At 72.3% G+C, this 222,210-nt stretch carries 223 protein-coding genes, 2 pseudogenes and 1 riboswitch (1 of these 226 running past the window's edge); of the genes and pseudogenes, 104 read left to right on the forward strand and 121 right to left on the reverse strand.

Annotated features, from left to right (window positions below; translation table 11 throughout):
• Positions 1-124 precede the first annotated feature (124 nt).
• Entirely contained in the window at positions 125-556 is a 432-nt protein-coding gene (locus ACIBK9_RS09140; protein ID WP_352350930.1) for an ATP-binding protein, read from the reverse strand.
• A gap of 92 nt (positions 557-648) precedes the next feature.
• On the reverse strand, positions 649-1,197 hold the full coding sequence (locus ACIBK9_RS09145; protein WP_397156527.1) for a TetR/AcrR family transcriptional regulator: 549 nt from the start codon (positions 1,195-1,197) through the stop codon (positions 649-651).
• Between the two features lie 100 nt (positions 1,198-1,297).
• Here ACIBK9_RS09145 and ACIBK9_RS09150 point away from each other — a divergent pair, with 100 nt between their 5' ends.
• Positions 1,298-2,872 (forward strand): MDR family MFS transporter, encoded by a 1,575-nt coding sequence (locus ACIBK9_RS09150; RefSeq protein WP_397156529.1) that lies wholly within the window; start codon positions 1,298-1,300, stop codon positions 2,870-2,872.
• On the opposite strand, the gene ACIBK9_RS09155 is transcribed toward ACIBK9_RS09150, so the two are convergent.
• Positions 2,853-3,173 carry an STAS domain-containing protein gene (locus ACIBK9_RS09155; protein WP_387675563.1) on the reverse strand — a complete coding sequence of 107 codons (321 nt, stop codon included), beginning with the start codon at positions 3,171-3,173 and terminating at the stop codon, positions 2,853-2,855. The genes ACIBK9_RS09150 and ACIBK9_RS09155 overlap by 20 nt on opposite strands.
• A 69-nt stretch (positions 3,174-3,242) precedes the next feature.
• On the opposite strand from ACIBK9_RS09155, the gene ACIBK9_RS09160 reads away from it, so the two are divergent.
• The gene (locus ACIBK9_RS09160; RefSeq protein ID WP_397156531.1) at positions 3,243-4,181 is read left to right on the forward strand and encodes a GNAT family N-acetyltransferase; all 939 of its coding nucleotides are present in this window, start codon (positions 3,243-3,245) and stop codon (positions 4,179-4,181) included.
• Between the two features lie 23 nt (positions 4,182-4,204).
• On the opposite strand, the gene ACIBK9_RS09165 is transcribed toward ACIBK9_RS09160, so the two are convergent.
• From ACIBK9_RS09165 to ACIBK9_RS09185, 5 genes are read right to left on the reverse strand one after another with little or no spacing between them, the layout of a single operon-like run.
• The gene (locus tag ACIBK9_RS09165; protein ID WP_397156533.1) at positions 4,205-5,488 is read right to left on the reverse strand and encodes an AAA family ATPase; all 1,284 of its coding nucleotides are present in this window, start codon (positions 5,486-5,488) and stop codon (positions 4,205-4,207) included.
• Positions 5,479-6,906 carry a hypothetical protein gene (locus ACIBK9_RS09170; RefSeq protein WP_397156534.1) on the reverse strand — a complete coding sequence of 476 codons (1,428 nt, stop codon included), beginning with the start codon at positions 6,904-6,906 and terminating at the stop codon, positions 5,479-5,481. The genes ACIBK9_RS09165 and ACIBK9_RS09170 overlap by 10 nt, the downstream gene beginning before the upstream one ends.
• Positions 6,903-8,033: a hypothetical protein gene (locus ACIBK9_RS09175; RefSeq protein WP_397156536.1), complete on the reverse strand. Its 1,131-nt coding sequence runs from the start codon at positions 8,031-8,033 to the stop codon at positions 6,903-6,905. The genes ACIBK9_RS09170 and ACIBK9_RS09175 overlap by 4 nt, the downstream gene beginning before the upstream one ends.
• A complete protein-coding gene (locus ACIBK9_RS09180) occupies positions 8,030-8,800 on the reverse strand; it encodes a hypothetical protein (RefSeq protein WP_358286459.1) in 771 nt (256 codons plus the stop codon). The genes ACIBK9_RS09175 and ACIBK9_RS09180 overlap by 4 nt, the downstream gene beginning before the upstream one ends.
• 50 nt (positions 8,801-8,850) lie before the next feature.
• The gene (locus tag ACIBK9_RS09185; RefSeq protein ID WP_358286461.1) at positions 8,851-9,531 is read right to left on the reverse strand and encodes a class I SAM-dependent methyltransferase; all 681 of its coding nucleotides are present in this window, start codon (positions 9,529-9,531) and stop codon (positions 8,851-8,853) included.
• 55 nt (positions 9,532-9,586) lie between these two features.
• On the opposite strand from ACIBK9_RS09185, the gene ACIBK9_RS09190 reads away from it, so the two are divergent.
• Both ACIBK9_RS09190 and ACIBK9_RS09195 read left to right on the forward strand, forming a co-directional pair.
• A complete protein-coding gene (locus tag ACIBK9_RS09190; protein ID WP_358286463.1) occupies positions 9,587-10,006 on the forward strand; it encodes a hypothetical protein in 420 nt (139 codons plus the stop codon).
• A complete protein-coding gene (locus tag ACIBK9_RS09195; protein WP_357975501.1) occupies positions 10,003-10,578 on the forward strand; it encodes a TetR/AcrR family transcriptional regulator in 576 nt (191 codons plus the stop codon). Before ACIBK9_RS09190 ends, ACIBK9_RS09195 begins: the two co-directional genes overlap by 4 nt.
• Positions 10,579-10,619: 41 nt before the next feature.
• On the opposite strand, the gene ACIBK9_RS09200 is transcribed toward ACIBK9_RS09195, so the two are convergent.
• The 5 genes from ACIBK9_RS09200 to ACIBK9_RS09220 all read right to left on the reverse strand — a co-directional run bounded on the left by ACIBK9_RS09200 (position 10,620) and on the right by ACIBK9_RS09220 (position 14,809).
• Entirely contained in the window at positions 10,620-11,627 is a 1,008-nt protein-coding gene (locus tag ACIBK9_RS09200; RefSeq protein ID WP_397156538.1) for a phosphotransferase family protein, read from the reverse strand.
• Positions 11,624-12,814 (reverse strand): acyl-CoA dehydrogenase family protein, encoded by a 1,191-nt coding sequence (locus tag ACIBK9_RS09205; protein WP_397156540.1) that lies wholly within the window; start codon positions 12,812-12,814, stop codon positions 11,624-11,626. Before ACIBK9_RS09205 ends, ACIBK9_RS09200 begins: the two co-directional genes overlap by 4 nt.
• A 9-nt stretch (positions 12,815-12,823) precedes the next feature.
• On the reverse strand, positions 12,824-13,615 hold the full coding sequence (locus ACIBK9_RS09210; protein ID WP_397156542.1) for a hypothetical protein: 792 nt from the start codon (positions 13,613-13,615) through the stop codon (positions 12,824-12,826).
• Between the two features lie 2 nt (positions 13,616-13,617).
• On the reverse strand, positions 13,618-14,457 hold the full coding sequence (locus ACIBK9_RS09215; protein WP_397156543.1) for a hypothetical protein: 840 nt from the start codon (positions 14,455-14,457) through the stop codon (positions 13,618-13,620).
• A gap of 166 nt (positions 14,458-14,623) precedes the next feature.
• Positions 14,624-14,809, reverse strand: coding sequence for a hypothetical protein (locus ACIBK9_RS09220; RefSeq protein ID WP_352350903.1), 186 nt, complete (start codon positions 14,807-14,809; stop codon positions 14,624-14,626).
• 342 nt (positions 14,810-15,151) lie between these two features.
• On the opposite strand from ACIBK9_RS09220, the gene ACIBK9_RS09225 reads away from it, so the two are divergent.
• On the forward strand, positions 15,152-15,496 hold the full coding sequence (locus tag ACIBK9_RS09225) for a DUF6285 domain-containing protein (protein ID WP_397156545.1): 345 nt from the start codon (positions 15,152-15,154) through the stop codon (positions 15,494-15,496).
• A 3-nt stretch (positions 15,497-15,499) separates the two neighbouring features.
• On the opposite strand, the gene mctP is transcribed toward ACIBK9_RS09225, so the two are convergent.
• The 4 genes from mctP to ACIBK9_RS09245 all read right to left on the reverse strand — a co-directional run bounded on the left by mctP (position 15,500) and on the right by ACIBK9_RS09245 (position 18,711).
• Positions 15,500-17,095 (reverse strand): monocarboxylate uptake permease MctP, encoded by a 1,596-nt coding sequence (gene mctP / locus ACIBK9_RS09230; RefSeq protein WP_387675528.1) that lies wholly within the window; start codon positions 17,093-17,095, stop codon positions 15,500-15,502.
• Positions 17,092-17,304 (reverse strand): DUF3311 domain-containing protein, encoded by a 213-nt coding sequence (locus ACIBK9_RS09235; RefSeq protein ID WP_352329975.1) that lies wholly within the window; start codon positions 17,302-17,304, stop codon positions 17,092-17,094. The genes mctP and ACIBK9_RS09235 overlap by 4 nt, the downstream gene beginning before the upstream one ends.
• Positions 17,305-17,533: 229 nt before the next feature.
• Entirely contained in the window at positions 17,534-18,163 is a 630-nt protein-coding gene (locus tag ACIBK9_RS09240) for a carboxymuconolactone decarboxylase family protein (RefSeq protein ID WP_387675525.1), read from the reverse strand.
• Entirely contained in the window at positions 18,163-18,711 is a 549-nt protein-coding gene (locus ACIBK9_RS09245; RefSeq protein ID WP_397156548.1) for a VOC family protein, read from the reverse strand. The genes ACIBK9_RS09240 and ACIBK9_RS09245 overlap by 1 nt, the downstream gene beginning before the upstream one ends.
• A 78-nt stretch (positions 18,712-18,789) precedes the next feature.
• Here ACIBK9_RS09245 and ACIBK9_RS09250 point away from each other — a divergent pair, with 78 nt between their 5' ends.
• On the forward strand, positions 18,790-19,680 hold the full coding sequence (locus ACIBK9_RS09250; protein WP_397156550.1) for an SDR family oxidoreductase: 891 nt from the start codon (positions 18,790-18,792) through the stop codon (positions 19,678-19,680).
• A 34-nt stretch (positions 19,681-19,714) separates the two neighbouring features.
• Here the strand turns inward: ACIBK9_RS09250 and ACIBK9_RS09255 are convergent, their stop codons facing one another.
• Positions 19,715-20,659 (reverse strand): helix-turn-helix transcriptional regulator, encoded by a 945-nt coding sequence (locus ACIBK9_RS09255; protein ID WP_397156552.1) that lies wholly within the window; start codon positions 20,657-20,659, stop codon positions 19,715-19,717.
• Positions 20,641-22,266, reverse strand: a complete 1,626-nt coding sequence (locus tag ACIBK9_RS09260; RefSeq protein WP_397156553.1) for a CocE/NonD family hydrolase — start codon at positions 22,264-22,266, stop codon at positions 20,641-20,643. The genes ACIBK9_RS09255 and ACIBK9_RS09260 overlap by 19 nt, the downstream gene beginning before the upstream one ends.
• An 89-nt stretch (positions 22,267-22,355) precedes the next feature.
• Between ACIBK9_RS09260 and ACIBK9_RS09265 the strand changes: the two genes are divergently transcribed.
• Positions 22,356-23,141 (forward strand): SGNH/GDSL hydrolase family protein, encoded by a 786-nt coding sequence (locus ACIBK9_RS09265; protein WP_397156555.1) that lies wholly within the window; start codon positions 22,356-22,358, stop codon positions 23,139-23,141.
• A gap of 89 nt (positions 23,142-23,230) precedes the next feature.
• Here the strand turns inward: ACIBK9_RS09265 and ACIBK9_RS09270 are convergent, their stop codons facing one another.
• A complete protein-coding gene (locus ACIBK9_RS09270; protein ID WP_397156557.1) occupies positions 23,231-26,737 on the reverse strand; it encodes a S8 family serine peptidase in 3,507 nt (1,168 codons plus the stop codon).
• 138 nt (positions 26,738-26,875) lie between these two features.
• Complete coding sequence (locus tag ACIBK9_RS09275) at positions 26,876-28,315, reverse strand: glycosyltransferase family 39 protein (protein ID WP_397156558.1); 1,440 nt, start codon at positions 28,313-28,315, stop codon at positions 26,876-26,878.
• Between the two features lie 239 nt (positions 28,316-28,554).
• On the opposite strand from ACIBK9_RS09275, the gene ACIBK9_RS09280 reads away from it, so the two are divergent.
• The 4 genes from ACIBK9_RS09280 (at position 28,555) to thyX (ending at position 35,662) form a co-directional block, all read left to right on the forward strand.
• Positions 28,555-30,681 carry an anthranilate synthase component I gene (locus ACIBK9_RS09280; protein ID WP_358286490.1) on the forward strand — a complete coding sequence of 709 codons (2,127 nt, stop codon included), beginning with the start codon at positions 28,555-28,557 and terminating at the stop codon, positions 30,679-30,681.
• Between the two features lie 92 nt (positions 30,682-30,773).
• Complete coding sequence (locus tag ACIBK9_RS09285; protein ID WP_397156560.1) at positions 30,774-31,919, forward strand: amidohydrolase family protein; 1,146 nt, start codon at positions 30,774-30,776, stop codon at positions 31,917-31,919.
• A 187-nt stretch (positions 31,920-32,106) separates the two neighbouring features.
• Entirely contained in the window at positions 32,107-34,746 is a 2,640-nt protein-coding gene (locus tag ACIBK9_RS09290) for a M4 family metallopeptidase (RefSeq protein ID WP_397156562.1), read from the forward strand.
• 133 nt (positions 34,747-34,879) lie between these two features.
• Positions 34,880-35,662: an FAD-dependent thymidylate synthase gene (gene thyX / locus ACIBK9_RS09295; protein WP_352350875.1), complete on the forward strand. Its 783-nt coding sequence runs from the start codon at positions 34,880-34,882 to the stop codon at positions 35,660-35,662.
• A gap of 4 nt (positions 35,663-35,666) precedes the next feature.
• Here the strand turns inward: thyX and ACIBK9_RS09300 are convergent, their stop codons facing one another.
• Positions 35,667-35,987 carry a hypothetical protein gene (locus ACIBK9_RS09300; RefSeq protein WP_352330107.1) on the reverse strand — a complete coding sequence of 107 codons (321 nt, stop codon included), beginning with the start codon at positions 35,985-35,987 and terminating at the stop codon, positions 35,667-35,669.
• A gap of 3 nt (positions 35,988-35,990) precedes the next feature.
• A complete protein-coding gene (locus tag ACIBK9_RS09305; protein WP_397156564.1) occupies positions 35,991-37,070 on the reverse strand; it encodes a WD40/YVTN/BNR-like repeat-containing protein in 1,080 nt (359 codons plus the stop codon).
• Between the two features lie 174 nt (positions 37,071-37,244).
• Here ACIBK9_RS09305 and ACIBK9_RS09310 point away from each other — a divergent pair, with 174 nt between their 5' ends.
• Positions 37,245-38,054, forward strand: a complete 810-nt coding sequence (locus ACIBK9_RS09310) for a helix-turn-helix transcriptional regulator (protein WP_358286498.1) — start codon at positions 37,245-37,247, stop codon at positions 38,052-38,054.
• A gap of 23 nt (positions 38,055-38,077) precedes the next feature.
• Here the strand turns inward: ACIBK9_RS09310 and ACIBK9_RS09315 are convergent, their stop codons facing one another.
• Positions 38,078-39,196: a globin domain-containing protein gene (locus ACIBK9_RS09315; RefSeq protein ID WP_397156566.1), complete on the reverse strand. Its 1,119-nt coding sequence runs from the start codon at positions 39,194-39,196 to the stop codon at positions 38,078-38,080.
• Between the two features lie 349 nt (positions 39,197-39,545).
• Between ACIBK9_RS09315 and ACIBK9_RS09320 the strand changes: the two genes are divergently transcribed.
• The 4 genes from ACIBK9_RS09320 to ACIBK9_RS09335 are packed head-to-tail and all read left to right on the forward strand — an operon-like array spanning position 39,546 to position 42,528.
• Complete coding sequence (locus ACIBK9_RS09320; RefSeq protein WP_397156567.1) at positions 39,546-40,232, forward strand: gamma-glutamyl-gamma-aminobutyrate hydrolase family protein; 687 nt, start codon at positions 39,546-39,548, stop codon at positions 40,230-40,232.
• 9 nt (positions 40,233-40,241) lie between these two features.
• Positions 40,242-41,156, forward strand: a complete 915-nt coding sequence (locus tag ACIBK9_RS09325) for an alpha/beta hydrolase (RefSeq protein WP_397156569.1) — start codon at positions 40,242-40,244, stop codon at positions 41,154-41,156.
• A complete protein-coding gene (locus ACIBK9_RS09330) occupies positions 41,153-41,932 on the forward strand; it encodes an enoyl-CoA hydratase/isomerase family protein (protein ID WP_397156571.1) in 780 nt (259 codons plus the stop codon). The genes ACIBK9_RS09325 and ACIBK9_RS09330 overlap by 4 nt, the downstream gene beginning before the upstream one ends.
• Positions 41,933-41,976: 44 nt before the next feature.
• Complete coding sequence (locus tag ACIBK9_RS09335; protein ID WP_397156572.1) at positions 41,977-42,528, forward strand: hemerythrin domain-containing protein; 552 nt, start codon at positions 41,977-41,979, stop codon at positions 42,526-42,528.
• A gap of 6 nt (positions 42,529-42,534) precedes the next feature.
• On the opposite strand, the gene ACIBK9_RS09340 is transcribed toward ACIBK9_RS09335, so the two are convergent.
• Together ACIBK9_RS09340 and ACIBK9_RS09345 are read right to left on the reverse strand one after the other, a co-directional pair.
• Positions 42,535-43,716, reverse strand: coding sequence for an acyl-CoA dehydrogenase family protein (locus tag ACIBK9_RS09340; protein WP_358286510.1), 1,182 nt, complete (start codon positions 43,714-43,716; stop codon positions 42,535-42,537).
• Between the two features lie 26 nt (positions 43,717-43,742).
• A complete protein-coding gene (locus tag ACIBK9_RS09345; protein WP_358286512.1) occupies positions 43,743-44,333 on the reverse strand; it encodes an SAM-dependent methyltransferase in 591 nt (196 codons plus the stop codon).
• Positions 44,334-44,461: 128 nt separating this feature from the next.
• On the opposite strand from ACIBK9_RS09345, the gene ACIBK9_RS09350 reads away from it, so the two are divergent.
• The 5 genes from ACIBK9_RS09350 (at position 44,462) to ACIBK9_RS09370 (ending at position 48,571) form a co-directional block, all read left to right on the forward strand.
• Positions 44,462-46,054 carry a sensor histidine kinase gene (locus ACIBK9_RS09350; protein WP_397156575.1) on the forward strand — a complete coding sequence of 531 codons (1,593 nt, stop codon included), beginning with the start codon at positions 44,462-44,464 and terminating at the stop codon, positions 46,052-46,054.
• Positions 46,051-46,749, forward strand: coding sequence for a response regulator transcription factor (locus tag ACIBK9_RS09355; RefSeq protein ID WP_358286516.1), 699 nt, complete (start codon positions 46,051-46,053; stop codon positions 46,747-46,749). Before ACIBK9_RS09350 ends, ACIBK9_RS09355 begins: the two co-directional genes overlap by 4 nt.
• A 62-nt stretch (positions 46,750-46,811) precedes the next feature.
• Positions 46,812-47,231 (forward strand): hypothetical protein, encoded by a 420-nt coding sequence (locus ACIBK9_RS09360; RefSeq protein WP_357975597.1) that lies wholly within the window; start codon positions 46,812-46,814, stop codon positions 47,229-47,231.
• Positions 47,232-47,241: 10 nt separating this feature from the next.
• The gene (locus tag ACIBK9_RS09365) at positions 47,242-47,832 is read left to right on the forward strand and encodes a phosphoribosylanthranilate isomerase (protein WP_397156577.1); all 591 of its coding nucleotides are present in this window, start codon (positions 47,242-47,244) and stop codon (positions 47,830-47,832) included.
• The gene (locus ACIBK9_RS09370; protein WP_397156579.1) at positions 47,825-48,571 is read left to right on the forward strand and encodes a GNAT family N-acetyltransferase; all 747 of its coding nucleotides are present in this window, start codon (positions 47,825-47,827) and stop codon (positions 48,569-48,571) included. The genes ACIBK9_RS09365 and ACIBK9_RS09370 overlap by 8 nt, the downstream gene beginning before the upstream one ends.
• 23 nt (positions 48,572-48,594) lie before the next feature.
• Here ACIBK9_RS09370 and ACIBK9_RS09375 read toward each other — a convergent pair whose 3' ends face one another.
• Positions 48,595-50,229 (reverse strand): hypothetical protein, encoded by a 1,635-nt coding sequence (locus ACIBK9_RS09375; RefSeq protein ID WP_397156581.1) that lies wholly within the window; start codon positions 50,227-50,229, stop codon positions 48,595-48,597.
• A gap of 180 nt (positions 50,230-50,409) precedes the next feature.
• Here ACIBK9_RS09375 and ACIBK9_RS09380 point away from each other — a divergent pair, with 180 nt between their 5' ends.
• From ACIBK9_RS09380 to ACIBK9_RS09415, 8 genes are all read left to right on the forward strand, one after another.
• Entirely contained in the window at positions 50,410-50,991 is a 582-nt protein-coding gene (locus ACIBK9_RS09380; protein ID WP_352350843.1) for a CDP-alcohol phosphatidyltransferase family protein, read from the forward strand.
• A gap of 4 nt (positions 50,992-50,995) precedes the next feature.
• Positions 50,996-53,500: a sugar phosphate nucleotidyltransferase gene (locus tag ACIBK9_RS09385; RefSeq protein WP_397156582.1), complete on the forward strand. Its 2,505-nt coding sequence runs from the start codon at positions 50,996-50,998 to the stop codon at positions 53,498-53,500.
• A 261-nt stretch (positions 53,501-53,761) separates the two neighbouring features.
• Positions 53,762-54,274, forward strand: a complete 513-nt coding sequence (locus ACIBK9_RS09390; RefSeq protein WP_352325615.1) for an FHA domain-containing protein — start codon at positions 53,762-53,764, stop codon at positions 54,272-54,274.
• Between the two features lie 23 nt (positions 54,275-54,297).
• Entirely contained in the window at positions 54,298-54,924 is a 627-nt protein-coding gene (locus tag ACIBK9_RS09395; RefSeq protein WP_397156583.1) for a MerR family transcriptional regulator, read from the forward strand.
• 132 nt (positions 54,925-55,056) lie between these two features.
• The gene (locus tag ACIBK9_RS09400; protein ID WP_090771501.1) at positions 55,057-55,527 is read left to right on the forward strand and encodes a bifunctional nuclease family protein; all 471 of its coding nucleotides are present in this window, start codon (positions 55,057-55,059) and stop codon (positions 55,525-55,527) included.
• 147 nt (positions 55,528-55,674) lie between these two features.
• The gene (locus ACIBK9_RS09405; RefSeq protein ID WP_352325612.1) at positions 55,675-56,295 is read left to right on the forward strand and encodes a MerR family transcriptional regulator; all 621 of its coding nucleotides are present in this window, start codon (positions 55,675-55,677) and stop codon (positions 56,293-56,295) included.
• Between the two features lie 48 nt (positions 56,296-56,343).
• Positions 56,344-56,440: riboswitch (glycine riboswitch) on the forward strand.
• Positions 56,441-56,606: 166 nt separating this feature from the next.
• Positions 56,607-59,432, forward strand: coding sequence for an aminomethyl-transferring glycine dehydrogenase (gene gcvP, locus ACIBK9_RS09410; RefSeq protein WP_397156585.1), 2,826 nt, complete (start codon positions 56,607-56,609; stop codon positions 59,430-59,432).
• A 127-nt stretch (positions 59,433-59,559) separates the two neighbouring features.
• Positions 59,560-60,360 (forward strand): hypothetical protein, encoded by an 801-nt coding sequence (locus tag ACIBK9_RS09415; protein ID WP_364337333.1) that lies wholly within the window; start codon positions 59,560-59,562, stop codon positions 60,358-60,360.
• A 15-nt stretch (positions 60,361-60,375) separates the two neighbouring features.
• Here ACIBK9_RS09415 and ACIBK9_RS09420 read toward each other — a convergent pair whose 3' ends face one another.
• Positions 60,376-60,732 carry a hypothetical protein gene (locus tag ACIBK9_RS09420; protein ID WP_358286534.1) on the reverse strand — a complete coding sequence of 119 codons (357 nt, stop codon included), beginning with the start codon at positions 60,730-60,732 and terminating at the stop codon, positions 60,376-60,378.
• Between the two features lie 82 nt (positions 60,733-60,814).
• Here ACIBK9_RS09420 and ACIBK9_RS09425 point away from each other — a divergent pair, with 82 nt between their 5' ends.
• Complete coding sequence (locus ACIBK9_RS09425; protein ID WP_397156588.1) at positions 60,815-61,450, forward strand: alpha/beta family hydrolase; 636 nt, start codon at positions 60,815-60,817, stop codon at positions 61,448-61,450.
• Here ACIBK9_RS09425 and ACIBK9_RS09430 read toward each other — a convergent pair.
• Complete coding sequence (locus ACIBK9_RS09430; RefSeq protein WP_125637444.1) at positions 61,407-61,604, reverse strand: DUF5999 family protein; 198 nt, start codon at positions 61,602-61,604, stop codon at positions 61,407-61,409. The genes ACIBK9_RS09425 and ACIBK9_RS09430 overlap by 44 nt on opposite strands.
• Before the next feature lie 198 nt (positions 61,605-61,802).
• A complete protein-coding gene (locus tag ACIBK9_RS09435) occupies positions 61,803-62,363 on the reverse strand; it encodes a TetR/AcrR family transcriptional regulator C-terminal domain-containing protein (protein ID WP_358286538.1) in 561 nt (186 codons plus the stop codon).
• A 109-nt stretch (positions 62,364-62,472) separates the two neighbouring features.
• Between ACIBK9_RS09435 and ACIBK9_RS09440 the strand changes: the two genes are divergently transcribed.
• On the forward strand, positions 62,473-62,871 hold the full coding sequence (locus ACIBK9_RS09440; protein ID WP_364337329.1) for a hypothetical protein: 399 nt from the start codon (positions 62,473-62,475) through the stop codon (positions 62,869-62,871).
• Positions 62,872-63,017: 146 nt separating this feature from the next.
• Here ACIBK9_RS09440 and ACIBK9_RS09445 read toward each other — a convergent pair whose 3' ends face one another.
• The 3 genes from ACIBK9_RS09445 to ACIBK9_RS09455 form a co-directional block, all read right to left on the reverse strand.
• On the reverse strand, positions 63,018-64,355 hold the full coding sequence (locus ACIBK9_RS09445; protein WP_397156591.1) for an RNA polymerase sigma factor: 1,338 nt from the start codon (positions 64,353-64,355) through the stop codon (positions 63,018-63,020).
• Positions 64,356-64,525: 170 nt separating this feature from the next.
• Positions 64,526-64,876 (reverse strand): hypothetical protein, encoded by a 351-nt coding sequence (locus ACIBK9_RS09450; protein ID WP_397156593.1) that lies wholly within the window; start codon positions 64,874-64,876, stop codon positions 64,526-64,528.
• 46 nt (positions 64,877-64,922) lie between these two features.
• The gene (locus ACIBK9_RS09455) at positions 64,923-66,068 is read right to left on the reverse strand and encodes an AMP-binding protein (protein ID WP_397156595.1); all 1,146 of its coding nucleotides are present in this window, start codon (positions 66,066-66,068) and stop codon (positions 64,923-64,925) included.
• 82 nt (positions 66,069-66,150) lie between these two features.
• Between ACIBK9_RS09455 and ACIBK9_RS09460 the strand changes: the two genes are divergently transcribed.
• Positions 66,151-67,044: an o-succinylbenzoate synthase gene (locus ACIBK9_RS09460; RefSeq protein ID WP_397157561.1), complete on the forward strand. Its 894-nt coding sequence runs from the start codon at positions 66,151-66,153 to the stop codon at positions 67,042-67,044.
• Positions 67,041-68,702 carry a 2-succinyl-5-enolpyruvyl-6-hydroxy-3-cyclohexene-1-carboxylic-acid synthase gene (gene menD / locus ACIBK9_RS09465; protein WP_352350819.1) on the forward strand — a complete coding sequence of 554 codons (1,662 nt, stop codon included), beginning with the start codon at positions 67,041-67,043 and terminating at the stop codon, positions 68,700-68,702. The genes ACIBK9_RS09460 and menD overlap by 4 nt, the downstream gene beginning before the upstream one ends.
• On the opposite strand, the gene ACIBK9_RS09470 is transcribed toward menD, so the two are convergent.
• Positions 68,692-69,585 carry a 5'-3' exonuclease H3TH domain-containing protein gene (locus ACIBK9_RS09470; RefSeq protein ID WP_397157562.1) on the reverse strand — a complete coding sequence of 298 codons (894 nt, stop codon included), beginning with the start codon at positions 69,583-69,585 and terminating at the stop codon, positions 68,692-68,694. The two genes, menD and ACIBK9_RS09470, sit on opposite strands and share 11 nt — an antisense overlap.
• A gap of 10 nt (positions 69,586-69,595) precedes the next feature.
• Positions 69,596-70,840: a PP2C family protein-serine/threonine phosphatase gene (locus tag ACIBK9_RS09475; protein ID WP_397156597.1), complete on the reverse strand. Its 1,245-nt coding sequence runs from the start codon at positions 70,838-70,840 to the stop codon at positions 69,596-69,598.
• A 176-nt stretch (positions 70,841-71,016) separates the two neighbouring features.
• Between ACIBK9_RS09475 and ACIBK9_RS09480 the strand changes: the two genes are divergently transcribed.
• From ACIBK9_RS09480 to ACIBK9_RS09500, 5 genes are all read left to right on the forward strand, one after another.
• Complete coding sequence (locus tag ACIBK9_RS09480) at positions 71,017-72,132, forward strand: M24 family metallopeptidase (protein WP_387675439.1); 1,116 nt, start codon at positions 71,017-71,019, stop codon at positions 72,130-72,132.
• Between the two features lie 4 nt (positions 72,133-72,136).
• Positions 72,137-72,901 carry a protein phosphatase 2C domain-containing protein gene (locus ACIBK9_RS09485; RefSeq protein WP_397156599.1) on the forward strand — a complete coding sequence of 255 codons (765 nt, stop codon included), beginning with the start codon at positions 72,137-72,139 and terminating at the stop codon, positions 72,899-72,901.
• Positions 72,902-73,125: 224 nt separating this feature from the next.
• Positions 73,126-73,992 carry a terpene synthase family protein gene (locus ACIBK9_RS09490; RefSeq protein ID WP_397156601.1) on the forward strand — a complete coding sequence of 289 codons (867 nt, stop codon included), beginning with the start codon at positions 73,126-73,128 and terminating at the stop codon, positions 73,990-73,992.
• Between the two features lie 248 nt (positions 73,993-74,240).
• A complete protein-coding gene (locus ACIBK9_RS09495; protein WP_352326803.1) occupies positions 74,241-74,834 on the forward strand; it encodes an ATP/GTP-binding protein in 594 nt (197 codons plus the stop codon).
• A 23-nt stretch (positions 74,835-74,857) separates the two neighbouring features.
• Positions 74,858-75,343 carry an Lrp/AsnC family transcriptional regulator gene (locus tag ACIBK9_RS09500; RefSeq protein ID WP_397156603.1) on the forward strand — a complete coding sequence of 162 codons (486 nt, stop codon included), beginning with the start codon at positions 74,858-74,860 and terminating at the stop codon, positions 75,341-75,343.
• 77 nt (positions 75,344-75,420) lie between these two features.
• Here the strand turns inward: ACIBK9_RS09500 and ACIBK9_RS09505 are convergent, their stop codons facing one another.
• The 6 genes from ACIBK9_RS09505 to ACIBK9_RS09530 all read right to left on the reverse strand — a co-directional run bounded on the left by ACIBK9_RS09505 (position 75,421) and on the right by ACIBK9_RS09530 (position 82,078).
• A complete protein-coding gene (locus tag ACIBK9_RS09505) occupies positions 75,421-76,395 on the reverse strand; it encodes an N-acetylglucosamine kinase (RefSeq protein ID WP_397156605.1) in 975 nt (324 codons plus the stop codon).
• Positions 76,395-77,654 carry a 6-phospho-beta-glucosidase gene (locus ACIBK9_RS09510; protein WP_397156607.1) on the reverse strand — a complete coding sequence of 420 codons (1,260 nt, stop codon included), beginning with the start codon at positions 77,652-77,654 and terminating at the stop codon, positions 76,395-76,397. Before ACIBK9_RS09510 ends, ACIBK9_RS09505 begins: the two co-directional genes overlap by 1 nt.
• Positions 77,651-78,541 carry a carbohydrate ABC transporter permease gene (locus ACIBK9_RS09515; RefSeq protein ID WP_352350803.1) on the reverse strand — a complete coding sequence of 297 codons (891 nt, stop codon included), beginning with the start codon at positions 78,539-78,541 and terminating at the stop codon, positions 77,651-77,653. Before ACIBK9_RS09515 ends, ACIBK9_RS09510 begins: the two co-directional genes overlap by 4 nt.
• A complete protein-coding gene (locus ACIBK9_RS09520) occupies positions 78,538-79,479 on the reverse strand; it encodes a sugar ABC transporter permease (protein ID WP_358286564.1) in 942 nt (313 codons plus the stop codon). The genes ACIBK9_RS09515 and ACIBK9_RS09520 overlap by 4 nt, the downstream gene beginning before the upstream one ends.
• A gap of 6 nt (positions 79,480-79,485) precedes the next feature.
• On the reverse strand, positions 79,486-80,817 hold the full coding sequence (locus ACIBK9_RS09525; RefSeq protein ID WP_397156608.1) for an ABC transporter substrate-binding protein: 1,332 nt from the start codon (positions 80,815-80,817) through the stop codon (positions 79,486-79,488).
• Between the two features lie 64 nt (positions 80,818-80,881).
• Positions 80,882-82,078 carry an ROK family protein gene (locus ACIBK9_RS09530; RefSeq protein ID WP_387675420.1) on the reverse strand — a complete coding sequence of 399 codons (1,197 nt, stop codon included), beginning with the start codon at positions 82,076-82,078 and terminating at the stop codon, positions 80,882-80,884.
• A gap of 314 nt (positions 82,079-82,392) precedes the next feature.
• On the opposite strand from ACIBK9_RS09530, the gene ACIBK9_RS09535 reads away from it, so the two are divergent.
• From ACIBK9_RS09535 to ACIBK9_RS09550, 4 genes are all read left to right on the forward strand, one after another.
• Positions 82,393-84,585: a HelD family protein gene (locus ACIBK9_RS09535; protein WP_397156609.1), complete on the forward strand. Its 2,193-nt coding sequence runs from the start codon at positions 82,393-82,395 to the stop codon at positions 84,583-84,585.
• 521 nt (positions 84,586-85,106) lie between these two features.
• Complete coding sequence (gene lnt, locus ACIBK9_RS09540) at positions 85,107-86,786, forward strand: apolipoprotein N-acyltransferase (RefSeq protein WP_397156610.1); 1,680 nt, start codon at positions 85,107-85,109, stop codon at positions 86,784-86,786.
• On the forward strand, positions 86,783-87,529 hold the full coding sequence (locus ACIBK9_RS09545; RefSeq protein ID WP_358286574.1) for a polyprenol monophosphomannose synthase: 747 nt from the start codon (positions 86,783-86,785) through the stop codon (positions 87,527-87,529). The genes lnt and ACIBK9_RS09545 overlap by 4 nt, the downstream gene beginning before the upstream one ends.
• A 97-nt stretch (positions 87,530-87,626) precedes the next feature.
• On the forward strand, positions 87,627-88,124 hold the full coding sequence (locus tag ACIBK9_RS09550; protein ID WP_358286576.1) for an FxsA family protein: 498 nt from the start codon (positions 87,627-87,629) through the stop codon (positions 88,122-88,124).
• Between the two features lie 5 nt (positions 88,125-88,129).
• On the opposite strand, the gene ACIBK9_RS09555 is transcribed toward ACIBK9_RS09550, so the two are convergent.
• From ACIBK9_RS09555 to ACIBK9_RS09595, 9 genes are all read right to left on the reverse strand, one after another.
• Positions 88,130-89,143 carry a DUF2804 domain-containing protein gene (locus ACIBK9_RS09555; RefSeq protein ID WP_397156613.1) on the reverse strand — a complete coding sequence of 338 codons (1,014 nt, stop codon included), beginning with the start codon at positions 89,141-89,143 and terminating at the stop codon, positions 88,130-88,132.
• Positions 89,144-89,154: 11 nt separating this feature from the next.
• On the reverse strand, positions 89,155-90,558 hold the full coding sequence (locus tag ACIBK9_RS09560) for an NAD-dependent succinate-semialdehyde dehydrogenase (protein ID WP_397156615.1): 1,404 nt from the start codon (positions 90,556-90,558) through the stop codon (positions 89,155-89,157).
• Positions 90,551-91,216 (reverse strand): GntR family transcriptional regulator, encoded by a 666-nt coding sequence (locus ACIBK9_RS09565; RefSeq protein ID WP_358286581.1) that lies wholly within the window; start codon positions 91,214-91,216, stop codon positions 90,551-90,553. Before ACIBK9_RS09565 ends, ACIBK9_RS09560 begins: the two co-directional genes overlap by 8 nt.
• Before the next feature lie 14 nt (positions 91,217-91,230).
• Complete coding sequence (locus tag ACIBK9_RS09570) at positions 91,231-92,391, reverse strand: mandelate racemase/muconate lactonizing enzyme family protein (RefSeq protein WP_387675406.1); 1,161 nt, start codon at positions 92,389-92,391, stop codon at positions 91,231-91,233.
• A gap of 7 nt (positions 92,392-92,398) precedes the next feature.
• A complete protein-coding gene (locus tag ACIBK9_RS09575; RefSeq protein WP_352324937.1) occupies positions 92,399-93,217 on the reverse strand; it encodes a carbohydrate ABC transporter permease in 819 nt (272 codons plus the stop codon).
• A complete protein-coding gene (locus tag ACIBK9_RS09580) occupies positions 93,211-94,095 on the reverse strand; it encodes a carbohydrate ABC transporter permease (RefSeq protein WP_397156618.1) in 885 nt (294 codons plus the stop codon). The genes ACIBK9_RS09575 and ACIBK9_RS09580 overlap by 7 nt, the downstream gene beginning before the upstream one ends.
• Positions 94,092-95,450: an ABC transporter substrate-binding protein gene (locus ACIBK9_RS09585; protein ID WP_397156620.1), complete on the reverse strand. Its 1,359-nt coding sequence runs from the start codon at positions 95,448-95,450 to the stop codon at positions 94,092-94,094. Before ACIBK9_RS09585 ends, ACIBK9_RS09580 begins: the two co-directional genes overlap by 4 nt.
• Before the next feature lie 30 nt (positions 95,451-95,480).
• On the reverse strand, positions 95,481-96,605 hold the full coding sequence (locus ACIBK9_RS09590; RefSeq protein WP_397156622.1) for a zinc-binding dehydrogenase: 1,125 nt from the start codon (positions 96,603-96,605) through the stop codon (positions 95,481-95,483).
• 76 nt (positions 96,606-96,681) lie between these two features.
• A complete protein-coding gene (locus ACIBK9_RS09595; RefSeq protein ID WP_387675587.1) occupies positions 96,682-97,317 on the reverse strand; it encodes a TetR/AcrR family transcriptional regulator in 636 nt (211 codons plus the stop codon).
• Positions 97,318-97,399: 82 nt separating this feature from the next.
• Here ACIBK9_RS09595 and ACIBK9_RS09600 point away from each other — a divergent pair, with 82 nt between their 5' ends.
• The 4 genes from ACIBK9_RS09600 to ACIBK9_RS09615 are packed head-to-tail and all read left to right on the forward strand — an operon-like array spanning position 97,400 to position 102,947.
• The gene (locus tag ACIBK9_RS09600; protein ID WP_397156624.1) at positions 97,400-98,650 is read left to right on the forward strand and encodes an MFS transporter; all 1,251 of its coding nucleotides are present in this window, start codon (positions 97,400-97,402) and stop codon (positions 98,648-98,650) included.
• 4 nt (positions 98,651-98,654) lie between these two features.
• Positions 98,655-100,274: an alpha-amylase family glycosyl hydrolase gene (locus ACIBK9_RS09605; protein WP_397156626.1), complete on the forward strand. Its 1,620-nt coding sequence runs from the start codon at positions 98,655-98,657 to the stop codon at positions 100,272-100,274.
• Positions 100,271-101,977 (forward strand): glycoside hydrolase family 2 protein, encoded by a 1,707-nt coding sequence (locus ACIBK9_RS09610; protein ID WP_397156628.1) that lies wholly within the window; start codon positions 100,271-100,273, stop codon positions 101,975-101,977. Before ACIBK9_RS09605 ends, ACIBK9_RS09610 begins: the two co-directional genes overlap by 4 nt.
• On the forward strand, positions 101,964-102,947 hold the full coding sequence (locus tag ACIBK9_RS09615; RefSeq protein WP_397156630.1) for a DUF2804 domain-containing protein: 984 nt from the start codon (positions 101,964-101,966) through the stop codon (positions 102,945-102,947). Before ACIBK9_RS09610 ends, ACIBK9_RS09615 begins: the two co-directional genes overlap by 14 nt.
• Positions 102,948-103,007: 60 nt before the next feature.
• Here the strand turns inward: ACIBK9_RS09615 and ACIBK9_RS09620 are convergent, their stop codons facing one another.
• From ACIBK9_RS09620 to ACIBK9_RS09630, 3 genes are all read right to left on the reverse strand, one after another.
• Positions 103,008-103,352 carry an RNA polymerase-binding protein RbpA gene (locus ACIBK9_RS09620; RefSeq protein WP_043625492.1) on the reverse strand — a complete coding sequence of 115 codons (345 nt, stop codon included), beginning with the start codon at positions 103,350-103,352 and terminating at the stop codon, positions 103,008-103,010.
• 153 nt (positions 103,353-103,505) lie between these two features.
• Entirely contained in the window at positions 103,506-104,120 is a 615-nt protein-coding gene (locus tag ACIBK9_RS09625; RefSeq protein ID WP_397156632.1) for a hypothetical protein, read from the reverse strand.
• Positions 104,121-104,233: 113 nt separating this feature from the next.
• Entirely contained in the window at positions 104,234-104,728 is a 495-nt protein-coding gene (locus ACIBK9_RS09630; protein WP_397156634.1) for a nuclear transport factor 2 family protein, read from the reverse strand.
• Positions 104,729-104,761: 33 nt separating this feature from the next.
• Here ACIBK9_RS09630 and ACIBK9_RS09635 point away from each other — a divergent pair, with 33 nt between their 5' ends.
• A complete protein-coding gene (locus ACIBK9_RS09635) occupies positions 104,762-105,241 on the forward strand; it encodes a helix-turn-helix domain-containing protein (RefSeq protein ID WP_352350760.1) in 480 nt (159 codons plus the stop codon).
• 113 nt (positions 105,242-105,354) lie between these two features.
• Positions 105,355-105,807 (forward strand): hypothetical protein, encoded by a 453-nt coding sequence (locus ACIBK9_RS09640; RefSeq protein ID WP_397156636.1) that lies wholly within the window; start codon positions 105,355-105,357, stop codon positions 105,805-105,807.
• 3 nt (positions 105,808-105,810) lie between these two features.
• Here ACIBK9_RS09640 and ACIBK9_RS09645 read toward each other — a convergent pair whose 3' ends face one another.
• From ACIBK9_RS09645 to ACIBK9_RS09675, 7 genes are all read right to left on the reverse strand, one after another.
• On the reverse strand, positions 105,811-107,244 hold the full coding sequence (locus ACIBK9_RS09645; protein ID WP_397156638.1) for an MFS transporter: 1,434 nt from the start codon (positions 107,242-107,244) through the stop codon (positions 105,811-105,813).
• A 144-nt stretch (positions 107,245-107,388) separates the two neighbouring features.
• Positions 107,389-108,189, reverse strand: a complete 801-nt coding sequence (locus tag ACIBK9_RS09650; protein WP_358286606.1) for a glycerophosphodiester phosphodiesterase — start codon at positions 108,187-108,189, stop codon at positions 107,389-107,391.
• A 34-nt stretch (positions 108,190-108,223) separates the two neighbouring features.
• Entirely contained in the window at positions 108,224-108,763 is a 540-nt protein-coding gene (locus ACIBK9_RS09655) for a TrmH family RNA methyltransferase (protein WP_352350753.1), read from the reverse strand.
• On the reverse strand, positions 108,760-109,350 hold the full coding sequence (locus ACIBK9_RS09660) for a methyltransferase (protein WP_352350751.1): 591 nt from the start codon (positions 109,348-109,350) through the stop codon (positions 108,760-108,762). Before ACIBK9_RS09660 ends, ACIBK9_RS09655 begins: the two co-directional genes overlap by 4 nt.
• 11 nt (positions 109,351-109,361) lie before the next feature.
• Positions 109,362-110,309: a VWA domain-containing protein gene (locus ACIBK9_RS09665; protein WP_387675369.1), complete on the reverse strand. Its 948-nt coding sequence runs from the start codon at positions 110,307-110,309 to the stop codon at positions 109,362-109,364.
• Positions 110,306-111,238, reverse strand: coding sequence for a DUF58 domain-containing protein (locus tag ACIBK9_RS09670; RefSeq protein WP_387675366.1), 933 nt, complete (start codon positions 111,236-111,238; stop codon positions 110,306-110,308). Before ACIBK9_RS09670 ends, ACIBK9_RS09665 begins: the two co-directional genes overlap by 4 nt.
• Positions 111,235-112,236: an AAA family ATPase gene (locus ACIBK9_RS09675; RefSeq protein ID WP_397156642.1), complete on the reverse strand. Its 1,002-nt coding sequence runs from the start codon at positions 112,234-112,236 to the stop codon at positions 111,235-111,237. The genes ACIBK9_RS09670 and ACIBK9_RS09675 overlap by 4 nt, the downstream gene beginning before the upstream one ends.
• A gap of 55 nt (positions 112,237-112,291) precedes the next feature.
• On the opposite strand from ACIBK9_RS09675, the gene ACIBK9_RS09680 reads away from it, so the two are divergent.
• Together ACIBK9_RS09680 and ACIBK9_RS09685 are read left to right on the forward strand one after the other, a co-directional pair.
• The gene (locus ACIBK9_RS09680; RefSeq protein WP_358286614.1) at positions 112,292-113,053 is read left to right on the forward strand and encodes a hypothetical protein; all 762 of its coding nucleotides are present in this window, start codon (positions 112,292-112,294) and stop codon (positions 113,051-113,053) included.
• Positions 113,054-113,096: 43 nt separating this feature from the next.
• Positions 113,097-113,969, forward strand: a complete 873-nt coding sequence (locus ACIBK9_RS09685) for a DUF2268 domain-containing protein (RefSeq protein WP_397156644.1) — start codon at positions 113,097-113,099, stop codon at positions 113,967-113,969.
• Here the strand turns inward: ACIBK9_RS09685 and ACIBK9_RS09690 are convergent.
• Both ACIBK9_RS09690 and ACIBK9_RS09695 read right to left on the reverse strand, forming a co-directional pair.
• Positions 113,939-114,577: a response regulator gene (locus ACIBK9_RS09690; RefSeq protein WP_397156646.1), complete on the reverse strand. Its 639-nt coding sequence runs from the start codon at positions 114,575-114,577 to the stop codon at positions 113,939-113,941. The two genes, ACIBK9_RS09685 and ACIBK9_RS09690, sit on opposite strands and share 31 nt — an antisense overlap.
• A 155-nt stretch (positions 114,578-114,732) precedes the next feature.
• On the reverse strand, positions 114,733-116,064 hold the full coding sequence (locus ACIBK9_RS09695) for a sensor histidine kinase (protein WP_397156648.1): 1,332 nt from the start codon (positions 116,062-116,064) through the stop codon (positions 114,733-114,735).
• A 144-nt stretch (positions 116,065-116,208) separates the two neighbouring features.
• On the opposite strand from ACIBK9_RS09695, the gene ACIBK9_RS09700 reads away from it, so the two are divergent.
• Both ACIBK9_RS09700 and ACIBK9_RS09705 read left to right on the forward strand, forming a co-directional pair.
• Complete coding sequence (locus ACIBK9_RS09700) at positions 116,209-116,772, forward strand: ClpP family protease (protein WP_397156650.1); 564 nt, start codon at positions 116,209-116,211, stop codon at positions 116,770-116,772.
• Between the two features lie 2 nt (positions 116,773-116,774).
• Complete coding sequence (locus tag ACIBK9_RS09705) at positions 116,775-117,392, forward strand: ATP-dependent Clp protease proteolytic subunit (RefSeq protein ID WP_364342966.1); 618 nt, start codon at positions 116,775-116,777, stop codon at positions 117,390-117,392.
• Between the two features lie 301 nt (positions 117,393-117,693).
• Here the strand turns inward: ACIBK9_RS09705 and ACIBK9_RS09710 are convergent, their stop codons facing one another.
• The 4 genes from ACIBK9_RS09710 to ACIBK9_RS09725 form a co-directional block, all read right to left on the reverse strand.
• Positions 117,694-117,960 carry a DUF3817 domain-containing protein gene (locus tag ACIBK9_RS09710; protein WP_397156652.1) on the reverse strand — a complete coding sequence of 89 codons (267 nt, stop codon included), beginning with the start codon at positions 117,958-117,960 and terminating at the stop codon, positions 117,694-117,696.
• Between the two features lie 2 nt (positions 117,961-117,962).
• Positions 117,963-118,460: a hypothetical protein gene (locus ACIBK9_RS09715; RefSeq protein WP_397156654.1), complete on the reverse strand. Its 498-nt coding sequence runs from the start codon at positions 118,458-118,460 to the stop codon at positions 117,963-117,965.
• A 711-nt stretch (positions 118,461-119,171) separates the two neighbouring features.
• A complete protein-coding gene (locus ACIBK9_RS09720; protein ID WP_397156656.1) occupies positions 119,172-120,461 on the reverse strand; it encodes a hypothetical protein in 1,290 nt (429 codons plus the stop codon).
• A gap of 280 nt (positions 120,462-120,741) precedes the next feature.
• Complete coding sequence (locus ACIBK9_RS09725) at positions 120,742-121,170, reverse strand: MarR family winged helix-turn-helix transcriptional regulator (protein WP_397156658.1); 429 nt, start codon at positions 121,168-121,170, stop codon at positions 120,742-120,744.
• Between the two features lie 612 nt (positions 121,171-121,782).
• Between ACIBK9_RS09725 and ACIBK9_RS09730 the strand changes: the two genes are divergently transcribed.
• Entirely contained in the window at positions 121,783-122,544 is a 762-nt protein-coding gene (locus ACIBK9_RS09730; RefSeq protein ID WP_397156660.1) for a sulfite exporter TauE/SafE family protein, read from the forward strand.
• Between the two features lie 32 nt (positions 122,545-122,576).
• Here the strand turns inward: ACIBK9_RS09730 and ACIBK9_RS09735 are convergent, their stop codons facing one another.
• The 3 genes and pseudogenes from ACIBK9_RS09735 to ACIBK9_RS09745 all read right to left on the reverse strand — a co-directional run bounded on the left by ACIBK9_RS09735 (position 122,577) and on the right by ACIBK9_RS09745 (position 124,448).
• Complete coding sequence (locus ACIBK9_RS09735; RefSeq protein WP_397156661.1) at positions 122,577-122,840, reverse strand: hypothetical protein; 264 nt, start codon at positions 122,838-122,840, stop codon at positions 122,577-122,579.
• 64 nt (positions 122,841-122,904) lie between these two features.
• A pseudogene (locus ACIBK9_RS09740) lies at positions 122,905-123,699 on the reverse strand (MFS transporter); the annotation flags it as partial.
• Positions 123,696-124,448: a DeoR/GlpR family DNA-binding transcription regulator gene (locus tag ACIBK9_RS09745; RefSeq protein ID WP_387675335.1), complete on the reverse strand. Its 753-nt coding sequence runs from the start codon at positions 124,446-124,448 to the stop codon at positions 123,696-123,698. The pseudogene ACIBK9_RS09740 and the gene ACIBK9_RS09745, both read right to left, overlap by 4 nt.
• A gap of 44 nt (positions 124,449-124,492) precedes the next feature.
• Here ACIBK9_RS09745 and ACIBK9_RS09750 point away from each other — a divergent pair, with 44 nt between their 5' ends.
• Genes ACIBK9_RS09750 through ACIBK9_RS09760 form a run of 3 tightly spaced genes read left to right on the forward strand, consistent with a single transcriptional unit; the run spans position 124,493 to position 126,373 of the window.
• Complete coding sequence (locus tag ACIBK9_RS09750; RefSeq protein ID WP_387675333.1) at positions 124,493-125,464, forward strand: helix-turn-helix transcriptional regulator; 972 nt, start codon at positions 124,493-124,495, stop codon at positions 125,462-125,464.
• A gap of 48 nt (positions 125,465-125,512) precedes the next feature.
• Positions 125,513-126,121, forward strand: coding sequence for a LysE family translocator (locus ACIBK9_RS09755; RefSeq protein ID WP_397156664.1), 609 nt, complete (start codon positions 125,513-125,515; stop codon positions 126,119-126,121).
• A 39-nt stretch (positions 126,122-126,160) separates the two neighbouring features.
• Positions 126,161-126,373: a hypothetical protein gene (locus ACIBK9_RS09760; protein WP_352328267.1), complete on the forward strand. Its 213-nt coding sequence runs from the start codon at positions 126,161-126,163 to the stop codon at positions 126,371-126,373.
• Positions 126,374-126,386: 13 nt separating this feature from the next.
• Here ACIBK9_RS09760 and ACIBK9_RS09765 read toward each other — a convergent pair whose 3' ends face one another.
• Together ACIBK9_RS09765 and ACIBK9_RS09770 are read right to left on the reverse strand one after the other, a co-directional pair.
• Positions 126,387-126,812 (reverse strand): SRPBCC domain-containing protein, encoded by a 426-nt coding sequence (locus ACIBK9_RS09765; protein ID WP_397156666.1) that lies wholly within the window; start codon positions 126,810-126,812, stop codon positions 126,387-126,389.
• Positions 126,809-127,156, reverse strand: a complete 348-nt coding sequence (locus ACIBK9_RS09770) for an ArsR/SmtB family transcription factor (protein WP_397157564.1) — start codon at positions 127,154-127,156, stop codon at positions 126,809-126,811. Before ACIBK9_RS09770 ends, ACIBK9_RS09765 begins: the two co-directional genes overlap by 4 nt.
• Before the next feature lie 65 nt (positions 127,157-127,221).
• Between ACIBK9_RS09770 and ACIBK9_RS09775 the strand changes: the two genes are divergently transcribed.
• Positions 127,222-127,563 (forward strand): VOC family protein, encoded by a 342-nt coding sequence (locus tag ACIBK9_RS09775; RefSeq protein WP_397156668.1) that lies wholly within the window; start codon positions 127,222-127,224, stop codon positions 127,561-127,563.
• Positions 127,564-127,599: 36 nt separating this feature from the next.
• On the forward strand, positions 127,600-128,178 hold the full coding sequence (locus ACIBK9_RS09780) for a CGNR zinc finger domain-containing protein (protein WP_397156670.1): 579 nt from the start codon (positions 127,600-127,602) through the stop codon (positions 128,176-128,178).
• A gap of 37 nt (positions 128,179-128,215) precedes the next feature.
• On the opposite strand, the gene ACIBK9_RS09785 is transcribed toward ACIBK9_RS09780, so the two are convergent.
• Complete coding sequence (locus ACIBK9_RS09785) at positions 128,216-128,977, reverse strand: SDR family NAD(P)-dependent oxidoreductase (RefSeq protein ID WP_397156672.1); 762 nt, start codon at positions 128,975-128,977, stop codon at positions 128,216-128,218.
• 139 nt (positions 128,978-129,116) lie between these two features.
• On the opposite strand from ACIBK9_RS09785, the gene ACIBK9_RS09790 reads away from it, so the two are divergent.
• A complete protein-coding gene (locus ACIBK9_RS09790) occupies positions 129,117-131,414 on the forward strand; it encodes a HelD family protein (protein WP_397156674.1) in 2,298 nt (765 codons plus the stop codon).
• A 72-nt stretch (positions 131,415-131,486) separates the two neighbouring features.
• On the opposite strand, the gene ACIBK9_RS09795 is transcribed toward ACIBK9_RS09790, so the two are convergent.
• Positions 131,487-131,933: a MarR family transcriptional regulator gene (locus ACIBK9_RS09795; protein ID WP_352350701.1), complete on the reverse strand. Its 447-nt coding sequence runs from the start codon at positions 131,931-131,933 to the stop codon at positions 131,487-131,489.
• 103 nt (positions 131,934-132,036) lie between these two features.
• Between ACIBK9_RS09795 and ACIBK9_RS09800 the strand changes: the two genes are divergently transcribed.
• Positions 132,037-135,270, forward strand: coding sequence for an efflux RND transporter permease subunit (locus ACIBK9_RS09800; protein ID WP_397156676.1), 3,234 nt, complete (start codon positions 132,037-132,039; stop codon positions 135,268-135,270).
• A 113-nt stretch (positions 135,271-135,383) separates the two neighbouring features.
• Here ACIBK9_RS09800 and ACIBK9_RS09805 read toward each other — a convergent pair whose 3' ends face one another.
• Complete coding sequence (locus ACIBK9_RS09805; protein WP_387675307.1) at positions 135,384-135,761, reverse strand: hypothetical protein; 378 nt, start codon at positions 135,759-135,761, stop codon at positions 135,384-135,386.
• Between the two features lie 450 nt (positions 135,762-136,211).
• Between ACIBK9_RS09805 and ACIBK9_RS09810 the strand changes: the two genes are divergently transcribed.
• Both ACIBK9_RS09810 and ACIBK9_RS09815 read left to right on the forward strand, forming a co-directional pair.
• Positions 136,212-141,983: a LamG-like jellyroll fold domain-containing protein gene (locus ACIBK9_RS09810; RefSeq protein ID WP_397156678.1), complete on the forward strand. Its 5,772-nt coding sequence runs from the start codon at positions 136,212-136,214 to the stop codon at positions 141,981-141,983.
• A gap of 371 nt (positions 141,984-142,354) precedes the next feature.
• Positions 142,355-142,729, forward strand: coding sequence for a hypothetical protein (locus ACIBK9_RS09815; RefSeq protein ID WP_397156680.1), 375 nt, complete (start codon positions 142,355-142,357; stop codon positions 142,727-142,729).
• A 132-nt stretch (positions 142,730-142,861) separates the two neighbouring features.
• Here the strand turns inward: ACIBK9_RS09815 and ACIBK9_RS09820 are convergent, their stop codons facing one another.
• Positions 142,862-143,056 carry a CsbD family protein gene (locus ACIBK9_RS09820; RefSeq protein WP_352350685.1) on the reverse strand — a complete coding sequence of 65 codons (195 nt, stop codon included), beginning with the start codon at positions 143,054-143,056 and terminating at the stop codon, positions 142,862-142,864.
• A gap of 194 nt (positions 143,057-143,250) precedes the next feature.
• On the opposite strand from ACIBK9_RS09820, the gene purB reads away from it, so the two are divergent.
• Positions 143,251-144,681 carry an adenylosuccinate lyase gene (gene purB, locus ACIBK9_RS09825; protein WP_397156682.1) on the forward strand — a complete coding sequence of 477 codons (1,431 nt, stop codon included), beginning with the start codon at positions 143,251-143,253 and terminating at the stop codon, positions 144,679-144,681.
• The gene (locus ACIBK9_RS09830; protein WP_397156684.1) at positions 144,678-145,463 is read left to right on the forward strand and encodes a GNAT family N-acetyltransferase; all 786 of its coding nucleotides are present in this window, start codon (positions 144,678-144,680) and stop codon (positions 145,461-145,463) included. The genes purB and ACIBK9_RS09830 overlap by 4 nt, the downstream gene beginning before the upstream one ends.
• Positions 145,464-145,486: 23 nt before the next feature.
• Here ACIBK9_RS09830 and ACIBK9_RS09835 read toward each other — a convergent pair whose 3' ends face one another.
• Positions 145,487-146,083, reverse strand: coding sequence for a dihydrofolate reductase family protein (locus ACIBK9_RS09835; RefSeq protein WP_397156686.1), 597 nt, complete (start codon positions 146,081-146,083; stop codon positions 145,487-145,489).
• A gap of 114 nt (positions 146,084-146,197) precedes the next feature.
• On the opposite strand from ACIBK9_RS09835, the gene ACIBK9_RS09840 reads away from it, so the two are divergent.
• Entirely contained in the window at positions 146,198-147,226 is a 1,029-nt protein-coding gene (locus ACIBK9_RS09840) for a DUF4037 domain-containing protein (protein WP_397156688.1), read from the forward strand.
• A gap of 72 nt (positions 147,227-147,298) precedes the next feature.
• Here the strand turns inward: ACIBK9_RS09840 and ACIBK9_RS09845 are convergent, their stop codons facing one another.
• Positions 147,299-148,054 (reverse strand): MerR family transcriptional regulator, encoded by a 756-nt coding sequence (locus tag ACIBK9_RS09845; protein WP_397156690.1) that lies wholly within the window; start codon positions 148,052-148,054, stop codon positions 147,299-147,301.
• A 29-nt stretch (positions 148,055-148,083) separates the two neighbouring features.
• Here ACIBK9_RS09845 and ACIBK9_RS09850 point away from each other — a divergent pair, with 29 nt between their 5' ends.
• The 8 genes from ACIBK9_RS09850 to ACIBK9_RS09885 all read left to right on the forward strand — a co-directional run bounded on the left by ACIBK9_RS09850 (position 148,084) and on the right by ACIBK9_RS09885 (position 157,854).
• Positions 148,084-148,887 carry a MerR family transcriptional regulator gene (locus ACIBK9_RS09850; RefSeq protein ID WP_397156692.1) on the forward strand — a complete coding sequence of 268 codons (804 nt, stop codon included), beginning with the start codon at positions 148,084-148,086 and terminating at the stop codon, positions 148,885-148,887.
• A gap of 94 nt (positions 148,888-148,981) precedes the next feature.
• The gene (locus tag ACIBK9_RS09855) at positions 148,982-150,436 is read left to right on the forward strand and encodes an alpha/beta hydrolase (RefSeq protein ID WP_397156694.1); all 1,455 of its coding nucleotides are present in this window, start codon (positions 148,982-148,984) and stop codon (positions 150,434-150,436) included.
• 83 nt (positions 150,437-150,519) lie between these two features.
• Positions 150,520-151,221, forward strand: a complete 702-nt coding sequence (locus ACIBK9_RS09860) for a response regulator transcription factor (RefSeq protein WP_397156696.1) — start codon at positions 150,520-150,522, stop codon at positions 151,219-151,221.
• Positions 151,218-152,681 (forward strand): sensor histidine kinase, encoded by a 1,464-nt coding sequence (locus tag ACIBK9_RS09865; protein WP_397156698.1) that lies wholly within the window; start codon positions 151,218-151,220, stop codon positions 152,679-152,681. Before ACIBK9_RS09860 ends, ACIBK9_RS09865 begins: the two co-directional genes overlap by 4 nt.
• A 90-nt stretch (positions 152,682-152,771) precedes the next feature.
• Positions 152,772-153,650 (forward strand): polyphosphate polymerase domain-containing protein, encoded by an 879-nt coding sequence (locus ACIBK9_RS09870; RefSeq protein ID WP_397156700.1) that lies wholly within the window; start codon positions 152,772-152,774, stop codon positions 153,648-153,650.
• A complete protein-coding gene (locus tag ACIBK9_RS09875; RefSeq protein WP_352350664.1) occupies positions 153,647-154,333 on the forward strand; it encodes a DUF4956 domain-containing protein in 687 nt (228 codons plus the stop codon). The genes ACIBK9_RS09870 and ACIBK9_RS09875 overlap by 4 nt, the downstream gene beginning before the upstream one ends.
• 9 nt (positions 154,334-154,342) lie before the next feature.
• Complete coding sequence (locus ACIBK9_RS09880; protein WP_397156702.1) at positions 154,343-155,983, forward strand: CotH kinase family protein; 1,641 nt, start codon at positions 154,343-154,345, stop codon at positions 155,981-155,983.
• A gap of 380 nt (positions 155,984-156,363) precedes the next feature.
• Complete coding sequence (locus tag ACIBK9_RS09885; protein ID WP_358286681.1) at positions 156,364-157,854, forward strand: alpha/beta fold hydrolase; 1,491 nt, start codon at positions 156,364-156,366, stop codon at positions 157,852-157,854.
• Between the two features lie 56 nt (positions 157,855-157,910).
• Here the strand turns inward: ACIBK9_RS09885 and ACIBK9_RS09890 are convergent, their stop codons facing one another.
• Complete coding sequence (locus ACIBK9_RS09890) at positions 157,911-160,157, reverse strand: ATP-binding cassette domain-containing protein (RefSeq protein WP_397156705.1); 2,247 nt, start codon at positions 160,155-160,157, stop codon at positions 157,911-157,913.
• Positions 160,158-160,214: 57 nt separating this feature from the next.
• Between ACIBK9_RS09890 and ACIBK9_RS09895 the strand changes: the two genes are divergently transcribed.
• Complete coding sequence (locus ACIBK9_RS09895; RefSeq protein WP_397156707.1) at positions 160,215-161,168, forward strand: alpha/beta fold hydrolase; 954 nt, start codon at positions 160,215-160,217, stop codon at positions 161,166-161,168.
• On the opposite strand, the gene ACIBK9_RS09900 is transcribed toward ACIBK9_RS09895, so the two are convergent.
• Together ACIBK9_RS09900 and ACIBK9_RS09905 are read right to left on the reverse strand one after the other, a co-directional pair.
• Positions 161,135-161,797 carry a response regulator gene (locus tag ACIBK9_RS09900; protein WP_397156709.1) on the reverse strand — a complete coding sequence of 221 codons (663 nt, stop codon included), beginning with the start codon at positions 161,795-161,797 and terminating at the stop codon, positions 161,135-161,137. The genes ACIBK9_RS09895 and ACIBK9_RS09900 overlap by 34 nt on opposite strands.
• A gap of 105 nt (positions 161,798-161,902) precedes the next feature.
• Complete coding sequence (locus ACIBK9_RS09905; protein WP_397156711.1) at positions 161,903-163,186, reverse strand: sensor histidine kinase; 1,284 nt, start codon at positions 163,184-163,186, stop codon at positions 161,903-161,905.
• A gap of 303 nt (positions 163,187-163,489) precedes the next feature.
• Here ACIBK9_RS09905 and ACIBK9_RS09910 point away from each other — a divergent pair, with 303 nt between their 5' ends.
• Together ACIBK9_RS09910 and ACIBK9_RS09915 are read left to right on the forward strand one after the other, a co-directional pair.
• Positions 163,490-164,734, forward strand: coding sequence for an alpha/beta hydrolase family protein (locus ACIBK9_RS09910; RefSeq protein ID WP_397156713.1), 1,245 nt, complete (start codon positions 163,490-163,492; stop codon positions 164,732-164,734).
• Positions 164,735-164,813: 79 nt separating this feature from the next.
• On the forward strand, positions 164,814-165,065 hold the full coding sequence (locus ACIBK9_RS09915) for a helix-turn-helix transcriptional regulator (RefSeq protein ID WP_358286695.1): 252 nt from the start codon (positions 164,814-164,816) through the stop codon (positions 165,063-165,065).
• Between the two features lie 16 nt (positions 165,066-165,081).
• Here the strand turns inward: ACIBK9_RS09915 and ACIBK9_RS09920 are convergent, their stop codons facing one another.
• From ACIBK9_RS09920 to ACIBK9_RS09935, 4 genes are all read right to left on the reverse strand, one after another.
• A complete protein-coding gene (locus ACIBK9_RS09920; protein WP_397156715.1) occupies positions 165,082-165,894 on the reverse strand; it encodes a dienelactone hydrolase family protein in 813 nt (270 codons plus the stop codon).
• 92 nt (positions 165,895-165,986) lie between these two features.
• The gene (locus ACIBK9_RS09925) at positions 165,987-167,015 is read right to left on the reverse strand and encodes a tyrosine-type recombinase/integrase (RefSeq protein WP_397156717.1); all 1,029 of its coding nucleotides are present in this window, start codon (positions 167,013-167,015) and stop codon (positions 165,987-165,989) included.
• A 112-nt stretch (positions 167,016-167,127) separates the two neighbouring features.
• On the reverse strand, positions 167,128-168,657 hold the full coding sequence (locus tag ACIBK9_RS09930; RefSeq protein ID WP_352326032.1) for a UDP-N-acetylglucosamine 1-carboxyvinyltransferase: 1,530 nt from the start codon (positions 168,655-168,657) through the stop codon (positions 167,128-167,130).
• Positions 168,658-168,673: 16 nt separating this feature from the next.
• Positions 168,674-170,398 (reverse strand): enoyl-CoA hydratase-related protein, encoded by a 1,725-nt coding sequence (locus ACIBK9_RS09935; RefSeq protein ID WP_397156719.1) that lies wholly within the window; start codon positions 170,396-170,398, stop codon positions 168,674-168,676.
• Positions 170,399-170,697: 299 nt separating this feature from the next.
• On the opposite strand from ACIBK9_RS09935, the gene ACIBK9_RS09940 reads away from it, so the two are divergent.
• The 3 genes from ACIBK9_RS09940 to ACIBK9_RS09950 all read left to right on the forward strand — a co-directional run bounded on the left by ACIBK9_RS09940 (position 170,698) and on the right by ACIBK9_RS09950 (position 172,442).
• Positions 170,698-171,072 carry a nuclear transport factor 2 family protein gene (locus ACIBK9_RS09940; protein ID WP_387675235.1) on the forward strand — a complete coding sequence of 125 codons (375 nt, stop codon included), beginning with the start codon at positions 170,698-170,700 and terminating at the stop codon, positions 171,070-171,072.
• Positions 171,073-171,558: 486 nt separating this feature from the next.
• Positions 171,559-172,095 carry an SET domain-containing protein gene (locus ACIBK9_RS09945; protein ID WP_397156722.1) on the forward strand — a complete coding sequence of 179 codons (537 nt, stop codon included), beginning with the start codon at positions 171,559-171,561 and terminating at the stop codon, positions 172,093-172,095.
• A 14-nt stretch (positions 172,096-172,109) separates the two neighbouring features.
• Positions 172,110-172,442, forward strand: a complete 333-nt coding sequence (locus tag ACIBK9_RS09950) for a hypothetical protein (RefSeq protein WP_397156724.1) — start codon at positions 172,110-172,112, stop codon at positions 172,440-172,442.
• Between the two features lie 30 nt (positions 172,443-172,472).
• On the opposite strand, the gene ACIBK9_RS09955 is transcribed toward ACIBK9_RS09950, so the two are convergent.
• Positions 172,473-173,045, reverse strand: a complete 573-nt coding sequence (locus tag ACIBK9_RS09955; RefSeq protein ID WP_397156726.1) for an SGNH/GDSL hydrolase family protein — start codon at positions 173,043-173,045, stop codon at positions 172,473-172,475.
• A gap of 456 nt (positions 173,046-173,501) precedes the next feature.
• Between ACIBK9_RS09955 and ACIBK9_RS09960 the strand changes: the two genes are divergently transcribed.
• Entirely contained in the window at positions 173,502-173,792 is a 291-nt protein-coding gene (locus ACIBK9_RS09960) for a hypothetical protein (RefSeq protein ID WP_352326027.1), read from the forward strand.
• Between the two features lie 305 nt (positions 173,793-174,097).
• Positions 174,098-174,442, forward strand: a complete 345-nt coding sequence (locus ACIBK9_RS09965) for an STAS domain-containing protein (protein WP_352350632.1) — start codon at positions 174,098-174,100, stop codon at positions 174,440-174,442.
• Here the strand turns inward: ACIBK9_RS09965 and ACIBK9_RS09970 are convergent.
• Genes ACIBK9_RS09970 through ACIBK9_RS09980 form a run of 3 tightly spaced genes read right to left on the reverse strand, consistent with a single transcriptional unit; the run spans position 174,430 to position 175,656 of the window.
• On the reverse strand, positions 174,430-174,729 hold the full coding sequence (locus ACIBK9_RS09970) for a DUF952 domain-containing protein (RefSeq protein WP_397156728.1): 300 nt from the start codon (positions 174,727-174,729) through the stop codon (positions 174,430-174,432). The two genes, ACIBK9_RS09965 and ACIBK9_RS09970, sit on opposite strands and share 13 nt — an antisense overlap.
• Positions 174,726-175,280: a GNAT family N-acetyltransferase gene (locus tag ACIBK9_RS09975; protein WP_397156730.1), complete on the reverse strand. Its 555-nt coding sequence runs from the start codon at positions 175,278-175,280 to the stop codon at positions 174,726-174,728. Before ACIBK9_RS09975 ends, ACIBK9_RS09970 begins: the two co-directional genes overlap by 4 nt.
• 52 nt (positions 175,281-175,332) lie before the next feature.
• Positions 175,333-175,656 (reverse strand): multidrug efflux SMR transporter, encoded by a 324-nt coding sequence (locus ACIBK9_RS09980; protein ID WP_358286711.1) that lies wholly within the window; start codon positions 175,654-175,656, stop codon positions 175,333-175,335.
• Between the two features lie 73 nt (positions 175,657-175,729).
• Between ACIBK9_RS09980 and ACIBK9_RS09985 the strand changes: the two genes are divergently transcribed.
• A complete protein-coding gene (locus tag ACIBK9_RS09985) occupies positions 175,730-176,683 on the forward strand; it encodes a radical SAM protein (protein ID WP_397156733.1) in 954 nt (317 codons plus the stop codon).
• A 9-nt stretch (positions 176,684-176,692) separates the two neighbouring features.
• Here ACIBK9_RS09985 and ACIBK9_RS09990 read toward each other — a convergent pair whose 3' ends face one another.
• The 3 genes from ACIBK9_RS09990 to ACIBK9_RS10000 all read right to left on the reverse strand — a co-directional run bounded on the left by ACIBK9_RS09990 (position 176,693) and on the right by ACIBK9_RS10000 (position 178,228).
• Positions 176,693-177,190 (reverse strand): GNAT family N-acetyltransferase, encoded by a 498-nt coding sequence (locus ACIBK9_RS09990; protein WP_397156735.1) that lies wholly within the window; start codon positions 177,188-177,190, stop codon positions 176,693-176,695.
• A gap of 91 nt (positions 177,191-177,281) precedes the next feature.
• A complete protein-coding gene (locus ACIBK9_RS09995) occupies positions 177,282-177,785 on the reverse strand; it encodes a hypothetical protein (RefSeq protein WP_397156737.1) in 504 nt (167 codons plus the stop codon).
• Positions 177,782-178,228: an MFS transporter gene (locus ACIBK9_RS10000; RefSeq protein ID WP_397156739.1), complete on the reverse strand. Its 447-nt coding sequence runs from the start codon at positions 178,226-178,228 to the stop codon at positions 177,782-177,784. Before ACIBK9_RS10000 ends, ACIBK9_RS09995 begins: the two co-directional genes overlap by 4 nt.
• Positions 178,229-178,377: 149 nt before the next feature.
• Between ACIBK9_RS10000 and ACIBK9_RS10005 the strand changes: the two genes are divergently transcribed.
• Positions 178,378-178,620, forward strand: a complete 243-nt coding sequence (locus ACIBK9_RS10005) for a hypothetical protein (protein WP_397156741.1) — start codon at positions 178,378-178,380, stop codon at positions 178,618-178,620.
• Between the two features lie 191 nt (positions 178,621-178,811).
• Here the strand turns inward: ACIBK9_RS10005 and ACIBK9_RS10010 are convergent, their stop codons facing one another.
• Positions 178,812-178,973, reverse strand: a complete 162-nt coding sequence (locus tag ACIBK9_RS10010) for a hypothetical protein (protein WP_397156743.1) — start codon at positions 178,971-178,973, stop codon at positions 178,812-178,814.
• Positions 178,974-179,483: 510 nt separating this feature from the next.
• On the opposite strand from ACIBK9_RS10010, the gene ACIBK9_RS10015 reads away from it, so the two are divergent.
• Positions 179,484-180,005 (forward strand): hypothetical protein, encoded by a 522-nt coding sequence (locus tag ACIBK9_RS10015; RefSeq protein ID WP_397156745.1) that lies wholly within the window; start codon positions 179,484-179,486, stop codon positions 180,003-180,005.
• A 475-nt stretch (positions 180,006-180,480) separates the two neighbouring features.
• On the opposite strand, the gene ACIBK9_RS10020 is transcribed toward ACIBK9_RS10015, so the two are convergent.
• A complete protein-coding gene (locus ACIBK9_RS10020; RefSeq protein ID WP_397156747.1) occupies positions 180,481-180,882 on the reverse strand; it encodes a hypothetical protein in 402 nt (133 codons plus the stop codon).
• A gap of 80 nt (positions 180,883-180,962) precedes the next feature.
• On the opposite strand from ACIBK9_RS10020, the gene ACIBK9_RS10025 reads away from it, so the two are divergent.
• The gene (locus tag ACIBK9_RS10025) at positions 180,963-181,487 is read left to right on the forward strand and encodes a hypothetical protein (RefSeq protein WP_397156749.1); all 525 of its coding nucleotides are present in this window, start codon (positions 180,963-180,965) and stop codon (positions 181,485-181,487) included.
• On the opposite strand, the gene ACIBK9_RS10030 is transcribed toward ACIBK9_RS10025, so the two are convergent.
• On the reverse strand, positions 181,380-181,883 hold the full coding sequence (locus ACIBK9_RS10030; RefSeq protein WP_397157566.1) for a tyrosine-type recombinase/integrase: 504 nt from the start codon (positions 181,881-181,883) through the stop codon (positions 181,380-181,382). The genes ACIBK9_RS10025 and ACIBK9_RS10030 overlap by 108 nt on opposite strands.
• Between ACIBK9_RS10030 and ACIBK9_RS10035 the strand changes: the two genes are divergently transcribed.
• The 4 genes from ACIBK9_RS10035 to ACIBK9_RS10050 all read left to right on the forward strand — a co-directional run bounded on the left by ACIBK9_RS10035 (position 181,842) and on the right by ACIBK9_RS10050 (position 187,308).
• Positions 181,842-184,055: an ATP-dependent RecD-like DNA helicase gene (locus ACIBK9_RS10035; protein ID WP_387675191.1), complete on the forward strand. Its 2,214-nt coding sequence runs from the start codon at positions 181,842-181,844 to the stop codon at positions 184,053-184,055. The genes ACIBK9_RS10030 and ACIBK9_RS10035 overlap by 42 nt on opposite strands.
• A gap of 169 nt (positions 184,056-184,224) precedes the next feature.
• Complete coding sequence (locus ACIBK9_RS10040; protein WP_364335663.1) at positions 184,225-185,418, forward strand: Ig-like domain-containing protein; 1,194 nt, start codon at positions 184,225-184,227, stop codon at positions 185,416-185,418.
• A gap of 225 nt (positions 185,419-185,643) precedes the next feature.
• Positions 185,644-185,952, forward strand: a complete 309-nt coding sequence (locus tag ACIBK9_RS10045) for a MiAMP1 family antimicrobial peptide (RefSeq protein WP_352329610.1) — start codon at positions 185,644-185,646, stop codon at positions 185,950-185,952.
• Positions 185,953-186,438: 486 nt separating this feature from the next.
• Entirely contained in the window at positions 186,439-187,308 is an 870-nt protein-coding gene (locus ACIBK9_RS10050) for an alpha/beta hydrolase family esterase (protein ID WP_397156752.1), read from the forward strand.
• Between the two features lie 69 nt (positions 187,309-187,377).
• Here the strand turns inward: ACIBK9_RS10050 and ACIBK9_RS10055 are convergent, their stop codons facing one another.
• The 3 genes from ACIBK9_RS10055 to ACIBK9_RS10065 are packed head-to-tail and all read right to left on the reverse strand — an operon-like array spanning position 187,378 to position 190,330.
• Entirely contained in the window at positions 187,378-188,568 is a 1,191-nt protein-coding gene (locus ACIBK9_RS10055) for an alpha/beta hydrolase family protein (RefSeq protein ID WP_397156754.1), read from the reverse strand.
• Positions 188,569-188,588: 20 nt separating this feature from the next.
• A complete protein-coding gene (locus tag ACIBK9_RS10060) occupies positions 188,589-189,386 on the reverse strand; it encodes a hypothetical protein (RefSeq protein WP_397156756.1) in 798 nt (265 codons plus the stop codon).
• Complete coding sequence (locus tag ACIBK9_RS10065; protein ID WP_397156758.1) at positions 189,383-190,330, reverse strand: ABC transporter ATP-binding protein; 948 nt, start codon at positions 190,328-190,330, stop codon at positions 189,383-189,385. Before ACIBK9_RS10065 ends, ACIBK9_RS10060 begins: the two co-directional genes overlap by 4 nt.
• Positions 190,331-190,464: 134 nt before the next feature.
• On the opposite strand from ACIBK9_RS10065, the gene ACIBK9_RS10070 reads away from it, so the two are divergent.
• The 3 genes from ACIBK9_RS10070 (at position 190,465) to ACIBK9_RS10080 (ending at position 193,861) form a co-directional block, all read left to right on the forward strand.
• Positions 190,465-191,790 carry a sensor histidine kinase gene (locus ACIBK9_RS10070; RefSeq protein WP_397156760.1) on the forward strand — a complete coding sequence of 442 codons (1,326 nt, stop codon included), beginning with the start codon at positions 190,465-190,467 and terminating at the stop codon, positions 191,788-191,790.
• Positions 191,787-192,449, forward strand: a complete 663-nt coding sequence (locus ACIBK9_RS10075) for a response regulator (protein WP_397156762.1) — start codon at positions 191,787-191,789, stop codon at positions 192,447-192,449. Before ACIBK9_RS10070 ends, ACIBK9_RS10075 begins: the two co-directional genes overlap by 4 nt.
• 80 nt (positions 192,450-192,529) lie before the next feature.
• Positions 192,530-193,861, forward strand: a complete 1,332-nt coding sequence (locus tag ACIBK9_RS10080; RefSeq protein WP_397156764.1) for a serine hydrolase domain-containing protein — start codon at positions 192,530-192,532, stop codon at positions 193,859-193,861.
• A 45-nt stretch (positions 193,862-193,906) separates the two neighbouring features.
• On the opposite strand, the gene ACIBK9_RS10085 is transcribed toward ACIBK9_RS10080, so the two are convergent.
• Complete coding sequence (locus ACIBK9_RS10085) at positions 193,907-194,812, reverse strand: LysR family transcriptional regulator (protein ID WP_397156766.1); 906 nt, start codon at positions 194,810-194,812, stop codon at positions 193,907-193,909.
• A 71-nt stretch (positions 194,813-194,883) separates the two neighbouring features.
• Here ACIBK9_RS10085 and ACIBK9_RS10090 point away from each other — a divergent pair, with 71 nt between their 5' ends.
• Positions 194,884-195,582 carry a gamma-glutamyl-gamma-aminobutyrate hydrolase family protein gene (locus ACIBK9_RS10090; RefSeq protein WP_397156768.1) on the forward strand — a complete coding sequence of 233 codons (699 nt, stop codon included), beginning with the start codon at positions 194,884-194,886 and terminating at the stop codon, positions 195,580-195,582.
• Between the two features lie 26 nt (positions 195,583-195,608).
• On the opposite strand, the gene ACIBK9_RS10095 is transcribed toward ACIBK9_RS10090, so the two are convergent.
• Positions 195,609-196,628: a hypothetical protein gene (locus ACIBK9_RS10095; protein ID WP_397156770.1), complete on the reverse strand. Its 1,020-nt coding sequence runs from the start codon at positions 196,626-196,628 to the stop codon at positions 195,609-195,611.
• Positions 196,629-196,730: 102 nt separating this feature from the next.
• On the opposite strand from ACIBK9_RS10095, the gene ACIBK9_RS10100 reads away from it, so the two are divergent.
• Together ACIBK9_RS10100 and ACIBK9_RS10105 are read left to right on the forward strand one after the other, a co-directional pair.
• Positions 196,731-197,996, forward strand: a complete 1,266-nt coding sequence (locus ACIBK9_RS10100; protein ID WP_397156772.1) for a sensor histidine kinase — start codon at positions 196,731-196,733, stop codon at positions 197,994-197,996.
• Positions 197,977-198,648, forward strand: a complete 672-nt coding sequence (locus ACIBK9_RS10105) for a response regulator (protein ID WP_397156774.1) — start codon at positions 197,977-197,979, stop codon at positions 198,646-198,648. The genes ACIBK9_RS10100 and ACIBK9_RS10105 overlap by 20 nt, the downstream gene beginning before the upstream one ends.
• Here ACIBK9_RS10105 and ACIBK9_RS10110 read toward each other — a convergent pair.
• Together ACIBK9_RS10110 and ACIBK9_RS10115 are read right to left on the reverse strand one after the other, a co-directional pair.
• A complete protein-coding gene (locus ACIBK9_RS10110) occupies positions 198,645-199,076 on the reverse strand; it encodes an SRPBCC family protein (RefSeq protein ID WP_397156776.1) in 432 nt (143 codons plus the stop codon). The genes ACIBK9_RS10105 and ACIBK9_RS10110 overlap by 4 nt on opposite strands.
• A 157-nt stretch (positions 199,077-199,233) precedes the next feature.
• Positions 199,234-199,518: a hypothetical protein gene (locus tag ACIBK9_RS10115; RefSeq protein ID WP_397156778.1), complete on the reverse strand. Its 285-nt coding sequence runs from the start codon at positions 199,516-199,518 to the stop codon at positions 199,234-199,236.
• Between the two features lie 197 nt (positions 199,519-199,715).
• On the opposite strand from ACIBK9_RS10115, the gene ACIBK9_RS10120 reads away from it, so the two are divergent.
• Positions 199,716-200,183 (forward strand): GNAT family N-acetyltransferase, encoded by a 468-nt coding sequence (locus ACIBK9_RS10120; protein WP_397156780.1) that lies wholly within the window; start codon positions 199,716-199,718, stop codon positions 200,181-200,183.
• Positions 200,184-200,208: 25 nt separating this feature from the next.
• Here the strand turns inward: ACIBK9_RS10120 and ACIBK9_RS10125 are convergent, their stop codons facing one another.
• The 3 genes from ACIBK9_RS10125 to ACIBK9_RS10135 form a co-directional block, all read right to left on the reverse strand.
• Complete coding sequence (locus tag ACIBK9_RS10125; protein WP_397156782.1) at positions 200,209-200,610, reverse strand: hypothetical protein; 402 nt, start codon at positions 200,608-200,610, stop codon at positions 200,209-200,211.
• 1 nt (position 200,611) lies between these two features.
• On the reverse strand, positions 200,612-201,148 hold the full coding sequence (locus ACIBK9_RS10130) for a dihydrofolate reductase family protein (protein WP_358286756.1): 537 nt from the start codon (positions 201,146-201,148) through the stop codon (positions 200,612-200,614).
• Positions 201,149-201,700: 552 nt separating this feature from the next.
• Positions 201,701-202,285, reverse strand: coding sequence for a TetR/AcrR family transcriptional regulator (locus ACIBK9_RS10135; protein ID WP_397156784.1), 585 nt, complete (start codon positions 202,283-202,285; stop codon positions 201,701-201,703).
• An 81-nt stretch (positions 202,286-202,366) separates the two neighbouring features.
• Between ACIBK9_RS10135 and ACIBK9_RS10140 the strand changes: the two genes are divergently transcribed.
• Positions 202,367-203,191 carry an alpha/beta hydrolase family protein gene (locus tag ACIBK9_RS10140; RefSeq protein ID WP_397156786.1) on the forward strand — a complete coding sequence of 275 codons (825 nt, stop codon included), beginning with the start codon at positions 202,367-202,369 and terminating at the stop codon, positions 203,189-203,191.
• Positions 203,192-203,221: 30 nt separating this feature from the next.
• Here ACIBK9_RS10140 and ACIBK9_RS10145 read toward each other — a convergent pair whose 3' ends face one another.
• The 6 genes and pseudogenes from ACIBK9_RS10145 to ACIBK9_RS10170 form a co-directional block, all read right to left on the reverse strand.
• Positions 203,222-203,659 (reverse strand): GNAT family N-acetyltransferase, encoded by a 438-nt coding sequence (locus ACIBK9_RS10145; protein WP_397156788.1) that lies wholly within the window; start codon positions 203,657-203,659, stop codon positions 203,222-203,224.
• 83 nt (positions 203,660-203,742) lie between these two features.
• A complete protein-coding gene (locus tag ACIBK9_RS10150; protein WP_397156790.1) occupies positions 203,743-203,961 on the reverse strand; it encodes an HIT family protein in 219 nt (72 codons plus the stop codon).
• A gap of 98 nt (positions 203,962-204,059) precedes the next feature.
• Positions 204,060-204,170: pseudogene (locus tag ACIBK9_RS10155) on the reverse strand (HIT family protein); the annotation flags it as partial.
• A gap of 48 nt (positions 204,171-204,218) precedes the next feature.
• On the reverse strand, positions 204,219-205,133 hold the full coding sequence (locus ACIBK9_RS10160; protein ID WP_397156792.1) for an RNA polymerase sigma-70 factor: 915 nt from the start codon (positions 205,131-205,133) through the stop codon (positions 204,219-204,221).
• 108 nt (positions 205,134-205,241) lie between these two features.
• A complete protein-coding gene (locus ACIBK9_RS10165; RefSeq protein WP_397156794.1) occupies positions 205,242-205,841 on the reverse strand; it encodes an SRPBCC family protein in 600 nt (199 codons plus the stop codon).
• 68 nt (positions 205,842-205,909) lie between these two features.
• Positions 205,910-206,254 (reverse strand): hypothetical protein, encoded by a 345-nt coding sequence (locus tag ACIBK9_RS10170; protein ID WP_397156796.1) that lies wholly within the window; start codon positions 206,252-206,254, stop codon positions 205,910-205,912.
• Between the two features lie 147 nt (positions 206,255-206,401).
• Between ACIBK9_RS10170 and ACIBK9_RS10175 the strand changes: the two genes are divergently transcribed.
• Entirely contained in the window at positions 206,402-207,085 is a 684-nt protein-coding gene (locus tag ACIBK9_RS10175) for a TetR/AcrR family transcriptional regulator (RefSeq protein ID WP_397156798.1), read from the forward strand.
• A gap of 92 nt (positions 207,086-207,177) precedes the next feature.
• Here ACIBK9_RS10175 and ACIBK9_RS10180 read toward each other — a convergent pair whose 3' ends face one another.
• From ACIBK9_RS10180 to ACIBK9_RS10190, 3 genes are all read right to left on the reverse strand, one after another.
• A complete protein-coding gene (locus ACIBK9_RS10180) occupies positions 207,178-207,546 on the reverse strand; it encodes a dihydrofolate reductase family protein (protein ID WP_397156800.1) in 369 nt (122 codons plus the stop codon).
• Between the two features lie 69 nt (positions 207,547-207,615).
• Positions 207,616-207,786, reverse strand: a complete 171-nt coding sequence (locus tag ACIBK9_RS10185) for a hypothetical protein (RefSeq protein ID WP_397156802.1) — start codon at positions 207,784-207,786, stop codon at positions 207,616-207,618.
• Between the two features lie 61 nt (positions 207,787-207,847).
• On the reverse strand, positions 207,848-208,501 hold the full coding sequence (locus tag ACIBK9_RS10190; RefSeq protein ID WP_397157568.1) for a TetR/AcrR family transcriptional regulator: 654 nt from the start codon (positions 208,499-208,501) through the stop codon (positions 207,848-207,850).
• Between the two features lie 81 nt (positions 208,502-208,582).
• Between ACIBK9_RS10190 and ACIBK9_RS10195 the strand changes: the two genes are divergently transcribed.
• A complete protein-coding gene (locus tag ACIBK9_RS10195) occupies positions 208,583-209,524 on the forward strand; it encodes an alpha/beta hydrolase family protein (RefSeq protein ID WP_397156804.1) in 942 nt (313 codons plus the stop codon).
• Here the strand turns inward: ACIBK9_RS10195 and ACIBK9_RS10200 are convergent.
• Genes ACIBK9_RS10200 through ACIBK9_RS10215 form a run of 4 tightly spaced genes read right to left on the reverse strand, consistent with a single transcriptional unit; the run spans position 209,503 to position 212,750 of the window.
• Complete coding sequence (locus tag ACIBK9_RS10200; RefSeq protein WP_397156806.1) at positions 209,503-210,402, reverse strand: GNAT family N-acetyltransferase; 900 nt, start codon at positions 210,400-210,402, stop codon at positions 209,503-209,505. The two genes, ACIBK9_RS10195 and ACIBK9_RS10200, sit on opposite strands and share 22 nt — an antisense overlap.
• An 11-nt stretch (positions 210,403-210,413) precedes the next feature.
• Positions 210,414-211,058 (reverse strand): response regulator transcription factor, encoded by a 645-nt coding sequence (locus ACIBK9_RS10205; RefSeq protein ID WP_358286771.1) that lies wholly within the window; start codon positions 211,056-211,058, stop codon positions 210,414-210,416.
• Complete coding sequence (locus ACIBK9_RS10210; protein WP_397156808.1) at positions 211,049-212,149, reverse strand: sensor histidine kinase; 1,101 nt, start codon at positions 212,147-212,149, stop codon at positions 211,049-211,051. Before ACIBK9_RS10210 ends, ACIBK9_RS10205 begins: the two co-directional genes overlap by 10 nt.
• Positions 212,133-212,750 (reverse strand): DedA family protein, encoded by a 618-nt coding sequence (locus tag ACIBK9_RS10215; RefSeq protein ID WP_397156810.1) that lies wholly within the window; start codon positions 212,748-212,750, stop codon positions 212,133-212,135. The genes ACIBK9_RS10210 and ACIBK9_RS10215 overlap by 17 nt, the downstream gene beginning before the upstream one ends.
• A 101-nt stretch (positions 212,751-212,851) precedes the next feature.
• Here ACIBK9_RS10215 and ACIBK9_RS10220 point away from each other — a divergent pair, with 101 nt between their 5' ends.
• Together ACIBK9_RS10220 and ACIBK9_RS10225 are read left to right on the forward strand one after the other, a co-directional pair.
• Positions 212,852-215,575 carry a DEAD/DEAH box helicase gene (locus tag ACIBK9_RS10220; RefSeq protein ID WP_397156812.1) on the forward strand — a complete coding sequence of 908 codons (2,724 nt, stop codon included), beginning with the start codon at positions 212,852-212,854 and terminating at the stop codon, positions 215,573-215,575.
• Positions 215,572-216,720: an SWIM zinc finger family protein gene (locus ACIBK9_RS10225; RefSeq protein WP_397156814.1), complete on the forward strand. Its 1,149-nt coding sequence runs from the start codon at positions 215,572-215,574 to the stop codon at positions 216,718-216,720. Before ACIBK9_RS10220 ends, ACIBK9_RS10225 begins: the two co-directional genes overlap by 4 nt.
• Positions 216,721-216,742: 22 nt before the next feature.
• Here ACIBK9_RS10225 and ACIBK9_RS10230 read toward each other — a convergent pair whose 3' ends face one another.
• Entirely contained in the window at positions 216,743-218,215 is a 1,473-nt protein-coding gene (locus ACIBK9_RS10230) for a pyridoxal phosphate-dependent decarboxylase family protein (RefSeq protein WP_397156816.1), read from the reverse strand.
• Between the two features lie 106 nt (positions 218,216-218,321).
• Here ACIBK9_RS10230 and ACIBK9_RS10235 point away from each other — a divergent pair, with 106 nt between their 5' ends.
• A complete protein-coding gene (locus tag ACIBK9_RS10235) occupies positions 218,322-218,828 on the forward strand; it encodes a ricin-type beta-trefoil lectin domain protein (protein ID WP_358286777.1) in 507 nt (168 codons plus the stop codon).
• 34 nt (positions 218,829-218,862) lie between these two features.
• On the opposite strand, the gene ACIBK9_RS10240 is transcribed toward ACIBK9_RS10235, so the two are convergent.
• Positions 218,863-219,432, reverse strand: a complete 570-nt coding sequence (locus ACIBK9_RS10240; RefSeq protein WP_397156819.1) for a TetR/AcrR family transcriptional regulator — start codon at positions 219,430-219,432, stop codon at positions 218,863-218,865.
• A 68-nt stretch (positions 219,433-219,500) separates the two neighbouring features.
• On the opposite strand from ACIBK9_RS10240, the gene ACIBK9_RS10245 reads away from it, so the two are divergent.
• Positions 219,501-219,998 (forward strand): FBP domain-containing protein, encoded by a 498-nt coding sequence (locus ACIBK9_RS10245; protein WP_397156821.1) that lies wholly within the window; start codon positions 219,501-219,503, stop codon positions 219,996-219,998.
• An 8-nt stretch (positions 219,999-220,006) separates the two neighbouring features.
• Here ACIBK9_RS10245 and ACIBK9_RS10250 read toward each other — a convergent pair whose 3' ends face one another.
• Positions 220,007-220,954 carry a GNAT family N-acetyltransferase gene (locus ACIBK9_RS10250; protein ID WP_397156822.1) on the reverse strand — a complete coding sequence of 316 codons (948 nt, stop codon included), beginning with the start codon at positions 220,952-220,954 and terminating at the stop codon, positions 220,007-220,009.
• A gap of 44 nt (positions 220,955-220,998) precedes the next feature.
• Here ACIBK9_RS10250 and ACIBK9_RS10255 point away from each other — a divergent pair, with 44 nt between their 5' ends.
• The gene (locus ACIBK9_RS10255; protein WP_397156823.1) at positions 220,999-221,595 is read left to right on the forward strand and encodes a TetR/AcrR family transcriptional regulator; all 597 of its coding nucleotides are present in this window, start codon (positions 220,999-221,001) and stop codon (positions 221,593-221,595) included.
• Between the two features lie 15 nt (positions 221,596-221,610).
• On the opposite strand, the gene ACIBK9_RS10260 is transcribed toward ACIBK9_RS10255, so the two are convergent.
• Positions 221,611-222,210, reverse strand: partial view of a hypothetical protein gene (locus ACIBK9_RS10260; protein ID WP_397156824.1) — the 3' portion only. Its footprint extends 114 nt past the window's final position; only the last 600 of its 714 coding nucleotides appear in the window; its start codon lies off the right edge, out of view; it ends in the stop codon at positions 221,611-221,613.

Consider the following 222,210-nt stretch of genomic DNA (forward strand, 5'->3'; position numbering starts at 1 on the left):
CCCCGCAGCCCGATGCATGCCCCCCACCCCCCCCCCCGCGCACCCCCCAACCAACCCGCCACCAACGAAAGGCTTCCCGGGGCGGGCCCCCCGCCCCCCCCCCCCCCCGGCCCCGGTGTGCGGGTCACCTGGCGATGAGATGCTGTCCCGCCGCCCCGGGGGTGAAGCGGAGCTTCTTCTCCAGGCAGACCATCGCCCCGTTCTCGCGCACGTTGGTGAACCGGATGTCGTCGGCGAGCGCGCGCATGATCTGCAGTCCGCGGCCGTGCTCGGCCCCCGGGCCGGGTTCGATCACCTTGTTCGGATCGAAACCGCCCCCCGTGTCGACGACCTTGATGACGCACAGGTCGTCGTGCACGCAGGCGCTGACGGTGTAGTCGTCGCTGGGCGTCGCGTGCTTGACCACGTTCGCGCACGCCTCGGTCAGCATCAACTCGATGTCGTCGCGAATCTGGGCCTCGACGCCGAGCGACCGCAGCGTGCCGTCCAGCATCTGCCTGATCAGCGGGACGCTCGCCGCATCCCTGGGCAGTCGGAGCGCTATCGTCGCCTCCACTGCGTCTCCTCCCGTCTGGATGCGTGCGAGCCTTCTGCCCCGGATCCCGCGCGCCAATCGTCCGTCGCGCCGCGGAAGCGCCACAGGGGTCGCTACTGCTCCACGAGCCGCAGCGCCACCTCCATGCACGCCTTGTCGATCTCCTCCTCGGTCAGCCCCTCGCCGGCCATCGACAGCCACTTGCCCGCGTGCAGCGCGAACAGCGCCAGCGAGCGGCTGATGCGCTCGGTGGGCGTGGCGCCGGGGTCGCTCATCTCGGCGGTGAGCTCCATCATCGTGTCGCGCATCTTGGCGAGCTGGGGGTGGTTGCGCATCGCCGTCTGGTTGCTCTCCAGGAAGCGGGCGACGGCCAGGTAGCGGGGCTGGCGCAGCCGTTCGGCGTAGCGTTCGAGCAGCTCGCGGCGGGTCTCGGGGGTCTTCGGCGCGTTCCTGGCCCACTCCAGCAGCTCCTGCAGCTCGGCGACCCGGAGGTCGACCAGGCTGCCGATGATGTCCTCCTTGGTCTTGAAGTGGTAGTACAGCGCGGCCTTGGTCACGCCCAGCTCTTCCGCGATCTCGCGCAGCGAGGTCGCCTCGTAACCCTGCTCCGTGAAGAGTTTCAGCGCGATCTCCTGGATCCGCGCCCGCGTGTCTTCCCGCACTTTGCACCTTGATTTCGACTTGACGGTCGGCAAGTAAGTATCTAGCTTATTCTAAGCTTGCCGGTCGGCAAGTAAGCAAGATCACAACTGGGGGTGTGCAGTGGCGGAGGCAGTCGGACGGCGCCGCGAGGTCATGGTCGTCCTGCCGGGCCTGATGCTGGCCATGGTGCTGGCCATGCTGGACAACATGATCGTGGGCACGGCCATGCCGCGCATCGTGGGCGAGTTAGGGGGCCTGACCCATCTGTCGTGGGTGGTGACCGCCTACGTCCTGGGCACGACGGTCTCGACGCCGATCTGGGGCAAGATCGGCGACCTGTACGGCCGCAAGACCATCTTCATCACCTCGGTCGTCATCTTCATGATCGGCTCCGCGCTGTGCGGCATGGCCGGCTCCTCCATGCTGGGCGGCCCGGCCGACGGCATGACCGAGCTGATCGCCTTCCGCGCCATCCAGGGCCTCGGCGCCGGCGGTCTCATGGTCAACGTCATGGCCATCATCGGCGACCTGGTGCCGCCCCGCGAGCGCGGCCAGTACCAGGGCATCATGGCCGGCGTCATGTCGCTGGCGATGATCGCCGGCCCGCTGGTCGGCGGCTTCATCACCGACCACCTCGACTGGCGCTGGGCCTTCTACGTGAACCTGCCGGTCGGCGCGGTCGCGCTGGTCCTGCTCGTGCTCAACCTCCACCTGCCGCGGACGCACAACAAGGTGCGCATCGACTGGGCGGGCGCGGTCCTGCTGTCGGTCAGCATCACCGCGATGGTGCTCATCACCACCTGGGGCGGCAACGAGTACACCTGGGGCTCCTGGCAGATCCTCACCCTGATCGCGGTCGCCGTGGTCTTCCTGGCCGGCTTCATCGTGGTCGAGCGCCGCGTGGCCGAGCCCATCATGCCGCTGCAGCTGTTCCGCAACCGCAACTTCACCCTGATCTCGGGCATCGGCTTCCTGCTCGGCTTCGCCATGTTCGGCGCGATCAACTTCCTGCCGCTGTTCCAGCAGACCGTCCAGGGCGCCACGGCCACGAACTCCGGCCTGCTCCTGCTGCCCATGATGGCCTCGGCCATGGTCGTGTCGCTGTTCGTCGGCAAGGCCATCACCAGCACCGGCAAGTACAAGATCTACCCGATCGTCGGCGGCGTCGGCATGGCCGCCGGCATGTGGCTGCTGTCCACGATGGGCGTCGACACGGCCTCCTGGCAGACCGGCCTCTACATCGCCGTGCTCGGCCTCGGCATGGGCTTCCTCATGCAGACCACCATGCTCATCGCGCAGAACAGCGTCGAGCAGAAGGACCTCGGCGTCTCCAGCAGCGCCACCACGTTCTTCCGGTCGATCGGCGGCTCGTTCGGCGTCTCGCTGTTCGGCGCGATCTTCAACAATCACTACCTGTCGGAGCTGACCGGCCGGTTCGGCGCCCAGGCGGCCGAGCGCATGACCTCGGGCGGCGGCGCCAGGATGGACCCCAAGCAGCTCGAACAGCTCCCCGTGCAGATGCGCACCGGGATCCTGGAGTCGCTGGCGACCTCGATCTCCGGCGTGTTCTGGTGGGCCATCGCCTTCGCCGTCGTGGTGCCGCTGCTGGCGGCCTTCATCAAGGAGATCCCGCTGCGCGGCGGCGCTCCCGCGGAGGCGGCCCCGCAGGAGGCGGTCAGCCCGGCGGCAGGCTGAACAGCCGGTCGATCGCCGTCAGCTGGAACAGGCTGCGCAGATAGGGCGTCAGCGCCACCACCCGCACCACGGCGCCGGCGTCCGCGGCCCGCAGCTGGAGGCGGACGAGCCCGGCCAGGCCGGAGGAGTCGACGAAGGTCAGCCGGGACAGGTCGACGTCGATCGCGGTGCAGCCCGCGGGGACGGGGAAGTCGCCCAGCCGGCTGACGGACTCGTAGTCGAGGTCGCCGGACAGGGCGAGCGCGACGGTCGTCGCGTCGGGGGTGGCGACCTCGATGTGCAGCGGCTTCCTGTCGACCACCCGGCCAGCCTAGCCACCCCGGGGAAAATGGGAGGCGCCGGGGTGGGCGAAGTGTGCACAATCCTCCCCATGCACATCTTGCGCCGCCCCCGGGTCGACGACGCCGCGGCCATCCACGAGCTGGTCGCGGCCTACGACACCGACGTCATCGGCTCGCCCGACATGACGCTCGACGACATCGCCGACGAGCTGGCCGAGCCGGGCTTCGACCTCGACAGGGACGGCTGGCTGGCCCACGACGAGACCGGCCGCCTGACCGGCTGGGCCTGGGCCTGCCGGGTGGGCGACAGCGACCTGGTCAACATCGAGGTCATCACCCGCCCCGGCCTGACCGGCCTGGACGACCTGCGGCGGGAGCTGTGGCGCACGGCCACCGCCCGCGCCCGCGAGCTCGGCGCCGAGCGCGGCCACGACGGCGTCACCCTCGACATCGGCATCTACCGCGCTGACCAGGACAAGCAGTCCTACGCCAAGGAGCAGGGCTTCGAGCCCGGCACCAGCTTCCACCGCATGCGCGCCGACCACACGGCCCCCGTCGAGGCGCCCGCCCCGCCGCCCGGCCTCACCCTGCACTCGGGCGAGGACGAGGAGACCCGCCGCGCCGCGCACGAGGTGCACCAGATCGGCTTCGCCGAGCACTTCGGCTTCATCTCGGTCGACTACGACCACTGGTACGAGCGCCGCCAGGCCATGAGCGTCACCGACTGGAGCCAGCTCACCCTGGCCAGGATCGACGGGGAGCCCGCCGGCGTGCTGATCGGCAACAACCAGTTCGTCCCCGACGAAGACTGCGGCTACGTCGCCACGCTCGCCGTGCACCCGCGCTTCCGCGGCCGGGGCCTGGGCCGCTTCCTGCTCCGGCACGCCTTCGCCGCCGACGCCGCCAGCGGCCGCAAGGGCACGATCCTGCACGTGGACAGCAACAACACCACCCCCGCGCTGGGCCTGTACGAGTCGGCGGGCATGCGCCGCGTGCTGGCCATCGACGTCTGGCGGCGCCGCCTCTGACGCCGTCCCGTCACCGGCTCCCGCTAGACCCGGTGGCGGGCCAGGTGCTCCAGCACCGACTGGTTGGCCTCCCAGCCGTCGGGGAACTTCACCGGCACCCCGAGCTGCACCGGCTCGGCCGACGGGTGGGCGTCCAGCAGCTCGGCGATGCCCGCCCGCGCCACCATCACGCAGGCGTGCCGGTGGCGTGAGGCCAGCACGCACAGCCGCCCCGACTCCAGGTGGAAGGCGGTGGCGTCGCGGCGGCCCGACAGCGGGTGCAGCACGATCGTCACGTCGTACTCGCGGCCCTGGAGGCGGTTGGCGGTGTCCACGGTGATCTCCGGCGGCAGCCCGGCGTTCCTGATCGCGGCCACCTGGTCGCGATGGGCCGCCCCGACCGCGATCCGGTCGGCGGTCACCGGCCGCTCGCCCTGCTCGGAGGTCGCCACGGCGCCGCGCTGCAGCAGCCGCGCCGCCAGCAGCGCCACGGCCTGCACGGCCTCGCCGTCGGTGCGCACGGTGTGCCGTTCGGGCAGCTCCAGCAGCGCCCACCCCGACCGGGCGGCCTCCTCCAGCGCGCGGTCGTGCACGGTGCCCATGCCGCCCGCGGTCAGTTCGAGCCGCCGGTCGCCCGCCGAGGTGCCCGACCGGAACCCGGTGAACGGGTAGAACGCCTTCGACACCACCGGCGCGGCCGAGGCGGGCAGCCGCCAGGACACCGGCAGCCGATGGACCGGCAGCTCCGGGTTGTGCCGCAGCAGCACCGCCACCGCGCTCTGCAACGGGTCCCACGACAACCCCGACCAGCGGTCGCCGTCGACGATCGAGAACGGGTCGAGCTGCCCGGGGTCGCCGACGAACAGCGCCCGCTCGAACAGCGCCGCGATGCGCAGCAGCTTGTCCGAGCGCATCTGGTACGCCTCGTCCACGATCGCCCACGGCCACACCCGGCCGGAGATCCACGCCCACTTGTCGGCCGTGGCGATGACGATGTCGGGGTCGCCGAGGTCCTGGATCCTGGTGCCGACGGTGACGCCGGCCAGCTCCAGCATGCGCGGGTGGGGCACGTACCCGCCGGCCGACAGCCGTCCGACCTTCAGGTGCGGGTGTTTGTCGGAGATGCGGGCCACGAGGTCGTCGACCTGCTCGTTCGTCTGGGCGACGATCATCAGTGGCTCGCCGGTGGCGGCGATGTGCGCGGCGGCCCGCACGACCAGCGTGGACTTGCCGGCGCCCGGCGGGGAGTCGACCACGACGCCGCGGTTCCTGGGCAGGTCGGCCAGGACGTTCGCGATCACCTGCTCCGGGCTCTCGCTCACGACCATTCCTCCTGGGCGTCCTCGTCGTCGGGGATGTACTCCTGCGGCGGCCCGCCGTGCGTCCACGGCGTGGCCTCGGCCTCGGGCAGCGCCGGCGAGCCCTGGAAGTCGTCGGTCAGCGAGGTGTAGCAGACCCGCTCGCCGATCTCCGGCACGGCGCCGGGGGCGGGCGTCCTCCCCCGGCCCATGCCCTTGGTGATCTTCAGGGTGATCAGCCCGCCGTGCGCCTCGACCAGCTCGGCGCCCTGGCCGCGGCGCTGCGGGGTGCCGAGCGAGGCCCCGGGCGGCAGGCGTACCGGGTCGTCGGTCTTCAGCACCACCAGCGGACGCAGCTTGCGCGAGCGGCCCTCGCCCTCGACGTTGTCGGGGACGGTCTCGACCACCTCGCCGGCGAACGCCTCGCCGGTCAGCCGGTACTCGGCCATCACCAGCGGGTCGTCGTAGGCGCGCTGCACGTCGTAGGCGGCCTGGGCACGTTCCATGCGGGCCAGCTTGGCCGCGGCCGCCACCGCGCCGTCGCGCCTGGCCTGCGGCGGCGCGCCCTCGGCGATGTGGGCGGCCATGGCGCTGAACGAGCCGCGGTCCTGCTCCCAGCGCTGGGCCACGCTCGCGCCCGGCTCCAGCCCGGCCAGCAGGTCGAGCGCCTGCCACATCAGCCGCCAGGTGGGTTCGAGCTGGGTGCGCAGCGCCTCGGCGACCCGCTCGGGCGACTCGCTGTCGATGGCCGGCGCGAGTACCTCGGCGTCGAAGCCCGGATCGGTCGCGGGCCCGGCGGGCGGCCAGATCAGCGGGTCCTCGGCGTCGTCGGAAGGGCCCTGGGTGATCCAGGACAGCAGCGCGGCCAGGTTGGCGTCCTCCAGCGCGCTCTGCCCGCTGGCCCAGTGGCGGCCCAGCTCCTCGGTGGCGGCCAGCGTCAGCGACGAGCCCGGGTAGGCCGCCCGCTCGGCGAAGTACGTCAGCCACCGCCCCAGCAGCGGCACCTCGGGCGGCACCGGGTAGGGCCCGTCGGGCCTGCGGAAGCGCGTGGAGCGGCCGAGCAGCCTGGTGAAGCCGACGCCCGCCTGGTTCGGCAGGACGAGCTGCGGCGCGTCGAGCGCCCGCTCGTAGGGGTCCGCGTTCTTGCGCTCCACCGTCTCGGTGTCGGCGGTGAATCCCTCGACGTACGGCAGCAGCACCCCGGCCAGCTCGGCGGCCCAGGCGAAGCGCAGCTCACGGTTGCGCGGCTGGGTGACGACGAGCAGGCGCGGCCGGTCGCGGTCGGTGCCGAGCATGGCGGCCAGCGGCGCGGCGGCCTCGCCCGACAGCTTGAGCGGGATGAACACCATCGGCCGCGCGCCCACGTGGCAGTGGCGGACCGTGGCGACGGGCTGGGCGATGCCCTCCCGCAGGGCGCGCAGCCGGGCGAGCGAGGTGAGCAGGCTCAACTGAGGCACTCCCTGCGCAGGCGTTCGGCGTTGCGGAGCAGGCCGGCGATCTCCTCCTGGCCGTCGGCCGGGTCACGCAGGCCGTCGGCCAGGCCGAGCGCCTCGGCGACCGAGGCGACCCCGCCCAGCTCGTCGCGCACCTGGCGGCCGAGCAGGTCGGAGGCGCCCTCCTGGCGGGCCTCGTCGCGGCAGAAGAAGCACAGGTCGCACGCGGACAGGCAGTCGGGCGCGTAGCGGGCGGTGGTCCTGCGCAGCGCGTCGGCCAGCTCGGCCGCCGGACGGGTGGGCCGGCCGTCCTCGCCCGGCCGCAGGTCGAAGCTGAGGTCCTCGGGCAGCGCGGCGAGCAGCCGGTCCAGGCCGGTCATCCGGGTGAGCTGACGGCGCAGCACGGCCAGCTGCCTGCGCACGTCGACCAGGGTCGCCACCGGCCGGTTGGCGAAGTTCTCGGGGCACACCAGCACCACGTCGTGGGAGACGGTGAGCGGGTCGTGCCCCAGCTCCGCCAGCATCGTGCGCAGCGCCAGCACGTAGACGGCGGCCTGGCGGGCGGCGGCGGCCACCGCGGCCGGCTCGGCCTGCCCGTCGACCACCGCGAACGACTTGATCTCCACCACGTGGAAGCGCCCGCCGAGCTGGAAGGCCACCACGTCGGGTTCGAGGAACGCGGTGTGGCCGGCGATCTCCAGGCTGAGCAGCGGGTGGTCGAACAGCGTGCCGGCGTCCTGGTCGCCGCGCGCCGCCCGGTCGAACAGGGTGCGGGTGTGGGTGTGGCGCAGGTGGGCACCGACGTTCTCCACGTCGTGGTAGGCCACCTCGGCGACCGGCAGGTCCAGCACCTCGCGCAGCATGCGCAGCAGCTCGGCGCAGCCGTCGGCCTTGACCAGCGCCTCGAACGCGTTCCCGCGGGTGATCGCGAACGGCGACTGGCCGAACGGCGCCGGGAAGCCCAGGTGGCGGGCGGCGGCGTCCTTGTCGACGCCGGCGCCGTCCATGAGGGCCCGGCGGGTGCAGCCGGGGTTGGCGGCCAGGGCCGCGATCGCTCTGGCGTCGTGCGGCTTGGGCGGGGTCGTGCCGCGCAGCGCGTCGAGCCGGTGGGCCGGGCCGTCCTCGCGTCTCAAGCCGCTCACGTCGCTGTCTCCTCCTTGATCGTGCCCAGCGTAGCGGCGCCGAAGAGCCTGGCCACGTCACCGAGCTGGGATGTGGCGCGTCGTGCCAGCTCGGCGCGGTCGCGCGTGTCGCGTTCTGCGTGCACCGCCAGCTCGGCCCTGGCCGCCTCGGCGATCCGCCGGCGGTCGGGCGGCCCGAGGTCGGTGGCCGTGGCGCCGGGCACGTTCCTGGCCATCCGCGCCAGTAAGCGCAGGGCCCGCTCGTCCTCGCCGTCGTGCGAGGCCACCGCGATGGCGCAGGTCAGGAAGTCGACGCGGGGGCTGAGCGGGCCGACCACCCGCCGCTCCAGCGGCCAGGTGCTGAGCGTCAGCAGGCCGCGGGCGGGGGAGAGGCGGTCGGTCAGCGCCGCGCACAGGTAGTACGGCCTGCCGTGCGGCGTGGACCGGAACGAGCGCTCCTCGTCGCGGCGCAGGCTGGTGAGCTGGGCGCTGCGGATGGTGCCGGCGAAGAACGCGCCGCTGACCGCCACCACCAGGCGCGGCTGCGCGGCGGCACCGAGCAGCGCGAGCGCCTGGTGGACCTGCTCGCGCACGGTGACCAGCCGGGGCCCCTCCGCCCTGGCGCGCGGCTGCTCGCCGCTCACCAGGGCGTCCCAGGCGCGCTCGGCGGCGCGCAGCTCGGCACGCAGGACGCGGGCCGTCGCGCCGTCCCTGACGCGCATGGCCTTGCGCACGCCGGCCCGGAGTCCGTCGATCCGCCGCTCCAGCTCGTCCAGCGGGTCACTCATGGCGCGAGGGTATCAACAGTTCCAGTATTTCCCAGTATTTACACCGAAATCTACGATGTAAAGGGGCGGGCCAGGAACCACATGCGGTCCTCGGTGACGAACCGCTCCAGCCGCAGCCCCTCGGCGGCCAGGGCGTCGGCCAGCTCGTCGTCGGTCATCCGGCGCGAGGTGAACGACTGGGTCCAGACCCGGTCGCCGTGCTCGTAGCGCATGGTCGCGGCGAACACGCCGGGGGAGATCTCCTCGACCTCCGCCAGGGTGATCGTGACGTCGCCGTCCTTCCTGCCCGAGCCGGCCCGCCAGCCGTCGTGCCGCTCGGCCGTCATCCACTGGACGAGCACCGCCCCGCCCGGCTTGACGTGCCGCGCGCACGCCGCCAGGAAGGACCGCCTGACCTCCACGTCGACGACGTTGACGAGCTGGGAGGCCAGCGTGACGGTGTCGAATCGCCGGTCGAGCCGCAGGTCCTGGAGCCGCGCGTGCACGGTCTCGGCCCCGCGCACGTGCGCCAGCATCTCGGTGGACTCGTCCACGGCCACGACCTGTAACCCGGCCTCGACGAGCGCGTGGGTGACTCTGCCGACGCCGGCGCCGAGCTCCAGGACGGACCCGCCCGGCGGGGTCTCCTGGATGACGACGTCGGCGTCGCGGCCGGGCTGGAGGAGGGTGTAGAACTCGACAGGGGATCCGTCGGGGGTGATGGCGCCTGGGCCTGTGCCGGTGTTCTTCATGCCCAAAAACCTAACCGCCGCGTGAGCCGTCCGTGAGCGGGGGACGATGGCCTCTGTGACCGGTGAGGTACGAGTTCTGATCGGCGTCGGCGTGGGCCTGGCCGCCGTTCCCCCCGTCTACTACCTGACCGAGGCGGGCGCCAGAGCGCTGCGGGCCGGGCAGGCGGCCTTCGCCCCGGCCCCGGCCGGGGTGGGCCTGCTGGCGGCGGCGGCCCTGATCGTCGCGGTGCTGGCCGCCTGGCCCGCCGCGGCGCTGGCCTGCGGGGTGCCGCTGGCGGTGGCGGGCGTGCTGTTCGCCCTCGACCTGCGGGCCGCGATCGGCCTGGCGGGCGCGCTGCCCGGCCTGTGGGAGCCGCCGTGGGCCGAGCCGCCCGGCACCCTCGCCGGGGCGACCGGCCTGTACGCCTACACCGGCGCGTTACTGGTCTTCTCGGCGCTGCTGCCGCGTCGTCTGCGATCTATCCTGAGCAGATGAGCAGACGGGACCCCGACCGGCGCAGGGCGCTGCTCGACGCCGCCGACCGGGCCATCCTGGCCGAGGGCCCCGAGGTGTCGATGGCGGCCATCGCCGCCGAGGCCGGCATCACCAAACCCGTCCTCTACCGCCACTTCGGCGACAAGAGCGGCCTGTACCAGGCGCTGGCCGACCGCCACGTGCGCACGGTCATCGCCCAGCTCCGCCCGCAGTTCGCCGGGCCCGGCACCGACCTGCGGGCCCGTGCCCGCGCCGCCATCGGCGTCTATCTCGACCTGATCTCGGCCAACCTCGACCTCTACCGCTTCCTGTTCCACCGGGCCAGCGCCGAGGACACCCGCATCCGCTCCCACATGACCTCGCTCGTGCGCGGCCTGGGCGAGGAGCTGGGCCGGGTGCTGGCCGACGAGCGGGTGGTGGCCGACCCGGTGCGGGCGCAGGTGCTCGGCCACGCGTTCGTCGGCATGGTGCAGACGACGGGCGACTGGTGGCTGGAGCATCCGGAGGTCGACCGATCGCAGGTGGTGGAGGGGCTGGTGGACGTGATCGCGGCCGCCGTCGCCGGGGGCTGAGGGCTCCGGCGGGCCGACCGGTCGGGGCAAATCAGGTCAGGTCAGGTCAGCAGGCCGAGCAGGTCCCACTCGTTCTGGCAGGCGCGGCGGCCGAGGGCGGCCAGCTCGACCGAGGAGGCGCCGCCGCGCAGGTGCCGCATGGTCTGCGTGACGCAGATGATCCCCCATTTCAGCACGCCGAACGTCTCCCACCAGCGCAGCGCGTCCAGGTCGACGGGCCGGCCGCCGGCCTCCTCGTAGGCGGCGGTCAGCTCGGCGTAGCCGCCGAACCCGCCCACGGGCAGCGGCGAGCCGAACCGCCACGCCTTGACGCACAGCCAGCCCAGGTCCTCCAGCGGGTCGCCGGCGTGGGCCAGCTCCCAGTCGAGCACGGCCCTGACGCCCTCCGGGCCGACGATCAGGTTGCCGTTGCGGAAGTCGCCGTGCACGACGCTCGCCGGGACGGCGGGCGGCCGATCGGCCTCCAGCCTGCGCAGGGCCAGCTCGAACACGGGATGCGGCTGGCCGGTCAGGTCGAGCACGTCACGCCAGAAGCGCAGCGGGTCGGCGGGCACGGCCTGCGGCGCGGTCGCGGGTGCGGTCGCGGGGCCGGTCTCGGGCAGGCAGGACAGCGGCATGCGGTGGATGGCCGCCAGCGCCCGCCCGCACTGGGCGGCCAGTTTCGGCCTGGCCTCCCGGTACGCCTCGTCCCGCAGGATCCGGCGCGGGATCGTCTCGCCGGAGATCCGGCTCATCAGGACGTACGGCCCGGCGGGTGGGCCGGTGGGCGGTCCGGCTGGTGGGCCGGCGGCGGCCACGACGTGCGGGACGGGGACCCCGGCGTCGGCCGCCGCCCGCATCAGCCGCGCCTCCTCGGCCAGCCCCGTCCCCGCCTCCAGGGCGGCCCCCGGCCCGTCGAGCCGGAGCACCAGCTCGTGCCGGTCGCCGCCGGGGACGACCACGTCCAGGGCCCAGGTCTCCCTGGAGGCCCCGCCGGGCAGCCTGACCGCGTACGGGACGGCCGCGTCCGGGCCGTACACCTCGCGGACGATCGTCTCGACCCGGTTCATCGGGGGCCGAACTCCCAGGCGCCGCCGGCCGCGTACGCGCCCAGCAGGCGGCGGCCGACCGCGTCGATGTGCACCTCGTCGGGGCCGTCGTAGACGCGCGCGGCGCGGGCGTGCCGGTACATGCGCTCCAGCGGCGTGTCGGGGGTCAGGCCGGCCGCGCCGTACACCTGGACGGCCCGGTCGATGACGTTGTGCAGCATGCGCGCCCCCACCACCTTGATCGCGCCGATCTCGACGCGGGCCTGCGAGCCGGCGTCCACGGCCTCGGCGGCCTGGAGCGTGAGCAGGCGGGCGGCCTGGATCTCGGTGTAGGAGTCGAACACGTGCTGCCGCATGAGCTGTTTGGCCGCCAGCGGCTCGCCGAAGGCGGTGCGCGCGTGCAGCCGCCGGCACATCAGGTCGAAGGCCCGCTGCGCCTGCCCGAGCCAGCGCATGCAGTGGAAGATCCGGCCGGGCCCGAGACGCCGCTGGGCGATGACGAAGCCGTGCCCGCGCTCGCCCAGCAGGTTCGCGGCCGGCACCCGCACGTCCTCGTAGCGCACCTCGCAGTGCGCGCCGCCGAGGCCGAGCACGGGGGTCTCGCGCACGATCGTGTAGCCGGGCGTGTCCGTCGGCACGAGGATCATGGAGAAGGCCCGGTGGGGCGGCGCCTCCGGCTCGGTCCGGCACATCACGGTCGTGTACGCCGCCACCGACGCGCCCGTCGTGAACCACTTGTGCCCGTTGATCACCCATTCGTCGCCGTCGAGCACGGCGGAGGTGGTGAGCTGGGTGGGGTCGCTGCTGGAGACCTCCGGCTCGGTCATCGCGAAGCTGGGCGAGATGTCGCCGCGCACCAGCGGCTCCAGGTAGCGCTCGCGCTGCTCGGGGGAGGCGTGCTCGTGCAGCATGAGCGAGTCCTGCAGGGTGAACGTGCCGAGGGCGAGCTGCCCGTACTCGCTGCGGCCCTGGACCTCGTTGACGTAGACGTAGTCGAGGAACGGCAGTCCGCCGCCGCCCAGCTCGCACGGGTGGCCGAGGGCCCACAGGCCCTCCTTCCTGGCCTCGTCCCGCAGCCCGGCCATGGTGGCGGCGGCCCGCGGCCCGCCCTCGTGCAGCACCTCCTCGGCCGGTTCGACGCGCTCGGTCATGAACGCGCGCACGGCGTCGCGGATCGGCCGGACGTGCTCGGGCACGGCGAAGCTCATGGGGTGATCTCAACCGAAATCCGTTGCGCGGTCAACGGTCGGCGCGCCCGCGCGGCAGCAGCGATCGAAGTCGAACCGCTCGGCGCAGGCCCGCTCCCACAGCCGGGCGGTGTCGCCGCCGGCGCGCGGGAAGACCAGCCGCGCGATCACCAGCGCGACCACCGCCCGCGCCCCGGCCAGGTAGAGCGCCGAGGCCGCGCTCTGGACGTGCGCGCCGGAGACGAACAGGTCGTCCACCAGCAACACCCGCGCGCCGTCGACGCGGCCCAGCACCTGGAAGGCCCGCTCGTCCGACCGCCGCCGCGCGAGGTTCTCGGCCGCCTGCGCCGACCCCGCCATCAGCACGGGACGGTGCAGCCCGCGCAGGTCGCCCACCATGTCCACGATCCGCGGCATCGGGCCGAAGACCTCGATGGGCCGGTCGAGCCGGGTGCCGGGCAGCGTGGTGACCATCGTGAAGGGGCCGCCGGCCAGCCGGGTCAGGCAGGCGGAGTGGGCCCGGTGGAAACGCGCCACGGTGGCGGCCAGGAAGGGCACCCGGCGCACGCTGCCCGGCGGGTCCCTGCGGCGGGTCACGATCGCGTGCAGCTGGGCGCCGTCGCCGTCGCGCACGCACAGCGAGACGGGCACGACGTGCTCGGTGTGGCGGTACAGGCCCTGGGTGGTGACGCCGCAGGTGACGCAGAGCCCGGACGGCCCGCCGGCGCCGGTGTGGCAGATCCGGCAGACGCCGGGACCGGCGGCCGGGACGTTGCGGAAGATCTGCAGGTACGCCTCGGTCACCGCGCGGGCGTCGCCCATGGTCAGAAGACGGTCGTCAGCCGGGTCACATCTACAAGATTGACCGCCTGGCGCGCCAGCTCGTCAATGCCCGCTACGACAGTGACTCCTCCCCGGTAGGCCAGCCGGGGCGTCCAGGGCAGGCCGGGCGCGGCGAAGACGTGCTTGCCCTGGGACAGCGCCATCGCCGCCCGCTCGCCGTCGCAGGCGCCGTCACCGGTTACGTAGAGCGCGGCGGCCAGCCCGCTGGTCACCAGCCCGGTCACCGCCCGCGTCCGGGCCGTCGCGGCCGTGCCCGGCCAGAACGGCGACACCGCCACGACGGCCCCCGGCCGCCCGCCGTCCGGACCGCCCACGAGGGCCCCCGGCCGACCGTCGTGCGGGCCGACCATGATCGCGCGGCCGCCGGCCGTCGCCGCGGCACCGGCGGTGCGCGGCGCGTCGCACACGACGGTCAGGCCGGCCGCGGCCAGCGCGCGGGCCGCGGCGCGGGCGCCCGGGGCGTCGCCGGTGACCGCCACCGACCGGTGGTCGCCGGTCCCCAGCCGGCCGCGCACCCACAGGAACGGCTGAAGGTTGTGGGCGCAGGCCAGGTTGCCCGGATAGCCGTCGTCGAGCACGGTCACCAGCGCGGCGGGGCAGGCGGCGATGAGCCCCTCGGCCCGGCCGAGGTCGCCCGGCCGCAGCCGCGCGACGACCCGCGCGGCGTGCGCCCTGTCGTGCTCGCCGAGCCCGCCGAGGTCGCCGCGGGCCAGCCGCAACGCGCTGCCCCGGGCCTCCACGACCCGCGCGGTGTGGTGCCACGGCCCGGCGGTGGCCCTGGTCAGGGCGAGCACCGCGGCCTGCTCCTCGGTCACCGACATATCACCCACCGTCCGGTTGGACCGACCGTACGCGTGCCCACCGACAGAACCGGCTCCCGTCGTGCCGCCCGCGGCCGCCCGGCCCGCGCGGACGCGCCGCGGCACGGGAAAGGGCCCGGCGGCCGCAGGACGTCCGCGGCCGCCGGGCCCTTCGGAGGGGACGGGGTCAGGCCGCGTTCTCCTCGGCCTTGCGGGGCAGGACCTCCAGCTCGAACGCGCCCGACCTGACCGCCTCCAGGAAGTGCTGCCAGTCGCGGCGCGGGATCTCCAGGACGACGTCCGGGGAGGAGTCGTGGATGAGCTCCACGTGGTCGTTGATGCGGCAGGCCTTGACGCGTACGTCGTCGTTCATGCTGCGCTCCCTCGGGTTGACTGCGGCTGAGCGGCCCGGGGAGCCGGGGGCCGGGAGCTGCGCCGGGCGACTTTCCCAGCCGTCCGGGCCGTCCGCGTGACCCCGGAGGGCCGGGCCGCTCGGGAAGCGTGCCATCGTCGCGCGGGGGCCCGCCACCGCCGGTACGGGCGGTTCGGTAGAGACACGCCGATCGTGGGCGGAGGTCTGTCGTCCCGGGGGTGGAGAAAGGTCATCCGTGGGCCGGGGGCCTTGACAGGCGGGGCGGTGATCCTTATGCCTGGGCTCACGACTGGCCGTGCGCGGGCGTACGGCTCCGGAGCCGAGGTGACGGGAGTGCCGCCGATGGCGCAGCCCCATGACGTGCCCACCGCCGCGCAACTCGTCGCGGCCGTCCGCGGGTTCCTGCGGGACGACGTGCTGCCCGCGGTCGAGGGGCGGGTGCGCTTCCACACGCGGGTGGCGATCAACGTGCTGGCCATGGTCGAGCGGGAGATGGAGCTGGGCCAGGTCCAGGCCGCCGAGCACGCCGCGCGGCTGGCGGCGCTGGGCGTGGCCGACGACGCCGAGCTGGCCGCCGCCGTCCGCGCGGGCCGCTTCGACGGCGACGACGCGCTCACCGCCGCCCTGGTCCAGGCCGTCCGGGCCAAGCTGGAGGTGGCCGATCCCGGCTACCTCCAGCGGCCGTGAGCGTCAGTGGGAGCCGGCCAGGTCCAGGTCCTTGACGTCCGGGTCGCCCTCGTCGGCGAAGTAGTCGCCGCGCCGGGTGGCGTCCGCGCCGTCGGCCACCTTGGCCGCCCGGAAGATCAGCGTGGCGACCGCGGCCACGACCAGGTTGACGATCAGCGCGAGGAAGCCCGCGTAGATGGTCATCTTGGTGTCCAGGCCCAGGTTCGACAGGCTGAAGGCCGAGCCGCCGAAGTGCTCCTTGCCCTTGGCCGGGTTGGGGATGAGGTAGAGCATCCACATGCCCGCCGCCAGGCCCGCGGCCCAGCCGGCCATCAGGCCGCCCTTGTGGAACCAGCGGGTGTACAGGCCGAGCGCGACGGACGGCAGCGTCTGCAGGATGATCACGCCGCCGATGAGCTGCAGGTCGATCGAGAACTGCGGGTCGAGCAGCAGGATGCACAGCACCGCGCCGACCTTGACCACCAGCGAGACGACCTTGGAGACGTTGGCCTCCTGGGCGTCGGTGGCCTGCTTGTTGATGTACTCGCGGTAGATGTTGCGGGTGAACAGGTTCGCCGCCGCGATCGACATGATCGCCGCCGGCACCAGCGCGCCGATGCCGATGGCCGCGAACGCCACGCCGGCGAACCAGTCGGGGAAGAGCTGGTCGAACAGGTTCGGCACGATCGTGTTCGGGTCGCCGCCGACCGGCTTGGTGCCGGCCGCGATGGCCATGAAGCCCAGCAGCGCGATCAGGCCGAGCACGAAGCTGTAGGCGGGCAGCGCCGACATGTTGCGCTTGATGACGTTGCGGTTCTTGGAGGCCAGCACGCCGGTGAGGCTGTGCGGGTAGAGGAACAGCGCCAGGGCCGAGCCGAAGGCCAGCGTGACGTACTGGAGCTGGTTGGCGCCGTTGAGCAGGATGCCGTCGCCCGGCGCGGGGGTCTTGTCGAACTTGGCCTGCGCCATGTCGAAGATGTTGCCCCAGCCGCCCAGCTTGGCCGGGATGTAGATGACCGCGGCCAGGATCACGATGTAGATCAGCGCGTCCTTGACGAAGGCGATCAGCGCGGGCGCGCGCAGGCCGGACTGGTAGGTGTAGGCCGCCAGGATCGCGAAGGCGATGATGATCGGCAGGTGCCCGGTGATGCCCATCGACTTCAGCACCGCCTCGATGCCGACGAGCTGCAGCGCGATGTACGGCATCGTGGCCACCAGCCCGGTGATGGCGATCAGCAGCGCCAGCGTCGGCGACCCGAACCGGGCCCGGACGAAGTCGGCGGGCGTGACGAACCCGTGCACGTGCGAGACCGACCACATCCGCGCCAGCACCAGGAACACCAGCGGGTAGACCACCACGGTGTAGGGCAGCGCGTAGAAGCCGAGCGCGCCGGAGCTGAACACCAGCGCGGGCACGGCCACGAACGTGTAGGCGGTGTAGAGGTCGCCGCCGACCAGGAACCAGGTGACCCAGGAGCCGAAGCTGCGGCCGCCGAGGCCCCACTCGTTGAGGCTGGCCAGGTCGGTGGGCCGCCGCCAGCGGGCCGCCACGAAGCCCATGCCGCTGACCAGGATGAACAGCAGCCCGAAGACGACCAGCTCGGTCACGTGCCCGCTCATTTGGTCATCCTGTAGACGATCGTGGTGCAGCCGACGCCGACCACGATGAAGGCGAGCTGCAGCCAGTAGAACAGCGGGAAGCCGAGCAGGCGCGGCTCGTCGGAGTTGAACAGGAACGTCAGCAGCGGCAGCACGATCGGCACGACCAGCAGCCAGTTCCACGGGCTGCGGTCGGTACGCGGCGGCTGCCCGGATTCCCCGGTAGTCATCGGCCCTCCGATTGGGGGATCAGGAGCGGCGTGTTGACCGGCTCCTGACAACGTCGTCAATGGAGGGAGATTAGCTTTCCGGTGGTATTAAACCCAATGTCCGGAACATTACGGTTTGGCCTAAATGTCGAGATGAAATCTCAATATGTGAGACCAAAGCCACCCCTCGCCAACGGCACGTTAAGTCGCTCGCGCGCCGCGCGGAACCGGGCGATCGGCGAATGGTCGGCTACTCGCGACGAACGGTCACTTCGTCGGCGATGTCGCGCGTCCCGTACCCCTCGGGGGCGGGCACCTCGGTGATCGGGTCGGGGCGGTCGTCGAACTCCAGCCGCAGCGCCCGCGCCATGGTGGCGTGCATCTCGTACAGGCAGACGATGTAGGTCAGCTCCAGGATCTGCTCGTCGGGCAGGTGGGCGCGCAGCACGGCGAACACCTCGTCGTGCACCCGGCCGCCGTCGAGCACCAGGCCGTCGGTGTAGGCCAGCACCGCCCGCTCCAGCTCGCCGAACCGGTCGCTGACCTGCCAGGAGGCCACCGCCCGCACCTTCTCCTCGGGCACGCCGAGCGCCCTGAGCTGCTTGCAGTGCTGGGAGTAGACGAACTGGCTCTGCCGCGCCCAGCCCGCCCTGGTCTGCCCCAGCTCGCGCAGCACCGGGTCCAGCCGTGACTCCCGGTAGATCTGGAAGCCCTTGACGCAGTGGCGGAAGATCTTGGGGTCGAGGGCGAAGACCGTCCACCAGTCGCCCGGCGAGCCGGTCGCGGTCCCCGTGCCGTCGGGGGACAGCAGCCGGTCGTGGAAGAACCGGACGACGGGGTCCGTCACCTCCTCCGGCGGCACCCGCCGCAGCCGCGGCATCAGACGGTCCGGTCGGCGGCCGTCTTGGGCTCGTGCCGGACGTCGCCCGGCTGCCCGACCGGCCGCGTCCAGGCGGCGAACTCCACCAGGATCCCGTCGGGGTCCTTGAAGTAGATGGACCGGACGAAGACGCCCTCGTGCATCGCGGGCGCCACGCCGAACTCGCTGTCGTCGTGGTTGAGCAGCACGCCCACGTCGATGCCCTTGGCCACCAGCCGGTCGCGGTACTCCTCGATGCGCTCGGGCGGCACGTCGAAGGCGATGTGGTTCATCGAGCCGACCGCCGACAGCAGCTCGCCCCGGTCCGGCAGGTTCTTCGGCGCCGAGACCCCCGGCACGCCCTCGGGCGCGTCGGGGAACCAGAAGAAGGCCAGCGCGTTGCCGCCGCCGCAGTCGAAGAAGAAGTGCTGGCCCCAGCCCAGGGGCAGCTCGATCGTCTTGATCAGCGGCATGCCCAGCACGCCGGAGTAGAAGTCGACGGTCTGCTTCATGTCCGAGCAGACCAGCGCGATGTGGTTGACCCCGCGGAGCTCGAATTCGCTGTTCATGGTAATCAACTACTTATCACAGCGTTCCTGCGGAAAACATGACAGGAGGTGGCGGCTATTCGGGCCACGATCGTGCCCGTGATTGTTGTGGTGGCGGGCGCGACCCGCGGAACGGGACGAGGAATGGCGGTCGCCCTGGGGGCGGCCGGAGCGACGGTCTACTGCACCGGACGGAGCACGCGCGAGCGCCGTTCGGAGATGAACCGTCCGGAGACGATCGAGGAGACCGCCGAACTGGTGAGCGCGGCGGGCGGGACGGGCATCGCGGTCCCCGTCGACTTCCTGGACCCGGCGGCGGTGGCCGGGCTGGCCGCCCGCGTCGAACGGGAACAGGGCCGCCTGGACGTGCTGGTCAACGACGTGTGGGGCGGCGACCACCTGTGGAAGTGGGAGACCCCCGTCTGGGAGCAGGACCTGGACGACGGGCTGCGCCTGCTCAGGCTGGCCGTCGACACCCACCTCATCAGCGCCCGCCACCTGCTGCCGCTGCTGATCCGGCACGAGGGCGGCCTGGTCGTGGAGGTCACCGACGGCACCTGGGAGTTCCACCGGACCCGCTACCGCGAGAACGTCTACTTCGACCTGGCCAAGCTGTCGGTCAACCGGCTGGCCTTCGCCTGGTCCCACGAGCTGCGCCCGTACGGCGGGACGGCGGTGGCCGTCACGCCCGGGTTCCTGCGCTCGGAGGCGATGCTGGACGGCTTCGGCGTCACCGAGGAGAACTGGCGCGAGGCGAAGGCGGACAGCGCGTGGATGGTCTCCGAGACCCCCGCCTACGCCGGTCGCGGCGTGGCCGCCCTCGCCCAGGACCCCGACCGGCGCCGGTGGTCGGGGTCCTCGGTGACCAGCGGCGAGCTGGCCGAGGCGTACGGCGTCACCGACGTGGACGGCAGCCGGCCGCAGGTGTGGCGCTACATCGCCGAGGTCATGGAGAAGGGCGGCGACGGCGGCTGGGAGGACTACCGCTGACCCCCGTGGTGGAGCCCGGCCAGGCGGGCGTCCTCTAGCGCCGGTAGAGCCCGGCCATGCGGGCGGCGGCGTCGGCGACCTGGGCGCGCAGCTCCTCCGGCGCCAGCACTTCGGCCTCCGGGCCGAACCGCAGCACCTGGGTGAAGGCCACCCGCGTCGACTCCACGGCCAGCCGCACGGTCCCGTCCGGCTGGAGCGAGGCCAGCGCGTCGTCCAGGGCGGCCGGGTCGGCGACGTACCGCAGCATGCGCCGGCCGGCCGGGGTCAGCCGCAACGTGATCACGTCCCTGAGCAGGGAGCGGCTGAACTCGGCGGCCTGCCCGGCCCAGAACGCGGCCAGGTCGAAGTCCGCGTCCCGCTCGAAACGCGGCTCGCGCGCGCGGACATCCCCCATGCGGTCCACCCGGAAGATCAGGAACCGTTCGCGCAGGCGGGCCACCAGGTACCAGGCGCCCGCCTTCAGCACCAGCCCGTACGGCTCCAGCTCCCGCGTGCGCTCCTTGTAGACCACCGTGACCGGCAGGTCGTTCCACACGGCCCTGGCCAGCGGGGCCAGCGCCGGGGGCGGCGGCGTGTCGGCGGCGTACCAGCCGGGCGCGTCCAGGTGGAAACGCTGCGCGGCCGTGGCGGGCGCGTCGCGCAGCGAGGGCGACAGCGCCGCGGCGGCCTTGAGCCGGGCCGTCGCGGCCACCTCCTGCAACCCCATCTCGCGCAGCGCCGCGGGCACCCCCGACAGGAACAGCGCCTCGGCCTCGGCCCGGTCCAGCCCGGTCAGCCGGGTGCGGTAGCCGTCCAGCAGCCGGTAGCCGCCGCCGCGCCCGCGGTCGGCGTAGACCGGCACGCCGGCCTCCGACAGCGCGAGCACGTCGCGGTGCACCGTGCGCTCGGAGACCTCCAGCTCCCTGGCCAGCTCGGCCGCCGTCATCCCGCCCCTGGCCTGCAACAGCAGGACCAGCGACATCAGCCGCGCGGCGCGCACAGCGGCAGCACCACGGCCGAGGGGCGGGCGGGGGAGTGGAACACCTCGACGTCGGCCGGCACCATCGGGCCGCCGGGCGCGCCCACCGGCTCGCCGGTGCCCGGGTTGCGGGCGATCGTCGGGTACGCGCCGGCCGCCACGTGCACCCGGATCCGGTGGTCGCGGCGGAACCGGTGGCCGATCGGCCACAACTCCACCCGTACCCGGCGCACACCGTCGCCGTTCCCTTCACCGTTCCCGTCATCGTTCCCGTCATCGGCGGTGTGCGGGCCCAGCCGGCGCACCCCCTCGCACAGGTTGAGCGAGCGCCCGTCGGGGTGCACGTCGCAGACCCGGACCACGACGTCCACGTACGGCGTGCTGGACCGGACGTAGACGTCGGCGTGCACCGGGCCGATCATCTCCACGTCGGCCTCCAACGCCGCGGAGCTGTAGACCAGCACGTCGCGCCGGGCCTCCAGGCGCCGCTGGTCACGCGGCCTGGAGTCGGCCAGCAGCACGGGGCCGCCGATCGCCGGCGTCGGATGGGCGGGGTGGTAGCGGAACCGGTCGGACCCGGCCTCCTCGGGCTCGCGCGGGTCCAGCCCGCCGCCCGGCCGCAGGTGCCAGCGCTGCTCCCGCACGCCCGGCACCGGCCAGTCGGGGTAGTCGCGCCACTCGCCGGCCCCGGTGACGTACAGCCGCACCGGGTCCGTCCGCAGGCCGGACGGGTCGTCCATGAGGTGGGCGCGGAACCAGGCCAGCGCCTCGGTCTTCGAGGGCCGCCCGTGCCGGGAGTCGACGTGGTACCAGGGCCCGATCGTCAGGTACGGCCGCCGCCCGGCCGCCCGCATCGCCGCGTAGTCCTTGAGCTGCCAGGGCAGGAAGACGTCGTACCAGCCGCCGAGCATGGTGACCGCCGCCTCCACCTCGCCGACCTTGAGCGAGAAGTCGCGCTTGTGCCAGTACGGCACGGCCGGGTCGGCGTGGTGGGCCAGCAGGTCGCGGAAGAACCGCAGCGGCCGGCCCGCCGAGGCCACGTCCAGCTCGGCCACCGGCCGCCCCGACAACACGGCCCGGCGGGTCACCCTGGGGGCGGTCAGCATCGCGGCCCCGCCGACGAAGCGGCGCGTCATGGTGTCGGTCAGCGTGGTCCAGCTCAGCGTCGACTCCAGCGCGAACGCGCCGCCCACGTAGGCGGCGTCCCTGAACTGGGAGGCGGTGATCTGCGTGGCCATGGCCTTGAGCTCGGGCCCGGCCTCGGCGGCGACGGCCCACTGGGCGTAGCCGAGGTAGGAGGGGCCGAACATGGCGAACGAGCCGCCGTACCAGGGCTGTTCGCGCAGCCAGGCGATGGTGGCCAGGCCGTCGTCGCGCTCGTCGCCGAGCGGGTCGAGGCTGCCGCCGGAGCCGAAGCCGCCCCGGCAGCTCTGGATCAGCACGTGGAAGCCGTTCCTGGCGAAGCCGCGGCCGTACATCCAGCCGAACAGGCCGCGCCGGCCGTACGGCGAACGGATCAGCACCGCCGGGCCCGGCCGCCCATGAGCCGGGGCGTAGTGGTCGGCCAGCAGCGTCACACCGTCGGGCATCGGGACGGGGATGTCCCGCCGCAGCCGCACGCGTCTCATGTCCTAACCAGTAACAGATCGGGCGGGACGGGTGGTAGCCGGGGGTTACGGTCGCGTAGGGACAAAGGTCCTTGGCAAACTATCCGGTCATGGGACGAATCACTTCGTATGTCGCCCTAGGGGACAGTTTCACCGAAGGACTTGAGGACCCGGCCGACCACGGGTTCCGCGGCTGGGCCGACCGGCTGGCCGAGCACATCGAGGCCGACCGCCGCCAGGCCGGGGAGCCCGCACTGCGGTACGCCAACCTCGCCGTCCGCGGCCGGCTGATCGACCGGATCGTGTCGGAGCAGGTGCCGAAGGCGGTCGAGCTCGGCGCCGACCTGGTCTCGCTGTGCGCCGGGGGCAACGACATCCTGCGGCCGGGCAGCGGACCGGCGTCCGTGGCCAGACGGCTGGAGGAGGGCGTCAGGACGCTCACCGAGGCGGGCAGCCGGGTGCTCATGTTCACCGGCTTCGACCTGCGGCACGTGCCGGTGATGCGGCTGGCCCACTCCAAGATCGAGGTCTACAACCTGCACATCCACGACATCGCCCGCCGCTACGACGCGCTGCTGGTGGACCTGTGGCCGATGCCGGTCCTGCGCGACCCGCGCGCCTGGAACGCCGACCGCCTGCACCTCAGCCCCGACGGTCACCGCCGGGTGGCGCTGCGGGCCGCAGAGGTGCTCGGCGTGCCGGTGGCGGAGGACTGGCGCGAGGCGTACCCGGCCAGGCGGCCGCCGGTCTGGACGGCCGCCCGCCGCGAGGACCTGCGCTGGGCCAGGACCTACCTCGGCCCGTGGATCGGCAGGCGCATCAACCGGCGCTCCTCGGGCGACGGCGTCGCGCCCAAGCGCCCCGACCTCGCCCCGCTGCCGACCGCCGGCCGCTGACCCCGGCCCCGATCCGGACCCCGGCCCGCCGCCGTTCCCGGCCCCGGCCCGGGGTCCCGCCGCACCGGGAACGGCGGGACCCCGGACGGTCAGGGCAGCGCCTTGTCCGGGCGCTCGGAGACGCGCACGCCGTTGACCAGCGTGGCCCCCTGCCGGGCGGCGAAGCGCACGTTGAGCTGACCGTCGGTCACCTTCACCGTGTACTGCCTGGCCACCGCCGTGTACGTGCCCGCCTCCAGCGCCAGGTCCAGCGCCGGGATCGCGAGCTGGCCCTCGACGAGCACGTCGAAGACCCGTTTGCCCATCTGCGTGCTCTTCACCTCGGCGAAGTCCAGCTCCACCGTGTACGTCCCGGCGGGCACGCCGTCGAACCGGTACTCCAGCATGCCCTCCCTGGCCGTCCGGAACAGCGCCTGGTCGGCGGTGCCCGCGATGGTCCTGGACGTGCTCGCCGTCTTGGTCGAGGTCGCCACGTAGCCGTACCCGCCCTGGGCCCAGCGGCGGTCGGGCGCCCAGGCGTCGCCGTCGGCGTCGGTCAGCGCCTTCGTCCCGCCGGCGTCGACGGCCACCTGGAACTTGGGCACCACCACGGTCACCTTGATCTCGATGGCCGGCTGCCGCCCGCTGGCCGACTTGACGACCAGCTTGCCGGTGCGCATCCCGCCGGGCGTCACCCCGGCGGCGGAGAGCGTCACCCGCAGCGTCGCCTTCTGGCCCTTGGCCAGCTCGCCCGCCTGCGGCGTGACCGACGCCCAGTCGGCGTCGCTCGTCACCGTGTAGGCGGTGGGGGAGCCCAGGTTCGTCAGCTCCAGCGTGCGCGTCCTGGTCGCCCCGGCGGGCATGACCGCGGTCAGCTCGGCGGCCGAGGCGCTCACCCGGCCGGTGACCAGGGCGGTGTCGATCCTGGTCAGCGTGCCGGGCGCGACCGTGACCGGCTTGGTGAAGGTGCCGTAGTTCTCCTTGGCCACCACCACGTCGTGGTCGCCCGCCGGGACCTGCCCGAAGAACGACCCGTCCGCGCCGGTCGTGAACGAGGCCACGTCGCCCAGCTTCACCGACGCCCCGGCCAGCGGCTGGCCGTCGTTGGCGTCGGTGACCACGCCTGTCACCAGGCCGTGCCGGCTTGCGGTGAACGTCACGCCCCGGCCGGTGGCCAGCGCGGCCTCCTCGTAGGAGTAGAGCAGCGCGTCCGTGCCGGCCGCGTTCTCGATGCCGACCGTGGCGCTGGCGCCCTGTTCGCGCTCGCTCTCGACGTCCTTGTACCGGAAGGAGACCGAGCCGTCCTCGCCCAGCAGCGCCGCGAACGACACCCGCTCGCCGGTCCCGCTGTAGAAGGTGACGTTGCGCCACTCCACGACGTACTGGCGGTGCGGGGCCGTGCCTGCCACGCCGGTGTAGACGCCCGCCTCGGCGTCCACCTTCAGGTCGTCCCAGTACGGGTAGACCGCGTTGTTCGGCGTGCCCGTGCCCGGCAGGCGGCTGTTGCTGCCCGTGGTGACCCGGTCGGCGGCGAAGGTGACAAGCCCGTTCGTGCTGATCCACGCCCTGGACTGCCCGGTTCCGTAGAACGGGACCGCGAACGGCAGCGTCACCTGCACGGCCTCGTCGTCGCCGGTCAGCGCCAGCTTCTCGGTCCCGGCGACGTACGGCTGCGCCGCCGCCCGGCAGGTGTAGCCGAAGCCGTCGCCGCGCAGCGGCAGCTCCACGTCCCTGACCGTGCTCCCGTCGTCCCCGTCTATGGAGACCTGCGCGCTCCCGGCGCTGGAGCAGCGCGAGACCGGGGTGACCGTCAGCGTGTACGTCCCGCGCGGCAGCGTCATCGTGTACCGGCCGGAGGCGTCGGTGACCGCGCTCACCGGCGTGCCGCCGGCGGCCACGGTCGCGCCGGGCTCGGGCACGCCGGCCGTGCTCACCGTGCCCGACAGCGTGCCGGACGGCTGCCGGACGAGCGTCACGTCGCCGGTCGTGACCTGCTCGGCGGTCACCGTGGCGGTGGCGCTGCCGCGGTCGTAGCCGAACTTCTCCGCCGTCAGCGCGTACTCGCCGGGCAGCAGACGCGGGATCGTGTACGTGCCGTCCTGCCCGGTGACGACCGCGCGCGCCAGCGGCCCGGTCACCTTGACCGTCACGCCCGGCACCGGCTCGCCGGCCGCCGTGACCGTGCCGCGCAGCTCGCCCAGCCCCTCGTCCGGCGCGGCCTGGACGGCGGCGTAGGCGTCCAGCCGGCCCTCGCCCCAGACGTTGTTGTCGGCCGCGGTGCCGCCGCAGCTCGTGTCGGCCACGTCGATCGCCGTGCGGTCCAGCAGCGGCCGGGTCGCGGCCACGTCGCCCTGCAGCCGGGGCGCGGCCGACCAGATCAGCGCCACCGTGGCGGCCACGTGCGGCGAGGCCATCGAGGTGCCGGTGTAGGAGTCGTAGTCGTCGTCCGGGACGGAGGAGCGCACGTTCACCGCGGGGGCCGCGATGTTCGGCTTGATCTCGCCGTCCTGGCCCTCGCCCTTGCTCGACCTGCTGTACAGCACGTTGTTGACGTCGAAGCCGCCCGCGCTGTAGCTGATCGCGTACTGGCCGGGCGAGCCGCTGGTGCGGCAGGCCGGTCCCTCGTTGCCGTTGGCGAAGGCGGGGAAGATGCCCGCGGCCACCCACGCCTGGACGGTCTCGACGTACCACGGGTCGAACCCGTTGCCGCCCCAGGAGTTGTTGACGATGTCCGGCGCGAGGTCGGGACGCGGGTTGGCGCCGTTCAGGTCGGTCGGGGCCAGCACCCATTGGCCGGCGGCCAGCAGCGAGGCGTCCGTGCAGGTGTTGACCTCGCAGCCCTTGGCGGCGATCCAGCGCACGCCGGGCGCCACGCCGATGCCGTTCGCGCCCGCCATCGTGCCCATGACGTGCGTGCCGTGGCCGTTGTTGTCGCACGGCGCCGCCGAGGGGCAGACGCGCGCCGGGTCGAACCAGTTGTAGTCGTGGGTGTAGGAGCCGTCGGGGTTCCTGCCCCGGTAGCTCGCGGCCAGGTCGGGGTGGTCGTACTGGACGCCGGAGTCGATCGAGGCGACCACGATGCCCTCGCCCCTGTCGCCCAGCTCGCTCCACACCCGCGGGGCGCCGATCCGGTCGACGTTCCACTCGACCGCGCCGGCCCTGGGCTCGGCCCGGCCGGTCACGGGCTCGGGCAGCGCCACGACGGTGACCGGGTCGATCCGGTCCACCTCGGGCAGCTCGCTGATCGCCGACGCCAGCTTGGCGTCCGCGGTCACCCGTACGGCGTCGACGATCCAGTACGAGGTGTAGTCGGCCTTCTGGGCGTCCAGCAGCTTGACCAGCCCGGCCTGCGAGGTCCTGGCCCGCTCGGTCTTGGCCTGGTAGACCAGCTGCGTCCTGGCCCGTTTGGTGGCGGCCCGGCGGGCGGCGCCGAGGTCGGCGGTGCCCTTCATCCGGACCCAGAAGGTGGCCTTGCCGTCCTTGTCCAGCTCGGCCTGGACGGTCTGGGAGATCTTGCCGGGATCGGGCGCCGCGTGCGCCGGGGCCTGGGGGACGGCCAGGGCGGCGGCGGTGACGATCCCGGTCAGGATCGCACGCCAGGTGAGGGTGTTGCGCACGTGCTCTCCTTCACGACGTTCACGACGGTGAGGAAGAGGTGATCTTTCCGCCTCTGTCGAGAAGGGTGAAGAGATCCTGTCGGGAAAGCAAGGGCGCTGATCCTAACAAGCTCGGATAAGTCCCGAAATGTAATGTGGTCAGCTGAAATGTCGCCACATCGGCCAGGTGGCGGACCACGGCCGGACGGGATCCCGGCAGAGCCACACCGGCATGCCCTGCTCCTCGTTGTCGACGTCCACGCCGTTGTCCACGCGGGCCTTCTGCTCGCAGGAGCCGAACAGCGCGCGGGCCCGGCCGCCCGCGTTCACCAGGATCGCCACGGTCGCGTCGTCCGGCGGCGGGCCGTACGCCCAGAGCTGGTTGTGGCCGGAGTACACGCGGGTCAGGCCCGCCCGGCCGAGGGCGCCGTACTCGCCGTAGTTGCCCGTCACGACCACCGCGCGGGCCCGCTCGTCCGGCGGCAGCGACCGCAGCACGCCGCCGACGGCGGCGGCGAAGCGGGGCCAGCCGACCGACTCGCGGGCCACCTCGTTGATCGCCGGCACCGGCGTGGCGGCCAGCGCGCCGACCGGCACGAGCGGCAGCGCGAGCACCGCGCAGGCCGCCGCGTTGACCGCGAGGAACGCCCACGCCGCGCGCACCCGCCCGGCCCGCGCCCGCGACACGCTCACGCACCCGGCCGCGAACAGCGCCACGATCAGTCCCGCGGTGTAGTCGAAACGCCCGCCGCTGACCAGCGTCAGCACCGCCGTCACCGGATAGGCCACCGCCACCGCCCGCACCCGCCGGTCGCGCCACAGCCGGACGAACCCCAGCGCCGCGACCACCGAGACCACCGGCCCGAACAGCGTGAGCTGCATCGGCACGAACATCACCCGCATCTCGGCGCCCTTGTCCGCGCTGAGCGCGGCGGCCATCGACAGCTGCGGCCAGCCGTGCGTGGCCTGGTAGACCAGGTTCGGCGCGGCCAGCACGGCGGCCACCAGCGCGCCGCCCCACAACCACGGGCTGCCCAGCGCCCGCCGCGGACCGGCGATCAGCAGGCCCGCCGCCAGGCCCAGCACCAGCAGCGCGATGAGGTGCTTGTTGTAGGTGGCCAGCCCGATCACCGCGCCCGCCGCGAGCCACCAGCGCGGCTGCTCGCGCAGCAGCGCCCGGAGCGCGAACAGGAGCGCCGCCGTCCACAGCGGCAGGTCGAAGCTGACCGTCAGCAGCGTGTGCGCCGCGATCAGCGTGTACGCCCCGGTCGCCGCGCCCACGGCGGCCATCGTCTGGGCGAGCCGGTCGCCGCCCAGCTCCCGCGCCACCAGCGCCACCAGCACGACCACGACCGCCGCGGCCAGCGCGGGGAACACCCGCAGCGCCGTCACCGTGTCGCCGAACAGCCCGAGCGCCGCCTTGCCCAGCATGGGCGTCAGCGGGGGCTGGTCGACGTACCCCCAGGCCGGGTGGCCGGCCAGGACCCGGAAGTACAGCTCGTCGCGGTGGTAGCCGTACCAGGGGCTCAGTGCGAGGGCCACGCCGGCGGTCAGGACCGCGGTCACCGTCACCGGACGCCACGCCCAGGGCCGTTCCATGGACGTCGAGGCTAGATCCATTGCCCGCCCTTTGTCACTGCCTGAGCGGGTGTCGCGTTGCGCGATCTTGGTCCGGCGGTTAACCTGGGGGGCATGCGAAATCGCCCTCAGATCCAGTGGTGGCGCCGCTCCTAGGCGGCGCGTTTTCGCATTCCTCTCAAAGGACGGCCGCCCCGGATGGCGGCCTTTCTCGTGTCCGCCCCCGGGGCCTCATGATGTGACGTGGTAAGGGGCAGCAAGTGGAGACCAGCGGATATACCACCGCCGGGGGCGTCGGCGTCGAGCGCGAGGCACGCGACGTGTCGGAAGAGGCGCTCGAAGAGATCGTGACCGCGCTCGGCGAGCGGCGCGGCGGCGCCTTCTCGTCGGGCATGGACTACCCGGGCCGCTACAGCCGATGGGCCTTCGGCTACGTCGACCCCTGCCTGGAGCTGGTCGCCAAGGGGCGGGTCATCTCGGCGACCGCGCTCAACGAGCGCGGCAGGGTCGTGCTGCCCGCCGTGGCCTCCTGCCTGCTCGCCGCCGGCAAGCCGGTCAGCGAGCCGACGCCCGACCGCGTCGAGGTGCACGTCCCGGAGTCCGAAGACCTGCTGCCGGAGGAGATGCGCAGCCGCCGGCCCACCGTGTTCACCGCGATCCGCGAGGTCATCGCCGCCTTCGCGGGCGACGACCCCCACCTCGGCCTCTACGGCTCCTTCGGCTACGACCTGGCCTTCCAGTTCGAGCCCATCCGGCAGGAGCTGGCCCGTCCCGACGACCAGCGTGACCTGGTGCTCCACCTGCCCGACCGGATCGTCGTCATCGACCGCCAGCGCGAGACCAGCGTCGAGTACCGCTACGAGTTCACCGTCGACGGCGCCACCACCCGCGGCCTGGAGCGCACCGGCAGCTCCGTCCCGCAGGTCGTCCCCGGCGAGCTGCCGAAGGACCCGGTGCGCGGCGAGTACGCCAAGGTCGTGGCCGCCGCCAAGGAGCGGTTCAAGCGCGGCGACCTGTTCGAGGTCGTGCCCGGCCAGGTCTTCCACGCCGTCTGCACCGACCCGTCGGCCTTCTACCGCGGCCTGCGCCACAGCAACCCGGCGCCGTACGAGTTCATCATCAGCCTCGGCGACGGCGAGCACCTCGTGGGCGCCTCGCCCGAGATGTACGTCCGGGTCAACGGCGACCGCGTCGAGACCTGCCCCATCTCCGGCACCATCGCCCGCGGCAGCAACCCGGTCGAGGACGCCGAGGCCATCCGCACCCTCCTGAGCAGCGTCAAGGAGGAGTCGGAGCTGACCATGTGCACCGACGTCGACCGCAACGACAAGTCGCGCATCTGCGTCCCCGGCACGGTCAAGGTCATCGGCCGCCGCCAGATCGAGCTCTACTCGCGCCTGATCCACACCGTCGACCACATCGAGGGCCGCCTGCGTCCCGAGTTCGACGCCCTCGACGCCTTCCTCACCCACATGTGGGCCGTCACCGTCACCGGCGCCCCCAAGACGTGGGCCATGCAGTTCATCGAGGACCACGAGGCCACCACCCGCCGCTGGTACGGCGGCGCCATCGGCTTCATCGGCTTCGACGGCTCCATGAACACCGGCCTGACCCTGCGCACCGCCCAGATCAAGAACGGCGTGGCCACCGTCCGGGCCGGGGCGACCCTGCTGTTCGACTCCGACCCCGAGGCCGAGGAGCGCGAGACCGAGCTCAAGGCCAGCGCCCTGCTCGGCGCCCTGGCCTCGGTCAACCAGCCCGACGCCGTCCCGCCCGCCGTGGTCAGGGAGCAGCCGGGGGCCGGCATGAAGGTGCTGCTCGTCGACCACGAGGACTCCTTCGTCAACACGCTGGCCGACTACTTCCGCCAGGAGGGGGCCGACGTGGTGACGCTGCGCCACGGCTTCCCGGCCCACACCATCGACGACGTCGCGCCCGACCTGGTCGTGCTCTCGCCCGGCCCCGGCTGGCCGTCCGACTTCGGCATGGCGGCGCTCATCGACGAGATCTACGCCCGCGACCTGCCCGTCTTCGGCGTGTGCCTGGGCCTGCAGGCCATGGTCGAGCACGCCGGCGGCTCGCTGGAGCTGCTCGACTACCCCGAGCACGGCAAGCGCGGCCAGGTCAGCCGCCTGGGCGACAGCGCGCTGCTGGAGGGGCTGCCCGAGGAGTTCACCGCGGCCCGCTACCACTCGCTGCACGCCAAGCGGCCCGGCGTGGTCGGCTTCACCCCGACCGCGCTCACGCCCGACGGCAACGTCATGGCCATCGAGGACGTCGAGCGGCGGCGCTTCGCCGTGCAGTTCCACCCCGAGTCGATCCTCACCCAGGAGGGTGGCGCGGGCGCGAAGATCATCGCGAACGTGCTGCGCCTCACCCGGCGCTGACCCGGGCCGGTTTCGTCTGGGAAGGGGCAGGGTGTTCCTGTCGTAGGGCAAAACGTCCGCGGGGGCGTGCGGGGCTCCCCTAGAGTCTCCGCATGCTCCCCGTAGCCCTGCCCGACACGGTGCGTGACGCGCTGCTCGCCCCGCTCGTCGACCACCACTGTCACGGGGTTCGCCGGGACGACCTGACCCGGGCCCAGTTCGAGCCGCTGATCAACGCCGGCGGCGCGCCGGCCCCGCCCGGCACCACGCATTTCGACTCGCCGGTCGGCATGAGCCTGCGCCGCTGGTGCGCCCCGCTGCTCGACCTGGAGCCGCACGCGCCCCCGGCCGTCTACCTCGCCCGGCGGGCCGAGCTGGGCGCCGGCGAGGTCAACCGGCGCCTGCTGGCCGGGGCGGGGGTGGTGGCGTTCCTGGTGGACACCGGGGACGAGGACATCGACCTGCTGTCGGCGGCCGAGATGGGCCGCCACGGCGGAGCCGCCGCCGACGAGATCGTCCGGATCGAGCAGATCGAGCAGGACGTCGCCGAGTCGGCGCAGCTCGCCGTCGACTACCTCGACGGCCTGGCCGACGAGCTGTCGGCCAGGGCCGCCAGGGCGGTCGGGCTCAAGACGGTCATCGCGGGCCGCTGCGGGCTCGACTTCGACCCGGCCAGGCCGAGCACCGGCTCGGTCATCGCCGGCGCCAACCGCCGGCTGGCCGACCCCAAACGGCCGCTGACCGACCCGGTGCTGCTGCGCCACCTGCTGTGGAGCGCGATCGACGTGGCCCGCGAGCGGGGGCTGCCGGTGCAGTTTCAGGCCGGGTTCGGCGGGCGCGGCCCCGACCTGCACCGTACGGACCCGGCCAGGCTCAGCGCCCTCATGGACGCGTTGCAGCCCCTCGGCGTGCCGGTCATCCTGCTCCACTGCTACCCCTACCACCGCACCGCCGCCTACCTGGCGGGCGTCTACCCGCACGTCTACGTCGACGTCGGCCCGGCCCTGCCGCACACCGCCGCCGCCTCGGCCCGCGTCATGGACGAGCTGCTGGAGCTGGCGCCGTTCCACAAGCAGCTGTTCAGCTCCGGCTGCCGCGGCGTGGCCGAGACCGGCTACCTCGGCGCCCTGTACCACCGGCAGGCGCTGGGCGCGGCCCTGCTGGCCAGGCTGGAGGCGGGGGAGTGGAGCCCGGCCGACGCGGCCAGGATCGCCCACATGATCGGCTCGGGCAACGCCCGCCGCGTGTACCGCCTCTGACGCCCGCTGGCAACGCCCGGTGGCGGCGGGGCGCGTTGTCGCCGTAACGGAATGCCACTAATTCACGACATTTCCCTCACTAATCGGAAATTTACATTTCCGGTAATCAAATTGTGATTTGTCTATTTGTCAATATTGCTGTGATGATCGTGGACGCCAGAACCCCTACGCCACACCTGGAGGTGTCGTGTCCTGGCGTCCCTTCGTCCTCACGGCCGCAGCCCTGTCACTCGCGCTGGCCGTCCCCGGTGTCGCGGCGGCCGACGACCCGCCGCAGCCGCAGGTGGAGTCCCGGCCCGGCACCCGGGCCCCCGCCGAGGTGAGCGGGCTGGCCGAGCCCGCCGCCGCAGCGGACCCCGTCGCCGCGGCCAGGGCCCACCTGGCCGACCCGCGCTACCACCTCGACCCCGCCGACCTGGTGCCGCTGCGCACGGTCGTGAACGGCCAGGACGAGACCGTCAGGTTCGCCCAGCGGTACCGGAACCTGCCCGTCTTCGGCGCCCAGTACCTGGTCCGCTTCCGCAAGGACGGCGCGAAGCGCGAGGTCACCGGCGCCGGCGGCCGCTTCCTCACCGACCTCGACGTGAACACCACGCCCACGGTCACCCCCGCGCTGGCGGCCCGGCTGGCCCGCGCCCGGCTCGTCCGGGACGACCAGGTCCGCGCCACGGTCAAGGCCACGCCCGGTGAGCTCGTCGTGCTGCCGCGCGGCAAGGGCGTGCTGGCCTGGCACGTCACCCTGACCGGCGCCGACGCGGCCAGGAAGCGGCCCGTCCTGCTGGACGCCTACGTGGACGCCCACTCCGGCCGGCCGCTGTTCGCGCTGGACCGGCTGCGCATGGAGGGCCCGGCGACCGGCAGCGGGCAGACCGCGCACGGCACGACCGTCCCGCTCAACGTCTACCAGCGGGCCGACGGCGCGTACGAGCTGCGCGACCGCGCCCGCCCGATGTGGAACGGCACCACCGGCGAGATCCTCACCTACGACGCCGCCGGCGCCGACGTGCAGCAGTTCCTCGAACCCGGCGTGCCGGCCGGCACCGAGCTCGCCAAGTCGCCCACGCCCGCCTTCGGCCCCGAGCACACCGAGAGCGGCGCCGTGGACGCCCAGTGGGGCGCGGGCAAGGTCTACGAGTACTACAAGGGGCTCGGCCGCGACGGGCTCGACGGCAAGGGCGGCACGATGTACTCGGTCGTCAACGTCACCTACTACGGCAGCCCGTTCGAGAACGCCTTCTGGGACGGCACCAAGATGGTCTACGGCGGCGGCGGCGCCGACCTGCACTCCTTCGCCGCCAGCCTCGACGTCGTCGGCCACGAGATGACCCACGGCGTCATCACCCACAGCGCCGACCTGGTCTACCAGGGCCAGTCGGGCGCGATGAACGAGGGCCTGGCCGACTACTTCGGCAACGCCATCCAGACCGGCGCGCTCGGCATCCCGATGAGCGACCCCGACGCCAGCCTGCTCGGCGAGGACCTGTGCAAGAGCCTGCCGCCCGCCCAGTGCGCCACCCGCGACCTCGACGACGACCGCAACGCCGCCAAGGACTACCTCGGCGTCACCACCGCGATCGACGCCGGCGGCGTGCACCTCAACTCCACGATCTTCTCCGGCGCCCTGTGGGACGTCAGGGAGCAGCTCGGCGCCGGCTTCGACAAGGTCGTCTACAAGGCGCTGACCGAGTACATGACCCCGCTCGACGACTTCGCCGACGGCCGCCGCGCCGTCGAGTCGGCCGCCCGCGCCGCCGGGCTGTCGGGGCGCGACCGGCTGGCGGTCGCGGCGGCGTTCGAGCGGCACGGCATCAGGCCCGGCTGGGAGCGGCTGATCCGCACCGACAGCCGCGTCGTCCTGGACGGCCTCACCGACTCCCTCGACCCGCCCGCCCTGGCCGGTGACCGGTACGCCGTCACCGACAGCACCCCCGACGCGAACGGCCCCACCGTCATCAGGACCGGACGCGTGAGCGGCGGCCCCGCGACCACCGTCTCCGACGACGGCCGCTGGGACTGGACACCGGCCACCGACGGCAGGCGCGCGGTGTGGGTCGCCCTCGACCCCGAGTCGGGCCGCTTCCAGGTCCGCTCCCGGCCGCTCGACGCCTCGGCGCCGTCCACCGTGCTGCACGAGACCACCGGCTACGTCTACGCCGCCGCGGTCTCGGGCGACGCCGTGGCCTGGTCCGGCGAGGACCCCGCGACCGGCGAGGTCGAGCTGTGGCTCAAGCGCGGGAACGCCGCCCCGGTCAACCTCACCGCCGACAAGGGTGTGGCCGGGTACATGCCCTCGGTCACCGGCGGCCGGCTGGTCTACGTGCGGGTGAGCTTCGTCTCCGGCGGCAGCCACAGCACGCCCGTCGTGCACGACCTGGCGACCGGCAAGGAGGTCGTGGTGCCCGAGGTGCCGCCGACCGGCGCGATCCCGTCGCTGTCGATCCGCCCGGTGCTGACCGCCGGGCACGTCGTCTGGCTCTACGACGCCGACCGCGACGGCCGGATGGGCGTCATGCGGGCCGCCCTGGACGGCACCGGCCAGACGCCGGTCGTGCCGGACGGGCCGCAGGCGCCGTACGCCACCTGGCTCGACGCGAGCGAGTCGCGGGTGACCGTCGGCGTGCAGCCGGACGGGACCACGCTGGAGAACGCGAACCTGACCAAGATCTACCAGGTTCCGGTCACCGGCGGGGCCCTTGAGCGCTACTCCTGCAACCGCGGGGAGCAGGCGCTGTTCGCCGCCGGCGCGGCGGGTCGCGTCCTGTGGCTGGACGGGACCGCCGGCGACACCGACCTGGTGACCCGCGACAGGCCCGCGCACCGCTGCTGACCTGGCAAGGGCGTCCGCCCGGCGCCCGCCGTGCCTCCGGAGGGGGACGGCGGGCGCCGAGTCGCGCGCAGCCCCGCGAGCTGGTTTGCTTGAGCCCGTCACAAACCACAGAACCCGAGCGGGGGGCTCCCTTATGCGCAGTGTCGAACCCGAGGTCTTCATCGTCGCCCGTCCTGAGCTTGACTACGACGAGCTCGCCCGATACCTGGGCGAGGTCGGCGGCGAGAGCTGGCTGGAGCGGCTCGACCGCGGCGACCTCGACGCCCAGAACCTCGCCGAGTTCGCCGGCCGCCTCTGCTACCGCTCCTTCGAGCCGGGCCTCAACCCCAACGTGGTGCGCATCAGGGAGAACCAGGACGACTACCTGCGCAACATCCTGGCCAGCGCGCACGGCTCGGTCCTCGAACACGTCAGCTTCAGCTTCGTGCTGCACAACGTCAGCCGCGTCCTGACGCACGAGCTGGTGCGCCACCGGCCCGGCGTGGCCATCTCCCAGGAGTCGCTGCGCTTCGTCCGGCTCGACGAGCTGCCGTTCTGGTTCCCCGAGTGGGCCCAGCAGGACCCCGAGCTGATGAAGCGGGCCACGGCCGTGCTGGAGCAGCTGGAGCAGTTCCAGCTCTGGATGGCCGGGCACTTCGGGCTCGACGAGGAGGGCGTGCCGTTCTCGGAGAAGAAGCACCGCACGTCGTTCATGCGCCGCTTCGCCCCCGAGGGCCTGGCCACCGGCCTGGTCTGGACGGCCAACGTGCGCACGCTGCGGCACACGATCGAGGCCCGCACCGCCGTCGGCGCGGAGGAGGAGATCCGCCTGCTCTTCCAGCGCATCGGCGAGCTCATGCGCAAGGAGGCGCCCGCCCTGTTCGGCGACTACGTCGTCGAGGACGGGGCCTGGGTGCCGGGCTGGCGCAAGGTCTGAGGCGTCAGGCGAGCGCGGGCAGCACGTAGACCTCGGCGCCCGGCGGCAGGGCGCAGTCCAGGCCGCCGAGCCCGCGGGCGTTCTCCCCGCACACGATCATGCTGATGTGCCGGCGGATGCGGCCGTAGTCGTCGCGCAGCCGCTCCTCCAGCAGCGGATGGGTGCGCCGCAGCATGTCGAGCGCCGAGCCGAGCGTGGGCGGGGAGTCGCGGTCGGCGCCGACCGCGAACACCTTCACCTCGGTGCGCCCGCTCACCCACCGCCGCAGCGAGCTGGGCAGCACGAACACGACCATCGTCACGGGCTTGGTGAATGACCTGGCCATCGGTCAGAGCACCGCCGCGCGCACGCTCAGCACGTCGGGCAGGTGGCGGGCGACCTGCGACCAGCTCTCGCCGTCGTCGCGCGAGCAGTAGACCTCGCCGTCGCGGGTGCCGAAGAACAGCCCGGCGGGGGAGGCGGTCATCGCGTCGCGCAGCACGGTGGCGTGCACGGGCCCCTCGGGCAGGCCCTCGCCCAGCTCCTGCCAGGTGGCGCCGGCGTCCTGGCTGCGGCAGACCCGGTAGCGGTGGCCGACCGGGGTGCGGTCGACGTCGGCCGTCAGCGGCAGCACGAAGATCGTGTCGGGGCGGGTGGGGTGGACCACGATGGGGAAGCCGAAGTCGGAGGGCAGCGCGGAGCCGATGTCGTGCCAGCTGCCGCCGAAGTCGTCGCTGCGGTAGACGCCGAAGTGGTGCTGGAGATAGAGCCGGTCGGGCCGGGCGGGGTCGAGGCAGACCTTGTGCACGCACTGCCCGAACTCGGGATACTGCTGCCCTTCGGGCAGGAACGGCGCCCGGATGCCCTGGTTGGCGGCCTCCCACGACATGCCGCCGTCGCGGGTGCGGTAGAAGCCGGCCGCCGAGACCGCGATGCCCATGACCTCGGGATCGGTGGGGTGGGGGACGATCGTGTGCAGGCACAGCCCGCCGCCGCCCGGCTGCCACCGCGGCCGGTGGGGATGGTCCCACAGGCCCTCGACCAGCCGGTAGGTCACGCCGTTGTCCTCCGAGCGGAACAGCGCGGCCGGCTCCACGCCGGCCCACACCACGCCCGGCTCCGACGGCGAGGGCGTGAGCTGCCACACCCGGGCCAGCGTCGCGTCGGTCTTGTCGGGGAAGGCGATGGGCGGCTGGGGCGCCTCGCCCCAGGACTCGCCGAGATCATCGGAGTACATCACGGACGGGCCGAAATGGCCGTACTCGATGCCGGCCAGCAACCGGGGTGCGCCTCCCCGGGTGTCGAAGGCCACCGAGGGCACCGCGACCGTGGAGAACCGGATCGGCTCGATCTCGAACGGGCCGCCGCCCGTCGAACGGGCGAGGAACAGGCCCTTGCGGGTGCCGATCGCGAGGACTGCGTCACTCATAGCATCGCTCCCATGTTCGCTTGCCGCCATCGTGTCACGCGCGCGGCGGCGGTGCCGAGGACTGGGAGATTTGCCGCACGCCTGCCGCCCGGCCGCCCGCGGACGGCCGGGACGGCGCGGGCATTACCCGACAGGTAATCGTGATACTTCCCTCTCCCCGCTAGATTTCATGACATGGGAGCAGTAGCGATACAAGAAGAGACTTTTGGTGATTTGTTGCGGTCGTGGCGGCAGCGGCGCCGGGTGAGCCAGCTCGACCTGGCCATCGAGGCCGACGTCTCCTCCCGGCACGTCAGCTTCCTGGAGACCGGCCGCGCCCGGCCCAGCCGCGAGATGGTGATGCGGCTGGCCGAGGAGCTCGACGTGCCGCTGCGCCACCGCAACCGGCTGCTGGTCGCCGCCGGGTTCGCGCCGGTCTTCCCCGAGCGCGAGGTGCGCGCCCCGGAGATGGCCGTCGTCCGCCAGGCGCTGGACAAGATCCTGGCCGGGCACGAGCCGTACCCGGCGCTGGTCGTGGACGCGGCGTGGAACCTGGTGGCGGCCAACTCGGCGGCCGCCATGTTCATGGCCGGAGTGCCCGCCGAGCTGCTGGCCGAGCCGGTCAACGTGATGCGGCTGTCGCTGCACCCCGACGCGATGGGCGGCAGGCTGCTGAACCTGGCCGAGGTCCGCGCGTACCTGCTGCACCAGCTCCGCAGGCAGGCCGAGGCGTCGGCCGACGGCCGCCTGGCCGAGCTGCACGACGAGCTGGCCGCCTACACCTACCCCGGCGTCAACCTCAACGTGGCCCACGTGCCGGGACCGGGCGACATCCTGCTACCGCTGCGCATCGCCGACGGCGACCGCGTGTTGTCGATGTTCACCACCATCGCCACCTTCGGCACGCCGATGGACGTGACCGTCTCGGAGCTGGCCATCGAGACGTTCTGGCCGGCCGACGAGGAGACCGCCGCCGCCTTCCGCCGCGACCCGGCGGCCTCCTGAACGACCAGCGTGGACGTTCAGTCCTAGCGTTCACCGGGGACGACGTCGCGGTGGATGCGCGCCGGCGGCACGCCGTCGGCCTGCAGGCGGCGCATGGTGCCGTCCACCATGCCGCCCGGGCCGCAGACGTACACGTCGTGCTCGCGCCAGGAGTGGAAGCGCCCGGTCACCTCCGGCAGGTGGCCGCGCATCCCGGCGTAGGACGGGTCGCCGGAGACCACCGGCAGCACCTGCAGCCACGGGAAGGACGCCTGCATCGCCAGCAGGTCGGGCAGGTCGTACAGCTCGTCGGCGGTGCGCGCGCCGTGCAGCAGGTGGATCCGCGGCCGGCGGCCCGAGGCGATGACGTGCTCGACGATCGCCTTCAGCGGGGCCAGCCCCGTGCCGCCGGCCACGCACAGCAGGTCGCGGGCGCTGTGCTCGCACGGCGTCATCGTGCCCATCGGCGGCCCGAGCATGACCGTGTCGCCGATCCTGGTGTGCCTGGTCAGCGCCGTGGACACCCAGCCGCCCGGCACCGAGCGCACGTGCAGCGTGACCGTGTCGTCCGGGCGCGGCGCGTTGGCGATGGAGAACGTGCGCCACACCCGCGGCCAGCGCGCGGTCTGGACGGTGACGTACTGGCCCGCCGTGTACGGCAGCCGCTGCGCGGGCCGCAGCGTGATCACCGCGATGTCCGGACGGCGCAGCTCGTGGTCGACGACCTCGGCCGGCCACCAGGCCGGTGAGACGCCCGCCTGCGACTCGGCCGACTCGATCATCAGGTTGGCCGCCGCCGTGTACGCCGACACCCACGCCGCCTCGATCTCGTCGTTCCACACCTCGGCGGCGAAGCGCCGGATCGTGGCCAGCAGGGCGGTGCCGACGGCCGTGTAGTGCTCGGCGAGCACCCCGTACTTGCGATGGTCCCTGCCGAGCTGGCCGAGGTAGGCGGCCAGGCCGTCCGGGCTGTCCAGGCTCCACACGATCCGGGTCAGCGCGCCGAACAGCCGGTCGCGCTGGACGTCCATCGCGGGCGGGAACATCCCCCGCAGGTGCGGGCTCGCGGCGAACAGCCGCCCGTAGAAGTACGCGGTCGCCTTGTCGGCCACGGGCTCGACGAGTGAGAAGCTCTCCTTCACCAGTCGCGGATTCAACGACATGCACTCAACCCCACCCCATTGGACCGGAAAATCGATTCCGGCCGCGTCGGCCACCTCCTGACGGCTCCGGGTCGTGAACGCGCTGCGTGCCCCGGCACATCCGGCGCGCTCGGAAATGAGTCTTACACCACCTCTGATGCGTCACAACCGATTCACCCCAATTGCGATATGGGCTTTTCCGGCGGAGAAAATGAATAAAAGTGATTTTCGTCTTTCGGATTCCGGTGTTTCCCGCCGGGCGGCGGAGGCGTAGCATCCCGCCATGGCGGTCCTCCACCCCGGCCCGGCGAGGCCCGGCTGACCGCCGGGACGGCCTCCCGCCTGCCCTGACCCGCCCCTGGAGATCCGCATGTCCCGACCGCTCATCGGCATCACCGCCTACCTGGAGGCCGCCCGCTGGGGCGACTGGGTGCGCGAGGCCGTGCTGTCACCGCCGTCCTACGCCAAGGCGGTCGAGCGGGCCGGCGGCGCGCCGGTGCTGCTGCCGCCGCTCGACCCCCATGTCGCCGGGGACCACGTCGGCGGCCTGTCGGGCGTCCTGCTGGCCGGCGGCGCCGGCCTCGGCGCCGGGGCCTATGGCGGCGAGCACGACGAGCGCGCGCCCGAGCCGCAGCCCCACCGCGACCGGTACGAGCTGGCCCTGGCTGGGGCCGCCGTCCGGGCCGGCCTGCCGATCCTGGCCATCGCCCGCGGCCTGCACGTCCTCAACGTCGCCCAGGGCGGCACGCTGATCCCGTGGCTGCCCGAGGTGCTCGGCCACGAGCGGCACGGCGAGCCGGGCGCGGTGCACGACATCCAGGTGAGCGTGTCCAGCAGGCTCGGCAAGGCGGTCGGCGACCACGTCGAGGCGGTCGCGCCGCACCACCAGTCCGTGCGCCGGCTGGGCAGCGGCCTGCTCGCGGTGGCCTGGGCCGACGACCAGATCGTCGAGGGCGTCGAGCTCCAGGGCCACCGGTTCTGCGTCGGCGTCCAGTGGCATCCCGAACGCGGCGGGGACAATCGGCTCTTCGATGCGTTCGTCGAGGCGGCCCGCTAGGCTGCGCTCATGCCGCTGCACCCCCAGGCGCGGGACTACGTCGCCCTCTACCCGTCGGACCTCAACACCGGCCTGGCCACGCTCGACCTGGCCACGATCCAGGAGATGCGCGCGCACGACGGCTTCGCGGCCCAGCGGGGGCCGCTGACCAAACTCCCGTTCGTCCGCGACGAGCTCGCCGGCGACGTGCCGATCCGCATCTACCGCGCCGACCCCGGCGACGGCCTGCTGCCCGTCGTGGTCTACTTCCACGGCGGCGGCTGGGTCTTCGGCAGCGTCAGGCGCAACGACGCGCTCGGCCGCGACCTGGCCCTGCGCACCGGCGCCGTGGTCGTCTCGGCCGACTACCGGCTGGCCCCCGAACACCCCTTCCCGGCCGCCGCCGACGACGCCTGGACCGTCGTGCGCGACGTCTTCGCCAGGCCCGCCTTCTACCAGAGCAACGGCAGCGTGGCCGTCGTCGGCGACAGCGCGGGCGGCAACCTGGCCGCCGTCGCCGCCTGGCGGGCCGCCGGGTCCGGCATCCGGCTGGCCCACCAGGCGCTGGTCTACCCGGTGCTCGACACGGCCATGGACACCCCGAGCTACCGCGCCTACGCCAAGGGCTTCGGGCTCGACGCCGCCGAGATGGCCTGGTTCGCCGAGCGCTACGCGCCCGGCGCCGACCCCGCCGACCCGCTGCTGAGCCCCCTGCGCATCGACGACCTGACCGGCCTGCCGCCGGCCACCGTCCTCACCGCCGAGTGCGACGTGCTCAGGGACGAGGGCGAACACTACGCCCGCCGCCTGGCCGACGCCGGCGTGCCGGTGGAGGCGCGCAGGTTCGACGGCGCGATCCACGGCTTCTTCGGCCTGCCCGGCCTGTTCGACCAGGCGGCCGAGGCCAGGCAGTACATCGCCGACCGCCTGCGGGAGCACCTGTGACCTACACCAAGCTCAAGCTCGACACCCCGGCCGAGGGCGTGCTGCGCGTCACGATCAGCGAGCCCGGCAGGCTCAACGCCGTCGACATGACCGGCCACCGCGAGCTGAGCGAGATCTGGCGCGAGGCCGACCGCGACGACTCCGTCCGGGCGATCGTGGTCAGGGGCGAGGGCACGGCGTTCTCGGCCGGCGGCGACCTGTCGATGATCGAGGAGATGACCCGCGACCACGCCACCCGGATGCGCGTGTTCGCCGAGGCCCGCGACATCGTCTACAACGTGCTCAACTGCTCCAAGCCCATCGTCTCGGCCGTGCAGGGCCCGGCCGTGGGTGCCGGGCTCGCGGTGGCGCTGCTGGCCGACATCTCGGTCGCCGGCCGCACCGCGCGCATCATCGACGGCCACACCCGGCTCGGCGTCGCCGCCGGCGACCACGCCGCGATCATCTGGCCGCTGCTGTGCGGCATGGCCAAGGCCAAGTACCACCTGCTGCTGTGCGAGCCCGTCACCGGCGAGCAGGCCGAGCGCATGGGCCTGGTCAGCCTGTGCGTCGACGACGACCAGGTGCACGACAAGGCGATGGAGATCGCGGTCCGGCTCGCCCAGGGCTCCCAGGAGGCGATCCGGCTGACCAAATACTCGCTCAACAACTGGCTGCGCCTGGCCGGCCCGTCCTTCGACGCCTCGCTGGCGATGGAGTTCCTCGGCTTCACCGGCCCCGACGTGGTCGAGGGCGTGCGCGCGGTGCGCGAGAAGCGGCCGCCCTCCTTCGGCTGAGCCCGGCGCGTGTGCTTGTCCGGGCCCGGGGTAGGCGCACCCTCATGACGGACAACGATGTGGTCGACCTGCTGGTGCGCCAGCACGAGCAGATCAAGAGCCAGTTCACGGAGGTCGAGAACGCTGCCCCCGAGGACAAAGCAGCGGCTTTCCAGAGGCTGGTGCGCCTGCTGGCCGTCCACGAGACAGCAGAGGAGGAGATCGTCCACCCGTACGCGCGCCGCCACGTCGACGACGGCGACGACCTGGTGGACGAGCGCCTGGCCGAGGAGAACGCGGCCAAGGACATGCTCACCCAGATGGAGCGGGCGGGCGTCGACGACCCGCAGTTCGCGGCCAACCTGGCCACGCTGCGCAAGGCCGTCGTCGAGCACGCCGAGGCCGAGGAACGCGAGGAGTTCCCCCGGCTGAGGCAGGCCGCCGGTGCGAAGGAGCTGCACGCGATGGCGATCGGCGTCAAGGCCGCCGAGGCGCTCGCGCCCACGCACCCGCACGCCGGCGTCGAGACCGCGCCGAAGAACCTGCTGGCGGGCCCGCCCGCCGCGATCATGGACAGGGCCCGTGACGTGATCCGCAAGGCGACGGGCAGGGCCTGAGGGCCGTCAGAAACTCCGGGGCAACCCGAGCACCTGTGTCGCGAGGTAGTTGAGCAGAAGCTCCTCCGTCACGGGTGCCACCCTTCCGATACGGGCGTCGGCCAGCAGCCTGGCCACCGGGTACTCCAGCGAGTACGCCATGCCGCCGTGCGTCTGGAACGCGGCGTCGGCCGCCTCCCACGCGGCCTGGGAGGCGGTCAGCTTGGCGACGTTGGCCTCGGTGCCGCACGGCAGGCGCCGGTCGAAGGACCAGGCCGCCTTGTAGAGCATCAGCCGCGCCAGCTCGATCTTGGCCTTGACCTGCGCCAGCGGGAACGCGATGGCCTGGTTGGCGCCGATCGGGCGGCCGAACACCTCGCGCTCCTTGGCGTAGCCGACCGCCACCCGCAGCGCCACCTCGGCGCCGCCCAGCGCGGAGGCGGCCAGCAGCACCCGCTCGGGGTTGAGGATGTCCCACAGCACGGCCGCGCCGCCGTCCACCTCGCCGACCACGCTCGTGGCGGGCACCCGCAGGTCGTCGACGAACACCATGTTGGACGGCGTGGTGTTCGCGCCCATCTTGGGGATCGGCCGGAAGGACAGCTGCCCGGCGGCGACCGCCTCGGGCACGTTCACCAGGAACACGGTCAGCCCGTGGGTGCGCGGCCTGGCCTCGGCCGCCGGGACCGTCCTGGTCACCAGCAGCATCCAGGTGGCGCGCTGCACGCCGGTGATCCAGATCTTCTGGCCGTTGAGCACGTAGTCGCCGCCGTCGCGGCGGGCCGAGGTGGTGATCGCCAGCGAGTTGGAGCCGGCGTCCGGCTCGGTCAGGGCGAAGCACGTCTCGACCTCGCCCGTGGCCAGCCGGGGCAGCAGCTCGGCCCGCTGCTCGGCGGTGCCGTGCCGGGCCAGGGTGAGCGCGCCGAAGCCGGGGGTGAGCACGTACGTGAAGGCCGAGCCGCCCGCCGCGCCCGAGCTGGCCAGCGTCTCGGTGGCCACCGCCAGCTCCAGCAGCCCCTGCCCGCCCCCGCCGTACTCCTCCGGCACGGCCAGGCCCAGCCAGCCGCCCTTGGCCAGGTCGGCCCAGACCTCCTCCGGCCAGCGCTTGTCGCTCTCGCACCGCTGCCAGTAGTCGAGGTCGTAGCGGGCGCAGATCTCGGCGACGCCGCGCTGGACGGCCTGGGCGCTCTCGGGAAGGGTGAAATCCATCACGCCATCGTAGAAGTTCGTTCTGTTCAGGGTCGAGGTCTGCGGGCGTGGAAGACGAAGGCCGGCGGCGTGTTGCGCCACACCGTGCGTCCGGGCACGACCTCCTCGAACCGCTCGGCCAGCAGCGCCCGGAACCGCCGGGCCGAGCTGAGCGGGATGGCGTGGATGTAGGAGAAGGTGGTGAAGGCCGCGCCGGGGCTCATCACCGACGTCACCGCGTCCAGCAGCTCGTGCTGCAGCCCCGTGGGGAAGGCCGCCCACGGCAGGCCGCTCACCACGACGTCGGCGTGGCTCAGCCCGCGCCCGGCCAGCAGCTCGCCCAGACGCGCCGCGTCCGCGTGGGCCACGTCCACGGCGGGGAAACGCGCCGCGAGCAGCACCGCGAGCCGCTCGTTCACCTCGACGGCCAGGTGGTGGCCGCGCCCGGCCAGCCGCTGCTGGATCTCCGCCGTGAACGGGCCCGTGCCCGGCCCGAGCTCCACCACGGTCGGCTCGCCGCGCTCCGGGACCGGCGCGCAGACGGCCGCGGCCAGCCGGCGCGAACTCGGGGCGACGGCGCCGATCACGGCGGGGGCGCGCAGGAACTGGCCGAGGAACATTGCGGTGTCGTTGGACATGGCCCCGAACGTATCGGGAAGATCACCCTGTGCGCTCCCTCCTCTGGACGAACCTGCGGCCACTAGGAGGAGACGGGGTCCTCCGCGCGGAGGATCAGGTATCGGCCGAGGGTGGATAGCGTGAGGCCATGCGTTGGCGTGGTGTGCCGCTCGATGTCCTGCTCGCGGCATCAGGCGTGGGGCTGGATCTGTTGACGACGGCCCACGCGGGCGACACCGCGTACCTGCCGGCGGCGATGAACATCCCCATGGCCCTCCTGGTGGGCCTGCCCATGGGGCTCGTACGGCGGTGGCCGCTGGCCGTCACCCTCTACCTGGCCGTCTTCCTCGTGCTCAGCGACCAGCTCGGCTCCTACACCTCCAACACCGCGCAGATCCTCATCTGCGTCGCGCTCGGCGTGGTCGGCTTCCGCGTCCCGTGGCGGCCCGCCATGGCCGGCGTGGGCGCCACCGTCCTGGCCACGGCGGTCAACATCGCCGACCCCGGCATCGCGATGACCGGCAACACCTGGATGTACTCGGTGCTGCTGCCCGTCTTCCCCACCGTGCTCGGGGCCTACCTGCGCAGCTCGGCCGAGCGGCTGGAGGAGCGCGACGTCACGCCCGACGCGCTGCTGGCCGCCGGCGGCGTGGCCATCACCGTGCTCAGCACCTGGACCTCCTGGCACAGCGGCGCCCTGCCCGTGTGGGTGATCGGCCTGCTGGCCGTGGTCGGCGGGCTGTCGCTCGGCGTCGCCCGGCGCCTGCCCGGCCTGGTCCTGCTGCTGCAGGGCGTGCTGCTGATCGCCGCCGACACCTATCTCAACGACGTCGTCAACACCTGCCTGATCCTCACGCTCATCGCGATCGGCGTGTTCTCCATGCGCGTCGCCTCCTGGGCCTGGACGGGGGCCGCGTACCTCACCGGCTGCCTGCTGACCGCCATCGCCGTCGTCGGCGACGGCACCGAGATCACCCCGCTGCGCGTCGGCGTGCTGATGACGCTGGTGGCCACGCCCATCGCGATCGGCCGCTACCTCGGCATGCGGCAGGCCGCCGCCGCCGCCGAACGCCTGCGCGCCGAGGAGTCGGCCCGGCTCGCGGTCGCCCAGGTGCGCGCCGACCAGCTCGCCGAGCGCGAGCGCATCGCCCGCGACGTGCACGACATCGTGGCCCACCACGTCGGCGCCATGGTGCTGCGCGCCAGCGCCGCCCGCTACACCGCGCCCGACGGGCCGGTCGCCGACGCGCTGTCCGACATCCGCGAGACCGGCCACCAGGTGCTGCAGGACCTGCGCGACCTGCTCGACCTGCTGCGCGACCCCGACCGCGGCCCCGACCTGCTGGCCAACCCGGCCGACGTGGTCCGCGAGTCCGCCGAACGCATGGCCGCCGCCGGCCTCGTCGTCGACCTCGACCTCGATCCGGCCAGCGACCGCGCCCCGCTCATCGCCCGCGCCTCCGCCGCGCGCATCGTCCAGGAAGGTCTCACCAACGTGCTCAAACACGCCGGACCCGGCACCCGGGTCCGCGTCACCGTGGCCCCCGCGCAGGAGGGGTTGTCCATCGAGATCCGCAACGGCCGCCCGCCCACCGTCATCGAGCGGCTGCCCTCCTCCGGCCGCGGCCTGGCCGGCATGCGCGAACGGGTGCGCGCCCTCGGGGGTACCCTCAGCGCCGGCCCCGACGGCGACGGCGGCTGGCTGCTGCTGGCCAGCCTGCCCGCCAGGAGCGCCGCGTGATCCGCGTCCTGGTGGCCGACGACCAGGCGCTGGTCCGCGCGGGCGTGCGCATGCTGCTGCAGGCCGCAGGGGACATGGAGGTCGTCGGCGAGGCCGAGGACGGCGCCGAGGCCGTCCGCCTGGCCGAACGCCACGTGCCCGACGTCATCCTCATGGACCTGCGCATGCCCCGCGTGGACGGCCTGGAGGCGACCCGGCGGGTGCTGGCGGCCCGCCCGGCGGCCCGCGTGGTCGTGCTCACCACCTTCGCCGAGGACGCCGACGTGCACGCCGCCCTGCGCGCCGGCGCCGTCGGCTTCCTGGTCAAGGACGACGAGCCGGAACGCATGGTCGACGCCGTGCGCAGGGCCGCCGCGGGGGAGCAGCTGCTGGCCCCCTCGGTGCTGCGCCGGGTCGTGGAACGGTTCCTGGCCGCCGAGGAGCAGGCCGCCGTGCCGCCGCCGTCCGGGCTGACCGAGCGGGAGCTGGAGGTGCTCGCCCTGGTCGGCACCGGCCTGTCCAACGCCGAGATCGCCGAGGAGCTGCACGTCGGCGTCACCACCGTCAAGACGCACATCGCCGCCGCCATGGACAAGCTCGGCCTGCGCAACCGCATCCAGGCCGCCGTGGTCGCCCACCGCTCCGGTCTCGTGGACGCCGCCTTCCGCCCGGTCCGTCCGCCACGTGGGGGACCGGGAGGTCATCCCGCAGGCTGACGACCGCAGGCGGCCGTCCTCGACACGATGTGGGTCCTTCGTTCGCAGAAAGGATCCACATCATGGGGGAGACACAGGTCATGCCGCGTCCCGGCACGACCCGGCAGGTGTCGGCCGGGCTGCTCTACAGCCTGCGCGTCGCCATCATCGCCCAGGCGGCCGCGCTGCTGGTGGCCGCCTCGTTCGCCGGGCAGGCCGTGTCGGCGGGCGGCGGCCCGGTGGCCGAGACGCACGTCATGGCGGGCATGGTCGTCCACCTGGTGGCGCTCGTGCAGATCGTGCTGGCGATCCTGGTCTGGCGGCCAGGACGCGGCGCCGGCTGGCCGGTGTGGGCCAGCGTCGCGCTGTTCGTCGTGGGCGGCCTCCAGCACGTCACCTGGCTCTGGCTGGGCGCCCACCTGCCCAACGGGGTGCTGCTGTTCGGCCTCATCGGCGCGCTGCTGATCTGGTCGTGGTCGCCGTCGGCGTCGCGGCGCCGCTAAGGTCTGAGGTGTGTATGTGAAGATCTGCGGGTTGAGCGAGCCCGAGCACGTCGAGGCCGCCGTCGAGGCGGGCGCCGACGCCATCGGGTTCGTGCTCACCCGGAGCCCGCGCAGGGTCACGCCCGAGCGGGCGGCCGAGCTGGCCGCGCCGATCCCGGCCCACGTGCTCACCGTGGGCGTCTTCCGGGGCGAGACCCCCGAGGAGGTCCGGGCCGCCGCGCTGGCCTCGGGCGTGCGCGCCGTGCAGCTGCACGGCCACCACCCCCACGCCGACTTCACCACGCTGAAGGACCTCGGCCGGCCGCTCGTGCGGGCCGTCGACGCCGCCGCCGACCTGCGGTGCGGCGCCTTCGACGAAGACCTGCTCATCGTCGACGCCCCGCGTCCCGGCTCGGGGGAGCCCTGGGACTGGGCGGCGGTGCGCGGCCGCCCGTCCGGCCGGTGGATGCTGGCCGGCGGGCTCGACCCGGCCAACGTGGCGCAGGCCGCCGAGGCCGCCGGCGCGTGGGGGGTCGACGTGTCCAGCGGCGTCGAGACCGCGCCGGGCGTCAAGGACTCCGCCCTGATCAGGGCCTTCCTGCGGGCCGCGCGCGGTGGCTGACGAGCTGGCGCGGGCCCTTTCCTTCGTGCACGGCTTCGCCCGCCGCAAGGCGCCCGTCGTCGCGCCGGTCCCCGGCGGGTTCGCGGTGCTCGACGAGCGCTACCCGATGTCGCACGACGACAACAAGCTCGTGGTGTGGAACGGCCGCCCGGGCCCGGTGCTCGCGGCCGCCGAGGAGCGGCTCGCCGGGCTCGGCCACCGGCTGGTGTGCGTCGACGACGACCGGCTGGGCCAGGAGTTCCGGCCCGCCTTCGCCGCCGCCGGCTACGGCCACGAGACGAACGTCGTCATGGCCTTCCGCGGCCCCCGCCCCGCCGCGTCCGCCGCCACCGAGCGGCTCGCGTTGGAGGAGCTGCTGCCCGTGCTGCGCGAGGAGTGGCGCGCCTCGCTGCCGCAGGCGTCGCAGGGCGTGGTCGACGGGCTCGCCGCCCGCGCCGCGGCCCGCGCGTCCGGCGCGGACCGGGTCGAGTTCCACGCCGTACGCGCCCCCGGCGGGCAGATCGCCGCCCACGCCGACCTCTACGTGCACGAAGGCGTCGCCCAGATCGAGAACGTCTACACCCTGGAGCGCCACCGCGGCCAGGGCTTCGCCCGCGCCCTGCTGACCACGCTGCTGGCCGCCACGGCCGGTGCCGAGCTGACGTTCCTGGTCGCCGACGCCGCCGACTGGCCGCGCGAGTTCTACGCCCGCCTCGGCTTCGAGCCGGTGGGCCACACCCACGCCTTCCTGCGCACCTGACCGCCCCGAAGAGCCGGTGGCGCTCAGGCGCCCACCCAGCGGGCCAGGGCCACCGCGGCGGGGCCCAGCAGGGCCAGCACGGCTCCCGACAACGCGTGCACCACCGTGTACGCCAGCAGCGGCGTCCCGTTCCCCGACATCGCGCGCACCCCGCCCAGGACGGTCGTCAGGCCGTGCTGCCCGGTCACCGCCCCCAGCACCAGCGGCGGCGGCGACATCATCAGCTTGGCCCCCATGGCCAGCGAGATCACCACCGGCACGGCGGCCGTGGCGACCGCGCCCAGGGCCACCTGCCAGGCGTGCCGCGCCACCAGTTCCACCGCCGCGGGCCCGGCCGACAGCCCGAGCGCCGCCACGAACACACCGAGCGCCACCTCGCCCACCACCCGCGCGGCGCCCGCGTCGTACTGCCCGAAACTGGCCCGTCCCGCCCGCGCCCGGCCGAACACCAGCCCGGCCGCCAGGCAGCCGAGCGACGCCGTCAGGCCGCCCGCCAGGCCCGCCACCAGCCCCACCACGAGCCCGGCGGCCAGGTAGACGACGTCGGCCCGCCGCCCGGCGTCCGCCCGCGCCCCGAGCCAGGACGCCGCCCGGTCCACGTCCCGCTTCAGCCCGGTCACCCGCACCACGTCACCGGCGCACAGCTGCGTGCCGGGCCGGACCGGCAACCGGCACCCCACCCGCCGCACCTCGCACACGTGCAGGTCCTGCACCCCCTGGCCGGACAGCCCGGCGCGCAGGTCGCGCACGGTCGCCGGCGGCCGGCCCCCGAGCATGACGTCGGCCACCTCCACGTCCAGGTCGAGCTCCCGTCCGCCCGGCACCTCGGGCCCGACCACCGCGCCGGCGTTGACGACGTCCTGCCGCACGCCGACCACCACGACCTCGTCGTCCCGCTGCAGCAGCGTGTCGGGGCCGAACGGGATCGGGCGGCCGTTCCTGCGCAGCCGCTCCACCGAGACCCGGGTGCCCATGGCGATCTCCGCCTGCCCGACCGTCCTGCCCTCGCCGGTGGTGACCTGGTGGGCCCGGCCCAGCACCGCCGGCGGCGGCGTCTCCTCCGCGCCGTCCAGCCGCCGCCACAGCGCCGCGGCCTCCTCCCGGGGGTCGAACCGGAGCGCCGCGGGCGCGGCGCGCACGGTCAGCAGCGCGACGGTGACCAGGGCGAGGAGGTAGGACAGGACGTACGCGGGCCCGAGCGCCTGCTGCGCGATCCCGGCGGCATGCAGGGCGTCGGCCGCCGTGCCCAAGGCCACCGGCCCGGCCGCCGCCCCGGCGACCAGCCCGGCGGTGGTGCCAGGGTCGAGCCCGAGCGCGTCCGCGACCAGCGCGGCGACCGCCAGCGCCCCGACGACCTCGACGACCGTGAACCACAGGTACCGCAGGTTGCGCCCGGAGAACGCGGCGAAGAAGGCGGGCCCGAGGGTGTAGCCGAGGGTGAAGGCGAAGATCGAGAACGCGATCACCCGCACCTGCTGGTGGACCTCGACGCCGCCGGTCAGCAGCCCGACGGCGAGGGCGGCGGCCAGCGTCCCGGCCGCGCCGCCGAGTGCCACCCCGCGGAACCTGAGCCTGCCCAGGGCGAACCCGAGGGCCAGGCAGAGGAACAAGGCGATCTCCGGCGCGTCCCGCAGCACGCCGGACTCCCAGGGCCACATCCGATCCCCCCAAGGCAGGCTGGCAGCGCGGGGGGATCGATCATCCAGCCTTTTCCCGCCTCCACATGCCGCGAAACGCCATCAACCCCCGTCGGCCCCGCGTCCGTGCGGGGGCGTGCGAGCGGGGAATGGTCCCTGGTGGGGCGTCTGTGCCGGAGTTCCACGCAGTAGGGTCTCTGCGTGAGCGAAACTTCCGCCGAGGACCGGATCTGGACGGTTCCCAACCTGCTGAGCTTCCTGCGCCTGCTCGGCGTGCCCGTGTTCCTCTGGTTGGTCCTGGGGCCCAGGGCGGACGGGTGGGCCATCGCCATCCTCATCGTGGCCGGGTTCACCGACTGGCTCGACGGCAAGATCGCTCGCGCGTTCAACCAGACCAGCAAGCTCGGCCGGGTGATCGACCCGGCCGCCGACAAGCTGTACGTCTTCGCCACGATCCTGGCGTTGCTGCTGCGCGAGGTCATCCCGTGGTGGCTGGTGGCCGTCATCGTGGCGAGGGAGCTCTTCGTCGCCTGTTCGTTCCCCGTACTTCGCAAACACGGATATAAGGCACTTCAGGTGCATTTCCTGGGCAAGGCTGCCATGTTCAACCTCATGTACGCCTTCCCGCTGCTCTTCCTCGCCTCCCACACCGGGTGGTATGCCGATATAGCGCGAATTGCCGGGTGGGCCTTCGCGATCTGGGGCACCGGCCTGTATTGGTGGGCAGGGATCCTGTATGTGGTGCAGGTGCGCCAACTCGTAACCGCGACCACGAAGGAGTGATCGGGTGAAGGCGGTCGTCATGGCGGGCGGGGAGGGGACTCGGCTGCGTCCGATGACCGCCAACCAGCCCAAACCTCTGCTCCCGGTGGCCAACCGCCCGATCATGGAACACGTCCTGCGCCTGCTCAAACGGCACGGCATCACCGAGACGGTGGTCACCCTGCAGTTCCTGGCCGCCCTCGTGCGCAACTACTTCGGCGACGGCGACGAGCTGGGCATGAACCTCCAGTACGCCACCGAGGACCTGCCGCTCGGCACCGCGGGCAGCGTCAAGAACGCCGCCGCCCGCCTGCGCGACGACCGCTTCCTGGTCATCTCCGGCGACGCCCTCACAGATATCGACTTATCCGACATGATCCGTTTTCATCGCGAAAATTCGGCTCTTGTCACCATCGGCCTGAAACGCGTTCCCAACCCGCTCGAATTCGGGATCATCATCCTCGACGAGAACGGACGCGTTCAGCGCTTCCTGGAGAAGCCCACCTGGGGCCAGGTCTTCTCCGACACCGTCAACACCGGCATCTACGTCATGGAGCCCGAGATCCTCGACGCCGTGGCCGACGGCGAACCGGTCGACTGGTCCTCCGACGTCTTCCCCGCCCTCCTGGAACGCGGCGCCCCCATCTACGGCTACGTCGCGGGCGGCTACTGGGAGGACGTCGGCACCCACGCCAGCTACCTCAAGGCCCAGGCCGACGCGCTGTCCGGCCGGGTCCGCCTCGACATCGGCGGCTTCGAGCTCTCCCCGGGCGTCTGGGTGGCCGACTCGGCCACGGTCGACCCCGACGCCGTCCTGAAGGGCCCGCTGCTGATCGGCGACTACGCCAAGGTGGAGGCGGGCGCCGAACTGCGCGAGTACACCGTGCTCGGCAACAACGCGGTCGTGCGCGAGGGTGCCTTCCTGCACCGCGCGGTCGTCCACGACAACGTCTACGTCGGTCCCGGCGCCCATCTGCGCGGCTGCGTCATCGGCAAGAGCACCGACGTCATGGGCGGCGCCCGGGTCGAGGAGAACGCCGTCATCGGCGACGAGTGCGTCATCGAGGCCGAGGCGTACGTCTCCAGCGGCGTCAAGGTCTACCCGTTCAAGACCATCGAGGCCGGCGCGGTCGTCAACACCAGCGTCATCTGGGAGTCGCGCGGCCAGCGCAACCTGTTCGGCCCGCGCGGGGTCAGCGGCCTGGTCAACGTCGAGATCACCGCCGAGCTGTGCGTCCGGCTGGCCGGCGCGTACGCCACCACCCTGCGCAAGGGCGCCTACGTCGTCACCTCCCGCGACTGCTCCCTGGCCGCCAGGGCGCTCAAGCGGGCCGTCATCGGCGCCCTGACCGCCGCCGCGATCAACGTCCTGGACCTGGAGGCCGCGCCGCTGCCGGTGGCCCGCTTCCACACCGCCCGCGAGTCGGCCGCCGGCGGCATCGCCCTGCGCACCACGCCCGGCGACCCGCAGAGCGTCGACATCGTCATCATGGACGACCGCGGCGCCGACCTGCCCCCGGCCGCCCAGCGCAAGCTGGAGCGGGTCTTCTCCCGCCAGGAGTACCGGCGGGCCTTCCCCGGCGAGATCGCCGAGCTGCACTACCCGGCCAGGGCCGTCGAGGGCTACACGCACGAGCTGATGCGGGCCATCGGCGTCACCGGCGTCAAGGACATGAAGGTCGTGGTCGACTGCGCCGGCGGCACCTCGTCCCTGGTGATGCCCACGCTGCTCAGCCGCGCCGGCGTCGAGGTGCTCACCGTCAACGCCCGGCTGGACGACGTCTCGCCCACCGAGACGCTGGCCGAGCGCCGCCGCGACCTGCAACGGCTGTCGGAGCTGGTCAGCTCCTCGCGGGCGGCCTTCGGCGTGCGCTTCGACCCGGTCGGCGAACGCATCGCCCTGGTGGACGAGACCGGCCAGCTCATCAGCGAGGAACGCGCCCTGCTGGTCGTGCTGGACCTGGTGGCGGCCGAGCGCCGGGGCGGCCGGGTGGCCCTGCCGGTCACCACCACGCGGGTCGCCGAGCAGGTCTGCCGCTTCCACGGCGTGCAGGTGCAGTGGACCTCGACCGCGCTCGACGCCCTGACCTCCGCCGCCCAGGGCCCCGACATGATCTTCGCGGCCGACGGGCGCGGCGGGTTCGTCGTGCCGGAGTTCAGCCCGGCCATCGACGGCCTGGCCGCGTTCATGCGCCTGCTGGGCCTGGTGGCCCGCACCCGGCTGTCGCTCAGCCAGATCGACGCCAGGATCCCCGAGGTCAAGCTGCTGCGGCGGAGCGTCCCGACCCAGTGGGCGGCCAAGGGCGCGGTGATGCGCTCGGTCATCGAGGCCGCCGAGGCCGAGCCCGACGGCTGGCGCGTGGACACCACCGACGGCGTGCGGGTCGCCCGCGACGACGGGTCGTGGGTGCTGATCCTGCCCGCCGCCGCCGAGCCGGTCACCGACCTGTGGGCCGAGGCCCCCGACATGGACGGCGCGCAGGCACTGCTCGAACGGTGGGCCCGCGTGGTCGAGCAGGCGGCCGTCTGATCACGTAGAGTAGCGGAAAAGCCTTCGCCCGAGATGTGCGCGCGGAGTGCCGCAAGATCGTAATGTAGAAACGCGCGGCGGCATGGACCACGGGGTGGGGGCGGCGGTAACTTTGTCAGCGTCCGAACCGCAGTCCAGCGCCCCGCCTTGACCTTTGCCGCTGATCAGCGTAAGTTGCGGCATTCGCAAACTTGAAGAGCGAAGGCAGGCGCGTCCCCAGCACCGTCGCCGCGTCTTCGCGGTAGGAGGCCGAGCCGATCGATGCCGAGCGTCTACTGCACGCAGTGCGGGCACGCCAACCCCGAGGATGCCCGTTTCTGTTCCCGCTGTGGGTCACCGCTGACCAGACCCGAGGTCTCCGGGGACACCACGTCGACGATCTCGGTCGCGGGAATCGAGGCGTACGAGGCTGAGACAGGCGACATGCTCCTGGCCGAACGGGCGCTGGTCGAACAGCTCCCGCCCGGCACGGCGTTGCTCACGGTCACCAGGGGGCCCAACCAGGGCAGCCGGTTCCGGCTGGACAAAGACCTCACCACGACCGGGCGCCACCCGGAGAGCGACATCTTCCTCGACGACATCACCGTCTCCCGTCGCCACGTCGAGTTCTACCGCCACCGCGGCGGCCAGTTCTCCGTACGCGACGTGGGCAGCCTCAACGGCACCTACGTCAACCGGGAGCGCATCGAGGAGGTTCCCCTGCACTCCGGAGACGAGGTGCAGATCGGCAAGTTCCGCCTCGTCTTCCTGATGAGGGTCAACGCCGGCGCATGAGCTCACAGGCGGCACGCTCGCACATGAGCATCGGGGAGGTGCTCGCCCTGCTGCAGGGCGAGTTCCCCGACGTCACCGTGTCCAAGATCCGCTTCTTGGAGGGTGAGGGGCTGATCGAGCCCGAGCGCAGCCCCTCGGGCTACCGCAAGTTCACCCATCTCCACGTCGAGCAGTTGCGTTTCATCCTGACCGAGCAGCGCGACCACTACCTGCCGCTGCGGGTGATCAAGGACAAGATGGCCGAGAGCTTCGGCCGTCCGCGCGCGGTGCAGCAGGCCCAGGAGATCCGCTACGACCGGGCCCAGCTGCTGGAGGCGGCCGGCATCGACGAGGAGACCCTCGCCGAGCTGGAGGACTACGGCCTGCTGGCCCCCGTGGCCAGGCGCTACGACGAGGAGGCGCTGAAGATCGCGCGCAGCGTCGGCGCCCTGGCCCGCTTCGGCCTGCACGCCCGCCACCTGCGCGCGATCAAGGCCGCCGCCGAGCGGGAGTGCGGGCTGGTCGAGCAGACCGTCGCGCCCATTCTCAAGCGGCGCGCGCCCGGCGCCATCGGCGAGGCCGACGAGGCCGCCAGGGAGTTGTCCACGCTCCTGCTCGACCTGCACGCCTCCCTGGTGCGCCTCGGCGTCAGGTCTGTCCTGGGCCGCTGAGGGCACAGAGCTGGAAGGCCGGGGCACATTCCAGGCCTGCCGGGTGTTACGTTGAAATGCATAAGCGTGTAGCAGAAACGACCCAGTCAACAGCTGTGCCGGGCGACCGGCCGGCCGAATACGGAGCAGCCCGTGTTGCAGATGGAGGTCGTGGGCGTTCGAGTTGAGATGCCCACAAACCAGCCGATCGTCTTGCTCAAGGAGGCACACGGGGAACGGTTCCTTCCGATCTGGATCGGCATGACCGAGGCGACCGCGATCGCCCTGGCGCAGGCCGAGGAGCCGCCGCCCCGGCCGCTCACCCACGACCTGTTCAGGGACGTGCTGAGCGCGCTCGGCGTCGGGCTGCGCGCGGTCAACATCGTGGCCCTGCGTGACGGCATCTTCTTCGCCGACCTGGTGTTCTCCAACGGCGTGGAGGTCAGCGCCCGCCCCTCCGACTCGATCGCCCTGGCGCTGCGCACCGGCGCGCGCATCTTCGCCAGCGAAGAGGTGGTCCAGGAGGCCGGCGTGATCATCCCTGACGACCAGGAGGACGAGGTGGAGAAGTTCAGGGAGTTCCTTGACACGATCACTCCCGAGGACTTCGGCAGGGCGGGGTAGGTATTTCAGTGCATTTACGCTTCACGACGCGCCGAGCCGGATCGTTGACTGAGCATGGTCACGGTCCTACGGTGCAAGTGAAACCCGTGGTCGCCCTTTACGAACCCCCAGATCAGGCCATGGGATGAGAGAAAGCCGGAGGTCCGCGTGGCGGTCAGCAGCGGCGAGGGAAAGACGGCCGGCCAGGAAGATCCGGTGCGGCGCGAGAGCGCGCGGCAGCGTGCCGGAGAGCAGGGACTGCTCTTCGACGAGCAGCCCGCGACGGTGCCCGACGACATCGGATACCGCGGGCCCACAGCCTGCTCGGCAGCCGGCATCACCTACAGGCAGCTCGACTACTGGGCGCGCACGGGCCTGGTCGAGCCCACGATAAGAGCCGCGCACGGCTCGGGCTCGCAGCGGCTCTACAGCTTCCGCGACATCCTGGTGCTCAAGGTCGTCAAGCGGCTGCTCGACACCGGGGTGTCGTTGCAGCAGATCCGCACCGCGGTGCAGCATCTGCGTGACCGCGGGGTCGCCGACCTCGCGCAGATCACGCTCATGAGCGACGGTGTCAGCGTCTACGAGTGCACCTCGGCCGACGAGGTGATCGATCTCCTCCAGGGCGGCCAGGGCGTGTTCGGCATCGCGCTCGGCCGGGTCTGGCGAGAGGTCGAGGGCTCCCTCGCGGAGCTGCCGGGGGAACGGGCGGCGGTCGAGGACACCGTCCCGGCCGACCATCCCGCTGACGAGCTCGCCAAGCGGCGTCGCGCACGCCGCACGGGGTGAGCTGAACCGCTGAACACACCGTAGTAATCTAGGACAGAGTAAGGCTGATGACCCCGTGCGGGAGAGTCCCTGGGCTGCGGTCCTGGGGCGCCGAAGGAGCAACCCTCCCCGGAATCTCTCAGGCATCCCGTACCGCTCGGGTGAGGCAACTCTGGAAAGCAGGTGCGCCCGCCAGGCGCACCTCACCGACGGTGCAAGCCCCACGGTGGGGTGAAGCTCTCAGGTCGCGATGACGTCGCGATGACAGAGGGGGAGATCCGGCACTCGCCCGCGCCCTGGCGCCGGTCTCCAAGCCTCGGGAGGCAACCTCCATGACCGACCTGTCCGCTCCGCCGTTCTCGTCCAGGCACATCGGCCCATCGGAGTCCGAGCAGCAGCGCATGCTCGAGGCCGTGGGCTTCGAGTCCGTCGGCGATCTGGTGGCCGTGGCCGTGCCCGAGGCCATCAGGGTCAAGGACCGGCTCAAGCTGCCGGCCGCCGCGAGCGAGACCGAGGCCATCGCCGAGCTGCGCGAGCTGGCCTCCCGCAACCGGGTGCTGACCTCCATGATCGGCCTGGGCTACTACGACACCGTCACGCCCGCCGTCATCCGGCGCAACCTGCTGGAGAACCCGGGCTGGTACACCGCCTACACGCCGTACCAGCCGGAGATCTCGCAGGGCCGCCTGGAGGCGCTGCTGAACTTCCAGACGGTCGTCTCCGACCTGACCGGCCTCGACGTCGCCGGCGCCTCCCTGCTGGACGAGGCCACCGCCGCGGCCGAGGCCATGACGCTGGCCCGCCGGGCCGGCAGGTCCAAGAGCGACGTGTTCGTGGTCGACGCCGACACGCTGCCCCAGACCAAGGCCGTGCTGGCCACCCGCGCCGAGCCGCTCGGCATCACGCTGGTCGAGCACGACCTCGACGGCGAGCTGCCCGAGTGCTTCGGCGTGCTCGTCCAGTACCCGGGCGCCTCGGGCCGCCTGCGCGACTTCCGCGACGTGGCCGCCAGGGCGCACGAGGCCGGCGCGCTCGTCGTGGCCGCCGCCGACCTGCTGGCCCTCACGCTGGTGGCCGCCCCCGGCGAGCTGGGCGCCGACATCGCCGTCGGCTCCTCCCAGCGCTTCGGCGTCTCCTTCGGGTTCGGCGGGCCGCACGCGGCCTACATGTCCGTACGCGAGGGCCTGCAGCGGCAGATGCCCGGCCGGCTGGTCGGCGTGTCGGTCGACGTCGACGGCGACCCCGCCTACCGGCTGGCCCTGCAGACCCGCGAGCAGCACATCCGCCGCGAGAAGGCCACCAGCAACATCTGCACCGCCCAGGTCCTGCTGGCCGTGATCGCCGGCATGTACGCCGTCTACCACGGCCCCGAGGGCCTGCGCCGGATCGCGCACCGCGTGCACCGGCACGCCGTCGCGCTGGCCGGCGGGCTGCGCGAGGCCGGCCTGGAGGTCGTGCACGGCGAGTTCTTCGACACCGTGCTCGTCCGGGTGCCCGGCAGGGCCGCCGAGGTGGTGGCCGCCGCCGCCGAGCGGGGCGTCAACCTGTGGCAGGCCGGCGACGACCACGTCTCGATCGCCTGCGACGAGAAGACCGGCGCCGCCGAGCTGGTCAAGGTGTGGGCCGCCTTCGGCGTCGAGCGCGAGGAGGTGGCGCTGGAGGCCGACGCGCTGCCGGCCGAACTGCTGCGCGAGTCGGACTACCTGACCCACCCGGTCTTCCACAGCCACCGCTCCGAGACCGCGATGCTGCGCTACCTGCGCAGGCTCCAGGACAAGGACATCGCGCTCGACCGTTCGATGATCCCGCTCGGCTCGTGCACGATGAAGCTGAACGCGACCACCGAGATGGAGCCGATCACCTGGCCGGAGTTCGCCGGCGTGCACCCGTACGCGCCGGAGGCCCAGACCGAGGGCTACCGGGAGCTCATCGGTACGCTGGAGGGCTGGCTGGCCGAGGTGACCGGCTACGACGCGGTCTCCATCCAGCCGAACGCCGGCTCCCAGGGCGAGTTCGCCGGCCTGCTGGCCATCCGCGCCTACCACCAGGCCAACGGCGACACCGAGCGGGACGTGTGCCTGATCCCGTCCTCGGCCCACGGCACGAACGCGGCCAGCGCCGTCATGGCGGGCATGCGGGTCGTCGTCGTGGCCTGCGACAACGACGGCAACATCGACCTGGCCGACCTCGACGCCAAGATCGCCAAGCACCGCGACAAGCTCGCCGCGATCATGGTGACGTACCCGTCCACGCACGGCGTGTACGAGGAGTCGATCACCGAGGTCTGCGCCAAGGTGCACGAGGCCGGCGGCCAGGTCTACGTCGACGGCGCCAACCTCAACGCCCTGGTGGGCCTGGCCAAGCCGGGCGAGTTCGGCGCCGACGTGTCCCACCTCAACCTGCACAAGACGTTCTGCATCCCGCACGGCGGCGGCGGCCCCGGCGTCGGCCCGGTCGCGGTCCGCGGCCACCTGGCGGCCTATCTGCCCGGCCACCCGCTGCGCGACGGCGGCCCGGTCGGTCCGGTCTCGGCCGCCCCGTACGGCTCGGCGGGCATCCTGCCGATCTCGTGGGCGTACGTGCGGATGATGGGCTCCGAGGGCCTCACGGCGGCCACCGAGCAGGCCATCCTGTCGGCCAACTACCTGGCCCGGCGGCTGGCCCCGCACTACCCGGTGCTCTACACCGGCCGCGGCGGCCTGGTGGCCCACGAGTGCATCGTGGACCTGCGCCAGATCACCAAGGAGACCGGCGTCACCGTCGACGACGTGGCCAAGCGCCTGATCGACTACGGCTTCCACGCGCCGACCATGTCGTTCCCGGTGGCCGGGACGCTGATGATCGAGCCGACCGAGAGCGAGGACCTGGACGAGCTCGACCGGTTCGTGGACGCCATGATCGCCATCCGCGGCGAGATCGCCAAGGTGGCCTCCGGCGACTACGACAAGACCGACAACCCGCTGCGCAACGCGCCGCACACGGCCGAGTCGGTCACCGCCGACGAGTGGGCCCACCCGTACTCGCGGACCGAGGCGGCCTACCCGGTGGCCTCGCTGCGCGAGGGCAAGTACTGGGTGCCGGTGCGCCGCATCGACCAGGCGTACGGCGACCGCAACCTGGTGTGCTCCTGCCCGCCGCTGGAGGCGTACGAGGACTGATCCGCCCACGCGGGTCCCCGCCCGGGGGCCCGCGCCGGATCTGGCCCAGTCCTGCACCGTCAAGTGAGCAGACATGATCGCGACGAGCCGTTAGGCTCGGTGCGATCCGTCGCCTGAAGGAGCTCTCTTGACGTTCTCAGAGCTGGAGACCCCGCCTCTCGACACCGCCCGCCGCCTGGCCGAGGGCGGCGACCTGGAGGGTGCGGCGGCGATCCTGACCGAGCTGGTCGCCGACCCCGACAGCCCCGACCGGGCCCAGGCGGCCGTGGGGCTGGCCGTGGTGCTCGACGAGCGCGGCGACACCGAGGCCGCCCGCGCCGCGGCCCGCACCGCGCTGGCCACCGGCCATCCCGAGTACGCCGCCCAGGCCGCCTGCCACCTGGCCCAGGGTTTCGAGCGCGAGGGCCGCGACGACCAGGCCAGGGCCGCCTGGCAGGCGGTGCTCGGCGTCGGCACGCCGGCCTACGTCCCGCTGGCGCACCTCGCGCTGGCCCGGCTGGCCGGCAGCCCGCAGGAGGCCGGCAAGGAGCTGCGCTCCGCCCTCGACGCGAGCCTTGACTCAGGCGACGCCGAGGCCGCCGCGCACGCGGCCCGCCAGCTCGCCGAGACGCTGCTGGAGTACGGCGACCCGGGGGAGGCCGCCGGGCTGCTGCTGGACGCGCTGGAGTTCGCCCCGGCGCGGGAGCTGCCGGGGCTGCGGGTGCTGCTCGGCATCGCGCACCTGGAACTGGCCTGCGCCGAGTTCGCCGAGGCCGTCGAGAGCGGGGCCGACCCCCAGACGGGCGCGCTGGCCATCGAGCTGCTGGCGCGCACGCTGCCGCTGCGCGGCCGCACCGAGGACGCCGGCCAGGTGTGGACCTACGGCCTCGAACACGAGGACCAGACCATGGCCGCCGAGGTCCGGCTGCGCTTCCACCGCGACACCTGAGTGCCGTGCGGCGGCTCAGCCGCGGCGCATGATGGCCACGGCGGCGGCCACGTTGATCGCGACGATCGCCAGCCACGTGATCGTCAGGCCGACCAGCCCCGAATTGCCGGACGCGATGGCGGTCAGCGGGATGCCGAGGCCCATCGAGCCCAGCGCGACGGGGATCATCGCCGCGCCGTTGTTCTGCCGCTGCCTGGGCTTGGCCGGGGGAAGGCCGTGGCCGCTCAGCTCCGCCTGGACGCGGGCGGCGATGGTGGCGTCGAGCCGTTCGACGAAGGACTCGACGAGCGCGGCCTCGTAGTCGGGGCCGAGGTCGCGGCGGGCGTCGAGAGTGGCCTGCAGGTCATCCCGGATGGGGCGCATCTCTGGCATGCAAGCCATCATCCCGGCTGTCCGGCGCGCCGTCATCAGACCTGGGAGCCAATGGCGGATCCTCCCCAGGTACGGTGCTGCCATGGAGATCATGACTCCGCGGGGGCCGGCGCTGGTGCAGGTCGACGAGGCGGCCGAGCCCCGGCTGCTGCTGGTGCTGACCCACGGCTCGGCCGGGGGAGTGGACGCGCCCGACCTGCTGGCCGTCCGTGACGCCGCGCTCGGGGTGGGGGCGACCGTGGCCAGGGTGTCGCAGGCGTTCCGGGTCGCGGGGGCGCGGGCGCCGGGCTCGGCCGCCCGGCAGGACGAGGCGTGGGAGGCGGTGCTGGGCGAGCTGCGCGCCGGGTGGCCGGGGCTGCCGCTGGTGCAGGGCGGCCGGAGCAACGGCGCCCGGGTGGCCTGCCGTACGGCCTCGGCGGTGGGCGCGGCGGCGGTGGTGGCGCTGGCCTTCCCGCTGCACCCGCCCGGCAGGCCGGAGCGTTCCAGGGCCGAGGAGCTGCGCGGGGCCGGGGTCGACGTGCTGGTGGTCAACGGGGACCGGGATCCGTTCGGAGTGCCGGATCCCGCGGACTGCGCCCGGCTGGTCGTGCTGCCGGGCGAGGGCCACGACCTGAAGCGGGACCCCGCCCGGGTGGGCGAGGTCGTGGCCCGGTGGATCGGCGGCTACGCCGCCGTCAGGCGGCGCCCACCAGGGGGTCGGGCCGGTGCGGCGCGATGACGGTGCCGCTGGGCAGCAGCTCCCCGGTGTCCTCGAACAGGACGACGCCGTTGCAGAGAAGGCTCCACCCCTGCTCGGGGTGGCATGCGAGGGTGCGTGCTGCCTCGCGGTCCGGCGCCTCGGCAGACGGACAGGCCGGGTCGTGCGGGCACATCGGCGTGCCTCCGATATCTCGTGGGTGCTCCCGGGAGAGGGACGGGAGCGGCTCGGGTTTGTTGTTCTGGCAAGTGTGCGACGTGTGTCACACGGTCCGACATAGCCCGTTCGGACTGTTACAGGAGGATCCCCCGGTCGTGTGACCTTCGACACAGCGTGCCTTATGCAGGATAACGGGCCAAGCGCGACACGCGCACTACGTTTGCAACCCCTTGAGCAAAGCGTCGAGTCCTCTTTCGAAGTCCACATCCGCCCTTTCGTCCCGCCTGACCCATTCATCGACTTCCGGGTCAGCCCATCCGGATTGCTGGACTTCGACCGCCACGCTGCCGAACACGAACGCCCGCAGCGCGCGCACGGCCTCGGGGGCGTCGTTCAGGCCGCCGTCGGCGAGCTGCTCGGTCTGCTCCCTGATGGCGACGGCGGTGGCGCCCTTGGGCGGCTTGGTCAGGGCCAGCGCGAGCACGCCCGGATGCTCGCGCAGCAGCTCCCGGCCCGCCCGGCACCACGCCCTGGCCGTCTCCTGCCAGGTGGCCGCCTGCTCCACGTGCACGGACGTGACGTGCTCGGCCAGCGCGTCCATCAGCGCCTCCTTGCCGCGGGGCAGGTGGTGGTAGATGGCCATGGCCTCCACCTCCAGGGCGTCGCCCAGCCGGCGCATGGTGAGCCGGCGCAGCCCCTGGCTGTCGGCGATGTGGAGTGCGGCCTCGATGATGCGCTCGCGGGAGAGTGGGACGGGAGGTCTCTTTGCGGGCATGGTGATCATCTTACTGGGCGGCCCCGTCCGTCGCCCGGTGTTCGGGGGCGGTGTCGGACGGCGTACCCTTGTGGGTTGAACAGCAAAGACTGCGTGAAGGGCAGGGTCGATGGCGTTTTTCCGTCCGCGGGTGAGCCGGGAGGCCGAGGTTCGCTACCACGCGGACCAGGAGATCTCCAAGGGCTTCCCGCAGCTGCTTGACAAGGCCAGGCAGGCCGAGCAGATCGTGCGCGACCTGCGTGCGGCCGCGGCCGACGAGATCGAGCTGCTGGCGGCGGGCCGGGCGTTCGACGTCGCGCTGACCGAGGCGCTGCGGGCCGCCGAGGCCGGGCAGCGGGCCACGTTCGGCGTGCGCTCGTACGACGACCGCATCGCGCGCCGCAAGGCCAAGGCCACCCCCCGCGGGGCCATGTGGACGGCCGAGGTCGACCGGCTGCGCACGCTGCGCGAGGAGAACCGCATGTGGGGCATCCCGCGCGTGCCCCGGCCGGTGCCCGCCACCGTCTGACCGGAGGCACACGAAAGCCCCGGCGCCGTGCGCGCCGGGGCTCTTCGTGTGTTCCAGGCCCGTGACCGTCAGGTCCTGACGGCCGGGGGTCGCGTTCCTGGGCCGTCGCGGTCAGGTCCTGACGGCGACGGCCGGGGCGGTGCGGGTCAGCTGGCCCAGTCGAGCAGCGGGCGGGTGTTGCTCGGGTGGCGCAGCTTCGACAGCGACTCCTTCTCCAGCTGGCGGATGCGCTCGCGGGTCAGGCCGAGGTGCTTGCCGATCTCGTCCAGGGTGTGCGGCTTGCCGTCCACCAGGCCGAACCGCAGGGCCATGATCTTCGCCTCGCGCGGCGAGAGGTTGTCGAGCACGCCGCGCAGCTGGTCGCCCAGCAGCTGGCGGTCGACGATCTCCGACGCCTCCGGCGAGTCGACGTCCTCGATGAGGTCGCCGATCGTGGTCTCGCCGTCCTCGCCGATGGTCGCGTTGAGCGAGATCGGCTGGCGGCTGGTGCGCAGCAGCTCCTCGATCTGGTCCGGCGTCTTGTCCAGCTCGACGGCCAGCTCCTCGGGCGTGGGCTCGCGGCCCAGCCTCTGGTGCATGTCCCGCTCGACCCGCGACAGCTTGGAGAGCATCTCCAGCACGTGGACGGGCAGCCGGATCGTCCGGGCGGAGTCGGCGAAGCCGCGCTGGATGGCCTGCCGGATCCACCACATGGCGTAGGTGGAGAACTTGAAGCCCTTGGTGTAGTCGAACTTCTCCACGGCCCTGATCAGCCCCAGGTTGCCCTCCTGGACGACGTCCAGCAGGGACATGCCGCGGTCGGTGTACTTCTTGGCCACCGAGACCACCAGGCGCAGGTTGGCCTCCAGCATGTGGTCCTTGGCCTGCCGGCCGTCCTCGATGACCAGGTGCAGGTCGTCGCGCACGGACGGCGGCACGTCGGGGTGGGTCTCCAGCTTGTACTCGGCGTACAGGCCGGCCTCGATCCGGCGGGCCAGCTCGACCTCCTGGGCGGCGGTGAGCAGGGTACGGCGGCCGATCGACTTCAGGTACGTGTGCACCGAGTCGCCCATCACGGACTGGTTGTCGTCCAGGTCCATGGCCTCGGTCTCGATCTCGGCGTCCTCGGCCGTGAGTTCGAGGTCGTCGGGGGCCACGTCCTCCTCGTGCTCCGGCTTGCCGTCCACCGGGCTTTTTGCCTCGGCGGCCGTGCGGCCGGTAGCCTTTGCCCCGGAAGCCTTCCTCGGCTTGGGGGCGCTCTGGTTCGCGGTCTTCTGGGTGGTCTTCCTGGCGGCGGTCTTGGCCAGCGACGGCTCGTTCTCGGCAGCCAGGCTCACACCGGCCTCCGAGAGCTCGCGCAGAATCGTGCGGCCTTCAGAGGGGCTGATGCCGGCCTCGGCGAACGCGTCGCGCAGCTCCGCCAGAGAAAGGTGACCCTGGGCTCGCCCTCGTTCAATGAGCTGGTCGAGAGTCGCGGGTGGGGTCGCCACGGCGGTTCTGGGCATGAGGACACCTCCTCCGTACGGAGTCGAAGCGATCAGGCAGGTTGTGGTGGGGCGGTGGTCACTCCGCACGGCGCACCAGTATCAATAACGCCATCCACCGCTATTTGTTCCCGGAGGGATGAAAAAGGGGCGGAACGCCCAGAGGGCGCGCCACCCCCGGAAGGCGGGAACTACTCCGCCACCTCGAAGCTTCCGGTCCCCTCCGGCATGGGCATCGGCTCGGCCTCTTCCATGCGCTTGTCGGTCCAGTAGTCGATGACCTCGCGTGGATCGGGATTGATCTCCGTGGAGACCACGACGCCCTCGGTGTCGCCGGGCGAGGGCACCGGACGGCCGGTCGGCGACGTCTGCTCGGCGCTCTGGTCGGCCTTCTGGTCGGCCCTCTGGTCGACCACGGCCCGGGTCTCCCTGGCGACCGCGTCGAGCTTGCCCGCCGAGGCGGCCGCCGCGACCGACGCGCCGCCGACGACGATCACGCCGACGACCGCCGCGGACGCCCACATCTTGCGGGTCTGGTTCATGAAGGCTCCCTTCCTTCTCTCCCCGTTATGACGCAGCCGCGCCGCGTCAGGTTCCTGTCCGCAGCCGTACGAGATCGGTCTTGCCGTTGGGCAGCAGCGGCAGGCGGGGGAGGAGACGCAGGTCGCGCGGCGCGGCGTGGGCGGGCAGCCGGTCGCGGCAGTAGGCGCGCAGCTCAGCCAGCGTGGGCGGCGCGGCCGGGTCGGTCGGCACCACGAACGCCGTGACCGCCTCGCCCCACTCCGGGTCGGGCAGGCCGGCCACGGCCACGTCGGCGACCTCGGGATGCGTGCCGAGCACCGCGCTCACCACGGCGGCCACGACCTTCTCGCCGCCGGTGTTGACGACGTCGTCGGCCCGGCCGAGCACGCGCAGCCGGCCGCCGTTCAGCTCGCCGAGGTCGGAGGTGACGAACCAGTCGCCGTCGAAGGCGGTCCGGCCGGCGAAGCGGTAGCCGGAGAAGAGCACGGGCCCGGCGATCCTGATCAGGCCGTCCTCGCCGATTTTGAGATCTACATCGTAAAGGGGGCGGCCGTCGTAGACGCAGCCGCCGCACGTCTCGCTCATCCCGTACGTGGTGAAGACCCGGGCGCCGAGCTCCACGGCCCGCTCGACCAGCCCCGCCCTGGGCGCCGCGCCGCCGAGCAGGATCGTGCGGAACACCGACAGGTCGGCGCCCGTCTCGACCAGCCGGTGGAGCTGCGTCGGCACCAGGGAGACGTGGTGGGCGCCGGAGGACAGCACGGCCCGCACGTCGAAGGAGGGGTGGATGATCGGCTCGCTGCCCGACAGCAGCGCGCGGACCAGCACCTGCAGGCCGGAGACGTGGGAGACGGGCAGGCAGCACAACCACCGGTCGCCCTCGGCGGCCCCGATCCTGCTCAGCGAGGCCGACGCCGAGGCGCGCAGGGCCGAGGCCGACAGCTGCACGCCCTTGGGCGTGCCGGTGCTGCCGCTGGTGGCGATGACGACCGCCACGTCGCCGGGGACGCCCTCGCCGCCGGGCCGCGGCTCGCCGCCGGCGTGCGTGGGCCGCAGGGCCTGGAGGGCCTGGTGCTCGTGGCCCGGCTGGAGCGGCAGGACGGCCGGGCCGTCGCCGGAGAGGGCGTCGCGGATCGCGGTGAAAAGGCCGGGGCCGGGAGGCTGCACAATGGCATGCAGCGGACGGTCCGGATGCGACGGGTTCCTCCACATGCTCGTAAGGTTAATGGCGACAGGTCGGACACAGGTGCAGGGTAGGGTCGTGACGCGTTCTCCCGTGGTCTTCCGGATTCCGATGCGGACGCGGTTTCGCGGGCAGACCGTCAGGGAGGGCGTGCTGCTGCACGGCCCGGCGGGCTGGGGCGAGTTCTCCCCCTTCCCCGAGTACGGTCCGCGCGAGTGCGCCCGCTGGCTGGCGTGCGCCCGTGAGGCCGCCTTCGGCGGCTGGCCCGAGCCGGTGCGCGACCGCGTCCCGGTCAACGCCACCGTCCCGGCGATCGACGCCGAGCAGGCCCACGAGCTGGTGCGGCGCTCAGGCTGCGGCACGGCGAAGGTCAAGGTGGCCGAGCGCGGCCAGACGTTCGCCGACGACCTGGCCCGGGTGGAGGCGGTGCGTGACGCCCTCGGGCCGTCCGGGCGGCTGAGGGTCGACGTCAACGGCGCCTGGGAGGTCGACGAGGCCGTCACCCGGCTCAAGCGGCTCGACCGGTTCGGTCTTGAGTACGCCGAGCAGCCGTGCGCGACCCTGGAGGAGCTGGCGGCGGTGCGCAGGGCGGTCGACGTGCCGATCGCGGCCGACGAGTCGATCCGGCGCGCCGAGGACCCGCTGAAGGTGCGGGCGGCCGAGGCGGCCGACATCGCGGTGGTCAAGGTCCAGCCGCTGGGCGGGGTGCGCGCCGCGCTGCGGGTGGTGGAGGCCTGCGGGCTGCCCGCCGTGGTCTCCAGCGCCGTGGAGACGTCGGTGGGGCTGGCCGCGGGGGTCGCGCTGGCGGCGGCGCTGCCGTCGCTGCCGTACGCGTGCGGGCTGGGCACGATGTCGTTGCTGGCGGGCGACGTGGTGGACGACTCGCTGGTGCCCGTGGACGGATGGCTCCCGGTGCGCCGCCCCTCGGTGAATTTTCAGCATTTGTCGGAATTTGAGATTGAATCTCCCCAGTGGCTCGGCCGGATGCAGGAGGCTTCGCTGTGAACCCCGCAACCGCGCTGGCCACCGTGCTCGTCGACGAGCTGGTGCGCTGTGGCCTGACCGACGTGGTGCTCGCCCCCGGCTCCCGCTCGGCCCCCCTCGCCCTGGCGCTGCACGCCGAGTCGCGGGTGCGCCTGCACGTGCGCATCGACGAGCGCTCGGCCTCCTTCCTGGCGCTCGGCCTGGCCAAGCGCTCCGAGCGGCCGGTGGCGCTGATCTGCTCCTCCGGCACGGCCGCGGCCAACTTCCATCCGGCGGTGATCGAGGCCGACGAGTCGGGCGTGCCGCTGCTCGTCCTGACCGCCGACCGTCCGCCCGAGCTGCGCGGCACCGGCGCCAACCAGACGATCGACCAGGTCAAGCTGTACGGCACCGCCGTCCGCTGGTTCGCCGAGGTCGGCGTGCCGGAAGACCGTCCCGGCATGGTCGCCTACTGGCGCTCGCTGGCCTGCCGCGCCTACCAGCGGGCCGCGGGGGCGGCCAACCCCGGCCCCGTGCACCTCAACCTGGCCTTCCGGGAGCCGCTGATCCCCGACGGCGACACGAGCTGGTCCGAGCCGCTCGACGGCGGCGCGAACGGCCCCTGGGTGCGGGCCCGCGTCGCGCCTCCGCCCATCGCCCTGCACATCCCGCCCACCAGGCGCGGCGTGCTGGTCGTCGGCGACGGCGCGGCCAACGTCCGGCGTTACGTGGCCGCCGCCGGAATGGCCGGCTGGCCGGTGCTGTCGGAGCCCAACGGCGGCGCCCGCTACGGCGACCACTCCATCTCCAGCTATCACTACCTGCTCGGCACGCCCGAGTTCGCCGACTCCCACCGTCCCGACGTGGTCGTCACGCTGGGCCGGCCCGGGCTGTCGCGGCCGCTGCTGTCCTGGCTGAAGCGGACGGACGAGCACATCGTGGTCGCCCCCGACCTCGACCGCTGGCCCGACCCGACCAGGTCGGCCACCCAGGTCGCGCAGGCCGTGGAGATCCCGGTGGCCTCCGGCGACGACAGCTGGCTGCACGCCTGGCGGCAGGCCGACGCGGCCGTCCGGTCGGCCCTCGACGCGGTCCTGGACGTCTCCGGCACCTCCGAGCCGCGCCTGGCCCGCGACCTGGCCGACGCGCTGCCCAACGGCGCGCTGCTGTTCTGCGGCTCCTCGATGCCGATCAGGGACCTCGACCAGTTCATGCGGCCGCGGCGCGGCATCAGGCTGATGGCCAGCCGGGGCGCCTCGGGCATCGACGGGCTGGTGTCCACGGCCATGGGGGCCGCGCTGGCGCACAACGGGCCCTCGTACGCGCTGCTCGGCGACCTGTCGTTCCTGCACGACCAGAACGGGCTGATCCTCGGCCCCCGGGAGCCCAGGCCGGACCTGTGCATGGTGGTCGTCAACAACGACGGCGGCGGCATCTTCTCGCTGCTGCCGCAGGCGGCGGTGCGCGACCCGTTCGAGCGGGTGTTCGGCACGCCGCACGGCGTGGACCTGGCCTACGCCGCCGCCGCGAGCGGGACGCCGTACACGCTGCTCGGGGACGTCAGCGAGCTGTCCAAGGCGATGCGCGGCGAGGGGCCGCGGGTGGTGGAGGTGCGCACCGACCGCGAGGAGAACGCCGCCGTGCACGGCCGCCTGCGCGAGGCGGCCCAGGACGCCGTGCGGGAGTTCCTCAGCTCCTGAGCGCCTCCAGCAGGCGGTTGAGCGGGCTGTCGAGGCCGTAGCGGTCGGCCAGGGCCACCAGGGCCTCCGGGTCGCGCGGCTTGTCCGGCAGCGTCAGGTCGGCGGCGGGCAGCGGCGCGTCGGAGGCCACCTCCACCACGGCGGGCGCGGCGTCGAGGTAGTCGCGGGCGGCGGCCAGGCGGTTGCGGCTGCCGGCCGGGAAGCCCTCGGTGACGCCGGAGTCGAGCGCCTCCAGCAGCGCGGCGAGCGAGCCGAACCGGGTGATCAGGGCCGCCGCCGTCTTCTCGCCGACGCCGGGCACGCCGGGCAGGCCGTCGCTGGGGTCGCCGCGCAGCGTGGCGAAGTCGGCGTAGGCGCGGCCGGGCACGCCGTACTTGGCGGTGACGAACGCCTCGTCGACGAACTGCAGGTTGCGGATGCCGCGCGCGGTGTACAGGACGCGGACCGGGCGGGAGTCGTCGACGAGCTGGAACAGGTCGCGGTCGCCGGTGACGATCTCGACGGCGCCCCGCGCCTGGTGGGTGAGGGTGCCGATCACGTCGTCGGCCTCGTAGCCGGGCGACTCGGGACGGGCGATGCCCACGGCGTCGAGGACCTGGTTGATCACGGCGATCTGCGGCACCAGCGCCTCGGGCACCTCCTCGACGTCGCCGTGAGCCACCCGGTGCGCCTTGTAGGTCGGGATCGCCGCCACCCGGAAGGCGGGCCGCCAGTCGGCGTCCATGGTGGCGGCCAGCGCCGCCGGGGACTGTTGACGGACCAGCGTGGCGATCATGTCGATGAGCCCGCGCACCGCGTTGACCGGGGAGCCGTCGGGCGCCTTGACCGACTCGGGCACGCCGTAGAAGGCGCGGAAGTAGAGGGACGGTGTGTCCAGAAGCATGAGCACCCGTCTATGGTCGCACTCCCGCCGCCCTCCCGTCCGGCTCCGGGACGGCGACGGCCAGCAGGCACGCGTCGTCCTCGGGGTTGGGGCCGCCGATGCCGGCCAGCAGACGGTCGAGCCCGGCGTCGAGGTCGTGGGCGGACAGGCCCCCGGCGGCGTCGAGCACCAGCTCCAGGCCGACGTCGATGTCGCGGGTGCGCCGCTCGACCAGCCCGTCGGTGAACATCAGCAGCAGGTCGCCGGGGCGCAGCCGGGTGTGGGCCAGCTCGTAGGGCCGCCCGGAGTCCGCGCCGAGCAGCACGCCGCGCGGCCTGCCCAGCAGGGTCGCCCGGCCCCCGCGCACCAGGATCGGGTCGAGGTTGCCCGCCTGCCCCCAGCTGAACAGCAGCGTCTCGGGGTCGAGGTGGCCGATGACGGCCGTGGCGGTGGTGTCCTTCAGCTGGTGGAGGACGAGGTCGTTGAGCCACGACAGCAGGCGGTCGGCGGGCCGGCCGGTCATGGTGAGGCCGACGAGGGCGTGGCGCAGGTGGGCCATGTGGGCGATGGCGGGCAGCCCGTGGCCCGACACGTCGCCGATGGCCAGCAGCAGGCGGCCGTCGGGCGTGGTCGCGGCCTCGAACCAGTCGCCGCCCAGGCTCGCGGTCTTCTCGGCCGGCACGTAGCGGACGGCGATCCTGGCCCCCGGCAGGTCGAGGCAGCCGGTGGGCGCGGGCAGGATGGCCTCGCGCAGCGCCAGCATCACGTTGCGCTCCTCGGCCGCCTGCTCGCGGGCCTCCAGGAGCTGGCGGCGCGACTCCGACATCATGCGCTCGGCCCGGCGGCGGCCGGTGATGTCCTGGATGACGCCGTGCATGCCGACCGGACCCCCGGGCGACATCAGCGGTTCGAGCACGACGCGCAGGTCGCGCAGCTCGCCCGTGCCGCGCCTGACGCGGAACTCGGCGTGCACGGGCTCGACCCCCTCGACCACGTGCCACAGCAGCCGGTCGAGCGCGTCGAGGTCGGCCGGCTCGACCATGGCGGCCAGGTCGGGCAGGGACAGCGGCCCCTCCTCACGGTCTCTTCCGAAGATCGCGTAGACCTGGTCGGACCAGATGGCGGCCCCGGTGCGCAGGTTCCATTCGGCCCAGCCCATGTTGCCCAGCCGCTCGGCGTGGGCCAGCCGGACGGCCAGCAGCTCCGCCCCCGCCCCGCGCGCCCGCCCGTGCGGGGCCTCCCTGACCAGCTCTGCCGCGCCTGCGAAGTCGACCATGGCCTCACTCTCAAAGTGCAGTGGAACTGGACAATTGGTCCCACACTACGTGATCAATGTGGAACGGAGTGTAGTCATGGGCTCTCATGTTGTGAGAAGTTTTCGCGGATTTTAGCCCTCGGCGGACAAGCGGCCTGCTGGAGTGGGGGCGCCGGGCGTCCGAGTAGATTTGGCTCGTGACGTCCTCAGACCTGTATCCCGTGTCCCGCCTTGCCGCCGCGCAGGAGGCCACCGCCAAGGCCGGCCTCGACGCCCTGCTGCTCACCCCCGGGCCCGACCTGCGCTATGTCAGCGGCTACGACGCCAAGCCGCTGGAGCGGCTGACCTGCCTCGTGGTGCCCGCCTCGGGGGAGGCGTACATGATGGTGCCCCGCCTTGAGCTGCCGGCCGCGCAGGCCTCGCCCGCCGCCCGGCTCGGGCTGGAGTTCGTGGCCTGGGACGAGACCGACGACCCCTACGGCATCGCCGCCTCCCGGCTGGGCCGGGTGGCCAAGGTGGGGCTGGCCGACCGCATGTGGGCCATGTCGTCGCTGCGCTTCCGCGACGTGCTGCCGGAGGCCGAGCAGGTGCTGGCCGGCACGGTGCTGCGCGACCTGCGCATGCGCAAGTCGCCGGCCGAGGTGGCGGCCCTGCGCGAGGCCGGCGAGGCCATCGACGCGGTCCACCGCCAGGTGCCCGAGCTGCTGCGCGCCGGTCGCACCGAGCGCGAGGTGGGCCGCGACATCGCCGAGGCGATCCTGGCCGCCGGCCACGCCACGGTCGACTTCGTCATCGTCGCCTCCGGGCCCAACGGCGCCAGCCCCCACCACGACGTGTCCGACCGGGTGATCCAGGCCGGCGAGCCGGTCGTGGTCGACATCGGCGGCCAGCTCCACAACGGCTACTGCTCCGACTCCACCCGCACCTACAGCGTGGGCGAGCCGCCCGCCGAGTTCGCCGCCTACTACGAGGTGCTGCGCCGCGCCCAGGAAGCCGCCTGCGCCGCGGTGCGGCCGGGCGTGTCGTGCGAGTCGATCGACGCGGCGGCCCGCGAGGTCATCGCCGAGGCCGGCTACGGCGACTACTTCATCCACCGCACCGGCCACGGCATCGGCATCGAGACGCACGAGGAGCCCTACATCGTCGCGGGCAACGACGAGCCGATGGAGGCCGGGTTCGCCTTCTCCGTGGAGCCCGGCATCTACCTGCCCGGCCGTCATGGCGCCCGCATCGAGGACATCGTCGTCTGCACCGAGACCGGCGGCGAGCGGCTGAACAACACGCCGCGCGAGCTGGTGACCGTCCAGCCGTAACGGCATGTTCACCGAGGTCAGGTACGCCACCCGGCCCGGGTCGGCGCGGCCCAACGAGGACCTGGCGGTGGCCGGGCCCTCGTGGGCGGTCGTGCTCGACGGGGCCACGGCGGCGGCCGGGGCCGGCGGCGGGTGCGCCCACGGGGTCGCCTGGCTGGTCGGGCGGCTCGGCGGGGCGCTGGCCGCCGGGCTGGCCGCCGGCGGGCGCTCGCCGCTGGCTGACATCCTGGCCGAGGCCATCTCCGTCACCATGGGCGCCCATGCGGGCACGTGCGACCTGGGCGACCCCGACTCGCCGTCCACGACCGTGGCCATGATGCGCCTGGGCGGGGGAGTGGTGGAGTACCTCGTGCTGGGGGACTCCCCGGTGGTGCTCGCGCGGGCCGACGGCGGGGCCGAGGTCATCGGCGACGACCGGGTGGAACGGCTGCCGGGCGGGCGGCCGTACTCGGCGGAGCTGGTGCGGCGCATGCGCAACGCCGAGGGCGGGTTCTGGGTGGCCTCCACCCGGCCCGAGGCCGCCGGTCAGGCGGTCAGCGGGGTCGTGGAGGCGTCCGGGCTGCTGGGGGCCGGGCTGTTCACCGACGGGGTGACCCGGCTGGTGGAGTGGTACGGGTGGAGCTGGGAGTCCGTGCTGGCCGAGCTGGCCGGCGGGGGGCCGGGGGCGGTGATCTCGGCCGTGCGGGGGCTGGAGGTCGAACGCGGGGCGGTGCGCGGCAAACCCCACGACGACGCCACCGCCCTCTGGGCCGCCTTCCCTTCCGTCTGACTTCGCCCCGCTCCCACGTGACGCCGCCTCCCGGCTGGCGGTGCCCTTTGCGTGAGGCCGCCCTTCCGTCTGGCTTGCGCCGCCGCCCATCCGCCGGTTCGCGGAGGTGGGAATGGCTTGATGGGGGTATGTGATCATGAAAGAATTCTTCGGCAGGTGCATTCGTCCGGCCGGCTGTTGGGGGGGCGTCGCCATGAGCTGTGTACCGTGCGGGTGGCCCTAGGGTGCCCGGCGAGGAGCTGGAGGAGGCGTACCGGCTCGGCCGCACCTGCGCCCTGGCCGCCGAGTGCGGCAGGGACCTGCGGCGTTGCGCCCAGCTGTACGACGGCCTGTTCCCCGGCGCCGCCTTCGACACCGAGTTCTACCAGGCCCTGACGCTCGGCACCGCCTTCAGCGCCCCCTGGGCGGGCGCCGGCGGGCTGAAGGCGGTCAACCGCAGCGCCCTGTGGGTGCTGGCCGTCGGCCGTCTGGTCGACCACACCGCCACCACCCGCGAGCAGGTCGACCGGCTGACGCGCGAGTGCGTGGAGGTCGCCGGCGGCGCGGTGCCGCGGTCGCCGGTCACCCGCTTCCTGGCCGACCTGCGTGACGAGCTGGCCACCGTCGAGGGGTTCGGGCCGGCGCAGCGGCTCTGGCGCGACCAGCTCGCCCGGACGCTGGCCGGGATGGCCAGGGCCTGGGTGTGGCGGGACACCAGCGCCGTGCCCACCCTGGAGCGCTACCTCGACAACGCCGACAGCCGCGGCTCCTGCTTCGTGGACCTGTCCCACTGGATCTACACCGGCGACGGCTGGACCAGGGGCCACCTGGACGAGCTGCGGACGGTCAGCCGCCAGGTGCAGCGGTACCTGCACCTGCTCGGCGACGTCGCCTCCTACCGCAGGGACCTGAGCTGGGGCGACCTGAACGTCCTGGGGCTCGGCGTCACCGGCGGCGAGGTCACCGCGGCGATGGCCGGCCTGGCCCGCGAGGCGACCGGCCTGATCGAGGCGTTGCGCGGCTGCAGCCCGCGGACGGCCGCCTACCTGGGCCGACGGATCGGCTTCAACGCCGGCTTCACCGGCATTTCGGACCTGGGCTCCGCAACCTAACGATCTCGTCGAATAAGCTGACAAGCCTCTTGACCGTCCGTCGCCCGCGAGGCGATTTATAGGACTACCGACGATAAATCGTGACATTTGGTTCGTTGTAAAAGTTTATGTCTTGAGTGGAAAATGTGGCGTTGCTAGGGTGGCTCGATGCCAGGCACGGCGTACGGCCTTCACCACGCGCCTTGACAGATTTCACTGACCAGGCGCGAAGGCCACGACGTGCGCGGGACCTGTACGGGCGGTGCTGGATGGAATTCGGTCGCGTCGACCGTTGGCGGCTGCCGACCGCGATCAAGATCTTGATCGCCGGCGGATTCGGCGCGGGCAAGACCACCATGGTCGGCGCCGTCTCCGAGACCCGCCCGCTGCGCACGGAAGAGGCGCTCACCCACGTCGGCACGCACGTCGACGACCTGTCGGGCGTCGAGCGCAAGCTCACCACCACCGTCGCGATGGACTTCGGCCGCATCACCATCCGCGACGACTACATGCTCTACCTGTTCGGCACCCCGGGTCAGGAACGTTTCTGGTTCGTGTGGGACGAGCTGGCCATGGGCGCGCTGGGAGCCGTGGTGCTGGCCGACACCCGCCGCCTGGCCGACTGCTTCCCGGCCGTCGACTACTTCGAGAAGCGCGAGCAGCCGTTCATCATCGCGCTCAACTGCTTCGAGGGCACCCGGCCGTTCACCGTCGGCGAGGTGCGCTCGGCCATCGGGCTGGAACCCGACGTGCCCATCGTGCTGTGCGACGCCCGCAGGCGCGACTCCGGCCGCCAGGTGCTCATCACGCTGGTCGAGCACGCGATGAACCGAGGGGTCGCTCCCGTCGGGACCATGTCGTGACCATCACCGGCTACCTTTGACCGATGGAGGAGATCGACCGCCGGATCGTCACGCTGCTCGCCCACGACGGCCGCATGAGTTTCACCGACCTGGCCAGGGAGACCGGGCTCTCCGTCTCCGCGGTCCACCAGCGCGTACGCCGCCTGGAGAAGCGCGGCGTCGTCCGCGGCTACGCCGCCGTCATCGACCACGACGCGATCGGGCTGCCGCTGACCGCGTTCGTGTCGATCAAGCCCATCGACCCCGCCGCCCCCGACGACGCCCCCGTGCGGCTGGCCCATCTGAGCGCCATCGAGGCCTGCCACAGCGTCGCCGGGGACGAGAGCTACATCCTCAAGGTGCGCGTGGCCTCGCCGGTGGCGCTGGAGGACCTGCTGCAGCAGATCCGCGCCTCGGCCAATGTCTCCACCCGCACCACCGTGGTGCTGAGCACGCCCTACGAGCACCGCGCCCCCGTCGTCGCCGCCGACGTCACGCCCGCCGAGCCCGACCAGAACGCCTCCGCCTGAAGCCCTGACGGGCGCCGCCCCCCCCGCAGGACCGGCGCCCGTACCCGGCAAGCCCGACACGCACCTCGGCGGCCGGGTCAGCGGGTGACCGGGAGCGCGAAGTGGGAGCGCAGCCGGGCCAGCGCGCTCTCCGGAGCGCCCAGGTGCTCCAGCCCCAGCAACGCCGCCCCCGCCACCGGCGGCAGGTCGGCCACCACGAGCTCGGCCCGCGGCGCCCTGGCCGCGAACGCCGCCTCCAGCAGCGGCGTCAGCAGCGGGTCCCGGGCCGTCAGCATGCCGCCGCCGAGCACCACCTCGACCGGCGTCCCCAGCAGGCCGAGCCGCCGCAGGCACACCTCGGCCATCACGGTGACCTCCTCGGCCTGCCGCTGGACCAGCGACCGGGCGACCGCGTCCCCGGCCGCCGCGGCGGCCAGCACGCCGGGGGCCAGCTCGTGCAGCCGACCTTCGTCCACGCGCCCGAAGTGCAGGTCGAGCACCAGCTCCTCGACGGTGGCCGTGCCGAAGTGGGCCGTGACCAGCTCCGCCAGGGCCGTCGGGGCGCCGCGGCCGTCCTCGGCGCGCACGGCGTGCCACAGCGCCTCCTCGGCCACGCCCTGGCCGCCGCCCCAGTCGCCGCTGATCCGGCCGAGCGAGGGGAAGCGGGCGACCTGCCCGGCGGGGGAGACGCCGACCGCGTTGATGCCCGCGCCGCACACCACCGCGACCCCCCACGGGGCCGACGTGCCGGCCCGCAGCAGCGCGAAGGTGTCGTTGCGCACCACCACGTCGCCGAACCCGCGGGCGGCGAACTCGGCGGCCAGCGCCTCCTCCTCCACCGGGAAGTCGGCCCCGGCCAGGCAGGCCGACACGTGGCAGAACGCCTGGGCCGGCCGGCCGGTGCGGGCCGCCGCCTCGGCCACCACGTCCACGGCCGCCGCCACGCCCGAGCTCTGCGGCTCGAAGGGCCCCGCCCGGCCGGTCGCGACCACCTCGCCGTCGTCCGCGACCACCGCGACGTCGGTCTTGCTGTTGCCGCCGTCGACGGCCAGGAGCAGCCGGGGGCCCGCCACTAGCCCACCGTCCAGGGCAGGTGCTCGCGGTTGGCCGCCAGCAGCAGGCCGGTCAGCTCCTCGGCGACGTCGTCCTGGCCGATCAGCGGGTGCGCCAGCAGGGCGTCGCGCACCCGGTCCGCGCCGCCCCGGCGGGCGGCGTCCAGGGCCAGGGTCTCGTACGCCGACACGTGCGCGATCAGCCCCGCGTACAGCGGCTCGACGGGCGGCACCGGCAGCGGCGCGGCGCCGGCGGCGGTGATGGCCGCGGGCACCTCGATGACGGCGTCGTCGTCCAGGAAGGGCAGGGTGCCCTGGTTGCGCACGTTGACGACCTGGGCGTCGCCCCGGTCGCCGAGCAGCGAGGCGATCAGCGCCACCGCCGACTCGGAGTAGAACGCGCCGCCCCGCCGGTCCAGCAGCTCCGGCTTGGTCACCACCGACGGGTCGCCGTACATCTCCAGCAGCCGCGCCTCCATCTCGGCCACCTCGGCGGCCCGGGACGGCTTGGCGCGCTGCTCGCGCACCACCGCGTCGTGGGCGTAGAAGTAGCGGAGGTAGTACGACGGGATGACGCCGAGCCGCCGGATCAGCTCCACCCGCAGCCCGAGGGCTTCGGCGATCTCCTCGCCGGCCCGGTCGATGATGTCGGGCAGCACGTCCCGGCCGTCGAGATGGACCGAACGCTCCCAGCTCAGGTGGTTCAGCCCGACATGCCCCAGCGAGATGCGGCCGGGGTCGACGCCCAGCCCGGCGGCGAAGCGGCGCTGGAAGCCGATCGCGACGTTGCACAGCCCGATGGCCCGGTGGCCGGCGTCGAGCAGCGCCCTGGTGACGATGCCGACCGGATTGGTGAAGTCGATGATCCAGGCGTCCGGGGCCTGCCGGCGTACGGTCTCGGCCAGCTCCAGCACGACCGGGACCGTGCGCAGCGCCTTGGCCAGGCCGCCCGCGCCGGTCGTCTCCTGGCCCACGCAGCCGCACTCCAGCGGCAGCGTCTCGTCGACGTTCCTGGCCGCCTGCCCGCCCACCCGGAGCTGGAACAGCACGACCTCGGCCCCCGCGACCCCCTCGGCCACCGAGGAGGTGGCCAGCACGCGCGCCGGATGCCCGGCGTGCGCCAGCATGCGCCGCGACATCCCCGACACCAGCTCAAGACGGGACGGATCCGGATCGATGAGGGCGATCTCCGTCACGGGCAGCTCGTCACGCAGCCGCGCGAACCCGTCGACCAGCTCCGGCGTGTACGTCGAGCCGCCCCCGACCACGGCGAGTTTCAACCCTTCACTCCTGTCAAGGTCACGCCCTCGATGAAGACTTTCTGGGCGAGGAAGAACACGATGATCACCGGGGCGGTCACCAGCAGGGTGGCGGCCATGGTGAGGTTCCACTGGACGCTGTGGAACGCCTTGAACGTGGCCAGGCCGAGCGAGAGCGTCCAGCCCTCCTGCTCGACGCCGGCGTACAGCAGCGGGCCGTAGTAGTCGTTCCAGCAGTAGAAGAACTGGAACAGGGCGACGGCGGCGACCGCCGGGCGGGCCATCGGCAGGATCACCCGCACCAGCGTCCTGAAGTCCGAGCAGCCGTCCACCTTGGCCGCGTCGATGTACTCGCGCGGGATGGTGATCAGGAACTGGCGGAGCAGGAAGATCGAGAACGCGTCGCCGAACAACATCGGCAGGATCAGCGGCCACAGGCTGTCGGTCAGCCCCAGCCGGGCCCACACCAGGTAGATCGGCACCGCGATGACCTGCGGCGGCAGCATCATGGCGGTGATCACCAGCAGGAACGCCGCCCGGCGTCCCCGGAAGCGGAAGCGGGCCAGCGCGTAGGCCACCGGGATCGAGGAGGCCAGCGTGAAGACCGTGCCGAGGCCGGCGTACAGCAGCGTGTTGATCCCCCAGCGCAGCAGCTTCGACTTCTCGAACACCACCACGAAGTTGTCGAAGTTCCACGTGCGCGGCCACAGGTCGCCGGTCAGCGCCTGCTCGTCGGTCATCAGCGCGGTCAGCGTCAGGAACACCACCGGCGCCAGGAACATCAGGGCCAGCACGATCGCCGTCGCGTGCGTGGCGATCCACATCAGCGTGCGCCGCCGCCGCGCCCTGACCCCCTGCCGCCGCGCGGGGGCCGCGGGCGGGGCGGGGGCGGTCATGGTCGCGCTCATATCGCCTCCTCGGCCCGGCGGAACTGCCGCAGCAGGATCAACGTGAAGATCATCGACGTGGCGAACAGCAGCAGCGCCAGCACGCACGCGTAGCCCATCGTCCAGTCGCGGAAGCCCGACTGGAAGAGCCACTGAGGCAGCGTCAGCAGCGACTCGTCCGGATAGCCGGGGGTGAAGGTGGAGCCGGGGGAGTCGGTCGAGCCCGAGGCCACCCGGGAGGCGATCATCGCCTGGGTGAAGTACTGCAGGGCGTAGATGACGTTGGTGACCAGGGCGAACATCAGCACCGGCGCGATCGTCGGCAGCGTCACGCTGCGGAACTGCCGCCAGGCCCCGGCGCCGTCGATGGCGGCGGCCTCGTACAGGTGCCGGGGGACGTCCAGCAGCGCCGCCATGAAGATCACGGCGAGCTGGCCGCAGCTCCACAGCGACAGCAGCGTCAGGCTCGGCTTGGACCAGGCCGGGTCGCCGAACCAGTCGGGCCCGTGGATGCCGAACAGGGCCAGGAACTTGTTCCACGGCCCGGTGGCCGGGTTCATCAGGAAGACGAAGGTGATCGTCCCGGCCGCCAGCGGGACCAGCGACGGCAGGTAGAAGATCGTCCGCAGCACGCCGACGCCGGCCTTGAGCCGGACCACGAGCTGCGCCAGGGCCAGGGAGAACAGCACCGTGGCCGGCACCATGATCGCCACCAGCCACAGCGTGTTCTTGGCCGACATCGCGACCCGCGGGTCGTGCAGCAGGTAGGCGTAGTTGTCCAGCCCGATGAACTCCGGCGTGCTGGTCATGTCGTAGCGGTAGAAGGAGAAGTACACCGTGGACAGCAGCGGATAGACGAAGAAGATCGACACTCCGGCGATCCACGGCGACAACCACAGCAGGGCGCGCAGGCCCTCGCCGCGCCGCCTCGGCGGCGCGGCGTGGGGGGAGGAGGCCATCGCCGATCAGCCCCCGGACAGCTTCAGCTTGTCGTCGATCTGCTTGTCCACGCCCTTGAGCCCGGCGTCGAGGTCGGTGACCGCGCCCTTCTCCCACTTGACGACGAAGGTCGCCAGCGCCTCCTGGTTGAACACGCTGTTGACGCTCGGCGGCAGCGTCGAGGTCTTGGGATGGGAGAAGACGTCGAGGAAGGTGGCGAAGTTCGCGTCCTTGGCCAGGTCGGGCGATTCCATCGCGGCCTTGGTCGTGGGCACGTTGCGCAGGGCGTTGGAGAGCGTCACCAGCGAGCTGGTGTCGGTGGTCAGGTACTTGACCAGCTCCCAGGCCTGCTGCGGGTTCTTGGCGCCCTTGGGGACGCCGATGACGGTGCCGGCGGTGAAGCCGCTGCCGTACAGGTCGGGCTTGTCGTCGGCGACCGGCAGGGGAGCGGTGGCGTAGTCGAGCTTCTTGGCGTCGTTGGCGATCATGGCGTTGCGCCATTCGCCGTCCAGGACCATCGCGATCTTGCCCTTGTAGAACGGGTGGTCGGCGCTCCACTCGTCGCCCAGGCTCTTGCGGAACTTCTCCAGCTTGTCGTAGCCGTACCAGTCGATGAGGTCCTTCTGCCAGCGCAGCAGGGCCTTCCACGCCGGGTCGGTGCCGATGGCCGAGGTGCCGTCGGCGTTGTACCAGGTGGCGCCGACCATGGGGGCCAGGTGGCTGGGGCTGTTCTCGTAGTACTGCGTGCTGGGGACGAACCCGGCCACCTTGATGTCGCCGTTCGCGTCCCGGACGGTCAGCTTCTTGGCCAGCTCGGCCAGCTCGGTCAGCGTCTTGGGCGGCTGGTTGCCCTTCATCAGGGCCTTGTTGTAGTAGAGGCCGTACGCGTCGGCCAGCAGCGGCAGCGTGCACTGCCGGCCGCCGAAGCCGGTGTAGGTACGTGCCACCTCGGGCAGCACCGACAGGTCGATGCCGTCCTGCTTGATGACCGGGGTGAGGTCCTGGAACGATCCCGACCTGCACCACTGGGCGACGTTGTCCGTCGTGAACGAGGCCGCCACGTCCGGCGCGTTGCCGCCCCGGATGGCCTGCGTGATCTGGTCGTCCTGGACGCCCTTGGTGGCCTTGACGGTGATCTGCGGGAACTTGGCGTGGAACCCGGCGATGGCCTCCTCGAACGCCTTGACCTCGGCGTCGGTGGAGAATCCGTGCCAGAGCTGGATGGTGGCCGCCGGGAGGGCCGCGGAGGCCGAGCCCGAGGGTCTGGGCTGGGAGCCGAGCGAGGGCCCGGCCTCCCTGCCGGCGGTGCAGGCGGCGAGCGCGAGGATCGCGACGGCCGCCAGGGGGACGAAGCGCACGGGGGGTGCCTCCTACCGCTGGGGGATCATGAAGGGAGGGTGGAACGGGATGGAGAAAGAGGCTCTAGGAAGGGACGGTCGAGCTGAAGACCTCGTCGCGCACGGTGTCCAGGGCCAGGTCGAGCGCGCCGGCCAGCACCGGGTTGCCCTCCACGTGCGACAGCCGCACGACGGGGCGGGGGATGGTGAGCGCGTGCAGCTCGTGCTCGACCAGCTCGCGCAGCGGCTCGCCGCCCGACAGCACGACGCCGCCGGTCAGCACGATCAGGCCGGGGTCGATGACGGAGGTGATGGCCGCCAGGCCCACCGCCAGGCGGGCGGCGATGTCGCGCAGCCCCGCCCTGGCGTCGTCGGCCTTCTGCCCCGAGCCCTCCGACACGCGTACCGCCTTGGCGATGGCCTGGCGGAAGTCGGTGCCGTGCACGCCGTAGGAGCGCAGCAGCCGCAGCACGGCCGGGCCGCCGGTGAGCGCCTGGTAGCCGTGGTTGGCGTAGCGGCCGGCCTCGCGGGCCGTCGGCGCGCCCGGGGTCGGCATGTACCCGACCTCGCCCGCGCCGCCGGTCGCGCCCCTGTGCATGCGCCCGCCGAGCACGATGGCCGAGCCGATGCCCTCGTCGGCCCACAGCAGCACGAAGTCGGAGTGCCCGCGCGCCGCGCCGTGCGCCTGCTCGGCCAGGGCGACGAGGTTGACGTTGTTCTCCACGTCCACGGCCGTGCCGAGACCCGCGCTGAGGGTGGGCACGAGGTCGTCGATCTGCCAGCCGGGCACGTCCTTGGCGGCGGCGTAGCCGAGCCGGCCGGTGGCCGGGTCGATCGCCGCCTGCACGCCGATCACGACCCGGCGCAGCTTGTCCGGCGGGTTCGCGCCGGCCAGCGCCGCGCCCAGCCGGTCGACCAGCTCGCCGCCCGGCCGCCGGGGCGTGGGCAGCGTGTACGAGCCCACGACCGTGCCGGTGATGTCGGCGACGCGGGCCTCGATGCGGTCGGGGGTGACGTCGAGGGCGCCCACGTGGGCCGCCGCCGGGTTGATCCGGTAGACCTCGGCGGTACGGCCCGGCAGGCCCTCCCTGATGCCGTCCAGGATCACCAGCCCGGCGTCCTGAAGGCGCGACAGCAGCTGGGAGGCGGTGGGCTTGGACAGGCCCGTCAGGGCGCCCAGCTCCGGGCGGGTCAGCGACCCGCGCTCGAGGAGCGCCCGCAGGGCCGCGCGGTCGTTGATCGCGCGCAGCAGGCTGGGCGTTCCCGGAACCGGACCGCTCATCAGGAGGACTCCTTCGACGAAGTTAGGAAACTTTCCTAACTCGTGAACATAGGGAGTTCTCCCATACTGGTCAAGAGGGCGAAACCAAGCCGTGACCCGGAAGGGGGAAGGGAAGATGGGAGTGCCTCGACAGGCGTGCTAATGTCATCGTTTGTCGCAACAACAAGCAGAATGGCCCGGAGTGTCCCATTAACCACAATAATGGTCAGGCGGCAACTCGTCAAACGGAGCTCGCCAAGGAGCAGTCCTACGTCACCGGTCTGTACGACCGCCTCGACGAGCTGCGCGAGCGCACCCAGCGCCGGCTCAAGGAGGTGCTGGCCACGGGCGCCGTCGGCACGATGCAGAACAGATCCGAGCGCGACTCCTTCGCCGACATGTACGCCGGGCGGCTGGCCCGGCTCTGGGCGGTGGAGCGCGGCCTGGTTTTCGGCCGGCTCGACCACGTCGAGGAGGGCCGGCTCTACATCGGCAAGCTCGGCCTCACCGACGACGAGCAACGACGCCTGCTCATCGACTGGCGCGCGCCCGTCGCGCAGCCGTTCTACCGCGCCACCCCCGCCGCGCCCATGGGCGTGACCAGGCGCCGCCACCTGCAGACCAAGGAACGCAGCGTCGTCGGCGTCGACGACGACCTGCTCGACCTCGACGCGCTCACCGAGGACGACCGCGCCACCCTCAACGGCGAGGCCGCGCTGCTGGCCGCACTCGACGAGCGCCGCACCGGCCGGATGCGCGACATCGTCGCCACCATCCAGGCCGAGCAGGACCGCGTCATCCGCAGCGACCTCAACGGCGTCCTGGTCGTGCAGGGCGGCCCCGGCACGGGCAAGACCGTCGTGGCCCTGCACCGGGCCGCCTACCTGCTCTACACCCACCGGGAGCGCCTGGAGCGCCGGGGCGTGCTCATCCTCGGCCCCAACCTCACCTTCCTGCGCTACATCGAGCAGGTCCTGCCCTCGCTCGGCGAGACCGACGTGCTGCTGTCCACCGTGGGCGAGCTGTACCCGGGCGTGACCGCCACCCGGCGCGACCGTCCGGAGGTGGCCGCGGTCAAGGGCGACGCGCGGATGGCCCAGGTGATCGAGCGCGCGGTGCGCGAGCGGCAGAAGGTGCCGCGCAAGCCCATCGAGCTGACGGTGGGCCGGCTGACGCTCACCGTCGACCGCGCCATGCTCGACGCGGCCAAGAACAAGGCCGTGCGCTCGCGCCGCCCGCACAACCAGGCGCGCGCGGTGTTCGTCAGGTCGCTGCTGAACGCGCTGGCCCGGCAGCAGGCCCGCAAGATCGGCAAGGGGCTCATCGACGACGACGAGCTGGCCGACCTGCGCGAGGAACTGCGGACCGAGCCGGTGGTCAAGGCGGCGCTCAACCGGCTGTGGCCGTACCTGACGCCCCAGCGGCTGCTGCTCGGCCTGTACGGGTCGCCCGAGCGGCTCGACGCGGCGGGGGGCGTCCTCAGCCCCGCGGAGAGGGCGCTGCTGCGCCGCGACTCGGCCGAGTGGACCGACGCCGACGTGCCGCTGCTGGACGAGGCCGCCGAGTTGCTGGGCGACATCGACGAGCACGTGCTGCGCGCCTCGGCGATGCAGGCCGAGGAGGAGCTGGCCGCGGCCCGCCAGGCCGAGGAGCACCAGCGCGAGGCCGAGCTGGCCTACGCGCGCGAGGTGCTGGAGCTGACCGGCCTGTCCGACGTCATGGAGGCCGAGCGGCTGGCCGAGCGCCAGCGCGGCGACGGCCCCTACCTCACCACCGCCGAACGCGCCGCCGCCGACCGCACCTGGGCCTACGGGCACGTGATCGTGGACGAGGCGCAGGAGCTGTCGCCGATGGCCTGGCGGGCGGTCATGCGGCGCTGCCCGACGCGGTCGATGACGATCGTCGGCGACATCGCCCAGACCGGCTCGGCGGCGGGGGCGCGCTCGTGGGCGCAGGTGCTGGACCCGTACGTGGCCGGGCGCTGGCGTCAGGAGCGGCTGACGGTCAACTACCGCACGCCCGTGGAGCTCATGGAGGTGGCCGCGCGGGTGCTGGCCGCCATCGACCCGGCCCTGGAGGCGCCGACGTCCGTGCGCGAGCTCGGCGCGCGGCCCTGGTCGGCGCCGCTGCCCGCGCTGCCCGAGCTGGCCAGGTCCGAGGTCGGGGAGGGCGGCAAGGTCGCCGTGGTGGTGCCCGACGCGCTGCTGGACACGCTCGGCGCGCGGCTGGTCGCGGCGGTGGAGGGCGCCGCGGTGGTCACGCCCGGCGCCGGACGGGCCGCCGGGGCCGCCGCCCTCGACGCGCCCCTCGCGGTGATGGGCGTGGCCGACGCCAAGGGCCTGGAGTTCGACTCGGTGATCGTGGCCGAGCCGGACCTCATCGCCGCCCAGTCGCCACGCGGGCCGAGCGACCTGTATGTTGCTCTGACGCGTGCCACGCAACGGCTGGGCGTCGTCCACGAAGGGCCGTTGTCGCAGGCGCTGTCGGGCCTGCCGGGCAGGTCTCCGACGTCGGCAAATGGGCTTTGATCCGCTTTACGACGGCAGGCCGAACATGTCCCACCTGCGGAAACTTGATGTTCCCGCTGATCGGGACACGGTTGACATCTGAGGTGGAGTCGGTAGTTTGCTGCGCAGTCCAGCACGGGACTTGGCCGGTTGGCCGTCTCTGACATCGCCGGATCCTGCGTCCGTGACGGAGCGTGACTTCGTCCACACAGCCAGGTGCAGGGCCGTCGGTCCGTCGAGTCGGGGCACCCCAACCGGTTGGGGGGTTGGACCCGGGACGGGTCCGGGAGCCCAGTAGACAACGGAATTCCGCGCTCGCCGCCGACGAGACGGGTCCGGTCCGAAGGGTTTCCGGGCCCTCTTCCCGCTCTCGTGCGCAGGATCGCGGATCGCGCCGGGTGATCCCGTCCCAAACGGGATCACCCAGCCGGCCGCCTGTGAGCGGCCGTTTTCGATCTCCGCGTGCGCCGCTGGCTTGAGCGCGGCCCCGGGGCGGTAGCGTTTTCGCAAGCAGGCGTGCGATTTTTGCGAGGAGACCCGGCGTGGTTCAGGACAAGACGAGCGTTCCGCCCGTCCCCGGGCGCGAACCGGCTCCCGAGGCGGACGCCACCGCCTCCGAGACCGCCTCCGAGACCGCCTCCGAGACCGCCTCCTCCGCAGGTGAAAGCGATCGCGCCAAGGGCGAGGGCCGGTGGGTGCTCGCCGCGCGGGTCGCGGCCGTGGTCGCCGGCGGGCTGCTGCTCTACACCGCCTTCCCGCCGCTCGACTGGTGGCTGTGCGCGCCGGTCGGCATCGGGCTGATCGTCGCCGGCCTCTATCGCGCCCGTCCCCGGCGCGCCGCGTGGCTGGGTTATCTGGGCGCCGCCGTGTTCCTGTTCCCGGCCCTGGCCTGGGTGCGCACGATCGGCGACGACGTGTGGGTCATGCTGGTGGCCACCGAGAGCGTGTTCTACGCCGTCATGGCCGCCCTGGCGGCCCTGGTGTTCCGGCTGCGGCTGTGGCCGCTGTGGTTCGGCGCGCTGTGGGTGATGATGGAGTGGGCCCGCGGCCTGGTGCCCGTCGGCGGCTTCCCGTGGGCGCGGGTGGCCTTCAGCCAGGGCGAGTCGCTGTTCACCTCCTACGCCGCGCTGGGCGGCGCGCCGCTGGTCTCCTTCGCCGTCACGCTGTGCGGCGCCCTGCTGGCCCACGCCGTCCTGGTGCGGCCCGCCGCCACCGTGGGCAGGGCCGTGAACCAGGTCGTGCGCAGGGCCGTCCCGGTGGCCGTGGCGCTGGCCGTGCCGCTGCTCACGCTCGCCCTGCCGAGGCCGGGCGACGAGGGTCGCTCGATCAACGTCGGCATCGTGCAGGGCAACGTCCCGGGGCGGGGCATGCACCCGCTCGGCGACGAGCCGGCCGTCGTCCTGCGCAACCACGCCGAGGAGACCAAACGGCTGGCCGACGCCGTGCGCGCCGGGGCCCTGCCCAAGCCCGACATCGTCGTCCTGCCCGAGAACTCCACCGACATCGACCCCTACACCAGCGCCTTCGCCCGCCAGGTGATCGACGAGTCGGTCAAGTACGTCGGCGTCCCCACCCTGGTCGGCGCCGTCGTGGCCATCGGCGACGAGCACCGCGCCACGCGCAGCCTGGTGTGGGACCCGGTGAGCGGTCCCGGCGCCTACTACGACAAGCAGCACCTGGTGCCGTTCGGGGAGTACACGCCGTTCAAGGAGATCGTGCTGGCCCTGTGGGAGCGGGCCAACCTGGTCGGCCGGCAGTCGGTCGCGGGCACCAGGCCGGGCGACCTGAAGCTCGGCCCGGTCACCATCGGCGCGGTCAACTGCTACGAGGTGGCCTACGACGACACCGTGCGCGGCACCGTGCGCGCCGGCGGCACCCCGCTGGTGGTGCAGACCAACAACGCCAGCTACGCGCTGTCCAACCTGCCCCCGCAGCAGCTCGCGATGTCCAAGCTGCGGGCCGTCGAGCACAACAGGGCCGTCGTCACGGCCGCCACGACCGGGATCTCCGCATATGTCACGCCTGACGGTAAGGTCTCCTGGCAGACCCGTGAACTTGTCCCTGACATGAACGTGGTCAAGGTGCCCGTACGCACCCAGGAAACGATCGCCACAAAGGTGGGCGAGCTTCCTGAATGGGCATTGATGTTGATGGGAGCGGTGGCTGTGGGAGTCGCCGCACGGCGCGGCAGGCGAGGCGACCGAATGGGGAACGGCTCATGATGGAGACTGTCGGCCGGGTGCTCGTCGTCGTCCCGACCTACAACGAGCGCGACAACCTGCCCGCGATCGTCGAGCGGGTGCGCGCCGCCGTGCCGGACGCCCACGTGCTGGTGGCCGACGACAACAGCCCCGACGGCACCGGTGAGGTCGCCGACGCCCTGGCCGAGGCCGACGAGCACGTCCACGTGCTGCACCGGCCGGGCAAGCAGGGGCTCGGCGCGGCCTACATCGCCGGGTTCCGCTGGGGCCTGGGCGAGGGCTACGACGTGCTGGTCGAGATGGACGCCGACGGCTCCCACCAGCCCGAGGAGCTGCCCAAGCTGCTGCAGGCGCTGGCCGACGGCGCCGACCTGGCGATCGGCTCCCGCTACGTGCCCGGCGGCAAGGTGGTCAACTGGCCCCACCGGCGCGAGCTGCTGTCCAAGGGCGCCAACATCTACACCCGGGTGATGCTCGGCCTGCCGGTGCGCGACGCCACCGCCGGTTTCCGCGCCTACCGGGCCGCCACGCTGGAGAAGGTGGGCCTGGCCGGGGTCGAGTCGCAGGGCTACTGCTTCCAGGTCGACCTCACGCTCCGCACGTCCAGGCACGGGCTGCGGGTGGTGGAGGTGCCGATCACGTTCGTCGAGCGCACGGTCGGCAAGAGCAAGATGAACGGCAAGGTCATGTCCGAGGCGCTGTGGCGCATCGGCATGTGGGGCGTCACCGGCCTGCCGCGCCGCCTGCGCCGCACCCGCGGCTGACCGGCGGCTGACGGGCGCCCGAGGATCCGCGTCCAGGAACGCGCGCGGCCCGCCGGACGTTGTTCCTGATGTACGTGTGCGCGGAATCGAGGAAACGATGCGGCTGCTGCTGTTGCTGGCCCTGCTGGGCGTCCCGGTGCTGGAGGTCTGGCTGCTGATCCAGGTCGGATCGATGATCGGCGGATGGCCGACCGTCGGCCTGCTCGTCGCGGGCAGCCTGCTGGGCGCCTGGCTGGTGCGCCGTGAGGGCCGCCGGGTCTGGCGGCGTCTGCAGGCGGCGCTGTCGGAGGGCCGGGTGCCCGACCGGGAGCTGGCCGACGGTGGCCTGGTGCTGGCCGGCGGCGCCCTGCTGATGATCCCGGGCTTCTTCACCGACGTCGTCGGCTTCGTCTTCGTGCTGCCCTTCACCCGGCCGCTGATGCGGCGGCTGGCGTCGTCGTTCTTCGACCGGCGGGTCAAGCGGGTGGCGGCGGCCTCGCCGTACGCGAACATGTTCCCGTCGGCGCCCGGCGTGGACCGGGCCTCCCAGGGCGGCAAGGTCGTGCACGGCGAGGTCATCCGCGGCGAGGTCATCCACGACGACCGCGACGCCTGACGGCGCTACCAGCGCCGGTAGACCTCCTCGGCCCAGCCGTACAGGCCGTCGACCGTGACGCGCTCGCCGTCGTCGGCGACGACCGTGCCGCGGTAGTGGCCGAACGCCTGGGCCTCCTGGCTGCGCATGTAGAACGCGCGCCGCACGTCGGCCTCGCGCACGTGCTCGGGGACGAACTCCAGGTCCACGCGCTCGCCCTCGATGCGCCAGGGCGCCCGCCAGTCGGTGGTGTCGTACCGCCAGACCAGCTCTTCGCTGATCTTGTGCAGGCGGCCGTCGAGGATCAGGCCGTTCTCCACGCTGCCGGTGCCGTCGGTCCACTTGCCGCCGATCTGCAGGGCGACGTCGCGGCCGCCGGGACGTCCGGCGGCCGCGCCCCAGTTCCAGCGGATGTCGCCGGGCCAGCGCCCGCGCCCGAGGTCGAGCGTGGCCAGGGCGTCGGCGGGGTCGAACTCGTAGGTCAGGCCGCCCACGCGCACGGTGCCCTCGGCGGGCCGGCCGACGTCCTTGACCGTGTACTGGAAGCGGCGCGGGCCCCAGGGCACCACGACCGACAGGCTCTCGCGGCCCGGCACCCGGCGCACCAGCACGTCGGCGGCGATCTCGGCCGACTTCAGCCGCAGCCGGGTGCCGCCGGCGGTCTCATCGACGCTGATGCGGACCGGGCCGGCGCCGATGCGCACGCTGCCCTCGCCGCCGCGCTCGGAGAAGGCCACGCCCCTGGCCGGGACGAGCAGGCCCCGGCTGGAGACCTGCTCGCCGGTGCGCCGGTCGAGGAAGAACGCCGACTCGCCGGCCAGGTAGTCGAGGCTGCTGGCGCTGAAGGCGAACACGTGGCCGGGGCTGGTGACGCACCAGTAGTCCCAGCGCATGGTGCGGCCCCAGCCGCGGATGTTGGCGCGGTGCAGCGGGGTGCGGCTCCAGCCGACCGCGGCCGGGTTGAGCCGGCCGTCGGGCAGGCACAGGTCGACCCGGCGGGTGATCTCGCGCTCGGCGACCGCGCGCGGGCTCGTCTTCATCGTGCTCTCCGTCATCGTCCCAGCCCCACGCTGAGGTACTTGTACTCCAGGTAGTCGGCCACCCCGTGGTGGCCGCCCTCGCGCCCGTAGCCGCTGCTCTTGATCCCGCCGAACGGCGCCTGCGGCGGCGCCAGCGGGCCGCCGTTCACGGTGACCATGCCGAACTGCAGCTCCTCGGCCACGCGCAGGGTCCTGGTCAGGTCGTTGGTCCACACGTAGGCGGTCAGCCCGTACGGGGTGGCGTTGGCGCGTTCGACGACCTTGTCGCAGTCGTCGAACTCCAGCACCGGCGCGACCGGCCCGAACGTCTCCTCACGGCAGACCAGCATGTCCTCGCTCACCCCGCCCAGCACGGTCGCCGGGTAGTACGTGCCCGCCCCCTCCGGCCGCCGCCCGCCGGCCAGGACGACCGCGCCCTTCGCGACGGCGTCCTCGACGTGCCCGCTCACCTTGGCCACGGCCGCCTCGTCGATGAGCGGGCCCAGCTCGGCCGCCCGCGCCTGGCGCACCAGCTCGTCGGTGAAGGCGGCGGCCAGCGAGGAGTGGACGAAGATCCGGTTGGGCGAGGTGCAGGCCTGCCCGGCGTTGAGGAACTTGCTGCGGGCCACCGCGCGGGCGGCGGCGACCGGGTCGGCGTCGGGGAAGACCAGCACGGGCGCGTGCCCGCCCAGCTCGACGCTGAGCCGCTTGACGTCGTGGGCGCTCTGCCTGATCAGCTCGCGGCCGACCTCGGTGGAGCCGGTGAAGGACACCTTGCGCACCCGCGGGTCGGTCATCACCGCCTGGCCGAACCCGGCCGGCCGGGACGTGGTGACCAGGTTGAACACGCCCGGCGGCAGCCCGGCCGCGACGAACGCCTCGGCCACCGCGATCGCCGACAGCGGGGTCTGCTCGGCCGGTTTGAGCACGACCGTGCAGCCCGCGGCCAGCGCCGGGCCGAGCTTGCGGGTGATCATCGAGACGGGGAAGTTCCACGGCGTGATGCCCGCGACCACGCCGACCGGCTCGGGCAGCAGCCAGATGCGGTTGCCCTCGTGCGCGCCGGGCACGGTCTCGCCGTACAGGCGGCGGGTCTCCTCGGCGGCCCACAACAGGTGGTCGGCGCCCGAGAGCACCTCGCCGGTCGCCTCGGCGAGCGGCTTGCCCTGCTCGGCCGTCATGATCGCGGCGATCCGGTCCGCCCGCGCGGTCAGCTCGCCGGCGGCGGCCCGCATGAGGCCGGCGCGCTCGTGGGCGGGCATGGCCCGCCAGCCGGGCAGCGCCGCCGCGGCCGCGTCGACCGCCTGCGTGGCCAGCTCGGGGCCGCAGTCGGCGACCTGCGCCAGCGGCTCGCCGGTGGCGGGGGAGCGGACGGTGAAGGTCTGGTCGGCCTCCTGCCATGCGGCTCCGATGAGAGCCTTGCGGGTGTCAGCCATGTGTCTCCTGGATTCCTTCGATGAGGGCCTTCATGGCGGCCATCTCGTGCGCGTGCTGCAGCCTGCCCGCCAGCGGGATGTCGCCTTCGACCAGGGCGTTCCTGATGGCGATGTGCTCGGCGTGCGATTTGGGCAGCCGCCAGGGCACCAGGCGGAAGCCGCGCTGGGCGGTCTCCGTGCGGGCCCACAGGCTCTGCAGCATGCGGTGGGTGAGCTTGCTGTGCTCGGTGTCGCACAGCAGGGAGTGGAAGCGCCGGTTGAGGCGGGCGAAGGCGGCGACATCCTCGCGGGCGACGGCGGTCTCGCACTCGGCGAGCACCGCGTCGACCTCGGCCAGCCGCGCGCCCTCCAGCGGCACGCCGCCCAGCTCCAGCGCCAGCGCGGTGAGCGCGGCCCGGACGCTGTAGAGCTCGCGCACGTTGGCCACCGTGAGCTCGGCGACCACGGCGCCGACGTGCGGGCGCTCGACCAGCCAGTCCTCGGAGCAGAGCTGTTTGATCGCCTCGCGCACGGGCGTCTCGCTGATGCCCACGGCCTCGGCCACCACCCTGGTGGTGATCTTCGTGCCGGGAGGCGCCTCGCCGCTCATGATCAGATGTTTGATGTGCTCCGCCGCAAGATCCGCCTTGGTGCGGAAGGGGGAACGCGATTCGGCCATGGTTGAGGAGCCCTTCAGACCCGCTGGACGGTGAGCGGCTCGATCGCCGCGTGGTCCAGCTCTACACCGATTCCGGGCCCCGTCGGAACGGCGACGAGACCCCGGGAGTCGGGCAGCAGCGGTTCGGTCAGCATGGCGTGGAACACCTCCGGGACGATCACCGGCGGATCGTAGGGGTACTCCAGCCAGTCGCAGTTCGGCAGCGAGGCGCAAAGTTGCAGGTTGCCCGCCACGCCGAGCCCGGTGGCCCAGGCGTGCGGGATGACCTTGCGCTGCCGGGCGGCGGCCATGGCGCCGAAGTCGCGCAGCGCGCCGATCTCCTCGCTCTCGTTCGCGTCGGGCTGAAAGATGTCGAAGCAACCATCCTCCAGCATGCGCACGAGCTGGCCGATGCCCCGGTTGTGCTCGCAGCCCGCGATCGGGATCGGCGAGGCCGCGGTCAGCTCGCACAGGGCGCGGTAGTCGTGCCGGGGCAGCGGCTCCTCCAGCCACGCCACACCGAGCCCGGCCAGTTCCCTGGCGGTGCTGAGGGCGCGGTCGAAGTCCCAGATCAGGCGGGTGCCGTCGGGGGCGTAGCGCCAGCGGGCGGCCGCCTGGTTGGCGTCCACCATGATCGCCACGTCGGGGCCGACCGCCTCGCGGACGGCGGCGACCTGCCGCACGTCCTCGGCGATCGTGGCCGCGTGCACGCGCAGCTTGATCCCCTGGAAACCCCGTTCGACGGCGGCCAGGGCGTCCTCGGCCCGCTGGGCCGGGTCGCGGAGCTCGCCGAAGCTCGCGTACGCGCGGACAGCTCCCGAGTGCCCGCCCCAGAGCTTGTACAGCGGCTGCCCGCAGGCCTTGCCGACGGCGTCCCACACGGCGACGCCGACGACCCACGGCCGGGGGAAGACGTACTCGGCCACGTACCGCAGCCGGTTGGCGACGTGCGTGGTGTCGAAGGCGTCCAGGCCGACCAGCTGCGGGCGGATCCAGCCGCGGATCGCCTCCAGCAGCATCGGCCCGGTGCCGTGGCCCATGTCGCCGCCGGACACCCCGACGATGCCCTCGTCGGTCTCGACCTCGACGATGACCGCCGACATCGCCCGGTGCGCGCCCTCCGGGGCCCACGACGGCACGAACGGCCGGGGATAGGGCAGCTCGATGACCCGCGCGCGGACGTCTGTGATCCTCATCGGCTCCTCACCCCTTGGTCGCGCCGTCCGCGAGACCCTTGATCAGGTACTTCTGCACCAGCAGCGCGAAGACCACCACGGGCAGCACGGTCAGCACGCCGACCGCGGCCAGCGGCCCCCACATCCCGCCCTTCTCGGTGTCGGCCGCGATCCCGGCGATGGCGACGGGGATGGTGACCGCCCGGTCGTTGGTGAGGATCAGCGCGAACAGCAGCTCCTCCCAGGCCAGGATGATGCAGAAGATCAACGTCGAGACCAGGCCGGTCAGGCTCGTCGGCACGATGATCCGGAAGAACGCCCCGAACCGCGAGCAGCCGTCGATCATCGCCGCCTCCTCCAGCTCCTTGGGCAGCCCGCGGAAGAAGGCCCGCATCAGCCACACCACGTACGGCACCAGGAAGGTCACGTACGCCAGGATCACGGTGATGTACTGGTCGGTCAGCCCGAGCTTCCTGGCCACCAGGAACAGCGGCACCACCAGCGCGATCGGCGGCACCGCGCGCGAGGCCAGGATCAGCCCGCCCACCACGCCCGCGCCGCGCATCCGCAGCCGCGACAGCGCGTACCCGGCCATCGAGCCGGCGACCATGGAGATGGCCGAGGCGCCGGCCGCCACGATGACCGTGTTGACCATGCGGGGCAGGATGCGCGCCTGCTGGAAGTAGCTGACGTAGTTGTCGAGGGTGAACTCGCTCAGCCAGCGCGGCGGCACCGTGAAGATGTCCCTGGGCAGCTTGAACGAGATCGAGACCATGTAGAGCACGGGGAACAGGAAGGCCAGCGTCACCAGGACGGCCCCGGTGACGGCCGCGTACCGTCTCACCATCGGTTCTCCAGACGCCGGGTCACGCGGAACAGGACAAAGGTGATCAGCATCGTCAGGACCAGGACGATCGTCGCCATCGAGGAGGCCGAGCCGAACTCCAGGCTCCGGAACCCCTTCTCGTAGATGTAGAGGTTGATGACGTTGGTCGAGTTGCCCGGCCCGCCCCTGGTGGCGGCCAGCGCGATGTCGAACATCTTGACCGCGCCCAGCCAGCGCACCACGAACGCGGCGGCCATCACCGGCACCAGCAGCGGCAGCGTGATGCGCCGCAGGATCGCCCAGCGGCCGGCGCCGTCGGAGCGGGCGGCCTCGTACACGTCGCCGGGCAGCGCCATGATCCCGGCCGAGGCGATGAGCACCACGAACGGCGTCCAGCGCCAGGTGTCGATGACGATCAGGCTGACCATGGCCAGCGTCGGGTCGCCGATCCACTCGACGGGCCCGGCGCCGACCAGGCCGAGGGCGTAGTTGACGACGCCCCACAGCGGGTCGAGCAACATCCGCCACACGCCGCCGGCGACCACGGGGGCCACCACCATCGGGATGAGGAACAGGGCGCGCAGCACGCCCCGGCCCCGCCAGGCGACGTTGAGCAGGAACGCGATGGCGAACCCGAGCACCATCTGCAGCGGCAGCGCGATCACCAGGTAGACGCCGGTGACCCGGAGCGAGTCCAGGAAGCCCGGATCGCGCAGCACGGCCTCGTAGTGCCGCCAGCCGACCCATCCGGACGGCTGGAAGGAGGCCAGGTCGAAGTCGGACACGCTCACCCAGGCCGTGTAGAGGATCGGGTAGAGCAGCATGCCCGCCAGCAGCAGCAGGGCGGGGGCCAGGAAGAGCCAGGCCGTGCCCGGCTCTCCCAGTCGGGCACGCCTCACTGGTTGTAGCCCTTGGCCGTCAGCAGGTCGCCGATCTCCTTGGCGGCCTGGTCGATCGCCTGCTGCGCGGTGGCCTGCCCGGACATGGCCCGGCTGGTCTGCAGCGCCAGGATCTGCTGCACGGCGTCGGACTCGGGCAGCCTGGGCCGCCACATCTCACCCTTGGAGACGACCTCGTAGCCGTCCTTGAGCGCCTTGTAGACCGGGCCGGCCCACTCAGCCGGCGGCGTGCCGTCGAGGCTGGAGTTGCGGGCGGGGAAGGTGCCGAACGCCTTGCCGGTGAACTGCTCGCCCTCCTTGGAGGTCACCCACTGCAGCCAGGTCCAGGCGGCGGCCGGGTGCGTGGACTTCTTGGAGATGCCCGCCGTCCAGATGCCGCGGTGGGCGCCCGGCGAGGTCGATCCGGCGGGCAGGGTGGACAGGCCCACCTGCTCGGGGGTCAGGGTGGTGGTCTCCTTGTCCACGGCGGTGCCCTTGTAGACGCTGCCCCACATGAACATGGTGGCCGTCTTGCCCTGCCGGAAGGCCTCCAGCGGCTCGTTGAACTGGTACGTGCTGGCCCCGGGCGGCGCGTACTTGAGCAGGTCGACCTGCGTCTGCAGGGCCTTGACGCCCGCCGGGCCGCCGAAGGCGACCTTCGTGCCGTCCAGGATCTTGCCGCCGTCGGAGTTGAGCACGGTCTGCCACACGGTGGGGGTGAGCGGGTCCTTGGTGAAGTACGTGCCCACGGCCCAGGAGTCGGTCCTGCCGTCGCCGTCGGTGTCCTGGACGAGCTTGGGGGCGTCCTTGAAGTACTGCTCCCAGGTCGTCTGCGCGGTCGGCTCGGCCACGCCGGCCTTCTTGTACAGCGACTTGTTGTAGAACATCAGCAGCAGGTTGGAGCGCACGGGCACGGCGTACTGCTTGCCCTCCCACTCCCCGGCGGCCAGCGGCGAGGGGTTGAAGTCGGCCCAGTCGTAGCCGGGGTCGTTCCACTTGGCCAGCTCGGGGCCCTTGAGGTCGTACAGGGCGCCGGTCTTGGCGAGCTGCGGCAGCCAGGGGTCGTCGGCGAGCACCACGTCGTAGGTGGCGGTGGTGCCGGTCAGCTCCAGCATCGTCTTGGGCAGCTGGTCGTTGTAGGGGATGCCGTCGACGGTGACCTTGATGTTCGGGTACTTCTTGGCGAACTCCGGCACGAGCTTGTCCTGCCACTGCTTGGCGAACGCGTCGTTGGCGATCACGCGGATCGACACCGGGGCCTGCGCCGTGCCGAGGCCGCCGCCGTCGGCCGCGACCTCCTGCGACGACGAGCCGCAGGCGGCGACGCTGAGCGCGAGCACGGCCGCGGCCGTGACGAGCCGGGTGTTGTTCAACACGGGTGTCCTCCCGGAGGGGAATGGGGGATTTCAGGCGGAGGGGTCGACGGCGAGCTTGACGACGTCCCGGCCGTCCAGCGGGTGGCCCGAGCCCAGGGCCTCGAGCGCCTCGCGGACCCGGCCGAGCGGCACGCGGTGGCTGACCACGCGCTCGAAGGGGCTGCCGCCGCGTTCCAGGATCGTCAGCGCCTGGTGGTAGCGGCGCTGCATGTCGGGGCCGGCGCCGTAGACGCCGGCGATCGTGAGGTCCCGCTTCAGCAGGTCGCTGTAGGGGTTGAAGGGGACGGCGCCGCGGTCGGTGAAGTTGCCCAGCTCGGCCAGCACGCCGCCGTCGGCGACCAGGCCGAGCGCCTCGGTGAACGCCTCGGGGGAGCCCGCGGTGCCGATGACGGCGTCGGCGCCGGCGCGTCCCAGCGCGTCGAACACCGCCCGGCGGCGCCCGGCGGCGCCGTCGCCGAGATCGACGACGGTGTCCGCGCCGAGCAGCGCGGCCAGTTCCAGCCGGGCGCCCGGCGCGCCGACGGCGACCACCCTGGCCGCCCCGGCGGCGCGGGCGGCGACCACGGCCATCAGGCCGATCGCGCCGACCCCCTGGACCACGACGGTGGAGCCGATCCGGATCGCGGAACGTTCCACACCGTGCAGGGCCACCGACAGCGGCTCCTGCAGCACGGCGACCTCGGCGGGCAGATCGGTCCGGTAGAACACCGTTCCCGCGTTCGAGGCGTACAGGTGGGTGGCGAAGCCGCCGGTCAGGTACGGCGGCCGGTCGGCGGGGGAGGCGAACCCGTAGGACGGCCGCCGGTCCGGGCAGCTGCCCGGCCTGCGGCGCACCTGGCATTCGAAGCACCGGCCGCAGCTCAGCGACGGGAAGACGCCCACCCGGTCGCCGACGGCCACCGGCCGTCCCGCGTGGTCGGTCGCGACGCCGTCGCCGAGCGCGGCCAGCCGGCCGACGATCTCGTGCCCGAGCAGCGCGGGGAAACGCACGCTGGCCAGCCGGCCCCGGTAGATGTGGGCGTCCGTGCCGCACATGCCGCACAGCTCGACCTCCAGGACGAACTCTCCCGGACCGGGCTGCGGCAGGCCGTACTCGCGCACCTCCACCGCTCCCGCGACGTCGGTGACGATCGCCGCGCGTGCCGTCGCGTCCATGCACCGCCTCCTGGATTCTGCTTTCTATAGAATGTGGAAGACGGTAGTTCGTCCGGTTTTGAACGGTCAATCCTTGTTACCGGAATGTTTCTGAGGCCACGTCAACGAAGTAGGCCCGCAGCAACCTTCGTCCTTGCTCGATCATGGCCGGATCGCCCTGCGGCGTCGCGGAGAACGTCAGGTGCAACACCGCCGCCGTGCACTGGATCGCCAGCCGCATCACCCGGTACGGATCGGGCAGCGCCGGCAGCCCCGCCTCCTCCAGCGCGAAGTGGTAGAGCCGCTCGGCCAGCACGTCCCCGCTCTCCCGCACCCGTCCGGCGGGCAGGAACGACGGGCCGCCCGGCCGGGTGTCGGCGAAGTCGACCACGGTGAAGCCCGGCACGCTCCTGCGCATCTCCACCGTCTCGGCCAGCACCAGCTCCGCCGCCCGCGGCCAGGTCAGCGGCGGCTCCTCGGCGACCCTGGCCCGCAGCCGGGCCAGCAGCACCTCCAGGTTGCGCAGCGCCAGCTCGCGCAGCATGCCCGGCTTGCCGTCGAAGAACTGGTAGATCGTGCCGGAGGGCACGCCGGCGCTCCTGGCGACGTCGGAGATCGTCAGGGCGTCCAGGCCGACCTCGTCCAGCAGGCGGGCGCAGGCGTCGAGGATGCGTTCGACCCTGTCGATGCTGCGCCGCTGGACCGGTCGGCGTCGGATGCCGGGGTTCTCCACGAACAAGTCTTAACATAACGACCCGTCATGTTCTAACGTGACATCCTCTCACGTTCCCCCGTTCCCCCCAGGGAGGACCTGCATGGCCGAAACGCGCCTCGCGCCCGACAGACGGGTCTCCGCGGGCTGGATGTCCCTGCTGGCGCTGGCCCAGATGGGGGTCATCATGGCGATGACCGTCGGAAACCAGATCCTGCTCCCCTCCCACGTGGCGCGCATCGATCCGCAGCACAAGGAGGCGTCGCTGGCGGTGGTCTTCGCCGTCGCCGCCGTCTGCACGATCGTGGCCAACCCGCTGTTCGGAGCCCTGTCCGACCGCACCCGTGCCCGGATGGGCCGGCGCCGCCCCTGGATCGCGGGCGGCGCGCTGGTCTGCGCCGCGTCCCTGGTCTTCCTGTCCCGTCAGGACTCCCTGGCCGGGCTGGTCGTCGGCTGGGCGGTCGCCCAGCTCGCCTTCACCGCCGCCCTCGCCACCGCCATCGCCACCGTGCCCGACCAGGTGCCGATCAGCCAGCGCGGCAAGGCCTCGGCGCTGGCGGGCGTGGGCCAGCTCGCCGGGCCGCTGCTGGGCGGCGTCGTGGTCACCGTCGTGGCGATCGGCTCGCAGGCCGGGTTCGTCGCGATGGCCGTCCTGGTGCTGCTGCTGGTGCTGCCGTTCAGCCTGTTCACCAAGGAGCCCGCGAGCGCGCCGGCCGACCTGCCGCCGTTCGGCCTGCGCTCGCTGCTGCGCAGCTTCAAGGTGAGCCCGCGCCAGCACCCCGACTTCGCCTGGGCCTGGCTGAGCCGCTTCCTGATCACCCTCACCCTCGCCATGGCCATCGGCTACCTGCAGTACTACCTGCGCGACGGCGTCGGCTACGAGGCGCTCTTCCCCGGCTCCACCGTCGAGCAGGGCGTCGTGGTGCTGGTCGCGGTCTTCACGCTGAGCAGCGTCGCGCCCACCCTGGTCGCGGGCTGGTTGTCGGACCGGTTCGGCAACCGCCGCACGGCCGTCTTCGTCGGCGGGCTCACCATGGCCGCCTCCGGGCTCGTGCTGACCTTCCTGACCAGCTGGCCCGCCGCGATCGCCGCCAGCGTCCTGCTCGGCGCGGGCTACGGCATGTTCGCCGCCGTGGACCAGGCCATGGTCACCCAGCTCCTGCCCGCCGACGCCGACCGAGGCAAGGACCTCGGGATCGTCAGCCTGGCCAACTCCGCCTCCGGCACGTTCGGGCCGGTCATCGCCGCGCCCCTGGTCACCTCCGCGGGCGGCTACCCGCTCATGTACGCCGTCGCGGCGGCCTTCGCCGCGCTCGGCGCCTGCCTCATCTGGAGAATCCGCAGTGTCCGATAAAGCAGTGTCCGACGGTCTCGCAGCCTTCGACGGCGACGCCTGGTGGCGCGAGGCCGTCGTCTACCAGATCTACCCCCGCAGCTTCGCCGACGCCGACGGCGACGGCCAGGGCGACCTGCCCGGCGCGCTGGCCCGCCTGGACCACCTGGCCGACCTGGGCGTGGACGCCGTCTGGCTGAGCCCGTTCTACCCCTCGCCGCTGGCCGACGGCGGCTACGACGTCGCCGACTACACCGACGTGGACCCCCGCTACGGCACGCTGGCCGACTTCGACGCCTACGTGGCCGCGGCCACCGCCCGGGACATCAAGGTCATCGTCGACATCGTGCCCAACCACTGCTCCGCCGCCCACCCGCGCTTCCAGCAGGCGCTGGCGGCCGGCCCCGGCAGCCCCGAGCGCGACTGGTTCGTCTTCCGCGACGAGCCCAACAACTGGCAGTCCATGTTCGGCGGCCCCGCCTGGACCCAGGCCCCCGACGGCCAGTGGTACCTGCACCTGTTCGACTCCGCCCAGCCCGACTGGAACTGGCGGCACCCCGGCGTCACCGCCATGTTCGAGGACGTGCTGCGGTTCTGGCTGGACCGCGGCGTGTCCGGGTTCCGCATCGACGTCGCCGCCATGCTGTTCAAGGAGGACGGCCTGCCCGACGTCGTCCCCGGCAGCCAGGGCGCGCCGCTGGCGCCCGGACGGTCCGCGGTGCCGTACGAGCACCAGCCCGAGCTGCTGGAGCTGTACCGGTCCTGGCGCAAGATCCTGGCCGCCTACCCCGGGCCGCGCGGCACGGTGGCCGAGATCTGGTTCGCCGACCCCGCTCAGGCCCGGCCCTACCTCACCGGCGACGGCCTGGCCCAGCTGTTCAACTTCCGCCTGATGCCCCTGCCGTGGTCGGCCGGGGAGTTCCGCGCGGTGATCGAGGAGTCCCACCGGCTGGCCCGCGAGACGGGCGGCTCGATCCCCTGGGTGCTGGGCAACCACGACGTGCCGCGGATGGCGACCAGGTTCGGCATCGACCAGGACCTCGTCCGCGCCCCCACCGCCGACGTGCTGCTCGGCAAGGTCGCCGTGGACCGCGAGCTCGGCCTCAGGCGCGCCCGCGCCGCCACGCTGCTGCTGCTCGCCCTGCCCGGCGCCGCCTACCTCTACCAGGGCGACGAGCTCGGCCTGCCCGAATACCTCGACATGCCGGCGCAGGCGCGGCAGGACCCCATGTTCGAGCGCACCGGCCGCGCCTTCATCGGCAGGGACGGCTGCCGCGTGCCGCTGCCCTGGTCGGGCACGTCCGCGCCGTACGGGTTCGGGCCGGGCGGCACCTGGCTGCCCCAGCCGGCCGACTGGGCGCACCTCACCGTCGCCGCCCAGCGCGACGACCCCGGCTCCACCCTCAACCTCCACCGCGCCGCCATCGCCCTGCGCCGCGAGCATCCCGCGCTCGGTGACGGCGACCTGACCTGGCTCGACGCGCCGCCCGGCGTGCTGGCCCTCACCCGCGAGCCCGGCTTCACGCTCATGGTCAACTTCGGCCCGGACACGGTGCCGCTGCCCCCGCACCACGACGTCCTGCTGGCCAGCGGCCCCCTGGACGGCGGCGCCCTGCCCGCCGACACGGCGGTGTGGCTCTCGTGACCGGCGACCCGATTCCGCTGCCGGAGTACCCCCGGCCCCAGCTCGTCCGCGACAGCTACGTCAACCTCAACGGCCGCTGGCGGTACGCGATCAACGACGGCTCGCGGCCCGCGTCGTACGACGGCGACATCCTCGTGCCGTACTCGCCGGAGGCGCCGCTGTCCGGCGTCGGCCGGCAGCTGCTGCCGGGGGAGACCCTGTGGTACCGCCGCACGTTCGAGCCGCCCGCCGGGCCCGCGGGCGGGCGGGTGCTCCTGCACTTCGGCGCCGTCGACCAGACCTGCCGGGTGTGGGTCAACGACGTCGAGGTGGGCGGCCACAGCGGCGGCTACCTGCCGTTCTCCTTCGACGTCACCGACGCGCTGACCGAGGGCGCCAACACCCTCGACGTGGCCGTCCAGGACGACAGCGACACCGGCCGGCAGTCGCGCGGCAAGCAGCGGCTGCGCCGCGGCGGCATCTGGTACACCGCCCAGTCGGGCATCTGGCAGACCGTCTGGGCCGAGCGCGTGCCGGATCGGCACGTGGAACGGCTCACGCTGACGCCCGTGCTCGCCGAGGAGTGCGTCGAGGTGACCGTGCACGCCGCGGGCGGCGAGGCCGAGGTCGAGATCCTCGCCGGCGGCCGGGTGGCGGCCCGCGCCACCGTCCCCGCCGGGCGGCCGGTGCGCGTCCCGCTGCCCGGCGCGCGCCCGTGGAGCCCCGAGGACCCCTTCCTGTACGACGTGCGCGTCTCGCTCGGAGAGGACCGCGTCCGCGGCTACGTCGGCATGCGCTCCTTCTCCGTCGGCCCCGACGCCGACGGCGTGCCCCGGCTGCTGCTGAACGGCCGGCCGTACTTCCACGCCGGCATCCTCGACCAGGGCTACTGGCCCGACGGCCTCTACACGCCGCCCTCGGACGAGGCCATGGTCGACGACATCGTCATGATGAAGCAGCTCGGCTTCACCATGCTGCGCAAGCACATCAAGATCGAGCCGCTGCGCTGGTACCACCACTGCGACCGGCTCGGCATGCTCGTCTGGCAGGACCTGGTCAACGGCGGCGAGACCTACCGGCCGCTGGTCGTCACCACCCCCGCGCTGCTGCCGCTGCGCCTGGACGACCGCCGCCACCACCGCTTCGGACGGGCCGACGCCGCCGGGCGGGCCGCGTTCGAGGCCGAGCTGCGCGAGACCGTCGAGCACCTGCGCAACGTGGTCGGCCTGGCGGTCTGGGTGCCGTTCAACGAGGGCTGGGGCCAGTTCGACGCCGCGCGGATCGCCGGCGAGCTGGCCCGCCTGGACCCCACCCGCACGATCGACCACGCCAGCGGCTGGCACGACCAGGGCGCGGGCGACCTGCTCAGCCTGCACGTCTACTTCCGCCGCTTCCGCCCGCCCCGCCCGGACGGCCGCGTCCTGGCCCTGACCGAGTACGGTGGCTACAGCCTGGCCGTCGAGGGCCACACCTGGGGCGAGAAGGAGTTCGGCTACCGGCGTTACCGCACCGCCGACGAGCTGGGCGCGGCGTTCGTCCGGCTGCACGAGGAGCAGATCGTCCCGGCCATCCGCCAGGGCCTGAGCGCCACCGTCTACACCCAGCTCTCCGACGTCGAGGACGAGCTGAACGGCCTGCTCACCTACGACCGGGCCGAGCTGAAGCTGCCCGCCGACCTCATCCGCTCCGTCACGAGGAGGCTCGCCTTCCATGACCACCCATGAACGGGAGCTCACCGCCCCCGCCGACCTGTGCCTGCCCGGCGGCCGGCTGAACCCCGCCGCCGTCGGCTGGACCCGCACGCCGCTGCACCGGGCCAACCTGCGCGGCTGGGGACGGCGCAAGCGCTGGGAGTACTGGGGCGTCGTCACCCCCTCCCACATCATCGGCCTGGTGGCCTCCTCGCTGGACTACGCCGGGGTGCACGGCGTCTACGTGCTCGACCGGGCCACCGGCGCGGAGTTCGCCGAGGACGTCGTCGTGCCGCTGGCCCGCGGCGCCTCCTTCCCCGACCGCAGCGGCGCCGGCACGGTGTCCGTGCGCGGCGGCGGGCTGGCGATCGACATCCGGCAGGACCCGGCCGCCACCGTCATCCGCGCCGCCGCCCCCGGCGTGCGGATCGACCTGGAGGTGCCGCTGCCGGAGGGCCACGAGTCGCTCGGCGTCGTGGTCCCCTGGGGCCCGAACCGGTTCCAGTACACGGTCAAGGACGTCGGCCGCCCGGCACGCGGACGCCTGCGCCTCGGCCCGGACGAGTTCGCGATCGACCCCGCCGACTCCTTCGCGGTGCTTGACCACGGCCGGGGGAAGTGGCCGTACGCGGTGACCTGGAACTGGGCGGCCGGCAGCGGGCCCGGCCGGTCCGTCCAGCTCGGCGGCAAGTGGACCGACGGCACCGGCGTCACCGAGAACGCCCTGTTCACCGGCGGCCGGCTGCACAAGATCGGCGACGAGCTGGAGTGGACCTACGACCGCGGCGACTGGCTGCGCCCCTGGCGGATCACCGGCCCGCGGGTCGAGGTGGAGTTCCGGCCGTTCCACGAGAAGGTGGCCCGCACCCAGCTGGGCGTGGTGGCCAGCGAGACCCACCAGTGCTTCGGCCACTTCTCCGGCCGCGTCCAGGACGACGACGGCGCGTGGGTGGACCTCGACGGCCTCACCGGCTGGGCCGAGGAGGCGCGTCAGCGCTGGTAGCGGGGGCGGGCACAGCAAAACCCCCGGGCGTCGCCCGGGGGTTTTCACCGTGAGAAGTGGTCAGGCGCTCTTGCGGCGCTGGGCGCGCAAGACCGCGAGCCTCTCGTTGAGCACCTCTTCCAAATCCTCGATGGACCGCCGCTCCAGCAGCATGTCCCAATGAGTCCGTGGGGGCTTGGTCTTCTTCGACTCCGGCTGCTCACCGTCGACCCGCACCGCGGTCGCGCCGCACATGCGGCACTCCCAGGTCGCGGGGATCTCGGCCTCGGCGGCAAGCGGAACCTCGAAGCGATGGCCCTTAGGACAGGTGTAGGACACCTCCTGGCGTGGGGCCAGATCCGTGTTACGGTCGTTCTCGTAGCTGGTTGCCCCGAGCCGGGTGCCACGAAGCGCGCGCTCGCCCATGTCTAAATGCCTCCTACAGGGCCCCCATACGTGGGGGGTCTGTCTCCCACGGTGTCTAACGCTTGGTACCGTGATGGGATTCCCACCCGCGGGGTGATCCAATCGCGCTTGGGGCCTCGGGTATTCGAGCCCGCTCCCAGCGGTCCCTCGTCCTCAGGCCGCGGCGGTCGTCCGCGGGGCTCTGAGCAGGCTCGCCGCCAGCCACAACCCGCCGATCATGATGAGCGCCCCGTGCGCGATCCGCACCGGGTACGGGCCGAAGAACTGCGGGATGAACAGCGCCAGACCCAGCGCGAGCGCCGTCCCGGCCCCCTTGGGCAGGATCCCCGAACGCCACACGGCCACGGCCGCCATCACCGTTCCGGCGCCCAGCAGTGCCAGCCCGGCGGCGAACAGGGTGATCGCGAGCGGGTCGAAGCGGAACAGCTCGGCCAGCTCCATCAGCGCGGGCGCGCCGTCGCGCAGGGAACGTTGCGCGATCACGTGCAGGCCGAAGTCCTCGGCCCCGTAGTAGGGGAGTGTCAGGCCGGCTCCGGCCCAGGTCACCGCGGCCGCGCGCAGCGACAGGCGGTCGCCGAGCACCTGGTGCAGCCCGAGCGTGCCCAGCCCGAGCAGCACGAAGCCGAGCATCGCGGCCAGATGGCCGGTGACCCACGCGGTCGAGGCCATGGCGACGGCGTCGTCGCCGGACGGCCGCACCACCGGGTAGACGAACAGCAGCACGCCGCCGAGGGCGAAGGCGGCGGAGGTGAGGCGGGGGGAGGTCATGGATAACTCCTGGCTGAGGGCGTTGCTCTGTTGTGAGAGCAATGCTCTCGTGACAGGTGTTCCCGTGTCAAGAGCACTGCTCTCTGTTCAGAGCGATGGCCGCATCCTGGAGGTCAGGCCAGCAGCGGCACCAGGGTCCGGTCGCCGAACCTCGTCATCGCGGCCAGCGGCGCGGAGGCCGCCCCCACCAGCAGCGGAAGGCCCGGTTTGCCCTTGTCCCTGGCGATGCGCGGGCCCAGGGCGGCCATCAGCGCGGTCAGTCCCGGCAGTGGCCTGATCCACATGGTGATCTCCCGGACCAGGCCGTCGTCGTCCAGTTCGAGCTGGGCCACCTCGTTCAGCGGCTGGCGGCCCACCCGGGCGGTCGCCGTGAGCATGCGGGTGCGGCCGTCGCCGATGTCGCTGTGGTAGCGCAGGTCCGACAGCACGTCGAAGACCGCTTCGAACAGCGCTCCCACCTGTGTCAGGCCCTCGAACCTGGCCCGGTAGCTCAGCGGGGAGTGGAACACCACGCCGTCGGCGAGGGTGGCCTTGAGCGCCTGGGCGTCGTGCGCCTCGCCGGCCCGGCGGTACGCGCCGGCGGGTGAGTCCTGAATGTGAACTGTCATGGGTTCACAATATCAACCCACTATCATGGGTGCATGAACAGGTTCGGTGAGATGCACTGCTCCATCGCCCAGGCCGTCGGCGTCATCGGCGAGCCGTGGACTCCGCTGATCCTGCGCGACCTGTTCCTCGGCCTGCGCAGGTTCGACGACCTCGCCGAGGACCTGGGCATCTCGCGCAACCTGCTGGCCCGCCGGCTCGACCATCTCGTCGCCACCGGGGTCGTGGAGAAACGGCCCTACCAGGAGCGTCCGGTGCGCCACGAATACCTGCTGACCGAGGCCGGGCGTGACGTCGTGCCCGCCCTGCTGACGCTCATGGCCTGGGGCGACCGGTGGTCCACCCCGCCCGGCGGGCCGCCCGCGCTGCTCGTCCACTCCTGCGGGCGGGAGTTCACGCCCGTCGTCACCTGCCCCCACTGCGGCGGCGAGGCCACGGCCGAGACCGTGCTGCCGATGCCCGGTCCCGGAGCCGCCCGGGGGCCGGGCACCATGGTGCTGGCCGCCGATCTGTGACGATCCGTGTTTGACGCGCGACCCTTCGTGAGAGGACTCTCATGGCCCGCTCACGGCCGCCCCACGGCGGCCCCGCAGGCTGAGGGGACCGCGACGTCGATCAGGAGGCGTAGATGGATCTCATGCCACGCTGGCCCGCGGCGGCCGCCGCGCTCGCGTTCGTCCTCGCCGGGGGAGGGATGCTGCTTCCGGCCCAGGCGGCGGCCGGGCCGCCCCCGACGCTCGTCCAGGCCGCCCATGACGACGGCGGCGACGACGACGGCGACGACGGTGACGACGACCGCGCGGCCCCCCGGTCCGGGCGGCGCGAACCGGCCAGGAAACAGGCCCACGCCCCGCGCCGGGACGACGACGTCGAGGCCATCCCCGGCCTGGAGGCCCGCGACTCCCGTCCCCCCGAGCCCGTCACCCGCCCGCCCGAGGCCCCAGGGCGGGCCGAGATCCGGCTGGAGAGCGGCGCCATGACCGGCGGCGGGCACGTCGGCCCGCTGGTGCTGCTGGCCATCCTGGGCACCGGCGCCCTGGTGGGCGCCTCGTACTGGCTCTCGCGCCGGTACGGCCCCTGACGGTCAGATCCGCGACGGGACCTCGTTGCCGGCCGCCCTGATGGCCTTGGGCAGGTTCGTCAGGGCGAGCAGCACGAAGCCCACCACGAAGAATATGATCATGGACACGATGGCGATCCGGTAGCTGTTGGTGACCTGCAGCGCGATCGTCACGGTCAGCGACCCGATGAACGCCGACCCCTTGTCGCTGATCTGCAGCAGGCTGAAGTACTCCGCCTCCCGCCCCTTCGGGATCACCTGCGAGAACAACGACCGCGACAACGCCTGCGTGCCGCCCAGCACGATCGCGATGGCGAAGGCCATCAGGTAGAACTGCAGCGCCTGCCCCTCGCCGACGAACATCGCCACCACCACGATCCCGGTCCACAACACCAGGCTGGCCAGCACCGTGCGCTTGGTGCCGAAGCTGCGCGCCAGCCACCCCAGCAGCAGCGCCCCGAAGAACGCCACGAACTGCACCATCAGGATCGCCGTGATCTGGACGGTCTTGTCCAGCTTGAGGGCTTCGGAGGCGAAGGCCGCGCTGTTGCCGATGACCGTCTGCACGCCGTCGTTGTAGACCAGGTAGGCCACCAGGAACAGCAACGTCAGCGGGTACCGCCGCAGCTCGGCCAGCGTACGGCCGAGCTGGCGGAAGCTCCCGCGCACCGAGCGCAGCGCCGTGGTCTCGTGCGCCGCCACGGGACGGTTGCGCAGCCGCAGCAGCGGGATGACCGTGAACGTCGCCCACCACAGGCCGGCCGACATCATGCTGATGCGCACCGCCATGCCCTCGCTCAGCCCCAGGCTGTCGTGCTGCAGGAACAGCGCCAGGTTGAGCAGGAGCAGCAGCCCGCCGCCGAGGTAGCCGATCGCCCAGCCGCGCGAGGAGACCCCGTCGCGCTCCTCGGGGGTGGAGATCTGCGGCAGGAAGGAGTCGTAGACCACCACGGAGGAGCCGTAGGCCAGGTTGGCCACCACGAACAGCGCGCCGCCCAGCAGGTAGCGGTCGCCCTCGACGAAGTACAGGCCCATGGTGGCCAGCGCGCCGACGTAGGCGAACCCGCCGAGCAGCTCCCGCTTGCGGCCGGTGTGGTCGGCCAGCGCGCCCACGATGGGCAGGAACACGATCTGCAGGAACACCGCCACCGTCAGCGTCAGCCCGAAGAAGGCCGCGGGCCTGATGTCGGCGCCGAGCACGTCGACGTACCCCAGGCCGGGGTGGCGCAGGACCAGCGCGTCGAACTGGGACGCGCACGTCTCGGGCGCGAGGCCGGGGAAGTCCTTGGCGCAGGCCGCGGTCCTGGCGACCGGGATCAGGTACGGGCCCAGGAAGACCGAGATGATCGTGGTGTAGAACGCCGAGTTGGCCCAGTCGTAGAAGTACCAGCCGCGTTGCTCGCGGCGGCGCGCCGCGGGGGAGTCGTCGAGGGCCGCGGGGGGTGCGGTGGAGGCCATGGTGTCGTGTCGCTCCTCTGCGGCCACGGGGGGTCATGCCTGACGAAGTGCCCATCTTCGCAGGTCGTGGGTCACGTCCACGTGTCGTGCCCATGACCTTACAGTGATCACCTCAGGAGAGGAAGGTGGCCGCCGCCGGGCGGGTCAGGCCGCCATGCCGCGCGGGTGCCACAGGCCCCGCCGTTCGAGGACGTCGCGCAGGCCGGTGACGTTGTCGGTCATGATGCCGTCGACGCCGAGGTCGAGCAGGTGCTCCATGCGGACGGTGTCGTTGATCGTCCACACGTGCACCTGCATGCCGATGGCGTGGGCCGTGCGGACCAGGCGGCGGGTGGTGACGCGCAGGCCGCGGAAGCCGACCGGCACCTGCGCGCACGGGATCCCGGCCCGCGACAGGCGGGCCAGCAGCCGGCCGTAGCCGGAGGTGGTGGCGGCGGCCCGCAGCGCGGCCACACCGCGCGGGCCGAGCGCCGAGCACACCTCGCGGCCCATGGCGGCCCTGGCCATGACCAGGCGCTCGTCGGAGAAGGACGTCAGGCAGACGCGGTCGTAGGCGTTGGTGCGGCGGACCACCTCGGCCAGCGGCGCGATGGCCGCCGCCTCCTTGACGTCGATGTTGAAGCGCACCTGCGGCCACGTGCCGAGCAGGTCCTCCAGCAGCGGGATCTCGTGCACGCCGGCGATGCGGGCCTGCCGGACCTCCCGGTAGGGCAGCTCGGAGATGCGGCCCCGCCGGTCGGTCACCCGGTCGAGGGTGTGGTCGTGGAAGGCCAGCAGCACGCCGTCGGCGGTGGCGTGCGCGTCGGTCTCCAGATAGTCGTAGCCGAGCCCGACCGCGCGTTCGAAGGCCGCCAGGGAGTTCTCGGCGCCCTCCAGCGCGCCGCCGCGGTGGGCGAAGGCCAGCGGCCCCGGATGGTCGAGAAAGGCGAAACGACGGCTGAGCACGACCCGGTGTCCCTTCCGATGGTGGACGGTTCGGTCACGGTTCGGGGAGATTCTCCCACTCCTGGCGGCGCGCCTCGGCCAGCGCGATGGCCGCGGCCACCGACACGTTGAACGAGCCGACCCGCCCGACCTGCGGGATGTAGCAGACGCCGTCGACGGCCTCCAGCAGGGCGGGGGAGCAGCCGTGGTCCTCGCTGCCGACCACCAGGCACACGTCGCGGCCGAGGTCGGCGCGGTGCAGCGGCACGGCCTCGCCGGTCAGCTCGATGGCCAGCACGGCGTAGCCGTCGTCCTTGGCGGCCTTGACCGCCTCGGTGGCCGGGACCGGCTCGTGCCAGGTGACCAGGCGCTCGGTGCCGAGCGCCGTCTTGCCCGCCTTGGGGTTGGTGGGCGGCGTGGCGTTGCCCGCCAGCCAGATCTGGTCGACGCCGAACGCCGCGGCGCTGCGGAAGATCGAGCCGACGTTGAACGGGCCCGTCACCGACTCCAGGATCAGCGCGAGCCGGTTGTCGGTGTTCCTGCGCCAGGTGCGGTTGAGCCGCTTGACGTCGGTGGGGCGCAGCTGCCTTCTCATCGGGCCACCTTCAATATGCGGTAGGCGGCTCGGGAGGCCTCGCGGGAGGCCTGCCAGCCCTGCTCGCCGAGCCAGCGCTGCAGGGAGTCCGAGCCGAGGTGTTTCTGGACGACCAGGTAGGCGACGCCGTCGGGCGTCAGCCGGGTGAGCCACCTGGTGAGCATCTCGTGCAGAGCCGGCTTGCCAATCCGGATGGCGGGATTGGACCAAATGGCCCGAAATTTCACGTCATCCGGCACTTCATCAACATGAACGGGTCTTACTTTGTAAAGGCCGGCGGCCTGGGCGTTCCGTCCGGTCAGCTCCAGGCTGCGCCGGTTCACGTCGACGGCCCACACCGTCGCCCCGGGCGCCCGCGAGGCCATTGTCAGCGCGATGGGCCCGTAGCCGCAGCCCAGGTCGAGCAGGTCGCCCTCCTGTGGCGGCGGCGGGACCGACTCCAGCAGCGCGCGCGTGCCGACGTCGACCCGGTCGGGTGAGAACACGCCCCGGTCGGTCTCCAGCCGCAGGTGCAGGTCGGGCAGGACCAGGTCGACCGAGCCCGGCCTGCTCGCGGTCTCGGGACGTTCGGAGAAGTAGTGGGCCACGTGGGAAAACGTTACGGGATGCGGGTGCCGAACAAGACCGCGGCGCCGGCCACCAGCAGCCCGAGCACGATCGCGGCCACGATGAACCACTGGGTGATCTCCTGGCTGACCAGCTTGAACCCCAGCGAGGTGCCGATCTGCTCGTAGACGTCGCGCAGTTCGCTGCCGGACTCGGCGGCGTAGGCCCGGCCGCTGGTGCCGTCGGAGAGCGACTGCAGGGTCTGCTTGTTGACCGGGACGTTCACCGGCCTGCCGTCGATGTCGACGGTGCCCTCCTGGGTGCCGTACGCGATGGTGGAGACCGGGACGTGGGCCTGCTGGGCGGCCTCGATGGCCTCGGTCACCGACCGGCCGGAGGTGTTGTCGCCGTCGGACAGCAGCACGATCGCGGCGGGCGGCGGGTCGGTGGCGGCCTGCTGGTCGAAGGAGCGCACCGAGTCGAGGGAGTTGAAGACGGCCTCGCCGATCGCGGTGCCGGGCCGGGTGGTCAGGTTGCCGATGGCGGTGACGACGGCCTGGTGGTCGGTGGTGGGGGAGATGACGACGTTGGCCGAGCGGGCGAAGGAGACCACGCCGACGTTGAAGCGGTCGGGCAGCTCCCTGGCGAACGCCTGGGCGGCGGCCTTGGCGGCGCTGATGCGGTTGGGCTGGACGTCGCCGGCGTCCATGGACAGGGAGACGTCCAGGGCGATCATGATGGTGGCGCGGTCGCGGGGGACGCGTACCTGGTCGGCGGGTTTGGCGGCGCCGACCACCAGGAACGACATCATGACCAGGAACAGCGCCGGAGGCACGTGCCGGCGCCAGCCCGGCCCGGCGGGGGCGACGAGGTTGAGCAGCGCCAGGTTGGTGAAGCGCACGGTGTAGCGGCGGCGGGCGAACTGCGCCACGACGTATCCGGCCACCAGCAGCGCCACCAGCACGAACAGCCACAACCAGCCGGGCGCGAGAAACGTCATACGGGTCTCCGGTGGGCGAGGTGGCTCATGCGGCGCTGGCGCAGGACGAACTGCGCCACGTCGAACACCCAGTCCCGGTCGGTCCGCAGCACCAGGTGGGCGATCCCGGCGCGGCGCAGGGCGAGCCGGGTGCCCTCACGCTGGAGGGCGGCGGCCTCCGCATATGCTTGCCGGACTTTGGGAGAAAGGTGCACTTCACGTACGTTCCCGGTCTCGGGATCGGTGAACGCCACCCGGCCGACGTCCGGCAGCTCCAGCTCGCGCGGGTCGATGACCTCCACGGCCAGCACCTGGTGGCGGGCGGCCAGCCGCCTGATCGGGCGTTCCCAGGGGCGTTCGGCGTCGGGGTCGAGCTCGGGGCGGTCGTCGAGGAAGTCGGAGACGATCAGCCGCATGCCCCTGCGGCGGCGGGTGGCCGCCAGCACGTCGATGCCCTCGGCCAGGTCGGGGGCGTCGGGCACGGCCCGGCCGCGCGGGGCGTCCATGAGGGAGTTGAGCAGCCCGTACAGGGCCGGGCGGCCGGTACGGGCGGGCATGCGGTGGATGTACTCCTCGTGCAGCACCAGCGCGCCGAACCGGTCGCCCATGCGGCTGGACAGGAAGCCGATCGCGCCGACGGCGGCCACGACCAGGTCGCGCTTGTCGGTGTCGGCGGTGCCGAAGTCCATGCTGGCCGACAGGTCGGCCAGCGCCCAGGTCTCCAGCTCGCGGTCGGCGATCAGGTCGCGGACGTGGGGGACGGTCGTGCGGGCGGTGACGGCCCAGTCCATGCGGCGCACGTCGTCCTCGCCGGGCACGTACAGGCGGCTGTCGCCGGTCTCGCTGCCGGTGCCGGGCAGCAGCCCCTGGTGGGCGCCGTGCAGCAGGCCGTCGAGCCGCCGCGTGACGGTCAGCTCCAGCCGTCGCAGCGCCTGTTCGGCGGTGTTCAACGGTTCTGGTTCCAGACGACCAGGGGCGGCGGCACGGCGTGCAGGATCTGCTTGACGACCTGCTCGGGATCGACGCCGTCGGCCAGGGCGTCGAAGGTCAGCATGAGCCGGTGGGACATGACGTCGACGGCCACGTCGCGCACGTCGTCGGGCAGCAGGTAGTCGCGGCCGCGCAGCAGGGCCAGCGCGCGCCCGGCCGAGACCAGGCCGAGGGTGGCGCGGGGGCTGACGCCGATCTCGATGGTCTCGGCCAGGTCGCCCAGCCCGTAGTCGGCGGGCGCGCGGGTGGACATGACCAGGCGCACCACGTAGTCGGCCACGAGCTGGTGCACCGAGACCTGCTCGGCGGCCTGCTGCAGGGCCAGCAACCGGGCCGGGTCGAGCACGCGGTCGGGCACGGGCGGCGTGACGCTCATGCGGTGGAGGATCTCCAGCTCCTCGTGCGCGCTGGGGTGCGGCACCCGCACGCGGAACAGGAAACGGTCGCGCTGCACCTCGGGCAGCGGGTAGACGCCCTCGGACTCGATCGGGTTCTGGGTGGCCAGCACGATGAACGGCCTGGGCAGCGGATGCGTGACGCCGGCCAGCGTGACCTGGCGCTCGGCCATCACCTCCAGCAGCGCGGACTGCACCTTGGCGGGGGCGCGGTTGATCTCGTCGGCCAGCAGGAAGTTGACGAACACCGGACCCAGCTCGACGTCGAACTTCTCGTTGGAGGGGTGGAAGACGCGGGTGCCGACGATGTCGCTCGGCACGAGGTCGGGGGTGAACTGGATCCGGGCGAACGTGCCGCCCACGACGGTGGCCAGGGTGGCGGCGGCGAGGGTCTTGGCGACTCCCGGCACACCTTCGAGCAGGCAGTGGCCGCGGGCCAGCAGGGCCACGACCAGCCGCTCGACCATGTGCTCCTGTCCCACGATGACACGCCGGACCTCGTCGAGACTTCGACGCAGCACCGCCGCGTCGTTTCCGCCTGGCAACTCTTCGGCGACGCTCATGACGCCATTCCACCAAACGCGCCGCGAACGTGCACGACGCCACGTCTGTGCTTTCATGGCAAACGTGGCAAGTCCCCTGCAGTACGGTGATCCGCCCCAGCTGGGGCGCTACGTCGTGCAGGCCCGCCTGCACACGGCTCCGGCCGGGTTCGTCTACCTGGGACAGGGACCCGACGGACGCGCGGTGTCGCTGGCCGTGCTCACCCGGGGCGCCGCTCTCGACGCGGCGGCGCGCGACCGGTTCCTGACCGCGATCAAGGAGGCGCCGGGGCGGTCCGGCGGGCGCGGGTGGCTGGGGCTCGGCCGGGCGCGCGCCTCGGTGCTCGACGGGACGCCCGAGGTGCTCGACGTGCACGACGGGCCGGCGCCGTGGGTGGCGGTGCCGTACGCGCCGGGGCAGCCGGGGGCCGAACGGTTCCTGGACCCGGTCATGGTGGGCGGGACGTTCATCGGGCAGGCGCACGGGCCGGACTTCGTGCCGTACTGGCTGACCGACCGCGCGCCCGCGCTGCCGGGTCCGCTGGCGCGGCGGCTGCCGCTGACCGAGACGCGGCGGCGGGTGCTGCTGGCCGCGCTGGCCCTGGCGCTGCTGCTGGTGCTGGTCACGACGATCCTGCTGTTGCTGCTGTTCGGCAGGCGCGACAGCGAGCCGATGCCCCGGCAGCTCCCGCCGACGGTGTTCGTGCCCACGCCGCCGCCCACGCCCGCCACGCCGGTGCCGGAGCCCTCGCCGTCGCAGTCGCCGTCGCCGACGCGCACCGGTCCCGGCACGCCGGGGCAGTCGCCGGGCGACGAGCTCGGCGAGTCGCCGCTTTAATGCGTTTGAGCCTCACGTTACGTGAGGCCTTAGCGTCCGCGGCATGGAGTTCATCGTTCACGACACGCTCACGGCCATGGCGGACCTGCTCGCCCGGCCGCTCGCCGACCGGCCCGAGGCGCTGCGGGAGATGCTGGCGCCGATCCGGCCGGCGATCCCGGTGCCCGGCGACATCGTCGACATCCACCACCAGGGCGGCGGCTTCCGCGTCGACGCCGAGGACGCCCGTTACCTGCCCGCCGTCCGGGCCATGATCGAGGCCGACGTGCTCGGCCAGGTGCGCAGGGAGCTGGAGCGCGCCTCCCACGCGCTGAAGGCGGCCAGGCAGGCCTCCTCGCTGCAGGTGATGTTCGTGCTCGGCGACCCCGACGACGAGCACCTGATGAAGATCAGCGGCGGCTACTACGGGATGGGCGGCTCGCCCGGCTGGCTGTACCTGCTGGGCTGGCCGTCGGAGGAGGTCATCGGCCGGATCGCGCACTGCGCGGTGCACGAGTTCCACCACAACGTGCGCTACAGCAACGTCGAGTGGGACCCGCGGAAGGTCACCGTGGGCGAGCACGTGGTGGCCGAGGGGCTGGCCGAGGCGTTCGTCCGGGAGCTGTCCGGCCCGGAGGCCATGGGGCCCTGGTCGCGGATGGTGACGGGGGAGGAGCTGGAACGCGCCCACGAGCTGATCATGGACGCGTTCGACCTGGAGGGCATGGGGAACACCCCGGCGTACGTGCTGGGCGACAGCGCCATGCGGCGCTTCGGCCAGGAGCCCCGCGGCATCCCCGACATGGCGGGTTACGCGGTGGGGCTGCGGCTGGTGGACCGCGCCCTGGCCGCGAAGGGCCTGAGCGCCGCCGAGGCCACCCTGCTGCCGGCCGCGCAACTGCTCGATCAGCTGGGGGAGACGAACCCGGACTCGTAGGCGGCGATCACGGCCTGGGTGCGGTCGCGCGCGCCCAGCTTGGCCAGGACGTTGCCGACGTGCGTCTTGACGGTCTCCTGGCTGACGACCAGCTCGGCGGCGATCTCGGTGTTGGACATGCCCCTGGTCATCAGCCGCAGCACGTCGCCCTCGCGGCCGGTGAGCCGGTCGATGCCCGGCACGTGGGCGCGCGGGCGGCGGCCCGCAAGGGTGCGGATCGCGGCCGGGAACAGCAGCGACTCCCCGGCCGCCACCAGTTTGATCGCCTGGATCAGGTCGTCCGGTCTGGTGCGTTTGAGCAGGAAGCCGCTCGCTCCGGCGCGCAGGGCGTCGTAGACGTGGTCGTCGTTCTCGAACGTGGTCACGACCAGGACCCTGGGCGGGTCGTCGAGCGTCACGAGGCGGCGGGTGGCCTGGATGCCGTCCATGGCGGGCATGCGGACGTCCATCAGGACGACGTTGGGGCGCTCGCGGCGGACGACCGGCAGGACCGCGGCGCCGTCCCCGGCCTCGCCGACCACGCGCAGGCCGGGCTCGGCGTCGATGATGACGCGCAGCCCGGCGCGGATGAGGTCCTCGTCGTCGGCGATCACGACCTTGAGTGTCATGCCCCTGACCGTAGCGGCACCTGGGTGGGGAGGGCTCGGGGGTGTCCTGGGCTGACGGCGGCGGGGCCTGTCCCGGGGGCGAGCTGCCTGGATGGGATCACCGGGGGCCTGTCTTGGGAGGGAGCTGCCTGGAGGGGATCAGCCGGGTGCGGGGGTCAGGGGCCCGGGCGCAGGGGGAGGCGGACCGAGACCGTCCAGCCGTCCTCGTCAGGGCCGGCGCGCAGGTCGCCGCGGAGCAGGCGCACCCGTTCGCGCATGCCGTCAACGCCCCGGCCGCCGCCCCGCCTGCGCCTCCCGCCGTGCCTCTCACCGTGCCTCCCGCCGGCGTTGCTGACCTCCAGCCGCAGGTCGTCGCCCTGGACGGCGGCGGCCAGCCGGACCGTGCCGCCGCCGTGCCGGATCGCGTTGGTCAGCGCCTCCTGCAGGATGCGGTACGCCTCCCTGGAGACGACGGCGGGCACGCCGGACAGGTCGCCCACGTCCTGCCGCACCTCGGCGCCGGAGCCCGCCACCAGCGCCGCGAGGTCGGCCAACGTCGCCTGCGGCGCCCGCCACCCGTCCTCGCCGCCCTCCCGGTGGCCCTCGCGGCGCCCCTCCCGCCTGTCTTCGCCTGCATCGTCGCGTCCGTCCATGTGTGCCTCCTCGCGTCCGTCCGCGCGTCCGTCCGCGCGTGCGTCCTCGCGTGCGTCCTCGCGCAGGACGCCGAGCACGTGGTCGAGGTCCTCCAGCGCGGCGCGGGCCGACTGCTCGATGGCCGCCAGCGCGGTCCTGGCGGTGGCCGGGTCGCGGTCGAGGACGCGTCCGGCCGCGGCGGCCTGCAGGGTGACGACGCTGAGCGCGTGCCCGACCGAGTCGTGCAGCTCGCGGGCCAGCCGGTTGCGTTCGGCCAGCGTACGGGCGTGATCCTCGGCGGCGGCCAGCCGCTCGGCGGGGGTGGGGCCGAGCAGCGGGGGAGCCAGGGCGGCCAGCACCGCGCCCGCGCCCGCCGCGCCCGCCACCAGCAGCGCCAGCGCCCCCACGCCCGCCGCCGCCCACAGCACGGACGGCCACCCCGGCTCGGCCGTGAGGCCCAGCACCGGCATCGGCTCCCCGATGAACGGCAGCGCCATCGTGAACATCGTGAACGGCACCACCGCCAGCGTGAACCCGCTCACCACGCCGCCCACCGCCAGATGCAGCGTGAACCACGCGGCGGTGCGCCGCCGCTCCTGCCACGACCGGCGGGCCTGCCGCGGCGGGGTCTCCACGCGGGCCCCGAGCAGCCCCTGGGCGGCGTTCACCTCCAGCGCGCGCACCGGCAGGAACAGCCCGGTCACCGCCACCACCGGCAGCACCGCGACGAACACCCCGACCTGGATCGGCATCAGCAGGTCGGGCGACACGCCGCGCCACAACCCGGCGACCAGCACCCCGGCCATCATGTACGGCATCAGCAGCGCCCCGCCCAGGATGAGGCACGCCCAACGGCGGGGGAGGTTCCTTCTCACATCCGGGATTGTATGTCGATACTTTTTCGCGCTGGGAGTAATGCGCCTTGAGTGAAATGCGCCCCCAGCGAAAATAGGCCGGAATTCACCGCCGCCGGGTCTAGCGTTTTTCGCAGAATTAGTTTCGGCAGAAAGGCGACGTCAATGACGGATACCCAGCGCGCGGCCTGGCCTGACCAGCTCAGTCAGCGCCTGCTGAAGGAACGCATCGTGGTGCTCGGCCAGGAGGTCGACGACGAGATTTGCAACCGGCTCTGCGGTGAGCTGCTTTTGCTGGCAGCCGAAGACCCCAATCGGGACATAACGCTCTACATCAATTCGCCGGGCGGCTCCGTGACGGCCGGCATGGCGCTCTACGACATGATGCAGTTCGTCCCGTGCGACGTGGCGACGGTGGCTATGGGCTTCGCCGCCTCCATGGGCCAGCTGCTGCTGACCGCCGGTGCGCCGGGCAAGCGTTACGCCCTGCCCAACGCCCGCATCGTCATGCACCAGCCGCTGGGCGGCATCGGCGGCTCGGCCAGCGACATCCAGATCCAGGCCGACAACATGCTCTACACCAAGCGCAGGATGGCCGAGATCATCGCCCACCACACCGGCCAGCCGCTCGAGCGCATCCAGGCCGACTCCGACCGCGACCGGTGGTTCACCGCCCAGCAGGCGCTGGAGTACGGGTTCGTGGACCACATCGCCGAAGGGATGAACTGACCATGAGCGGTCGCTACGTGCTGCCCTCGTTCACCGAGCGCACCTCCTACGGGGTGCGGGAGATGAACCCGTACAACAAGCTGTTCGAGGACCGGGTGGTGTTCATCGGCGCCCCGATCGACGACACGGTGGCCAACGACGTCATGGCCCAGCTCCTCACGCTGGAGTCGCTCGATCCCGACCAGGACATCAACATGTACATCAACTCGCCGGGCGGGTCGTTCACGGCGATGACGGCCATCTACGACACGATGCAGTTCGTCCGGCCGGAGATCCACACGGTCTGCATCGGGGAGGCGTCCTCGGCGGCGGCCGTCCTGCTCGCGGCGGGCACGCCGGGCAAGCGGGCGGCCCTGCCGCACGCACGCGTCCTGCTCCACCAGCCGGCCACGGAGGGCGGCCGGGGGCAGTCGAGCGACCTGGAGATCCACGCCCGGGAGATCGTACGGATGCGTGACCAGCAGGAGGAGATCCTGGCCCGGCACACTGGGCGCGGGGTGCTGGAGATCAGGAAGGACATCGAGCGCGACCGCATCTTCACCGCCGAGCAGGCGCGCAGCTACCGGCTGATCGACGACATCTACGCCTCCAGGAAACGCACCCTGGCCGCCGCCCACTGACCTGCCCGCCCAAACCTGGCCCTGGCCCAGGCTCGCTGGTCCCCCTGGGCTCGCTGGTCTCGTCGGGGCCCTGCGGGTGGCTGTCTGGGCTCGTGCGGGCTGGCCTGTCGCTGGTCTCCCCGGGTCTCTGCGGGCTGGGTCGCCTGTGCCTCGTGCCCCCTGGTTAGCCTGTGCCTCCTGCGGGCTGGTCTGCCCGGGACCCTTTGGGTCACCCGGCCGTGGTCCTGCCTGGACCGCGGTATCGGCGTCCTGCTTGGGGCCCGGCCTGCTGGCCTCCTTGGGGCCCTACCCGAGCCCGGGATCATCCCTCCCGGTCATCCGGTACGGCGCGCAGGCGTCGCAGGGCCAGCAGCCCGCCGACCCCGGGGACGAACGCGCTCCAGCGCGCCCCGGGTGTGCTTTGCGCCCTGGGTGTCATGGCCGCCGTGGCGATGACGATGAGGTAGGCCATGCCGTGCAGCGGGCCGGCGTAGGTCGTGATCGCCTTGGCGTGCACGGTGAGCAGGTTGGTCAGCAGAACCGCCAGCGTGACGGCCTCGGCGGCGGCGGCGATGCGCAGGGTCAGCACGCTCAGGCTCCCGTCTGCTCGCCCGGACGGACGATCATGAGCACGACGACGGCCGCCCACAGCAGGTTGTAGACGCCGGTGAGCATCGTCAGCGTACGGAGTCGGCGGCCGTCGTCGGGGGCGTCGAGGGCCTGGCGCTGGCGGGGGTGGATCTGGGTGGCCAGCAGGGCGCCCGCGACGGCGGTGAGGATCATCGCCACGATGATCCAGGTCTGCCCCATCCGTCCCTGCACACTGGCCAGAACAATCCCGGCCAACGGCACGATCAACCCGAACACGGCGTAACCACCGGTGATGCGGTGCAGCACAGCGGCTACGGCGGCACTGCGCTCCGCGCCGGCAGCTCTGGCAGGGTCGACGGCCGTGGCAGAGCCGGTGGTGGTGATGGGCGTCGTGGATGCGACGGGGGCGTAACGGGGGAACAAGCTCGACGCGACTGCCGAACCGCCGACGAACACGATCCCCGCCAGCACATGGATGGACAACAGGACATGATTCATGGATCGCCTCCAACCTTCAGGGTGACTGAAGCCTAGCGAAACCTTCAGCTACTCTGAAAGCCGGCCTGCCATACTGGACTCCGGAGCGTTCGGCCGCGTTGCGCTGCTCGTGGAACTAGGGATCGCGGGCGACGGGGCGCGGAGGAGGCGCCAAGGGTGCCGAGGGTTCATCAACCGGATCCAACCGTGGCGTGGGGCGGCCTTCCGCTACGACAACGCCCAACAGCTTCGGGCCGACTCGCACCCACGCAGGGCTGTCTCGGCTGAGGATTCGAACTGTGTGCAGGTTCTAAGAGCTGTTGAAGTTCGGATCCAGGTAAGGGGCGAGAACAGGATGGCCCTGGTCCAACTCGGTGCGCAGGCGTTCGACGTCGGCACGGGTCTGGACGGCGACGCTCTCAGCGGCAGTGACGGCTTCTGCCCGTCGAAAGTGAGGGTGGGTTGTTCTGGGGGGTGGAGGTTGAGGTTTGTTTCGTGGTTGGACGGCGTGTGCATGCCCCGGGTTTCCCTGCCCTTACCGGTGAGAAGCTCGGTCAGCTGCGGCTCGCTGTCTCTCAGCTTCGCGATCTCCGCCACCTGCTCGCTGATTGCCGCCCCGAAGGCCGGGGCGGCGGCCGCGTGGGCGTCAATCTTGGGGTCTGTATTCCGGCCTTGGCACGCGAAGGAAGGGGGTCGCAGGCCACGCCTGGACCCCCTTGGGACGTGGGACAGTTACCAGGGTCGTGGTTTGTGTGGTGATTTGTGGAAGACCTTCACGATGGTGCTGTCGGTGCAGTTCATGAGGGCCTCAGACGATCTGCAGTGCCAGGAGACCATGTTGCGCAGGAAACCGGGCGCGCGGGCGATCACCGTGTAGGTGATCGTGGCGGTCTGGCCTGGGGTCAGATCGCCGGTCCAGACCAGGGTGTCGCCGGAGCGCTGGACGGTTCCCGTCGTGGCCCGGATCGGTCCCGTGAGTGAGCCGTTGTCGAGCACATCGGTCAGGTCGTCGGTGACGGTGGCGCCGAGGAAGGTCCTGTCGCAGGTGTTGGTGACGCGGATGCGATAGTGCACCTGGTCGCCGACGGAGACCTTGGTCCGGTCGGCGACCTTGTCCACCTTCAGCTTCTCCTTGGGACACGGCTCCGGCGTGGGCGGAACGCCGCACGACTCGGTGTCGTAGGAGAGGGTGACCTCGCCGTTGCCCTCGCGGACGCCGGTGGTGTAGGTGGCTCCGGCGGGGCCGAGGCTCGACCCTCCGCCACCGCCGCCGCCGTACAGGGTGCTGGCGGAGGAGGAGCCGCCGGCGCCGCCGCCCTGTGCGCCGCCGCCACCGCCGCCGCCCGAGCCCATGTGCGGGTCGGCGAGGTTGACGGCGCCGTCCCCGCCGGTGCGTCCTTGAGCGTCGCCGCCGGGAAGACCGGGAAGGTCGAAGTCGGCCACGGGCTGCCCGCCGGGGCCGCCTGCGCCGCCGTTGCCGCCCGAGGAGCCGCCTGCGCCGGCGCCAGGCTGGTTCGGAGTGGCGCCGTTGGTGCCGTTCTGGCCGCCGTCGCCGCCTTGCCCCTCCGTCCCACCGGCGAAGCTGCCGGCGCCGCCGCCACCGCCGCCGGCGATGATGAGCGGCTGGGCGCCGAGGGTGATCGTCGTCGCGCCGCCTCCGCCACCGCCGTTGGTGCCGTTGCCGGGTCTGAGGTCCTCCTGGAAGCCGCCGGGCCGGCCGCCTCCGCCGTAGCCTCCCGCCGCAGGCTCGCCAGTGTCGAGGTTCCCGCCCGTGCCCGCGCCGCCGACGTCGATCGTCAGCTCGTCTCCTGGATTCACCCGTACGGTGCCGCTGACCTCACCGCCTCGCCCGCCGGGAGATCCGTAGACGGCGGTGCCGCCCGCGGCGCCGAAGGCGTCCACGATCAGCTCGCACACTCCTTCGGGGACTGTGAAGGTCTGCGGAGCTCCGGTGTAGCCGAATGTCTGGCTCCCTTGCGCCGCCTGCGCGACGGTCGGCACGAGGGCCAGTGTCGTGGTCATCGTGGCTGCCGTTACACAAGACAGCCACTTAGAGTTAGCGAATATCACGGTTAGTAACTTTAAGTTGCGCCCGGTCACGATCTATCCGGCTGGAGGCAACGAGCTGCTCTGTGTCGTCACCTCAAGCAGGCCTTGCCACGGTCGCCGACCACGTGCTCACCGCTGCGTGGGTCCGGCGCGGGCGCGGCCAGTCGTGCCGTACGACATGGCCTTGCTCGGCAGGACCATGCCCGGTCGTCCTGAACGATCTCGGCCCGCCCGGGGCCATGGGGCCGAGGGGTCAGGGGGCGGGAAAGGCGGTGCGGATCGCTTCGCCCACCTGTTGCTGGACGGGGTCGGCGTCGGGGCCGAAGAGGCGTTCGTCGACCTTGGTGATGGCCTGGGCGGCCTCCCGCAGGAGGCGTTGCCCCTCGGGGGTGAGCTCGATGGTCGAGGCCGACCCCGCCCGCGCCGTACGGTCGCGCACCAGCCCCGTCTGGACGAGCCCCTTGACCGCCGTGTGCACGCTCTGCACCGAGATGCCCGACATGCGGGCCAGGTCGCTGAAGGACGCGCCGGGCACCCCGGCGATGTGTCCCAGCAGCCCCAGGCGGCTGATCGTCAGCTCAAGCGGCGCCAGCTCGGCGGAGAGCTCCGTCTCGACCCGCCGCGCCAGCGTGAGCACCACGATGGAGGTGCTCGACACGGGCGGTCCGTTCTCGATCGTCACCGGTCCAGTCTCGCCTACCCGGCCGGGACGGCGCCCGCCGGTCACCCGCGCGGCGGGTAGACGGTGTGCAGGAGGTCGCGCAGGAAGGCGTCGAGGCCGTAGTCGGCCAGCGTCTCGGCCGGTTGGGTGAGCAGGTAGTCAGGGCCGTGTCGAGGCACATCGTGACCGTCGCGGCGGTACGCCGGGTCGCCGACAGGCCCGCCGCCTCGTGGGCGCGCAGGCGCAGGGCCAGGTTGGCGCGGGTGGCGAAGCAGTTCTTGGCCGTGCCTTCCGGCAGGCACGGCCGCGGGTCGATCGCCCGGTGGGGCAGGCCCCTGCCGCCCTCCTTGGCCGGCAGCTCGATCGCGGCGTCGCGCAGCTGGCGCGCCGGTTCCGGTTCTCCGCCATGGCCTCCGTCCTCGCTGCCTGACCGCAGCACCGGAGCAGGCGAGGGGCCGGGGGTGGGGGACTGGGCTGAGGGCCGGAGGGACCGAGGTGAGGGGCCGGGGTGGGGGACTGGGCTGAGGGCCGGGGGGCCGAGGTGACAGGCCGGGGTTGGGGGTGGCCTGCGGTGGGTGGTTGGAGGGGGGCTGTAGTGTTCTGGGCGTTTCCTGGGGGAGTAGGGGGGGCGGCGTGCCGCTGGAGCAGGTTGTGGTGTTGCTGGCGGCCGCGGCAGGCGCCGGATGGGTCGACGCCGTCGTGGGCGGCGGCGGGCTGGTGCAGCTGCCGGCGTTGCTGATGACCGGCATGCCGCCCGTCCAGGCCATGGCGACCAACAAGTTCTCCTCGGTGTTCGGCACGGCCTCGGCCGCCGTGGCGTACGCGCGCTCGACCAAGATCGACCGTCAGGTGGCGTTACCGGGTGCGGCGCTGGCCGTGGTGAGCGCCGGGCTGGGCGCGTGGGCGGCGGCGGCGATCTCGGCCGACGTTCTGCGCCCGGTCGTGATGGTGGTGCTGCTCGGCGTGGCGGCGTTCGTCACGTTGCGCCCTTCGATGGGCGCCCTGCCGCAGCCGCACCTGCGGACCGACGGCCGGGTGGTGGCGGCGGTGGTCGCGGCGGGCGTGGGCATCGCCTTCTACGACGGCATCATGGGGCCGGGCACCGGCACGTTCCTCATCATCGCCTTCACCACCATCCTCGGCCTGGACTTCGTCGCCGCCTCCGCCTCGGCGAAGATCATCAACGTGGGCACCAACCTCGGGGCGCTGGCGGTGTTCGGGCTGCAGGGCCACGTGCAGTGGGCGCTCGGGCTCGGCATGGCGCTGTGCAACGTGGCCGGCGCCCAGCTCGGCGCCAGGATGGCGATCAGGCGCGGCACGGCGTTCGTCCGGGTCGTGCTGTTGTGCGTGGTGGTGGCGATGGTGATCAGGCTCGGCTGGCAGCAGTTCGGCTGATCCCCGGCACGCCGCCGCCCGCGATCGGATGCCTAAGACCGCAGGGCGGGGGCCGTCAGGGCGACGAAGGCCGCCATCAGCGCCGGTACGGCCAGCGCCCGCGGCAACCCGGCGAGCTGGGCCACCGCCCCGATGATCACCGGCCCCGACAGGAACCCCAGGTACCCCACGGACGCCACCCGCGCCAGCGCCCGCCCGGCGAAGGCCGGATCCCGATGCCCGGCGGCCGAGAACACCTGCGGCACGATGCATGACAACCCCGCCCCGAAGCAGCCGAACCCCACCACCCCGGCCACCGGCCCCCCCGCCGAGCAGCGCCAGCCCGAGCCCCGCCGCCGCCAGCAGCCCGCAGCACCGCACCAGCGCCACCGGCCCGAACCGGGCGGCCAGCCGGTCGCCCGCCAGCCGCCCCGCGGTCATCGCGATCGAGAACGCGGCGTACCCGGCGGCGGCGAACCCCGCCGAGGAGGCCAGGTTCTCGCGCAGGTAGACCGAGCTCCAATCGGCCGCCGCCCCCTCGCCCACCAGGCAGCAGAAGGCCAGCACGCCGAGGAACAGGATGCCCTTGGGGCGTCCGGACCCCGAGCCGCCGGCCGGCAGGGGAGCGGGCGTCGAGCGCAGCGCCCACCGCCAGGCCCACACCGCCAGCACGGCGATCACCGCCCCCACGCACCCGAACGTCACCGACGGCGGCAGCCCGGCCTGCGCGAACAGCCCGCCCGTGGTGGCCCCGGCGAACCCGCCGACGCTGTAGACGGCGTGGAAGGACGACATCACCGGCCGCCCGAAGGCACGTTCCACCTCGACGGCGTTGGCGTTCATGGACACGTCCAGGACGCCGTGGACGACCCCGAAGACCAGCAGCGCGGCGGCCAGCGCGCCCAGGCCGGGGGCGAAGGCGGGCGGCACCAGCACCACGCCCTGCGACAGGGCCGCCGGGATCATGACGCGGCTGCTGCCGTACCGGTCCACCAGGCGGCCGACGGTCGTCATGCCCGCGACGGCGCCCGCGGCGATGGCCAGCAGCGCCAGGCTGAGCCGTCCCGCGTCGAGCCCGAGGGCCTCCTTGATGGCGGGGATGCGGGCCGTCCAGGTGCCGATGGCCAGGCCGGCCAGGAAGAACAGCAGGTGGACGGCCGTCCGTTCGCGTCTCATCCGGCCTCCTTGACGTCCACCCCGGCCGCGAGGAGCGCGTCACGCTGCTCGGGCGGCACGCCCTCGTCGGTCACCACGACGTCCAGGCGGGAGATCGGGCAGACCGCGCCGAAGGCCGTACGGGAGAACTTGCCCGAGTCGCAGGCCACGATCACCCGCCGGGCGGCGGCGATGGCCGCCCGCTTGACCGCGACCTCAGGCAGGTCGTGCGCGGTCAGGCCGTGCTCGGCCGACAGGCCGCAGCAACCGATCACCGCGGTGTCGAAGCGCAGCGCCGCGATCGAGCTCTCGGCGAGCGGGCCGGTGACGTTCAGCTCGCCCTTGCGGACCTCGCCGCCGGGCAGCACCAGGCGCACCCGCGGCGCGGCGGCCAGCAGCGAGACGGCCTGCAACGCCAGCGGCAGCACGGTCAGCCGCCGCCCGGCCAGGGCGCGGGCCACCTCCAGCACGGTGGTGCCGCCGTCCAGGACGACCGCCTCCCCGTCGGCGATCAGCGCCGCGACCTGGACGCCGATGCGCCGCTTGGCCTCCACCGCCTCCCGCTCGCGCACCCCGAACGGCGGCTCCTCACCGCGCAGCAGCAGGGACAGCGCCCCGCCCCTGACCCGGCGGACCACGCCCTGCTGGGCCAGCTCGTCCAGGTCGCGGCGGATCGTCATCTCCGACACGCCGTGCCGCTCGGCGAGCTCGGTCACCGAGACGCTGTCCTGGGCGCGCAGGGCGTTCATGATGGCGGTCAAACGTTCCATCTGTTCATACAAACACCGAAATTGTGCGCAATACAATGACGAGTATGCGTGCCAGCCGCCTGCTCTCCCTCCTCCTGCTGCTGCAGACGCGGGGCCGGATGACCGCGCCCGAGCTGGCCGCCGAGCTGGAGGTGTCGATCCGCACGGTCTACCGGGACGTCGAGGCCCTGTCGGCGGCCGGCGTCCCGGTCTACGCCGACCGCGGACCGGCGGGCGGCTACCAGCTCCTGGACGGCTACCGCACCCGCCTGACCGGGCTGACGGCCGAGGAGGCGTCCTCGCTGTTCCTGGCCGGGCTGCCGGGACCGGCCGCCGAGCTGGGGCTGGCCGACGTCGCGGCGACCGCGGAGCTGAAACTGCTGGCCGCGCTGCCGCCCGAGCCGCGCTCGCACGCCTCGCGCATGCGCGAGCGTTTCCTGCTGGACGTGCCCGGCTGGTACCGCTCGGCCGACGACGTGCCGCACCTGAGCGACGTGGCCGAGGCGGTGTGGGACCAGCGGCCGCTGCACATGACCTACCGCCGGTGGGGGCAGCGGGAGGTCGACCGGGTGATCCACCCGTACGGGCTGGTGCTCAAGGGCGGCTCCTGGTACCTGGTCGCCGCCCCGCCCGAGGGCTCGCCGCGCACCTACCGGGTCTCGCGCATCCTCACCGTCGAGCAGCTCCCGGGCCGGTTCCGCAGGCCGGAGGGGTTCGAGCTGGCGGCGTTCTGGCGGGCGTACGCCAAGGAGTTCCGCGAGCGCATGTACACCGCCGAGGCCGTCATCAGGCTGGCGCCCGGCCGGGAGGACCTGCTGGCATACACGATGGGGTCCGACGTGGTCGCCGCGGCGCTGGCCGCGGCGGGCGAGCCCGACCCCGAGGGCTGGCGCACGCTCACCGTGCCGGTCGAGTCGCTCACCCACGCGCGCTGGCTGCTGCTGCGCATGGGCGCCGACGTCGAGGTGCTGGAGCCGGCCGAGCTGCGGGCGCTGATGGCCGAGGCGGTGGCCGGCCTCGGCAAGCTGTACCTCTAGCGGATAAATGGCGGGAAACGGGCGGCCGTCTCTGCCAGCATGCCCAGCATGTACCTTCTGGCTTTCGTCGGCGCGTGCTTCCTGGTGGCCATGGTCCCCGGCGTGAGCACCGCCGTCATCCTGCGTCAGACGCTCCGCTCCCGGGGCTCCGGCCTGGCCGCCGCGCTGGGCAACGAGACCGGCATCCTGCTGTGGGGGCTGGCCGCCGCGTTCGGGCTGTCGGCGCTGCTGATGGCCTCGCAGGTCGCCTACGACGTCATGCGGGTCACGGGCGCGGTCGTGCTGGTGGTGATGGGCGCGCAGGCGCTGTGGAACGCGCGCAGGGGCACCCCGCCGGTGGAGGTCGAGGCGGTGGCCGGCCTGCGCGGGTCCTACCTGTCGGGGCTCGGCACCTGCCTGGCCAATCCCAAGGCCGCGGTGTTCGCGATGTCCTTCCTGCCGCCGTTCGTGCCGGCCGGGCAGAACGTGCCGCTGACGCTGGTGACCCTCGCCGTCGTGTGGGTGCTGGTGGACACCGTCTGGTACGGCCTGCTCATCTGGACCGTCGCCAGGGCCAGGGACTTCCTCGGCCGCCCGGCCGTCAGGCGCCGCCTGGAGCAGATCTCCGGCGTCGTGCTCATCGGCCTCGGCGTCCGCCTGGTCCTGGACGCGCGATGACCCGCTGAGCGGCGGGAGATCGTGGACTACCGTTAGGGCATGACCAACGACCTGGCGTCCCTGATGAGGCAGGCGCAGGACGACGATCCGCTGCTGGCCCTGCACGCCACCACCGCGCTGCGGCGCGAGATCGAGCGCCTGGAGGCCGTCCAGGTGCGCCGGGCCAGGGTGGCGGGCCTGCCCTGGGCGCAGATCGCCGACGCGATCGGCGTCAGCAAGCAGGCCGTGCACAAGAAGTACGGCCGCCGCTGATCACGCCCGCGTATCACGCCCGGGTCCATCGGGCGGCGAACCAGTCCAGCACGATGTTCCAGGAGTAGCCGCGGCGGATGCGCCCGGCCACGTCCGGCGGCAGGGTGTCCAGGCCGCGGTGTTCGAGCAGCACCCGCGTGCCGTCCTCGACCGCGGTGAAGGCCACCTCGATCTCCATCCGGCCGCCCGGGTTGAGCAGGTCGGCCCAGACCAGGCGGCGGGGCGGCTCCCAGTGCACGATCCGGCCCAGGTCGGCGTGGCCGCCGTCGTCCCACAGCTCGCGCAGGTAGCCGTCCTGGAAGCGGATGGCCACCGCGCGGGCGGGATCGACCCAGCTGTGGCGGCCGCGCACGTACCACTGGTCGATCTCGTCGGTGAACATCCGGAACGCGGTCGCCGGATCGACCGGCACGACGACCGCCGCCCGCACCGCGCTCACCGCCCGCGCTCCACGTGGTCCTTGAACGAGCCGAGCTGCTCGGCCCAGAACGCCTGCACCTGGTCCAGCCACGCCTGCAGCGCCGCGAACGGCTCCTGGCGCAGGGTGTAGAGCCGCAGCCGGGCGTCCTCGCCGCCCGCCTCCGCCCGCACCAGGCCGCCGGCCCGCAACACGCGCAGGTGCCTGCTGAGCGCGGGGGCGCTCATCCGCACCGCCTGGGCCAGCTCGCCGGCCGGGCGCGGGCCCTCGCGCAGCAGGTCGATCACCTTGCGCCGGGTGGGGTCGGCGAGGGCGGCCAGCGTGGCGTCCAGTGTGGCGTCCAGGTCGTTAACGTCGTTGTTAATCTTTGCCTGCTTCCGTTATGGTGTTGATGCTTAACGATAACGGCAATTGTTGCGGGGAGACGTGCATGAGTGTCCAGCTGGGTTACTACACCCTGTCGGTCGAGGACCTGGAGCGCGCGGCGGCCTTCTACGGGCCGCTGTTCGGCTGGGAGTTCAGGCGCGAGCACGAGCGGTACCTGCACGTCACCAACACCGACGTGCCGATGGGCCTGCGCGCCGGCGGCCCGTCCGCGCAGCCCAACCTCTACTACCACGTCGAGGACATCGACGCCGCCGTCGAGCGGGTGCGCGAGCTCGGCGGCACGACGGGTGAGGTGTACGAGAGCAAGTCCGGTCGTGGCTGCTCCTGCACCGACGACCAGGGCACCGAGATCAGCCTGTGGCAACCCGCCCCCGGCTTCGAGTGACCCTCGCCGACCTCACTGCCTAGGTAGGCTTCGCCGGTGACGACAGACGTGTGGCGCATCACCGGCCAGTCCCAGATAGACAGTTATGTCGGTAGGTGGGTGGATCTGGCCGTGCTGCTGGTCAACGAACTGGCCGTCACCCAGGTGCGTGGTCGTCCCGCCGGGCCGCCGGCCGACCGGCGCGCCGCCCTCGACGCAGCCTTCGTCCAGCATGGATGGACGCCCAGCAGGGCGCTGACCGGCGCCGACGCCGACCGGCTGGCCGGGGTGGCCAAGGAGCTCCGGCCCGCCTTCACCGCGAGCCCCGCCGCGCCGGCCGCGCTGAACCGGGCCCTGCTGCGGCACGGCGCGGTGCCCAACCTGCACGGCGACCCGCCGGTCCTGGCCTTCCACGGGCCCGCCGCCGGCCTGGTGGACGCGTGGGCGGCCGACACGGCCACCGCGCTGGCCATGGTGATCGGCGTCGGCCAGGGGGTGCGGCTGCGCACGTGCGAGGCGGCGGCGTGCGAGCTGGTCTTCTTCGACGCCACCCGCAACGCCTCGCGCCGGTTCTGCGGCCTGTCGTGCCAGAACCGCGCCAAGGCCAGCGCCTACCGCGCCCGCCGCCGCTCCTGATCTACAACGTAAAGGCGCCGGCCCGGGTCTCCCACCATCAGTGCACGGAGAAACCGCCGTCGACGAAGAGCAGCTGGCCGGTGACGAACGCCGAGGCGTCCCCCGCCAGGAACACCGCCGCGCCCGCGAAGTCGCCGGGCACGCCGTTGCGGCCGGTCATGTGCCGGGCGGCGAGCTCCTCGACGCGGCCGGGGACGGCCTGGGCGGGCTCGGTCAGCGGGGTGAGCACGAATCCGGGGATGATCGTGTTGACGCAGACGCCGTGGGCCGACCACGCCTCGGCCTGCGAGCGGGTGAGACCGGCGACGGCGGCCTTGGCCGCGCCGTACACGCCGCTGTTGCCGAAGGCGCTGATGGACTGCTGGGAGCCGACGTTGATGATGCGGCCCCGGCCGCGGGCCGCCATGCGGGGGCCGAAATGCTGGCCGAGCAGGTACGGGGCGGTCAGGTGCACGGCGATGGTCTGCTCGTAGTCGCCGGGGGTGAGCTCGGCCATGGGCTTGCGGATGTTGTTGCCGGCGGCGTTGACCAGGATGTCGATCTCTCCGGCGGCGGCGCACAGGCGGGCCAGGTCGTCCCGGTCGTGCAGGTCGGCGCTGACGGCGGAGGTGGTGACGCCGTGGGCGCGCAGCCGCTCGGCGGCCCGGTCGAGCTCGGCGGGCCTGCGGGCGGCGAGGACGACCTCGGCTCCGGCCCGGCCGATCGCCTCGGCCATGGCCAGGCCGATGCCGGAGCTGCCGCCGGTGACGAGCGCGCGGCGGCCGTGCAGGGAGAACAGGTCGCGTAGATAGTCCGACACGACCGCTCAAGCTAGCACCAGCCGCGGGAACGCGGACGGGCGGCGTCGGTTGCCGGAACGGCGAAGGAGGGCTAGGCTCGTGAACTCGGCAATACGAGAAGCGGCTCCACAGAGCTCCCGTAAAGGAGTATAGCAGGGAATGGCTAATCGTCAAGATGGTCTCGCGGAAGCCCTTGACAGCGAGCAGCGTACGGTCCGGTGGCTGTACGCCAGGCTCGACGCGGCCAGGGAGCGGGCGCAGGCGACGCTGCGCCAGGTGTACGCCGGCGGCGGCGCGCTGGGCACCCGGCAGGCGCGGGTCGAGCGCGAGGTGACCGCCTCCGAGCAGGCGCGGCGGCTGGCCCAGCTCAACGCGGTCGAGCGCGGCCTGTGCTTCGGCCGGATCGACGACTCCGGCGGCGTCAGCACGTACGTCGGCCGGATCGGGCTGCGCGACGAGGACCACGAGTCGGTGCTGATCGACTGGCGGGCCCCGGCCGCGCGCCCGTTCTACGTGGCCACCGCCACCGACCCGGGCGGCCTGGTGCGGCGCCGCCATCTGCACCTGAAGGACCGCACGGTGGTCGGCATCGACGACGAGGTGTTCGACCTGGACGGCATGTCCGACGGCGACCGGCGCACGCTGGTGGGCGAGGCGGCGCTGCTGGCGGCGTTGCGGCGCGGCCGTACCGGCCGGATGGGCGACGTGGTGGCCACGATCCAGATCGAGCAGGACCGGGTGATCAGGGCGGGCCTGCAGGGGGCGCTGGTGGTGCAGGGCGGGCCGGGCACCGGCAAGACCGTCGCGGCGCTGCACCGGGCCGCCTACCTGCTCTACACCCACCGCGACACGCTGGAGCGGCGCGGGGTGCTGGTGGTGGGTCCCAACCCGATGTTCCTGCGCTACATCGGGCAGGTGCTGCCGGCGCTGGGGGAGACGCAGGTGGTGATGGCCACGGTGGGCGAGCTGTTCCCGGGGGTGCGGGCGGTGGCGGCCGATCCGCCGGCGGCCGCGGTGGTCAAGGGCGACCTGCGGATGGCCGAGGTGGTGGCCGCGGCGGTGGCCGACCGGCAGCGGGTGCCCGCGGGCGATCTGGAGGTGGAGCTCGACGGGCTGCGGCTGCGTGTGCCGCACGCGGTGTGCGTGCGGCTGCGCGAGCGGGCGCGGGCGGTGCGCCTGCCGCACAACATGGCCCGCAAGCTGTACGTCACCGAGCTGCTGAAGGAGCTGGCCAGGGCGGAGGCGCGGGCGCTGGAGGAGTCGCTGCGCCTGGAGGAGCTTGCGGTCGACGACCCGGAGCTGGCCGAGCCGCTGGACCTGGAGGGCGACCTGGACGAGACGGACATCGCGCTGGCGGCCGAGCGGCTGTGGGGGGAGGAGCCTGTGCGGCGCGCGGTGGCCGAGCTGTGGCCGGAGCTGACGCCGCAGGAGCTGGTCGCCGATCTGCTGTCCGCGCCGGACACGTTGTGGTCGGTGTGCCCGCCGGGCCTGGACTGGACGCCGCTGGTGCGGCCCCGCGAGTCGCCGTGGACGGTCGGCGACGTGCCGCTGCTGGACGAGGCGGCCGAGCTGCTGGGCCACGACGACTCGGCCGACCGGGTGGCGGCGCGGCGGGCGGGGGAGGAGTGGGCCGAGCAGGAGTTGTACGCGCGCGAGGTGCTGGAGACCACCGGCCTGCTGGAGGAGGGCGTCTTCGACCGGGCCGACGTGCTGGCCGAGCGGCAGGCCGACGACGGCGCGGGGCTGACGACGGCCGAGCGGGCGGCGGCCGACCGCACGTGGGCGTACGGGCACGTGATCGTGGACGAGGCGCAGGAGTTGTCGCCGATGGCCTGGCGGACGGTGGTGCGGCGGGTCCCGGCGCGGTCGCTGACCGTGGTGGGCGACCTGGCCCAGACGGGGTCGGCGGCGGGGGCGCGCTCGTGGGCGCAGGTGCTCGATCCGTACCTGGAGGGGCGCTGGCGGGAGGAGCGGCTGCTGGTCAACTACCGCACGCCGGTGGAGATCATGCGGGTGGCGGCCGACGTGCTGGCGGCGGTGGCGCCGGGGCAGGAGCCGCCGGAGTCGGTGCGGGACGGCGGCGACGAGCCGCGCGCGGTGCGGGCGGCGGTGGCCGAGCTGCCGGCGCTGGTGGCGGCGGAGCGGGCCGAGCTGGGCGCGCGGGGCGAGGGCGGCCGGTTGGGGGTCATCACGCCCGACGGGCTGCACGCGCGGGTGGCGGCCCTGTTCCCGGGGTCGGCGGACCTGGACGCGCCGGTGGTGGTGCTGACGGTGACGCAGGCCAAGGGCCTGGAGTTCGACGGGGTGGTGGTGGTCGACCCGGCGGGGATCCTGGAGCAGTCGCCGATGGGCGGCCACGACCTGTACGTGGCGGTGACGCGGGCGACGCGGCGGCTGACGGTGGCCCATGAGGGCGAGCTGCCGTCGATGTTGTCCCGCTTGAGATCTACAATGTAAAGCCGCTGGCCTGGTGGCGTTCACCCGTAATTCCCCGAAAAAGCGGCAACGATCGGGAGCGCCCCGGGCGGGTCATTCGTTGTAGAGCTTGTCCGCGACTTCGCGGATGCGGCGGGTGGCGTGGTCGAGGGCGCGCAGGGTCTCGGTGTCGAGGTGGGACATGATGCGCTTGTAGTGTCTGAGGCCCGCGTCGTTGATCTCGGCGATCAGGGTGGCGCCGGCGGGGGTGAGCTCGACCCGGCGCACCCGGCGGTCGTTGGGGTCTTCGTGCCGGCTGACCAGGCCCTGGGCGACCAGGCGGTCGACGATGCCGGTGACGGTGGCGAGGCTGACGCCGAGGGTGTGGGCGAGGTCCTGGCCCGAGGCCGAGCCGTGCGTCGACAGCTGCATGACGACGCGGAGCTGCCGGATGGTGAGGTTGGAGCTGAACAGGGGGGACTGTTGCCGGGTGAACAGTCTTCCCAGGTCGCGCTGTGTCTCGGTGATCCGGCGGATCAGGTCTTCGCGGTCGTCGCTCACGCTCACCTCTCGCTTCCTGAGAAGGTTATCAGGAAAGCTGGATCAGGCTAAATATTCGTATAAGGCAAAGTGTTAGTCTGGGGCGAACTTTGGAGGGGAGCCTATGACCGCTTTCGCCCGGTTGAGTCTGGTCAACCGCAGTCTTGTGATCTTGGTGGCGGTCGTGATCACCGCGTTCGGCGCGTTCACGATTCCGCAGTTGAAGCAGCAGCTCCTGCCGTCGTTGGCGTTCCCGGGCGCGTTCGTCATCGCGCCCTTCCCCGGCGCCTCGCCGGAGATCGTCGAAGACCAGGTGACGAAGCCGATCGAGGACTCCTTCCAGGGGATCCCCGGCATGGAGCAGATGACCTCCACGTCGAAGGAGGGCATGGCCCAGATCCAGGTGGCCTTCGAGTACGGCACCGACATCGAGGCCTCGCTGAACAAGATGCAGCAGGCCGTCGCCAGGATCACGCTCCCGCAGGGCGTCGACCCGCAGGTGGTGGCGGGCAACACCGACGACATCCCGGTGCTGGTGCTGGCGGTGGGCGACGGCGGCGACGAGCGGGCGATGGCCGACAAGCTGCGCCGGATCATGGTGCCGGAGTTGCAGAGCGTGGAGGGGGTGCGCGAGGCGACGGTCACCGGCACTCGTGACGAGGTCGTCACGATCGAGCCGGACGTCAAGAAGATGGCGCTGGCCGGGGTGTCGGCGGCGCAGATCCCCGAGGTGCTCAAGGCGAACGGCACGCCGATCCCGGCCGGGTCGCTGACCTCCGACGGCAGGTCGCTGACCGTGCAGGTGGGGTCGCGGGTCGACTCGCTGGAGAAGCTGAAGAACCTCTACCTGACCCCCGCGCAGCCCGTCCAGCAGCAGGCCCAGTCCCCGGCCCAGACGCCGGGGCAGGCGCAGGGCCGTCCGCAGGCCGGGCAGCCGGCCCAGACGGGCCGGGCGGCGCTGCCGCAGCAGGTGGCGCGGCCCAAGCCGCTCAAGCCGGTCAAGCTCGGTGACGTGGCCGAGATCAGGCGCGGCCTGGCCGACGCCTCGACGATCACCCGTACCGACGGCAGGACGAGCCTCGGCGTGTCGGTGACGATGACGCCCGACGGCAACGCGGTGACGATCTCCCACGAGATCCGCGAGAAGCTGCCGGAGCTGACGCGGTCGCTGGGCGACTCCTCCGACACGCAGGTGTCGGTGGTGTTCGACCAGGCGCCGTACGTGGAGGAGTCGATCGAGAACCTGACCACCGAGGGCCTGCTGGGGCTGGCGTTCGCGGTGCTGGTCATCCTGGTGTTCCTGCTGTCGGTGCGTTCGACGCTGGTGACGGCGGTGTCGATCCCGCTGTCGGTGGTGATCGCGCTGCTGGCGCTGTGGGCGGGTGACTACTCCCTCAACATGCTGACGCTGGGCGCGCTGACGATCGCGGTGGGCCGGGTGGTCGACGACTCGATCGTGGTGCTGGAGAACATCAAGCGCCATCTGGGTTACGGCGAGGCCAAGCTGCAGGCGATCCTGACCGCGGTGCGGGAGGTGTCGGGGGCGGTGACGGCCTCGACGCTGACGACGGTGGCGGTGTTCGCGCCGATCGCGATCGTGGGCGGCATGGTCGGTGAGCTGTTCCGGCCGTTCGCGGTGACGGTGGCGGTGGCGTTGCTGGCCTCGCTGGTGGTGTCGCTGACGGTGGTGCCGGTGCTGGCGTACTGGTTCCTCAAGGCGCCGTCGTTGTCGCCGGAGCAGGCGCGGGCCCAGCGTGAGGAGGCCGAGGCCAAGGAGCTGCGCAGCCCGTTGCAGAGGGCGTACCTGCCGGTGCTGCGGTTCGCCACGCGGTTCAAGCTGGTGACGGTGCTGATCGGGGTGGCGGTGTTCGTCGGGACGATGGGCCTGGCGGGCGGTCTGCGGACGAACTTCCTGGACTCCTCCGGGCAGAACACGATCTCGCTGACGCAGAAGATGCCGGTGGGCACCGATCTGGCCACGACGGACAAGGCGGCCAAGAAGGTCGAGGGCGTGCTGTCGGGGCTGGCCGGTGTGGAGACGTACCAGGTCAACGTGGGTGGCGGCAACGCCATGCAGGGCGGCGTGGGCGGTGGCGCGGACCGGGCGTCGTTCTCGGTGACGGTCAAGGACGGCGCCGAGCCGGCGACGGTGGAGCAGCAGCTCCGCGAGAAGATCACGGGTCTGTCCGGGGTCGGTGAGGTGACGGTCGGCGGCGCCGGCGGGGGCGGGTTCTCCTCCGACACGGTGAGCGTGATCGTGCAGGCGCCCGACGCCGAGTCGCTGCGCACGGCGACCGAGGCGGTCAAGGGTGCGATGGGCCAGGTGAAGGGTCTGCGTGACCTGTCGTCGAACCTGGAGGCCAGCGCGCCGCGCATCGAGGTCGCGGTGGACCGGGAGAAGGCGGCGGCCAAGGGGCTGTCGGAGGGTCAGGTCGGCCAGGCGGTGGCGCAGGCGTTCCGCGGCGCGCCGCTGGGTCAGATCACCCTGGACGGCCGCAGCAGCGACCTGGTGCTGCGCGGGGGCGATGCGCCCGAGGACGTCAAGGCGATCGAGGACCTGAAGCTGCCGACGGCGGCGGGGCTGGTGAAGTTGTCGTCGGTGGCCAAGGTGGAGCAGGTGGCCGGTCCGACGCAGGTGACCAGGATCGACGGTGAGCGTTCTGCGACGGTGTCGGGCAAGGTGGAGGCGTCGGATCTGGGCACGGTCACCCAGGAGCTGACGACGAAGATGAAGTCGGTGGCGCTGGGCGCCGGCGCCCGGTACGAGATCGGCGGCGCCTCGGCCGACCAGGCGGACGCGTTCTCCGACCTGGGCATGGCGATGCTGGCGGCGATCGCGATCGTGTTCATGATCATGGTGGCGACGTTCCGGAGCTTCGTCCAGCCGCTGATCCTGCTGGTGTCGATCCCGTTCGCGGCGACCGGCGCGGTGGGTCTGCTGGTGGCGACCGACACGGCGATGGGCGTGCCGGCGTTGATCGGCATGCTGATGCTGATCGGCATCGTGGTGACGAACGCGATCGTGCTGATCGACCTGATCAACCAGTACCGGGATCAGGGGCTGGGCGTGGTCGAGGCGGTGATCGAGGGCGGCCGGCGCAGGTTGCGGCCGATCCTGATGACGGCGGTGGCCACGATCTGCGCGCTGACGCCGATGGCGCTGGGGGTGACCGGGTCGGGCGGGTTCATCTCGCAGCCGCTGGCGATCGTGGTGATCGGCGGCCTGGTGTCCTCGACGCTTCTGACGCTGGTGCTGGTTCCGACGTTGTACACGGTGGTGGAGCGGGTGAAGGAGCGGATGGGGCGCAAGCCGTCCGCGCCCAAGCACGAGGCCAAGGTCCTCACGCCGACGTCGTGAGCGGAGCACCCCGGCGCCGACCTCATGCGGCGCCGGGGCCGGGTGGGGTCGTGGATGCCCGGTGCGAGGTTTCTCACCTCGCGCCGGGCATCCGGCCGTTCGGGGTGGGGCCGTCAGACGTCGGTGAAGGAGGCGCTCTGGTCGAACAGGGTGCGGAAGGGGTAGAGGCTCTCGAAGATGACCGCGCGGGTTGTGACCTGCGCGCCGCCGACCGCCCATTGCGAGGCGATGACGTAGTGGGCGTTGACGGCGATGTTGGCGCAGCCGGTGAGGTCGAGGTATCCCATCGGCTGGCCGGATGAGGTGGCGTGGCCTTCGCCTCTGCAGCCGTTGCCGGTCTGTCCCTTGGCGATGACGTACATGTCGGAGATCAGGTCGAGCCCGTTCTTGCTGGCGCAGAGCCGGATGGTCCAGCCGTTCTGCGACCTGTCGGCGCAGCCGCCGGCGGCGTGCGCGGGGGTCGTGGCGCCGGCCACGAGACAGGCGCTCATCAGGAGCGTGCTGAGTACTGCTGCCGCCCGGCGGAGGAGATTGCGGCGGTCGCGGTGTGTTCCGTCGGCATGGGGTATGCGTCGTTCCTTTCGTTGCGGGAATTCGGTGTTTCTGGCGTGGGGGCCAGGTGCTTCATATGTAATTTCTGCGGTCGGCGGGCGGCAACGTGTTCATGTGGTCCACAGCGGGCCGGGCTGTGGTGGTCATGGGGGACGCGGGCACCACAGTGCGCCGTGGAGGGCCGGTTTTGCAGGCGTGATCGCCTTGCCACTCCGCGTGTTGTGAGAATGGCAATTACCAGTAATTCGGCCAGGTACATCGTGCCGGAGAAGGCGGCCGTTACAGATTTTATGTTTACCTTATTGTGATCCCTGATCTTGTTGCCCGGCGATCTTGACCGTAGGTAAATCTTGTTTGCTAATCCAACTCGGCACAGATTGTGAGTGTCAGTGAACAAGTTAGTCAGCGCGGCAATGGTGAGCGGGAAGCCGCCCAGGCGCCTCGCCGTCGCCGCGACGCTCACGGTGGCGGCGTCGCTGCTGGTGGCCGGCGCCACGGTGGCGTCGGCCGATCCCGAACCGGCTCCGACCGCGACCTCCGCTCCTCCGTCGATGACGACCTTCCCCAAGCCGGAGGACCCGGACGCGCCGCTGCGGGCGGCGGTGGCCCAGGCGCGCAAGACCGGGCAGCCGGTGCCGGTGGAGGCGGCCTTCACCGAGTCCGCCCGCGTGTGGGCCTATCCCGACGGGCACCTGACCACCCAGGCCTACGACGGGCCGGTGCAGCTCAAACAGGCCGATGGCGGCTGGAGCCGGATCGACACGAGTCTGGTGGAGCGGGACGGCGTGCTGAGGCCGAAGCTGGCCAAGGCCGACGTGAGCTTCTCGCTGGGGGGCGACGGCCCGTTCGCCTCACTGGCACGTGACGGGAAACAGCGGGTCGCCCTGTCCTGGGGTGCGCCGCTGCCACGCCCGGAGATCACCGGCGACAAGGCCCGGTACGCCGACGCCGCCGGGCCCGGTGCCGATCTCGTGGCCACGGCCCTGCCCACCGGGTTCCGGCACGACGTCGTCCTGCGCGAGCGGCCCACGAAGCCGGTGGAGTTCCGGCTGCCGGTGGAGACCGACGGCTTGACGCTCTCGATGTCGAAGGGAGGCGGGCTGGCGCTGAAGAACAGCAAGGGCAAGACCGCCCTGTCGGCTCCGGCGCCCCGGATGTGGGACGCCGCCGCGGCCGACACCGCCGACGGCCGGCCGGGCCGCGAGGCCAAGGTCAGGACGAGCGTGGAGACCAAGGACGGCCGGACCGTCCTGGTGCTGAAGCCGGACCCGGCCTGGCTGGCCGACCCGGCCACCCGGTACCCGGTGACCGTTGATCCCACCACCACTCTGGGCGTCACCCAAGAGGTGGGGATCATGTCGCCCAACTCCCAGATCTCCCCGGGCAGGGTCGGCCGCCAGAACTACCGGTACTGCACCGGAACGTGGCCCAACCAGACCTGCGCCGACAGGCCGGAGACGCTGCGGGCGCTGATGGCCTTCGACACCACGTCGATCGCCAACCGGAACGTGCTCAAGGCCACCATGCAGCTGACCCTGCGGGCCAACGCCAGCTCCTGCCTGGTCAACTACCAGTCGATCTTCGCGCACCGGATCACCGAAGCCTGGGTGGCCGACGACACGTTCTGGAGCAGGCAGCCCGCCACCACCCCCGACGGTCGCGCCTCGATCAATCCGTGCATCCAGCCGCAGACCGCCGGGGCGGTGTGGAGCTGGGATCTGACCGCGATGGCTCAGGCCTGGGCCGGCGGCACCCCCAACCACGGGCTGATGCTGCAACTGGGGACCGAGACCACCCCCGCCTCCAACGCCAGCGAGAACTTCGACTTCTGGGCGCAGATGTTCAACCAGAACGTGCCCAAGCTGAGCGTGGACTGGGTGCTGCCGCCGGAGATCCCGACCGTGGCCGCCGAGTCCATCGACTCTCTGAGCGGCAATGACGCCATCGCCCGCTCCACGGCGGTGAAGGTCACCTACAAGTCCGGCGTGCCCGAGGCCACCCCGCTCGACTACACCGTCAGTGTCAACGACTCCACCATGGCGCCGCCCCCCGCGCAGCTTCCCACCGGCGAGGCCGCCTACTGGAAGCTGGACGAGACGTCCGGAGCCGGCGCGGCCGACGCCTCCGGCCACAACCTGAACGCCACCCTGACCGGCGCCTACAGCCGCGTCCCGGGGCAGGTGGGCCAGGCTCTCAAGCTGTCGGGCGGAACCGGCGCCACCGCCGGGCCGGTGCTCAACACCGATCAGAGCTACACGGTGACGGCCTGGGTCAGGCTGGAGGACAGCGCCGAGGACCAGGTGGTCTTCTCCCAGCAGGGCGTCAACCAGCCCGCCTTCACCCTGGCCTACGCCCGCTCCACGGTGCCCGAGGTCGATCAGCGGTGGGTTCTCACCATGGTCACCCAGGACATCCCCGATCGGATCTACGAACAGTGGGCGGTCTCCAAGAACATCGCCCGGGTCGGCCGATGGAGCCATGTGGCCGTCCAGTACGACCAGACCGCTCACAAGATCCGCCTGTTCGTCGACGGGGAGCTGGCCGACGAACGCGATCACACCGCGAACTGGAACGCCCGCGGCGCCTTCCAGTTCGGCAAGGGGCAGATCGCCGGCAGTCACACGCCCTTCACCGGCGCGATCGACGACGTCCACGCCTACCAGCGGGTGCTGTCGCCGGCCGACCTGCGCACGATGGTCACCGCTCCCGGCACGACGACGAACAACGGCGTGCCCGCCGGTCAGACCCCGGAGAGGATCTTCTCGCTGGACAATCCGGCCAGCTTCAAGTTCGTGGTCAAGGCGTGCCGGACCGGGGTGACGCCGCCGTCGTGCAACGAGAGCCCGGCCTACCGCATCACCTCCGACGCGGCGACGCTGCCCACCGACACCGAGACCGGCATGGCCGACCCTGTCCAGCCGATCCTGTCCGGCATGGTCAACCGCCCCTCCGGCGGGCCGGTGACCGCCAAGTACTACCTGTACGACAACGCCGGAACCCCGGTCGGGTCGGCTCCGCTCGGGACCCGGAACGTCAATGGCGGCGAACGCGCCTCCTTCCAGATCCCGGCCAACACGGTCCAGCCCGGCACCACCTACAAGTGGCAGATGGTGGCCTGCGCCGTCGGCCAGGGCGGCACCACGACGCCGGGCGACACGCCGGCCCCCACGCCCACGCCGACGCCGACCCCGACGCCGCTTCCCCAGGGGCTCGTGGCGGCCTACGGCATGAACGAGGGCGCCGGCACGAGCGTCGGCGACGTCTCCGGCAAGAACAACACCGGAACCGCCCAGAACACGACCTGGACCACCGGCAAGTACGGCAAGGCGCTGTCCTTCAACGGCACGTCCAGCAAGGTCTCCGTCCCGCACAACGCCGGCCTGGTGCTGCCGCAGGGCATGACCATGTCCGCGTGGGTCAACCCCACCAGCGTGAGCGGTTGGCGCAGCGTCGCCTTCAAGGACTACACGGGCGGCGTCGGCTACGGCCTGTACGCCTCCAACGGCACGGCCCCCAGCAGCTGGCTGCGTTCCGGCGGCGTCCACCAGCAGGTCGACGGCACGGCGGCGCTCTCCATCGGCACCTGGTCCCACCTGGCGGTCACCCACGACGGCACCACCGCCCGCCTGTACGTCAACGGGCAACAGGTCGCGCAGAAGGCCGTCGGCGCTCTGGAGGACTCCGGCGGCGCCCTGCAGATCGGCGCCAACACCAACTGGGGCGAGTACTTCGGCGGCGCGATCGACGAACTGCGCATCTACAACCGCGCGCAGAGCGCCGCCGAGATCCAGGCGGACATGCAGGCCCCGGTCGGCGCGGCCCCGACCCCGTCGCCCACCCCCACCCCGACGACCACGCCGACCGACCCCACCACGCCGACCACCCCGATGCTTGAGGAGGTCTGCACCCCCAAGACCGCCCCGGTCTCCTTCACCACCCCGGGCACGCCCCCGCCGCCCCCGGTGGAGGACGTGCGGCACCTGACCCTGGGCAAGGACAACTTCGTCATCAAGTCCGCCAAGACCGACCCGACCGCCTGTGGCGGCGCGCCCTGCACGGTGACCGACGACACGGTGATCCGGGTCGGCGGCACCGGCATCGACAAGACGGCCGCTGCCATCGGATTCAAGCTGGACGAACTGCCCGACGGGGCCGGCGTGTCCGAGGGCCTGCTCAAACTCGGGGCTCCTACCTGTGCAGGAGGGACTTGCCCGGCCGATGCGGTCATCACCGCGACGCCGTTGAAGAGCCCGGTCACCGGAAGCAGCAGAGGGTCAGATCTTCCCGGCGACGCCGATACGACCGGCACCCCCGACTCGCTGCCCTTGTCCGCTCCAGAGGCTGACATCGCGGGCAGCGAGTACCAGTGGCTCCTGCTCACCTCCGACAGGGACGAGGTGATCACCTTCGGCGAGACGACAGCGTCTGAGCAGCCGTCCCTGGCTCTCACCTATCTGCCGGCTGGACCGCCGAGCAAGGTGCTCAACCTCGCCACCCAGGCGGGGGACGGCGGCGCTGTCGCGAGCTGGGGGCTGCCCGAAACCAACGGCAGTGTGGCCATGCTCGACGGTTACGACGTCGAGGTGACCGACAACGGTGGCGCCGTCGTCAAGACCCTCGACGTCAAGGACCCGTACGCTGCGATCACCGGTCTGACGAACGGTTCGGTCTACACGGTGAAGGTGCGTGCCAAGACCGCTCTGGGGACCGGTGATTGGGAGAGTGCCTCAGTCACGCCCAAGGCGGTGCCTCCACCCCCCACGGGCAGGGACACGTGCGTCCTGGAACAGGGCAGCAGAGCGGTCGGCGCCCAGGCGGCCGGTGATTCGGGGGCTCAGGAGTACATCGCTCGCGTCAAGTCCTACTACGACGCGCAAGACGCGGTGCTGGAGGGGCGTGCCGCCACCATCTGGGACGCGCCCGGGGTCGTGCCGACCGCTTCGATCACCGCTCAGCTCTCGCTGCTGAACAGCCTTCTCCTGGACCAGCGCGCGGAAGCGCAGGCACTGGGTGAGTCGCGTGCGAGTTCTGCCGTGACCCTCGGCAACGCGGTCGTAGCGGCCGGGGACAACGGTACGGTCCGCGTTTCCGTCGAGACGAAGCGAACCTGGCAGACCCAGACGGCCGGCGCGAGCCGGTCGGCGGCAACCCGCTCGATCGGGTCCGGCGCATCTGGTCAGGTCGAGCCGAGCGAGTTCACCGTCTCGGTGTTCGTCTTCGACCGATGCGGCGGCCTGACCATCATCGAGCAGCCTCTGGAATGCTTCGAGGACTCCTCGGATCACATGGACCCCGGCGCCTGCCCCGGCTCCATTCCCGGCTCCCTTTCCCGGGGGCTCAGCACGCAGTCCGCATGCTCGAACGACCCCAACGATCCCTACTCGGACCCCGATGCGGACATCAAGAAACTGGTCGGGCAGTGCTTCTTCAACAAGGGCGCGCCCCACGGATGCTGGAACGCCGAGAAGCCGGGATTCAAAGTATCGGAGACATTGATAGCGAACGAATACACCGGCACCAGCAAGAAGCGCAAGGGGTGGGGTGTCACCGTAGATGCCCACTCATACTGGTTCGGGAACTACGGCGTTGAGCACGGGCCCACCAGAGACGTCTGGGATTTCGCCCACGACAACAACTTCCCCGCCTCCGATCGCGGAACGTTCGTCAACTACGTCCGAGTATGGCCGATGGAGAAGAAGGCGAACACCGCGGAAGCCAAATACATCAGGAACAACCTCGTCCTCAAGAGCATGGGCGAAGCGTGCTTCATGAACACCAAGTACGACAACGAGTTCGGCACCGCCATCGAAGTCGACGGCGAGCTTGCGCCGAGCGGGGGCGTGACGACCACCCACACCAGCTCCAGGGAGGTCACCTGCAAGTCGTACGAGGCCACCGGGCCGACCAAGCCGTCCAGCCCGAACCCGAAGGACGACTTCGAGCTTCAGCCGCTGTGGAACCGGCAGCGACCGAAGTCGGAGTGCTTCAACACTCTGCTGAAGTACTGCTCGATCGACGCGTACCGGCACGGCTTCAAGGCGGAGGTGACATTCTGCTATCACGTCAAGGCGCGTCAGGCGCGATGCATACCGTGGCAGTCGAACCAGTACTACAGCTGGTGGCTGAACTACTATAAGGGAACTCGATATGGCAGCACCTGACAGTCGATGATCGACTCCGGGTCATGCTGACGTGGGGCCTCCGGCTGAACGCGGAGGCCCCACGTCTTTTTCGGCCGAGCCCGGCCCCGCCGGTCATGGTGAGCAATGCTCATCTCTGCCGTGGAAACAACGACGAGCCGCGCGGCCGGGAGCGGACAAAGAGAAGGAGGACAAAGTAAAGCGTGCTTTCGGCGTCAGGCTCGGCGGTGTAATGAGCGGGCGGCCGGGTGTTTCGGGCGGAGAAATGCGTTCGAGGCCGGAAAATAAATTCCGCGCGGACGCCTTGACGGTTGCCGGTAATGGCGGGTCACGATGGAGGGGCCAGAGGAAGATGTCCTGTGGGAGGAAACGTGTTCAAGGAAGCATGCGCTGTGAGCGCCCTTGTCGCTGCCGCCCTCGCCCCTTCGATGGCCTCGCAGGCGCTGGGGGAGAAAGTCCACGCCACCACCGCCAGGCCCGCCACGTCGGCCGCGCTTGCCGACTGTGCCGCGGGCGGCGCCGCCGGTAACGCGCCCAAGTGCAAATACCTGGAGGAAGGCAACAAGCGGTGCTACTACTGCCGCGACAAGAAGGGCGGCGGGTACAAGAAGCAGTACTGCGAGCAGAAGACCAAGCAGCCGGAGCAGTCGACCGAGCGCGAGTGCAAGACCACCAAGGAGCCGATCACGGGGAGCCCGGACCGTACGTGCAAGACCTGCACGGACGCCAAGACCGGCAAGGTCCTGTCCCGGGAGTGCAACAGCTAGCCGACGCGGGGCCCGCGCTTCCGACGACGGTCCGGCCGGCCCGGTAGCGGGGGCCGGTGACCGGGAAGCGGGGGAGGCGGTGCGGTGCGAGGTCGGTACGACCCGCCGCGCCGCCCCCCAAGGCCGCGCCGGTCACTTCTTGAAGGCGTCCTTGACCTTCTTGCCGGCGTCCTTGACCTTCTCGCCCGCCTGCTTCAGGCCGCCTTCGGTCTGGTCGGCGCGGCCTTCGGCCTGGAGGCTCTCGTTGTCGGTGGCGTCGCCGATGTTCTCCTTGGCGCGTCCCTTGAGCTCCTGGGCCTTGTTGCGGATCTTGTCGTCGGTGCTCATGTTCATGCCTTTCTGGTCGGGTCCTCGCGACTTCCTGTACTTACCGGCCAGGGCGGGCGGAAACATGGCCCGCGTCCGGCCGGGCGCGTGACGGCGCTGGTCAGCGCCCCTGCGTGAGGGCGGACGCGGCCGCCGGGCAGCCTGTGCGGGCTGGATGCGGTGGGGGTGACGGGGTGTGAATAGACTTGTCCAACGTGACTTCCAAGCCGCGCATCCCGAACGTCCTGGCCGCCCGCTACGCCTCACCCGGGCTGGCCCGCCTGTGGTCTCCCGAGTACAAGATCATCGCTGAGCGGCGGTTGTGGCTGGCGGTGCTGCGGGCGCAGGCCGAGCTCGGGGTGGCGGTGCCCGAGGGCGCGGTCGCCGACTACGAGAAGGTGGTCGAGCAGGTCGACCTGGACTCGATCGCGGCGCGCGAGCGCGTCACCCGCCACGACGTCAAGGCGCGCATCGAGGAGTTCAACGCGCTGGCCGGGCACGAGCAGGTGCACAAGGGCATGACCTCGCGCGACCTGACCGAGAACGTCGAGCAGCTGCAGATCCGCGACAGCCTGCTGCTGGTCCGCGACCGTGTCGTGGCGCTGCTGGCCCGCCTGGCCTCCCTGGCCGAGGAGCACACCGCCACCGTCATGGCCGGGCGGTCGCACAACGTGGCGGCGCAGGCGACGACGCTGGGCAAGCGGTTCGCCTCGGCCGCCGACGAGCTGCTGGCCGGCTACCACCGGCTGGAGGAGCTGATCGGCCGCTACCCGCTGCGCGGCGTCAAGGGCCCGGTCGGCACCTCCCAGGACATGCTCGACCTGCTGGGCGGCCGGCAGGACAGGCTGGCCGAGCTGGAGGAGAAGGTCACCGCCCACCTGGGGTTCTCCCGGCGGCTGACCAGCGTCGGGCAGGTCTACCCGCGGTCCCTGGACTTCGAGGTGGTCTCGGCGCTGGTGCAGCTGGCGGCCGCGCCGTCCTCGCTGGCCAAGACGATCCGGCTGATGGCCGGGCACGAGCTGGTCACCGAGGGGTTCAAGGAGGGGCAGGTCGGCTCCTCGGCGATGCCCCACAAGATGAACACCCGCTCCTGCGAACGCGTCAACGGCCTGACCGTGGTGCTGCGCGGCTACGCCTCGATGGTGGGCGAGCTGGCCGGCGACCAGTGGAACGAGGGCGACGTGTCCTGCTCGGTGGTGCGCCGGGTCGCGCTGCCGGACGCGTTCTTCGCCTTCGACGGGCTGGTGGAGACGATGCTGACGGTGCTGGAGGAGTTCGGCGCGTTCCCGGCGGTGATCTCGGCCGAGCTGGGCCGCTACCTGCCGTTCCTGGGCACGACGAAGATGCTGATGGCCGCCGTGCGCGCCGGCGTGGGCCGCGAGCAGGCCCACGAGCTGATCAAGGAGCACGCGGTGGCGGCGGCGCTGGCGATGCGGTCGCGGGGCGCGTCCAACGAGCTGCTGGACCTGCTGGGCGGCGACGAGCGTTTCCCGCTGGACCGCGCCGAGCTGGAGGCGCTGCTGGCCGACCGGGTCTCCTTCACCGGCGCGGCTGCCGCGCAGGTGGCCGAGGTGGTGCGGCAGGTGGGGCAGGTCGTGGCCGAGCACCCGCAGGCCGCCGCGTACCGGCCGGGCGAGATCTTGTGATCCACCGGCTCGGCGACCCGGGCGCGCTGCGGGCCGCGTGCGGCGACGACGACCTGGTCGTGTGGACGGCCCAGGACCTGCGCGGCCAGGCCCGCGCCTGGGCGTTACGGCAGGCGGTGGTGGCCGCCGCCCCGGGCATCGCCCGGCACGACCGGCTGGCGGTGTGGGGCGACCCGGACGACGCGGCCGAGCTGGTCCGGCACGCGCTGGCCGAGCTGGGGCCCACCTACCGGCCGCTGGGCGAGCGGGAGCTGATGCGGCGGGTGGCGGCGAGGCTGGAGGGCGTGCGGGAGAGCGGCGCGTTCTCCTGGATGAGCCTGCAGGGGCCGCCCCGCGCCCGCACCGGCCAGGCCGGCGCGCCGCCCCTGGACGCCGCACCCCTGGACGCCGGCCCGCCGCCGGTGGTCGGCTGGCTGGACGGCGACGCCGAGCAGGAGATCACGGCGCTGCTGGCCGGGGACGCGCCCTCGTCGTACGCGGTGCCGGGCGCGGCCGGGGTGCGGCGCTGGGCGGGTGTGCGGGTGGGACGCGAGCTGGCGGCGGTGGCGGCCGACGCGTGGTCGGCGCCGTCGGTGGGTCTGCTGGCCGGGGTCGCCACGGCCGCCCGCTTCCGCGGGCGGGGGCTGGCCGAGCGGGTGTGCGGCTGGATGTCGTCCCAGCTCGTGGCCACGCACGGCCGCGCGGCGCTGATGGTGGACGACGTCAACGCCGCGGCGATCAAGGTGTACGAGCGGATCGGTTACCGCCGGCGCCTGGTGCTGGCCTGCCACGTCGCCGGCTGAACCCCCCGCTCGAAGGCGGCGGGTCAGGTGATGGCGCGGTAGGTCAGGTGGGTGGCCAGGGGGGAGAAGTGCGTCTCGACCGGCTCCCACTGACGCGGGCGCACCTGGGCGAACAGGCGGGTGCCCGCGCCGAGCAGCAGCGGCACCAGGTGCAGGCGCAGCTCGTCGAGCAGCCCTTCGTCGGTGGCCTGGCCGATCAGGTCGGCGCCGCCCATGAAGACGATGTCGCCGTCCCCGGCCACGGTGCGGGCGTGCTCGACGGCCGCGGCCGGGCCGTCGGTGACGAAGGTGAACAGTTCGGGCCGGCGTACCGCTGAGGGCGGGACGTGGGTGACGACGAACACGGGCGTGGCCCGCGCCTGCTCGCGGGCCACGCCGTAACCGAGCGGGTCGCCCCACCCGTAGGGGCCGTCGACCACGTCGAAGGTGCGCCGTCCCATGATGACGGCGCCGGTGGCGCGGACCGCGCCGCCCAGGACGCGCGCGTCGACGTCGGTGGGCTGGCGGGTCCAGGCGTGCAGCAGTTCGCCGCCGGTGCCGAGGCCGTGTTCGAGGCCGGGGTCGGGGCCGGTGACGTAGCCGTCCAGCGATACCGAGATGTCGGCGACGACCTTGCTCAACGGGTCCCTCCCCCTGGCGTGTCCGGTCGGTCACCACGCTGTCATCGGCGCTGGGAAAACCGGGTGAGGTTCGGGCGGTGCTCGTGCAGAGTTGACGGCGTGATGTCCAACTTTGTGCCTGGTATTGAGCTTTCTCGTGCCTTCTACGGCGAAGTCGTCGCGCCGCTGCTTCCCGGGGTGCGGCACAGCGCCGCGCTGATCGGCCCGGGCTCTGAGGTGCTCGCCTTCGACACGGCCCGCTCGGCCGACCACGACTGGGGGCCGCGGGTCCTGCTGTTTGTGCCCGCCGGTCAGGTGGAGCCGGTACGGGAGCGGGTGACGGCGGGGCTGCCCGACCGGTTCGGGGGTTTTGACACCGTGTTCGAGTACCACGGGGTGCGGCAGCCGGGGGTCGTGGTCGCCGAGCTGGGGGAGTGGCTGGTCGGGCGGCTCGGGTTCGATCCGCGTGCGGGCGTGTCGCTGCTGGACTGGTTGTCCGTGCCGTGGCAGACGCTGGCCGAGGTGACGGGCGGTGAGGTCTTCTGCGACGGGTTGCCGGGTGCGGGGCTGGAGGCGGCCCGGCAGGCGTTGCGCTGGTATCCGCAGGACGTGTGGCGGTACGTGCTGGCCTGCCAATGGCAGCGCATCGGCCAGGAGGAGCCGTTCCCGGGGCGGTGCGCGGAGGTGGGGGACGAGCTGGGGTCGGCCGTGGTGGGGGCGCGGCTGGCGCGGGAGGTGATGCGGCTGGCGTTGCTGCTGCGGCGCCGCTACCCGCCGTACCCCAAATGGCTGGGCAGCGCGCTGACCCGGCTGCCGGGCTCGGCCGAGCTGGGCGAGGCGCTGGGGGCGGCGATGGCGGCGCGGTCGTGGCGCGAGCGGGAGGAGGGCCTGACGGCGGCGTACGGACGGCTGGCGGCTCTGCAGAACCGCATGGCGCTGACCGAGCGGCTGGAGGAGGGGGTGCGGGGGTTCCACGACCGGCCGTTCCGGGTGATCGGCGGGGAGCGGTTCGCGCGGTCACTGATGGCGTCGGTGACGGATCCGGTGGTCAGGGGGCTGCCGGTGGCGGGGTGCGTGGACCAGTTGTCGGACACGGTGGAGCTGTTGACCTCGCCCCGCCGGGCGCGCGCACTGACGGCGGCCGCGCTGGACCTCCCGGCTTAGAAATCTACATTGTAAAGGTGCTGGATCTGGACAAGATCCAGTTTTTCCGACCAAAAAAACCCTGCAACCAGGTCAGACGCGGCGGGCGTTGGCGTGGATGGCCTGGCGGTAGTACGCGGCCAGGCCGGGGGCGCGGTCGTCGTAGGTGGCGGTGAAGCGGGGGTCGGTGGCGTACAGGTCGCCGAGGCCGCGGTGGAGTTCGGGCGTGCAGTCGTAGAACCAGCGGGTGATGTGGGCGCGGTGGCGTTCTGCGATGTCCATGACGTCGGGGTGGTCGGGGGCGAGTCCGCCGGCGTGGGCGGCGCGCATGTCGTCGTCGATGGCGGTGGCTTCGGCGGTGAGCTGGAGCCAGTCGGTCTTGGTGTGGGCGGCGGCGCGGCGGTGGCTTTCTGTGTAGGCGTCGGTGTGGCCCCAGCGGCGTTGGACTTCGGCGTGGTGGTCTTCGGGGGTGAAGTGGCCGAAGACGTCGAAGCGTTCTTCAGGGGTGAGGGGGAGGTGGTGGTTGTGGGCTTGGATGGCGCGTTCGACGTTGGTGATGACCTGGTGGAGGCGTTGGGCTTTGCGGGTGAGGAGTTGGTGTTGGCGGTGGAGGTGGGTGAGGTGGTCGGTGTGGGGGTGGTCGAGGATGTCGGTGATCTGTTCGAGGGGGAAGCCGAGTTCGCGGTAGAGGAGGATTTGCTGGAGGCGGAGGAGGTCGTCGTCGGTGTAGCGGCGGTAGCCGGCGGTGGTGCGTTGGCTGGGGGTGAGGAGGGCGATTTCGTCGTAGTGGTGGAGGGTTCGTACGGTGATGCCGGCCAGTTTGGCGACTTGGCCGATGGACAGGGTCATGGGTCTGACGTTACGTGAGGGTGGGTGTGGTGGTGGATGAGGATTTGCTGCCGATTGGGCAGTTTGCGCGGCTTGGTCGGTTGAGTGTGAAGCAGTTGCGGCATTACGACGAGTTGGGGTTGTTGCGTCCGGCGTATGTGGATGAGGTGACGGGTTACCGGTATTACCGGGCCGATCAGGCGCGGGAGGCGTTGTCGATCGGGTTGTTGCGGTCGTTGGATGTGCCGTTGGCGGTGGTGGGGCGGGTGTTGTCGGGGGAGGTGGGGGCTTTGGAGTCGGTTCGGGTGTCGTTGGAGGTGGAGTTGGCGCGTCGGCGGCGGACGTTGGCGTCGTTGGAGCGGGTGCTGGCTGTGGGGTTGCCGGCGGCTGAGGTGGATGTGGTGCGGCAGGGCGGGGGGCGGGCGGCGTTCGTGGGTGAGCGGGCGGCGGGGTTGGAGGATGTGGGGCGGGCTACGTCCGCGGCGGTGGCGCGGTTGGTGGCGGGGTTGCCGGAGGGGTTCGGGCCGGTGCGGTTGGTGGGGTTGTTTCCGGTTGATGTAGGTGAGGTGGTGGATGTCCGGGTGGCGTTGTTGCTGGATGAGGACAGGGAGGTCGGTCAGGGTTTCGAGGTGGGGGTGTTGCCGGGTGGGGTGTTCGCGCGGGCGACTCATGTGGGGCCTTATGACCAGATCGCGTTGACGGTGCATGCTGTGCTGGCGTGGTGTGCTGAGCGGCGGCTGGTGGTGAGGGGTGCGGTGCGGGAGGTGTACGTGTCGGATCCGGGGTGTACGCCTCCTGGGGAGTTGGTGACGGATGTGCTGGTTCCGGTGGTGGGTGATTTGTCGGTTTCGTGATGAGGTCACGGGCGGCCGGTGACGAGGTCTCTGGTTCGGCGATCAACGACCCGGCAGAGTCGTGGACGTCCCCACCGGAACCGAGAGGCCCCTGATGAAATCCCTTGCCCTGTTGTCCGCGTCCGCCCTGACGGCCACCCTTCTGGCGGTTCCGGCGCACGCCGCCGTCACCTCGTGGAGCTCCTGCCGGCCCGGCGAGGGCGTCGATCCCCGCCAGGAGTGCATGACGATCGAGGTGCCGATGGACTATTCCGCCCCCGGCGGCCCGTCGGTCACGCTGGCGGTGTCGAGGATCAGGACGGCCCGTCCCGACGTGCGCCGTGGCGTGTTGCTGATCATCCCGGGCGGTCCGGGCAGCCCGGGGCTGAACCGGCCCAGCACCCTGGTGAAGAAGCTGCCCAAGGACGTGCTCGACCGCTTCGACGTCGTCGGGTTCGACCCGCGTGGCGTCGGGAAGAGCTCGCCGGTCTCCTGCGGGCTCGCGCCCGCCGACCTGTCGCTGACGCGTCTGAAGCCCTACCCCGACGCCGACGGCGGGATCGCCGGGAACGCGGCGTGGTCGCGTCGGATCGCCGAGGCGTGCGCCCGTAACGGCGGGCCGCTGATCCGGCACATCAGCACCCGCAACCACGCCAGGGACATCGACCGGATCCGGGTGGCGCTCGGCGAGGACAAGATCTCCTACTGGGGCGTCTCGTATGGCACCTACGCGGGTGCCGTGCACGCCACGATGTTCCCCGGCACCACCGATCGGGTGATCCTCGACAGCAATGACGACCCCGATCCGCAGAAGGTGGCGCGCCAGTGGCTGGCCAACTACGCCGTCGGGGTTCAGGACGCCTTCCCCGACTTCGGCGCGTGGGCGGCCGCGCGTGACGGCGACTACGGACTGGGCGCCGACGTGGCCGCGGTGCGCCGGACGTTCCTGGAGCTGGCCGCCCGGCTGGACCGCGAGCCGCTCGCCTGGCCGGGGTCCGAGCCGGAGCAGCGGCTGACCGGCAACCTGCTGCGGGAGACGCTGCTCAACGCGCTGTACTCGCGGGCGAATTACCCGATGCTGGCCGGGCTGTTGAAGGCCGCGCTGAGCGGCGCCGAGCTGCCCGCGCCGAACCAGCCGCCGCAGGCCGCACTGCAGAACACCGCCGCGCACGCCGGTGCCACGATGTGCAACGACGTGGTGTGGCCGAGCTCGCTCGCCCGGCACGAGCAGCAGGTGCGGCGCAGCCGGGCCGCCTACCCGTTGACGGCGGGCATGCCGGTGAATCTGGGGCCGTGTGCGTACTGGCCGTTCCGGCCTGCCGAGCGGGCCACGCGGATCGGTTCGCGGGGTCCGGCCAACGTCCTGCTGATCCAGAATCTGCGGGATCCGGCCACGCCCTACAGCGGGGCGCTGAAGATGCGTGCGGCGCTCGGGCAGCGGGCCCGGATGGTCGCGGTGGACTCCAGTGGTCACGGGGTGTATCTGGCCAACGGCAACGCCTGCGGTGACCGTGCCGTCACCGACTTCCTGGTGACGGGCCGTCTGCCCGAGCGTGACCTGAGCTGCTGATGCACAGCTCTGCGGTCGGGCGCCGCCGAGCGGCGCCCGACCGCTCACACGTTTTTCTCACCATGTGCAGGTAGAACGATGTGGTGAACGAACAATCCGCCGCGAGGGTGCTGGTGGTCGACGACGAGCCGAACATCCGCGAGCTGCTGTCGGAGGCCCTGGAGCTGAACGGTTTCGCCGTGCGGACGGTCTCGGACGGCCGCCGGGCGCTGGAGGAGGTGGCCCGGGAGCGGCCGGACATCATCGTGCTGGACGTGATGATGCCCGGCCTGGACGGGTTCGCGGTGGCGCGCAGGCTTCGTGAGGCCGGTGACAGCCCTCTGGTGCTCTTCCTGACCGCCAAGGACGCGGTGCCTGACCGGATCGCGGGGCTGACCGCCGGCGGTGACGACTACGTGACCAAGCCTTTCAGCTTGGAGGAGGTCGTGCTGCGGTTGCGGGCGATCCTGCGCAGGACGCGCCCGCCGGAGGAGCAGGCCGACGACGGCGTCCTGCGGTACGCGGACCTGGAGCTGGACGTACATGCCCATACCGTGCGCCGGGCCGGGCGGCCGATCCACCTGTCGCCGACGGAGTTCAGTCTGCTCAGGTACCTGATGATCAATGCGGGACGGGTGGTCAGCAAGGCGCAGATCCTCGACCGCGTGTGGGACTTCGACTTCGACGGTGAGAGCAGGATCGTCGAGTCCTACATCAGCTATCTGCGGCGGAAGATCGACGCCGGTGGGCCGCCGCTGATCCACACCCTGCGCGGGGTGGGTTACCGGCTGCAGAGCACGTCGTGAGGGTGGCCCGCCGTCCGTGGCCGTTGCGGTTGCGGCTGCTGGTGGCTCTGCTCGGCCTGGCGGCGGCGGGGCTGGCCGTCTTCGCGGTCGCCGGCACCGTGATGCTGGAGCAGTCGCTGCTGTCGCGCGTGGATGCGCAGCTGGCCGAGTTCTCCGCGACCACCTCCGCCCGCCGGCCGCCGATCGGGCCTCCGCCGCCGCCTGGGAGCGTCCAGTTGCCGACCCAGTTCCGGATCGCCGTCTATGACCGTGCCGGGCGATTGGCTCGGCTGGTCCCCGCGGACGCGACGGGCGGCCCGCAGGTGCCGGCCGAGGCGGTCAGGTCGGTGCCGTACGGGCCGTTCACGGTGCAGGACCGGAGTGGGCGGGAGGATTGGCGGGTGCTGCTCAGGCAGTTGCCGAACGGCGAGCGCGTCGCCTTGTCGATGTCGTTGGAGGCCAACCGTGCCACCGTGCGGCAGTTGCTGGTCATCGAGGCGGCCGCGGGAGCGCTGGTGCTCGTGTTGCTGGGCGCCGTGGCCTGGGCGGTGGTGCGGCTGGGCCTGCGCCCGCTCACGCGCGTCGAGCGCACGGCGCGGGCGATCTCCGCAGGCGACCTCGACCGGAGGGTCGCCGATGCCGATCCGCGCACCGAGATCGGACGGCTCGGCCAGACGCTCAACACCATGCTGGAGCGGCTGTCGGCCGCCCTGCGCGCCCGCCGGGAGTCGGAACAGCGGCTGCGCCATTTCGTCGCCGACGCCTCACACGAACTGCGCACACCGCTCACCTCCATCCGCGGGTTCGCGGAGCTCTACCATCACGGCCAGGGCCCCCGGGACGCGGTGGCCGAGCGGCTGCTGCGCAGGATCGAGGCCGAGGCTGAACGCATGGGCGTTCTGGTGGAGGACATGCTGCTGCTGGCGCGGCTGGACCAGGAGCCCACCTTGGCGCCCACCGTCGTGGATTTGCACGTGCTGGCCGGGGATGTCGTCCATGCCGCCCAGGCCCGCGACCGCGAGCGGCCGATCCGGCTGGTCGTCTCCGCCGAGCCGGTGTTCGTGCTGGGCGACGAACATCGGCTGCACCAGGTCATCGCCAACCTGGTCGGCAACGCCATGCGGCACACGCCTCCGGACGCCGAGATCCGGGTCGAAGTCGCCCCCCGCGCCGTCGCCGGGGTCCCCGCTCCCGGGGTCGTGCACGCCGGCGACGGGCCCGCCGCGCACGCCAGGGCCGCGGTGGTCGAGGTGCGCGACGAAGGGCAGGGCATCGAGGCCGGTCATCTGCCGCACGTGTTCGACCGCTTCTACCGGGCCGACCCTGGCCGCTCCCGCGACAGCGGCGGAACGGGCCTGGGCCTGGCCATCGCCGCGGCGCTGGTGCAGGCGGACGACGGCCGGATCGAGGTGACCAGCGTCCCGGGCCGCGGCACCACCTTCCGCGTGCTGCTGCCACTCGCTCAGCATCGCGACGACTGACCACCCGGCCGTTCACCCTCTCGTCAGGCACGGTTCACACATTGTTCCCAGCTTCGTGCGGTCAGATGTGTGCTGACGAAAGGAGGGACATTGCTGAAAAGGTTCCGCAAACCAGCAGTTTCCGCAGCTGAGAATGCTGATCAGCCGTCCGAGGCGGACGGTGACCAGGGCCACCGGCTGCGGGCCCCCAGCAAGCTGCACGCCTTCAACCGCTACGAGATCAAGTACCTCGTGGACGCCTCGGAGGCGGTCGCGCTGCGGGAGGAGATCGAGCAGCGGCTGGATCGCGACCGGCACAGCGGCGAGGCGGGCTACGGCATCTGGAGCGTCTACTACGACACCCGGCAGTTGCGCTTCTACTGGGAGAAGATCGAGGGGCTGAAGTTCCGCAGGAAGCTGCGGGTGCGCCACTACGGCGACCGCTTCTGCGTGGACGGCGCCACGCCGGTGTTCGTCGAGATCAAGCAGCGGGTCAACCGGGTCACCCAGAAGCGGCGGGTGTCCCTCCCTTACGCCGATGCGCTGCGCCTGTGCGACGGGCGGCAGATGGTCGAGCACGACCCGTCCCAGCGGGCCTTCCTGGAGGAGGTGCTCGACCTGGTGCTGCGCCTGGACCTGCGGCCCGTCGCCATCACCGGCTACCAGCGGCACGCCTACCTCGGCCGTGATGCCGACGTGGGCCTGCGGGTGACGTTCGACCAGCGCATCCGCGGCCGTGACCGGGACTTCCACCTCGGCGCCGACGCCGAGAACCGGCTCATCGTCCCGGCCGGCAAGACGATCGTGGAGGTCAAGGCCAACGAGCGGGTGCCGTACTGGCTGACCGACCTGACCGCCAAGCGGAACCTGCAGGTGGTGCGGGTCTCCAAGTACTGCCAGAGCGTCGAGGCCCACGGGCTGGCGCCGCGCTCGATCTTCCACGTTCCCGACCACGACCTCATCCCCTCGACCGTTCTCTCGGAGGCATGACCCCCATGGACTTCTCCTTCCAGGACCTGTCCGGCACGTTCAGCGTGGCCGACATCGCCATCGCGATGGCCCTGTCGTTCGTGCTCAGCGCCATGATCGGCTGGGTGTACCGGGCCACGCACCGCAACGTGTCCTACAGCCAGTCCTACGTCCAGACGCTGGTCGTCCTGGGCATGCTGATCTCGCTGATCATGCTGGTCGTCGGCTCGAACATCGCCCGCGCGTTCGCCCTGGTCGGCGCCCTGTCGGTGGTGCGGTTCCGCAACGCCATCAAGGAGACCCGCGACGTCGGGTTCATCTTCCTGGTGATGGGCGTCGGCATGGCCGTCGGCACCCGCTTCTACCTGCTGGGCATCGTCGCCGCCGTCGCCATCTGCCTGATCGTCATGGTCATGCACCGGTTCAACTGGTTCCAGCTCAACGTGCGACGCCAGGTCGTCAAGGTCCAGGTCCCCTCGGACGAGGACTTCACCGCCTCGATCCAGGACGTGCTCGTCCGGCACACCGACGAGTTCGAGCTGGTCAGCATGGAGTCGATCAGGGCGGGCGCGCTCACCGAGCTCATGTACACCGTCAAGATCAAGAAGGGCAGCGAGCCGGGCGACCTGATCAGCGCCTTGCGCGAGCGCAACCACGGCCAGTCGGTCACCGTCCTGACCGGGTACGACCAGACCGACCTGTAGGCCCGGCACATGGCACAGATTAAGCGGCTCAAGCACCGTGTCCCCGTCAGGCTCCGGCAGAACTGGAAGCTCGTCGCGCTGTGCGCGGCGTTCCTGGCCGCCTGCTGGGGCGTCTTCGGCAGCGGCACGATCCGCCCGTACGTCACCACCGCCCAGGCCGCCGAGGCCGAGACCGTCACCACGAACCTGACCGGCACCAAGGACCTGTTCGACGCCTCCACCGCGCACGAGGTGAAGCTCACCTTCACCGACGAGGCCTACCAGGACATGCTGAGCGAGTACTTCAAGGACGGCGAGAAGAAGTACGTCGAAGCCGACCTGACGATCGACGGCACCCGCGTCCCGAGCGTCGGCGTCCGCCTCAAAGGCAACTCCACGCTGGGGCAGCTGACCTGGAAGGGGCAGTCCAAGCGGCGGGCCGTGCCCGGCGGCGGCCGGCGGCCGGAAGGGATGCCCGACGGCTTCCAACCGCCCGAGGGCTTCCAACCCCCTGAAGGCTTTCAGCCGCCCGGCAACGGGCAGCCCCAGAACGGGCAGCCGCAGGGCCAGGGCGGGCCGCCCGGAGGCGGCATGTTCGGCGCCTCCCTGAAGGCCGAGGAGCCGGAGAACCTGCCCTGGCTGATCAGCTTCGACGAGTTCGTGGAGGGCCGCCGCTACCAGGGGCGCACCCAGGTCGCCGTACGGCCGGCCGCGATGGGCTCGACGACGATGCTGAACGAAGCGCTCGGCATCGCACTGGTCGGCGCCTCCGGCGAGCCGACCCAGCGCTCGGCCTACAGTTCCTTCACCGTCAACGGCCGCGCGTCCACCCCGCGCCTGGTGGTGGAGTACCTGGACGAGGGCTACGCGGCGGAACTCGGCGACGGTGTGCTGTACAAGTCGCTGGCCACCGGCTCCTTCACCTACAAGGGCGAGGACCAGACCGAGTACGCCGGCGACTTCAAGCAGATCAACAAGGTCGGCGGCAAGGACCTGCAGCCGGTCATCGACCTGGTCAGGTGGACGGGCGAAGCCTCCGACGCCGAGTTCGCCGAGGGCCTGGCCGACCGCCTGGACGTGACCTCGTTCGCCCGCTACCTGGCCCTGCAGCACATCATGGTCAACTTCGACGACATGGCCGGCCCCGGCAAGAACTACTACCTGTGGTACGACACGGCCACCAGGAAGTTCAAGGTCATCACCTGGGACCTCAACCTCGCCTTCAACGGCGACGCCAAGAGCGGCGTCAACGACACGATCGGGATGGGCGGCTTCGGCCCCGGACGTCCCCAGCAGAACCAGCTACAGGGCCAGCCGCAGACCCAGCCGGCGCAACCCCGGCAGGGGCAGCCGCCTCAGGGCCTCACCGCGCCCGGCGGCGGGCAGGGGCGTCCCGGCGGCGGCATGATGCGCATGAGCCACCCCCTGAAGGAGAAGTTCCTCAAGAACGCCACCTTCAAGAAGATGTACGAGGAGCAGTACCGCGCCCTGTACACCAAGCTGCTGGGCAGCGGCGCCGCCTCCGGCCTGCTCGACGACCTCGTCGCCGCCTACAAGCTGAACGACGGCGCCGACACCGCCAAGGTCGACGCCGAGGCGAAGACCCTGCGCACGTTCCTGCGGACCCGGACCGAGACCCTGCGCTCGGACAAGGCGATCACCGGCGCCTGACCCGCACGTGGTGACGGGTTCGGCGGGTTCTGCCGGGCTGGACCCGTCACCACGTGCCCGGGGAAGCGCCCGGGGTGGCGAACGGTCACGAGCCGGAGGGCGGGGCCGCACCGTCGCGCCATGGAGCCGAACGGGTCACGTCCGTAAGCCCTTGACAGCCCCCGCACCCGCATGTGTCCAGATTCTGGCGTAATGTCCACCGGCGCGGCCTTCGCCTGTTAGATTCCGAGTCGTGATCAAGGAGAGGCACGGCAGCGGCCCCGCAACAGACCGCTGAGGCAGGACGGGGGATGCTCCGCGGCCAGGCCAGGGGGCCCGATCACGCGCCGTGCGAGCAGCCCCGCCCGCCGATCGACGTGCCGATCGACGATAGGGGCAATGTGCTGAGAAGAACATCCCTGCTCGCCACCGCCCTCATGGCGATGGCGACGCTGTTAGCCGTCCCCATGGCGGGGACGGCCGGCGCGGCGGTGACCCGGCAGGACGTCACGGATGCCGTCGGCAAGCGCGGCATCACCTGGGGGCCGTGCGAGGAAGAACCCACCGTCGAGTGCGGCACGCTGGCCGTGCCCATCGACTGGTCCGAGCCCGACGGGCCGACCGTCGACCTGGCCCTGGCCCGCCGCAAGGCCACCACCCCGTCGGCGCGGATCGGCTCCCTGCTGACCAACCCCGGCGGGCCCGGCAACTCCGGCGTGAACGACATCCTGCGCCCCTCCGGCTTCAGCCAGGACATCCAGCGGCGCTTCGACATCGTCGGCTACGACCCCCGCGGCGTCGCCCGCAGCCGCTCGGTGACCTGCTCGGCCTCGGTGTACAACCAGATGCCCTACCCGGTCATGACCAGCCAGGCCGACTACCTGACGTGGGTCGCCTTCGACAACAGGCTGCGCGCCGACTGCCGCAAGCTCACCGGCCCCCTGTACGACCACCTCGACTCGGTCAACGTGGCCCGCGACATGGACGCCATCCGCGCCGCGCTGGGTGAGGACAGACTGACCTCCTACGGCGTCTCCTACGGCACGCTGGCCCAGCAGATGTACGCCGAGCTGTTCCCGGGCCGGATCCGCGCCATGGTGCTGGACAGCAACATGGACCACAGCCTGGACGTCAAGGCGTTCCAGGTGAGCGAGGCCGCCACCGTCCAGGACAGCTTCGAGGAGTTCATCGCCTGGTGCGAGCGTGACAGCGACTGCGTCCTGCGCGGCCGCGACATCCGGGCGTTGTGGAAGGGGCTGCTGGCCAAGGCCGGCCGCGGTCAGCTGTTGTGGCCGGGCGACGGCCGCCCGGTGAGCGCGCACAACCTGCAGTGGCTGGGCGTGGTGCTCAACGAGGCGCCCGCCTGGCGGCTGGAGGCCAAGGTGCTGCTCGCGCTGGCGGGCGGCCCGGTGCCCGAGGACATGCCCGGCCCTCCCGGCAACTGGCCGGTGAACGGCCAGTACGCCGAACTGCCCACCGCGATCTTGTGCCAGGACTGGAACCTGTCGCTGCGGGGCTACGCCGAGTACGCCGAGGTGATGCGCGCCTCCAACGCGGTGGCCCCCGACATGCGCTACAACCCGATGCCGATGGGCGACATGCCGATCTGCCAGGGCCATCCGGTCAACAACCCCCAGCACCCGCTGCGGTACAAGGGCAGCACGCCGCTGCTGGTGGCCACCTCCAGGCACGACCCCGACACGCCGTACGCGTGGTCGGCCAACGTGGCCCGTCAGCTGGGCCCCAAGGCCACCCTGCTCACCTACGACGGCTGGGGCCACGGCGTCTACGGCATGACCACCTGCACCACGGCCGCCATGGACAGCTACCTGATCTCGGCGTCCGTACCCGCCAAGGGCATCGGCTGCCCGGCGGAGGAACCCCAGGGCTGACACTGGGCTGATCGTGCCGCCCCCGGCACGATCAGCCCCACCCCTCTCGCGGCCGGTCAGGCGAGCGCGGCGGCCAGATGCTCGGCGGTACGGGACCCCGAAGCGGTCAGCAGGTCGGCGGGGGTGCCCTGGAACATCAGGCGGCCGCCGTGTTTGCCGCCGCCCGGCCCCAGATCGATGACCCAGTCGGCCCGTTTGACCATCTGCATGTGGTGCTCGACCACGATGACCGTGTTGCCGGCGTCGACGATGCGGTCGAGCAGGTCGATGAGGGTGTCGACGTCCGACAGGTGCAGGCCGGTGGTGGGCTCGTCCAAAACGTAGACGGTGCCGGTCTTGGTGAGCTCGCCGGCCAGTTTCATCCGCTGGCGTTCGCCGCCCGACAGCGTGGAGGTGGGCTGGCCGAGGGTGAGATAGCCCAGGCCGACGTCGACCAGCGTGGTGACGCGGTCGCGGATGGCCGGTTCGGTGAAGAACGCGGCGGCCTGCTCGGCGGTCAGGGCCAGGACGTCGACGATGGTGTGCCCGCGCAGCCGGTGACGCAGGGCCTCGGGGTTGTAGCGGCTGCCGCCGCACATCTCGCACACGGCGGTGACCGGGTCCATGAACGCCAGGTCGGTGTGGATGACGCCGCGGCCCTCGCAGGCGGGGCAGGCGCCGGTGGAGTTGTAGCTGAACAGCCCCGGCTGGGTGCCGCTGGCGCGGGCGAACAGACGGCGGACCGGGTCCAGGACGCCGATGAAGGACGCCGGGCTGGAGCGGGCCGAGACGGCGACGGCGCCCTGATCGACGATGACCGCGCCGGGATGCTGGGCGGTGAACACCTCGCCGATGAGAGTCGACTTGCCGGACCCCGCGACGCCGGTGACGCAGGTCAGCACACCGGTCGGCACGTCGAGGGTGAGATGGTCGAGGTTGTGCAGGGCGGCGTCGGTGATGGTCAGGTGCCCGGTCGGGCGGCGCACGGCGCTCTTGAGCGGGGTGCGGGCCCGCAGGTGGCGGCCGGTCAGGGTGCCGGAGCGCGCCAGCCCTTCGACGGAGCCCTCGTAGACGACGGTGCCACCGTGCAGACCGGCTCCCGGCCCGAGATCGATGACGTGGTCGGCGACGGCGATGACGTCCGGGTCGTGCTCGACCACCAGGACGGTGTTGCCCTTGTCACGCAGGGCCCGCAACAGCGTGTTGAGCCGGCCGACGTCGGCCGGGTGGAGGCCGGCGCTGGGCTCGTCGAACACGTAGGTCATGCCGGTGAGGCTGGAGCCGAGATGGCGGACGGTCTTCAGACGCTGGCTCTCGCCGCCGGACAGGGTGGTGGTCTCGCGGTCGAGGGTGAGGTAGCCCAGGCCGATCTGGTCGATGCGGCGCAACGCGGCGGCCGCGGTGTCGGCGACGGGGTTGCCGAGCCCGGTCAGGACGCCGATGAGGTCGGTGATCTCCATGGCGGCGTGGTCGGCGATGTTGTGGGGGCCGATCATGGTGGCCAGGGCGGCCTGGTTGAGACGCGCGCCCCGGCACTGGGGGCAGGTGCCCTCGGTGACGAAGGCCAGGACCGCCTCGCGGGTCTTGTCACTGAGCCCCGACAGGTCGCGTTTGAGGTAGAGGCGGGTGAAACGGTCGGCGACGCCTTCGTAGTCGACCTTGTTGAGGGTGCCGTTCTTGCCGTGGACCTCGACGGTGAAGCCGCCGCCGTGCAGCAGCAGGTGGCGCTCTTCCTCCGTGTAGTCGGCGACGGGTTTGGCCGGATCGAAGGTGCCGGAACGGGCGTAGATCTGCCACTGCCACGTGCCGACCCCGAACAGCGGGAAGCGGATGGCGCCGTCGTCGAGGGACCTGCCCGGGTCGAGCAGCGCGTCGAGGTCGAGGCGGACGGCCCGGCCGAGGCCGTCGCAGCCGGGACACATGCCGTGGGGGTCGTTGAAGGAGTAGGCGTAGGAGTAGCCGGCGCTGGGCGTGCCGTAGCGGGAGAACAGCACGCGCAGGATCGGCAGGATGTCGGTCATGGTGCCGACGGTGGAACGCGAGCTGCCGCCGACCGGCTTCTGGTCGACGACGATGGCGGCGCCGAGGTTGTCGATGGCCTCGGCCTCGGGTTTCTCGTGTTTGGGCAGCCGGTTGCGGACGAACCAGGAGTAGGTTTCGTTGAGCTGGCGCTGGGACTCCACGGCGACGGTGTCGAAGACGACCGACGACTTGCCCGAGCCGGACACGCCGGTGAAGACGACGAGCCGGTTCTTGGGGATGCGCAGGGACAGGTTCTTGAGGTTGTTCACGCGCGCGCCGGTGATGACGATGCTGTCGTCCATGCGGTCACGGTAGCGACGGGCGCCGACAGTTTCCGTCCGTGCCGGCAAGGGGCGGCAGTGGGGCAGGAAGTGGGGCAGGAAGTGGGGCAGGAAGTGGGCGAGGAGACGGCGTCCGGGGTCGGGCCGGCCGGGCTGGACATCGTGTACGAGCGGCTGGGTGACCGGGCCGCGCCGCCCGTGCTGCTGATCATGGGGGCGGGCGGGCAACTGATCAACTGGCCCGACGGGTTGTGCGCCGAGCTGGCCGGGCACGGCCTGCAGCTGATCCGGTTCGACGGCCGTGACTGCGGGCGTTCCACCCACTTCGACGGCGCCGGCGAGCCGGACTTCGCCGCGGCGCTGGCCGGTGACCTGTCCTCGCTGGCCTACACGCTGGACGATCTGGTCGCCGACACCGTGGGCCTGCTGGACGTCCTGGGCCTGGACAGCGTCCACCTGGTGGGCGCGTCGCTGGGCGGCATGATCGCCCAGGCGGTCGCCGTCGCCCACCCTGGGCGGGTCAGGTCGCTCACCTCGATCATGTCCACGCACGGCGACCGCATGACACCCCCACCGGCGCGCCCCGGCGCCGCGCGCGGCGTCCCGGGGCCGCCGCCGACCACCCGCGAGCTGTACGTGGCGCGCATGGTGGCCGGCGCGAGCGCCCACGGCGTGGCCGCCGACCTGGAGGCGGTACGGGCCGTGGCCGAGCGGGCCTGGGACCGCGGCTGGTCGCTGGCCGGCATGCTGCGGCAGGCGGCCTCGGTGATCGGGTCGGGCGACCGGCGGGAAGGATTGTCTCGGCTGGAGATGCCGGCGCTGGTGATCCACGGCGCGGCCGACGCCGCCGCCGACCCCGCCGGTGGGCGGGCCACGGCGCAGGCGATCCCGGGCGCGGAGTTCCTGCTGGTCGAGGGGATGGGACACGGGTTCCCGCCGGGGGTGTGGCGGCAGGTGAGCGCCCGGATCGCCGCGCTGGTCCACCGGGGGGAGCGGGGTCATGAGGAGGGGCGGATCAGGCCGCTCTCGTAGGCGAACACCACGACCTGGGCGCGGTGACGCAGCCCGAGTTTGAGCAGCACACGGCTCAGATGCGTCTTGACGGTCGCCTCGGCCAGGTGCAGGGCGGCGGCGACCTCGGCGTTGGACAGGCCGCGCGCCACCTGGACGAGCACGTCGTGCTCGCGGGCGGTCAGCAGGTCCAGCAGCCGGTGCTGTTCGCGGGGGCCGGGGGTGAGCTGGGGGGCGAACCTGTCCAGCAGGCGGCGGGTGACGCGCGGCGACAGGACGGCCTCGCCCGCGGCGACGTTGCGGATCGCGCTGAGCAGGTCGGCGGGCGGGGTGTTCTTGGGCAGGAACCCGGCGGCGCCGGCCTTGAGCCCGGCGAAGGCGTACTCGTCGAGGTCGAAGGTGGTCAGGATGAGCACCTTCGAGGCGGGACAGTCGCGGACGATCCGCCGGGTGGCCTCGATGCCGTCCAGGCCGGGCATGCGGACGTCCATGAGCACGACGTCGGGGCGCAGCCGGCGGGCCTGCAGGGCAGCCTGTTCGCCGTCGGCGGCCTCACCGGCGACGTGCAGGTCGGGTTCGGCGTCCAGCACCATGCGGAAGGCCATCCGCAGCAGCGCCTCGTCGTCGGCGATCAGCAGCCGGATGGTCATGGCACGTCCGGGCCGGTCAGGTGGAGGCTCATGGCGCGTCCGGGCCGCTCGCGTGGAGGCCGGTCAGGTGGGCGCCGGTCAGGTGGGCGCCAGTCAGGTCGAGGCTCATCGCGTGTCCAGGCCGCTCGTGTCCGGGCCGGTCAGGTCGAGGACGGCCGCGACCCGCCAGCCGCCGCCGGGGGCCGGGCCGGCGTGCAGGGTGCCGTCGTAGGCGGCGACGCGTTCACGCATCCCGGCCAGCCCCCGTCCGGCGGGCCGCAGGGGCGCCGGACGGCCGCCGTCGTCGGTGATCTCGATGTCGGCCCGCCGGCGGGTCAGGTGCACCCGGACGTGCGCGCGAGCGCCGGGGGCGTGCCGCAGCGTGTTCGTCAGCGCCTCCTGAGCCAGCCGGTAGAGGGTGAGCTGCGCGGCGGCCGGGACGTCGGCGGGGTCGCCGTCGACCCGCAGCCGGGTCGGCAGGCCGGCGGCGCGCATCCGGTCGGCCAGCGGGCCGAGGTCGGCGATACCGGGCGCCGGGTGCAGCGGAGCGATGCCGGGCTCCTGCTCCTGGCCGATGCCCTGGCCGACGCCTCCGTCAACACCTCCGTCGACGCCCTGACCGGCGCTTCCGTCGGTGGCTCGATCGGCGTCCTGGTCGGTGCTGAGGGAGCGGCGCATGTCACGCAGCGCCTGGCGGCCGGTGTCGGCGATCTGCGCCATCGCGGCCACAGCCTGACCGGGCGCACGGTCGTGGACGTAGGCGGCACTGTCGGCCAGCGCCACCATGACCGACAGATTGTGGGTGACGATGTCGTGCATGTCGCGCGTCATCCGGGCACGCTCCTCGGCGACCGCCAGACGTGCCCGCTGGTCGCGGTCGCGTTCCAGGGAGGCGACGTACGCCCGCCGGGCCCGCGCCCACAGCCCGGCTGCCAGGGCGGCGGCCGACATCGCGCTCAGCGCCGCCACCGTCAACGGCATCCGGCCAGGCGGCGCCCACCGCGCCGCGGCCGCCACCACCCCGGCCTCCAACACGAACGCGGCGGCCACCGTCGCCCGCCACGAACGGCGGGCCGCCACCGTGTAGAGCGCGACCAGCAGCGCCGCGTCGGCCGGAAGCTGCACGTCGACAGCCCACTGCAGGGCGGCCGTGCCGCCGATCACGCACAGCACCAGCAGCGGGGCGCGCCGCCGCCACACCAGCGGCGCCACCAGAGCCACCTGCAGGGCCAGCACCGCAGGGCCGCCCTCGGCCACCCGGCCCGGCCCCAGAGTGACCACGAAGATCACAGCAGCCAGCAACGCGTCGGCAACCACAGGCGGCACCGAGCCGACCACCGAGCCGACCACCGAACGGATCGCCGAACGGATCGCCGAACGGATCGCCGAGCCGACAGTCGAGCCACTCACTGGGCGGACCGCCGAACCCATCACCGAACCCATCACCGAGCGAACCACTGGGCGGACCGCCGAGTCGATCGTTGAGCGGGGCGTTGAGCGGGGCGGCGCGGTCGGGCGGGCGGCCGGAGTCATGCGCCCACCCTAAAGGCCGCGCCCCGGCGCCCCCCATCCTCCGCAAGGAGGAACATCTCGGCCCCTCATCCGAAAGTCGTACCCGCAGGTCAGCCCGTGGCCGCTGGCCCGCCCGCGAGCCCGCCTGCCAGCCTCGGACCACACCCCCCGCCTTCCGTCCCGTTCGAGGAGAACACCGGCATGCCCGTGAAGACGTACGCGGCCCCTCTGGCCGTCGCCGCCCTGACCCTCACGCCCGTCACCGTCCCCCTGCACGCCCAACAGGCACAGCAGGCGGTCACGGTCGCCCTGCCCGCGCCCGGCGGCCCCCACCCGGTGGGAACCGTCGCCCTGCGCCTGGTCGACCGCTCCCGCCGCGACCCCCTGGTGCGGTCGAAGCCGTACCGGGAGCTGATGGTCAGCCTGTGGTACCCGGCCAAGGGCGGCACGCAGCCGCTCGCCCCCCACATGGCGCCCCTGGCCGCCGCCGACTGGGACCGCCGTTCCGCGCCGCCCATGGGCATCGCCAAGGGCGCCGTCGACTGGGCTGCCACCCGCACCGCCGCCCGTGCCGGCGCGCCGGTCGAGCGCGGCGCGGGCCGGCTGCCCGTCGTGCTGTTCGGCTCCGGCGACGGCGGGCCGCGCACGCTGGGCACCACGCTCGTGCAGGACCTGGCCTCGCGCGGCTACCTCGTCGTCACCGTGGACCACACCTACGAGGCCGACCAGGTGGAGTTCCCCGGCGGGCGGGTCGTGCGCGCGCTGCCGCTGCCGGCCAAGCTCACCCCGCGCGTCATCGAGGCGCTGCTGGAGCGGCACGCGCGGGCGCGGCTGGCCGACATGCGGTTCGTGCTGGACCAGGTCACGGCCCTGGGGCAGGGACGGGCCATCGGCGGCGGAGAGATGCCCGCCGGGTTGCGCGGCGCGCCCGACCTGACGCGGGTGGGGGCGCTGGGGCAGTCCCTGGGCGGGTCGGTGGCTGCCCAGCTCGTCCACGACGACCCGCGGGTGGACGCCGGGGTCAACCTCGACGGCGGCTACGTCGGCCCGGTCGCCGCCACCGGCGTGCCCAGGCCGTTCCTGCAGCTGGCGGCCCAGACGCACACACGGGACAGCGAGCCGAGCTGGAAGTCGTTCTGGCGGGCCTCGACCGGGTGGAAGCGGGAGCTGCGGTTCAAGGGCGCCGCGCACGGCTCGTTCACCGACCTGCAGGCGCTGCTGCCGCAGATCGCCGCGGCGCTGCCCAAGGCACAGGACGGGAAGCAGGACGGGAAGCAGAGCGGGGTGCCGGTCGCCGACTTCGTCGGCACGATCGATCCGCAACGATCGGTGGCGGCCCAGCGCGCCTACGTCGGGGCGTTCTTCGACCTGCACCTGCTGGGCAAGCCCACCCGCCTGTTCCAGGAGCCCGACAGCCGTTTCCCCGAGGTGTCCCGCATCCCCTGACCCTGGGGCCGGCTTGGAGGTCCGCCCGGGGGCGATAACAATACCGGTATAAGTATCCCGCGGGTGTAGGGTGGGCGGCATGGTGCGATCCCCGCTGACCCCCGAGGAGCGGCTGCGCGGCGAGCAGCTCGGCCACATGCTGCGCCAGGCCCGAGGCGAGCGCAGCATCGTCGAGGTCGCCGCCGCGGCCGGCATGTCCGCCGAGACCCTCCGCAAGATCGAGACCGGGCGCATCGCCACGCCGGCGTTCTTCACCATCGCCTCACTGGCCGACGTCCTGGGCATCTCCCTCGACCGCCTGGCCGTCCGCGCCACCCCCGCCCGCACCTGACCCGTCCGGGCCGAGGTCATTCCGTACGGGAGCGGCGTACCTCATCCAGCACGTCCTCGATGCGCCGCCAGGCGTCCTGAGCCGCGGCCGGGTGGAAGGTGTCACGCTCGTCGGCGGCGAACCCGTGGCTCGCCCCCGGATACACCACCGTCTCCAGCCGCTCGGCGATCGCCCGCTGCTGGGCGCCGTCGATGATCGGGTCGTCGGCGCCGAGCAGCACCACCAGCCGCCCCGGCGCCCGCGCGGCCCGCTCCAGCGTCGGCTCCGGCCGGCTCAGCGGCAGCTCGGTGCCCGTCAGCCACCCCGGGTACAGCGCCACCGCCGCCGCCAGCCCCAGCTCACCGGCCACCGAGCACACCACGTGGCCGCCCAGGCTGAACCCGACCGCCGCAGCGGGCCGGGCGCCCACGCGCCGCAGGTGCTCCGACGCGGCCCGCGCGTCATCCAGCACCTGTTCCCGGCGCAGCAGCCAGGCCAGCTCCAGCCCCCGTTCCCGGCCGGCCGCATCGACCGGCAACTCCACCACCCGCCCCAGCGGGCCACCCGTCACCGCATCCACGGCAACCGGCACCCCGACCCCCTCCCGCACAAGCCCCGCCGAAGAGCCCGCGGGGGAGGGCAGCAGCTCGTGCCGGTGGTTGAAGTCGGGCACGACGGCCGCATGCCCCAACCCCGCCAGCCGGTCGGCCATCCGCCGCGCGTACCCGCTCACCCCGAAGATCTCACCGGCGACCAGCACGCCCACGGGCCGCCGCACCCCCACGGGCAGGGCCGTGTAGGCCGCCATGCCCGCGATGTCCACCCATCCGGTGGTGATCTGTCCGTTCACGCGGCCGAGCTAACCAGCCCCCGCCCGCCCCCGGCCAATCACGACCCCGATGGCCGCCATCACGACCCCGATCGCCCCCTGGGGCCGAGGCCCTATCGGGACGGCTTGTCACGCAACAGCGGGTGTGACCGCATCGCCACCTCCAGCTCCCCGGGCAGCTCGTCACGGTAACGCCCCAGCGTCGACAGGTCGCTGTGCCCCAGCACCCGCCGCACCGCGTCCATGTCGACCGCGTCGGCCAGCAGATGCGTGGCCGTGGTGTGCCGCAACCCGTGCGGCGTCACCGAACGCCGCTGATCGGGATCGACGTGCCGCTGCACCCGGTCGATCACCGCCTGCACGTCGCCCCGCGCCAGCCGCCGCCCCCGCCACGACAGCAGCAGCGCCTTGCCGTCGTCGGCGCCGGCCACCTGGCCCCGCCCCCGCGCCAGGTAGGCCTGCAACACCTCGGCCACGTCGTCGGGCAGCGGCACGTCACGCGTACGGCCGCCCTTGCCGAAGATCCGCCAGTAGCGCACCCCGTCGTTGGTGTAGAAGTCCTCCACGTTGGCGCGCACCAGCTCCGACACCCGCGGCCCCACCGTCGACAGCAGCAGCACGATCACCGCGTCACGCAACTGCATGCGCTGGTCGCGGCGCTTGCCCTCCTGCTCGGGCGCCTCCCGCAACTGCCGCGCCGCGCCGATCAGCCCTTGGGCCTGCTCCCGCGTCAGCGCCCGCCGCTCCGGACGCAGCCCGCCCCGCTGCTTGGCCGTCACCGTCGCCGCCGTCATCGGGTTGATCTGCACCCACCCGGCCAGGGTGGCGTGCTTGAACAACGCCGAGATCGACCGCCGGAACCGGGCCTGCGAGGATGGCGACTGCCCCGCCCCCGAGCCGCCCGCCTGCCGCGCGTCGGGCTTGCGCGCGAACGCCAGCAAGATCGCATCGACGTCCTCGCCGGTCAGGTCGTCGAGCACCACGTCGGCGCCGGCCAGCGCCACCAGCGTGGCCACGTCACGCGCGTAGACCTCGGCCGTGGCCGGGGACAGCGCGCCCGTCGACGTCTTGGCCACCACCAGCTCCACGTAGCGGTCAGCCGCCTGTCCCACCGTCAACCTGTCGAGCTCCGCGGGCCGCACCGGCTCCCCTCCTCACATCTCGGCGACGCACCGAACGCACCTGCCCGCGGACGACGCCGCGCGCAGGCATGCAGCTTGCAGAGGAGACGGTAGCGGCCGCCACCGACGAAAATCAGATGTCGCGGAAGGTCTCGATGCGCGCGCCCAGCGCGTTCAGCCGCTCGGCCAGGTCCTCGTAGCCGCGGTTGATCACGTACACGTTGCGCAGCACCGACGTGCCCTCGGCGGCCATCATGGCCAGCAGCACCACCACCGCCGGGCGCAGCGCCGGCGGGCACATCATCTCGGCGCTGCGCCACCGCGTGGGCCCCTCCACCAGCACCCGGTGCGGGTCCAGCAGCTTGACCGAGGCGCCCAGCCGGGTCAGCTCGGTCAGGTAGATCGCCCGGTTGTCGTAGACCCAGTCGTGGATCAGCGTCGAGCCCTGCGCCGCGGCCGCGATCGCGGCGAAGAACGGCACGTTGTCGATGTTCAGCCCCGGGAACGGCATCGGGTGGATCTTGTCGATGGGGGAGACCAGCTTGGAGGGCCGCACCGTCAGGTCCACCAGCCGGGTACGCCCGTTGGCCGCCCAGTACTCGCCCGTGCGGTCGCAGTCGAGCCCCATCTCCTCCAGAACCGCCAGCTCGATCTCCAGGAACTCCACCGGCACCCGGCAGATCGTCAGCTCCGAACTGGTCACCACCGCGGCCGCCAGCAGGCTCATCGCCTCGACCGGGTCCTCGGAGGGGGAGTAGTCGACGTCGCGTTCGATGGAGGCCAGCCCGTGCACCGTCAGCGTCGTGGTGCCGATGCCCTCCACCCGCACGCCGAGCTGCTCCAGGAAGAAGCACAGGTCCTGCACCATGTAGTTGGAGGAGGCGTTGCGGATCACCGTCACCCCCGGATGCCGGGCCGCGGCCAGCAGCGCGTTCTCCGTCACGGTGTCGCCGCGCTCGGTCAGCACGATCGGCCGCGCCGGGGCGGCGCCGCCGTCCACCTTGGCGTGGTAGAAACCGCCCGTCGCGGTGATGTCCAGCCCGAAGTGCTTCAGCGCCGACATGTGCGGCTGGACGGTACGCGTGCCCAGGTCGCAGCCGCCCGCGTACGGGATCTGGAATTCCCCCGTACGGTGCATCAACGGCCCCAGGAACATGATCACGCTGCGGGTACGGCGGGCCGCCTCGGTGTCCATCGCCTCCAGCTCCAGCCGGGCCGGCGGCACGATCTCCAGGTCACTGCCCTCGTTGATCCACCGCGCCCGCACCCCGATCGAGGCCAGCACCTCCAGGATCCGGTAGACCTCCTCGATCCGCGCCACCTTGCGCAAGATCGTGCGGCCGTTGTTCAGCAGCGACGCGCACAACAACGCCACACAGGCGTTCTTGGACGTCTTGACGTCGATGCTGCCCGACAGCCGGCGCCCGCCCACCACCCGCAGATGCATCGGACCGGCATACCCCAGGGACACGATCTCGCTGTCGAGCGCCTCCCCGATCCGGGCGATCATCTCAAGACTGATGTTCTGGTTGCCGCGCTCGATCCGGTTGACCGCGCTCTGACTCGTCGCCAGCGCATCGGCCAGCTGAAGCTGCGTCCAACCGCGATGCTGACGCGCATCCCGGATGAGCCGGCCGATCCGCACAAGGTAATCATCTGCCACAACACACGACCATATCTCACATATGAGATGCCGCCGCGACCCCGGGTCCCGACGCGCCGGACAGCTCCCGATGACCCGCCAGATGCGGGGGAGTGGCCTGCGCCCGCGCCTTGCCCACGAACGCCCGGCGCGCCTCCCGGAACCCGTTGCGGTCGTCGAACATGTCCCGGCTCATCTCCGCCAGCTCCTCGGCCCGGTAGGCGTCCAGCGGCTTGCGCCGTTCGTCGGCCTCCCGCGCCTGCCGCCGCGCCGCCAGCAACGCCTCGTAGGAGGAGTCCTGGGCCAGCCGGTGCGCGAAGTCCACCACCCGCCGCTCGAACTCCTGCCGCGACCCGCCCGCCACCCGATCGGCCAGCCCCAGCTCCACCGCCTCGGCGGCCCCCACCGGCAACGCCCGCCCGGTCAGCTCAGCCGCCGCCTGCGCCCCCACCCGCCGCGGCAGCACGTACGTCCAGAACTCACTGCCGAACAACCCCATCGTCCGGTAATGCGGATTGAGCACCACCGGCTCCCGCACGATCACCCGGTCGGCGCCCAGCCCCATCATCACCCCGCCCGCCCCCGCGTTCCCCGCGATCGACGTCACCACCAGCTGCGACGTGCACGCCACGATCTCCCGGCACACCGCGTTGATCGCGTTGATGTTCATCCACGCCTCAAGCTCCGGATGGCGCGCCGCCTCGATCACGTTCAGGTGGATGCCGTTGGAGAACACCTCGCCACCGCGCACCACCAGCACCCGCGTGTCCTGCGCCGCCGCGTACCGCAACGCCGCCGCCAGCCGCCGGCACTGATCGGTGGACATCGCGCCGTTGTAGAAGTCGAAGCTCACCACCCCGACCTCCTCGCCGCGCTCGTAGGTGATCTCGCTGTAGCCGGCCCGCTCACCCACACCCGCCAGCCGCTCACCCAGCACCATCGTCGCCGGCAGCTTCACGCCACTCACCTGCGAGCCCGCCTCTGCGCCCGCCTCCAGGCGCAGGTGGCCCACCCACACGGTTCCCTGACCGGTGTGCACCAGCACCGCACCCTCACGCCGGGCCGCCACCGCCCCAGGCGCGCCGGCCAGATCGGGACCCCGGTGCACGTCGAACACCCGCACCGGCAATTCGCACAACCGGGCCCGGCCGCCCGGCGCCCCATCAGCCGCCCGCACCAGCCGCACGATCTCCTCGGCCGGCTGCTCCCAGGAGAACTCCCGGTCGGCGTGCCGCATCGGCCGCCGCAGCCGCCCCGTCACCTCGGGGGAGCGGTAGTCCAGCGGCGCCGGCGCGAACAACGGATCGGCCGCCTTGCCCGCGACCTCGGCCACCAGCTCCACCGCCGCGTCGGCCACCGGCCCGTTGTACAGCGCCGACTTGCGCGGCGGCTCCGACGGCATCGGGAACGTCCGCCACCCCCAGATGGGGCCGGCGTCCATCTCCTCCACCGCCTGCAGCGCCGTCACCCCCCACTCGCGCTCGCCTTCGGCGATCGCCCAGTCCAGCGAGGACGGCCCCCGGTCCCCGGGCGGCCCCGGATGGATGATCACCGTACGGTGCCCGCGCCACAACGCCTCCGGCACCCGCTCCTTCAGGAACGGGCAGATGACCAGGTCCGGCTTGACCAGCTCGGCCGCCTCCACCATGACCCGCTCGGAGATCGCCAGCTCGACGCTCACATCATGGCCGGCCCGCCGCAGCTCCAGCCAGGCACGCTGGGTCAGGCCGTTGAACGAGGAACACAGGAGCAGGATGCGCAACGCGGAACTTCCTTCACTGAGACGTCAAGGGCAGCGGGCAGGGGAGAGGCGTCAACCGACCGCGAGCGGACGAACACCGCCAGTACCGGCATTAACGGCAGTCCCATAAGGCCCAGGCATCTCTAGATGTTGACACGAATCTTCCACCGATGCTGACAAATCACCACAGAAAGCCAGGCTGAGCAGCCAAATTGCCCTGATATGCCCGGAAAAATCCTGGCGGGGGAGACACCTCAACCCCGACCAGCAACCCCACTCGAAACCCACCGCAAGGGACAACCCACCCCACAATGGATCACATGGACACCCGCGCCGCCGCCCAGCACTTCGCCGACACCTGGCAACACGGCTGGACCCACCACGACACCACCGCCATCATCGCCCTCTACAGCGACGACGCCACCCACACCAGCATGCCCTTCCGCCCACCCCACCACGGAAAAGACGCCATCGCCGACTACATCCGGCAATCCTTCACCGGCGAAAGCGACCCCCACGTCACCTTCACCACCCCCATCGTCGACGGCGACCAGGCCGCCATCGAATACCGGGTCCACGCCCTCGACAACGGCCACCCCGTCACCCTCGCGGGCTGCGTCTTCGCCCGCTTCAACCCCGACGGCCTGGCCATACAGACCCGCGACTACTGGCACACCACCCCAGGCCACCGATAAGCAGAGAATTCAGCGCCGCCCCATCGGCACCGGCGCCACCACCCCCGGGACCGGCAACGGACGCGCCACCTGCCGCGTCTCCTCAACCTCCGCCACCTCAGCACGCCGCTCGGCGTGCCCACCCCCGCAATACCCGTTCGTCAGGATCAACCGCCCCCGCAGCGGCGTGTACGCCTCCCTGTCGGAAGCAGGCAGAACCCCCTGACACACCGGACATAAAACCGACTGGTTCCCCACGTGCTGCTCCTCTCGCTGAGCGAATAGCAGGAGCTCTACCCTAAAACCACCGAACATGACAAAGACAGTGAATCAACACGCCGTCAAAGCCCCCGTCAGCCCCCGGGGGAGCCCCGCCGCGCCACCCCACCACCCACAAAACCCCAGATCACACCCCCATGCCCAATTCACCCGCCAAGATCACAATGAAGGCGGAAACACCCGAAAAAACTTCCCACCAACCCCACAAGCAACCCCAGGGAACCACCGATGACGAGCCACCCCTATCCACCCCAGTCCTGGCTCACCCCACACGCCCACGCCACCCTCTCACCCATCCACGGCACCGGCCTGTTCGCCCGCGAACACATCCACGAAGGCGAAACCGTCATGCGGCTGGGCGGCCACCTGATCGACAACCACACCCTGGCCACCCTCACCCCGCCCTACAGCAGCCTCACCGTCCAGGAAAACCTCCACCTGCTCCTCGACCCGGACCACCCGGCGCGCTACGGCAACCACTCCTGCGAACCCAACCTCTGGCACACCGACGCCACCACCCTGACCGCCCGCACACACATCACCCCCGGCCAAGAGCTCACCATCGACTACGCCACCCACAGCGGCCTCGCCACCTGGTCCATGACCTGCCACTGCGCCACACCCAACTGCCGGGAAACCGTCACCGGCGACGACTGGCGACTGCCACACCTCCAACTCACCTACGGCACCCACTGGAGCCCACCCCTGCTCAACCGCATCAACCAGGAACAACCGCGCACCCAGCCCACGCCTCCGCGCCCGTGAGCTACCCTCCGCACATGGCCAAGTTCCTCGCCGTCCTCAACGGCGCCGCCGACAACGCCGACAAGGCCGAACTCACCGAGCAGCAGCAGAACGAGTTCATGCACGCATGGGCGGCATGGGCCCAGAAGAACGAGCACGCCCTGATCGACCCCGGAGCACCACTCTTCCGCAAGAAACTGGTGACGACCCACGGCATCGAGGACTTCACCGACGCCAAGACCGGATACGCGATCGTGGAGGCCGACACCCACCAAGACGCGGCACAGCTCTTCAGCGACCACCCTCACATCGCCCTGATGCCCGGCAACTCGATCGAAGTCCTCGAGTGCCCACCCATCCCGTCCTGAGAAGCGCGGGCCCCACCACCCCAGCGCCCCTCACGGGATGAACAAAGACCCACTCACCCCCACCGGCTCCCACAGGCCGAGCGCCCGCAGCAGATTCCTCGCCAACGCCCGATGCCCGTACTCATTGGGATGACACCCGGACCCCATCCAATGCTCGCCACCGTCCCAGGCCGCATGATGATCCACCAGCACATCCGCCTCCAGCGAGCGCACCACCTCGGCATAAGCCGGCAGATCAGCCCAGCCGGACTCCGGCGCCCGATTCGGCGTCTGAAGCACCACCTTCGCCCCCGCCTCCCGCACCCGGGAAACCACCGCGGCATAGTCACGGGCAAAAGCCGCAAGACCCGCCGACCCCGCCCCACAGTCGTTCAGCCCGAACATCAGCACCACCACATCAGGCCGATGACGCAACACCGCGTTCTCCACATCGAGCTCAGAGACCTTCTGACCACTCACCCCGGTGTTGATCACCACATCGGACGGCCGGTTCAGCTCGAACCGCACCCGCTCGGCGAACAACTGCGTGTAGTCACGCCACCCGAACGTGTGCAACGCCCCCTGAGTCACGCTGTCACCCGTGAACAACCACACCGTGCTCATCCCGATCACCACACCCCAGACGACGACAATGCCGCACGAAAGGCTAGACGATCACCGCCCCGACCACCCTGCACGGGGGAGTAGCGCTACGAACGAACGCTGGACAACCGTCGAAAGGTAATGCCGCCGACACAACCGCCCGTCGGCCTCATCCGCAAAGGGGAGGCCGAACCGCGCCGCCGAGCCTCAGGCGCCAGAAGCGGATCGCCCATCCGCCACGTACGCGCAGACCCTCCGGCGGGGAGCACGACAGCGATCGCACCCGAGTTCGATCCGCGCAGCTGCCGAACGCAGCCGACCACCACCGCGACGGCACACCCACCCGCGACCGGAAGCGCGGAGGAGGCCCTCGATCAGCTCTACTTGACATAATGTTCATTATCGAGCAACCAGCCAACGCCACGACGCAGCAAAGACACCCCGCATGAACAGTCACCCGCCGGGCAGATTTCCACCATGCCCAGCCTGACGTCCAGCCAGCTCCTCGCCGCCCCGCCGGCTCTGGCCGCCTCGACGGCCGGCCTCGTCGCACTCACCGCGGTCATCGTCGCCGCCGTCATCTGGCTGATCATTCTGGCCGTACGGTTCACCAAGAGCCCCCGCAATCGCCCCAACCCCAGCGTCGACCTGGTGGACCAGGCCCGGGAGCTCAAGGCCCTGGGCCAGATACAGGAAGCCGTCTTCCTGGTACGCGGCGAGACCGGCATGAGCCAGCGTGCCGCCTCCCGCTTCGTGAACCGCCTCTAGCCGGACAAACTGCTCATACCGTACAGAACGTGGATTCTGTGTGGTTTGGGTAATTCGTCCGCAAAAGCGCTGCTCGGGGGGCTCTGGAGATGCCCGTGATTACGCACGGCGGTCGGACGGCTGCTCTATGCTGTCGGGGTGCGGGTGTGTGAACAGGGGGCGTGAAACCCCTCCGGCCTCGGCGGGGCCGCCTTGGTCCAGGGGGGTCGGCGGTCCCGGCGTACGTCACCGGCCGCACGGTCCACGGTCCACTCCCCCCCCTTCCGATACCGGGCATGTGAGAGCCCGGGAATGGCGGCTTTGTCGTGAATACCCCGGACCCCCTCGGGCGTGCGTCCCTCCCCCATCTGCTCTATGTCGATCACCAGTTGCGCATCACGTGCTGCCCGATGCCGGGTCCGTCGATCATCCGGTTGGTGGGCGAGGTGGACGCGACGAATCAGGTGGCGCTGGCCGAGACGTTGGGGCGGGCGCGGCGGATCGACGAGTCGCTGGTGGTGGATGTGAGCGGGCTGGATTTTCTGGGGGTGGAGGGGGCGCGGTTGCTGGTGGTGTCGTGCCGGGCGGGGCGGACGCAGTTGGTGGGGACGCCGCCGCATGTGTTGCGGTTGTTGCGGGCGATGGGGTGGACGGGTGGTCAGGGGGCGTAGGGGTGGGTGGCGGTGACGGCGGTGACGGGGAGGGGGCCGTAGAGGTGGGGGTAGCCGTTCTCGGTGCGGATGTCGAGGCCGGTGGGGTCGATGTCGAGGACGAGGAGGGGTTGGGTGACGGCGGTGTAGTAGGTGTCGTGGACGGTGCGGAGTTGGGTGTGGTCGTGGCTGAGGTGGATGAAGCCGATGTCGTCGAGGGTGTGGCCGAGGGTGGAGATGCGGTACTCCCCTGCTTGCTGGGCGTGTTGCCAGTCGGTTTGCAGGGCGAGGTGGTGGAGGACGGTCATGGGGTCCATTCGGTTTCGAGGATGGCGTAGATGGTTTCGCTGGTCCATTCGCCTTTGACGATTTCATTGTCGACGAGGGTGGCTTCGTGGCGCATGCCGAGTTTTTCCAGGACGCGGGCTGAGGCTTTGTTGCGGGCGTCGAGGCGGCCGGTGATGCGGTGGAGGCCGAGTTGGGTGAAGCCGAGGTGGATGAGGGGGCGGGTGGCTTCGGGGGCGTAGCCGTGGCCGTGGTGGTCGGGGTGCAGGACGTAGCCGATTTCGCCTTGGCGGTGTTGTGTGCTGGTCCAGATGAGCAGGGCGTTGCCGATGAGTTGGCCGGTGGTGCGCAGGGTGATGGCGAGGTCGAGGGCGTCGCCTTCGTCGTGGAGGGTGTGGCGGGTGATTTTTTTGTCGAGGGAGGTGCGGGTGGTTTGGCGGTCGCGGGGTTCCCAGTAGAGGTAGCGGGTGACGTCGGGGCGGGATTCGTAGGCGTGGAGGGCGTCGAGGTCGTCGGGGGTGAAGGGGCGTAGGTGGAGGCGGGGGGTGGTGAGGGGGTATTCGGGTGTGAGCACGGGGGCAGTGTAGGGAGGGGGTGGGGGGTGTTCAATGCGTTTTTGGTGGGGTTCAGTGGCTGCCGGCGAGGTTGAGGACGATGACGCCGCCGATGATGAGGAGGATGCCGCTGATCTTGAGGGGGGTGAGGGTTTCGCCCATGAGGGTGGCGCCGATGAGGGCGATGGCGGCGGTGCCGGCGCCGGACCAGATGGCGTAGGCGGTGCCCATGTCGAGTTGGAGTTTGAGGGCGCGGGCGAGCAGGACGAAGGAGGTGATGTAGCCGGTGGCGACGGCGATGGTCCAGCCGATGTGGGTGAGGCCGTTGCTGAGTTTGAGTGCGGTGGTGGCGAGGACTTCGGAGGCGATGGCGAGGGCGAGCAGGATCCAGGCCATGGGGGTTCCTTCGGGGTGTGGGTGTTGCGGGTTCCGCTTGAAAAGGTAGTCGAATGCGTGTTCCACTGGTTGGGTGGGTTGGGATGCGCTGGCGCTTGTCGAGGCGGTCGATGAGCGGCCGCTGATCGAGCGGCGCGCGGTGGTGCGTGACGGTTTTTATGAGACGCAGGCCCGTACGGTGATCGAGCGGGTGCCTGGGAGTGCGGGCATCGTCGAGCGGTGGGCGGTTTCGCCTTATCGGGGTTGTGCGCATGCGTGTCTGGGGTGTGGGGCGCGGGCGGGTCATCGCAGGCTGGGGTTGGATGCGGGGGCTGATTTCGATGCGCGGATCGTGGTCCGTGCGAATGTGGTGGAGCGGTTGCGGTCGGAGTTGGGGCGGTGGGAGGGCGAGCCGCTGGCGGTGGGGGTGGCGGGCGATGGTTATCAGCCTGCTGAGGAGAGGTATCGGTTGATGCCGGGGGTGGTGGCGGCGCTGGGGGCGGCGGGGGTGCCGTTCACGGTGTATACGCGCAGTGCGCTGGTGTTGCGGGATGCGGAGGTGCTGGCGCGGGCGGGTGCGCGGGTGGCGGTGTCGATCGCGTTCGTGGACGAGCGGATCAGGCGTGCGGTGGAGCCGGGTGCGGTGGGGGCGCAGGCGCGGTTGGAGTTGGTGTCGGCGCTGGTGGAGGCGGGGGTGGAGTGCCGGGTGTTGATGGCTCCGGTGTTGCCGTTGCTGAGTGATGCGGCTGATCAGTTGACGGCGACGGTGCGGCGGATCGCGGGTGCGGGGGCGGTGGCGGTGGAGCCGGTGGTGTTGCGGTTGCCGCCGGGGACGCGGCAGTGGTATTTGCGGTGGTTGGCTGGGGCGCATCCGCATCTGGTGGAGCGTTATGAGGAGCTCTACGATCGGGCGGGGTTCCCCTCCCCCGGCTATGAGCAGCGGATCACGGGGCAGATCGCGCAGTTGTGCCGGGTCTATGGGATGCGGTGCGGTGCGCCGGAGCCGGTGGGTCGGGGGCCGTCGGTGGCTCAGTTGTCGCTGGTGTGATCCCTGGGGTCAGGGGCGTTGGCAGAGGATCATGCCGGGCCACTCCCCTACGGTGAAGGGCTGGTCGCGGGTGAATCCGCAGCTTTCGTAGTAGGAGACGAGGCGTTCGTCGTCGCCGGCGTAGCAGTCGACGCGGACGAGTCCGAGGCCGCGGTCGCGGGCTTCTTGCAGGGCCCATTGCAGGAGGTGTCGTCCGACGGATCGTCCTGCGTGGCGTTGGTCGATGACGAGGACCTGGACGTAGAGCTCGGGTTCGGTGGCGGGGGTGACGTAGGGCAGGGCGTCGCCGACGACGATGCAGCCGGCTGGTTGGTCGTCGATCTCGGCGATGCGCATGCCGCCGCCGGCGAGCCAGTCGGCGGCTTGCTGGGTGCGGCGGGGGTCGCCGGTGAAGGGGCGGGTGCCCCATTGGCCGGTGCGGTTCTGGCTGACGAGCCATTGCACGGCGCTGTCGAACATGGTCAGGAGGACGGCGTCGTCGCCTGGGCGGCCTTCTCTGATCTTCACCGGTGACACTGTAAGGGGTGGTGGGTGGGTTGGGTGCTGACGGGGGTCGGGTTCGTGGTGTGGTTCCCGCTCCCCCGTCTGGGGGTCGTCTCTATGGGGTGTTCGTGGTTGTGGTTTTCGGGAGTGCGAGCATCACGAGTGCGGTGATGAGGTAGAGCGCGGTGGAGGCGATCAGGACGATGCTGAGCGCGTGACTGTAGGCGGGCAGCGCCGGTGGTGTGGCGGCTGGTGGGGTGGCGGTGGCGGTGGTGAAGAAGATGGTGCCGAGGACGGCGATGCCGGCCGCGCCGCCGATCTGGTTGACGGTGGACAGGACCCCGCTCGCGGCGCCTGCGTTGCGTCCGGGGACGCCTGCCAGGACGACGTTGACGAGGATGGGTGCGGCGAGGCCGAGTCCGAGGCCGCCGGCGAGCAGTGCGAGGGCGAGGGGCCAGTAGCCGGGTTGGTTGCCGTCTTTGATGATGGACCACAGGGCGAGCTGGGATGCGGCGATGGTGAGTGAGCCGGTGATGAGGAGCGTTCTGCCTGCTTTGGTGGCGAGGGCGACGCCGAGGCCGGAGGTGATGATCGAGCCGAGGGCGTACGGGAGGATCACCAGGCCGGTCTGCCATGCGGTTCGGCCGGTTGTGTTCTGATGGTGCGCCAGCCCAGTCCGAGCAGGTCGGCGTCGACGAGCAGGCCGCCCAGCAGTGGTCCGGCGACCGAGGCGAGGCCCTGGACTGCTCGGTAGGCGCCGAAGGCCTTGGCGTGCTCGCCCGGGGGGAAGGTGGCCCGGATGATGCCGAACACCTGCGGGACCATGATTCCTGCGGTCAGTCCTTGCCCGGCTCGCATGGCGATGAGCATGCCGGGGTCGGCTGCCAGGGCGCACAGGGCCGAGGTGGTCATGAAGCCGGTCAGTCCGATGGTGAACAGGCGCTTGCGGCCGTGCTGGTCTCCGAGGCGTCCGCCGGTGATGAGGCCCGTGCCCAGGGTGAGGGTGTAGGCGGCGATCGTCCATTGGATCTGGGTGTGGTCGGCGGCCAGGTCCTGGGCCATGGCGGGGGCTGCGACGGTGCGGAAAGATGGGGGCCCAGTTCGCTGGGGACGGCACATCTGTAGGCTGTTGATCGGCGAGGCGCGGATATCTGACGCCGCTGTGCTTCTCATCGCGATTTCGTCTTGTTCGTGGATCAAGGAGTGCCGTCGTGGCGATCGGCAAGGCAGTGCACGTCGCAGCCGGGTTGTTCCTGACCGGGGTCGGCTCGCTGATGTTGCTGGCGTTCAGTAGCCTGGCCCTCGGCGTGCCCGTCGGGTTCCTGCTGGTTTGCGTGTTTCTTCTGGGTGCGGGACTGGTGGGCCTGTTCCGAAGTCAGTACAAGGACTTCTTCGCAGGCTGGCTGCTGTGGGCTGCGACATTGACCACGTTCACGGGGGTCGTGCTCTTCTAGGCGTCTTCGGGCATCGGGAGTCGAGCGGGCAGCTACGCAGGTCTCCATGACCAGGTCAGGTTCCAGGTCGTCTCGTCGATGACGCCGGTCGGCGTCGCACCGACGTTGTCCTGGTAGCTGGCGCACACGGCCTTCGACTCCGGGCCGCAGACGCCGTAGACGCCGTCACGTCGCCCGACCGGGGGCCCGCTTCACCCGCGCGTGCAGCTCGTCCCCTCGGGGCGCGAGGCGGAGTAGCCGTCGTGGTGACTCCTGATCTCGATCGCGTCCTGGAGAGCGGCGAGCAGGGCGATGTCCGTCTCGTCCCGGCCGCCCGACAGGTGCATCCGCTGAATCTGGTGGCCGTGCTGCACGCGCTCACGTCGTCACCCACACGCCATTGATCGACCGGCCCGCAGGCTGCACCGGCCGCGCCATACACACCGCGCTGATCTCGCCGGAGGCTGGAAGGAACTCGTGCAAGCGCCAGGGTGAGCAGACGGCATCTGGTCGGAGACGGTGTGGACGGGGCCGCCCAGGTCGAACCCGGCCCGCCAGGCAGGGGGCGGGCCGTCGCGTCTGTGCCCGTACATGCAGTCCCGGAGCTCATTCGCCCTGTCCGGGATCATCGTGCGCAAATATGCACGCCTCCCCCTATTTGCTGCTAAATATCTGAAACGATTGCTTTTTGTTTGTCTTTCGATAATCCTTGCCTTCCATAGAAAAACGTGTGCGCTTTATCGCTTCGTCGAAGGGGTACTTTCAAATTTGCAACCATTTAGGGGCAGCTATTGGCCCCTTTCGTTCGAATCTGGCATCTACAGGGGAAACACGTGGCTCCATACCAGAGCGGGCGCGCTTCGCACCCACTCGGCATCACACGCGTGCTGGCGTTTGCTCTAGCCGCTACGGCAACCAGCGCACTCACGGCTCTCTCAGTTCCAGCGCCAGCCTTTGCCGGCGTCCACACGACATCGGTCGCCGGCGTTCACGGCCTCGCGGATGCCAAGGTCGTGAAAGCAAAGAATCGCTCCTTCCCCGGCGGGATGGACGACGACAACGCTGTCGCGATCGACTCGGCCTTCCAGGGGGACCCCGAGGACGAGGAGAGGTCGCCGACCAAGTTCGTCGGGGTCGTTCGGGAGGACAAGGTACTGATCAGGGACCCGCGGACGACGCCACGATGGCACGACCTGTCCTCGCGGCTGCCCAGGAACTTCGGCCGCCTGGTCGACATCACTCTGGCTGCGCCCGACGAGGGGACGACCGTGCATGTCACTGTCCTCAACGCGCACTCCCGCATAGCGCAGAGCACGTGCACCGTCTTCCCGCCTCCGGGCACCATGGCGACGCGGCCTTGGCCCGCCAACTGCAGCCCCTTCTTCGACATCACGCCGCCCAACTGAGTCGACAGGGTCTGATCCGCTGACGCCGCCTGCCGTGCCCCGGACCTTCGGGGCACGGCACTCGCATTGATCTCGACCGTTTCGGCCCATGTCGGGCCACGTGAGTAACCGGCATGTCGCCGAGGAGCTCAGGGGAACTGCCGTGTCCTGCGCGTCGGCTCGCAGGCCGATGCCTACGTCAGGCGTGGGGCACCGCAGGCGTGCGGGGGCATCTGTGCGACATGTCCTCGTTCGCCGATCGGCGACCACCGGCCCGGTGAGCGAGTTGCCGCATGTGCCGCATGTGCCGCGGCAAGAGGCAGGTTGCGTTCCATCGGTCTCCTCAGAGGGTGCGGCCCGCCGGGCGCGAGTGCGGCCCGCGCGGCCTCTTCGGGGGACAGGGAATCTCGGCGCGCCCTCCCTTCGGCCGGGACGCGATGAGCGACGGCGAGCGCTTCGGCGCGGGTCCTCGTGATCACTACTGTTCTCATACGAGTCACGTGATCGACACAAAACCACACATGCCCGGAGGCACAGGGCTGCCGGGGGTGCACGCGGCTCCCCCGTCCTTGTCTGCCTGCTGCTCTACCCTTGCCTTCAAAACAGGCAACAGCGAGTTCTTGAGGAACTGGTCACCGCCCGGGAGACCGGGCAGCTCAACCGGCCTCGTGGACAGCAGTTTCGGCGGCGTCGTGTACACCGACGAGTACACCGACATGGTGCCCAGGTCCTCGGCATTGACTGCAACCCTCGAAATGGCACCGGCCGGAGCGCCCGGCCAGGCCAGAGACCCTACGACAGACGCCACCAGCTCGAATCCCGACATGCCAAAGGCGTCGAACGAAACTGAGGCGACGTCACCCCTCACGTCAGCCAAGAAGCTGCGACATTTGGCCATGGACGAATCTCCTCGGCACGCCGTAGCGTAGCCCTGACTATTAACCCTTAGGGGAAGCAACAGTCACGGGGAGACCAACCATGCCACGCTTCAAGATTGCACGTATCAGCACCACGGCCCTGCTCCTCTCCGCAACCTTAGCGGTCGCAACACCGCCAGCACACGCCGTGCAGGCTGCCACATCGGCCGCCTTTACTTATGACCCAAAGTGTCAGTTCCGTGCTGCGAGGAAAGTCGGCAATAACTGGCACATCAGTGAAGGAGGCGGAAATCTCCTCAGGAGCGGGGAAGAGGTCTGCCAGACTGGCGCCGCGAAGCTGATCATGCAATCCGACGGTAACCTCGTGCTTTACAACAACGGCAAAGCGGTTTGGGCGGCCAACACCACCGAAACGTTGACGAAGCCCAGTGGTTATCGGGCCGAGTTCCAGGCCGACGGCAACTTCGTGGTCTACGCCTACAATCCCCCCATCGTCAGATGGGCCTCCAACACATGGTCAACGTGCAGCGGCAGCGCGGTTTGTGAACTCGTCATCCAGGCCGACGGCAACGTGGTGATCTACAACATGAGCAACTCGAACAAGGTCGTCTGGGACGCCTGGTAGGGACCCCAGCTGGGCGTGGTCCACCGCCTCCTGGATCTTCTTCACGCTGACGCCCGCCTCCTGGGCGAGCGTCGCGAAGGTGTGCCGCAGCTTGTGCGGGTGCAGCCCCTCGATCCCGGCCTGACGGCCGACAGGCCGGACTCGTACACGTCCTTGCGGTCGAGGCGCCGGCCCGTGGCGGACGCGAACAGCGAGCCGGTCAGCGCCGCCACCGCCGCCCTGGCCCGCTCGGCGCGGTCGGCCAGGTACACGTCGATCGCGTGCGCTGCCATCGGCGGGACCATGAGCGTCTTCGGCTTGTCGCTCTTCTGCTGCTCTACCCTTGCCTTCAAAACAGGCAACAGAGGGGTTTGCGTGAAGCCTGACGCCAACGGTTCGCTCGGTGTGTCCCTCGATGCGGTGCTTGAGCGCATCACCTTCGCCAGTGAGGAGACGGGGTACACGATCGCGCGGGTGGCCACCGAGCGGTCGGGGGCGGAGTTGCTGACGGTGGTGGGGCCGTTGCTGGGGGCGCAGGTCGGGGAGTCGTTGCGGTTGCGGGGGCGATGGACGTCGCATCCGCGGTACGGCAGGCAGTTCGAGGTGTGGTCCTACACCACGGTGTTGCCGGCCACGGTTCAGGGCATCCGGCGTTATCTGGGGTCGGGGCTGATCAAGGGGATCGGTCCGAAGATGGCCGAGCGGATCGTCGATCATTTCGGTACGGGGACGCTGGAGGTGATCGAGCAGGAGCCGCAGCGGCTGGTGGAGGTTCCGGGGCTGGGTCCCAAGCGGACGAAGATGATCGCGGCGGCGTGGGAGGAGCAGAAGATCATCAAAGAGGTGATGATCTTTCTGCAGGGGGTCGGGGTGTCCACCTCGATCGCGGTGCGGATCTTCAAGCAGTACGGGGAGTCGTCGATCTCGGTGGTGCGCGGGCAGCCGTACCGGCTGGCCGATGAGGTGTGGGGCATCGGGTTCAAGACGGCCGACACGATCGCCCAGGCCGTCGGGATCCCCCATGACAGTCCCGAGCGGGTCAAGGCGGGGCTGCGGTACACGTTGTCGCAGGCGGCCGACGACGGCCACTGCTATCTGCCGGCGCCGAACCTGGTGGCCGACGCGGTCAAGATCCTCGACGTGCCGGCCGAGCTGGCCACGCGGTGCATGGAGGAGCTGGCGGCCGAGGAGGGGGTGGTGCGCGAGCAGGTGCCCGCCGGGGACAACAGCGTGCCGGCGGTGTATCTGCCGCCCTTCCACCGGGCCGAGCTGTCGCTGGCCGGTGGGTTGTTGTCGTTGCTGAACAGCGGCCATGACCGGCTGCGGTCCTTCGCCGACGTCGACTGGGAGCGGGCCGAGTCGTGGCTGGCGGCCCAGACGGGCGCCGAGCTGGCGCCCGAGCAGCGTCAGGCGGTACGGCTGGCGCTGACGTGCAAGGTGGCGGTGCTGACGGGCGGGCCGGGATGCGGCAAGAGTTTCACCGTGCGGTCGATCGTGACGCTGGCCAGGGCCAAGCGGGCCAAGGTGATCCTGGCCGCGCCGACCGGGCGGGCGGCCAAGAGGCTGTCGGAGCTGACCGGGCACGAGGCCACCACGGTTCACCGGTTGTTGCAGCTGAGGCCGGGCGGGGAGGCCACCTTCGACCGCGACAACCCGCTGGACGCCGACCTGGTGGTGGTGGACGAGGCCTCGATGCTGGACCTGCTGCTGGCCAACAAGCTGCTCAAGGCGGTGGCGCCGGGCACGCATCTGCTGCTGGTGGGCGACGTGGACCAGCTTCCCTCGGTGGGGGCCGGGGAGGTGCTGAAGGATCTGCTGGCCGCGGTGGACGTGCCGCGGGTGCGCCTGACGCAGATCTTCCGTCAGGCGCAGGAGTCGGGGGTGGTGACCAACGCCCACCGGGTCAACACCGGGCACCATCCGGTGCTGGCCGGCATGTCGGACTTCTTTCTGTTCCCGTGCGAGGAGCCGGAGGAGATCGCGGCGATGACGGTGGACGTCGTCGCGCGGCGCATCCCGTCCAGGTTCGGGCTGGACGCCCGGCGCGAGGTGCAGGTGCTGGCGCCGATGCACCGCGGCGCGGCCGGGGCGGGGGCGTTGAACATCGCGCTGCAGGAGGCGCTGACGCCGGCCCGCGAGGGCATGCCCGAACGCCGGTACGGCGGGCGGGTGTTCCGGGTGGGCGACAAGGTCACCCAGTTGCGCAACAACTACGACAAGGGCGCGGCGGGGGTGTTCAACGGCACGGTGGGGATCGTCACCGGCATCCGCCCCGACGACCACAGCCTGACCGTGCGCACCGACGAGGACGAGGAGGTCGACTACGCCTTCGACGAGCTGGACGAACTGGCCCACGCCTATGCCGTCTCCATCCACCGCAGTCAGGGCAGCGAGTATCCGGCGGTGGTGATCCCGCTGGCCACCAGCGCGTGGATGATGCTGCAGCGCAATCTGCTCTACACCGCGATCACGCGGGCCAAGAGGCTGGTGGTGATCGTGGGGTCGCGGCGGGCGCTGGCCCAGGCCGTACGGACCAAGGGCGCCGGACGGCGGCACACGAGCCTGACCCATCGCCTGGAGCGGCGCTGAACCCCTCGCGGGCAAGAGCGTTGATCGTCGCGTTGACGCAGGTTGACCTGGGGTTGACAGCAATTAGTGATGCAAATGTGACCGAACTCTCCTAAATGCTTCTGCGTCATACATGCAGGAGCATTAAAGTCTTTGGGGTGGGTTTGCCGCCCTGGGGGAGAGGACAGTCTTGAACGTTGCGCCCGCATGGACGAAGTCTGCCGCCGGCCTCGCGCTGCTGGCGGTCGCGGCCCTGACGGCATCCTGCTCGAGCGGGAACGCCGCCTCGCGCGGGCCGGAAGCGCCCGACGCCACCACCGTGGCCACCCCGCAGGCGCCCACCGTCACCATCAGCCCCGCCGAAGGCAGCGCCAAGGTCAGCCCCGACAAGAAGGTCGTGGTCACCGCCGCCGGTGGCGCGCTGGAGGAGGTGACCGTCGATGGCGGCGGCCACACGGTCGAGGGCAGGTTCAACGCCGACAAGACCAAATGGGTCTCCCGGACGCCGCTGAAGCCCTCCACCAACTACAACGTCTCGGCCAAGGCCGGCGCCACCGCCGCCACCAGCACCTTCACCACGGTCAAGCCCGAGCGGGAGCTGCAGGTCGCCGACGTCACCCCCAACGCCAAGGGCGAGACGCTCGGCGTCGGCGCCCCGATCATCGTCACCTTCAACCAGCCCGTCACCGGCAAGGCGGCCGTCGAGCGCGCCCTGGAGGTGGAGGCCGAGAAGCCCGTCACCGGCGCCTGGCGGTGGATCAACGACACCACCGTCATCTACCGCACCGCCAAGTACTGGCCCGCCCACCAGAAGGTCACCTTCAACGCCCGCATCACCGGCGTCAAGGCCGGCAAGGGCCTGTACGGCGTGAAGGACTACTCCGCCAGCCTCAAGATCGGCGCCAAGGTCATCAGCAAGGTCAACACCAAGACCCACATGATGTACGTCTACAAGGACAACAAGCGCGTGCAGACCATGCGCATCAGCGCCGGCATGGCCACCACCCGCGAGTACACCACGACCTCCGGCGTGCACCTGACGATGGAACGCGGCAACCCGGTGCGCATGATCTCCCCCGGCCGCAAGAAGGGCGACCCCGGCTACTACGACGTGATGATCGACCACGCCGTGCGCATCTCCAACTCCGGCGAGTACGTCCACGCCAAGGACAACGTCTGGGCCCAGGGCGTGCGCAACGTCAGCCACGGCTGCATCAACTCCCGCCCCGACCAGGCCAAGTGGTTCTACGACAACTTCCAGCGCGGCGACGTCGTGGAGATCACCGGCACCAACCGCGAGCTGGAGTGGAACAACGGCTGGGGCTACTGGCAGCTGCCCTTCTCGCAGTGGAAGAAGGGCAGCGCCCTGCACGCCAAGTCCTGACCGCTCCCCCGCTCCCCCTCCCTTCTTCGGGCCGGCTTCCAGCCGCTCACCGCCGCCGGCAGGCGCGGCGGTGAGCGGCTTTTTCGACGTCTCGGCCCGCTGTCGTGAACCGTCCTCGACGGGCCCTCGCCCTCGCCATCAGCGAAAACGCCTCGACGTGCACGAAGGGTTGCCATACGATTACCCATCGTGGGCATTCGTCAGGAACCCTCGAAGGAGAACACGTTGAAGAAGATCCTTCTCGTCCCCGCGATCACCGCCGGGTTCGTCCTCGCCTCGGCCGGCGCCGCGTACGCCTCCCAGTACGTCGCCTACGAAGGCCCCGGCTTCACCGGCCGCTCGGTCGTCCTGGACGCCTGCGGCGTGTCCAACATCCCCTACCACGGCTCCTACAAGTGGTACGGCGACGGCCAGAGCGGCCGCATGTACAACCAGCCCAACGCCTCCGGCGTGATGCACTTCGAACTGGCCTCCAACCGCAACGCCGAGCAGCGCACCCCGGTCGGCTGGAAGAGCATCTTCATCGTGTGCTGACCCGCCGCCCCTGACCGGCCGTCCCCCGGGCACAGGGGGCGGCCGGTTTCGGCATGCGAGCGTACGGACGGCCGTGCGAGGCACACTTGCCAGTACGGACCATCGGCACGCGCGGGGGGCGAGATGGGCAGGAGCGCAGGCACCACCGCGAGCAGCAGCACGGCCACCAGCGCCGCGAGCACCACGGTCTTGGCGTTGATGTCGCTCCTGGTGATGGTGGTGTTGTCCGGCTGCGCGGTGCCCTCTCTGCCGGGCGCAGGCCAACGGTCGCCTTCGGCCGGCGGGCAGGCATCCTCGCCGCCCTCCGCAGCGGCCCCCCTTCCTCGAAGCTCCCAGGAGGCGACTCCCCCGCGGACGCAAGGCCCGGCACAGGACCGCGCGCTGGGCCCGACTCAGGGCCGGACTCCCGGGCAGGCGCGGGGAGACGGGCAGCGGCAGGGGCAAGAGCAGGGGCAGGACCTTGGGCAGGACCTTGGGCAGGGCCGGATGCGGGAGCAGGGGCGGGGTGCGGCGAGCAGTGGATGCGCGGCCACGACACGCCGGCTCACCTCCGGTGCTCACCAGCTGACCACCGCCGGTCTGACCCGCCGCTACCTGCTGGCCGTCCCCGACGGGCCCGGCCCCCACCCCGTGCTGCTCAACCTGCACGGCCTCGGCTCCAACGCCGCCGAACAGGCCGCCTACAGCCGCCTGCCCCAGATCGGCCCAAGCCGCGGCTACATCGTCATCACCCCCCAATCGGCGCCCGGACGGCTGGCCTGGACCCTGCCGCACACCGCCGGCCCCGACGACACCGCCTACCTGGCCGCCCTGCTGGACGAGGTCGAACGCCACCAGTGCGCCCACCCCGGACGCGAGTTCGCCGCCGGCCTGTCCTACGGCGCGGGCCTGGCCGCCTCACTCGTCTGCGCCCTGGACGGACGCCTGAGCGGCGTGGCCGCCGTGGCCGGCATCCCCATCGCCCAGCCCTGCGCCCAGCCCGTCCCCACCACGATCGTCGCCTTCCACGGCACCGCCGACCGCCTGGTCCCCTACGACGGCGGCCACCCCGAGCCCGGCGGCCAACTGCGGCACCTGGCCGCGCTCGTCGTGCTGCCCCCGGTCGAGCAGACCATGGACGCCTGGGCCGCCGCCCAGCACTGCTCCTCCCCCGCCACCAGCCATCCCCTGCGCCGCGTCCGCCTGCGCCTGTGGACGTCCTGCGCGCGGGGAGCCACGCTGCGCCTGTACACGGTGGACGGCGGCGGCCACACCTGGCCGGGCCCCATCGAGGTGCCCGGCCTCGGCGACACCGCCCGCGACCTGGACGCCAGCCGCCTCATCCTCGACGCCTTCGACCGCGCCCCCACCCGCTGACCGGCCCCGGACGCGATCAGGGGAAGGCGGCGGACGGGGAAGGCGGCGCGTGCGCCTCCCGGTGCCGGGTCACGGGTTGTGGAAGCCGACTTCGGGGTTGTCCGGGGTGGGCCCGTCGAGCAGGGGCCGTCTGATGTTCCTCAGGTGCTGGTCGAAGAAGGCGGCGACGTAGGCGCGGGTGAGCGCCAGGCCGCGTTCGGCGGCGATGACTCCGGAAGCCGGCGGGCCGATCCTGCTCTGCGGGATGGCCAGGTCGGTGAAGCTGCTGTGCTGGGCCTGGGCCACGGTGAGCCAGCGCTTCCAGCCGCGCAGGGTCCGCCAGGCGCTGTCCCAGGTGTCGTCCTTGCCGGGGCTGTGGTCGCTCTGGCTGCCCATCAGCAGGAACGGGCGGGCGCCCAGGCCGGTGGCGGGGAGGGTCGCGCTGATGGTGCCGTCGAGGTTGATCCCGGCCTTGACGCGCTTGTCGGTCGCCATGGTGGTGGAGGCGGCCTCGCCGCCGAGGGAGTGGCCGGCCATGCCGACGCGCCTGGAGTCGATCAGGTCGGCGCGTTTCCAGGCCGGGTGGCGGCCGGTCAGCCGGTCCAGGACGAAGGAGACGTCCTTGGCGCGGTTCCTGGCGATGGCGGCCTTGCCGCCCTCGGGGGGTTTGGGCTGGTCGCACAGGGGTGCGCAGGTGAGCAGGCCGACGCCGGGGAAGACGGTCCCCGACGATTCGTAGGCGTGGTCGAGGGAGGCGACGACGTAGCCGCGGCTGGCCAGGTCCTCGGCCAGGGAGGTGAGGCTGGCCCGCGGCAGGCCGAGGCCGGGTGAGAGCACCACCAGCGGGTGGCGGCCGCGCCTGGGGGGCGTGCCGGTGTGGGCGTAGGTGCGGATGCCGCTGACGATCTCGGCGGGCAGGTCGGCGCCGGGGGCCTTGCGCCGCAGCAGGGACGCGGCCTCCTCCACCGTCATGAAGGGCGCCGGGGCGCCGGTGGCCGAGCGAGCGGGGTAGTACATCGAGACCATCAGGCGGCGCGGGCCCGATCGCGGGACCCACGGGTCCTTACGGCTGGTGTCGACCAGGTACAGGACGTCGCGGCCGACCGGATCGGGGCCGGTGGGGCGCGGCAGTTCCAGCCCGGCAACGGCCGGGGACGCGGTGGCGGCCGGGACGGCGGGGGTGGAGGGGCCGGAGGGAGTGGCCGAGGCGGTCGGCGTGGCGCAGGCCGTGACGGCCAGGGCCAGGCAGGCTGCCAGCGGCCGGAACAGCAGGGAGTTCATCGGATTCCTCTCAGGAGCGGTCAGACGTCGCGGCGGTGCACGACGAGCACGGTCAGGACGGCGGCGGCCAGCGGCCAGGCCGCGAACACGGCCCAGGAGCCGGCCACCGTGGGCAGGGCGGGGTCGTCGCGGAGCTGGGGCAGCCCCAGACAGGTACGCCAGACGTAGAAGGGCACCAGGGCGTAGAGGTCGTTGAGCCACTGGTGGACGGTCGGCCGGAAGAACGTCGGCACGATGACCAGCACCGCGCAGACGGACACGACGGCGGCCGCGGTGTGCCGCAGCAGCGCGCCGATCCCCATGCCGACCAGCCCTGACACCGGAGCCAGGAGCGCGTTGGCGGCCAGCACGCGCAGCACGCCGGGATCGCCGAGGGCGACGGCGACGCCGCGGCCGGACAGGATGGCCTGGCTGACGCCGAAGGTGGCGGCCGAGACGAGCACGCCGATGGCCAGCAGCACGCCGCCGACGACGGCGAGCTTGGCGGCCACGACGCGGTGACGGGCCGGGACGGCGGTCAGGGTGGTGCGGATGAGGCCGGTGGCGTACTCGCCGACGATCGTCAGCGCGCCCAGGCCGCCGGCCCCGATCATGAACATGGTGGCCGACAGTCCGCTGAACGCCTCGTTCAAGGGGCTGAACATGGCCTTCTGCATCGGCGGGAAGTTCGGCCACTCGCGGTAGGCGTTCAGGGCGCTCTGGGCGGCGAAGGCGATGATGGCCAGCGGGCCGAGGCCGAGCAGCCAGCGGGTGGAGCGCAACGACCAGAGTTTGATCCACTCGGCGGCCAGCAGGTCACGCAAGCGGGCGGCCGTCATCGCCGGTCACCTGCCAGGGAGTCGGCATGGGAGTCGGCATGGGAGTCGGCGCGGTGGTCGGCGCGGTCGGCGGTCAGCTCCATGAAGGCCTGCTCCAGCGAGGCCCGGCGTGGGGCGAGTTCCCGCAGCACGATGCGCCGCTCGAAGGCGAGCTCGCCGATGCGGGCGGCGCTCAGCCCGGTGACGGTCAGCGCGCCGTCGTCGCCCTGCTGCGCGCGGGCGCCTGCCTGGGCCAGCACGGCGGCCAGTTCGGCGGGGGCGCCGCAGCGCACGGTCACCGACGAGCCGGTGCCGCGGGCGGCGAACTCGGCCACGCTCTCCTCGGCGATCAACTCGCCCCGGCCGATGACGACGAGCCGGTCGGCGGTGTGCTCCATCTCGCTCATCAGGTGGCTGGAGACCAGCACGGTGCGTCCTTCGGCGGCCAGGCGGCGGAACAGGCCGCGCACCCAGCGCACGCCCTCGGGGTCCAGGCCGTTGACCGGCTCGTCGAACAGCAGCACCGGCGGGTCGCCCAGCAAGGCGGCGGCGATGCCGAGCCGCTGGCGCATGCCCAGGGAGAAGCCGCCCACCCGGCGGCGGGCCACGCCCTCCAGACCCACCTCCCGCAGCACCTCGCCCACCCGGCGGCGCGGCAGGCCGTTGCCGCGGGCCAGCGCCGCAAGGTGCGCCGCCGCGGTGCGTCCGCCGTGCACGTCGCCGGCGTCCAGCAGCGCGCCGGCGTGCCGCAGGCCGGCGCGGTGACGGGCGAACGGGCGGCCGCCGATGGTGGCGGTGCCGCTGGTGGGCCTGTTCAGCCCGAGGATCATCCGCATCGTGGTGCTCTTGCCGGCGCCGTTCGGGCCGAGGAACCCGGTGACGCAGCCCGGCCGCACGGTGAAGGTCAGCGCGTTGACGGCCCTCACCGGGCCGTAACGCTTGGTCAGTTGGTTGACTTCGATCACCCGTCCAACGGTGTCGCAGGCCGGGCAGGCGGGGCATCTGGCCGCAGGCCTGTTCGCCTGCCGGTGGGGTGGCCCGCGGGCATAGGCCGGCAGGCCGATGCCCGCGGGGGCGACCGGTGACTACGATCGGCCGGGTGCGCGAACCAACGCCCAGGCCACCCTTGACGCAGCGGCTGCCGCACGGCGTGCGGACGGCGCTGTCGTGGTGCGCCGTGGTGGCCTGCCTGCCGCTGCTGTACGTCGTGACGCTGACCGACGGCGAGAGCCCGCTGCCGGTGGGCGCGGCACACTTCGGGTTCGCCGCCGCGACGGCGGTCCCGATGGTGTGGGCCCGGCGGCGGTCGTGCGCGGTGCTGGCGGTGCTGCTGGCCGAACTGGTCGTGGCGGTGGCCGTGGCGCAGCCCGCCGAGCGGATCTGGCCGCTGCTGCCGGCGGCCGACCTGCTGGTCTGTCTCATCACGGCCACCCGTACGCGCCGGAGCGGGCTGGTGGCGGCGGCCGCCACGCTGATCGTGCAGCAGGCGGTCTGGTACGGGACCCTGCTGGCCCAGGGGCTGCGCGCCGCCGCGCCGGGCTTCCTCGCGCTGTCGCTCCTGCTCGGCCTGGGCGTCGTGGTCGCCTGGACGGCGGGCACGACGCTCCGGCAACGACGCGAGTACGGCCAGGCGCTGCGTGCGCAGGCCGAGCTTCAGGCGGTCACGGCCGACCGGCTGCGCATCGCGCGAGAGCTGCACGACATGGTCGCCCACAGCATCGGCGTCATCGCCATCCAGGCCGGCGCGGGCGCCCGGGTGATCGACACCCGGCCGGACCAGGCGCGCCAGGCGCTCGGCGCGATCGAGGCCGCCGGCCGGCAGACGCTGCAAGGGCTGCGGCACATGCTCGGCGTGCTCCGCGAGCCCCCGGCCGCCGGAGAGCCGGAGACGTGGGCGGGGCCGGGGTCGGAGACGGAGACGGGGTTGCTGGCGGGGCCGGGGTCGGAGACGGGGGCGGGGGCGGGGTTGCCGGTGGGGCTGGCGGACCTCGACCGGCTCGCCGCGACGACCACGGCCGCCGGCCTCCACGTGGACGTGCGCCGCCGAGGCACGCCACGCGAGCTGCCCCCGGCCGTCGACCGGTGCGCCTTCCGCATCGTCCAGGAGTCGCTGACCAACGTCGTCCGCCACGCCGGCGCCCGCCACTGCCAGGTCGTCCTCGACTACGCGCCCGGCGAACTGCGCGTCGACATCACCGACGACGGACGCGGCACCGCCTCAGCCGTCGCGGGCTCAACCGGCGCGGGCTGGCCCGGCGGTGGGTACGGGATCGCCGGCATGCGCGAGCGAGCCGCCCTGCTCGACGGCCGCCTCAGCGCCGGGCCGCGCCCGCAGGGCGGCTTCCGCGTCACCGCGGCCCTTCCGCTGCCGCAGCACGCCCCGGCGGGCGAGAGCGGCCGCAGCACGCGCGTGGAGGCACGGTGACCGTCCGCGTCCTGCTCGCCGACGACCAGCCGCTGATCCGCGCCGGTCTGCGCATGGTCATCGACGGCACCGGCGACGTCGTCGTCGCCGGGGAGGCCGGGACGGGGGCCCAAGCCGTCCAGCTCACGCGGCAGCTACGCCCCGACGTCGTCGTGATGGACATCCGCATGCCCGGCATGGACGGCATCGAGGCCACCCAGACCATCACCGCCGAATCCCCAGCCACCCGCGTGATCATGCTCACCACGTTCGACGACGACGCCAACGTCCACGCCGCGCTGCGGGCCGGAGCCAGCGGGTTCCTGGTCAAGGACATGGCGCTGGAGGACATCCTGTCCGCCGTCCACGTGGTCGCGGCCGGCGACGCGCTGATCGCGCCCAGCGTCACCCGCCGCCTCATCGCCGAGTTCGCCGGCCGCCCCCAACCTCGCCCGCTGCCCCGCGAGCCGCTGGGCGTCACCGCGCGCGAACGCGAGGTGCTGACCCTGGCCGGGCGCGGCCTGTCCAACGCCGAGATCGCCGCCCAGCTGCACATCAGCCCCGGCACGGCCAAGGCCCACATCGCCAGCCTGCTCACCAAACTCGGCGCCCGCGACCGGGTCCAGCTCGTCATCGCCGCCTACGACGCCGGCCTGGTCACCCCCCACCACGATCGATGACAGCCCGGCGGCCAGGCCGGCCGCGGCGAGGCGGCAGGTACGCACCTGGCGGCCACCCGACGCCGCTAGTGTTGTCGCCCATGAGTCAGGTGGGACAGGTGACGGCCCGCGCGCTGCTGCGCAGGCTGGCCGTCGAGCAGGCCGAGTGCAGGGTGCCGTCGCTGACGGCGGCGATCGTCCGCGACGGGCGGACGGTGTGGTTCGGCGGCCGCGGCCGCGTCGGCGACGGCCCGCCGACCCCGGCCACCCAGTACCGGCTGGGATCGATCACCAAGTCGATCGTGGCCGTGGCCGTCATGCGGCTGCGCGACGAGGGCAGGATCGCGCTGACCGACCCGCTGGAGCGTCACCTGCCCGGCACCGCCGCCGGGCAGGCCACCATCGCCCAGCTGCTGTCGCACACCTCGGGCCTGACCGCCGAGCCGCCGACCGACTGGTGGGAGCGCACCCCCGGCCTGGAGCTGCCCGACCTGCTCAAGCGGGTGGGCCCCGACCAGGTCAGGCACCGGCCCGGCCGGCTCTTCCACTACTCCAACGTCGGGTTCGCGCTGCTGGGCGAGCTGGTGGCCCGGCTGCGCGGCACCGACTGGCAGCAGGCCGTGCGGCAGGAGGTGCTGGCGCCGCTGGAGATGAACGCCACCACCGCCCGCCCCCGCGCCCCGCACGCCACCGGCTACGCCGTCCACCCGTGGGCCGACACGGTGCTCACCGAGCCCGAGCACGACGCCGTGGCCATGGGGCCGGCCGGGCAGCTGTGGTCGACCCCGCACGACCTGGCCCGCTGGGCGGCCTTCGTCGGCGGTGACACCGGCGGCGTGCTGTCGCCCGACACCCTGGCCGAGATGCGCGAACCGGCCGGCGTCGCCGACGGCGACTCCTGGACCGCCGGCTACGGGCTCGGCCTGCAACTGGCCCGCGTCGGCGGGCGCCGCCTGGCCGGGCACACCGGGTCCATGCCCGGCTTCCTGGCCACCGTGTGGGCCGACCCGGCCGAACGCGTCGGCGTGCTGTTCATGGCCAACACCACCAGCGGCATGACCGGCTCCCTGCCCACCGACCTGCTCGACATCCTCGACGAGCACGAGCCGCGCCTGCCCGAGGAGTGGCAGCCCGCCCCCGCCGACCCCGACCTGCTGGCGCTGACCGGGCTGTGGCACTGGGGGCCCAAGCCGTACGCGCTGCGGCTGCTGCCCGAGCGCGGGCTGTCGCTGGCGCCCGTCGACGGCAGCGGGCGCGCCTCCCGGTTCGTGCCCCAGGACGACGGCACCTGGCTCGGGCTGGACGGCTACTACGCCGGCGAGAGGCTGCGCGTGGCCGCCGACCACCTCGACCTCAACACGTTCGTCTTCACCCGCGAGCCCTACGACCCGGCCGCGCCGGTGCCGGGCGGCGTGACCGGCTGGCACGCCTGACCCGCCCAGCCGCCCCACACGGACCGGGCCGGACGGCCGACGGCGTCAGCCCGCCGGACGGCGACCGGCCCGCGGCGTCAGGCCGGCGGGCCGGTCAGGGCCGGTCAGGGCCGTTGCCAAGGCGGCGGCCGGGCCGGGCGGCAGCGCGCCGTGCACCAGCTCCACGCGGTGCACCAGGCGCGGCGCCACCAGCGGCACCCCCCGCCCGGCCGAGGCGGGCAGCAGGGTCAGCCCGTGCCCGGCGGCCACCAGGTTGAGCACGGTGTGCACGTCGTCGCCCTGGTAGACCAGCGCGGCGGCGAACCCGTCACCGGCCAGGTCGCGCAGGCGCGGCAACGGGCACAGCGGCGTCTGCAGCCAGCGGGCGTCGACGAGGTCGGCCAGCCGCAGCGCCCGGCGTCCCGCCAGCGGATGCCCTGGCGGCAGCGCCACCACCAGGTCCTCCTCGCTGACGCCCACCGTGGTCATCGGGCCCGACTCCGGCAGGCGCAGCGGGTCGCTGGGCGCGGCGATGCCGTCGGCCAGCCCCAGCTCGGCCTCCCCCTCGGCCAGCAGCTCGGCCAGCCGCTCCCGGTCACAGGTGCGCACCTCCACCCGCAGCCGCGGCTGGGCGGCGCGCGCCTCGGCCAGCCGTCCGGCCAGCACCGCGTTGACCGCCAGCGGGGTCGCGGCCAGCCGCAGCCGGTGGGCCGGCTGGGCCGCCGCGCGCAGCACGTCGGCGCGCGCCGCCCGCAGGCGCAGCAGCAGCGGCCCCGCGTGCTCCAGCAGCCGCTCACCGGCCGGGGTCGGTTCCACCGGGCGGCGGCCGAGCAGCGGCAGCCCCAGATCGGCCTCCAACGCCGCCACCTGCTGGGAGATCGCCGACTGGGTGTAGCCGAGCTCGTGGGCGGCGGCCGAGAAGGAGCGCAGGCGGGCCACCGTCACGAACGTGCGCAACAGATTCGGGTCCATCAGTAATGCTTATAGCAGGTGCAGACATCATCGTTGGCGCTTAAGGACGGGTGGAGGTCAGGATGGGAGGCATGAGAATCGCCCTGGTCGCAGACCGTTCACCCGGCGTCCGGTCCCACGCCCGCGTCCCCCGCCTGATCGAGGCGCTGCGCGAACGCGACGGCATCGCCCTGGACCCCTACTGGATCCCCACCACCGAGGCCGACGACCTCGACGGCTTCGACGGCATCTGGATCATGCCCGGCAGCCCGTACGCCAGCGAGGCCGGCGCCGTCAACGCAGCCCGCACCGCCCGCGAGCGGCGCATCCCGTTCCTGGGCACCTGTGGCGGCTTCCAGCACATGCTGCTGGAGTACGGCCGCAACGTGTGCGGGCTGGACGTCGAGCACGCCGAGAACACCCCCGGCGCCGGGGCGTTCCTGCTGGAGCCGCTGTCGTGCTCGCTGGCCGGGCACGAGGGGCTGGTGCGCCTGACCCCCGGCTCGCGGATCGAGCAGATCATGGGGACCACGTCCATCGTCGAGGCCTACAGCTGCTCCTACGGCCTCAACGACGCCTACCGCGGGACGCTGGCCGAGCACGGGCTCGTCTTCTCCGGCCACGCCGAGGACGGCATGGTGCGGGTGGCCGAGCTGCCCGGCCACCCGTTCTTCGTCGGCACGCTGTTCCAGCCGGAGCTGGCCGGCGACGGGCGGCGTCCGCACCCGCTGATCGCCGCGTTCGCCGCCGCCGTGCAGCGCCAGGCCCAGCCCGCCGCCGTGGCCCGCTGAACGTCAGTCCGTTCGGGCGCTGCGGGTCAGCGCGTACGGGCCGGCGGTGCGAGTCGGCCCGTACGGCGGGCCAGCAGCGCCAGGAGAGCGGCCGTCACCAGGCCGAGCACGGTGAGCGAGACCCGGTCGGCGGCCGTCTGGGCGTTGGCGAGCACGCCGAAGGCGGTGTGCCCGATCAGCGCGCCGCCCGCCAGCGCCAGGCTGTGCCGGTCGCCCCAGCCGCCGTGCGCGGCCCACCGCCGTAGCAGCAGCGAGGCCACCACGGCCAGCAGCGCCGCGGCCGCCATCGGCGCCGCCACCCAGCTGCCCTGGGTGAAGGCCGGATGCCGGGCCCCGCCGAAGGGGAACAGCAGCGCCAGATACCCGAACGCGACGACCGCGGCCCCCACCGCCACCAGCGCCGGAGCGGGCACGCCCGCCGCCCCCCCGGCCGCCTGCGCCGACCCGGCCGGCGGCGGGGGGACGACCCGCAACGCCAGGACGGCCAGCGCCGCCACCGCCAGCAGCATCCCCGCCTGCACCGGCCACGGCGCCAGGTAGCCGGGGTCCATGAAGGCCGCCGTCCAGCGCAGCAGCAGCACGCCCAGCACGAACACCACGCCCGCCACCACCAGCCCGGCCCGTCCCAGGTAGGGGCGGTGGCGCAGCGCCGGGAACAGCAGGTCGGCCAGCAGGATCGGCAGCGCCACGCTGAACACCGCGTGGTAGGGGATGTTCAGCTCGGTGTAGGCGGTGTTGAGGCCCAGGACACGCGGCGCCCACCCCGCCGCGCCGTACAGGGTGGGGCTGGTCAGCGCCTGCAGCGCCAGCCCCTCCTCCACGATCCCGTACGCCGCCCCCAGCAGCAGCACCGACCCCCACCCGCGACCGGCACGGCGTACCAGCTCGCGGATCAGGACGGTGCCCGCGCCGTAGATCGGCGTCCACACCAGCAGCAGCCACGCCTGGCGCAGCGGCGGATTGCCCAGCGTGAGCTCGGCGACGACCGGGGTGAGCCCGGCCAGGACGAGCGCGGCCCACCGGCCGCGTGCCTGAAGGGAGACCATGCCCCCACGTTCCCGTCCCGCGCGGGGGCGGCGCTGCTGCCTTGCGGCCGGTCCGTGGCCACCGCGGTCGCGCACCGGGCACGACTTTGGTTGCCACGGCCGGTGACCACGGTTGCCGCCCGGCACGGCGGGTGGGGGCTACGATCGGCCATGGTGTTCGGGGCGAACGGCCCGCAGACGGGCGACGAGAATCAGGGCGGGCGGTCGCGGCGGGAGCGGGTCGCGGTTGCCGGAGGGGTCGTGCTCGCCCTGGCCGGCGCCGTCTCGGTGGTGTGGGGCGACCTCGCGCCCGGCACACCCGGCTGGCACCTGTGGGCCGACGTGACCGGCGGCGCGGCGGCGTGCGCGGCGCTGTGGTGGTGCCGCCGCCGTCCGGTGGCCGCCGGGCTGGCCGCCGTCGCGCTGGCGATCCCGGCCGCCGCCGCCTCGGTCGCCGCCGGGATCGCCACGCTGGTCGTCGCGCTCCGCCGGCGTCCGCCCGCGGCCGTGGCCGTCGGGGCGGCGTGGGTGGCCGCCTCGCTGGCCAGGTTCGCCCTGCGGCCGCCGGGGCTGGCGCCGTACCCGGTGTGGGCGCTGGTCGCGGTGCTGTTCGGCGGGGCGGTCACCGGCTGGGGCATCCTGGCCAGGACCCGCCGGCAACTGCTGGCCTCGCTGGCCGAACGCGCCCGCCGCGCCGAGGCCGACCAGCGGCAACGCGCCGAGGAGGCGCGCCGCGCCGAACGCCTGGACATCGCCCGCGAGATGCACGACGTGCTGGCCCACCGGCTGTCGCTGCTGGCCGTGCACGCCGGCGCGCTGCGCTTCAACGCCGCCGCCACGCCCGCCGAGGTCGCCGAGGCGGCCGAGGTCATCCGCGCCAGCGCCCACCAGGCGCTGCAGGAGCTGCGCGGCGTCATCGGCGTGCTGCGCCGGCACCCCGGCGACCAGCCCGCCTCGGCCGAGCGGCCCTCCGCCGAGCAGCCGCCGGCCGGGCTGGAGCCGCTGGTGACGGAGTCACGGCGGGCCGGGATGCGCATCGACCTGCGCGAACACGGCATACGCTTCGCCGACCTGCCCGAGCCGACCCGGCGCACCGCCTACCGCGTCGTCCAGGAGGGCCTGACCAACGCCCGCAAGCACGCCCCCGGCCGGACCGTCACCGTCGAGGTGCGCGGCACGGCCGGCCGGGAGCTGACCGTCGAGGTGCGCAACCCGCCGCCCGCCGGGCCGCGGGCGGAACTGGCCGACACCGGCGCCGGGGCGGGGCTGGCCGGCCTGGAGGAACGCGTCACCCTGGCAGGCGGCAGGCTGGACCGCGGACCGGCCGGCGACGGCGGGTTCCGGCTGGCCGCACGGCTACCATGGCCCCGTGGAGGAGTCGCGGAGTGAGCCCGGCCCGATCCGGGTGCTGATCGTCGACGACGACGCGCTCGTCCGCACCGGGCTGACCCTGATGCTCAAAGGCGCGCCCGACCTGCGCGTGGTCGGGGCCGTGGCCGACGGCGGGCAGGTCCAGGCCGCGGTCGCCGAGCACTCCCCCGACGTGGTGCTGATGGACATCCGCATGGCCGGCCTCGACGGCATCGAGGCCACCCGGCGGCTGCGCGCCCGCACCGGCGCCCCGCAGGTGATCATCCTGACCACCTTCGACGCCGACGAGCACGTCTTCCGGGCGTTGCGCGCCGGAGCCGGCGGGTTCCTGCTCAAGGACACCCCGCCCGAGGGCATCGTCGAGGCCGTCAAACGGGTGGCGGCCGGGGAGCCCAGCCTGTCGCCCAGCGTCACCCGCCGCCTGATCGCCCACCTGATGCCCGAGGAGGACGACCGGCGGCGCGCCGAGGCCCGCCGCGTGCTGTCGGCCCTCAGCGAGCGGGAGCGCCAGGTGGCGCTCGCCGTCGGGCAGGGCAAGCCCAACGCGGTCATCGCCGGTGAGCTGCACATGAGCGTGGGCACCGTCAAGGGCTACATCTCGCGCGTCCTGACCAAGGCGGGCCTGGACAACCGGGTGCAACTGGCTTTGGTCGTCCACGACGCCACCTAACGGGCCGGCGCCTCCAGCAGGCGCGCCAGCCTGCGCAGCGAATGCCGGGCCAGGGCCGTCACCACCGGACGTCCCAACGGCCACAACGCCCGGCCGGCCGCGCCCAGCGGCAGCAGCAGCTCCTCGGCCCAGATCACCCGGCTGCCGCCCCGCCACGGCCGCACCCGGATCGCGCCCCGCCCGCGCACGATCCGCCCGGTGTGCTCCATCAGCACGTACGACGGCGGCTCGAAGGCCACGATCGTCATCGTGTCCAGGAACCCCACCGGCCGCACCCCGGTGTAGGCCTCCACCCGGTGCTCGCCCACCTGCCGCGCCGACGTCATGAACATCCACTCGCGGTGCCGCGGCCAGTCGGTGATCAGCGCGAACACCTCCTCCGGGCGCGCGGCCACCTCCACCGCCGCACCGGCGTACACCGGTCTCATCCCTGGCCTCCTCGTGTGCCGGTTCATCCGACATGAGATACGTGCTCATGATCCTGCCGGACGAACCCGGCGCGGGCGCAGGGGTGGGCATGAGAAGGTCCCGCCGCCGGGCTGAGGACTGGGGAAGTCAGACCCGGCGGCGGGACCGGCATCGGGATCACGACCCCGGCGAGGAGCTCCCGCCGTGGCCGGCCATGCCGTACGCGGTGGGGTACGGCATGGCGCGGCCGGCCGGGCGGTACGCGGTTGCGCTGCGGACAACGGCCGGCCCCGCGTCATGGGGGTGACCGTCGGGGTGACCGTGGTGACCGCAGCGGCTCGCGGCCCTGACCGGGGACGTGCCCGTGCCCGTCGCGGCCCGAGCCGCGACTTCGCCGCCGGCGAGCGTGACCGTCGGCACCTCGACGACGGCCCCCGGCTCGCTGACGGCTGTGCCTGTCATGCGCTCCTCCTCCCTGCCCGAGCGGGCGACTCTGCACCGTGACTACCCCATGTCACTCTCCGTGAAGCTCGATGGCCGGGTAAAATCCCCGGTCAGCAGCCCAAAGGCAGGACTGCGATCACGTTGGGTGAGGGAAACGGCGGCGCGGGAGGCGGGTCCGCCGGAACTGTCGGTGCCTGGTGGCACACTCGGCGGTCATGAGCGATGACGTGCGGCTGCGGTCAGTCCTGCAGGCCGATCTGGAGGTGTTCCTGGAGCACGAGCACGACGAGGAGGCCGTCCGGCGGTCCAGGTTCGCCCCTCGCGAGCGGGCGGCCTTCATGACCCACTGGACCACCCGGGTGCTCGGCGATCCCACCGTCCTGGTGCGCACGGTCACGGTCGGGGGTGAGGTGGCCGGGAACGTGGTGTCCTGGTGGGAGGGCGAGCGGCGGTTCGTCGGCTACTGGCTGGGCCGCCCCTTCTGGGGGCGCGGCGTCGGCACCGCGGCTCTGGGGCTGTTCCTGGCGGAGGAGAAGACCAGGCCCCTGTACGCCGACCCGTTCGCGGGCAACACCGGCTCGGTGCGGCTGCTGGAACGCCACGGGTTCCAGCGCGCCGGCACGGTCCGGCACGGCCAGGACGAGCATCTGCTGCTGGTGCTGGGCGACGACCTGTCCGCCTGACCGGTCAGGCGGGTGGCGGCCGGGGTCAGCTGCGGCCGCCCGTGAAGGGGGGTTCGCCGTCCTTCAGTGCGCGGAAGCGCAGCGCCGACCACGTCTCGTCCACCGCGACCTGGCCGTTGGGACGCAGCCCGTACTCGCCGACGATGGGCCAGAGCGTGTCGCGGTTGATGTCGGACTTGTTGCCCTTGGGGTAGGCCACCCAGACCACGGGCGGCGCGGTGATCTCGTCGCGGTGCTCGTCCAGGATGCGGCGGGCCGCGGCGGCGTCGGGGGCGAAGATCAGCGCGACGTCCGCCTCCTTGACGGATCCGGCCTCGTGGGCGCCCTCGGGCAACGGCCCCAGGAGCGGCCGATGGGCGGGGTCGGAGACCCACACGGTGGTCGCCGGCTTGATGAGCAGCTTGTCGGCGACGGTCTTGGCGGCCATGTCATGCCCTCGTGTAGATCAGGTTCAGCACGCCGGTGCTGAAGGTGGTGGAGGCGGTCAGGGTGAGCGGGATCTGCTCGCGCGCGTCGTCGAACAGGCGCTTGCCCGAGCCGACGACGATCGGGTGGAGCAGCAGGTTGAGCTCGTCGAGCAGGCCCTCGCGCAGCAGCGAGACGACCAGGGTGCCGCTGCCGACGACCGAGATGTTCCCGCCGGGGCCCTCCCGCAACGCCGCCAGGTCGGCCAGGCTCACGACCTCGGTGTTCTGCCAGGACGGCGAGGTCAGCGTGGTGGAGACGACGTACTTGGTCGAGGAGTTCATCGCCTCGGCCATCGGCTCCTTCTCGGGGTCCTGGTGCGGCCAGTATCCGGCGAACTCCTCGTAGGTGTGCCGGCCCAGCAGCATGGCGTCGGCGGCCTGCATCTGCGCGCCGACCGACTGGCCCATCTCGTCGTTGAAGTACGGGAAGTGCCAGGTGTCGGGGGCCTCGACGACGCCGTCGAGGGAGATGAACAGGCCCGCGGTGATCTTTCGCATGATTGTCGCTCCTTGAGTTACTGAGGTGGCTCAACCTTCCCACCGACAAATGAAGTTGTCAAGACGACTTCCGTTGTCCGAAGTGCGCGTTCGGGCCTGCTGGGCAGGTGGTGGCGGGGCCGGAAGGCAGGGGCTGCGTGACGAAGGAACGGAGCGGTAGAACCAGCACGGCTCCGGCGCGGGCCGCCCCCTTCGGGAGGGAGCGAATCTGCGCACCCGCCCGGCCGGGCGGCGGCTCTCGGGCCGAGGGCGCTGGGGGTGGACCTCCGGGCATGCGCCGCCATCGCGACGGGCGGGGATCCGGACCGCAGGTCACGGAGGATGCCTCCTGGCCTGGTGCGGCGAGGATGCCGTAGGGGCGGCCCTTAGGGCGGAAGCCGCCTTCACCACGGATGGGGGTCCCGTGGGGGCTGCGGGAACGGCTCGCCAGTGGAGGGGTCTCCGGTCGCGGGTCGCCCCGGAACGCTCTGGATCAGTCGCGGAACGGCTTCGGTGTCGGTCGCGGGGAACGTTCCGACCTTAGGTGGAAGGGCTTCCAGGGGCGGGGAGCGTTCAGGGGGTTGTGGCGGACAGGAGGGTCAGAGCGGCCTGGAGGGCGTGGTCGGCGGCGGCTGCGCTGTCATGATGGGCCGCGACGACGGTCGCGCCCTCGACCAGCATCAGCAGCTGCCGCCCCACCAGCCCTGGATCGCCGGCCCCGGCGCGTTCGGCGATGCCGGTCAGCAGCTCAAGGTAGCGGTCCAGGTGGCGGGCGGTGATGGCCCGTACGGGGTCGGCGTGGTGCTGGGCGGCGGCGTTCAGCAGGGCGCAGCCGCGAAAGCCCGGGTCGCCGTACCACTGCCGCAGGGCGTCGAACACCGCGGCCAGCTGGGCGCGCGGATCGTCGCCCACGGCCTCGACCCGGCCGGCCAGCCAGCGGGCGACCCGGTCGCTGCGCTCCCGGAGGACGGCCTCGACCAGGCCCTCCTTGGTGCCGAAGTGCCGGTACAGGGTCTCCTTGGAGATGCCGATCCCGGCGCACAGCCCGGCGACGCCGATGCCGTCGAGCCCACGCTCGTACAGCAGGTCGGTGGCGGCGCTCAGGATGGCGGCGCGGGTGCGGGCGGGGTCGATCGTGGAGCCTTTGGCCACGGGCATGGGTTGGATAGTACCGGTCGGTTCGATCGGCTGCTAACGTCTCGGGTCGTACTGACCGGTTCGATCTCGGGGAGTTCACCCATGTTTGACCCGCTTGCCGCTGACCCGCCGCGCGACCCCGACTTCCCGGCCACCACGCCGCACGTGACGTTCGACAGCGGCGGCGAGCGCCTGCTCGGCGTGCTGCACCTGCCCGCCGGACGCGGCCCGCACCCCGTCGTCGTGCTGCTGCACGGATTCCCCGGCAACGAGCGCAACTTCGACCTCGCCCAGACGCTGCGCCGCGCCGGCTACGCCGCCCTGGTGTTCCACTACCGCGGATCATGGGGCGTGGGCGGCACCTGGTCCTGGGGGCACGTGCTGGAGGACGCCGCCGCCGTCGTCGCCGCGCTGCCCGGCCTGGCCGCCGCCCACCGGCTCGACCCGCGGCGCCTGGCGCTGGTCGGCCACAGCATGGGCGGGTTCGCGGCGCTGACGACGGCCGCGGCGGACCCGTCCGTGACCGCCGTCGCCTCCGTCGCCGCGTTCGACCTGGGCGTGGCCGCCGCGCTGTGCCGCGCCGACGCCGAGGTGCGGGGCGGGTACGTCAAGGCGTTCGACGGCGAGCTGGCCCCCCTGCGCGGCACCAGCGGGCAGGCGCTGGTCGAGGAGATGGAGGCGAACGGCGACGCCTGGCGCCTGGCCCGGCTCGCGCCCCGGCTGGCCGGCCGCCCCGTGCTGCTCGCCGGCACCGGCCACGACGTCGTCACGCCGCACGAAGTGCACCACGAGCCCTTGGTCGCCGCCTACCGGGCACACCCCGTCGAACGCCTCGAAGACCACCTCTTCCCCACCGACCACGCCCTGTCGGACCACCGCGTCACCCTGGCCCGCACGATCCTCGGCTTCCTCGAACGCTCCCTGTGACGGCCGCGCCCTGCCTCGGGCGGCGGGCCGTCAGGAGGGACGGGCCACGTACGCGTGCTTGGCGTCGCCGGAGAAGCCGCAGGCGCGGTAGAAGGCGTGGGTCGCAGGCCGGCGCGAGCTCGTCATCAGCATCGCCTTGTAACAGCCGGCCTCCCACGCGGCCTGGAGGGTGGCGGCCATGATCTGCTTGCCCAGCCCGGCGCCCCGCCGGGACGCCTCGACGACGACGTTCTCGATCACGGCGTACGGCGAGGCCGACCGGGTGAGGTTGGGGATCACGTTGAGATAGGTCGTCGCGACGACGGCCCCGTCCAGTTCCAGTACGAAGAGACGCAGCGCGGGGGATGCGAGGATCTGCCGGAAGACCGCCGCATCCGACCCGTCCACGACCTCCGGGTCATCCGGCTGCAACTGCCGGTACAGGCGGACGATGTGCTCGAAGTCGTCAAGCCGGGCCTCGCGGAACATGCGGGGAGCCTAACAACATGCCGCACCCGCCTCGGTGCCCGTCGCCGCTCCCGCGGCCGGCCCCAGGTCAGCGGGCCAGCGGGTCAGCGCGGCAGAGCGGCACGGATCAGCGCCGCGTCCTGGTCGAGCCGGGCGCGCGAGCGGCTGCGCCACTCGGCGCTGACCACCACGCCGTCGCCCGCGAAGCGCGGCACGACGTGCAGGTGGAGGTGGAAGACCTCCTGACCGGCGGCCTCGCCGTCGGCCAGCGACAGCCGCACCCCCTCGCAACGCAGCCCCGAGGCCCGCAGCGCGGCCGCCACCCGCCGGGCCGCCCGCCAGATCGGCCCGCCGACCGCGTCGCCGGCCTCGGCCAGGCCGGGACGTGCGCGCGCGGGATCACCAGGACGTGACCGGGCGTGGCCGGATGGAGGTCGAGGATCGCCAGGACGTCGTCGTCGCCGTAGACCACGCTGGCCACGGCCCGCCCGGCGACGATCTCGCAGAACACACACGCTTCCATACCGGTCATGATCGGCGACGACGGACGGCGGCCGCACCCGGATTTCCCCGCGGCCCGTCAGCGGCTCACGACGGTCTCATGCCCGATCCGCGACAACTTGCCGGGATTGCGCACGGCGTACAGGCCGCTGATGAGGCCGCCGTCCAGGCGGATCGCCACGACGCTGTCGATCTCGCCGTCGAGGTCGACGAGCAGCGCCGGATGGCCGTTGACGTGGGCCGGGCGCAGACGGGCCGTCCCGGCGAGCCTGGACAGCACCCCGGCCACCGTGGCCGCGCCCTCGATCGGCGCCAGCGCCGCCCGCACCACGCCGCCGCCGTCGGTGAGCAGGACGACGTCAGGAGCCAGCAGGTCGAGCAGACGCTGCAGGTCGCCGGTCTCGATCGCGCTCTGGAAGGCCGCCAGCGCCTGACGCGCCTGCTCGGCCGACACGCTCGCCCGGGGACGGCGTGCGGCCACATGCCCCCGGGCGCGGTGGGCGATCTGCCGCACCGTCGCCGGGGTCTTGCCGACGGCCTCGCCGATCTCGTCGTACTCCAGGCCGAACACCTCGCGCAGCACGAACACCGCGCGCTCGGTGGGATGGAGGGTCTCCAGCACCAGCAGCATCGCCATCGAGACGCTCTCGGCCAGCTCGACGTCCTCGGCCACGTCCGGCGAGGTCAGCAGCGGCTCGGGCAGCCACGGCCCGACGTAGGACTCCTTGCGCCGGCGCATCGTGCGCAGCCGCGTCAGCGCCTTCCTGGTGACCATGCGGACCAGGAAGGCGCGCCGGTCACGCACGGACTCCAGCTCGACCGACGCCCACCGCAGCCAGGTCTCCTGCAGGATGTCCTCGGCGTCGGCGGCCGAGCCCAGCATCTCGTAGGCGACGGTGAACAGCAGGTTGCGATGCTCGACGAACGTCCGGGTCGCGCTGTCGGCCTGGTCCGCCTGGTCCGCCTGGTCCGCCGGTTCGACGCTGGTGTCCATCTCGTGCTCCCGCCTGTCGTTTCTCGACCTTGCCACACGCACCAGACGCCGGTCGCCGCCGCCGCGTGACATCCGGGGACAGTGGCGCCCGTCACATCGCTCGGGCGGTCAGCGGGACTCCGCGGCGGCCTTCAGGTCGCGCAGCCATGCCTCCAGCCCCGCGCCGAGGAGCTTGGTGGCGGTGGCCACGTCGGCCTCGACCTGGCCGCCGGTCCAGGTCTCCTCGGTGTGCACGCGCACACCGCCCTTGACCTCGGTGAACGTCCACAGGTGCACGCCACGGTCGATGCGAACGCCCGTGCCGACCGCCGGGCCGCTCCACAGCAGGCAGGCGTCGCGCTTGACGCGCCGGAGGGTGGAGGTGATGTGCATGGTGGTGGCCGGGGTGGTGGCGGTGGCCGGAGCGGGCGTGGTCCACCGCCACGACGAGCCGGGACGCAGCGGGCCGTGGTCCAGGCGCTTGCTGGACAGGACGGGCTGCTGCCAGTCGGGCCACTGCTCCACCCGCGTCTGCAGTGCGAAGATCCTGCTCAGCGGAGCCTTGATGACGATGTCGGCCCGGTAACGGATGCGGGCGGCGGCGTCGACCCCCTCCCCCCGGCACTGGGCCGCTCCGGCGGTGGCGTGGGCGGCCGGGACGTTGCCCGCCAGGACGCCGGCCACGGCGAGCGGGATCAGGATCGAGGCGACGCGGACGTTGCTGAACATGGTGTTCCTCTCATTGAGGGATCGAAGAAGTCGAGGGATCGAGGAAAGGCGGTCGGCCGGGGAGGCCGTCAGCGCCGTCCGTCCCGCACGATCGCCGCGACGAGCGCGGCGCAGGCGGCGACGATCAGCACGGCGAAGGCGGGGTGCATGTCCTTCGACAGGCTCGGCGCACGGCCGGGCCGGGCCACCCACACGGCGAACGGCGCCGCGTAGGCGAGGGCCACCAGCACGGCCGCCCACCGGACCAGCCGGTCCCGGGCATGGCGCAGTGCGCCGACCAGCACGACCGCGACCGGAACGATCGCCAGCAGCGCGAACTGGCCGACGATCATGACGGGGACCGCCCAGGCGGCGACGCTCACCGCCACCGGCGTACTACGACCGGGACGGGTGGACGGCTGGTACGTGGTCATGACGTTCCCTTCACCTGGACGGATGCGGACGGCTAGATGCTCATGCGTTCGTTAGAAGTTATAACCGCACAGAGAAAGGAGTGTCAACAACGTTCGTGATAGCCTCTAACTAAATCTCTTGGGTGTAGCGACGAAAGGCGGCACGGCATGGCGGACACCGGCACGGCGACCCCGCGCGAGCGCTACCGCGCCCAGATCCGTGCCGAGATCAAGGAACACGCCTGGCAGCAGATCGCCACGACGGGGGCCTCCGCGCTCTCCCTCAACGCGATCGCCAAACAGATGGGCATGAGCGGCCCCGCGCTCTACCGCTACTACGCCAACCGCGACGAGCTGATCACCGAACTCATCCGCGACGCCTACCGCAGCCTCGCCGACACCCTCCGCTCAACCGCCGAAAAGGCCGCCGAAAAGGCCGCCGAAAAGGCCGCCGAAGGGGGCGGGCTGACCGGGCTGGCTCACGCCGTACGAGGCTGGGCCCTGCGCGACCCCCAGCGCTACCTGCTCATCTACGGCACCCCCGTCCCCGGCTACCACGCCCCCGACGACATCACCGCCATCTCATCCCAGATCATGACCCTCCTGCTCGACGCCGCCTCGGCCGTCCCGGAACCCCGAAACCCCGGAACCCCGCTCGACCACCACCTGGCCGCCCACCGCGACTGGGCCGGCGATCATCCCGCCCCGCCCGCCGTCCTGCACCGGGCCCTCAGTTTCTGGACCCGGATCCACGGCGTGCTGTCCCTGGAACTGGCCGGCCACTTCGCCGGCATGGGCTTCGACCCCGCCCTGCTCTTCGCCGCCGAGCTGGACGACCTGCTGTCCCCCTGACCCGCACCCGCTGACCCGCTGATCCCGCGCGCACGAAAGGCCCGGCCCGCCATAGAAGGAGAGGCCGGGCCTGTGACAACAGGCAGAGCGCGTTACCGGACACCCTGGGGCAGGTGGGTCTTGGCGTCGTCGTAGGAGCCCGCACCGGCCGCCCCGGCCGGCCGGTAGACCAGGTACAGCACGCCCGTGGTGAACGTCTGCGAGCTGACCAGCTCCAGCGGGATCGAGCTGTCGCCCTCGTCGAACAGCCGCTCGCCCTTGCGCACCGCGATCGGGTGCACCAGCAGGTGCAGCTCGTCCAGCAGCCCGGCGGCCAGGAGCTGCCGCACCACCGAGACCGAGCCGCTCATCGCGATCGGGCCGCCCGGCTCGGCCTTCAGCGCCGTCACGCCCTTGACCAGGTCGCCCTGCAGCAGCTCGGAGTTGCGCCAGGTGAACTCCAGCGGCTGGCGGGAGACCACGATCTTGCGCGCGGTGCCGATCGTCCTGGCGAAGTCGGCGTCCTCGCCGCCGGCCGCCTCGCGCTCGGGTCACGCCCCAGCGAAGCTGTCGTACGTCTCGCGCCCCAGCAGCAGCGTGTCGGCCATCTGCGCCGTCACCGCCGCGCCCATCTCGTCGTTGAAGTACGGGAAGTGCCAGTCCGCCGGGTCCTGGACGACGCCGTCGAGCGAGATGAACAGGTTCGCGCTGATCTTCCTCATGATGGTTCTCCATGCGTCTCGGGATGTGCCTGAAGTCTCGCCGGGCCGGCTTACGGATCTCTTAAGGTCTTCCTTCCCGGCTGAGCCCGGCGACCAGGAGCCCGACCAGGCGGCGGGCGTCGTAGCGGGGATCGGCCTCGGCCCCGATGCACAGGTTGCCCACGCCGCGCATGAGCTCGAAGGCGTCCAGATCGCCGCGGATCTCGCCGGCGGCCGCCGCGGCCTGCAGCAGCTGGGCGCACACGGGCACCAGGCGGTTCAGGAAGTAGGCGTGCAGCGCCTGGAAACCGGTGTTGTCCGGTTGCAGCACCGCGGCCAGCCCGTGCTTGGTGACCAGGAAGTCGACGAACAGCCCGATCCACTCCCGCAACGCCGCGTACGGGCTCGGACCGGCGGCCAGCAGAGCCGGACCGGCCTGCGCGCAGGACTCCACCTGGTGGCGGTAGACGGCGATGACGAGGTCGGCCCGCGTGGGGAAATGGCGGTAGATCGTGGCGGTGCCGACGCCGGCCTCGGCCGCGATGTCGCGGATCGGCGCCTCCACGCCCGAGGCGACGAACACCGCGGCGGCCGCGCGCAGCAGGTTCTCCTCGTTGCGCCGCGCGTCGGCCCGTTTCGGCCGCGACTCCTCCACGCCGTTCCTCCCAGGGGTCGGATTGCTAAACGGGACACGGTCCCGTATCGTCGAAAACGGGACACGGTCCCGCTTGCACATCATGCCAGAGCGAAGGCCCGACGGCCAAGCCCTGCCCTCTCCCACGCCCACCTGCGGCAACTCCACCCGGAAGGCACCACCATGCCCGCATCGCCCACCGCCCCCGTCGTGTCGGTCCGGCCGGTCGTCCTGCCCGCCCCCGGACGGGGCCAGGACCTCCAGGTCCGCGTCTCGGCCCCCGCCACCGGCGACCACCTGCCCGTCGTCGTCCTGTCCCACGGCCACGGCTGGTCCATGGACGGCTACGCCCCCCTCGCCGACTTCTGGGCCGCCCACGGCTTCGCCGTCCTGCAACCGACCCATCTCGACTCCCGCACGCTCGCCCTCCCCGCCGACGACCCCCGCACCCCCCACATCTGGCGCATCAGGGTCGAAGACCTCAAGCGCGTCATCGACGGCCTCGACGTCCTGGAGAAAGCCCTGCCCGGCCTGGCCGGACGCCTGGACCGCGGCCGCATCGCCGTCGCCGGCCACTCCTGGGGAGCCCACAGCGCCAGCATGCTCCTCGGCGCCCGCATCCTGGACGCCGCCGGCCACCCAGGGCAGGACCTGTCCGACCCGCGCGTCACGGCCGGCGTGCCGCTCGCCCTGCCCGGCGCCGGCGGCCGGGACCTGTCACCGTTCGCCGCCGAGCACTTCCCCTTCATGAACCCCGCCTTCGAGTTCATGACCACCCCGGCCCTGCTGGTCGCCGGCGACAAGGACGACTCACCCCTGTCGACGCGCGGACCCGACTGGTTCACCGACGGCTACCGCCACAGCCCCGGCGACAAGAGCCTGCTGACGCTGTTCGGCGCCGAGCACACCCTCGGCGGCGTCGCCGGACACCACGTCGCCGAGACCACCGACGAGAGCCCCGAACGCCTGGCCCTGCTGCAGCGGCTCACCACCGCCTACCTGCGCACCGCGCTGAACCCCGGCGACCCCGCCTGGCCCGCCGCCCGCGCCGCCCTGGAAGCGGCCCCCCACCCCCTGGGCCGGATCGACGGCAAGCAGGCCGATCAGCCGGCCGGACGGCGGTAGCCGTAGGTCTCGTGCCGGCGGACGAAACCCAGCGAACGGTACAGCTGGCGGGCGGCCACGTTGTCGGCGTCGTGGTTCACCGTCACCGCCGTCATGCCCGCCGCCCGCATGCGGCGCATCGCGTGCAGCATCGCCGCCCGCGCCAGACCCCGCCGCTGGAACGCCGGATGCGTGCCGACCGGCTCGAAGTGACCGGTCGCGTTGCGGCCGTCGAGCCAGCCGACCGCGAAGGCCGCGATCCGGCCGTCCGGCGCCTGGACCACGATCTCGTCGGCCGGGTCGTAGCCGGGCCGCTCCATCACCGCAGAACGGTAGAGCGGCCCGGTCCAGTCGTCGCCGAACGCCGCGTTACGCGCCTCGGCCAGACCCGGAGCGTCCTGCGGCACGGCGTGCCGCACCTCGAACCCGGCCGGCGCGCCCGGCTCGGGCAGCGGGCCGCGCAGGTCACGCTCGTTGACGTGGTCCCACACCCGGAACCGCGCGAATCCGGCCCGTCCCAGCAGGCCGATCCGGGCGGCGTCGCAGTCGAGGACGTCGGTCAGCACGTACCGCTCGCCCGGGTCCATCAGGCGCGCGGTGGCGCCGGCCGCCTGCTCCAGCATGTCCAGCTCCGCTGGCCCCCCGCGCAGCCGGGGCGCGGCGAAGACGTCGAAGGCGCAGCCGAACCGCAGCAGGATCGCGATCCCGGCCAGACCGCCGGCGTCCTCCCACAGCCGGACCAGCTCGGCGGCCGGACGGCGGTCGCGCAGGTTGTCATAGACCCGGTGCGGCAGCTCACCGGCGTGGTCGTAGCCGCACCGCCCGGCCTCGGCGATCCACCCCGACAGGACCTGCCGCAGCCGCGGCAGGTCCTGGTGACGAAAGACGCGCGGACGCACGAAGGCCCCCTTCAGGACTTCAGGAAGTGCAGGACGGCCAGCACCCGGCGGCTGTACCCGCTGGCGTGCGACAGGCCCAGCTTGTCGAACAGCGAGTTGACGTGCTTCTCCACCGCGCTCTGCGACACGTGCAGCTGCCCGGCGATCGAGGCGTTGGTCATGCCCTGGGCCATGCGCTCCAGCACCTCCCGCTCGCGCGCGGTCAGCCGGGCCAGCGGATCGACCTGCGTGGTACGGGCCAGCAACTGCCGCACCACCTCCGGGTCGAAGGCCGCCCCGCCCGCCGCCACCCGCTCCAGCGCGTCCAGGAAGTCGCCGACCTGCGCCACGCGGTCCTTCAGCAGATAGCCCACGCCCTCGACGTCGGCGCTCATCAGCTCGGTGGCGTACCGCTTCTCCACGTACTGCGACAACACCAGCACCTTGACCTGCGGCCAGCGCCGCCGGATCTCCAGCGCCGCCCGCAGCCCCTCGTCGGTGTGGGTCGGCGGCATGCGCACGTCCACCACCACGACGTCGGGGGCGTGCTCGGCCACGGCCGCCACCAGGGCCTCGCCGTCGCTCACGGCGGCCGGCACCTCGTGGCCCTCCTCGCCCAGCAGGCGTACCAGACCCTCGCGCAGCAGCGTGGAGTCCTCGGCCAGGATCACCCGCACGGCAGCCCCGCCGCCACCGTCGTCGGGCCGCCGGGCGGGCTGACGACCTCGAAGGCGCCGTCCAGCGCCGCCACCCGCCGGGCCAGCCCCGACAGGCCGCCTCCCGAGGGGCGCGCGCCGCCCGTGCCGTCGTCGCTCACCCGTACGAGCACCCTGTCGTCCTCCTGTCTGACCTCGACCGTCACCATCGTGGCGGCCGCGTGCTTGGCGGCGTTGGTCACCGCCTCGCTCACCACGAAGTACGCCGCCGTCTCCACCGCCATCGGCGGCCGGCTCGGCAGGTCGCACACCACCTTGACCGGCACGCCCGCGCGTTCGGCAACCCCGGCCAGCGCCTCGCCCAGCCCGAGGGAGTCCAGCCCGCTCGGGTAGACCCGCCAGGCCACCTCGCGCAGCTCGGCCAGCGCCTGCTGGGCCTGCTCGTGCGCCTGCTCCAGCAGCTCGGGACGCCCCCGCCGGGACCGCCCGATGAGCATCGACAGCGCCACCAGGCGCTGCTGCAGCCCGTCGTGCAGGTCACGCTCGATCCGGCGGCGCTCGGAGTCGACCGCGGCCACGATCCCGGCCCGGCTCTCGGCCAGCTCGGCGATCCGGCGCTCCAGCGCCTCGGTACGGTCGGGCCCCAGCAGCCGCCCGGCCAGCCGCCGCTCCAGCGCGTGCACCCCCACCAGCCCCGACACGGCGATGAACAGCAACACGCAGCCGCCCACCAGGAAGTACAGCACCAGCGGCGGCGTCGGCGTCATCCCGTCGTAGGGCTCGCCGCGGGCCCAGGCCCCCAGCAGCAGGATCCCGGCGCGCGCGCCGAGGACCAGCAGCGCCACCACCAGCCCGCCCAGCACCCCGGCCGGGATCCTGGCGGCCAGGTAGCGCGCCGGCCGGGTGTCCCAGCCGGACAGCGCGTCCAGCGCGGCGGTGTCCAGGCGCAGGCGGCACGCCTCGAACCCGGCCAGCCCCGCCGCCAGCGCCCGCACCCGCGGCCGCCCCAGGAAGGGCAGCGTGAGCAGCAGGAACAGCGCGCCGGCGAGCGCGGTCAGCCCGCCCAGGACCACCGCGCCCAGCACCCTCAGCCCCTCAGCGGCGGTTCGCATGCCTTCCCTTACGCCGTTCCGTCAGCCGTACCGCGACGAAGACCGCGATCGCCAGCGCCACCAGGCCGATCACCACGTAGGTGCCGATCCCCACGTACGCCTCGACCAGCGACCAGTTCTCGCCGAGAAAGTATCCCGCAAGCACGAAGATGGTGTTCCAGATGGCGCTGCCGGCCGTCGTGAGCAGGGTGAACGTCACCAGCGGCATGCGCTCCACGCCCGCCGGCACGGAGATCAGGCTGCGGAAGATGGGGATCATCCGGCCGAAGAACACGGTCTTGCGGCCGTGCCGCAGGAACCACGCCTCAGTCTTCTCGATGTCGGTCACCTTGACCAGGGGCAGCTTGGCGGCGATGGCCAGCGTGCGCTCGCGGCCGAGCAGCGCGCCCACCCCGTACAGGGCCAGCGCCCCGACCACCGAGCCGAGGGTCGTGCACACCAGCACGTCGAGCAGGTCCAGCTCGCCCCTGCTGGCGGTGAAGCCGGACAGGGGCAGGATCACCTCGCTGGGCAGCGGCGGGAACAGGTTCTCCAGCATGATCGCCAGCCCGGCCCCGAAGGCGCCGAGGTTCTCCATCAACGCAATCAACCAATCCGTCATGTCCCCCAGGCTACGAATGATCCGTTATGGCGGTAATGAGGCGGACGGCCGATGTGCTCTGTGGTAAACCACACCCCGATGTACCGTACACTGTACGGCCTATGAGTGCTCTTCCGGATCTGGCGCGACACCCAGCGATCTTCCGTCCCGGCGATCCCCCCAGGTCCGGCCACCTGGTCTTCCTCGACGACCAGGGCGACGGCACGGCCACGGTGATCGAACAGGACGACGACGGACAACCTCGCGCGCGCGAGCGCGCCGTCACCGAGATCCCCGTCGCCGACGCCGTCGCCGTGCTGGCCAGGGCCCGCGCCGACGCCGCCGCCCACCCGGCCACCCGCTTCTGGGGCGCCGTCGCGCTGGTCGCCCTCCAGCTCGTCACCCGCGGCCGCATCCTGCCCGCCGTCTCGCCCGACGGCCACGACTCCTGGCGCGCCGGCCCCCTCGACGCCGCCGACGCCCGCCGCGTGCGCGAGCTGGCCGCGGCCATGCCCGCCGACGCCCGCGCCCTCCCCGTGGGCGACCTGCTGCTGCCCGACGCCGAGCCTTTGGTGCGCGCCTTCCTCGACGCCGTGGCCGACGCCATGCCGCGCTCGCCCGGAGCCGTACGCGCCACCGGCACCACCGCCTTCGCCGCCGTCAAGCCCGTCAAGGTGCCCCACCTGCGGCCCTGGGCCGAGGAGGTCTCGGCGGGGCTCGACTCCGGCGTGCGGCTCTCGCTCCGGCTGGAGGCCGACGACCTGGCCCAGGCCGACTTTCGGGCCGTCGTCCAGGTGCACGGCCTGGCCGACCCCTCGCTCGTCGTGGACGCCGCCGACCTGTGGCAGGGCCGCGACCCCGGGTTCGGCCTGCGCGCCAGGATCGAGGTCACCCTCGCCCTGCGCCGCGCCGCCCGCTCCTGGCCCCGCCTGGAACGGCTGCTGGAGCACGCCGTGCCCGACGAGCTCGCCCTCACCGACGCCGACGTGGCGGACCTGCTGACCGGCGCGGCCGACCGGCTGGCCGCCGCCGGCGTCGAGGTCCACTGGCCGCGCTCCCTGGTCCGCGGCCTGAGCGCCCAGGCCGTCGTCGGCGAACGCGACAGCGCGCCCTCCGACCTGCCCTCCTTCCTCGGCGGCCACCACCTGACCAGCTTCAACTGGCGGCTCGCGCTCGGCGGCGCCCCGCTGACCGCCGCCGAGATGGACCTGCTGGCCGAGTCCCACCGGCCCGTCGTGCGGCTGCGCGACCAATGGGTGCTCATCGACCCCGCGCTGGCCCGCAAGGCCCGCCAGCGCGACCTCAAGCCCCTGACCGGCCTGCAGGCGCTCGGCGCGGCCCTGACCGGCACGGTCGAGATCGACGGCGGGGACGAACCCGAACAGATCACCGTCGAACCCACCGCCTGGCTCGCCGACCTGCGCGACCGGCTCACCGACCCCGAACCCGTGCCGGCGCCGCCCGGCCTGGCCGCCACCCTGCGCGACTACCAGCTCCAAGGGCTGCGCTGGCTGGCCAGGATGACCTCGCTCGGCCTCGGCGGCTGCCTGGCCGACGACATGGGCCTGGGCAAGACCATCACCCTGATCGCGCTCCACCTGCACCGCGCCGGCACCGGCCCCACGCTCGTGGTCTGCCCCGCCTCGCTGCTGGGCAACTGGGAACGCGAGATCACCAAGTTCGCGCCCGGCGTCCCGGTCCGCCGCTACCACGGCAACGCCCGCACCCTGGCCGACGACGGTTTCGTGCTCACCACGTACGGCACCATGCGCCTGGACGCCGCCACCCTGGGCGCCCACCCCTGGGGGCTGCTGGTCGCCGACGAGGCCCAGCACGTCAAGAACCCCGCCTCCAGCACCGCCAAGGCGCTGCGCGAGATCCCCGCCGGCGCCCGCGTCGCCCTCACCGGCACCCCCGTGGAGAACAACCTGTCCGAACTGTGGGCCATCCTCGACTGGACCACCCCCGGCCTGCTCGGCCCCCTAACCCGCTTCAGGGCCCGCTGGGCCAAACCGGTCGAGTCCGGCGACGCCGACACCGCCGCCCGGCTGGCCCGGCTCGTCGGGCCGTTCCTGCTGCGCCGCCGCAAGAGCGACCCCGGCATCGCCCCCGAACTGCCGCCCAAGACCGAGACCGACCGGCCCGTCCCCCTCACCACCGAACAGGCCGCCCTGTACGAGGCCGTCGTCCGCGAGAGCATGACCCAGATCGAGAACGCCAAGGGCATGGCCCGGCGCGGCCTGATCGTCAAACTGCTGACCGGGCTCAAACAGGTCTGCAACCACCCCGCCCACTACCTGCACGAATCGTCCCCCCGCCTGACCGGCCGCTCGGGCAAGCTGGAACTGCTCGACGAGCTCGTCGACACGATCGTCGCCGAGGACGGCGCCGTGCTGGTGTTCACCCAGTACGTCGCCATGGCCAGGCTCCTGGAACGCCACCTGTCCGGCCGCGGCGTCGCCACCCAGCTGCTGCACGGCGGCACCCCGGTCGCCCGCCGCGAGGAGATGGTCGCCCGCTTCCAGGACGGCCACGTCCCCGTCTTCCTGCTCTCCCTCAAGGCCGCCGGCACCGGCCTGAACCTCACCCGCGCCGACCACGTCATCCACTACGACCGCTGGTGGAACCCCGCCGTGGAGGACCAGGCCACCGACCGCGCCTACCGCATCGGCCAGACGAGGCCCGTCCAGGTGCACCGGCTCATCGCCGAAGGCACGATCGAGGACCGCATCGCCGCCATGCTCGGCGCCAAGCGCTCGCTCGCCGACGCCGTCCTGGCCTCCGGCGAGGCCGCCTTCACCGAGCTGACCGACGCCGAACTCGCCGCACTCGTGGAGCTCAGATGACCGCCGTACGCGGATTCGCCGCCTTCCCCCCGCAACGCGCCGGCGCCCGCTTCGCCACCACCTGGTGGGGCCAGGCGTGGATCAAGGCCCTGGAGGACACCTCGCTCGACCAGACCCTGCTGCGCAAGGGCCGCGCCTACGCCAAGACCGGCCAGGTCGGCCCGATCACCGTCAGCCCCGGCCGGCTGGCCGCCGTCACCGAGCACGAGTACGACACCGTCGTCCGCGTCGAACAGCTCACCGACGCCGCCTGGGAACGTTTCCTCGACCAGGTCGCCGCCAAGGCCGGGCACATCGCCGCACTGCTCGACCGCGACGTCCCGCACGACCTGGTCGAGGCCGCCGAGGACGCCGCCGTGCCGCTGCTGCCCACCGTCGGCGACCTGGAGCCCGAATGCTCCTGCCCCGACTGGGGACACCCCTGCAAGCACGCCGCCGCCCTGTGCTACCAGGCGTCCTGGCTGCTGGACGGCGACCCGTTCGTCCTGCTGCTGCTGCGCGGACGCGGCGAACAGGAGCTGATCGAGGCCCTGCAGAACCGCGACCTGCCCCTCCCGGCCCCCGCCCGCGCGCCCGGCGGCGCGACCACCGAGCCGGACGCCTGCGGCGGGGTGCCCGCCGCGCAGGCGTTCGCGCTCGGCGAGCCGCCGCTGCCCGAACCGCCCCCGCCGGAGACCGCCTTCACCCCCCTCGCCCTGGACCCCGCACCCGGCGTGGACGTGGCCGCCCTGGCCGTGCTGGCCGCCTCCGCCGCCGCCCACGCCCGCCAGATCCTGCTGCACGGCCACCTGGAACCGCTGACCGAGTACCAGGACCGCGTCCGCCTGGCCGCCGAGCACGACCTCGACCTCGGCCTGGACGCCGCCGTCCAGGCCTGGCGGTACGGCGGCGCCCCCGGGCTCGACGTGCTCGAAACCCCCTGGACCCCGGCCCGCCAGGACCTGGCCAGGGCCCAGGCGCTGCTGGAGTCCGGCTGGGACGGCGACCCGCCGCCTCAGCTGGAGACCTGGCGCAACCGCTGGACCCTCGGCCCGCGCCAGGTCCGCTACGGCCGCGACGGCCGCTGGTACCCCTTCACCGAGCACGACGGCCACTGGTGGCCCGCCGGGCCGCCGGAACGCGACCCGTCCACCCTGCTCACCTGACCCCGGCAGGCGGGAGGCGAGGTCAGAGGCCGGACTCCTCGGCCTGGCCCGCCGCGGCGACCACGGCCAGCAGCCGGTCCAGGTCGCCCGGCCTGGCGTGCGGGTTGAGCAGGGTGAGCTTGAGCCGGACCCGGCCCGGGCCCGTCCCCGGCAGCTCGGTCCGGCCCACCACCGCCCGGCCCTCCCGCAGCAGCCTGCGCCGCAGCCCCGCGTTGACCTCGTCCGAGCGCGCCGGATCGGCCGGCACGTACCGGAACAGGAACGCGGTCAGCACCGGGTCGGCGTGCAGCTCCAGCCGCCGATGGGCGCGCACCGCCGCCGCGCCGTGCCGGGCCAGGTCGTGGCAGGCCTCCACCAGGCGGCCCAGCCCCGACCGGCCCAGCGTGCGCAGCGTCACCAGGATCTTGAACGCGTCGGCCCGGCGCGTGGTGCGCAGCGACAAACCCAGCAGGCTCGGGTAACCGGCCTCCTCGTCGTCGGCCGGGTTGAGATAGGCCGCCCGCCGGGCCAGCGAGGCGTACGTCTCGGCCCGGCGCACCAGGAACACCCCGGCCGCGGCCGGCTGCCAGCCGAGCTTGTGCCAGTCCAGCGACACCGAGTCGGCCAGCGCGAGACCGTCCAGGAGCGGGGCCAGCCGGTCCGACAGCAGCGCGCCACCGCCGTAGGCGGCATCGACGTGCAGCCAGGCGCCGTGCTCGGCGGCCAGCGACGCGCACGCGCGCAACGGGTCGATCGCCCCGGTGTCCGTGGTGCCCGCCGTGGCCACCACCGCCACCGGCAGCTCACCGCGCCCGGCGCTCGCCCGCAGCGCCCCGGCCAGCGCTCCGGCCTCCATCCGCAGCTCCCGGTCGACCGGGACGGCGACGACCGCGTCCTCGCCCAGCCCGAGCAGCGCCGCGGCCCGCCGGGTGGAGAAGTGCGCGGCCTCGGAGGCGAAGATCCGCAGCCGCGGCCCCCCGCCCGGCAGGCCCGCCAGCTCCGCCCGGACGCCCGCCGACCGGCCCACCGCCAGATCCCTGGCCAGCATCAGGCCCATCAGGTTGGACTCGGTGCCGCCCGAGGTCAGCACGCCGGCCGCGGCCGCCCCGAACCCCACCATCCGGGCCAGCTCGGCCAGCAGCGCCGTCTCCAGCGCGGTCGCGGCCGGCGCCTGGTCCCAGGAGTCCAGCGACGGGTTGAGCGCCGAGACCGCCAGATCGGCCGCCACCGCCACCGCCAGCGGCGGACAGTGCAGGTGCGCCGCGCAGAACGGATCGGCCGGATCAGCGCTCCCGTAGGCCAGCAGCTCGGTCAGCGCCCCCAGCCGCTCGCCCTCCGGCGCGAACGCCCGCGCCACCTCGGCGGCCAGCTCCTGGGGCGTGCGGGCGGGCAGCGCGCCGCCGCGCCGCCGCGCGCCCTCGGCCAGGGCGGCCAGCACCTCACGCAGCAGCGGCTCCAGCGCGGCCGCCCCGCCCACGCCACCGGACAGGGCCCAGCCCTTCGTCGCATCGCTCATCCGGCCACTGTGCGGCACCGGCGCCACCGCGGCCAGCGGACACCGCGATGGAACGCCATGGAACGCCCCTGAGGACAGGCACCCCGTCGACCACAAGGAGACCCGCATGCGACACCCACTCCGGATCGTGTCCGCCCTGGGCGTGGCGCTGGCCCTCGGCCTCGTCCCCGCCGCCGCACAAGCCGCCACCCCGGTCCACGTCAAGGAGGCCGAGCAGGGCAAATGCCTCGACATCCGGACCGAGGACGACATCTTCGTCCCCGGCGCCCGGCTGCAGCGCTTCACCTGCCACGACGTCAACGAGCAGCGGTGGGAGATCGTCCCGCTGGCGAGCGACTCGTTCCTGCTGCGCAACCCGCTGACCCGGCTCTGCGTGGCGGCCGACTCGGCCGGCTTCGGCGCGCAGGTGGTGGAACGGGCCTGCGGCGACGCCGACCCCGCCGTCCGCTGGTTCACGCTGGGCGGGGTGCCGTTCGTCAAGGGGTCGGGGTTCAACCAGATCCGCTCGTCCCTGGCGCCGGGCAGCTGCCTGGACACCCTGGACACCTTCGTCAAGATCTTCCCCTGCTCGCCGGGGCTGACCAACAAGGCCCAGCTGTGGGCCGCGGTCTGACCTCGTGGTCCGACCTCGTGGTCCGACCTCGGGCTCAGGCCGGCGGCCAGTTCCTGAGCACCGCGTCCAGGGCGTCCAGGGCCCTGGACCAGGAGGCGTCCACCTCGCGGGGATGGCGGCGGAACCCGCCGGCCATCTCCAGGGTCACGTAACCGTGCAGCGTGCTGCTCAGCATGCGCAGCGCGTCGGTCTGGTCGGGCTCGGCCAGGTCGTAGCCGCGCAGGACGGCCCGCGTCAGCTCCGCGTGCCGGCGGCCCGCGCTGACGTCCAGCGACTCGGAGTCCAGCTCCAGCTGGGTGGCGGCGTACCGGCCCGGATGCTCCTTGGCGTAGGTGCGGTAGGCCGCGGCGAAGGGCACCAGCGCCTCCTTGCCCGACCGGCCGGCCAGCGCGGCGGCGGCCCGGTCGGCCATCTCGCCCAGAGCCAGCTCGGCCACCCTGACCCGCAGCTCCTGGATGTCCTTGACGTGCGCGTACAGGGCCGCGGGCTTGACGCCGAAGCCGCGGGCGAGCGCGGAGACGGTCACGTTCTGGAAGCCGACCTCGTCGGCCAGGTCCGCGGCCGCCCTGGTCAGGCGGTCGACGGTCACTCCCGCGCGGGCCACGGCAGCACCTTTCTTACAGGCTTTAAGTATTTGCATACTACCGTTAAGAAAAGCTAGCCTCCACACTCATGAGACCCCTGACCGAACACGACATCCGCACGTCGTTCATCAACTGCTCCAAAGGCGAGGCCAAACGCGCCGGCCTGCCCCGGGATCTGGCCGACCTGCCCTGGGACGACCTCGACTTCCTCGGCTGGCGAGATCCCGGCGCCCCCGAGCGCGCCTACCTGGTGGCCGAGGCCGACGGCTCCCTGGTCGGCGTCGCCCTGCGGGTCACCTCCGGTGCCTCGCGCTCCTTCACCGCGCGCAGCATGTGCTCCTTCTGCCTGACCACGCACACCGGCGGCGGCGTCGCCCTGATGACCGCCCGCCGCACCGGCGAGCCCGGCCGCCAGGGCAACACCGTCGGGCAGTACCTGTGCGCCGACCTGGCCTGCCCCCTCTACCTGCGCGGCAAGAAGGAGGCCGCGGGCGCCGGCGTCGTGGACGAGTCGCTGACGCCGGCCGAGAAGGCCGCCCGCGCGCAGGCCAACGTGCGCGCCTTCCTGGACAAGGTGGCCGCCTGACCCGCCCGCTACTCGTCGTCCCAGGCCATCGAGCTCATCCGCCACCCGGCGGGCGTCCGGACGAACTGGGTGGTCTTGCGGCCCGCGCCCGCGAACCGCACGCCGTCCCGGACGCCGGACTTGCGGTAGTCGCTGAACCGCTGGGCGACCGACCCGAAGATCTCGGTGCGCTCGGCCACCTCCCACTCGCGGAACTCCGTCAGCGTCCCGTCGGTCAGCATGCGCTGCCGGGGCTCGACGAAACCGTCCAGGTCGTGCACCACGGGCTCGGGCCCGGTGTTGTTGACGATCATCGCCTGCGGGACGAACAGCTCCCGGACGGCGCCGACGTCCGGGCGGCGCCCATCGGTGTTGGTGAAGGCGTCCAGGAAGGCCGCCATCAGCCGGTCGAGCTCGGCCTTGACGCCGGAGGCGGGTGCCTCGTCGGCCAGCAGCGACCAGACCTCGCTGTCGTGCCGTTCGCCCCGGTGGGGGAAACGGCTGCGCAGCACGCCGTCGCGGGTCATGCCGAGCCGGCGCGCGACCTCGATGCTGCGCGTGTTGCCCGGTGAGACCCACCACTCCACGCGCGCCATGCCGCGCTCGGCGAACGCCCAGTCGATCAGCAGCCGGCACGCCCGGGTCACCAGCCCCCGGCCCTCACCGGCCGGCTCCAGCCAGCAGCCGATCTCGCACACCCCCGAGACCGCCTCGAACCGGGTGAACATCACGCCGCCGACCAGTGTGCCGGCCAGCCAGATCCCGTAGATGCGGGCGCCGTCGGCAGCCTGGTCGTCGGCATAGCGCTGCAGGACGGCCGTCGCCGAGGCCAGGTCGGTGCTGCGCTCGGCCCACGGGATCCACGGGTCCACCGAAGGGCGGGCCCGGTCGATGTGATCGAGGAACTCCTGGGCCCGCCAGGGTTCCAGCGGGCGGAGCTCGGCCTCGTCGCCGAGCGGAAGTGCGAACACGGACACCGTCCCAAAGTACGTAACGAGCGTTCGGTATGTAAGGTAGCAGCATGCCGCCCGCCGCAGGAGACCGTGAAGCCCGCCGTGAGGACGTCTCGCAGGCGGTCTGGCAGGTGCTGGCCGACAAGGGGTTCGGCGGGCTGACGCTGCGCGCCGTCGCCGCCGCCATGGGCGTGTCGACCGGCCTGCTCATGCACTACTTTCCCACCAAGCGGGCCCTGGTCGGGCACGCGCTCGACCTGCTGGAGCGGCGCACGGCCGCCCGTCCCCGCCGCGAGCCCCCGGCCCCCGGCCTGGCGGCGCTCAGGGCCGCGCTGCTCGACATCCTGCCGCTGGGCCCGGCCGACGTCGCCCGCAACCGCATCTGGGTCAGCTCATGGGACCTGGCCTTGGCCGACGACGACCTCGGCGCCGGCCAGGCCGCCCGCTACACCCGGCTGCGCTCGGCGCTGCGCGCCCACCTGGAGACCGCCCGCGACCTAGGCGAACTACCTCGGGAGGCCGACCCCGAACGGCTGGCGGCCGGCGCGGTGGCGTTCACCCATGGGCTCGTCGTGCAGGCGCTGTTCGACCCGGGCCGCTTCCCCGAGGACGTCCAGGTCGCCCTGCTCGACGACTTCCTCTCCTCGATCGCGGCCCGCCCTTAGCCCGTGGGGTTCAGGTCAGCCGGCGGTCGGAGGGACCTGCGACCCGGCGGGCATCATGCCCGCGATCAGCGTCTGCGGGTCACGGATGCCGGCGAGGTGGCCGAAGCCCTCGGCGTACGCGGAGATGGCGGACTGGAGCAGGCGCAGGTGGGCGCGGCACTCCTGGTCGCCGGGCCAGGCCGACTCCGGTTCGCCGGGATGCGCCCGTTCCCAGGCGGTCAGCAGCGGGTGCCACTTGGACAGGAACGGGCGCAGTTCCTTGTTGAGCATCGAGATCGCGAAGTACTCCACGGTCTGCCCGCCTGGCACGGGGGCTGAGGGGCGGCTGGTCTTGAGGGCGTCGCGGGTGGTGGCGAACAGGCCGTACAGAGAGTTCATGGCCTCCCTGACCAGGCCCTCCTCGTCGTCGAGCGACTGAACGGAGACCCGGGTGACGGTCTCGACGAACAGGTGCCAGGCCACCTGGCGGCTCTCGTTGTTCACCAGGAAGGTGAGCTCGCTGAGCTGCGGCACGGTGACCTTCACCTCGGTCAGCCTGGCCGTCCTGGCGTAGAACTGGACCATGATCACGGCGGCCATGCCGGCGACCGCGCCGGTGACGACGAAGATCCACCG

This window comes from Nonomuraea sp. NPDC050227 (genome assembly GCF_044459705.1).
Classification (GTDB): Bacteria; Actinomycetota; Actinomycetes; order Streptosporangiales; family Streptosporangiaceae; genus Nonomuraea.

Bases quoted from the DNA above. Each gene is read 5' to 3' on its own strand.
- ACIBK9_RS09160 (WP_397156531.1), top strand. From the start codon at position 3,243: ATGCACATCTTGCGCCGCCCCCGGGTCGACGACGCCGCGGCCATCCAC.
- ACIBK9_RS09165 (WP_397156533.1), bottom strand. From the start codon at position 5,488: ATGGTCGTGAGCGAGAGCCCGGAGCAGGTGATCGCGAACGTCCTGGCC.
- ACIBK9_RS09180 (WP_358286459.1), bottom strand. From the start codon at position 8,800: ATGAGTGACCCGCTGGACGAGCTGGAGCGGCGGATCGACGGACTCCGG.
- ACIBK9_RS09185 (WP_358286461.1), bottom strand. From the start codon at position 9,531: ATGAAGAACACCGGCACAGGCCCAGGCGCCATCACCCCCGACGGATCC.
- ACIBK9_RS09195 (WP_357975501.1), top strand. From the start codon at position 10,003: ATGAGCAGACGGGACCCCGACCGGCGCAGGGCGCTGCTCGACGCCGCC.
- ACIBK9_RS09200 (WP_397156538.1), bottom strand. From the start codon at position 11,627: ATGAACCGGGTCGAGACGATCGTCCGCGAGGTGTACGGCCCGGACGCG.
- ACIBK9_RS09205 (WP_397156540.1), bottom strand. From the start codon at position 12,814: ATGAGCTTCGCCGTGCCCGAGCACGTCCGGCCGATCCGCGACGCCGTG.
- ACIBK9_RS09210 (WP_397156542.1), bottom strand. From the start codon at position 13,615: ATGGGCGACGCCCGCGCGGTGACCGAGGCGTACCTGCAGATCTTCCGC.
- ACIBK9_RS09215 (WP_397156543.1), bottom strand. From the start codon at position 14,457: ATGTCGGTGACCGAGGAGCAGGCCGCGGTGCTCGCCCTGACCAGGGCC.
- ACIBK9_RS09220 (WP_352350903.1), bottom strand. From the start codon at position 14,809: ATGAACGACGACGTACGCGTCAAGGCCTGCCGCATCAACGACCACGTG.
- ACIBK9_RS09225 (WP_397156545.1), top strand. From the start codon at position 15,152: ATGGCGCAGCCCCATGACGTGCCCACCGCCGCGCAACTCGTCGCGGCC.
- mctP (WP_387675528.1), bottom strand. From the start codon at position 17,095: ATGAGCGGGCACGTGACCGAGCTGGTCGTCTTCGGGCTGCTGTTCATC.
- ACIBK9_RS09235 (WP_352329975.1), bottom strand. From the start codon at position 17,304: ATGACTACCGGGGAATCCGGGCAGCCGCCGCGTACCGACCGCAGCCCG.
- ACIBK9_RS09240 (WP_387675525.1), bottom strand. From the start codon at position 18,163: ATGCCGCGGCTGCGGCGGGTGCCGCCGGAGGAGGTGACGGACCCCGTC.
- ACIBK9_RS09245 (WP_397156548.1), bottom strand. From the start codon at position 18,711: ATGAACAGCGAATTCGAGCTCCGCGGGGTCAACCACATCGCGCTGGTC.
- ACIBK9_RS09260 (WP_397156553.1), bottom strand. From the start codon at position 22,266: ATGAGACGCGTGCGGCTGCGGCGGGACATCCCCGTCCCGATGCCCGAC.
- ACIBK9_RS09265 (WP_397156555.1), top strand. From the start codon at position 22,356: ATGGGACGAATCACTTCGTATGTCGCCCTAGGGGACAGTTTCACCGAA.
- ACIBK9_RS09275 (WP_397156558.1), bottom strand. From the start codon at position 28,315: ATGGAACGGCCCTGGGCGTGGCGTCCGGTGACGGTGACCGCGGTCCTG.
- ACIBK9_RS09285 (WP_397156560.1), top strand. From the start codon at position 30,774: ATGCTCCCCGTAGCCCTGCCCGACACGGTGCGTGACGCGCTGCTCGCC.
- thyX (WP_352350875.1), top strand. From the start codon at position 34,880: ATGCGCAGTGTCGAACCCGAGGTCTTCATCGTCGCCCGTCCTGAGCTT.
- ACIBK9_RS09300 (WP_352330107.1), bottom strand. From the start codon at position 35,987: ATGGCCAGGTCATTCACCAAGCCCGTGACGATGGTCGTGTTCGTGCTG.
- ACIBK9_RS09305 (WP_397156564.1), bottom strand. From the start codon at position 37,070: ATGAGTGACGCAGTCCTCGCGATCGGCACCCGCAAGGGCCTGTTCCTC.
- ACIBK9_RS09310 (WP_358286498.1), top strand. From the start codon at position 37,245: ATGGGAGCAGTAGCGATACAAGAAGAGACTTTTGGTGATTTGTTGCGG.
- ACIBK9_RS09315 (WP_397156566.1), bottom strand. From the start codon at position 39,196: ATGTCGTTGAATCCGCGACTGGTGAAGGAGAGCTTCTCACTCGTCGAG.
- ACIBK9_RS09320 (WP_397156567.1), top strand. From the start codon at position 39,546: ATGTCCCGACCGCTCATCGGCATCACCGCCTACCTGGAGGCCGCCCGC.
- ACIBK9_RS09325 (WP_397156569.1), top strand. From the start codon at position 40,242: ATGCCGCTGCACCCCCAGGCGCGGGACTACGTCGCCCTCTACCCGTCG.
- ACIBK9_RS09335 (WP_397156572.1), top strand. From the start codon at position 41,977: ATGACGGACAACGATGTGGTCGACCTGCTGGTGCGCCAGCACGAGCAG.
- ACIBK9_RS09340 (WP_358286510.1), bottom strand. From the start codon at position 43,716: ATGGATTTCACCCTTCCCGAGAGCGCCCAGGCCGTCCAGCGCGGCGTC.
- ACIBK9_RS09345 (WP_358286512.1), bottom strand. From the start codon at position 44,333: ATGTCCAACGACACCGCAATGTTCCTCGGCCAGTTCCTGCGCGCCCCC.
- ACIBK9_RS09350 (WP_397156575.1), top strand. From the start codon at position 44,462: ATGCGTTGGCGTGGTGTGCCGCTCGATGTCCTGCTCGCGGCATCAGGC.
- ACIBK9_RS09360 (WP_357975597.1), top strand. From the start codon at position 46,812: ATGGGGGAGACACAGGTCATGCCGCGTCCCGGCACGACCCGGCAGGTG.
- ACIBK9_RS09375 (WP_397156581.1), bottom strand. From the start codon at position 50,229: ATGTGGCCCTGGGAGTCCGGCGTGCTGCGGGACGCGCCGGAGATCGCC.
- ACIBK9_RS09390 (WP_352325615.1), top strand. From the start codon at position 53,762: ATGCCGAGCGTCTACTGCACGCAGTGCGGGCACGCCAACCCCGAGGAT.
- ACIBK9_RS09395 (WP_397156583.1), top strand. From the start codon at position 54,298: ATGAGCATCGGGGAGGTGCTCGCCCTGCTGCAGGGCGAGTTCCCCGAC.
- gcvP (WP_397156585.1), top strand. From the start codon at position 56,607: ATGACCGACCTGTCCGCTCCGCCGTTCTCGTCCAGGCACATCGGCCCA.
- ACIBK9_RS09420 (WP_358286534.1), bottom strand. From the start codon at position 60,732: ATGCCAGAGATGCGCCCCATCCGGGATGACCTGCAGGCCACTCTCGAC.
- ACIBK9_RS09425 (WP_397156588.1), top strand. From the start codon at position 60,815: ATGGAGATCATGACTCCGCGGGGGCCGGCGCTGGTGCAGGTCGACGAG.
- ACIBK9_RS09430 (WP_125637444.1), bottom strand. From the start codon at position 61,604: ATGTGCCCGCACGACCCGGCCTGTCCGTCTGCCGAGGCGCCGGACCGC.
- ACIBK9_RS09435 (WP_358286538.1), bottom strand. From the start codon at position 62,363: ATGCCCGCAAAGAGACCTCCCGTCCCACTCTCCCGCGAGCGCATCATC.
- ACIBK9_RS09440 (WP_364337329.1), top strand. From the start codon at position 62,473: ATGGCGTTTTTCCGTCCGCGGGTGAGCCGGGAGGCCGAGGTTCGCTAC.
- ACIBK9_RS09445 (WP_397156591.1), bottom strand. From the start codon at position 64,355: ATGCCCAGAACCGCCGTGGCGACCCCACCCGCGACTCTCGACCAGCTC.
- ACIBK9_RS09450 (WP_397156593.1), bottom strand. From the start codon at position 64,876: ATGAACCAGACCCGCAAGATGTGGGCGTCCGCGGCGGTCGTCGGCGTG.
- ACIBK9_RS09455 (WP_397156595.1), bottom strand. From the start codon at position 66,068: ATGTGGAGGAACCCGTCGCATCCGGACCGTCCGCTGCATGCCATTGTG.
- ACIBK9_RS09460 (WP_397157561.1), top strand. From the start codon at position 66,151: ATGCGGACGCGGTTTCGCGGGCAGACCGTCAGGGAGGGCGTGCTGCTG.
- ACIBK9_RS09470 (WP_397157562.1), bottom strand. From the start codon at position 69,585: ATGCTTCTGGACACACCGTCCCTCTACTTCCGCGCCTTCTACGGCGTG.
- ACIBK9_RS09475 (WP_397156597.1), bottom strand. From the start codon at position 70,840: ATGGTCGACTTCGCAGGCGCGGCAGAGCTGGTCAGGGAGGCCCCGCAC.
- ACIBK9_RS09485 (WP_397156599.1), top strand. From the start codon at position 72,137: ATGTTCACCGAGGTCAGGTACGCCACCCGGCCCGGGTCGGCGCGGCCC.
- ACIBK9_RS09495 (WP_352326803.1), top strand. From the start codon at position 74,241: ATGGAATTCGGTCGCGTCGACCGTTGGCGGCTGCCGACCGCGATCAAG.
- ACIBK9_RS09500 (WP_397156603.1), top strand. From the start codon at position 74,858: ATGGAGGAGATCGACCGCCGGATCGTCACGCTGCTCGCCCACGACGGC.
- ACIBK9_RS09515 (WP_352350803.1), bottom strand. From the start codon at position 78,541: ATGAGCGCGACCATGACCGCCCCCGCCCCGCCCGCGGCCCCCGCGCGG.
- ACIBK9_RS09520 (WP_358286564.1), bottom strand. From the start codon at position 79,479: ATGGCCTCCTCCCCCCACGCCGCGCCGCCGAGGCGGCGCGGCGAGGGC.
- ACIBK9_RS09530 (WP_387675420.1), bottom strand. From the start codon at position 82,078: ATGAGCGGTCCGGTTCCGGGAACGCCCAGCCTGCTGCGCGCGATCAAC.
- ACIBK9_RS09545 (WP_358286574.1), top strand. From the start codon at position 86,783: ATGATGGAGACTGTCGGCCGGGTGCTCGTCGTCGTCCCGACCTACAAC.
- ACIBK9_RS09550 (WP_358286576.1), top strand. From the start codon at position 87,627: ATGCGGCTGCTGCTGTTGCTGGCCCTGCTGGGCGTCCCGGTGCTGGAG.
- ACIBK9_RS09555 (WP_397156613.1), bottom strand. From the start codon at position 89,143: ATGAAGACGAGCCCGCGCGCGGTCGCCGAGCGCGAGATCACCCGCCGG.
- ACIBK9_RS09560 (WP_397156615.1), bottom strand. From the start codon at position 90,558: ATGGCTGACACCCGCAAGGCTCTCATCGGAGCCGCATGGCAGGAGGCC.
- ACIBK9_RS09565 (WP_358286581.1), bottom strand. From the start codon at position 91,216: ATGGCCGAATCGCGTTCCCCCTTCCGCACCAAGGCGGATCTTGCGGCG.
- ACIBK9_RS09570 (WP_387675406.1), bottom strand. From the start codon at position 92,391: ATGAGGATCACAGACGTCCGCGCGCGGGTCATCGAGCTGCCCTATCCC.
- ACIBK9_RS09575 (WP_352324937.1), bottom strand. From the start codon at position 93,217: ATGGTGAGACGGTACGCGGCCGTCACCGGGGCCGTCCTGGTGACGCTG.
- ACIBK9_RS09590 (WP_397156622.1), bottom strand. From the start codon at position 96,605: ATGGACGCGACGGCACGCGCGGCGATCGTCACCGACGTCGCGGGAGCG.
- ACIBK9_RS09600 (WP_397156624.1), top strand. From the start codon at position 97,400: ATGGCCGAAACGCGCCTCGCGCCCGACAGACGGGTCTCCGCGGGCTGG.
- ACIBK9_RS09615 (WP_397156630.1), top strand. From the start codon at position 101,964: ATGACCACCCATGAACGGGAGCTCACCGCCCCCGCCGACCTGTGCCTG.
- ACIBK9_RS09620 (WP_043625492.1), bottom strand. From the start codon at position 103,352: ATGGGCGAGCGCGCGCTTCGTGGCACCCGGCTCGGGGCAACCAGCTAC.
- ACIBK9_RS09625 (WP_397156632.1), bottom strand. From the start codon at position 104,120: ATGACCTCCCCCCGCCTCACCTCCGCCGCCTTCGCCCTCGGCGGCGTG.
- ACIBK9_RS09630 (WP_397156634.1), bottom strand. From the start codon at position 104,728: ATGACAGTTCACATTCAGGACTCACCCGCCGGCGCGTACCGCCGGGCC.
- ACIBK9_RS09635 (WP_352350760.1), top strand. From the start codon at position 104,762: ATGAACAGGTTCGGTGAGATGCACTGCTCCATCGCCCAGGCCGTCGGC.
- ACIBK9_RS09640 (WP_397156636.1), top strand. From the start codon at position 105,355: ATGGATCTCATGCCACGCTGGCCCGCGGCGGCCGCCGCGCTCGCGTTC.
- ACIBK9_RS09645 (WP_397156638.1), bottom strand. From the start codon at position 107,244: ATGGCCTCCACCGCACCCCCCGCGGCCCTCGACGACTCCCCCGCGGCG.
- ACIBK9_RS09655 (WP_352350753.1), bottom strand. From the start codon at position 108,763: ATGAGAAGGCAGCTGCGCCCCACCGACGTCAAGCGGCTCAACCGCACC.
- ACIBK9_RS09665 (WP_387675369.1), bottom strand. From the start codon at position 110,309: ATGACGTTTCTCGCGCCCGGCTGGTTGTGGCTGTTCGTGCTGGTGGCG.
- ACIBK9_RS09675 (WP_397156642.1), bottom strand. From the start codon at position 112,236: ATGAGCGTCGCCGAAGAGTTGCCAGGCGGAAACGACGCGGCGGTGCTG.
- ACIBK9_RS09680 (WP_358286614.1), top strand. From the start codon at position 112,292: ATGGCAAACGTGGCAAGTCCCCTGCAGTACGGTGATCCGCCCCAGCTG.
- ACIBK9_RS09685 (WP_397156644.1), top strand. From the start codon at position 113,097: ATGGAGTTCATCGTTCACGACACGCTCACGGCCATGGCGGACCTGCTC.
- ACIBK9_RS09690 (WP_397156646.1), bottom strand. From the start codon at position 114,577: ATGACACTCAAGGTCGTGATCGCCGACGACGAGGACCTCATCCGCGCC.
- ACIBK9_RS09700 (WP_397156650.1), top strand. From the start codon at position 116,209: ATGACGGATACCCAGCGCGCGGCCTGGCCTGACCAGCTCAGTCAGCGC.
- ACIBK9_RS09705 (WP_364342966.1), top strand. From the start codon at position 116,775: ATGAGCGGTCGCTACGTGCTGCCCTCGTTCACCGAGCGCACCTCCTAC.
- ACIBK9_RS09715 (WP_397156654.1), bottom strand. From the start codon at position 118,460: ATGAATCATGTCCTGTTGTCCATCCATGTGCTGGCGGGGATCGTGTTC.
- ACIBK9_RS09720 (WP_397156656.1), bottom strand. From the start codon at position 120,461: ATGACCACGACACTGGCCCTCGTGCCGACCGTCGCGCAGGCGGCGCAA.
- ACIBK9_RS09745 (WP_387675335.1), bottom strand. From the start codon at position 124,448: ATGGAACGTTTGACCGCCATCATGAACGCCCTGCGCGCCCAGGACAGC.
- ACIBK9_RS09750 (WP_387675333.1), top strand. From the start codon at position 124,493: ATGCGTGCCAGCCGCCTGCTCTCCCTCCTCCTGCTGCTGCAGACGCGG.
- ACIBK9_RS09755 (WP_397156664.1), top strand. From the start codon at position 125,513: ATGTACCTTCTGGCTTTCGTCGGCGCGTGCTTCCTGGTGGCCATGGTC.
- ACIBK9_RS09760 (WP_352328267.1), top strand. From the start codon at position 126,161: ATGACCAACGACCTGGCGTCCCTGATGAGGCAGGCGCAGGACGACGAT.
- ACIBK9_RS09775 (WP_397156668.1), top strand. From the start codon at position 127,222: ATGAGTGTCCAGCTGGGTTACTACACCCTGTCGGTCGAGGACCTGGAG.
- ACIBK9_RS09790 (WP_397156674.1), top strand. From the start codon at position 129,117: ATGGCTAATCGTCAAGATGGTCTCGCGGAAGCCCTTGACAGCGAGCAG.
- ACIBK9_RS09800 (WP_397156676.1), top strand. From the start codon at position 132,037: ATGACCGCTTTCGCCCGGTTGAGTCTGGTCAACCGCAGTCTTGTGATC.
- ACIBK9_RS09805 (WP_387675307.1), bottom strand. From the start codon at position 135,761: ATGAGCGCCTGTCTCGTGGCCGGCGCCACGACCCCCGCGCACGCCGCC.
- ACIBK9_RS09820 (WP_352350685.1), bottom strand. From the start codon at position 143,056: ATGAGCACCGACGACAAGATCCGCAACAAGGCCCAGGAGCTCAAGGGA.
- ACIBK9_RS09845 (WP_397156690.1), bottom strand. From the start codon at position 148,054: ATGACCCTGTCCATCGGCCAAGTCGCCAAACTGGCCGGCATCACCGTA.
- ACIBK9_RS09855 (WP_397156694.1), top strand. From the start codon at position 148,982: ATGAAATCCCTTGCCCTGTTGTCCGCGTCCGCCCTGACGGCCACCCTT.
- ACIBK9_RS09875 (WP_352350664.1), top strand. From the start codon at position 153,647: ATGACCCCCATGGACTTCTCCTTCCAGGACCTGTCCGGCACGTTCAGC.
- ACIBK9_RS09880 (WP_397156702.1), top strand. From the start codon at position 154,343: ATGGCACAGATTAAGCGGCTCAAGCACCGTGTCCCCGTCAGGCTCCGG.
- ACIBK9_RS09890 (WP_397156705.1), bottom strand. From the start codon at position 160,157: ATGGACGACAGCATCGTCATCACCGGCGCGCGCGTGAACAACCTCAAG.
- ACIBK9_RS09900 (WP_397156709.1), bottom strand. From the start codon at position 161,797: ATGACCATCCGGCTGCTGATCGCCGACGACGAGGCGCTGCTGCGGATG.
- ACIBK9_RS09910 (WP_397156713.1), top strand. From the start codon at position 163,490: ATGCCCGTGAAGACGTACGCGGCCCCTCTGGCCGTCGCCGCCCTGACC.
- ACIBK9_RS09915 (WP_358286695.1), top strand. From the start codon at position 164,814: ATGGTGCGATCCCCGCTGACCCCCGAGGAGCGGCTGCGCGGCGAGCAG.
- ACIBK9_RS09940 (WP_387675235.1), top strand. From the start codon at position 170,698: ATGGACACCCGCGCCGCCGCCCAGCACTTCGCCGACACCTGGCAACAC.
- ACIBK9_RS09945 (WP_397156722.1), top strand. From the start codon at position 171,559: ATGACGAGCCACCCCTATCCACCCCAGTCCTGGCTCACCCCACACGCC.
- ACIBK9_RS09950 (WP_397156724.1), top strand. From the start codon at position 172,110: ATGGCCAAGTTCCTCGCCGTCCTCAACGGCGCCGCCGACAACGCCGAC.
- ACIBK9_RS09955 (WP_397156726.1), bottom strand. From the start codon at position 173,045: ATGAGCACGGTGTGGTTGTTCACGGGTGACAGCGTGACTCAGGGGGCG.
- ACIBK9_RS09960 (WP_352326027.1), top strand. From the start codon at position 173,502: ATGCCCAGCCTGACGTCCAGCCAGCTCCTCGCCGCCCCGCCGGCTCTG.
- ACIBK9_RS09970 (WP_397156728.1), bottom strand. From the start codon at position 174,729: ATGACCGTCCTCCACCACCTCGCCCTGCAAACCGACTGGCAACACGCC.
- ACIBK9_RS09980 (WP_358286711.1), bottom strand. From the start codon at position 175,656: ATGGCCTGGATCCTGCTCGCCCTCGCCATCGCCTCCGAAGTCCTCGCC.
- ACIBK9_RS10000 (WP_397156739.1), bottom strand. From the start codon at position 178,228: ATGGCCCAGGACCTGGCCGCCGACCACACCCAGATCCAATGGACGATC.
- ACIBK9_RS10020 (WP_397156747.1), bottom strand. From the start codon at position 180,882: ATGGCCAAATGTCGCAGCTTCTTGGCTGACGTGAGGGGTGACGTCGCC.
- ACIBK9_RS10025 (WP_397156749.1), top strand. From the start codon at position 180,963: ATGCCACGCTTCAAGATTGCACGTATCAGCACCACGGCCCTGCTCCTC.
- ACIBK9_RS10050 (WP_397156752.1), top strand. From the start codon at position 186,439: ATGCGGGAGCAGGGGCGGGGTGCGGCGAGCAGTGGATGCGCGGCCACG.
- ACIBK9_RS10055 (WP_397156754.1), bottom strand. From the start codon at position 188,568: ATGAACTCCCTGCTGTTCCGGCCGCTGGCAGCCTGCCTGGCCCTGGCC.
- ACIBK9_RS10060 (WP_397156756.1), bottom strand. From the start codon at position 189,386: ATGACGGCCGCCCGCTTGCGTGACCTGCTGGCCGCCGAGTGGATCAAA.
- ACIBK9_RS10080 (WP_397156764.1), top strand. From the start codon at position 192,530: ATGAGTCAGGTGGGACAGGTGACGGCCCGCGCGCTGCTGCGCAGGCTG.
- ACIBK9_RS10085 (WP_397156766.1), bottom strand. From the start codon at position 194,812: ATGGACCCGAATCTGTTGCGCACGTTCGTGACGGTGGCCCGCCTGCGC.
- ACIBK9_RS10090 (WP_397156768.1), top strand. From the start codon at position 194,884: ATGAGAATCGCCCTGGTCGCAGACCGTTCACCCGGCGTCCGGTCCCAC.
- ACIBK9_RS10095 (WP_397156770.1), bottom strand. From the start codon at position 196,628: ATGGTCTCCCTTCAGGCACGCGGCCGGTGGGCCGCGCTCGTCCTGGCC.
- ACIBK9_RS10110 (WP_397156776.1), bottom strand. From the start codon at position 199,076: ATGAGACCGGTGTACGCCGGTGCGGCGGTGGAGGTGGCCGCGCGCCCG.
- ACIBK9_RS10115 (WP_397156778.1), bottom strand. From the start codon at position 199,518: ATGACAGGCACAGCCGTCAGCGAGCCGGGGGCCGTCGTCGAGGTGCCG.
- ACIBK9_RS10120 (WP_397156780.1), top strand. From the start codon at position 199,716: ATGAGCGATGACGTGCGGCTGCGGTCAGTCCTGCAGGCCGATCTGGAG.
- ACIBK9_RS10125 (WP_397156782.1), bottom strand. From the start codon at position 200,610: ATGGCCGCCAAGACCGTCGCCGACAAGCTGCTCATCAAGCCGGCGACC.
- ACIBK9_RS10130 (WP_358286756.1), bottom strand. From the start codon at position 201,148: ATGCGAAAGATCACCGCGGGCCTGTTCATCTCCCTCGACGGCGTCGTC.
- ACIBK9_RS10135 (WP_397156784.1), bottom strand. From the start codon at position 202,285: ATGCCCGTGGCCAAAGGCTCCACGATCGACCCCGCCCGCACCCGCGCC.
- ACIBK9_RS10140 (WP_397156786.1), top strand. From the start codon at position 202,367: ATGTTTGACCCGCTTGCCGCTGACCCGCCGCGCGACCCCGACTTCCCG.
- ACIBK9_RS10145 (WP_397156788.1), bottom strand. From the start codon at position 203,659: ATGTTCCGCGAGGCCCGGCTTGACGACTTCGAGCACATCGTCCGCCTG.
- ACIBK9_RS10160 (WP_397156792.1), bottom strand. From the start codon at position 205,133: ATGGACACCAGCGTCGAACCGGCGGACCAGGCGGACCAGGCGGACCAG.
- ACIBK9_RS10165 (WP_397156794.1), bottom strand. From the start codon at position 205,841: ATGTTCAGCAACGTCCGCGTCGCCTCGATCCTGATCCCGCTCGCCGTG.
- ACIBK9_RS10170 (WP_397156796.1), bottom strand. From the start codon at position 206,254: ATGACCACGTACCAGCCGTCCACCCGTCCCGGTCGTAGTACGCCGGTG.
- ACIBK9_RS10175 (WP_397156798.1), top strand. From the start codon at position 206,402: ATGGCGGACACCGGCACGGCGACCCCGCGCGAGCGCTACCGCGCCCAG.
- ACIBK9_RS10185 (WP_397156802.1), bottom strand. From the start codon at position 207,786: ATGAGGAAGATCAGCGCGAACCTGTTCATCTCGCTCGACGGCGTCGTC.
- ACIBK9_RS10190 (WP_397157568.1), bottom strand. From the start codon at position 208,501: ATGTGCAAGCGGGACCGTGTCCCGTTTTCGACGATACGGGACCGTGTC.
- ACIBK9_RS10195 (WP_397156804.1), top strand. From the start codon at position 208,583: ATGCCCGCATCGCCCACCGCCCCCGTCGTGTCGGTCCGGCCGGTCGTC.
- ACIBK9_RS10210 (WP_397156808.1), bottom strand. From the start codon at position 212,149: ATGCGAACCGCCGCTGAGGGGCTGAGGGTGCTGGGCGCGGTGGTCCTG.
- ACIBK9_RS10215 (WP_397156810.1), bottom strand. From the start codon at position 212,750: ATGACGGATTGGTTGATTGCGTTGATGGAGAACCTCGGCGCCTTCGGG.
- ACIBK9_RS10220 (WP_397156812.1), top strand. From the start codon at position 212,852: ATGAGTGCTCTTCCGGATCTGGCGCGACACCCAGCGATCTTCCGTCCC.
- ACIBK9_RS10225 (WP_397156814.1), top strand. From the start codon at position 215,572: ATGACCGCCGTACGCGGATTCGCCGCCTTCCCCCCGCAACGCGCCGGC.
- ACIBK9_RS10230 (WP_397156816.1), bottom strand. From the start codon at position 218,215: ATGAGCGATGCGACGAAGGGCTGGGCCCTGTCCGGTGGCGTGGGCGGG.
- ACIBK9_RS10235 (WP_358286777.1), top strand. From the start codon at position 218,322: ATGCGACACCCACTCCGGATCGTGTCCGCCCTGGGCGTGGCGCTGGCC.
- ACIBK9_RS10245 (WP_397156821.1), top strand. From the start codon at position 219,501: ATGAGACCCCTGACCGAACACGACATCCGCACGTCGTTCATCAACTGC.
- ACIBK9_RS10255 (WP_397156823.1), top strand. From the start codon at position 220,999: ATGCCGCCCGCCGCAGGAGACCGTGAAGCCCGCCGTGAGGACGTCTCG.